The sequence below is a fragment of the Marimonas arenosa genome (assembly GCF_030848945.1).
Lineage (GTDB): Bacteria > Pseudomonadota > Alphaproteobacteria > Rhodobacterales > Rhodobacteraceae > Marimonas > Marimonas arenosa.
Genome location: NZ_JANHAX010000006.1, coordinates 1 through 224,083 on the forward strand (window position 1 = coordinate 1; position 224,083 = coordinate 224,083).

Annotated in this window: 224 protein-coding genes, 1 tRNA gene, 2 pseudogenes and 1 riboswitch (1 of these 228 cut by a window edge); of the genes and pseudogenes, 109 read left to right on the plus strand and 118 right to left on the minus strand. The window is 63.4% G+C overall.

Annotation, left to right across the window (positions count from 1 at the left end; translation table 11 throughout):
* The coding region (locus tag NO357_RS16950) for a hypothetical protein (protein ID WP_306736912.1) at positions 1–419 on the plus strand (419 nt) is incomplete at its 5' end.
* Here the strand turns inward: NO357_RS16950 and NO357_RS16955 are convergent.
* Both NO357_RS16955 and NO357_RS16960 read right to left on the minus strand, forming a co-directional pair.
* Positions 416–703 (minus strand): 2OG-Fe(II) oxygenase family protein, encoded by a 288-nt coding sequence (locus NO357_RS16955; RefSeq protein ID WP_306736913.1) that lies wholly within the window; start codon positions 701–703, stop codon positions 416–418. The two genes, NO357_RS16950 and NO357_RS16955, sit on opposite strands and share 4 nt — an antisense overlap.
* Complete coding sequence (locus NO357_RS16960; protein ID WP_306736914.1) at positions 622–1,404, minus strand: 2OG-Fe(II) oxygenase family protein; 783 nt, start codon at positions 1,402–1,404, stop codon at positions 622–624. The genes NO357_RS16955 and NO357_RS16960 overlap by 82 nt, the downstream gene beginning before the upstream one ends.
* A gap of 103 nt (positions 1,405–1,507) precedes the next feature.
* Between NO357_RS16960 and ybeY the strand changes: the two genes are divergently transcribed.
* The 5 genes from ybeY (at position 1,508) to NO357_RS16985 (ending at position 6,537) form a co-directional block, all read left to right on the plus strand.
* Positions 1,508–1,996 (plus strand): rRNA maturation RNase YbeY, encoded by a 489-nt coding sequence (ybeY, locus tag NO357_RS16965; RefSeq protein ID WP_306736915.1) that lies wholly within the window; start codon positions 1,508–1,510, stop codon positions 1,994–1,996.
* 35 nt (positions 1,997–2,031) lie between these two features.
* Positions 2,032–2,949, plus strand: a complete 918-nt coding sequence (locus NO357_RS16970) for a hemolysin family protein (protein ID WP_306736916.1) — start codon at positions 2,032–2,034, stop codon at positions 2,947–2,949.
* Positions 2,942–4,489, plus strand: a complete 1,548-nt coding sequence (gene lnt, locus NO357_RS16975; RefSeq protein ID WP_306736917.1) for an apolipoprotein N-acyltransferase — start codon at positions 2,942–2,944, stop codon at positions 4,487–4,489. The genes NO357_RS16970 and lnt overlap by 8 nt, the downstream gene beginning before the upstream one ends.
* A 60-nt stretch (positions 4,490–4,549) precedes the next feature.
* Positions 4,550–4,599: riboswitch (SAM-SAH riboswitch) on the plus strand.
* A gap of 6 nt (positions 4,600–4,605) precedes the next feature.
* Positions 4,606–5,772 (plus strand): methionine adenosyltransferase, encoded by a 1,167-nt coding sequence (gene metK, locus NO357_RS16980; protein ID WP_306736918.1) that lies wholly within the window; start codon positions 4,606–4,608, stop codon positions 5,770–5,772.
* Between the two features lie 135 nt (positions 5,773–5,907).
* Entirely contained in the window at positions 5,908–6,537 is a 630-nt protein-coding gene (locus NO357_RS16985; RefSeq protein WP_306736919.1) for a glutathione S-transferase family protein, read from the plus strand.
* Positions 6,538–6,588: 51 nt separating this feature from the next.
* Here NO357_RS16985 and NO357_RS16990 read toward each other — a convergent pair whose 3' ends face one another.
* On the minus strand, positions 6,589–7,011 hold the full coding sequence (locus NO357_RS16990) for a DoxX family protein (protein ID WP_306736920.1): 423 nt from the start codon (positions 7,009–7,011) through the stop codon (positions 6,589–6,591).
* A gap of 178 nt (positions 7,012–7,189) precedes the next feature.
* On the opposite strand from NO357_RS16990, the gene trmB reads away from it, so the two are divergent.
* Positions 7,190–7,903, plus strand: coding sequence for a tRNA (guanine(46)-N(7))-methyltransferase TrmB (gene trmB / locus NO357_RS16995; protein WP_306736921.1), 714 nt, complete (start codon positions 7,190–7,192; stop codon positions 7,901–7,903).
* Positions 7,904–7,977: 74 nt separating this feature from the next.
* Here trmB and NO357_RS17000 read toward each other — a convergent pair whose 3' ends face one another.
* Positions 7,978–8,766, minus strand: coding sequence for an enoyl-ACP reductase FabI (locus NO357_RS17000; protein WP_306736922.1), 789 nt, complete (start codon positions 8,764–8,766; stop codon positions 7,978–7,980).
* 5 nt (positions 8,767–8,771) lie between these two features.
* On the minus strand, positions 8,772–10,001 hold the full coding sequence (gene fabB / locus NO357_RS17005; protein WP_306736923.1) for a beta-ketoacyl-ACP synthase I: 1,230 nt from the start codon (positions 9,999–10,001) through the stop codon (positions 8,772–8,774).
* Positions 10,002–10,214: 213 nt separating this feature from the next.
* Between fabB and NO357_RS17010 the strand changes: the two genes are divergently transcribed.
* Complete coding sequence (locus NO357_RS17010; RefSeq protein WP_306736924.1) at positions 10,215–11,099, plus strand: sulfotransferase; 885 nt, start codon at positions 10,215–10,217, stop codon at positions 11,097–11,099.
* A gap of 141 nt (positions 11,100–11,240) precedes the next feature.
* Entirely contained in the window at positions 11,241–11,528 is a 288-nt protein-coding gene (locus NO357_RS17015) for a hypothetical protein (protein WP_306736925.1), read from the plus strand.
* Between the two features lie 92 nt (positions 11,529–11,620).
* On the opposite strand, the gene fabA is transcribed toward NO357_RS17015, so the two are convergent.
* On the minus strand, positions 11,621–12,130 hold the full coding sequence (gene fabA, locus NO357_RS17020; RefSeq protein WP_306736926.1) for a bifunctional 3-hydroxydecanoyl-ACP dehydratase/trans-2-decenoyl-ACP isomerase: 510 nt from the start codon (positions 12,128–12,130) through the stop codon (positions 11,621–11,623).
* A gap of 287 nt (positions 12,131–12,417) precedes the next feature.
* Here fabA and irrA point away from each other — a divergent pair, with 287 nt between their 5' ends.
* Positions 12,418–12,843, plus strand: a complete 426-nt coding sequence (gene irrA, locus NO357_RS17025; RefSeq protein WP_376744399.1) for an iron response transcriptional regulator IrrA — start codon at positions 12,418–12,420, stop codon at positions 12,841–12,843.
* Between the two features lie 85 nt (positions 12,844–12,928).
* Complete coding sequence (locus NO357_RS17030) at positions 12,929–13,921, plus strand: NADPH:quinone reductase (protein ID WP_306736928.1); 993 nt, start codon at positions 12,929–12,931, stop codon at positions 13,919–13,921.
* A gap of 178 nt (positions 13,922–14,099) precedes the next feature.
* Here the strand turns inward: NO357_RS17030 and NO357_RS17035 are convergent, their stop codons facing one another.
* Together NO357_RS17035 and NO357_RS17040 are read right to left on the minus strand one after the other, a co-directional pair.
* On the minus strand, positions 14,100–14,705 hold the full coding sequence (locus NO357_RS17035) for a hypothetical protein (RefSeq protein WP_306736929.1): 606 nt from the start codon (positions 14,703–14,705) through the stop codon (positions 14,100–14,102).
* A 55-nt stretch (positions 14,706–14,760) separates the two neighbouring features.
* On the minus strand, positions 14,761–15,189 hold the full coding sequence (locus NO357_RS17040) for an FKBP-type peptidyl-prolyl cis-trans isomerase (protein ID WP_306736930.1): 429 nt from the start codon (positions 15,187–15,189) through the stop codon (positions 14,761–14,763).
* A gap of 168 nt (positions 15,190–15,357) precedes the next feature.
* Between NO357_RS17040 and NO357_RS17045 the strand changes: the two genes are divergently transcribed.
* The 14 genes from NO357_RS17045 (at position 15,358) to NO357_RS17110 (ending at position 27,486) form a co-directional block, all read left to right on the plus strand.
* Complete coding sequence (locus NO357_RS17045; RefSeq protein ID WP_306736931.1) at positions 15,358–16,065, plus strand: haloacid dehalogenase type II; 708 nt, start codon at positions 15,358–15,360, stop codon at positions 16,063–16,065.
* Positions 16,043–16,861, plus strand: a complete 819-nt coding sequence (locus NO357_RS17050; RefSeq protein WP_306736932.1) for an alpha/beta fold hydrolase — start codon at positions 16,043–16,045, stop codon at positions 16,859–16,861. Before NO357_RS17045 ends, NO357_RS17050 begins: the two co-directional genes overlap by 23 nt.
* Positions 16,858–17,832, plus strand: coding sequence for a threonine ammonia-lyase (locus tag NO357_RS17055; protein WP_306736933.1), 975 nt, complete (start codon positions 16,858–16,860; stop codon positions 17,830–17,832). Before NO357_RS17050 ends, NO357_RS17055 begins: the two co-directional genes overlap by 4 nt.
* 45 nt (positions 17,833–17,877) lie before the next feature.
* Positions 17,878–19,074: an endonuclease/exonuclease/phosphatase family protein gene (locus tag NO357_RS17060; protein WP_306736934.1), complete on the plus strand. Its 1,197-nt coding sequence runs from the start codon at positions 17,878–17,880 to the stop codon at positions 19,072–19,074.
* A gap of 140 nt (positions 19,075–19,214) precedes the next feature.
* Positions 19,215–19,532, plus strand: coding sequence for a 5-aminolevulinate synthase (locus tag NO357_RS17065; protein WP_306736935.1), 318 nt, complete (start codon positions 19,215–19,217; stop codon positions 19,530–19,532).
* Positions 19,533–19,619: 87 nt separating this feature from the next.
* Entirely contained in the window at positions 19,620–20,408 is a 789-nt protein-coding gene (gene pcaD / locus NO357_RS17070) for a 3-oxoadipate enol-lactonase (RefSeq protein WP_306736936.1), read from the plus strand.
* A 178-nt stretch (positions 20,409–20,586) separates the two neighbouring features.
* Entirely contained in the window at positions 20,587–21,294 is a 708-nt protein-coding gene (locus NO357_RS17075) for an alpha/beta fold hydrolase (protein ID WP_306736937.1), read from the plus strand.
* A gap of 139 nt (positions 21,295–21,433) precedes the next feature.
* Complete coding sequence (locus tag NO357_RS17080; RefSeq protein WP_306736938.1) at positions 21,434–22,642, plus strand: TCR/Tet family MFS transporter; 1,209 nt, start codon at positions 21,434–21,436, stop codon at positions 22,640–22,642.
* Positions 22,643–22,715: 73 nt separating this feature from the next.
* The gene (locus tag NO357_RS17085; protein ID WP_306736939.1) at positions 22,716–23,798 is read left to right on the plus strand and encodes a Zn-dependent alcohol dehydrogenase; all 1,083 of its coding nucleotides are present in this window, start codon (positions 22,716–22,718) and stop codon (positions 23,796–23,798) included.
* 247 nt (positions 23,799–24,045) lie between these two features.
* Entirely contained in the window at positions 24,046–25,278 is a 1,233-nt protein-coding gene (locus tag NO357_RS17090; protein ID WP_306736940.1) for a mandelate racemase/muconate lactonizing enzyme family protein, read from the plus strand.
* Between the two features lie 97 nt (positions 25,279–25,375).
* Positions 25,376–25,693: an ArsR/SmtB family transcription factor gene (locus NO357_RS17095; protein WP_306737250.1), complete on the plus strand. Its 318-nt coding sequence runs from the start codon at positions 25,376–25,378 to the stop codon at positions 25,691–25,693.
* Positions 25,694–25,819: 126 nt separating this feature from the next.
* Positions 25,820–26,425, plus strand: coding sequence for a TetR/AcrR family transcriptional regulator (locus NO357_RS17100; protein WP_306736941.1), 606 nt, complete (start codon positions 25,820–25,822; stop codon positions 26,423–26,425).
* Positions 26,426–26,560: 135 nt separating this feature from the next.
* Complete coding sequence (locus tag NO357_RS17105; RefSeq protein WP_306736942.1) at positions 26,561–27,163, plus strand: PspA/IM30 family protein; 603 nt, start codon at positions 26,561–26,563, stop codon at positions 27,161–27,163.
* Positions 27,164–27,201: 38 nt separating this feature from the next.
* Positions 27,202–27,486, plus strand: coding sequence for a hypothetical protein (locus NO357_RS17110; RefSeq protein ID WP_306736943.1), 285 nt, complete (start codon positions 27,202–27,204; stop codon positions 27,484–27,486).
* Here the strand turns inward: NO357_RS17110 and NO357_RS17115 are convergent, their stop codons facing one another.
* Together NO357_RS17115 and NO357_RS17120 are read right to left on the minus strand one after the other, a co-directional pair.
* Positions 27,487–28,362: a CobW family GTP-binding protein gene (locus tag NO357_RS17115; protein WP_306736944.1), complete on the minus strand. Its 876-nt coding sequence runs from the start codon at positions 28,360–28,362 to the stop codon at positions 27,487–27,489. It lies immediately after the preceding gene.
* Positions 28,363–28,504: 142 nt separating this feature from the next.
* Positions 28,505–28,777: a hypothetical protein gene (locus NO357_RS17120; RefSeq protein WP_306736945.1), complete on the minus strand. Its 273-nt coding sequence runs from the start codon at positions 28,775–28,777 to the stop codon at positions 28,505–28,507.
* Positions 28,778–29,082: 305 nt separating this feature from the next.
* Here NO357_RS17120 and NO357_RS21440 point away from each other — a divergent pair, with 305 nt between their 5' ends.
* A complete protein-coding gene (locus tag NO357_RS21440; protein WP_376744400.1) occupies positions 29,083–29,298 on the plus strand; it encodes an Arm DNA-binding domain-containing protein in 216 nt (71 codons plus the stop codon).
* Here the strand turns inward: NO357_RS21440 and NO357_RS17125 are convergent.
* Both NO357_RS17125 and NO357_RS17130 read right to left on the minus strand, forming a co-directional pair.
* Positions 29,295–30,092 (minus strand): hypothetical protein, encoded by a 798-nt coding sequence (locus NO357_RS17125; protein ID WP_306736946.1) that lies wholly within the window; start codon positions 30,090–30,092, stop codon positions 29,295–29,297. The two genes, NO357_RS21440 and NO357_RS17125, sit on opposite strands and share 4 nt — an antisense overlap.
* Positions 30,089–31,345 (minus strand): hypothetical protein, encoded by a 1,257-nt coding sequence (locus tag NO357_RS17130; RefSeq protein WP_306736947.1) that lies wholly within the window; start codon positions 31,343–31,345, stop codon positions 30,089–30,091. The genes NO357_RS17125 and NO357_RS17130 overlap by 4 nt, the downstream gene beginning before the upstream one ends.
* Before the next feature lie 452 nt (positions 31,346–31,797).
* Here NO357_RS17130 and NO357_RS17135 point away from each other — a divergent pair, with 452 nt between their 5' ends.
* The 5 genes from NO357_RS17135 (at position 31,798) to rquA (ending at position 35,733) form a co-directional block, all read left to right on the plus strand.
* Positions 31,798–32,286 (plus strand): peptidase associated/transthyretin-like domain-containing protein, encoded by a 489-nt coding sequence (locus NO357_RS17135; protein WP_306737251.1) that lies wholly within the window; start codon positions 31,798–31,800, stop codon positions 32,284–32,286.
* Entirely contained in the window at positions 32,283–32,909 is a 627-nt protein-coding gene (locus NO357_RS17140; RefSeq protein WP_306736948.1) for a ferric reductase-like transmembrane domain-containing protein, read from the plus strand. The genes NO357_RS17135 and NO357_RS17140 overlap by 4 nt, the downstream gene beginning before the upstream one ends.
* On the plus strand, positions 32,831–33,643 hold the full coding sequence (locus NO357_RS17145; RefSeq protein WP_306736949.1) for an SGNH/GDSL hydrolase family protein: 813 nt from the start codon (positions 32,831–32,833) through the stop codon (positions 33,641–33,643). The genes NO357_RS17140 and NO357_RS17145 overlap by 79 nt, the downstream gene beginning before the upstream one ends.
* 328 nt (positions 33,644–33,971) lie before the next feature.
* On the plus strand, positions 33,972–34,664 hold the full coding sequence (locus NO357_RS17150; RefSeq protein WP_306736950.1) for a hypothetical protein: 693 nt from the start codon (positions 33,972–33,974) through the stop codon (positions 34,662–34,664).
* 316 nt (positions 34,665–34,980) lie between these two features.
* Complete coding sequence (gene rquA / locus NO357_RS17155; protein WP_306736951.1) at positions 34,981–35,733, plus strand: rhodoquinone biosynthesis methyltransferase RquA; 753 nt, start codon at positions 34,981–34,983, stop codon at positions 35,731–35,733.
* A gap of 20 nt (positions 35,734–35,753) precedes the next feature.
* On the opposite strand, the pseudogene NO357_RS17160 reads toward rquA, so the two are convergent.
* Positions 35,754–37,065 (minus strand): annotated as a pseudogene (locus NO357_RS17160) (IS3 family transposase); the annotation flags it as partial.
* Between the two features lie 366 nt (positions 37,066–37,431).
* Between NO357_RS17160 and NO357_RS17165 the strand changes: the two are divergent.
* Entirely contained in the window at positions 37,432–37,938 is a 507-nt protein-coding gene (locus NO357_RS17165; protein ID WP_306736952.1) for a hypothetical protein, read from the plus strand.
* A gap of 272 nt (positions 37,939–38,210) precedes the next feature.
* Complete coding sequence (locus NO357_RS17170; RefSeq protein ID WP_376744401.1) at positions 38,211–39,770, plus strand: alpha/beta hydrolase; 1,560 nt, start codon at positions 38,211–38,213, stop codon at positions 39,768–39,770.
* A gap of 51 nt (positions 39,771–39,821) precedes the next feature.
* Here NO357_RS17170 and NO357_RS17175 read toward each other — a convergent pair whose 3' ends face one another.
* The 3 genes from NO357_RS17175 to NO357_RS17185 form a co-directional block, all read right to left on the minus strand.
* Positions 39,822–40,574, minus strand: a complete 753-nt coding sequence (locus tag NO357_RS17175) for a YbaY family lipoprotein (RefSeq protein ID WP_306736954.1) — start codon at positions 40,572–40,574, stop codon at positions 39,822–39,824.
* Positions 40,575–41,054: 480 nt separating this feature from the next.
* Positions 41,055–41,131, minus strand: a tRNA-Arg gene (locus NO357_RS17180).
* A 71-nt stretch (positions 41,132–41,202) separates the two neighbouring features.
* Positions 41,203–41,514, minus strand: a complete 312-nt coding sequence (locus NO357_RS17185; RefSeq protein WP_306736955.1) for an ETC complex I subunit — start codon at positions 41,512–41,514, stop codon at positions 41,203–41,205.
* A gap of 362 nt (positions 41,515–41,876) precedes the next feature.
* Between NO357_RS17185 and uvrB the strand changes: the two genes are divergently transcribed.
* The 4 genes from uvrB to NO357_RS17205 all read left to right on the plus strand — a co-directional run bounded on the left by uvrB (position 41,877) and on the right by NO357_RS17205 (position 45,789).
* Entirely contained in the window at positions 41,877–44,075 is a 2,199-nt protein-coding gene (gene uvrB, locus NO357_RS17190) for an excinuclease ABC subunit UvrB (RefSeq protein WP_306736956.1), read from the plus strand.
* 2 nt (positions 44,076–44,077) lie between these two features.
* Entirely contained in the window at positions 44,078–44,695 is a 618-nt protein-coding gene (locus NO357_RS17195) for a hypothetical protein (RefSeq protein ID WP_306736957.1), read from the plus strand.
* Between the two features lie 293 nt (positions 44,696–44,988).
* Positions 44,989–45,270, plus strand: coding sequence for a DUF3175 domain-containing protein (locus tag NO357_RS17200; protein WP_306736958.1), 282 nt, complete (start codon positions 44,989–44,991; stop codon positions 45,268–45,270).
* Positions 45,271–45,531: 261 nt separating this feature from the next.
* Positions 45,532–45,789 carry a hypothetical protein gene (locus NO357_RS17205; RefSeq protein WP_306736959.1) on the plus strand — a complete coding sequence of 86 codons (258 nt, stop codon included), beginning with the start codon at positions 45,532–45,534 and terminating at the stop codon, positions 45,787–45,789.
* A 155-nt stretch (positions 45,790–45,944) separates the two neighbouring features.
* Here the strand turns inward: NO357_RS17205 and NO357_RS17210 are convergent, their stop codons facing one another.
* Positions 45,945–46,199, minus strand: coding sequence for a GlsB/YeaQ/YmgE family stress response membrane protein (locus NO357_RS17210; RefSeq protein ID WP_306736960.1), 255 nt, complete (start codon positions 46,197–46,199; stop codon positions 45,945–45,947).
* 652 nt (positions 46,200–46,851) lie between these two features.
* Here NO357_RS17210 and NO357_RS17215 point away from each other — a divergent pair.
* Positions 46,852–47,517, plus strand: coding sequence for an outer membrane protein (locus NO357_RS17215; protein ID WP_306736961.1), 666 nt, complete (start codon positions 46,852–46,854; stop codon positions 47,515–47,517).
* Between the two features lie 160 nt (positions 47,518–47,677).
* Here NO357_RS17215 and NO357_RS17220 read toward each other — a convergent pair whose 3' ends face one another.
* Positions 47,678–48,493, minus strand: coding sequence for a sugar phosphate isomerase/epimerase family protein (locus NO357_RS17220; protein ID WP_306736962.1), 816 nt, complete (start codon positions 48,491–48,493; stop codon positions 47,678–47,680).
* Positions 48,494–48,613: 120 nt separating this feature from the next.
* Between NO357_RS17220 and NO357_RS17225 the strand changes: the two genes are divergently transcribed.
* A complete protein-coding gene (locus tag NO357_RS17225) occupies positions 48,614–49,099 on the plus strand; it encodes a HugZ family pyridoxamine 5'-phosphate oxidase (protein WP_306736963.1) in 486 nt (161 codons plus the stop codon).
* A gap of 3 nt (positions 49,100–49,102) precedes the next feature.
* On the opposite strand, the gene NO357_RS17230 is transcribed toward NO357_RS17225, so the two are convergent.
* The 5 genes from NO357_RS17230 to NO357_RS17250 form a co-directional block, all read right to left on the minus strand.
* Positions 49,103–49,711, minus strand: a complete 609-nt coding sequence (locus NO357_RS17230) for a rhodanese-like domain-containing protein (protein WP_306736964.1) — start codon at positions 49,709–49,711, stop codon at positions 49,103–49,105.
* Between the two features lie 80 nt (positions 49,712–49,791).
* Positions 49,792–50,169, minus strand: a complete 378-nt coding sequence (locus tag NO357_RS17235) for a TFIIB-type zinc ribbon-containing protein (RefSeq protein WP_306736965.1) — start codon at positions 50,167–50,169, stop codon at positions 49,792–49,794.
* Positions 50,170–50,263: 94 nt separating this feature from the next.
* Positions 50,264–50,671 carry a universal stress protein gene (locus NO357_RS17240; protein WP_306736967.1) on the minus strand — a complete coding sequence of 136 codons (408 nt, stop codon included), beginning with the start codon at positions 50,669–50,671 and terminating at the stop codon, positions 50,264–50,266.
* Positions 50,672–50,759: 88 nt separating this feature from the next.
* Positions 50,760–51,167: a universal stress protein gene (locus NO357_RS17245; protein WP_306736968.1), complete on the minus strand. Its 408-nt coding sequence runs from the start codon at positions 51,165–51,167 to the stop codon at positions 50,760–50,762.
* Positions 51,168–51,251: 84 nt separating this feature from the next.
* Positions 51,252–51,572 (minus strand): antibiotic biosynthesis monooxygenase family protein, encoded by a 321-nt coding sequence (locus NO357_RS17250; RefSeq protein WP_306736969.1) that lies wholly within the window; start codon positions 51,570–51,572, stop codon positions 51,252–51,254.
* A 154-nt stretch (positions 51,573–51,726) separates the two neighbouring features.
* Between NO357_RS17250 and NO357_RS17255 the strand changes: the two genes are divergently transcribed.
* A complete protein-coding gene (locus tag NO357_RS17255; protein WP_306736970.1) occupies positions 51,727–52,404 on the plus strand; it encodes a hypothetical protein in 678 nt (225 codons plus the stop codon).
* A 70-nt stretch (positions 52,405–52,474) separates the two neighbouring features.
* On the opposite strand, the gene NO357_RS17260 is transcribed toward NO357_RS17255, so the two are convergent.
* Positions 52,475–54,757: a glycosyl hydrolase family 28-related protein gene (locus NO357_RS17260; protein ID WP_306736971.1), complete on the minus strand. Its 2,283-nt coding sequence runs from the start codon at positions 54,755–54,757 to the stop codon at positions 52,475–52,477.
* 368 nt (positions 54,758–55,125) lie between these two features.
* Positions 55,126–55,587 carry a GatB/YqeY domain-containing protein gene (locus NO357_RS17265; RefSeq protein WP_306736972.1) on the minus strand — a complete coding sequence of 154 codons (462 nt, stop codon included), beginning with the start codon at positions 55,585–55,587 and terminating at the stop codon, positions 55,126–55,128.
* Between the two features lie 168 nt (positions 55,588–55,755).
* Between NO357_RS17265 and carA the strand changes: the two genes are divergently transcribed.
* Together carA and NO357_RS17275 are read left to right on the plus strand one after the other, a co-directional pair.
* Positions 55,756–56,916 carry a glutamine-hydrolyzing carbamoyl-phosphate synthase small subunit gene (carA, locus tag NO357_RS17270; RefSeq protein WP_306736973.1) on the plus strand — a complete coding sequence of 387 codons (1,161 nt, stop codon included), beginning with the start codon at positions 55,756–55,758 and terminating at the stop codon, positions 56,914–56,916.
* Positions 56,917–57,121: 205 nt separating this feature from the next.
* Complete coding sequence (locus NO357_RS17275) at positions 57,122–59,098, plus strand: glycosyltransferase (protein ID WP_306736974.1); 1,977 nt, start codon at positions 57,122–57,124, stop codon at positions 59,096–59,098.
* On the opposite strand, the gene NO357_RS17280 is transcribed toward NO357_RS17275, so the two are convergent.
* Positions 59,045–59,692 (minus strand): GntR family transcriptional regulator, encoded by a 648-nt coding sequence (locus tag NO357_RS17280; protein ID WP_306736975.1) that lies wholly within the window; start codon positions 59,690–59,692, stop codon positions 59,045–59,047. The two genes, NO357_RS17275 and NO357_RS17280, sit on opposite strands and share 54 nt — an antisense overlap.
* 101 nt (positions 59,693–59,793) lie before the next feature.
* Between NO357_RS17280 and NO357_RS17285 the strand changes: the two genes are divergently transcribed.
* The 3 genes from NO357_RS17285 to NO357_RS17295 all read left to right on the plus strand — a co-directional run bounded on the left by NO357_RS17285 (position 59,794) and on the right by NO357_RS17295 (position 62,053).
* The gene (locus NO357_RS17285; protein WP_306736976.1) at positions 59,794–60,441 is read left to right on the plus strand and encodes a pyrimidine 5'-nucleotidase; all 648 of its coding nucleotides are present in this window, start codon (positions 59,794–59,796) and stop codon (positions 60,439–60,441) included.
* 116 nt (positions 60,442–60,557) lie between these two features.
* Positions 60,558–60,776, plus strand: a complete 219-nt coding sequence (locus NO357_RS17290) for a hypothetical protein (RefSeq protein ID WP_306736977.1) — start codon at positions 60,558–60,560, stop codon at positions 60,774–60,776.
* 74 nt (positions 60,777–60,850) lie between these two features.
* Entirely contained in the window at positions 60,851–62,053 is a 1,203-nt protein-coding gene (locus NO357_RS17295; RefSeq protein WP_306736979.1) for a UbiH/UbiF family hydroxylase, read from the plus strand.
* Between the two features lie 64 nt (positions 62,054–62,117).
* Here the strand turns inward: NO357_RS17295 and NO357_RS17300 are convergent, their stop codons facing one another.
* The gene (locus NO357_RS17300) at positions 62,118–63,245 is read right to left on the minus strand and encodes an aminotransferase class V-fold PLP-dependent enzyme (protein WP_306736980.1); all 1,128 of its coding nucleotides are present in this window, start codon (positions 63,243–63,245) and stop codon (positions 62,118–62,120) included.
* 194 nt (positions 63,246–63,439) lie between these two features.
* Here NO357_RS17300 and NO357_RS17305 point away from each other — a divergent pair, with 194 nt between their 5' ends.
* Positions 63,440–64,528 (plus strand): Hint domain-containing protein, encoded by a 1,089-nt coding sequence (locus NO357_RS17305; RefSeq protein WP_306736981.1) that lies wholly within the window; start codon positions 63,440–63,442, stop codon positions 64,526–64,528.
* A gap of 16 nt (positions 64,529–64,544) precedes the next feature.
* On the opposite strand, the gene NO357_RS17310 is transcribed toward NO357_RS17305, so the two are convergent.
* Together NO357_RS17310 and NO357_RS17315 are read right to left on the minus strand one after the other, a co-directional pair.
* On the minus strand, positions 64,545–65,003 hold the full coding sequence (locus NO357_RS17310) for an Lrp/AsnC family transcriptional regulator (protein WP_306737252.1): 459 nt from the start codon (positions 65,001–65,003) through the stop codon (positions 64,545–64,547).
* 8 nt (positions 65,004–65,011) lie between these two features.
* The gene (locus NO357_RS17315) at positions 65,012–65,467 is read right to left on the minus strand and encodes an Lrp/AsnC family transcriptional regulator (protein ID WP_306736982.1); all 456 of its coding nucleotides are present in this window, start codon (positions 65,465–65,467) and stop codon (positions 65,012–65,014) included.
* Between the two features lie 137 nt (positions 65,468–65,604).
* Here NO357_RS17315 and ilvC point away from each other — a divergent pair, with 137 nt between their 5' ends.
* The 3 genes from ilvC to NO357_RS17330 all read left to right on the plus strand — a co-directional run bounded on the left by ilvC (position 65,605) and on the right by NO357_RS17330 (position 68,026).
* A complete protein-coding gene (gene ilvC, locus NO357_RS17320) occupies positions 65,605–66,627 on the plus strand; it encodes a ketol-acid reductoisomerase (RefSeq protein WP_306736983.1) in 1,023 nt (340 codons plus the stop codon).
* A gap of 65 nt (positions 66,628–66,692) precedes the next feature.
* Entirely contained in the window at positions 66,693–67,112 is a 420-nt protein-coding gene (locus NO357_RS17325; protein ID WP_306736984.1) for a DUF5661 family protein, read from the plus strand.
* Positions 67,109–68,026 carry a DMT family transporter gene (locus tag NO357_RS17330; protein ID WP_306736985.1) on the plus strand — a complete coding sequence of 306 codons (918 nt, stop codon included), beginning with the start codon at positions 67,109–67,111 and terminating at the stop codon, positions 68,024–68,026. The genes NO357_RS17325 and NO357_RS17330 overlap by 4 nt, the downstream gene beginning before the upstream one ends.
* Before the next feature lie 53 nt (positions 68,027–68,079).
* Here NO357_RS17330 and NO357_RS17335 read toward each other — a convergent pair whose 3' ends face one another.
* From NO357_RS17335 to NO357_RS17395, 13 genes are all read right to left on the minus strand, one after another.
* A complete protein-coding gene (locus tag NO357_RS17335; RefSeq protein WP_306736986.1) occupies positions 68,080–68,598 on the minus strand; it encodes a hypothetical protein in 519 nt (172 codons plus the stop codon).
* Positions 68,599–68,710: 112 nt separating this feature from the next.
* Positions 68,711–70,054 carry a phosphoglucosamine mutase gene (gene glmM, locus NO357_RS17340; protein WP_306736987.1) on the minus strand — a complete coding sequence of 448 codons (1,344 nt, stop codon included), beginning with the start codon at positions 70,052–70,054 and terminating at the stop codon, positions 68,711–68,713.
* Positions 70,055–70,058: 4 nt separating this feature from the next.
* Positions 70,059–71,060: a dihydropteroate synthase gene (gene folP / locus NO357_RS17345; protein ID WP_376744403.1), complete on the minus strand. Its 1,002-nt coding sequence runs from the start codon at positions 71,058–71,060 to the stop codon at positions 70,059–70,061.
* Between the two features lie 48 nt (positions 71,061–71,108).
* Positions 71,109–72,041 carry a dihydroneopterin aldolase gene (locus NO357_RS17350; RefSeq protein ID WP_306736989.1) on the minus strand — a complete coding sequence of 311 codons (933 nt, stop codon included), beginning with the start codon at positions 72,039–72,041 and terminating at the stop codon, positions 71,109–71,111.
* Between the two features lie 126 nt (positions 72,042–72,167).
* Positions 72,168–72,983 carry an extensin-like domain-containing protein gene (locus NO357_RS17355; RefSeq protein ID WP_306736990.1) on the minus strand — a complete coding sequence of 272 codons (816 nt, stop codon included), beginning with the start codon at positions 72,981–72,983 and terminating at the stop codon, positions 72,168–72,170.
* A complete protein-coding gene (locus tag NO357_RS17360; RefSeq protein ID WP_306736991.1) occupies positions 72,983–73,900 on the minus strand; it encodes a prephenate/arogenate dehydrogenase family protein in 918 nt (305 codons plus the stop codon). The genes NO357_RS17355 and NO357_RS17360 overlap by 1 nt, the downstream gene beginning before the upstream one ends.
* A complete protein-coding gene (gene hisC / locus NO357_RS17365) occupies positions 73,897–74,982 on the minus strand; it encodes a histidinol-phosphate transaminase (RefSeq protein WP_306736992.1) in 1,086 nt (361 codons plus the stop codon). Before hisC ends, NO357_RS17360 begins: the two co-directional genes overlap by 4 nt.
* 79 nt (positions 74,983–75,061) lie before the next feature.
* A complete protein-coding gene (locus NO357_RS17370) occupies positions 75,062–75,220 on the minus strand; it encodes a hypothetical protein (RefSeq protein WP_306736993.1) in 159 nt (52 codons plus the stop codon).
* Positions 75,221–75,319: 99 nt separating this feature from the next.
* Positions 75,320–75,484, minus strand: coding sequence for a hypothetical protein (locus NO357_RS17375; RefSeq protein ID WP_306736994.1), 165 nt, complete (start codon positions 75,482–75,484; stop codon positions 75,320–75,322).
* 95 nt (positions 75,485–75,579) lie between these two features.
* Positions 75,580–77,001 (minus strand): homospermidine synthase, encoded by a 1,422-nt coding sequence (locus NO357_RS17380; protein WP_306736995.1) that lies wholly within the window; start codon positions 76,999–77,001, stop codon positions 75,580–75,582.
* 76 nt (positions 77,002–77,077) lie between these two features.
* A complete protein-coding gene (gene rpsD / locus NO357_RS17385) occupies positions 77,078–77,698 on the minus strand; it encodes a 30S ribosomal protein S4 (protein WP_306736996.1) in 621 nt (206 codons plus the stop codon).
* Positions 77,699–77,963: 265 nt separating this feature from the next.
* The gene (locus tag NO357_RS17390) at positions 77,964–79,028 is read right to left on the minus strand and encodes a Hint domain-containing protein (protein WP_306736997.1); all 1,065 of its coding nucleotides are present in this window, start codon (positions 79,026–79,028) and stop codon (positions 77,964–77,966) included.
* Between the two features lie 219 nt (positions 79,029–79,247).
* On the minus strand, positions 79,248–81,512 hold the full coding sequence (locus NO357_RS17395; protein ID WP_306736998.1) for an adenosylcobalamin-dependent ribonucleoside-diphosphate reductase: 2,265 nt from the start codon (positions 81,510–81,512) through the stop codon (positions 79,248–79,250).
* Positions 81,513–81,683: 171 nt separating this feature from the next.
* Here NO357_RS17395 and NO357_RS17400 point away from each other — a divergent pair, with 171 nt between their 5' ends.
* Both NO357_RS17400 and NO357_RS17405 read left to right on the plus strand, forming a co-directional pair.
* Complete coding sequence (locus tag NO357_RS17400; protein ID WP_306736999.1) at positions 81,684–82,118, plus strand: DUF1489 family protein; 435 nt, start codon at positions 81,684–81,686, stop codon at positions 82,116–82,118.
* 9 nt (positions 82,119–82,127) lie between these two features.
* Positions 82,128–82,556, plus strand: coding sequence for a type II 3-dehydroquinate dehydratase (locus tag NO357_RS17405; protein ID WP_306737000.1), 429 nt, complete (start codon positions 82,128–82,130; stop codon positions 82,554–82,556).
* 51 nt (positions 82,557–82,607) lie between these two features.
* On the opposite strand, the gene NO357_RS17410 is transcribed toward NO357_RS17405, so the two are convergent.
* Positions 82,608–82,802: a SlyX family protein gene (locus NO357_RS17410; RefSeq protein ID WP_306737001.1), complete on the minus strand. Its 195-nt coding sequence runs from the start codon at positions 82,800–82,802 to the stop codon at positions 82,608–82,610.
* A 134-nt stretch (positions 82,803–82,936) separates the two neighbouring features.
* Here NO357_RS17410 and hisS point away from each other — a divergent pair, with 134 nt between their 5' ends.
* From hisS to hisG, 3 genes are read left to right on the plus strand one after another with little or no spacing between them, the layout of a single operon-like run.
* Positions 82,937–84,412 carry a histidine--tRNA ligase gene (gene hisS / locus NO357_RS17415; RefSeq protein ID WP_306737002.1) on the plus strand — a complete coding sequence of 492 codons (1,476 nt, stop codon included), beginning with the start codon at positions 82,937–82,939 and terminating at the stop codon, positions 84,410–84,412.
* Positions 84,412–85,530 (plus strand): ATP phosphoribosyltransferase regulatory subunit, encoded by a 1,119-nt coding sequence (locus NO357_RS17420; protein ID WP_306737003.1) that lies wholly within the window; start codon positions 84,412–84,414, stop codon positions 85,528–85,530. The genes hisS and NO357_RS17420 overlap by 1 nt, the downstream gene beginning before the upstream one ends.
* Positions 85,527–86,222 carry an ATP phosphoribosyltransferase gene (gene hisG / locus NO357_RS17425; protein WP_306737004.1) on the plus strand — a complete coding sequence of 232 codons (696 nt, stop codon included), beginning with the start codon at positions 85,527–85,529 and terminating at the stop codon, positions 86,220–86,222. The genes NO357_RS17420 and hisG overlap by 4 nt, the downstream gene beginning before the upstream one ends.
* Positions 86,223–86,418: 196 nt before the next feature.
* On the opposite strand, the gene NO357_RS17430 is transcribed toward hisG, so the two are convergent.
* The 9 genes from NO357_RS17430 to NO357_RS17470 form a co-directional block, all read right to left on the minus strand.
* A complete protein-coding gene (locus NO357_RS17430) occupies positions 86,419–87,408 on the minus strand; it encodes a hypothetical protein (protein ID WP_306737005.1) in 990 nt (329 codons plus the stop codon).
* Positions 87,409–87,498: 90 nt separating this feature from the next.
* Positions 87,499–90,921, minus strand: coding sequence for an efflux RND transporter permease subunit (locus NO357_RS17435; RefSeq protein WP_306737007.1), 3,423 nt, complete (start codon positions 90,919–90,921; stop codon positions 87,499–87,501).
* Positions 90,922–90,928: 7 nt separating this feature from the next.
* Entirely contained in the window at positions 90,929–92,386 is a 1,458-nt protein-coding gene (locus NO357_RS17440; RefSeq protein ID WP_306737008.1) for an efflux RND transporter periplasmic adaptor subunit, read from the minus strand.
* 118 nt (positions 92,387–92,504) lie between these two features.
* Complete coding sequence (locus tag NO357_RS17445) at positions 92,505–92,945, minus strand: NUDIX domain-containing protein (RefSeq protein ID WP_306737009.1); 441 nt, start codon at positions 92,943–92,945, stop codon at positions 92,505–92,507.
* Positions 92,942–93,484, minus strand: a complete 543-nt coding sequence (gene moaB / locus NO357_RS17450) for a molybdenum cofactor biosynthesis protein B (RefSeq protein ID WP_306737010.1) — start codon at positions 93,482–93,484, stop codon at positions 92,942–92,944. Before moaB ends, NO357_RS17445 begins: the two co-directional genes overlap by 4 nt.
* Positions 93,481–94,101 (minus strand): LysE family translocator, encoded by a 621-nt coding sequence (locus tag NO357_RS17455; protein WP_306737011.1) that lies wholly within the window; start codon positions 94,099–94,101, stop codon positions 93,481–93,483. Before NO357_RS17455 ends, moaB begins: the two co-directional genes overlap by 4 nt.
* Positions 94,098–94,697: a metallophosphoesterase family protein gene (locus NO357_RS17460; protein ID WP_306737012.1), complete on the minus strand. Its 600-nt coding sequence runs from the start codon at positions 94,695–94,697 to the stop codon at positions 94,098–94,100. The genes NO357_RS17455 and NO357_RS17460 overlap by 4 nt, the downstream gene beginning before the upstream one ends.
* An 8-nt stretch (positions 94,698–94,705) precedes the next feature.
* Positions 94,706–95,281 carry a hypothetical protein gene (locus NO357_RS17465; protein ID WP_306737013.1) on the minus strand — a complete coding sequence of 192 codons (576 nt, stop codon included), beginning with the start codon at positions 95,279–95,281 and terminating at the stop codon, positions 94,706–94,708.
* Positions 95,278–96,000: a uracil-DNA glycosylase gene (locus tag NO357_RS17470; protein ID WP_306737014.1), complete on the minus strand. Its 723-nt coding sequence runs from the start codon at positions 95,998–96,000 to the stop codon at positions 95,278–95,280. Before NO357_RS17470 ends, NO357_RS17465 begins: the two co-directional genes overlap by 4 nt.
* 180 nt (positions 96,001–96,180) lie before the next feature.
* Between NO357_RS17470 and NO357_RS17475 the strand changes: the two genes are divergently transcribed.
* From NO357_RS17475 to plsY, 7 genes are all read left to right on the plus strand, one after another.
* Positions 96,181–97,131: an aspartate carbamoyltransferase catalytic subunit gene (locus tag NO357_RS17475; RefSeq protein WP_306737015.1), complete on the plus strand. Its 951-nt coding sequence runs from the start codon at positions 96,181–96,183 to the stop codon at positions 97,129–97,131.
* Complete coding sequence (locus NO357_RS17480) at positions 97,128–97,706, plus strand: hypothetical protein (RefSeq protein ID WP_306737016.1); 579 nt, start codon at positions 97,128–97,130, stop codon at positions 97,704–97,706. The genes NO357_RS17475 and NO357_RS17480 overlap by 4 nt, the downstream gene beginning before the upstream one ends.
* A 105-nt stretch (positions 97,707–97,811) precedes the next feature.
* Positions 97,812–98,303, plus strand: coding sequence for a hypothetical protein (locus NO357_RS17485; protein WP_306737017.1), 492 nt, complete (start codon positions 97,812–97,814; stop codon positions 98,301–98,303).
* On the plus strand, positions 98,296–98,745 hold the full coding sequence (locus NO357_RS17490) for a hypothetical protein (RefSeq protein WP_306737018.1): 450 nt from the start codon (positions 98,296–98,298) through the stop codon (positions 98,743–98,745). The genes NO357_RS17485 and NO357_RS17490 overlap by 8 nt, the downstream gene beginning before the upstream one ends.
* The gene (locus NO357_RS17495) at positions 98,742–99,335 is read left to right on the plus strand and encodes an aspartate carbamoyltransferase catalytic subunit (RefSeq protein WP_306737019.1); all 594 of its coding nucleotides are present in this window, start codon (positions 98,742–98,744) and stop codon (positions 99,333–99,335) included. The genes NO357_RS17490 and NO357_RS17495 overlap by 4 nt, the downstream gene beginning before the upstream one ends.
* Positions 99,332–100,606: a dihydroorotase gene (pyrC, locus tag NO357_RS17500; RefSeq protein WP_306737020.1), complete on the plus strand. Its 1,275-nt coding sequence runs from the start codon at positions 99,332–99,334 to the stop codon at positions 100,604–100,606. Before NO357_RS17495 ends, pyrC begins: the two co-directional genes overlap by 4 nt.
* The gene (gene plsY / locus NO357_RS17505) at positions 100,606–101,211 is read left to right on the plus strand and encodes a glycerol-3-phosphate 1-O-acyltransferase PlsY (protein WP_306737021.1); all 606 of its coding nucleotides are present in this window, start codon (positions 100,606–100,608) and stop codon (positions 101,209–101,211) included. The genes pyrC and plsY overlap by 1 nt, the downstream gene beginning before the upstream one ends.
* Before the next feature lie 437 nt (positions 101,212–101,648).
* Here plsY and NO357_RS17510 read toward each other — a convergent pair whose 3' ends face one another.
* The 3 genes from NO357_RS17510 to NO357_RS17520 all read right to left on the minus strand — a co-directional run bounded on the left by NO357_RS17510 (position 101,649) and on the right by NO357_RS17520 (position 104,330).
* Positions 101,649–103,019, minus strand: coding sequence for a glutamate--cysteine ligase (locus NO357_RS17510; RefSeq protein ID WP_306737022.1), 1,371 nt, complete (start codon positions 103,017–103,019; stop codon positions 101,649–101,651).
* A 70-nt stretch (positions 103,020–103,089) separates the two neighbouring features.
* On the minus strand, positions 103,090–103,605 hold the full coding sequence (locus NO357_RS17515) for a hypothetical protein (protein WP_306737023.1): 516 nt from the start codon (positions 103,603–103,605) through the stop codon (positions 103,090–103,092).
* Positions 103,602–104,330, minus strand: coding sequence for a 16S rRNA (uracil(1498)-N(3))-methyltransferase (locus NO357_RS17520; RefSeq protein ID WP_306737024.1), 729 nt, complete (start codon positions 104,328–104,330; stop codon positions 103,602–103,604). Before NO357_RS17520 ends, NO357_RS17515 begins: the two co-directional genes overlap by 4 nt.
* Before the next feature lie 12 nt (positions 104,331–104,342).
* On the opposite strand from NO357_RS17520, the gene ubiA reads away from it, so the two are divergent.
* The 3 genes from ubiA to NO357_RS17535 are packed head-to-tail and all read left to right on the plus strand — an operon-like array spanning position 104,343 to position 107,690.
* Complete coding sequence (ubiA, locus tag NO357_RS17525) at positions 104,343–105,314, plus strand: 4-hydroxybenzoate octaprenyltransferase (protein WP_306737025.1); 972 nt, start codon at positions 104,343–104,345, stop codon at positions 105,312–105,314.
* 59 nt (positions 105,315–105,373) lie between these two features.
* Complete coding sequence (locus NO357_RS17530) at positions 105,374–107,377, plus strand: OmpA family protein (protein WP_306737026.1); 2,004 nt, start codon at positions 105,374–105,376, stop codon at positions 107,375–107,377.
* Entirely contained in the window at positions 107,364–107,690 is a 327-nt protein-coding gene (locus NO357_RS17535) for a hypothetical protein (protein ID WP_306737027.1), read from the plus strand. Before NO357_RS17530 ends, NO357_RS17535 begins: the two co-directional genes overlap by 14 nt.
* Positions 107,691–107,774: 84 nt before the next feature.
* On the opposite strand, the gene NO357_RS17540 is transcribed toward NO357_RS17535, so the two are convergent.
* The 9 genes from NO357_RS17540 to NO357_RS17580 form a co-directional block, all read right to left on the minus strand.
* Positions 107,775–108,953, minus strand: coding sequence for a winged helix-turn-helix domain-containing protein (locus NO357_RS17540; protein WP_306737028.1), 1,179 nt, complete (start codon positions 108,951–108,953; stop codon positions 107,775–107,777).
* On the minus strand, positions 108,953–109,393 hold the full coding sequence (locus tag NO357_RS17545) for a molybdenum cofactor biosynthesis protein MoaE (RefSeq protein WP_306737029.1): 441 nt from the start codon (positions 109,391–109,393) through the stop codon (positions 108,953–108,955). Before NO357_RS17545 ends, NO357_RS17540 begins: the two co-directional genes overlap by 1 nt.
* 1 nt (position 109,394) lies before the next feature.
* Positions 109,395–109,640 carry a molybdopterin converting factor subunit 1 gene (moaD, locus tag NO357_RS17550; protein ID WP_306737030.1) on the minus strand — a complete coding sequence of 82 codons (246 nt, stop codon included), beginning with the start codon at positions 109,638–109,640 and terminating at the stop codon, positions 109,395–109,397.
* Positions 109,640–110,263, minus strand: a complete 624-nt coding sequence (gene pgsA, locus NO357_RS17555) for a CDP-diacylglycerol--glycerol-3-phosphate 3-phosphatidyltransferase (protein WP_306737031.1) — start codon at positions 110,261–110,263, stop codon at positions 109,640–109,642. Before pgsA ends, moaD begins: the two co-directional genes overlap by 1 nt.
* Before the next feature lie 118 nt (positions 110,264–110,381).
* The gene (uvrC, locus tag NO357_RS17560) at positions 110,382–112,259 is read right to left on the minus strand and encodes an excinuclease ABC subunit UvrC (RefSeq protein WP_306737032.1); all 1,878 of its coding nucleotides are present in this window, start codon (positions 112,257–112,259) and stop codon (positions 110,382–110,384) included.
* A gap of 313 nt (positions 112,260–112,572) precedes the next feature.
* A complete protein-coding gene (locus NO357_RS17565; RefSeq protein ID WP_306737033.1) occupies positions 112,573–113,367 on the minus strand; it encodes an SDR family oxidoreductase in 795 nt (264 codons plus the stop codon).
* Entirely contained in the window at positions 113,364–114,323 is a 960-nt protein-coding gene (locus NO357_RS17570; RefSeq protein ID WP_306737034.1) for a calcium/sodium antiporter, read from the minus strand. Before NO357_RS17570 ends, NO357_RS17565 begins: the two co-directional genes overlap by 4 nt.
* 3 nt (positions 114,324–114,326) lie before the next feature.
* Positions 114,327–114,491: a hypothetical protein gene (locus NO357_RS17575; protein WP_306737035.1), complete on the minus strand. Its 165-nt coding sequence runs from the start codon at positions 114,489–114,491 to the stop codon at positions 114,327–114,329.
* Positions 114,492–114,494: 3 nt separating this feature from the next.
* The gene (locus tag NO357_RS17580; protein WP_306737036.1) at positions 114,495–115,286 is read right to left on the minus strand and encodes a S49 family peptidase; all 792 of its coding nucleotides are present in this window, start codon (positions 115,284–115,286) and stop codon (positions 114,495–114,497) included.
* Positions 115,287–115,545: 259 nt separating this feature from the next.
* Here NO357_RS17580 and NO357_RS17585 point away from each other — a divergent pair, with 259 nt between their 5' ends.
* Positions 115,546–116,001, plus strand: coding sequence for a DMT family transporter (locus tag NO357_RS17585; protein WP_306737037.1), 456 nt, complete (start codon positions 115,546–115,548; stop codon positions 115,999–116,001).
* A 249-nt stretch (positions 116,002–116,250) separates the two neighbouring features.
* On the opposite strand, the gene NO357_RS17590 is transcribed toward NO357_RS17585, so the two are convergent.
* The gene (locus tag NO357_RS17590) at positions 116,251–117,141 is read right to left on the minus strand and encodes a LysR family transcriptional regulator (protein WP_306737038.1); all 891 of its coding nucleotides are present in this window, start codon (positions 117,139–117,141) and stop codon (positions 116,251–116,253) included.
* Between the two features lie 89 nt (positions 117,142–117,230).
* Here NO357_RS17590 and NO357_RS17595 point away from each other — a divergent pair, with 89 nt between their 5' ends.
* Positions 117,231–117,863 carry a class I SAM-dependent methyltransferase gene (locus NO357_RS17595; protein WP_306737039.1) on the plus strand — a complete coding sequence of 211 codons (633 nt, stop codon included), beginning with the start codon at positions 117,231–117,233 and terminating at the stop codon, positions 117,861–117,863.
* Between the two features lie 3 nt (positions 117,864–117,866).
* Here NO357_RS17595 and NO357_RS17600 read toward each other — a convergent pair whose 3' ends face one another.
* Positions 117,867–118,727 (minus strand): crotonase/enoyl-CoA hydratase family protein, encoded by an 861-nt coding sequence (locus NO357_RS17600; RefSeq protein ID WP_306737040.1) that lies wholly within the window; start codon positions 118,725–118,727, stop codon positions 117,867–117,869.
* 139 nt (positions 118,728–118,866) lie between these two features.
* Between NO357_RS17600 and NO357_RS17605 the strand changes: the two genes are divergently transcribed.
* On the plus strand, positions 118,867–119,586 hold the full coding sequence (locus NO357_RS17605) for a hypothetical protein (RefSeq protein ID WP_306737041.1): 720 nt from the start codon (positions 118,867–118,869) through the stop codon (positions 119,584–119,586).
* On the opposite strand, the gene NO357_RS17610 is transcribed toward NO357_RS17605, so the two are convergent.
* The 3 genes from NO357_RS17610 to NO357_RS17620 all read right to left on the minus strand — a co-directional run bounded on the left by NO357_RS17610 (position 119,558) and on the right by NO357_RS17620 (position 122,177).
* Entirely contained in the window at positions 119,558–120,265 is a 708-nt protein-coding gene (locus NO357_RS17610; protein ID WP_306737042.1) for a hypothetical protein, read from the minus strand. The genes NO357_RS17605 and NO357_RS17610 overlap by 29 nt on opposite strands.
* A 137-nt stretch (positions 120,266–120,402) precedes the next feature.
* Positions 120,403–120,879 (minus strand): rhodanese-like domain-containing protein, encoded by a 477-nt coding sequence (locus NO357_RS17615; protein WP_306737043.1) that lies wholly within the window; start codon positions 120,877–120,879, stop codon positions 120,403–120,405.
* Positions 120,880–121,331: 452 nt separating this feature from the next.
* Positions 121,332–122,177 carry a 1-acyl-sn-glycerol-3-phosphate acyltransferase gene (locus tag NO357_RS17620; RefSeq protein WP_306737044.1) on the minus strand — a complete coding sequence of 282 codons (846 nt, stop codon included), beginning with the start codon at positions 122,175–122,177 and terminating at the stop codon, positions 121,332–121,334.
* Between the two features lie 319 nt (positions 122,178–122,496).
* Here NO357_RS17620 and NO357_RS17625 point away from each other — a divergent pair, with 319 nt between their 5' ends.
* Together NO357_RS17625 and NO357_RS21445 are read left to right on the plus strand one after the other, a co-directional pair.
* Positions 122,497–123,414, plus strand: coding sequence for a bile acid:sodium symporter family protein (locus tag NO357_RS17625; RefSeq protein WP_306737045.1), 918 nt, complete (start codon positions 122,497–122,499; stop codon positions 123,412–123,414).
* Between the two features lie 48 nt (positions 123,415–123,462).
* Positions 123,463–123,693, plus strand: a pseudogene (locus tag NO357_RS21445) (integrase core domain-containing protein); the annotation flags it as partial.
* Positions 123,694–123,750: 57 nt separating this feature from the next.
* On the opposite strand, the gene NO357_RS17635 reads toward NO357_RS21445, so the two are convergent.
* The 8 genes from NO357_RS17635 to NO357_RS17670 all read right to left on the minus strand — a co-directional run bounded on the left by NO357_RS17635 (position 123,751) and on the right by NO357_RS17670 (position 131,243).
* Positions 123,751–123,966 carry a hypothetical protein gene (locus NO357_RS17635; RefSeq protein WP_306737046.1) on the minus strand — a complete coding sequence of 72 codons (216 nt, stop codon included), beginning with the start codon at positions 123,964–123,966 and terminating at the stop codon, positions 123,751–123,753.
* 140 nt (positions 123,967–124,106) lie between these two features.
* Entirely contained in the window at positions 124,107–124,352 is a 246-nt protein-coding gene (locus NO357_RS17640; RefSeq protein WP_306737047.1) for a DUF982 domain-containing protein, read from the minus strand.
* A 143-nt stretch (positions 124,353–124,495) separates the two neighbouring features.
* A complete protein-coding gene (locus NO357_RS17645) occupies positions 124,496–124,702 on the minus strand; it encodes a cold-shock protein (protein ID WP_306737048.1) in 207 nt (68 codons plus the stop codon).
* 789 nt (positions 124,703–125,491) lie between these two features.
* Positions 125,492–126,727, minus strand: a complete 1,236-nt coding sequence (locus tag NO357_RS17650) for a Tm-1-like ATP-binding domain-containing protein (protein ID WP_306737049.1) — start codon at positions 126,725–126,727, stop codon at positions 125,492–125,494.
* Positions 126,724–128,190: an aldehyde dehydrogenase gene (locus NO357_RS17655; RefSeq protein WP_306737253.1), complete on the minus strand. Its 1,467-nt coding sequence runs from the start codon at positions 128,188–128,190 to the stop codon at positions 126,724–126,726. The genes NO357_RS17650 and NO357_RS17655 overlap by 4 nt, the downstream gene beginning before the upstream one ends.
* Complete coding sequence (locus NO357_RS17660; RefSeq protein ID WP_306737050.1) at positions 128,073–129,713, minus strand: tripartite tricarboxylate transporter permease; 1,641 nt, start codon at positions 129,711–129,713, stop codon at positions 128,073–128,075. Before NO357_RS17660 ends, NO357_RS17655 begins: the two co-directional genes overlap by 118 nt.
* 9 nt (positions 129,714–129,722) lie before the next feature.
* The gene (locus NO357_RS17665; RefSeq protein ID WP_306737051.1) at positions 129,723–130,250 is read right to left on the minus strand and encodes a tripartite tricarboxylate transporter TctB family protein; all 528 of its coding nucleotides are present in this window, start codon (positions 130,248–130,250) and stop codon (positions 129,723–129,725) included.
* 51 nt (positions 130,251–130,301) lie between these two features.
* A complete protein-coding gene (locus NO357_RS17670; RefSeq protein WP_306737052.1) occupies positions 130,302–131,243 on the minus strand; it encodes a tripartite tricarboxylate transporter substrate-binding protein in 942 nt (313 codons plus the stop codon).
* 165 nt (positions 131,244–131,408) lie between these two features.
* On the opposite strand from NO357_RS17670, the gene NO357_RS17675 reads away from it, so the two are divergent.
* Positions 131,409–132,203 carry an IclR family transcriptional regulator gene (locus tag NO357_RS17675; RefSeq protein WP_306737254.1) on the plus strand — a complete coding sequence of 265 codons (795 nt, stop codon included), beginning with the start codon at positions 131,409–131,411 and terminating at the stop codon, positions 132,201–132,203.
* A 180-nt stretch (positions 132,204–132,383) separates the two neighbouring features.
* Positions 132,384–133,736, plus strand: coding sequence for an aspartate aminotransferase family protein (locus tag NO357_RS17680; protein WP_306737053.1), 1,353 nt, complete (start codon positions 132,384–132,386; stop codon positions 133,734–133,736).
* Between the two features lie 90 nt (positions 133,737–133,826).
* Here the strand turns inward: NO357_RS17680 and NO357_RS17685 are convergent, their stop codons facing one another.
* Genes NO357_RS17685 through NO357_RS17695 form a run of 3 tightly spaced genes read right to left on the minus strand, consistent with a single transcriptional unit; the run spans position 133,827 to position 136,712 of the window.
* A complete protein-coding gene (locus NO357_RS17685; protein ID WP_306737054.1) occupies positions 133,827–134,138 on the minus strand; it encodes a 2Fe-2S iron-sulfur cluster-binding protein in 312 nt (103 codons plus the stop codon).
* An 11-nt stretch (positions 134,139–134,149) separates the two neighbouring features.
* Complete coding sequence (locus tag NO357_RS17690) at positions 134,150–135,439, minus strand: type I glutamate--ammonia ligase (RefSeq protein WP_306737055.1); 1,290 nt, start codon at positions 135,437–135,439, stop codon at positions 134,150–134,152.
* Between the two features lie 13 nt (positions 135,440–135,452).
* Positions 135,453–136,712: a cytochrome P450 gene (locus NO357_RS17695; protein WP_306737056.1), complete on the minus strand. Its 1,260-nt coding sequence runs from the start codon at positions 136,710–136,712 to the stop codon at positions 135,453–135,455.
* 86 nt (positions 136,713–136,798) lie between these two features.
* On the opposite strand from NO357_RS17695, the gene NO357_RS17700 reads away from it, so the two are divergent.
* The gene (locus NO357_RS17700) at positions 136,799–137,503 is read left to right on the plus strand and encodes a type 1 glutamine amidotransferase (RefSeq protein ID WP_306737057.1); all 705 of its coding nucleotides are present in this window, start codon (positions 136,799–136,801) and stop codon (positions 137,501–137,503) included.
* A gap of 9 nt (positions 137,504–137,512) precedes the next feature.
* Here NO357_RS17700 and NO357_RS17705 read toward each other — a convergent pair whose 3' ends face one another.
* The 5 genes from NO357_RS17705 to ectA all read right to left on the minus strand — a co-directional run bounded on the left by NO357_RS17705 (position 137,513) and on the right by ectA (position 142,297).
* Positions 137,513–138,163, minus strand: a complete 651-nt coding sequence (locus NO357_RS17705) for a GntR family transcriptional regulator (RefSeq protein ID WP_306737058.1) — start codon at positions 138,161–138,163, stop codon at positions 137,513–137,515.
* Positions 138,164–138,589: 426 nt separating this feature from the next.
* Positions 138,590–140,014, minus strand: a complete 1,425-nt coding sequence (locus NO357_RS17710) for an aspartate kinase (protein WP_306737059.1) — start codon at positions 140,012–140,014, stop codon at positions 138,590–138,592.
* Position 140,015: 1 nt separating this feature from the next.
* Positions 140,016–140,411, minus strand: a complete 396-nt coding sequence (locus tag NO357_RS17715; protein WP_306737060.1) for an ectoine synthase — start codon at positions 140,409–140,411, stop codon at positions 140,016–140,018.
* Positions 140,412–140,416: 5 nt separating this feature from the next.
* On the minus strand, positions 140,417–141,709 hold the full coding sequence (gene ectB / locus NO357_RS17720) for a diaminobutyrate--2-oxoglutarate transaminase (protein ID WP_306737061.1): 1,293 nt from the start codon (positions 141,707–141,709) through the stop codon (positions 140,417–140,419).
* Between the two features lie 54 nt (positions 141,710–141,763).
* Complete coding sequence (ectA, locus tag NO357_RS17725; RefSeq protein WP_306737062.1) at positions 141,764–142,297, minus strand: diaminobutyrate acetyltransferase; 534 nt, start codon at positions 142,295–142,297, stop codon at positions 141,764–141,766.
* Positions 142,298–142,533: 236 nt separating this feature from the next.
* On the opposite strand from ectA, the gene NO357_RS17730 reads away from it, so the two are divergent.
* Positions 142,534–143,052 carry a MarR family winged helix-turn-helix transcriptional regulator gene (locus tag NO357_RS17730; RefSeq protein ID WP_306737063.1) on the plus strand — a complete coding sequence of 173 codons (519 nt, stop codon included), beginning with the start codon at positions 142,534–142,536 and terminating at the stop codon, positions 143,050–143,052.
* Positions 143,053–143,615: 563 nt separating this feature from the next.
* On the opposite strand, the gene NO357_RS17735 is transcribed toward NO357_RS17730, so the two are convergent.
* The 12 genes from NO357_RS17735 to NO357_RS17790 form a co-directional block, all read right to left on the minus strand.
* Complete coding sequence (locus tag NO357_RS17735) at positions 143,616–144,344, minus strand: LysR family transcriptional regulator (RefSeq protein ID WP_306737065.1); 729 nt, start codon at positions 144,342–144,344, stop codon at positions 143,616–143,618.
* A 389-nt stretch (positions 144,345–144,733) separates the two neighbouring features.
* Positions 144,734–144,976, minus strand: a complete 243-nt coding sequence (locus tag NO357_RS17740; RefSeq protein ID WP_306737066.1) for a hypothetical protein — start codon at positions 144,974–144,976, stop codon at positions 144,734–144,736.
* Positions 144,973–145,689: a cobalamin biosynthesis protein CbiX gene (locus NO357_RS17745; protein WP_306737067.1), complete on the minus strand. Its 717-nt coding sequence runs from the start codon at positions 145,687–145,689 to the stop codon at positions 144,973–144,975. The genes NO357_RS17740 and NO357_RS17745 overlap by 4 nt, the downstream gene beginning before the upstream one ends.
* A complete protein-coding gene (locus tag NO357_RS17750) occupies positions 145,673–147,235 on the minus strand; it encodes a nitrite reductase (protein ID WP_306737068.1) in 1,563 nt (520 codons plus the stop codon). Before NO357_RS17750 ends, NO357_RS17745 begins: the two co-directional genes overlap by 17 nt.
* Positions 147,210–148,436 (minus strand): heme d1 biosynthesis radical SAM protein NirJ, encoded by a 1,227-nt coding sequence (gene nirJ / locus NO357_RS17755; RefSeq protein ID WP_306737069.1) that lies wholly within the window; start codon positions 148,434–148,436, stop codon positions 147,210–147,212. The genes NO357_RS17750 and nirJ overlap by 26 nt, the downstream gene beginning before the upstream one ends.
* A complete protein-coding gene (ahbB, locus tag NO357_RS17760) occupies positions 148,436–148,924 on the minus strand; it encodes a siroheme decarboxylase subunit beta (RefSeq protein ID WP_306737070.1) in 489 nt (162 codons plus the stop codon). The genes nirJ and ahbB (NO357_RS17760) overlap by 1 nt, the downstream gene beginning before the upstream one ends.
* Positions 148,921–149,394, minus strand: coding sequence for an Lrp/AsnC family transcriptional regulator (locus NO357_RS17765; RefSeq protein ID WP_306737071.1), 474 nt, complete (start codon positions 149,392–149,394; stop codon positions 148,921–148,923). The genes ahbB (NO357_RS17760) and NO357_RS17765 overlap by 4 nt, the downstream gene beginning before the upstream one ends.
* Position 149,395: 1 nt before the next feature.
* Entirely contained in the window at positions 149,396–150,388 is a 993-nt protein-coding gene (gene ahbB, locus NO357_RS17770; protein WP_306737072.1) for a siroheme decarboxylase subunit beta, read from the minus strand.
* Between the two features lie 4 nt (positions 150,389–150,392).
* Positions 150,393–151,538: a cytochrome D1 domain-containing protein gene (locus NO357_RS17775; protein WP_306737073.1), complete on the minus strand. Its 1,146-nt coding sequence runs from the start codon at positions 151,536–151,538 to the stop codon at positions 150,393–150,395.
* Positions 151,535–151,849, minus strand: a complete 315-nt coding sequence (locus tag NO357_RS17780) for a c-type cytochrome (protein ID WP_306737074.1) — start codon at positions 151,847–151,849, stop codon at positions 151,535–151,537. Before NO357_RS17780 ends, NO357_RS17775 begins: the two co-directional genes overlap by 4 nt.
* On the minus strand, positions 151,842–152,609 hold the full coding sequence (gene cobA, locus NO357_RS17785; protein WP_306737075.1) for a uroporphyrinogen-III C-methyltransferase: 768 nt from the start codon (positions 152,607–152,609) through the stop codon (positions 151,842–151,844). The genes NO357_RS17780 and cobA overlap by 8 nt, the downstream gene beginning before the upstream one ends.
* Before the next feature lie 77 nt (positions 152,610–152,686).
* On the minus strand, positions 152,687–154,444 hold the full coding sequence (locus tag NO357_RS17790; protein ID WP_306737076.1) for a nitrite reductase: 1,758 nt from the start codon (positions 154,442–154,444) through the stop codon (positions 152,687–152,689).
* A 137-nt stretch (positions 154,445–154,581) separates the two neighbouring features.
* Here NO357_RS17790 and NO357_RS17795 point away from each other — a divergent pair, with 137 nt between their 5' ends.
* From NO357_RS17795 to NO357_RS17835, 9 genes are all read left to right on the plus strand, one after another.
* Complete coding sequence (locus NO357_RS17795) at positions 154,582–156,633, plus strand: NosR/NirI family protein (protein ID WP_306737077.1); 2,052 nt, start codon at positions 154,582–154,584, stop codon at positions 156,631–156,633.
* Complete coding sequence (locus tag NO357_RS17800; protein ID WP_306737078.1) at positions 156,630–157,829, plus strand: NnrS family protein; 1,200 nt, start codon at positions 156,630–156,632, stop codon at positions 157,827–157,829. Before NO357_RS17795 ends, NO357_RS17800 begins: the two co-directional genes overlap by 4 nt.
* A complete protein-coding gene (locus tag NO357_RS17805) occupies positions 157,826–158,692 on the plus strand; it encodes an FAD:protein FMN transferase (protein ID WP_306737079.1) in 867 nt (288 codons plus the stop codon). The genes NO357_RS17800 and NO357_RS17805 overlap by 4 nt, the downstream gene beginning before the upstream one ends.
* A gap of 102 nt (positions 158,693–158,794) precedes the next feature.
* Complete coding sequence (locus tag NO357_RS17810) at positions 158,795–159,247, plus strand: c-type cytochrome (RefSeq protein WP_306737080.1); 453 nt, start codon at positions 158,795–158,797, stop codon at positions 159,245–159,247.
* Between the two features lie 12 nt (positions 159,248–159,259).
* Positions 159,260–160,645 (plus strand): cbb3-type cytochrome c oxidase subunit I, encoded by a 1,386-nt coding sequence (locus NO357_RS17815; RefSeq protein WP_306737082.1) that lies wholly within the window; start codon positions 159,260–159,262, stop codon positions 160,643–160,645.
* Positions 160,646–160,650: 5 nt separating this feature from the next.
* On the plus strand, positions 160,651–161,457 hold the full coding sequence (locus NO357_RS17820) for a CbbQ/NirQ/NorQ/GpvN family protein (protein ID WP_306737083.1): 807 nt from the start codon (positions 160,651–160,653) through the stop codon (positions 161,455–161,457).
* A gap of 9 nt (positions 161,458–161,466) precedes the next feature.
* A complete protein-coding gene (locus NO357_RS17825) occupies positions 161,467–163,428 on the plus strand; it encodes a nitric oxide reductase activation protein NorD (RefSeq protein WP_306737084.1) in 1,962 nt (653 codons plus the stop codon).
* Complete coding sequence (locus tag NO357_RS17830) at positions 163,428–163,979, plus strand: cytochrome c oxidase subunit 3 (protein ID WP_306737085.1); 552 nt, start codon at positions 163,428–163,430, stop codon at positions 163,977–163,979. The genes NO357_RS17825 and NO357_RS17830 overlap by 1 nt, the downstream gene beginning before the upstream one ends.
* Before the next feature lie 4 nt (positions 163,980–163,983).
* Positions 163,984–164,235, plus strand: coding sequence for a nitric oxide reductase F protein (locus NO357_RS17835; RefSeq protein WP_306737086.1), 252 nt, complete (start codon positions 163,984–163,986; stop codon positions 164,233–164,235).
* Between the two features lies 1 nt (position 164,236).
* On the opposite strand, the gene NO357_RS17840 is transcribed toward NO357_RS17835, so the two are convergent.
* Positions 164,237–164,887 carry a Crp/Fnr family transcriptional regulator gene (locus NO357_RS17840; RefSeq protein ID WP_306737087.1) on the minus strand — a complete coding sequence of 217 codons (651 nt, stop codon included), beginning with the start codon at positions 164,885–164,887 and terminating at the stop codon, positions 164,237–164,239.
* Between the two features lie 448 nt (positions 164,888–165,335).
* Here NO357_RS17840 and NO357_RS17845 point away from each other — a divergent pair, with 448 nt between their 5' ends.
* Both NO357_RS17845 and NO357_RS17850 read left to right on the plus strand, forming a co-directional pair.
* Complete coding sequence (locus NO357_RS17845) at positions 165,336–166,916, plus strand: serine hydrolase (RefSeq protein ID WP_306737089.1); 1,581 nt, start codon at positions 165,336–165,338, stop codon at positions 166,914–166,916.
* Positions 166,917–167,125: 209 nt separating this feature from the next.
* Positions 167,126–169,261, plus strand: a complete 2,136-nt coding sequence (locus tag NO357_RS17850; protein ID WP_306737091.1) for a slr1591 family oxidoreductase — start codon at positions 167,126–167,128, stop codon at positions 169,259–169,261.
* Here NO357_RS17850 and mnmH read toward each other — a convergent pair.
* The 3 genes from mnmH to NO357_RS17865 form a co-directional block, all read right to left on the minus strand.
* Entirely contained in the window at positions 169,243–170,298 is a 1,056-nt protein-coding gene (gene mnmH, locus NO357_RS17855) for a tRNA 2-selenouridine(34) synthase MnmH (protein ID WP_376744402.1), read from the minus strand. The two genes, NO357_RS17850 and mnmH, sit on opposite strands and share 19 nt — an antisense overlap.
* A gap of 602 nt (positions 170,299–170,900) precedes the next feature.
* Entirely contained in the window at positions 170,901–171,755 is an 855-nt protein-coding gene (locus tag NO357_RS17860) for a polysaccharide deacetylase family protein (RefSeq protein ID WP_306737093.1), read from the minus strand.
* A 32-nt stretch (positions 171,756–171,787) separates the two neighbouring features.
* Positions 171,788–172,402, minus strand: coding sequence for a TetR/AcrR family transcriptional regulator (locus tag NO357_RS17865; RefSeq protein ID WP_306737094.1), 615 nt, complete (start codon positions 172,400–172,402; stop codon positions 171,788–171,790).
* Positions 172,403–172,535: 133 nt separating this feature from the next.
* Between NO357_RS17865 and NO357_RS17870 the strand changes: the two genes are divergently transcribed.
* From NO357_RS17870 to NO357_RS17905, 8 genes are all read left to right on the plus strand, one after another.
* Entirely contained in the window at positions 172,536–173,594 is a 1,059-nt protein-coding gene (locus tag NO357_RS17870) for an ABC transporter substrate-binding protein (protein ID WP_306737095.1), read from the plus strand.
* Between the two features lie 63 nt (positions 173,595–173,657).
* Positions 173,658–174,452 (plus strand): ABC transporter permease, encoded by a 795-nt coding sequence (locus NO357_RS17875; protein WP_306737096.1) that lies wholly within the window; start codon positions 173,658–173,660, stop codon positions 174,450–174,452.
* Between the two features lies 1 nt (position 174,453).
* A complete protein-coding gene (locus tag NO357_RS17880) occupies positions 174,454–175,248 on the plus strand; it encodes an ABC transporter ATP-binding protein (protein WP_306737097.1) in 795 nt (264 codons plus the stop codon).
* Entirely contained in the window at positions 175,245–176,018 is a 774-nt protein-coding gene (locus NO357_RS17885) for an SDR family NAD(P)-dependent oxidoreductase (RefSeq protein ID WP_306737098.1), read from the plus strand. Before NO357_RS17880 ends, NO357_RS17885 begins: the two co-directional genes overlap by 4 nt.
* On the plus strand, positions 176,015–176,746 hold the full coding sequence (locus tag NO357_RS17890; protein ID WP_306737099.1) for an SDR family NAD(P)-dependent oxidoreductase: 732 nt from the start codon (positions 176,015–176,017) through the stop codon (positions 176,744–176,746). The genes NO357_RS17885 and NO357_RS17890 overlap by 4 nt, the downstream gene beginning before the upstream one ends.
* A gap of 13 nt (positions 176,747–176,759) precedes the next feature.
* Entirely contained in the window at positions 176,760–177,725 is a 966-nt protein-coding gene (gene speB, locus NO357_RS17895; RefSeq protein ID WP_306737100.1) for an agmatinase, read from the plus strand.
* A gap of 542 nt (positions 177,726–178,267) precedes the next feature.
* Complete coding sequence (locus NO357_RS17900; RefSeq protein WP_306737101.1) at positions 178,268–181,726, plus strand: glycosyltransferase; 3,459 nt, start codon at positions 178,268–178,270, stop codon at positions 181,724–181,726.
* Positions 181,723–184,215 carry a DUF3131 domain-containing protein gene (locus NO357_RS17905; protein ID WP_306737102.1) on the plus strand — a complete coding sequence of 831 codons (2,493 nt, stop codon included), beginning with the start codon at positions 181,723–181,725 and terminating at the stop codon, positions 184,213–184,215. Before NO357_RS17900 ends, NO357_RS17905 begins: the two co-directional genes overlap by 4 nt.
* 52 nt (positions 184,216–184,267) lie before the next feature.
* On the opposite strand, the gene NO357_RS17910 is transcribed toward NO357_RS17905, so the two are convergent.
* From NO357_RS17910 to NO357_RS17950, 9 genes are all read right to left on the minus strand, one after another.
* Positions 184,268–184,882 (minus strand): hypothetical protein, encoded by a 615-nt coding sequence (locus NO357_RS17910; protein WP_306737103.1) that lies wholly within the window; start codon positions 184,880–184,882, stop codon positions 184,268–184,270.
* A 483-nt stretch (positions 184,883–185,365) separates the two neighbouring features.
* Complete coding sequence (locus tag NO357_RS17915; RefSeq protein ID WP_306737104.1) at positions 185,366–186,682, minus strand: MBL fold metallo-hydrolase; 1,317 nt, start codon at positions 186,680–186,682, stop codon at positions 185,366–185,368.
* A gap of 10 nt (positions 186,683–186,692) precedes the next feature.
* Positions 186,693–188,837, minus strand: a complete 2,145-nt coding sequence (locus tag NO357_RS17920) for a S8 family serine peptidase (protein WP_306737105.1) — start codon at positions 188,835–188,837, stop codon at positions 186,693–186,695.
* A gap of 314 nt (positions 188,838–189,151) precedes the next feature.
* Entirely contained in the window at positions 189,152–190,459 is a 1,308-nt protein-coding gene (locus NO357_RS17925) for a TRAP transporter large permease (protein WP_306737255.1), read from the minus strand.
* Positions 190,459–190,965, minus strand: a complete 507-nt coding sequence (locus NO357_RS17930; RefSeq protein ID WP_306737107.1) for a TRAP transporter small permease — start codon at positions 190,963–190,965, stop codon at positions 190,459–190,461. The genes NO357_RS17925 and NO357_RS17930 overlap by 1 nt, the downstream gene beginning before the upstream one ends.
* A 56-nt stretch (positions 190,966–191,021) precedes the next feature.
* The gene (gene dctP / locus NO357_RS17935; protein WP_306737108.1) at positions 191,022–192,035 is read right to left on the minus strand and encodes a TRAP transporter substrate-binding protein DctP; all 1,014 of its coding nucleotides are present in this window, start codon (positions 192,033–192,035) and stop codon (positions 191,022–191,024) included.
* 101 nt (positions 192,036–192,136) lie between these two features.
* Positions 192,137–192,748 carry a 3-isopropylmalate dehydratase small subunit gene (gene leuD / locus NO357_RS17940; protein ID WP_306737109.1) on the minus strand — a complete coding sequence of 204 codons (612 nt, stop codon included), beginning with the start codon at positions 192,746–192,748 and terminating at the stop codon, positions 192,137–192,139.
* The gene (gene leuC / locus NO357_RS17945; protein ID WP_306737111.1) at positions 192,748–194,154 is read right to left on the minus strand and encodes a 3-isopropylmalate dehydratase large subunit; all 1,407 of its coding nucleotides are present in this window, start codon (positions 194,152–194,154) and stop codon (positions 192,748–192,750) included. Before leuC ends, leuD begins: the two co-directional genes overlap by 1 nt.
* Positions 194,151–194,954 (minus strand): GntR family transcriptional regulator, encoded by an 804-nt coding sequence (locus tag NO357_RS17950; RefSeq protein ID WP_306737112.1) that lies wholly within the window; start codon positions 194,952–194,954, stop codon positions 194,151–194,153. Before NO357_RS17950 ends, leuC begins: the two co-directional genes overlap by 4 nt.
* Before the next feature lie 147 nt (positions 194,955–195,101).
* Here NO357_RS17950 and NO357_RS17955 point away from each other — a divergent pair, with 147 nt between their 5' ends.
* The 7 genes from NO357_RS17955 to tsaA all read left to right on the plus strand — a co-directional run bounded on the left by NO357_RS17955 (position 195,102) and on the right by tsaA (position 202,835).
* Positions 195,102–195,668, plus strand: coding sequence for a nuclear transport factor 2 family protein (locus tag NO357_RS17955; RefSeq protein WP_306737113.1), 567 nt, complete (start codon positions 195,102–195,104; stop codon positions 195,666–195,668).
* The gene (locus NO357_RS17960; RefSeq protein WP_306737114.1) at positions 195,665–197,359 is read left to right on the plus strand and encodes a hydantoinase B/oxoprolinase family protein; all 1,695 of its coding nucleotides are present in this window, start codon (positions 195,665–195,667) and stop codon (positions 197,357–197,359) included. Before NO357_RS17955 ends, NO357_RS17960 begins: the two co-directional genes overlap by 4 nt.
* Complete coding sequence (locus tag NO357_RS17965; protein WP_306737115.1) at positions 197,356–199,416, plus strand: hydantoinase/oxoprolinase family protein; 2,061 nt, start codon at positions 197,356–197,358, stop codon at positions 199,414–199,416. The genes NO357_RS17960 and NO357_RS17965 overlap by 4 nt, the downstream gene beginning before the upstream one ends.
* Complete coding sequence (locus NO357_RS17970; RefSeq protein WP_306737116.1) at positions 199,416–200,036, plus strand: cysteine hydrolase family protein; 621 nt, start codon at positions 199,416–199,418, stop codon at positions 200,034–200,036. The genes NO357_RS17965 and NO357_RS17970 overlap by 1 nt, the downstream gene beginning before the upstream one ends.
* Positions 200,033–200,899 (plus strand): isocitrate lyase/PEP mutase family protein, encoded by an 867-nt coding sequence (locus NO357_RS17975; protein ID WP_306737117.1) that lies wholly within the window; start codon positions 200,033–200,035, stop codon positions 200,897–200,899. The genes NO357_RS17970 and NO357_RS17975 overlap by 4 nt, the downstream gene beginning before the upstream one ends.
* Entirely contained in the window at positions 200,880–202,265 is a 1,386-nt protein-coding gene (locus NO357_RS17980; protein ID WP_306737118.1) for an FAD-dependent oxidoreductase, read from the plus strand. Before NO357_RS17975 ends, NO357_RS17980 begins: the two co-directional genes overlap by 20 nt.
* A gap of 84 nt (positions 202,266–202,349) precedes the next feature.
* Positions 202,350–202,835, plus strand: a complete 486-nt coding sequence (gene tsaA / locus NO357_RS17985) for a tRNA (N6-threonylcarbamoyladenosine(37)-N6)-methyltransferase TrmO (protein ID WP_306737119.1) — start codon at positions 202,350–202,352, stop codon at positions 202,833–202,835.
* A gap of 5 nt (positions 202,836–202,840) precedes the next feature.
* Here the strand turns inward: tsaA and NO357_RS17990 are convergent, their stop codons facing one another.
* From NO357_RS17990 to NO357_RS18010, 5 genes are all read right to left on the minus strand, one after another.
* Complete coding sequence (locus tag NO357_RS17990) at positions 202,841–203,716, minus strand: isocitrate lyase/PEP mutase family protein (RefSeq protein WP_306737120.1); 876 nt, start codon at positions 203,714–203,716, stop codon at positions 202,841–202,843.
* A gap of 4 nt (positions 203,717–203,720) precedes the next feature.
* Positions 203,721–204,995 carry a TRAP transporter large permease gene (locus NO357_RS17995; RefSeq protein WP_306737121.1) on the minus strand — a complete coding sequence of 425 codons (1,275 nt, stop codon included), beginning with the start codon at positions 204,993–204,995 and terminating at the stop codon, positions 203,721–203,723.
* Positions 204,992–205,489: a TRAP transporter small permease gene (locus NO357_RS18000; protein ID WP_306737122.1), complete on the minus strand. Its 498-nt coding sequence runs from the start codon at positions 205,487–205,489 to the stop codon at positions 204,992–204,994. The genes NO357_RS17995 and NO357_RS18000 overlap by 4 nt, the downstream gene beginning before the upstream one ends.
* Positions 205,490–205,559: 70 nt before the next feature.
* Complete coding sequence (locus tag NO357_RS18005) at positions 205,560–206,540, minus strand: TRAP transporter substrate-binding protein (protein WP_306737123.1); 981 nt, start codon at positions 206,538–206,540, stop codon at positions 205,560–205,562.
* A gap of 117 nt (positions 206,541–206,657) precedes the next feature.
* A complete protein-coding gene (locus tag NO357_RS18010) occupies positions 206,658–207,560 on the minus strand; it encodes a shikimate dehydrogenase (RefSeq protein WP_306737124.1) in 903 nt (300 codons plus the stop codon).
* A 192-nt stretch (positions 207,561–207,752) separates the two neighbouring features.
* Between NO357_RS18010 and NO357_RS18015 the strand changes: the two genes are divergently transcribed.
* Genes NO357_RS18015 through NO357_RS18035 form a run of 5 tightly spaced genes read left to right on the plus strand, consistent with a single transcriptional unit; the run spans position 207,753 to position 212,242 of the window.
* A complete protein-coding gene (locus tag NO357_RS18015) occupies positions 207,753–209,096 on the plus strand; it encodes an aminotransferase family protein (protein ID WP_306737125.1) in 1,344 nt (447 codons plus the stop codon).
* Positions 209,093–209,599 carry a GNAT family N-acetyltransferase gene (locus NO357_RS18020; RefSeq protein WP_306737126.1) on the plus strand — a complete coding sequence of 169 codons (507 nt, stop codon included), beginning with the start codon at positions 209,093–209,095 and terminating at the stop codon, positions 209,597–209,599. Before NO357_RS18015 ends, NO357_RS18020 begins: the two co-directional genes overlap by 4 nt.
* Positions 209,596–210,288, plus strand: a complete 693-nt coding sequence (locus tag NO357_RS18025; RefSeq protein ID WP_306737127.1) for a CoA transferase subunit A — start codon at positions 209,596–209,598, stop codon at positions 210,286–210,288. The genes NO357_RS18020 and NO357_RS18025 overlap by 4 nt, the downstream gene beginning before the upstream one ends.
* Positions 210,275–210,940, plus strand: coding sequence for a 3-oxoacid CoA-transferase subunit B (locus tag NO357_RS18030; RefSeq protein ID WP_306737128.1), 666 nt, complete (start codon positions 210,275–210,277; stop codon positions 210,938–210,940). The genes NO357_RS18025 and NO357_RS18030 overlap by 14 nt, the downstream gene beginning before the upstream one ends.
* Before the next feature lie 9 nt (positions 210,941–210,949).
* Positions 210,950–212,242 (plus strand): ArgE/DapE family deacylase, encoded by a 1,293-nt coding sequence (locus NO357_RS18035; protein WP_306737129.1) that lies wholly within the window; start codon positions 210,950–210,952, stop codon positions 212,240–212,242.
* 138 nt (positions 212,243–212,380) lie between these two features.
* On the opposite strand, the gene argE is transcribed toward NO357_RS18035, so the two are convergent.
* Both argE and NO357_RS18045 read right to left on the minus strand, forming a co-directional pair.
* On the minus strand, positions 212,381–213,544 hold the full coding sequence (gene argE / locus NO357_RS18040) for an acetylornithine deacetylase (protein WP_306737130.1): 1,164 nt from the start codon (positions 213,542–213,544) through the stop codon (positions 212,381–212,383).
* Positions 213,545–213,550: 6 nt separating this feature from the next.
* Complete coding sequence (locus NO357_RS18045) at positions 213,551–214,735, minus strand: M24 family metallopeptidase (RefSeq protein ID WP_306737131.1); 1,185 nt, start codon at positions 214,733–214,735, stop codon at positions 213,551–213,553.
* 109 nt (positions 214,736–214,844) lie between these two features.
* Here NO357_RS18045 and NO357_RS18050 point away from each other — a divergent pair, with 109 nt between their 5' ends.
* A complete protein-coding gene (locus NO357_RS18050) occupies positions 214,845–216,116 on the plus strand; it encodes an NAD(P)/FAD-dependent oxidoreductase (protein ID WP_306737132.1) in 1,272 nt (423 codons plus the stop codon).
* A gap of 269 nt (positions 216,117–216,385) precedes the next feature.
* On the opposite strand, the gene katG is transcribed toward NO357_RS18050, so the two are convergent.
* The gene (gene katG, locus NO357_RS18055; RefSeq protein WP_306737256.1) at positions 216,386–218,563 is read right to left on the minus strand and encodes a catalase/peroxidase HPI; all 2,178 of its coding nucleotides are present in this window, start codon (positions 218,561–218,563) and stop codon (positions 216,386–216,388) included.
* Positions 218,564–218,762: 199 nt separating this feature from the next.
* Between katG and NO357_RS18060 the strand changes: the two genes are divergently transcribed.
* The 4 genes from NO357_RS18060 to NO357_RS18075 all read left to right on the plus strand — a co-directional run.
* The gene (locus tag NO357_RS18060) at positions 218,763–219,692 is read left to right on the plus strand and encodes a hydrogen peroxide-inducible genes activator (RefSeq protein WP_306737133.1); all 930 of its coding nucleotides are present in this window, start codon (positions 218,763–218,765) and stop codon (positions 219,690–219,692) included.
* A 282-nt stretch (positions 219,693–219,974) separates the two neighbouring features.
* Positions 219,975–222,284: a molybdopterin guanine dinucleotide-containing S/N-oxide reductase gene (locus NO357_RS18065; protein ID WP_306737134.1), complete on the plus strand. Its 2,310-nt coding sequence runs from the start codon at positions 219,975–219,977 to the stop codon at positions 222,282–222,284.
* A gap of 217 nt (positions 222,285–222,501) precedes the next feature.
* Complete coding sequence (locus NO357_RS18070; RefSeq protein WP_306737135.1) at positions 222,502–223,233, plus strand: polysaccharide lyase family protein; 732 nt, start codon at positions 222,502–222,504, stop codon at positions 223,231–223,233.
* A gap of 124 nt (positions 223,234–223,357) precedes the next feature.
* Positions 223,358–224,083: the 5' portion of an MFS transporter gene (locus tag NO357_RS18075; protein ID WP_306737136.1), read on the plus strand. Its footprint extends 504 nt past the window's final position; only the first 726 of its 1,230 coding nucleotides appear in the window; it begins with the start codon at positions 223,358–223,360; its stop codon lies beyond the right edge, outside the window.

A 224,083-nucleotide genomic window follows, 5' to 3' on the forward strand; every position in this document is an offset into this window, starting at 1 on the left:
CCGACCCGACCGATCCCACCGATCCCACGGAGCCGGTCGACCCGGGCACGCCCACCGATCCGACTGCCGGCGGCATGGTCTACAGCCTCGCGGGACCGGACGCCCAGCTTTTCGTCATCGACCCCGATACCGGCGATATCGCGCCGCAGGACTGGTTCGTGCCGAGTTATCACGACGCCTGGGACCAGAACGAGGACCATGTCTACGAGATCACCCGCGTCGCCACGCCGGAGGACGGCAGCCCGGCGGTGCCGGAGGACCTGCGCTTCGAAACCTTGCCCGACGGAAGTTTCGCGCCCCTGCCCGCCGAAGACCCCCTGATGGCGGCACTGTTTCTCGATACCACCGGCACGCTGGAAGCAGCACTGCCTGAGGAAGAACCGGACGACGAGACGCTGCTGGATGAGATGATGATTTAGACCGAACCGCCTGCCCTGGTCATACGGCCCGCATCCGCAGAAGGTTCGAGCGCGTTTTGGAAACGAGCCGCACCTGTTTTTCCGTCGCCGGCGGCCTCGGCTCGGCGGAGTGCCTGCCAGAGGTCGAACAGGATGTCGCGCTGGCGTGGGTCGCGCACCCAGTTCGTTGCCCAGCCGGTAATCGCCAGCCGCACGCCCTCGGTCACCGACTCGACCCGGTGCAGCGTGTCAGCGGGATAGACCACCGCCTCACCCTGGCCGAGCTTAAACGTCCGATCTTCCACCCGGTCCGAGATACAGAGCGCGCCACCTTCGTAAACCTCTGGCAGAGAGGGAAAATCTTGAAGGACATGTCAGCACGCCCGCCCGTCATCAAGGCATTGTCGATGTGGTTGCCGTATTCGCCGCCGCCTTCGGTGCGCGACAGCACCATGCCGGAAAACCCCTTGGGACATGCCACCGCCTGAAACAGCGGATGCGCCAGCAGCGCCCTTCTGACTTTCTCCAGCACCGCCTCGCGGTCGGGTGGCAGCGGCCGGGCCAGGTGCGCGCCAGCATCGGCAGCGCCTTGGTCCAGGCCGGGGTGCCGAGCCGCCACAGCGACACGGCCACCGCCAGCGCCGCGGCGGTCAGGCCGTGCGGACCCACGTAAGCGGCGTATTGCGCCGCCGGGCTGGCGGCCCAGACATAGCCTCAACGCCCAGGGGAAGCCGGTGAGGACATAGCTGCGTAAAAGCTCGGCCCCGGTCAGCGCCGCGATCCGGTAGGTGCCTTCGAAATAGTCGAACCGCGTCAGACAGGCCGCAAGTCCCTGGCTCATCTCGATCCCGGCCTCGCCGGCTTCGCCGGCTTGTTCGGCCAGCGCCGATGTCGCCGTCGCCAGGGGCACCACTTCGGTCTGCAGCGAAGCCAGCCCTGCCAACGTGGCCACCGCCCAGTTCCGGGGGCTGACCTGCCGGGAGCCGCCCCTGTTTTGCGTCGTCATCGTCGCGCCCATTCCCTGAGGATTTTTCAATCACCGTGAGACCCCCGCGGCGGTCAAGCGCTTTCCCCTGTCCCTCACGTCCGGCACGGGCTATGGAGCGGACATGGGCATCGAGGTCATCATCGAGGACGCGCGCTGGCAGGCGACGGGGTTGGACCGGCTGGCCGCACGCGCGGCAGAGGCGACTCTGACGCATCTCGGACTCGATCCGGTGGCCTGCGAGGTATCGCTCCTGGCCTGCGACGATGCCCGCATCGCCGCACTCAATGCCGATTTCCGAAACAAGCCGCAACCGACCAACGTGCTGAGTTGGCCATCGGAACAGCGCGGCGCCGATACAGACGGTGCACCACCGGAGCCTCCACGCGACATGGAGCTTGGAGACATCGCCATCGCCTATGACATCTGCGCCCGCGAAGCCGGCGCGCAAGGCATTGAGATGGACGATCACGTCAGCCATCTGGTGGTTCACGGGATCCTGCATCTTCTGGGGTACGATCACATCCGTGACCGCGATGCCACTTTGATGGAAGCGCTGGAAACCGCCATACTTGGCAAACTGGGCATCGCTGACCCATATAGAGAGGCATGATGCAGGGCGAGGACCCTGCTTTTGGATAAGGACAGATGGGCGATAACATCGACGGGTCGTCTCCCGCGGCGCAGGGCGCGCGGGACACTCAGGCAGAAAATGGTGACCCCGGCGACGCGCCGGATACCCAGTCAGGCAGCGGATTGCTGCGCCGTATCTTTGGGGCGCTCAACCCCTCCGACATAGAAGAAACCACCGATCACGTGCCCCCGGAACGGGAAGCCCCTGCCGCGCCTGGTCTGCTCAACCTGCGCCGCATGGCCGTCGAGGACGTGATGATCCCCAAGGCCGAGATCGTCTCGATCCCGGCGACCATCACCCGTGACGAGCTGGTGCAGGTCTTCCGCGACAGCGGTTTCAGCCGCCTGCCGGTCTACCAGGACACGCTCGACACCCCGCTGGGGATGGCGCATCTCAAGGATTTTGCGCTGCAATATGGCTTCAATGGCACTGCCAAGGGTGGATTTGCGCTGAAGAAAATGCTGCGGCCGTTGCTGTTCGTGCCGCCTTCGATGCCGATCGGCGTGCTTTTGGCCAAGATGCAGGCCGAACGCCGGCACCTCGCCCTGGTGATCGACGAATATGGCGGCGTCGACGGGCTGGTCACGATCGAGGACCTGATCGAACAGGTCCTCGGCGAAATCGAAGACGAGCACGACCAGGCAGAGGACCAGCTGTTCTCGGAGAACAAGGACGGCAGTTGGATGGCCCAGGCCAAGACCCCGCTGGACGAGTTCGAAACCGCGGCCGGCCATTCGCTGACCGGTCACGAGGCGGTCGACGAGGAAGAGATCGACACTCTGGGCGGGTTGGTCTTCATGCTTTGCGGCCGGGTGCCGGTGCGCGGCGAGGTGATCAAACATCCCGATGGCACCGAGTTCGAAGTGATCGACGCCGATCCGCGCCGGATCAAGCGGCTGCGGGTGCGTTTGCCGAAATCCATCGATGCCTGAGCCGGACCGCCCGAGCCTTGTCACGCGGTTCGAGGCCCGGGCGCAATCGGTCTTCCTCCGCCGCCTGATGCTGGCGGCCGCGCTGGCGGGCGCGGTGGCGGCGCTGGCCCAGGCGCCGTTCAACCTCTGGCCGTTGGGCTTGCTGGGGCTCACCGGGCTGTTCACCCTGTCGCGCGTGGCGCGCGGCCCCTGGCCCGCCTTCTGGATCGGCTGGGCCGGCGGAACCGGCTATTTCGCCATGGCGTTGTTCTGGATCGTCGAGCCGTTCTTCGTCGACTTCGCCCGCCATGGCTGGATGGCGCCGTTCGCCCTAGCGTTTCTTTCCGGCGGGCTGGCATTGTTCTGGGGCGGGGCGAGCATGCTTGCCCATCGGCTGGGCGGGCGGGCGCTGACCTGGGTCGCGGCGCTGACCGGGGCCGAGCTTTTACGCAGCTATGTCCTCACCGGCTTCCCCTGGGCGTTGATCGGCTATGTCTGGGCCGCCAGCCCGGCGGCGCAATACGCCGCTTACGTGGGTCCGCACGGCCTGACCGCCGCGGCGCTGGCGGTGGCCGTGTCGCTGTGGCGGCTCGGCACCCCGGCCTGGACCAAGGCGCTGCCGATGCTGGCGCTCTATGCCGGGCTGATCGCGCTTGGCGCGCATCTGGCCCGGCCGCTGCCACCCGGCCCCGAGGCGCCCGTCATCCGCATGATCCAGCCCAACGCGTTGCAGCACCAGAAATGGGATCCCGACCACGTCCTGACCTTCTTCAACCGCCAGCTCGACTTCACCGCGAAGTCCGGCACCGGACCCGATCCGGACCTGATCGTCTGGCCCGAAACCGCGATTCCCTGGGCGTTGGAAAACGCCGGCCGGCCGCTCGAGATGATCGCGGACACCGCAGCCGGCACGCCCGTGGTGCTCGGCCTGCGTCGGTTCGACGGGCCGCGGCTCTACAACACCGCAATACTGCTCGACGCCAACGGCCAGGTTGCGGCGCAATACGACAAACATCATCTCGTGCCCTTCGGCGAGTATGTCCCCTTTGGCGACATGGCGGCCGGTTTCGGCATCGCCGGGCTCGCCGCGCGCGACGGTTTCGGCTATTCCGCCGGCCCGGGTCCGCGGCTGATCGAGCTGCCCGGGATCGGCCCGGCCCTGCCGCTGATCTGTTACGAGGCGGTGTTCCCGCAGGATGTGGCCGCCGCCCCGGCCCGGCCCCGACTGCTGCTGCAATTGACCAACGACGCCTGGTTCGGGCAGTTCTCCGGGCCCTTCCAGCACCTGCAACAAGCCCGGATGCGCGCCATCGAACAGGGCCTGCCGATGCTGCGGGTGGCCAATACCGGCGTCTCGGCGATGATCGGTCCTCGCGGCGAGATCCTCAACCGGATACCGCTCGGCCAGGCCGGCTTCGCCGACGCCGGGTTGCCCGCCGCCCTGCCGCCGACGCCTTATGCCCGCAGCGGCGACTGGCCGGTGCTGGCGCTGGTGGTGATCGGCCTCGGGCTCGGCGCCATCGCCCGCCGGCGGTCGCCGGCCCCGCACCGGCCCGATTGAAGCGGTTGTCGCCGCCTTTTTCCATTGACCCGCCGCAACCGCACGCGTAACCAGACGCAATCGCCCCCACAACGGCTTCCTGGCGTGGCGGGCAAGACCCCAATGGAGCATTTCTCATGACCAGAAAAAACTACGTTTTTACTTCGGAATCGGTGTCCGAAGGCCACCCCGACAAGGTCTGCGACCGGATTTCCGACGCCGTCCTCGACGCCTTTCTCAGCGAAGACCCGCACGCCCGCGTGGCCTGTGAAACCTTCGCCACCACCGACCGGGTGGTGATCGGCGGCGAGGTGCGCGGTCCCGGCGCGGTGATCAAGCGGGTCGAAGAGATCGCCCGCGACTGCGTCAAGGATATCGGCTACGAGCAGGAGGGGTTTCACTGGGCCAACATGAAGGTCAACAGCTACCTGCACGCCCAGTCCGCCGACATCGCCCAGGGCGTGGACGCCGATGAGGACAAGGACGAAGGTGCCGGCGATCAGGGCATCATGTTCGGCTATGCCGTCAATGAGACCAAGGCGCTGATGCCGGCGCCGATCCAGTATGCCCACGCCATCCTGCGCCGCCTGGCCGAAGTGCGCAAATCCGGCGCCGAGCCCAAGCTGGGGCCAGATGCGAAATCGCAGCTTTCGGTGCGCTATGTCGACGGCAAACCGGTCGATGTCACCTCGATTGTGTTGTCGACCCAGCACCTAGATCCCGATCTGACGTCAAACGACGTGCGCGCAATCGTCGAGCCCTATATCCGCAAGATCCTGCCGGAAGGCTGGATCACCAAGCAAACCGTCTGGCACGTCAATCCGACCGGAAAATTCGTCATCGGTGGCCCCGATGGCGATGCCGGCCTGACCGGGCGCAAGATCATCGTCGACACCTATGGCGGGGCCGCGCCGCATGGCGGCGGCGCCTTCTCGGGCAAGGATCCGACCAAGGTCGACCGTTCAGCGGCCTACGCCGCGCGTTATCTCGCAAAGAACATCGTCGCGGCCGGGCTGGCGGACCGCTGCACGCTGCAGCTTTCCTATGCCATCGGCGTGGCTGAGCCGCAGTCGATCTTCATCGACACCCATAACAGCGGCCAGGTCAGTGACGAGGCGCTGGAGAAAGCCGTCCGCGAGGTGATGGACCTGACCCCGCGTGCGATCCGCACCCATCTCGGCCTCAACAAGCCGATCTACCAGCGCACAGCGGCCTACGGCCATTTCGGCCGGCAGCCCGACGAACAGGGCGGCTTTAGCTGGGAAAAGACCGATCTGGTCGAGGCGCTGAAAGGCGCGGTCTGATCCCGCCCATATCACCGGGCACGACGCCGCCCCCCGGGGCGGCGTCGCTCATTTGACGCCGGGTCGTGCTTGCCCCGCCCACCGCCTGCCGCAAAACTCCTCGTCATCGCCCTTTTGCCGCCACGGAGAGCGCCGATGATCTTCTACGACTGCTCCACCGCCCCCAGCCCACGCCGGGCGCGAATGTTCATCGCAGAGAAGGGGTTGGAGATCGAAACCCGAAACATCAGCATTGCTGATGGTGAGCAATTCTCTGAAGATTTCCTCAAGATCAATCAACGCGCTACCCTGCCGGTCCTGGTCACCGACGAAGGCAGCGCATTGACCGAAAACACTGCCATCGCCGCGTATCTCGAAGCCCGCTTCCCCGAGCCGCCTCTTCTGGGGCGGGATCCTGACGAAAAGGGCCGGGTGGCGATGTGGAACACGATCTCCGAACAGCAGGGCGGCACGGCTGTTGCAGAAGCCTTCCGCAATGCCCACCCAGCGATGAAGGGACGGGCGCTGCCCGGTCCGCTCGACCTTGAACAAATTCCGGAACTGGCCGAACGTGGCCGGCGCCGGGTCGAAGCCTTCTTCGCGCTTCTCGAGGCCAGGCTTCAACAAAGCCCATGGCTGGCGGGCGACGCGTTCTCGATGGCCGACATCACCGCCTTTGTCTTCACCGATTTCGCCCGGGTCATCCGCGCCCGTATTCCCGAAGACAATGAAGCAACGCAGGCCTGGTTCGGCCGGGTCAAGACCCGCCCGAGCGCGTCCCTGTAAAGAAAAGGCCCCGCGACCGGGGCCTTTTCTCTTTAGGCTGAAAGCCGTGCCTCACTCGGCCGGCTGCGTCAAAGGCTGCCGGTTGTCCAGCGACCAGGCCCCGGCTCCCAGCGCCACCACCATTAGCATGCCACCAGCGATCGAGACGTTCTTCATGAAGCTGATCATCTGCATTTGCGCCTCCATGCCTTCCATGCCCAGCGACGGCAGATAGTGGAAGATCAACCCTGACAGCAGCGTGAAGCCGGCCAGCAGGAAGGCCACCAACCGCGCTTGCCAGCCGAGCAGCAGCGCGATGCCGCCGCCGAGCTCGGTCAGAATGACGAGAGGCAGCAACGCGCCGGGCACGCCCATCATTTCCATGTAGCCCTGGGTGCCTTCGTAACCGGCGATCTTCTGGGCCCCGGCCATGATGAAGATGAAGGCGAGGAAAAGCCGGCCAACGGGCGCGGCATAGGTCTGAAACTGTGTCATCGGAAACTCCGTCCTGTTCCTGTGTGTTCTTGTGCCCGATACATGGCGTTTTGCTCGCAGTTGAACCATTCCCACAAATTCGACAAGCTGTGTGCAAAAATGCAGAGATAGGCGCAACGCCGCGCCCGGCGTGTCAGGAACGGTTGAAACCCGCTCCCCCGGGCAGTAGGAGGCAGCCATGAGCAAATCCAATCACCAGTCCGGCGCGCCCTGGCGCAATTTCTATGGCCGCATCAAAGGCAAGGGGCTACGGCCTAGCCAAGAGGCCTATCTCGAGGAAGACCTCGGACGGCTCTCGCCCGGGCCGGTGGGCTGGGACGAGAACCCTGACCGCGCGCCGCTTGATCTTGCGGCGCTGTTCGGTGGCCGCGAGGTCTGGCTGGAAGTGGGGTTCGGCGGCGGCGAGCACATGGTGCACCAGGCCGTGCAAAATCCCGATATCGGCATCATCGGGGCCGAGCCCTACATCAACGGCGTCGCCATGCTGTTGGGAAAAATTCGGAACGCGGACTGCGACAACATCCGCATCCATCCCGGCGACGTGCGCGACCTGTTCGACGTGCTGCCCGACGCCTCGATTGCCCGCGCCTTCCTGCTTTACCCCGACCCCTGGCCGAAGAAAAAACACCATCGCCGCCGTTTCGTGACGCCCGAGCACCTCGAGCCACTGGCCCGGGTGCTGAAACCCGGCGCCATTTTCCGGGTGGCAACGGATATTCCCGACTATGTCCGTCAGACGCTTGAGCAGGTTCCACGCTTCGGGTTCGACTGGCTGGCCGAACGGCCCTCGGACTGGCGCGAGGCCTGGGGTGACTGGATTTCCACCCGCTACGAGCAGAAGGCCCTGCGCGAAGGCCGGGTGCCGCACTACCTGACATTCCGGCGCCACTGATCCGTCAGGCTTTGATCAGCCCGTATCAAGGCGAACCGGCAAGAGGCCTCGCATTCCGCCCGCGACCGATCGGATCAAAGATGGTCCGGCTGCGGCATGCCCAGCACGTGGTAACCGCCATCGACGCGAACAATCTCGCCGGTGGTAAACAAGCCGTCGTCCGAGGCGAGGTAAACTGCGGTGCCGCCCACCGCCTCGAGCGTGGCGTTCGAGCGCAGCGGGGCATTCTCCTCGGTGTGCCGGAAGGTCTTGCGCGCCCCGCCAATGGCCGCCCCGGCAAGCGTCTTCATCGGCCCCGGAGAAATCGCGTTCACCCGGATGCCCTGCGGCCCGAGATCGTTGGCGAGATAACGCACCGTCGCCTCGAGCGCCGCCTTGGCCACGCCCATCACGTTGTAGTTCGGCACCACCCGGTTCGAGCCCTGGTAGGTCAGCGTCAGCAGTGTGCCGCCGTCGGTCATCATCGGCTCGGCGCGGCGGGCGACCTCGATGAAGGAATAGCAGGAAATGTCGAGCGAGTTCTTGAAATTCTCGCGGCTGGTGTTGAGGAACCGCCCGGTCAACTCGTCCTTGTTGGAGTAGGCGATGGCGTGCACCAGGAAATCGAGCCGGTCCCAGCGCTCGGTCAGCTGTGAAAACGCGGTATCAAGCGAGGCGTCGTCGGTGACGTCGACATCGACGATGAAATCCGAGCCCAGCGACTGCGCGAGCGGCAGCACCCGCTTGCCGAAGGCCTCGCCCTGATAGGTAAAGGCCAGCTCCGCCCCGGCCTCGGCCATGGCCCTGGCAATCCCCCATGCGATTGAGCGGTCGTTCGCGACCCCCATGATCAGCCCGCGTTTGCCGTTCATCCGCTCGCCCATGTTTTTTATCCCAAATACCTAGACAAAATCATCGACCCATTGGTGCCACCGAAGCCGAAGGAGTTGGTCATCACCGAGTCGAGCCCGGCATTCTCCACCAGTTGCGTCGCCACCTCGCCCGGATTGATGGCCGGGTCGAGCGTGTCGACATTGATCGACGGGATGATGAAATCTTTGTCGAGCGCCAGCAGGCAGAAGATCGCCTCGAGCGCCCCGGCCGCGCCCTGGGCGTGACCGGTCATCGACTTGGTCGAGCTGATCGGCGGCACGTTGCCCGCGCCAAACACCCGGCGCACCGCCTCGACCTCGCCGACGTCACCGACCGGGGTCGAGGTGCCGTGGGCGTTGATGTAGCTCACGCTGCGACCTTCGGGCAGCATTTCCAATGCCAGCCGCATCGCCCGTTCGCCGCCCTCACCCGAGGGCGCCACCATGTCATGGCCATCGGATGTCGCCGCAAATCCCGTCACCTCGGCATAGATCCTGGCGCCCCGCGCCTTGGCGCGTTCCAATTCTTCCAGCACGACGATGCCGCCACCGCCGGAAATCACGAATCCGTCGCGATCGGCATCGAAGGCCCGGCTGGCCTTCTCTGGGGTGTCGTTGTACTTGCTCGACATCGCTCCCATGGCATCGAACAGGCAGCTGAGCGTCCAGTCGAGCTCTTCACCGCCACCGGCGAACATCACGTCCTGCTTGCCCAGCATGATCTGTTCCGCGGCATTGCCGATGCAATGCAGCGAGGTCGAGCAGGCCGAGGTGATTGAATAGTTGATGCCCTTGATCCTGTAGGCGGTGGCGAGATTGGCCGAGATCGTCGAGCTCATGCATTTCGGCACTGCGAACGGCCCGATCCGCTTGGTGGCTCCGGTCTTTAGAACGGTCTGATGCGCCGTCAGCATGGCCGAGGTCGACGGCCCGCCCGACCCGGCCACAAGCCCGGTGCGCGGGTTGACGATGTCGGCCTCTTCCAGACCGGCATCGGCAATCGCCTGCCCCATGGCGATATGGGCATAGGCCGCCCCCGGCCCCATGAAGCGCAGCGTGCGCTTGTCGACATGCGCGGCGGGGTCGAGGTCAATGGCCCCGGCCACCTGGCTGCGAAAGCCGTGTTCGACCATGTCCGCGTTGGGGCTTATTCCAGACCTTCCGGACTTGAGCGAAGCGATGACCTCTTCGGAGTTGTTGCCAATGCTGGAGACGATCCCCAGCCCGGTGACGACGACGCGGCGCATATTGCCTCCCTAAATGTCTCAAGGACTTGTAGGGCATGGCAGGCCCGGGGTGCAAGACGATTGGGCGCCGCGCGTCAGGGCGTCTCAGGCCGCCATGCCATTGAGCCGTGGCGCGCGCTGTGGCAGCCTGACACAGAGGTCCGGTCGGTCGTGGCTGACGACCGGAACACGGATGCAAGAGGAGGGCGCCGTCGGCATGACGTCGCGGGTCACATGGCAGACCGTACCGTAACGCTGAGACGTTACCCCGAGTTGGAGGGCAAGACCTTTCTCATCTGCGTTGGTGCGGCCAAATGCGGAACAAGTTGGCTGCATCACTACCTCGGCGCGCTGCCCGGGGTCGTCGTCTCCCCGCTCAAGGAGCTGCACTTTTTCAACGCCAGGTTTGCTGGCAACGCGTTGGGAGACACCGACGCGTTCGCCCTGTCCCGGCTGGCGTTTCACCTCGACCAGACAGGCGAGGCCGTGGCCAATCTGCGCCAGCGCCCGACCTTTCAGGCAAGCGTCGACCGGGTACAGATGATCTATGACGACAATGCCTATTTCGGGCATTTTTCCCGGCTCTGCACGGGTCGGACGCGCTGCCTCTGCGACATCACACCGGCCTATTCCGTGATCGGGCCCGAGGGGTTTGCCTATATGAAAGCTTTTTGCGCCTCGCAGGGGGTGCGGCTTAGAATCCTGTTTCTCATGCGCGATCCGGTTGATCGCTACTGGTCGCAGCTCCGACACCTGCAGCAGATGAACCCGGCCAACGATATTGCCAATACATGGCCCAAAGCTCTGGACTCCGCCGCCCTGACGGCGCGGGCGGATTACCGGGGCGTCGTCTCGGCGCTCGATCAGATCTTTCCCTCCGCCGACCTGCTCTATCTTTTCTACGAGACCTTGTTCGACGCCGCTGCCCTGCATCGTCTCTGCGCCTTCGCCGGCGCGTCTTTTTCCCCTGGCAAGCCCACCGAACCGAGGAACGAGACCACGGTAAAACTGCCGCTTCCCGAGGCGGCGCGCGACGCCCTGACTAGACGTCTGGCGCCGCAATATGCGTTCTGCCGGGAACGTTTCGGCGACGCGGTTCCGAAGCTCTGGTCTGGTTGAACGCGTCCGGAATACCTTACTCGACATTCCCAGGTGGGGCCGTATCGTGTATGCTGTGATTTGTTACTGGTTGCTTTACTCCGACTTTTCCAGAGCGGACATGGCACCAATTCGGCAAGAAATTTAAGGGAGGATTAGGACATGCCTGAAGACGCCTTGATCGGATTCGAGTTCTTCACAATCGATGACGAAAATTCACCTTTCAATGGTCTGACCATTGCAAACGACCATGCCGTGCGCGCGGCCTCGCAGCACCTCAACAACCCGAACGCCTACAACCATGCGATCGAACATCTCGACCGCGCGATCGAGGCGGTGCAGGCTGCGGCCATCCGCAACGCGAGCCGTAACGACCCACGGCAGGACGAACCCACCTGGGACGATAACGTGCCGCCCGACCTGATCGGTCCTGACGACTTCCTGTTGTAGGGCCGTCGGCGCGGACGAACAAACGGCACACGCCAGCCGGAAGGCCGTTGCTGCGCGGTCCTGCCGCAGGTGGTCCAGGCTCGTGGTACGGTTCAGCTTTCGCTGAGGGCGACCTTCATGTCCTTGACCTCATAGATGACCTCGCCGTCGGCCTCGACGATGCCGTCGGCGACACCCATGGTCAGCCGCCGGGTCTGCACCGCCTTGGTGAAATCCACCTTGTAGGTCAGCATTTTGCGGTCAGGTCGTACCATGCCCTTGAGCTTCACTTCGCCCACGCCGAGGGCGTAGCCGCGCCCGGTCCAGCCGCGCCAGCCGAGATTGAATCCGGTCAGCTGCCACAGCCCGTCGAGCCCCAGACAGCCTGGCATGATCGGGTTGCCGGGAAAGTGGCAGGCGAAGAACCACAGGTCGGGGGTGATGTCGAACTCGGCCAGAACATGGCCCTTGCCATGCAACCCGCCCTCGGCCGAGATGTCGGTAATCCGGTCCATCATCAGCATCGGCGGTTCCGGCAGCTGCGCATTGCCGGGCCCGAAAAGCTCGCCGCGGGCGCATTTCAGAAGATCTTCTTTCGAGAAACTGCTCGGGTATTGGGCCATGCGAAACCGGGTCCTGTCATGAGTGTCGTCTCCCTCTAGCACCGGCCGCGACGGGGTGGCAATAGCCTCGTCCGGGATTGCCGGACTTGCCGCACCTGGCACCAAGTAGACCGGTCGGCCGCGCAGTCCGGCCCCAATCCCTCTGCCCGGTCGGTCGCACACCACCCGTGCCGGCCGACGCCGCGGCATGGCACCCGGACCGCGGCTCCTCCGGAAACCTGTCTTTCTATTTGAAAACCCGCCAAGTCTCTGTAAACTGTGCCGACCTTTGAGAAACCGCGCGATCGATGAGTGACATGCAGAAAACCGCCCAGAAACGTAGCAGCGACTGGCTCTCGCATGCCGGCCTGCGCCCGACGCGGCAGCGGCTGGCCCTGGCGACGCTTCTAGTGGGCGACGGGCAGCACCGCCACGTCACAGCCGAAAGCCTGTTTGACGCCGCCCGCCGGGCCGGCGAGAAAGTCTCGCTTGCCACGGTCTACAACACGTTGCGGGCCTTCTGCGATGCCGGGCTGATGAGCGAGATCACGGTCGACGGCACCAAGAGCTATTTCGACACCAACACCACCGAGCATCCGCATTTTTTCTGGGAAGACAGCGGCGAGCTGACCGATGCTTCCGACGAGCGGATGCAGATCACCAACCTGCCGGCCGCCCCCGCAGGCGCCGAGGTCGCATCGGTTGACGTCGTCATCCGGCTGCGCCGGACCTGAGCATAAGGCGGGAGCGTCCCGCCGTGCCCCCGTAGAATCCGGCCCCGCCGCCAGTTCCCCCTGACGCAAACAGCGAGACCCTCCTATGCGCGCCATTGCCTATACGACATTCGGCCCCGCCGCCGATGTGCTGAAGCTTCGTGACATGCCGACGCCCAATCCCGCCGCCGGCGAAGTGCTGGTGCGGCTGCACCGATCGGGCGTGAACCCGTCCGACGTCAAGGCCCGCGCCGGATCGCGCCCCGGCGTGACCGAGCCACCCTATCCGTTGATCATCCCGCATTCCGATGGCGCCGGCGTAGTCGAAGCCGTGGGCACGGGCGTCGACGATACCCGCATCGGGCAGAGCGTCTGGATCTGGAACGGCCAGTGGCAGCGGCCGCATGGTACTGCCGCCAGTCACATCGTGCTGCCGGCTGACCAGGCGGTGCCGCTGCCCGACGGGGTCTCCTTCGACACCGGCGCCACGCTCGGCATCCCGGCACTCACTGCGGCCCAGACGGTGTTCGGCGGCGGCTCGGTCGCGGGGCAGACCCTGCTGATCTCGGGTGGTGGCGGCTCGGTCGGTCATCTCGCCATCCAGCTTGCGGTCTGGGGCGGGGCGCGGGTCATCGCCACTGTCGGCTCGGGGCGCTCGGGTGACGATGCCCGCGCGGCGGGCGCCGCGCATGTGCTCGACTACGGGTCCGACGCCCTCGCCCGGGATATCCTCGACGTCACTGCCGGCGCCGGCATCGACCGTGCCGTAGAGTGCGAATTCGGCGCCAATATCGAGCTGCTGGCGCAGGTGATGCGCCCGTTGGGCACCATCGCCGCTTACGGTTCGGCGCTCGACATGTCGCCTACGCTTCCCTTTGGCCCGCTGCTCTTCAAAGCGCTGAAGATCGATATTTCACTGATTTACATCCTGCCGCCGGAGGAACGGCGCGCACGCATCGCCCAGATCCACGACGCGCTCAGCAGCGGCGCACTTACGTCGCGCATCCATGCGACCTACGCCCTCGAAGACACCGCGCAAGCGCATGAAGCCGTCGAACGCGCCGGCCGGCACGGCGCGATCCTGATCGATTGCAGCTGATCCGCTCTTGATCTGACCGCGAATACCTCGGGAGTGCGGGGGCTGGCGCCCATGTCCGCGCCCGTCACGGGCCGTCGCGACGGACAGGGCGCCCGGTCGGCCTAGCGCACCGGCTGCGTGTCCCGGCCGGCAGGCACCGGCACGCAGATCCTGTGACCCCGCAGACATCGGCTTCGGATCAGGTGCCTGTCGAATCTTCTCCTAGATCGGCGCGCGAGTCCTCGAGTCCCGCCCTGAACCTCTCGGCATCGCCATAGTCGAGAAAGCCGGGGTAGTGCCGATGCGGCTCCTTCACCGCACCGGCATGCTTGATCGGGCACCAATAGGCCTCGGTCCGGGCCGCCACCTCGCGGGCATGGGCGATCAGGCCGTTGGCATAGCCGCAATAGACACAATTGAGTTTCTGCAGCCCGTTTAGATAGGCGAGGTGGTGCCTGTCGATCCGGATGTGGTCGCGCCGCTTCACCTTGGGGATGCCGTAGACCGGGAAACAGATCGCCTGGTACAGCGCCGTGAACAGGTCGAGCAACACCAGCGGCACGATCAGCCCATAGGTTACCGGAGCGCTCAGCACCACCAGCGGCCGGGTAGCCTTCAGGAAGGTCCACAGCCGCACCCGGAAGCGACGGTGCTGCCGCCGGATTTCGTCTTCGAATACCACCCGGCCATTGACCAGCCGGTAACGGAAAGCGGCCCCGCGGCGGGCGACTTCCTCTTCCAGTTCGTCCTGCAGCACCCGCATGCGCTCCAGGATCGTGTCGATTACGGATTTTTGCTCGGCCATGGCTGCCTCCCGCGCAGGTTCTGCCCGGCAGGCTAGCACAGTCCGGTGCAGCGCGTCAGCCGATCGACACCAGTTCGACGGCGAAGGTCAGATCCTTGCCCGCCAGCGGGTGATTGGCGTCGAGCACCACATGGCTGTCGGTCACCTCGAAAATGGTCAGCGTCATCACCTGGCCCTGCTCGTTGTGGGCATGAACCTGGGTGCCCACCTCGATCGGCACTTCCTCGGGGATATCGGCGCGCGGCACCGCCTGGCGGGCCTCGTCATGGACCGGGCCATAAGCCTGATCGGCCGGCACCTCGACGGTCCGCTTTTCGCCGAGGGACATGCCCTGCATGCCAGCCTCGAGCCCCGGGATCACCTGGCCGGAGCCAAAAGTGAACTCCAGAGGATCGCGGCCCTCGCTGGAATCGAACACCGAGCCATCGGCCAGCGTGCCGGTATAATGGATTTTCACGGTATCGCCCTGTTTGACCTGGCTCATAAGATCGTTCCTTTCATGCCGCGCGTCGTCGCGTTTGCGTGTCAATGAGGGCCGAACCTAACGGGCACAGGGGTGCATTGCAAACCGAAGACCCGCGTCACTTCCGCCCTTTTGCCCTTTTCCCCGGCCCGCCCCCATGTCAACGTGCCGACGAAAGGGAGAGCCGCCATGCCGATCAAAGCCTGTGTTTTCGATGCCTATGGTACGCTGTTCGATGTTGCCGCCGCCGCCCGCGAAGCCGCGGCCGAGCCCGGTGGCGAAGCGCTCGCCGATCTCTGGCCGCAACTCGCCGCACATTGGCGCACGAAACAACTGCAATACACCTGGCTCAGGGCCGTGACCGGGGATCACACCGATTTCTGGGCCGTCACCCAGGACGGGCTCGACTGGGCAATGGAGGCCTGCAAACTCGATGACCCGGCCTTGCGCCAGCGGCTGCTGAACCTGTACTGGGAACTTTCCGCCTTTCCGGAAGTGCCCGCGATGCTGGCGAAGCTTAGGGAGATGGGCCTCAGCACTGCGATCCTGTCGAACGGCTCGCCCGCGATGCTGGACGGCGCGGTGCAGTCCGCCGGCATCGGCGACCTGCTCGACGATGTACTCTCGGTGGAAACCGTCGGCATCTTCAAACCGGCCGGCGTGGTCTACGAACTGGTGACCAAGCGGTTCGACTGCAGCCGGGACGAGGTTCTGTTCGTCTCCTCCAACGGGTGGGACGCGTCCTGTGCAGCCGCCTTCGGGTTCGAGACCGCTTGGGTCAACCGTGGGGCCGAGCCGGTGGACCGCCTGCCGGGCCAGCCCCGGCACGAGTTGCACGACCTGACCACCATTCCCGAGATCGCCGACCCGAACTATGGCAAACTTCACGTCCTCTGACGGCATATCGCTGCATTTCACCGACGAAGGCAGCGGCTTGCCGCTTCTTTGCCTGCCCGGTCTCACCCGCGACGGGCGCGATTTCGATTTCGTCGCACCGCACCTCGCCGGGGTCCGCCTGATCCGGCTCGATTACCGCGGCCGCGGCCAGTCGCAATGGGCCGATCCGGGCTCTTACAGCATCCCGACCGAGGCGCGCGACGTGCTCGAACTGCTCGACCATCTCGGGCTGGAACGGGTCGCCATCCTCGGCACCTCGCGCGGCGGGCTCATCGCGATGACGCTCGCCGCCATCGCGCGCGACCGTCTGTCGGGCGTGGCGCTCAACGATGTCGGACCCGAGATCGACCCAAAGGGGCTCGAACTGATCGCAACCTATGTCGGTCGCAATCCGTCGCACAAGACCCACGACTCGCTGCTCGCTATCTGGCCCGAGGTGACCCGGGGGTTCCGAAACGTCCCCGACGGCCGCTTCCGCGAAGAAGTCACCCGGCTCTATGACGAAACACCTGACGGGCTGAAAATCACCTATGACCCCGGCCTGCGCGACGCCGTACTCGCTGCCGCGGCGGAACCGATGCCCGATCTGTGGCCACTGTTCGACGCGCTGACCGGCCTGCCGCTCTGCGCGCTCCGCGGCGAGGGCTCGGACATCCTGCACGAAACCACGTTCACCGAAATGCAGCGTCGCCGCCCCGACATGATCGCAGCCACGATCCCCGATCGCGGTCATGTGCCTTATCTCGACGAGCCCGAAAGCCTCGATGCCCTCCGCAGATGGATTGACCGCCTATGAATATCGACATGATCCGCGCCGCCGCCAACCGCCTCAAGGGCCACGCCCGCCGCACGCCGCTACTGTCCTCGCCGTTTCTTGACGAACTGGCCGGACGCCGCCTGTTCGTGAAAACCGAATGCCTGCAGCACACCGGCAGCTTCAAGTTCCGCGGCGGCTGGTCGGCGGTCTCGGCGCTCGATCCCGACACCCGCGTCCGCGGCGTCATCGCCTTTTCCAGCGGCAACCACGCCCAGGGCGTCGCCCATGCCGCGACGCTGCACGGGGTGCCGTCGGTCATCGTGATGCCCTCGGACGCGCCCAAACTGAAAATCGACAACACCCGTGCGCTCGGCGCCGAGGTGGTGCTCTACGACCGCGCCATTGAGGACCGCGACAAGATCGGCACGCGATTGGCTAAAGAGCGTGGTCTGACGCTGATCAAACCGTTCGACGAACCGCAGGTGATCGCGGGTCAGGGCACCTGCGGGCTCGAGATCGCTGAACAGGCCGGCGAACAGGGTATCGACAAGGCTGATGTGCTGGTCAACTGCGGCGGCGGCGGGCTGACCTCGGGCATCGCGTTGGCGCTCGAGGCCGACGCGCCCGGCCTGCGCGCGCGGCCCTGCGAGCCGGAAGAGTTCGATGACACCACCCGGTCGCTCGCCACCGGCCAGATCGTTTCGAACACCCGGCTTTCGGGCTCGATCTGCGACGCGATCATCACGCCGGCGCCGGGAGAACTCACCTTTCCGATCATGGCCCGGCTCTGCGGCCCGGGTATCGTGGTCAGCGAGGACGAGGCGCTCAGGGCCATGGCGCAGGCTTTCCTGCGGCTGAAGATCGTGCTCGAACCGGGCGGCGCCGTGTCACTTGCCGCCGCGCTGTTCCACGCCGATCAGATCGACGGTGACGCGGTGATCGTCGTGGCCACCGGTGGCAATGTCGACCCAGACATGTTCCGGCGTGCACTCGACACCCTGCCCGGTTGACAGCCCGTCCGCCGCCCGGAACCATGCCCGGGAAAGGATATGGCCATGACCCGTTTCACGATTGCCTCGTTCAACGTCAAGAACCTGATCGGCCCCGACAAGGAATTCTATGAATTCCTGAGCTACACCCCCGAGGAATACGCCTGGAAGAAGGACTGGGTCGCCGAACAGCTGATCGCGATGGATTCCGATATCATTGGCTTTCAGGAAATCTTCGAGGAAGACGCGCTGCGCGATGTCATCGACGAGGCCGACCGGCGGGGCGAGGCGCTCAACCAAACGGCCTTGCCGGATTCGTCCAAGAGTTACCGCAAGAAGGCAATCTTTCGGAAACTGGTCTATCAAGGCTACCGCGATGCGGCGCTCGCCTTCGCCCCCAATATCCACGATGGGGCTCCGGGCCAGCGCCGCCCGGGGCTCGCCATCCTGTCGCGCCACGGTTTCGTCGAGCCGCCCGAGGTGCTGCAGGAACTCGACACGCCGCTGACCATCCCGCTGCAGGAGCTTGGCGGCGCCGAGGCCGGGCACTACACCGTCACAAGGCTGTCGCGCCCGATTCTCAAGGCGCGCGTGAATGTGGGCGGTGAACAAATCAGCGTGTTCATCTGCCATTTGAAATCCAAGCTTGGCGAACACATCAAACCCAAAGGCGCCGATTTCGCGCGCGAGGCCAACCTGCTGGCCTATGACGCCGCCGGCCGCGCCATGGGCAGCTTGCGGTCGGGGCTCCGGCGCATGGCCGAGGCTTGGGTCCTGCGCCGCGAAATCCTGCGCGAGCTCGACCTCGGCCGCCCGGTGATTGCACTGGGTGATTTCAACGACGGCGAACATGCGGTCAGTTCCGAGATCGTCACCGGCGAACTGCCATTCCACAACTACGCCTGGATGCTGCGCCACGACGCCAAAAACGAAAACGACCGCTATTCCAAGCAGGAAGCCGAGCACATCACCGAGAACGTCGAACGGGTGCGGCTGCATTCGGCGGAGAAGCTTTTCGTGCGCAAATCGCTGCGCGACATGGTCTTTACCTCGGCCTTCGGCGGCGTTTTCGAGTCGATCGATCAAATCTACCTGTCGCGCCATTTCCACCCTGACTACAAGAAGCGGATCGGCGGGATGGAGTATTTCAGCGCGTTCAACGACCACCTCACCGACGGGTCGCACCCCGAGGCACCGTATAACAAGCTCGCCTCGGATCACGGGCAGATCATGGCCCATATGGTGCTGGGCGAAGACCTCTGATCGGGGGTCGGGAATACCAGACTGGCCCGGTCGCGCAATGCCGGCCATCATGATCTCGCTTCTACCAGGAATTTTGTCTCGGGCGGTGAGTGTAATCATCCCGTTTTCAGTACCAGTGTCGCCCCGTCATCGATATGGATTTGGACCTGTTTCGCACCTATGGCGTCGTGGTTGTGGCCGCGCTGGGCTATGCCATCGCCACGATCGGCATGAAACTCGCCTCGGGCAACTGGACACTGCTAGCGCTGGCGCTTCTGCTCGTGGGCTTCTACGCCGCCACCCATGCCGAGGTCACGCTGATGCGCAATATCGATCTCGGCGCGCTCTATCTCGTGATCATTGCGGTCGAAACCGTCGTGGTGCTGGGTTTCGCTTGGCTCATCGGCGAAGGGCTGGGGCCGCGTGACGCGCTGGGCGGGGTGCTGGTGCTGGCCGGGCTCGCGGTGATCTCGCACTAGGCCCCCCTTGGGTCCAGCCGGAGTTTGACAAGCTCGCATAGCGGGCCAATCCTATCGGACAATCATTGTCCGGCAAGGAGTCCCCCGATGCAGATGGCCGATCTCGATGACGTGACGCTGCACTACCGCCTCGACGGCCCCGAGGATGGGCCGGTGGTGGTCTTCGCCAACTCGCTGGGCACCGATTTGCGGCTGTGGGACGCGCTGGTGCCGCACCTTCCGCCGTCGTTGCGGCTGCTGCGCTACGACAAGCGTGGGCACGGGCTGTCGTCCTGCCCGGCCGGGCCCTACGCCATGGGCGCGCTGGTGCGCGACGCCGAACGGCTGCTTGACCACCTGGGGCTGAGCGAGGTGGTCTTCGTTGGTCTGTCGATCGGCGGCATGATCGCGCAAGGCCTGGCGGTGAAGCGTCTTGATCTGGTGCGGGGCATGGTTCTGTCCAACACGGCGGCGAAGATTGGCCAGCCGGCGATGTGGAACGAACGCATCGCCGCAGTGCACGAAGGCGGGATCGAAGCCGTCGCCGACGCGACGATGGAGCGATGGTTTTCCCGCGAGTTCCGCGCCACGCCAGAGCTTCTGGCCTGGCGCAACATGCTGACCCGCCAGCCTGTCGAAGGCTATCTCGGCTGCATGGCGGCGATTTCGGGCACCGATTTCTACACCCCGACCTCCGGATTGCGCCTGCCGACGCTGGGCATCGCCGGCAGCGAGGACGGCTCGACCCCGCCCGACCTGGTGCGCGAGACGGTCGATCTGGTTCCCGGATCGCAGTTTCATCTCATCCGCCGTGCCGGACATCTGCCCTGCGTCGAGAAGCCCACGGATTACGGTGCGACGCTGACTGCATTTCTCGAAGCGATCGGCCATCTCTGATCGCCCCCCTAACCGGACCCCTGCGCCCGTCTCACTGATCTTTCGCAGCCGCTGTCGGACGTTGTCGGGCAGGTGAGGACCACGACCGCTCCGCGGAACCGGCAAACACATGCCCCTTCCCCACACCGCTCTGACAACCTATGATAATGTGCGATTCCAACCGACAGGAACGCAACCCATGGCCGATTTCCTGCTGATCCACGGCTCTTGTCATGGCGCCTGGTGCTGGCGCGACATGATCCCGGAACTGACGGCGCTGGGCCACACCGCACGCGCCATCGACCTGCCCGGCCATGGCGGCGACCTCACCCCGATCCCGCAGGTCACGCTCCAGGCCTATGCCGAAGCGATTCTCGACGCGATCGACCAGCCCGTGACACTGGTCGGTCATTCCATGGGCGGCTACCCGATCTCGCTCGCCGCCGAGATGGCGCCAGAAAAGGTCGCGCGTCTGGTGTATCTCTGCGCCTACGTGCCCGAGGGTGATCTGACCCTTGCCGAGATGCGCAAGCGCGCTCCGCGCCAGCCACTGATGCCGGCGGTGATGCGATCCGAGGATGGCCGCAGCTTCCGCATCGACCCGGCCCAGACCGAAAAGGTTTTCTATCACGACTGCCCCGACGGCACGGTGGCCTATGCCAACACGCGGCTCTGCGCCCAGGCGGTAGCACCGCAGGAAACCCCCTGTCCGCTGGGCGCGAATTACGCCTCGGTCCCGCGCAGCTACATCCGCTGCATGGACGACCGCACCATTCCGCCGGAATACCAGATATCCATGACCGAAAGCTGGCCGGCAACGGATGTCTACGAGATGCCGACCTCGCATTCGCCTTTTTTCGCCGACCCGGGTCGGCTGGCGCGGCTCCTGACCCAAATCGCATCCTAGCCGGGGTGGGCCGTCCCGACCCGGCGGGTCCGGCAGGTAAGGAAAACCCGACTTTCCCCGAGGTCATAGCCGGTCGACGCTTCCGCTTTGGTCGGGCTGGTTCTATTTAGCCGCCAGCCCGCAACCTCCGGACGCCCAGATGGACAACCGCCTGCCCGTTCTCTTCATCGTGCTCACCGTGGTGATCGACGCCATCGGAATCGGGCTAATCATGCCGGTGATGCCGGCGCTGTTGACCGAGATCGGCGGCGGGTCGGTGGCCGATGCGGCGGTCTGGGGCGGCATTCTCTCGACCGTTTTTGCCATCATGCAGTTTCTCTTCGCGCCCCTGATCGGCGCCCTCAGCGATCGCTACGGTCGTCGGCCGGTGCTGCTGATTTCGCTGCTGGTGATGGCGGCGGACTACGTGGTGATGGCCCTGGCCCAGAGCATGTGGCTTCTGTTGGTTGCCCGGCTGGTCGGCGGCGTTACCGCCGCCACCCATTCCACCGCCAATGCCTATATGGCCGATATCTCGACCCGGGCACAGAAGGCGGCACGGTTCGGACTGGTTGCGGCGGGGTTCGGCGTCGGTTTCGTGCTGGGCCCGGTGCTGGGCGGGCTTTTGGCCGAATACGGAACCCGCGCGCCATTCTGGGCAGCAGGAGCACTGGCGCTCGGCAATGCCGCACTGGGTTTCTTCGTGTTGCGCGAAACCGTGACCGACGCCATCCGCCGCCCGTTCGATCGGACCCGCGCCAACCCGTTCGGAGCCTTCCGCGCGGTGGCCCGCCTGGCCGGCCTCAACCGCCTGATCACGGTCTATTTCTTCTTCCAGGTCGCCACCATGGTCTATCCGGCGGTCTGGGCGTATTTCCTGACCGAACGGTTCGGCTGGTCCGGGGCGATGATCGGCGTCACGCTCGGGCTTTACGGCTTCTTCTACGCGCTGGTCATGGGCCTGCTGGTGAATCCGGTGATCCGCCGCGCCGGTCAGCGTGGCACGGTGTTGATCGGGTTCGGCTTCGAACTGGTGTCACTTCTGATCCTGGCCTTCATCGCCAGCGGCACGTTGCTGCTGGTGATGATCCCGATCGCCGCGCTGGGCTCGTTGTCGCTGCCGGCGCTACAGGCGGCGATGTCGCAATCTGTTGGCGACGACGCCCAGGGCGAATTGCAGGGCGTGCTGACCTCGGCCACCTCGGTGGCGATGATCCTCGCGCCGCTGGCAATGACCCAGACCTTCGCACTCTTCACACGGTCTGACGCCCCGGTCTACCTGCCCGGCGCGCCGTTCCTGGTGGCCGCGGCGCTGATGCTGGCCAGCCTGTGGCTGTATGCCCGTAGTTCCGTTCCGTCAGAGGCCTGAGCCCCGCATTTCCCCCTTGCATGGCGCCCCGCCAAGCCGCAGGTTTGCGACAAGAACAGCCAGGGAGGGGCCCATGACCGCGATCAAAGCCGCCGTCTGCCACGCATTCGGAGAGCCGTTGAAAATCGAAACCGTCGAGTTGCGCGCGCCCGCGTTGGGCGAGGTCCAGGTCGATCTCGATGCGGTGGCGATCTGCCATTCCGACATCAGCTTCTGGGAAGGCGGTTTCGGCGGCGCCCTACCGGCCATCTATGGCCACGAAGCCGCCGGCCGCGTCTCGGCAATCGGCCCGGGTGTCAGGGGGTTCGAGGTGGGCGACAGCGTCTGCGTTACGCTGATCCGCGCCTGCGGTACCTGCCCGTCCTGCGGCTCGGGCAAACCGACGATCTGCGAAACCCCATATGATGGCACCAAGGGTCCGCTGACCATGCCGGACGGCACGCCGGTGCTTCAGGCCATGGCCAGCGGCGCCTTCGCTGAAAAGGTTGTGGTCGATCAGAGCCAGATCGTCAGAATCCCCGACGACGTCGCCAAGGACGTCGCCTCGCTGATCTCCTGCGGCGTGATCACCGGCGTCGGCGCCGCGGTAAACGCCGCCGGCGTCCGCGCCGGTCAGGACGTGGTGGTGATCGGCGCCGGCGGCGTGGGTCTCAACGCCATCCAGGGCGCCCGTATCGCCGGTGCCCGGCGCATCGTGGCGGTCGACATGGTCGAAGAGAAACTTGATGCGGCCCGCGAGTTCGGCGCCACCGACGGGGTGCTGGCCAGCGATGGCAAGCCCTGGCGCGCGGCGAAGGCGGCGATGGGCCGCGGCGCCGATGCGGTGCTTGTCACCGTAGGCGTGGCCCAGGCCTATGACGAGGCGCCGCGCTATCTCGCCCGCGGCGGCAACGTGGTGATGGTCGGCATGCCGCATGTCGGGCAGGACAGCAGCTATAGCCCGCTGAACATGGCCGACGCCGGCCAGAACATCCTCGGCACCAAGATGGGCGACGTAGTGATCAAGCGCGACATCCCGTGGATGATCGACCTCTACAAGCAGGGCCGGCTGAAGCTCGACGAGTTGATTTCGAACCGCTGGTCGCTGGAACAGATCAACGAGGCCATCGCTGACACCAAGACCGGTGCCGCCCGGCGCAACGTGATCCTGTTCTGACCGCCTGACCCAAAATCTGCGCCCGCCAAAGGACATGGTCCGTCGTCGGCACGGAGCACGAGGGCGCGCGCCCTCGTGTTGTGGGGCCGCCCCGCACCGCGGCGCCAGGGGCGCGGTAATCGTTCCGGGAATTCCGGATAGACCCGACAGGCGTGACGCAAAGAGGACTGATTCCGGCGACGACGGGCTTGTCATGATCCGATGGCGCGAAGATGCTGGACAGGAAACCCACGCTACGAGGCCCTCCATGAAACTCACCGACCTCGACATCATCGTCACCGCGCCACCGGCCCCCGGGTGGGGCGGGCGATACTGGATCTTCGTCAAACTCACCACCGACACCGGCCTCACCGGCTGGGGCGAATGCTATGCCTCCTCTGTCGGCCCCGAAGCGATGAAGGCGGTGATCCAAGACGTGTTCGAGCGGCACATGCACGGCGAGACTCCTGAAAATATCGAACTGATGTTCCGCCGCGCCTATTCCTCGGGCTTCACCCAGCGCCCCGACCTGACCGTCATGGGGGCCTTCTCGGGGCTCGAGATCGCCTGTTGGGACATCCTCGGCAAGCACCGTGAGCGCCCGGTCTGGGCGCTGTTGGGCGGCCGGATGAACGACCGCATCCGCGCCTATACCTATCTCTACCCGCTCCTCGGCCAGAACATGGACACGTTCTGGACCGATGCCGACGCGGCGGGGACATGCGCCGCGGCAATGGTCGAAAAAGGCTACACGGCGGTGAAATTCGACCCCGCCGGGCCCTATACCATCCGCGGCGGCCACATGCCGGCAATGTCGGACATTTCCACCTCGGTCGCCTTCTGCAAGGCGATCCGCGACGCCGTCGGCGACCGCGCCGACCTGCTGTTCGGCACCCACGGCCAGTTTTCGACCGCCGGCGCCTTGCGCCTTGGACAGGCGCTCGAACCCTTTTCCCCGCTCTGGTTCGAGGAACCCACCCCGCCTGACAATATCGCCGACATGGCGCGTGTCGCCCGCAACGTCCGCATCCCCGTCGCCACCGGCGAACGGATGACCACCAAGGCCGAATTCACCGCCGTGCTGCGCGCCGGTGCGGCCGAAATTCTGCAACCGGCGCTGGGGCGTGCTGGAGGCATCTGGGAGATGAAAAAGACCGCCGCCATTGCAGAAGCCTTCAACGCCCAGATGGCGCCGCATCTCTATGCCGGGCCGGTGGAGTGGGCCGCCAACATCCACCTTGCCGCCTCGATTCCCAACCTCCTGCTGCTGGAAACGATCGAAACCGACTTCCACCGCGACCTGATCGGCGGCGCCATTTCCGTCGACGGCGGTTTCGTGACCCCGCCCGACGCTCCCGGTCTCGGCATCGAATTCGACGAAGCGCTGGCCCGCGCGCACCCCTTTACCGGAACCGGCCTGCACCTGCAGATGCAGGAAGCGCCCTGCGACTATGCCAACGGCAACAATTTTCAAGGCGGCGCTCCGGCGAAACCCACTTGATCTCGCTTTTCCAGTTCACATGTGCTAACTCCCGAATGTGATCAAGGGAGGACACCTGCTCGTGGAAGACAAAGCCCCGCCAGCCCCGCCCGCGGAAATGGCCCGCAGCGCGGCCACGGCCGCCGCCTATCTCAAGACGCTTGCCCATGAAGGGCGGCTGATGATCCTGTGCCATCTGGGCTCGGGAGAGAAATCGGTGGGCGAGTTGGAAAACCTGCTCGAGATCCGCCAGGCGGCGGTCAGCCAGATGCTCGCGCGATTGCGCGAGGAGGGGCTGGTCTCGACCCGCCGCGACGGCAAGACGGTTTATTACAGCCTCGCGGACGACAGCACCTACGAAGTGATCTCGCTGCTCTATCGGCTGTTCTGCGGCCCCGAGGGCACCGAACCGGGCGATGCCATCGCCTGCACCTGATCGCGGCGGCATCGGCGGCATCAAAGATTCCTGCCAATCGTAGGTAATGCGAGTCCGAAATCACGTGTTCCCTTGACGACCGCTCCCCGATATCCTGAACGCGGTTCATGACACAGGGGATGAGACATGGCCGGGAAAGCCAAAGCCCGCCGCGAGGCGTTGCGGGACAAGCTGGTCGAAATCGCCGAGACGACCATCGCGCGCGACGGTATGGACGCCATCCGCGCCCGTGATCTGGCGCGCGAGGCCGGCTGCGCAATCGGTGCGATCTACAACGTCTTCGCCGACATCAGTGAGATCGTCGTTGCCGTGAACGGCCGCACCTTCCGCAAGCTCGGCAAGTCGGTCGCCGCGGCGGTCCAGGGCGCGCCAGAGGACCCGATCGAACAGCTGATCGCCATGTCCTATGCCTATCTGCGATTCGCCACCGACAATCCAAAACTCTGGCGCACCCTGTTCGACATCCAGATGTCGACCGAACAGGAAGTGCCGGCCTGGTATCTCGAAGAACTCGACCACCTTTTCGCCAACATCGCCCGTCCGCTGGCGCGGCTGTTTCCCAAGATCGACGAGGACGAGCTCGACCTGATGACCCGCACGCTGTTCTCCTCGGTCCATGGCATCGTACTGCTCGGCGTTGAAAACCGAATCTCCGGCGTGCCCCGCGACCGTCTGGAACAGATGATCGCTCTGCTTTTGCGAAATATCACCACGAAACAGACTGCTTCCTGAACGACGTTCAAGGCATCGCTATATCCGGGTCGTGAACTTTATTCACGAAAAGGGGAAGCCGATGTTCGCAACGCTCAAGACCTGTTCCCCGGAGCTCAGGCCAAGGCCGAAGCACGGGTCGCCGATCAATTCGCAATGGAGTTGATCGATCAGAAAATCCGTGAATCCGAGGTCAACCTGACGGCCGCCAAAGCCACGCTGGCCAGCCTGATCCAGCGGCAGAAATCGGAAAGCCGCCAGGCCGACGCGCTGAAAACCCGCATTGCCACGATGACCAGGCGCACCCGCGAAGCGCTCGAGGCCGGCAACGAAGCGCTGGCCGGCGAAGCCGCCGAGGCGATTGCCAGGATGGAAGACGAACTTGCGCTCCGGGCCGAAACCGCCGCGCGGCTCGACCACCAGGTGCTGCGGCGCAGATCTTCGGTCGAGGCCGGCCACTGCCGTATCATCGACCTCAAGCAGGGCGCCATCCAGGCCCGCGCCGTGAAACGCGAACAGACCATGCAGGCGCGCCTCAGCAAAACCCTCTCGGGCCCGGATGCCGCCAGCCAGGCCGAGGCGCCGATCGCCCGCGTGCTCGACCGCGATGACCCGTTTGAACAGACCGAGATCCTCAAAGGGATCGACGCCGAACTCGGCCATGACGGGCTCGCCTCACGCATGGCCGAGGCCGGGTTCGGCCCCGCAACCCGCGTCACCGGCCGCGCCGTGCTCGACCGCCTGAAGTCCGAAACCTGACCTTTTCTCCACACCAACCCATTCGAAGGAAATAGCAAATGCTGAACACGACCAAGACCGACAACACCCTGATCATGCTGTTCAACGGCGCCGGCGCCATCGCGGCCTCCGTGCTGCTCGGGCTATCGCTCTATCTCTCCACCGACGTGCCGCTGTCGACCAAGAGCTACTGGGGCATCGGCGTACTGATGCTGACTTTTGGCCTGGTGAACTTCGTCGAATACCGTTTCGACACTCTGCCGCGCGAAGGCCGGCCGAAGCAACTCGAAGACGCCAAGAACGAACGCCTGCTGGAAGAATTCATCGCCGGCGAGGAGACCTAATCAGCCTTCCCACCAGTCGCGGATCTCTTCCGCACTCAGCCCGCCTCGCGGCCCGATGCCGACGAGGCGGGTTTTGCCCGGTTGCGGCCCCCGGGTGATCTCGATCGAGGGGCCGACCTTGTGAATCTCGAAACCCTCGTCCCCGGCACCGCGGATCATGCCTTTCACCCGGTAAAGCTGTTCGGGGGCGGCTTTTAGTTTGGCCTGCAACGCCTCTCGATCATAGCTCTCGTCGCCCTCGTGGCTCCAGGTCACATAGTCGCCATGCGGTGCGCCTTGTCCCCTGCCCCGCCCCGGCTCGATCCCCGACAACAGCAGCGGGGCCACCGTGTCGAGCGCATCCATCGCCACCACCGGTGCCGCCGACAACGCCGCCAGTTGCAGCGCCAGCGTGGTCGGCACCTCGGCCCCACATTTCGACACGATCAGCAGGTCGGCCACGCCCACCTGCCCCCTGATCTGCTCTCCGATCTGCGGATCGGCGGAAAGGGCCGGAAAATTCTCGCCATCGACCACCACGGCGATGCCACCATAGGTCATTTCAGGCTCGGCCCGGGCGGCGTTGGCGATCTTCTTGGGATCTGCGATGCCACTGGCCTCGATCACCAGGTGATCCGGCCGCGGCCGGCGGTCAAGGGCGTCGCCCAGCGCCAGGAACAGATCCGCCCCCATGGTGCAGCAGACGCAGCCGTTGGTCAGCTCGATGGTGTCGCCCGACGCCGATTTCAACAGCGCGGCATCGATGTTGACCGCGCCAAAATCGTTGACCATCACCATCACACGCACACCGTGATCCTCGCTCAGAAGCCGGTTGATCAGCGTCGTCTTTCCGGCGCCCAGATAGCCCCCGATCACGGTCAACGGCAGTTTGTGCATGGCTCCCCCGGCGTTTTTGCGGTCCGATCCGGACCGCAGGTGCGTTGCGGCGCGGGACGCGTGCTCGCACCGCCCCGTCACCACGCCAGAATGCGGGATTCCGCCCGGGGCACAAGGCCTCCATGCCGGGGAAATCGCCCCGTTAGGTCAGGAAATCCCAATCGCTGCCCGCGTCGGTGTCGGGATCGGAACGGTCCACAATCCTCTCGGGGTCACCCGGGTCAACCGAGTAGGGGTCGACCGGTTGCGGCGGCGGATGTGGCAGGTCCGCGATAATGATCGGATCGGTCGGCAGCTTGTCATCTCCCTCTGCCGAGAAGGAAAACGCAAAGTCGTCAACGCGCGTGTCGTCGCTCACCTTGTCCGAAACCGCCTGTACCAGCTCTCCGTCCGATCTCAACCCGGCGTGTGTCATGGTCTCCTCCTGCACTGTTCCGCGTCCGAAACCTGCGACGCTGTCAATATGCGACCCAGCCTAACCGCCGACCCCGCAACCGGTCCTGACGAAGTTCTGAGCGAATCCTGAAGCCGGCCGGCCACGCTGGGCCGCGCCTTGCATGCGCGTCCGAGACAGGAATGGCGATCCCGGAAAGAGCCATATCTTGTTCTCACGCGCTCTCTGAACAGGTCTAAAATGATTTATAATCAATTATTTAATTGCAGCATTTTCGCAAGCCGCCTAGAATCGTCTCCGGTAATCTCTCACATTTAGGGGAACGATTGGGGGAACATACCATCGCCAAATCACTTTCAGCAGCCTTTGTGAAGTCGCTACGAGTCCCAGGCAAATACCACGATGGACACGGCACGGGCCTCTACCTGAAGGTCAATGCCAATGGGTCTCGCTTCTGGGTGCAGCGGGTGACTGTCAGAGGTAAGCGACGGGAGATCGGATCGGGTAGCAGCTCGTCGAAACGTCATTCGAGTTCACCCTAGTGGCATCCTGTCCGCGCATAGCGCGCATAGGACAGGTACAGCTCGCTTATTATCTCATCCTGAGTGGCGATAACGCCGTCATATTTTTTGATCAGAACGTTCAGATACGCGACTATTTCAACCCGTTCGAGCATCCGGTCCAGCATCAGTTTCATTTCCGCGTATTCGCCATAGGCGTCAAAGAAATCATAGATTGAAACCAGGGTTCCGATCGGACCCAGCACCTTGCCAGCACCCGTGACAGCGACCGAGGCGACTTTCGAGCTGATTTTGGCCCCAAGCCAGCCGAGGGTTTTCGACGTCAGGAACGTGCCTAACTTGATGCCTGCAGACTGGGCAAGCTCTTCCAATACGCTGTCCTCATCTAATAGTTCATGCCAGCGAGCCTTTTCCCGATCAAGTTCCCCGGACACAGCATTGCGCAAAGTCTCGATCTGGGAAGCACGTGCCTCTAGAGTGGCCTGCTCACGTTCCAATTGCCCGACAACATCCCGGAATCGAACCTCATCCTGTTTCTTTGCCCAGAGCTCGGCAAAATCGGCGCGGTTCGAAAACTCGTCGATACTGTATCCGGCGAGGGTGTCGTCATTACCCTTATTCACCAGCATTTCGTCTTGTATCTTGCGCGCGTCTCGGCTGGATTGGTTCCAGCTGCCGTCGGATGTGCGAAAGTCAGGGGCCAATAGTTCCGCGGGTGTAAACCCCGCGTTTTCAGTCTGGGCTGCGACGGATGTTACCGTGAGGACCAGGACCAAAAGAGATCTCGCAAAGTAGTTCGATATGCCAAACCTCATTGGAGAAACTCCTCAAGAAGATCCTTGTCAGCCTGCCGCATCAACTCCTCGGCTAGCGCCTTGAAGTCGGTCGGCTCTGTCTTACAATCACAAATTTCGTGGAACTCGGTTTCATTGATGATCAGATAGTGCTGGGCCGGCATCGGGAAACCAAACGACTGCGCCCGCTGGATCATCTCGTTAAGAATTGGTTCGATGGTGCAGGCCTCATCTATTGCCAGAGCGAAATCACCAATGGCGCTCTCTTCCGAATATTTGATAAACGACTGGTGGCATTGAAAAATCATCAACGTTTCAAAGTAGTGTTGCGTCGCGACACCCCCATAATATCCTTGGCAAAGCTCAGCCGGCCCGTCACAGGGTTTGCCTAACTCTCGCTCCATATTTCGTTGGATTTCTTGGACCATGGGAAGCGTGCCACTGGTCCAGGCGCCAACCGGTGTCGCCGTGCAGGCCCGCTCCACGATCGCGTCGTCACGCCCGTCAGGAGGGGGCGTTGCCTCCGCCGCCGGGCCAGAAGGCACCGGGCCAGGAAAGGACGGTCCGGGAAATGGTGGGTTGATCGGCGGGATGTTCGGAAAATCAGGCGGCGCATCCGGATTTGCTGGCCGGCCCGGTTCGCCGGGAATGACCACCCCTGGCATTGTTTCTACTGAGCTGCTTTCCATAACGCAGAACACGCGGTCGCCCTCAGCGCGGTAGGCCGCGCTTCCCCAGGCCGCGCGACACGCCGAGGCAAGGCTGACTGGCTGCAAGGTAAAGCCACCCGTACTGCCCGGGCGGCGGCAATAATGAGCCGCTCCTTGCGGCTCGGCGCGCTTCTCGTATGTGCTTCCGGCGAATTCCTCGCGGCAGTATCGGGCAAAGTCCGGCTCACCAAGATCGTTTGCAGTCGGATCCGGAGCCGTGTCTGGTGTGCCCGAGCACAATACGCGGGCCCCCGAGATTTCAAACTGTCGACTTCCAGTTGTCAGGTAGCAGGCTTCGCCCAGATCGATCCCTTGCCGGGTTCCGCCCTGCACACAGGCATGTTCCGTGCCCCAAGACTGGGGGATCTTCTGGTAAGTGCTATTACTGTAAGTGACGCGGCAATACGTATTGAAATCCGCGTCAGTCTGCTGCGCCTGGCTCTGGCCCGGTACGATTAGGAAAACAAGCGCTGCTGCAACTAAGCTCGGAAAAGTGGGATTGGGCCATCCCTCACGGCAGGCGTTCTTGGCAAAGACTGTTCCAAGTCTTGGATTCCCCGGCATTTTTCACCTTCCGCTGTTTCTCTCAGACTGCATAGACCTCTTCGGTCCGTCAATCTTACCGCCGAACCCGCAGCCGCGACATACCGTGGCAAAACATAAATTGAGGCTGTCCGAGCTTGGGGTTCAAATTTTCACAATTTCTGCGCAATCTGCCGGTCACTTCTGTCTGTGGCGAAAACTGATCCAAGGTCAGCTTCGTCCCGCACAGCGGCCGTTCAATCTGAATGAATGCTGCGTCGTCGCGTGAAGGGCTGTTTCGGGAAAGTTGCGCTGCAGCGACTAGGGAGTGTGAGCGGCAGGTATGAGCCAATCGCACCATCACGAAACCGTGGGCAAGGTTTATCGCATACTACTTTTTCTTTAAGTTGATGACCATAGAAATCATCCAGCGGGTTTCCTGCTCAACCATCTCTTTCATGAACAAAACCCGTTGTTCAGTTGGGAAAGCCTTCATGACCAAGCCAGTTGTTACCCGCCGTTCACTGCTATTCACAGGCGCAGCCCTTGCAGCAACCGGCATTTCGGGCCTCGTAGTTCCTGCACGCGCCCAAAACTTCGCTCCGACGCCATCAATGCGCGGCGGGGCCAACAATTACCTCCCCGGTGCGCCGATCGTGGATCGGATCGGCGGCGGCGGTTTTTGGATGAAGGGGACCGTACGCCGTGCGGGTGACGGCGCGCCGCTCGCTGGTCAACGCATACAAATATGGGCGCACACCACCGAAGGGCATGAGCGTGATCCGCACAGCCACGGTGCAACGCTGACGGATGTAAATGGGGAGTTCCGCCTTGAAATGCCGCAGATCGTTCCCGCCTTTGGCCAACCACATGGCCATCTCGCCTATGACAGCGGTGACTTCAAAACCGTTTTCCTACGCCCGGTGATGACGAACTCCCGAAACACGAGCCTGGAGGCACATTTCGTCCTGCAACCGGCATGACCAAGGTGAACCGAATGCTAGCAGGTGTGGTCCGTGGGACGTTGATTTGGACCGCGCTTGCTATCGCTATTGCCGTGCCGATTGGCGCCGCGGCGGCGAGTCAACTGATCGCTTGGCGCCAACCGGTGTACATTGCTGGAGGGTTCGCAGGAATTTTCGCAATGGCCTTGCTGCTTCTGCAGCCAGTATTGGCAGCCGGACTTTTACCTGGCCTATCGCGACCGCGAGAACGTTGGCTTCATCGCTGGATCGGAGCCGTTTTGGCCGTTGCGGTAGTGGCCCACGTCGCGGCGCTCTTGGTCACCAGCCCACCAGACGTGGTCGACGCTCTTCTTTTTGCCTCACCGACGCCGTTCTCCGCATGGGGTGTCGTCGCCATGTGGGCGATGTTGGCCACCGCACTTCTCGCCGTTTTCCGCAGGCGGTTGCGCCCGAATAATTGGCGTCGCGTTCACACAATGCTCGCGACAGTGATCGTCGTGGGTAGCATAGTTCATGCCTTGCCAATCGAGGGAACCATGGAGACGATGTCGAAAGCGGCGCTTTGTCTGCTGGTCTTTTTGGCGACCTTGAATGCATTGGTTTTTACGCGAATATGGGCACCAAGAACATCTTCACGTTGAGGTTCGTGTCAGCGCGGCGGATTCACAAGCCATATCTTGGTGAGGGCTTGGTCGGAGGCCTGCGAGTTTTTTCCGCCTCGCTCTTGATTTTAGCTGCCGGATGCGCGCCGGCGCCCAACCGTTCGGGCGGCGATATCCTTGTCATAGGCGATTCCGTGATGGCTTCGCATCGAGCTTCTCGCAAGGACATAGGAAGCGTGATCCGTGCGGTCCTCGACCGACAGGTGACCAACCGTTCCGCGTTCGGCGCCCAAATCAGGGCAGGTGAAGTTGCGACACGTCTTGGCCGGAGCATACCGGGTCAATTGCCGCCGGGAAGGTGGAATTGGGTTGTGGTGAATGGTGGAGCTAATGATCTGGGGTTCTCCTGCGGCTGCACCCGTTGCGCGGCCGAGATTGATGCCTTGATCTCAAGAGATGGCACCAATGGCGACATTCCTGATCTGGCCAACAAGGCGCGCTTTCAGGGTGCCAACGTATTGTGGGTGGGCTATTACAAGGCACCAGAGACCACGACCTTCAGAGGGTGCCGACCTGGTCTGGTTGAGATCGAGAAACGAATTACCGCATTTGCCAAATCGAATGAAGGCGTGTTCTTTCTGGACGCAGAAGATGTATTTGATCCGCCCAGCCCCGAGCTTTTCGACTCCGACAAGACACACCCATCGGCCGAAGGATCGGCGCGGATCGGCGAAGCCCTTGCAAGATTGATTGCCGAGAACTCCAGGAACTGACTTTTTGTGTCTCGACGACAGAGCAACCGGCGCACGGCTCAGTTTCGCTGTTCCACACCGTTTGAGGCCGGTCGTCGAGCCGGCCGCTTGAGTTTCCTTTCTCCCTAGTTACTTGAAATCGTCCTGAATTTGATTTCGCTGTCTCAGCGGATGTCCCCTTCGACAGGCCGCATCGCAGCATGCTGAACAGTGTTCTGAAAACGGCTCAGGGCTGTTGTCTGCTCCAGCGTCGTCGGAGTGACCTTTACAGAATTTGCGGGAAAGCGTTAGATTTCAACTGTGGTGAGCTCACAAGGCCGGGCTCGGTTTTCGGAAAGGTGATAACACTATGACGATAAAGAAGACCAATAGTTGGCTCGATTGGCAATTGAAACATGGAAGCCATGAGTTTCCAGGACCGGATGGTGGGACATGTATAAACGAGGCCGCGCTGGTGGTTGCAGGCTTCGCCTATCGGGAAGTGACCGGTATTTTGGATTTGCCCGAGTCATTCTGCCCCGTAATAAGTCAGTACGCTCTCACTCTGAACGATGCGATGCCAGAAGGTGAGCTCCTCAACCGCCTGCGACCTTTCGCGGCGCGGCTTTCCGGCAGCAGCGATGGACGCAGCGTGGCCGACCTTCGGGGCTCCTATCTTGCAATGCAAGCCGCCCGGGAATTCGCGCCGCTTGCGCTCCAAAAAGTTGATCCGGCTGCGGCCCAGCGCCTCAAGGTCGTGTCCAGTCCCGAGCAGGCAATGGCCGAGCTAGATGCGCTGGCTCAGATCGATTGGCCAGACAATGTTCGTGAAACCGTCGGCGCCGCAAATCGTGCCCTTGTCCGAACCCTTGACCTGAGAGATGCGATTTACACCGCAGAGCTGACCGCGATTTGTGCCATACGGGCAGCGGCTGTCGATGACCGTGCATGGGATAGAGCAATCGAAGCCTTGGAGTGTTTGCTGACAATCGGCAAACAGGCTGATCCAATAGAGGTCGACCTGATCGAACGGCGGGCCGCAGAAGTTCTTGCGGTCGCCTGACCCAGTTTGAGTGCTGGTCGGAAGACTCGTCGATGCCACCTGAAGATCGGCTTGGTCTCACCGAGCTGCCCATCCCTGCATTGAGATTTCGCAGTCGCAGCGAATTTCGGCCCTAACGGGCCGCAACGCAGCGGTGGCAGATGATGGTCAAGCTCAGCAAAGGGCCGGTTACGAACGATTGGCGGCCGTGTAGGGGCTAAAAGCAAATGGCATATTTGACCCAGGGGGGTTTCTAATCTGTCTCGGTGATTCAAGGTCGAAGTGATTGCCGAACTGCCCGATGCGCAGTGCCGAAGACACAACGGGGAATGTATTCATGAACGATATCGGAGATCCGTTCGTTTCGACGGATTCCCTGTCTAGCAAAGGAACCGCCTTCGAGTCTGCGACATCCCTTCCGTCGTCTGAACTCTTGAATATCCCTGAGTACCTCAATGAGGTCTACCACTGGGCCTATCTAAACCCGCGAAATGTGGCTATTCTCGACCGCGAGCTGGTCGTGTCCGCGATCCTCTGGGGTCAGCACCGGCGCTTGCAACGAGTCGCGTTCGAGGAAATCGCGCCCGGCTCCAGTGTTTTCCTGCCCGCGCATGTTTATGGCAGCTTCGTGCCTAACCTCGCGCACCATATTGGCCCTAAGGGAAGACTGGATATCTCAGACATAAGCCCAGCCCAAATCGCGATATGCAAGAGGAAGGTGAAAGACATACCTTGGGTCTCGATTTGTCGCGCCGACGCCCGCCATCCAACCGGCGGTCGATATGAAATGGTCTGTTGTTACTTCCTGCTTCACGAATTACCGGATTCCTATAAACACTCGGTTGTCGACGCACTGCTTGAAAACCTCCGGCCTGGCGGCAAGGTGGTTTTCGTCGACTATCACAAGCCAAAATGGAGCAATCCCGTGAAACCTTTCGTGGGACTCGTCTTTGACATGTTGGAACCTTTCGCAAAGAGTATTTGGCAACATGAGATCGAAGAGTTCGCGACCAAGGGCGACGAATTCTCGTGGCGTAAAGAGACCTATTTCGGAGATCTCTACCAAAGGGTTGTTGCTACAAAACGGTGAACACCTATGCCAGCGTCAGGCTCCCCGCGGCCGAAGTAGACGTCGGCGGGTGTGAGGTTTTGCAGGCTCTCGTGATAGCGGCAGTGGTTGTAGTGCTCGACGAAGGCGTCGATCTGCTGCCGGAGGTCGCCGGGCAGGTAGTAGTTCTCCAGCAGGATGCGGTTCTTGAGGGTCTGATGCCAGCGCTCGATCTTGCCCTGGGTTTGCGGGTGATACGGCGCACCGCGGACATGATCCATCTGCCGGTCTTCCAGCCAGTCGGCCAGTTCGCCCGAGATGTAACTGGCGCCGTTGTCTGAGAGCAGGCGCGGTTTGTGCAGAACCGTCGCCTGGTCACAGCCTGAGGCCTGCAGCGCCAGATCCAGCGTGTCAGTGACATCGCCGGCCTTCATCGTCGCGCAGAGCTTCCAGGCGATGATGTAGCGGCTGTAGTCGTCGAGGATCGTCGACAGGTAAAACCAGCCCCAACCGATCACTTTCAGATACGTGAAGTCGGTCTGCCACAGTTGGTTCGGCCGCGTGGTCTTGTCCCGGAACTCGTCAGCCGCCGACAGCACCACATAGGCCGGGCTGGTGATGAGATCGTAGGACTTGAGGATGCGATAGACCGAAGCCTCTGACACAAAATACCTTTCTGTGTCGATGAAGCGCACCGCCAGCTCTCGTGGCGACAGCTCGCTTTCCTTCAGGGCCAGATCCTTGATCTTCTCCCGCACCGGCTCGGGAATGCGGTTCCAGACCCGTGAAGGTCTGGGGCTGCGATCCTCAAGCGCCTCGGGACCGCCGGTCAGATACCGGTCATACCAGCGATAGAAGGTCGTCTTGGGAATGCCCAGCTTGTCCAGAGTGCGTTTGGTAGGCAAGTGCGACTGCTCAACCAACCGGATGATCTCCAGCTTCTCGGATGCGGGATACCTCATTCGTCGTCGCCCCCATCTATTACCCGGCAGGCGAATGCAAAGCATTCTGCCGAGAGGGCCCGAGCATGCTTTTTTTGAGAAGGCGAAGTTCAAGCATCTGCTCGGCAACGACCTCTTTCAGATCGCGAGCCTCCCGGCGCAGATCCTTGACCTCGTTCGACGTTGCCGCGCGTGCCGTGTCCCCAGCAAGGCGCTTCTTCCCGGCCTCCAGGAACTCCTTCGACCAGCTGTAATACAGGCTCTGGGCGATACCCTCGCGACGGCACAACTCGGCAATGCTGTCCTCGCCCTTCAGGCCGTCCAGCACGATCCTGATCTTTTCTTCTGCCGAATACTGTTTCCGTGTCGCCCGGCGAATGTCCTTAACAACCTTCTCGCCATGGCTTTCACGTGCTCCGGGTTTCTGTCTCATCTCCACTCCTTGGTGGTTACGATGAGCCACAAACCCTCTCTTATCAAATCAGCCTAAACTGTCCCATTGGTGCTGACGTCAGACACTACATACTGGTCGGGCTTGGTGTCTTCGTGGCCGCGGCAAGCTCCGTCGCCGAAGCGCTCATGCGGCGCCGAGAGGAGGATCACAAGAACAGAAAATCAGTCACCGGTGTGCGATACATTGGTTCTTTCGCCGCGCCCTGCCCCAATGCAGGTCAGACTTTTCTTGATTCGATCCGTCTCGAGAAAGCTCAACATAAGAATTCGCCTTCACGAACATTCGCAACTAGAATGAAGCTAACCGCCAAAGTGTTGCAGAGAGAAAGAAAAACGAGGAAACGGCGTGATTGAAGTGACGAGCCAGGAAACACAAGGCTGGAAGCGCCTCGACAAGGCCGCCTTCGGGATAATCTACGGTGCGATCATGGTGCTCAGCATCCTGATGGCCGCAGGCGACCATCCCGAGTCACCGGTGAAAACCGCGGTCGTGCTGTTCGGATCCGTACTGGCGATCACCTTGGCCAAGGCCTTTGCCGAACTTCTGGCCCATGCCCTCGACAGCGGAGAGCGTGTCACGCGACATGCCTGGCGCGCGGCCTGGCACCATAGCAGCCCGACGCTGGCCGTGGCCAACTTGCCAACGCTCTTCTTTCTTGCAGCGGGGTTCGGCTGGATGGGTGTCGAACTGGCCGCCTTGCTTTCTCAGGGTGTTTGCGTGGCGCTCCTCGCGGTACTCGGAGCACGGGTGGGATGGGTGATCGACGGCCGGGTCACACCGGCGGTTCTAGGAGGCCTATTCGCTGGGGGCATCGGTCTGGTACTGGCATTGATGAAGGTCGCTATTCATTGAGTATCGCACCCTGCCGATGCATTGCTCGCGCAGTCTGTCTGTTAACCTGTTTTAAAATACGATTCGGCGGCTCTCAATGTTCTTCCTTGGCGAATCTTGGGGCATCGTGAGACATTCGCGAACGAGACGGCGTTAACCAGTATATTGGGGGCAAAATGAAAAAAGCGCGCTTGTCGTGGGTTGTCGGACCATTCTCCGTGCCATGCTTTCTTCTTGGCCTGCTTTTCTTCGCGGCATCCCTAACGCCCTCCCTCATTCCGCGGGGGCCTGATGTGCAGGGTATTCTTGGCGGTCTGGTAACGGCGTTGGGGTATCTTGGCGGGCAAGTCGTCGCGCTACTGTGGCGCGGTTTAGAGATGCCGAAACTCTCGGGCCGGCCGGCCGGCGCCCTGACGTGGCTCGTGGCCGCCGGGATCGTGGTGTTCTTCCTCTGGGTACTGGGATCGAGTCTGACCTGGCAGAATGATCTCCGTCAGAAGATGGGGATGGAGGTCGCGGATGCGCTGCATCTAACGCGGATCATGGTCTTCGCGATCGTGACATTCGCGCTCGCCTTTCTGCTGGGGCGCCTGGTGGCCTCGTTCTTTCGGCTGGTCAGGGCCTGGTTTTACCGGGTCATGCCGCCGAGGCGGGCCAATGTGCTCGGTTTGGTGACAGTTGTCCTGACCCTATTCGTCGTCACGCGCGAAGGCATCCTCGACCGGGTGATAACAGGACTTGATGAAAGCTACGAGACGGCGCAAGCGCTGTTCGACAAGGCGCCGCCGCGGCCTTCCGATCCGTTGAAGACGGGCAGCTCAGCCTCGCTGATCGATTGGTCCGCGATCGGCAAACCTGGGCGCGATTTCATCACATCGGGCCCGGATGCTGACGCCATTTCCGCCTTCACCGGACGTCCCGCCATGCAGCCGATCCGTGTATATGTCGGCCGCGCCAACGGCAAGACCCCGCTGGAGCGGGCCGAACTTGCTCTGGTCGAACTGAAACGCCTTGGCGCGTTCGAGCGCGAGGTGCTGATCATGGCAAGCCCGACGGGGACGGGATGGATGGACCCCGGCGCATATGATCCCGCTGAATACATCCACAACGGCAACATCGCGACTGTCGCGGCGCAATATTCCTACCTGCAATCCCCCTTGGCGCTCATCCTCGAAACGAATACCGGTCTCGAACAGGCTAGGGCGTTGCAGGATGTGATACACGACTATTGGAAAACTTTGCCGCTGGACGCGCGCCCGCGACTTTATGCGAATGGGCTCAGCCTTGGCGCCTGGTCTTCGATGCATGCCACAAACATGTTCCGCCTGCTCGACGATCCCATAGACGGCGCGTTCTGGATCGGCCCCCCGTTTCCATCCACGTTCTGGAACTATGTCCAGAACCAGCGCAACCCCGGCAGTCCATGGGTGCTTCCCGAGATCGGAGACGGGTCGCTTGTGCGGTATGCGTCACACACGACAGACGCATCCAAACCGGACACCAAATGGGGCGCCATGCGGATCGTCTTCCTGCAGTATTCCAGCGACCCTGTTGTCTTCTACGAACCTGCGTCCCTCTTCCGCCCTCCTCCCTGGATGCAGGACCGGCCGGCCGAGGATATGTCCGAGTACTTTTTCTTCATGCCCATCGTGACGCAATTCCAGTTGGCGCTCGATCTGGCGTTGTCATTCGGATCCCCGCCGGGGCATGGGCATGCGTATTATGCGCGGGACTACATCAACCCTTGGGTCGAGGTGACCGCGCCCTCGGGATGGAGCGCTGAGGATACCGAACGGCTGAAGGCCCATTGCGATAACGGATTTCAGGCGGGATGTTCGAACGAACTGCGATGAGGTGTCGTGACTCCGTTGAACGAGAGTGTCATTTCTTGCAGACAACCGCAATTATTCAAGCCGTTCCTCGAAATGCAGAAGCGAATTGCCTGCCGAATCTATTATTACAAGACCCGCACCATAGCGCACGTAGTCGGACGCGCGAACCAGGGCATTGATGAAGCGGCGTTCGAAGGCTTCGATTTCATCAGGACAGGCCATCATCGTGGCCGCGAAATCCTGCGGAAATGCGATCCCACCGTCCGAAGGCAACAGCGTCCCACTGAAGCGATTGCACCCGCCGAATGCCGAAAAGTTGCCTTCCTCGTCGATCAGAAGCGTCGCCGGATCATCGTTGATCCACGCTATGCCTTCGATTTCCGTGACGGCCCAAGCAATTCCCGATATCGACCGGGAAAGCGGCGTGTGTGTATCCTCGTCAGCGACCATCGAAAGGATGATTTCAACCGGCGCATCGCCAAACGCGTCATGCCTGTAGGCGGTCCGGAACATCTGCTTGTCCCCGGACCAGATCGTCGCCACGACTGCGTACCTGTCCTGCTCGTCAATCATCCGCGCATCATAGTTCAAGGCAACGGTCATTGGCACGCTGGTCATGACAGAGCGCTGTGAAGCGATTCTTTTCGAGCTTACTCCTGCCCGAGATATATCAAGCAGTTGAACGTCAAGCTGAGCGTCGGGCGGAAGCGCAATGCGCTCACGATAAGTCACTGTTACTTCGAGCATATTCGTTTCGGCCTCGGCATTTGAGTAAGTCACCAAGAAAACGATTGTCAGGGCGAGATTTCTTAGAATGTTTCGCATACTTGGATTCCTCAAAAAAGACCGCTTCAACTACGTCGCGCCCATCCGAAAGTCTCGCAGGTAAGCTCCCAAACGGCGGTCCGCTAACGCCGAGTGATAGTCCAGAGATTTGATGACCCCGCCCAATCGGCGGGGTTCTGAATATTTTTAAAGGCAGAATTTTGAAAGGCAAATTGCCAGATCGGGAGTGCTTGGGCAGGTCAAGTTCCTTTTTTCTTGCTATGCCCCCAAGAGAGCTCTTGATCAACGCCGCTTCGGGCTCGGAGCTGCCATCCGATAGGTTCGGCCGGGAATCTTGGGACGGAACGTCCGCTTTCAGAAACAGCGAGTTTTGCCTTCACATCCGTAGAGAAGGTCCGCTTCCCGCCGTTTGCCGTATGCTGCTTTCAGCAAGAAAACACGTCTGGGGGAACAATTGGGGGAATAGTCAAGAAACTTTTCAATAAATATTCTTAATTACAATACATTACAGATTGTATTTGGCGATCCCGGAAGGACTCGAACCCTCAGCCTGCTGATTAGAAGTCAGCTGCTCTATCCAGTTGAGCTACGGGACCGCTGGTTTACTCAATGCCGTTTCGGCCGCCCGATGGCAAGCCGGAGGTTGGGCAGTCTGCCTGGTGCAGACTCAGTGCGTCCAGGGCCTACGCCGGTTGGTGGCGAAATTTTCACCATACCCGCCGGCGCGGATGTTGGCCTTGCGCGCATGCGGCTCGGTCACCACCGCGTCGATGCCATGCTCCTCGGCATATTCCAGCGCCGCTTCCTTGGTCGGAAAGCGCAGCCGCACCTGTGCCTGGGTGTCCCGCGACGAGGTCCAGCCCATCAGCGGATCGATCTCCCGCGCGCTGCCGGCGACGTATTCCAGCACCCAGGATTTCGTCTTGGCCGTGCCGGACGACATCGCGGTTTTCGCAGGTTTGTAGATACGGGCGGGCATGGGTCACTCCTTGGCTCTGCGCAGTTTCGGTTTAACCGCAAGCCAGCCGACGCGGCAAGGCGGAAATGGGTTTGATCGGCACGGATGTCGCGGCGGACGCAGTTGCGGGCGGTGATGGCTTCCACGCGGCAGGGAGCGAGGGGTGGGTGTGCTCCTGCCCGACGACAAACAGGCCCGACGACAACCAGGCCTGCTGCTCACCGGTTATTCCGGCCAGTGCGGACCTGGACAAACAACGAAAGTTTTTTCACCGGGCGGTCGGCTTTCCATGTGCGACCCTGTCGCGGGCCAGCCCGACCACCCCTTGAACCGGAACAAAAAGTGATCAAGTCTTAACCCTCCAGCAAGCCCGAGTCGCCCCCATGCCCTATGCTCATTCCGACAAGACCGCCCCGATCCTGCACGCCGCAGCGCCGGACGTGAAAACCCGCGACAAGCTCGAAGGCGGCAAGCGCTTCGTGATGCACACCGAGTTCCAGGCCGCCGGCGACCAGCCCACTGCCATCGCCGAACTGAGTTCCGGCATCAACGACGGCGAGCGCAGCCAGGTGCTGCTCGGGGCCACCGGCACCGGCAAGACCTTCACCATGGCGAAGGTGATCGAGGAAACCCAGCGCCCGGCGATCATCCTGGCGCCCAACAAGACGCTGGCGGCCCAGCTTTACGGCGAGTTCAAAAGCTTCTTCCCGGAAAACTCGGTCGAATACTTCGTGTCCTACTACGACTACTACCAGCCCGAAGCCTATGTCCCGCGTTCGGACACCTATATCGAGAAGGAAAGCCAGATCAACGAACAGATCGACCGGATGCGCCACTCGGCCACCCGGGCGCTTCTGGAACGCGACGACGTGATCATCGTCGCCTCGGTCTCCTGCATCTATGGCATCGGCTCGATTGAAACCTACGGGGCGATGACCCAGGATCTGAAGGTCGGTGCGATGTATGACCAGCGCGCGGTGATCGCCGATCTGGTCGCCCAGCAATACCGCCGCAATGACCAGGCGTTCCAGCGCGGCAGCTTCCGGGTGCGCGGCGATTCCCTTGAAATCTTCCCCGCCCACCTCGAAGACCGCGCCTGGCGGCTCAGCTTCTTCGGCGAAGAGCTTGAGAGCATAACGGAATTCGACCCGCTCACGGGCGAGAAGACCGACAGGATGGACCGCATCCGGGTCTATGCCAACTCGCATTACGTCACCCCGAAACCGACGATGCAGCAGGCGATCCAGGGCATCAAGAAAGAGCTGAAACAGCGCCTCAACCAGCTGGTCGACGACGGCAAGCTCTTAGAGGCGCAGCGGCTGGAACAGCGCACCAATTTCGATCTCGAGATGCTCGAAGCCACCGGCGTCTGCAACGGGATCGAGAACTACTCGCGCTATCTCACCGGCCGCGCACCGGGCGAACCGCCGCCCACCCTGTTCGAATTCATCCCCGACAACGCCATCGTCTTCGCCGACGAATCCCACGTCTCGGTGCCGCAGATCGGCGGCATGTATCGCGGCGACTATCGCCGCAAGTTCACCCTGGCCGAACATGGCTTCCGCCTGCCGTCCTGCATGGACAACCGACCCCTCAAGTTCGAGGAATGGGACGCCATGCGCCCGCAATCGATCTTCGTCTCCGCCACCCCGGCGGCGTGGGAGCTGGAGCAGGCCGGCGGCGTCTTCACCGAACAAGTGATCCGCCCGACGGGCTTGCTGGACCCGCAGGTTGAGATCCGCCCCGTCGAGACCCAGGTCGACGACCTGCTCGACGAGATCCGCATCGTCGCCCAAAAGGGCCAGCGCGTGCTCTGCACCACGCTGACCAAGCGCATGGCCGAGGACCTCACCGAATACCTGCACGAACAGGGCATCCGCGTGCGCTACATGCATTCCGACATCGACACGCTGGAACGCATCGAGATCCTGCGCGACCTGCGGCTGGGGGCGTTCGACGTGCTCGTCGGCATCAACCTGCTGCGCGAAGGCCTCGACATCCCCGAATGCGGGCTGGTGGCCATCCTCGATGCCGACAAGGAAGGCTTCCTGCGCTCGGAAACCTCGCTGATCCAGACCATCGGCCGGGCGGCGCGGAATGCCGACGGCCGGGTGATCATGTATGCCGACCGCATCACCGGCTCGATGGAGCGCGCCATCGGCGAAACCAACCGCCGCCGCGCCAAGCAGGAGGCCTATAACGTCGAGCACGGCATCACGCCGGAGACGGTGAAGAAAAACGTCGAGGACGTTCTGGCCGGGCTCTACAAGGGCGACACCGACATGAGCCGCGTCACCGCCAAGATCGACAAACCGCTGCATGGGGCCAATCTCGAGGCCGTTCTGGACGGTCTGCGCGCCGACATGCGCAAGGCCGCCGAAAACCTGGAGTTCGAAGAGGCCGCCCGCCTGCGCGACGAGATCAAGCGGCTGGAAGCGGTGGACCTGGCGGTGGCGGACGATCCCCTGGCGCGGCAATATGCGGTGGAGAAGGCGTCGGAGGCGGCTGTTGGGGCAAAGGGGCGGTCAACGGCAGGGCGGGCCGGGCAACGTGGGGGGAATGTGAAGCGGCGGGGGCGGTGACTTTGACAAGTCTGTTCACCTATGACCAAGGCGCGCATTTCATCAGTTGCCTTGAACTTGCAGACCAGAACCTTCGTCGAAAATACAAAGATGAAGCTAATGTCCGTTGGATCGTCATTTCATTGCACGATGCGCTCTACACGCTTTTAATCCAAAAGCTCACCAGAACGGATGGATTCGGAATTTACAACGACAAATTTGAAAAGCGGGTTGGCGAATTTTACGAGAAACAGTTGAGCTCTAAGTCGGCTGAATTCCACCAATTGATGGAACAAGCTCAAAACGAAAATATCGCGAGTATTGTAGAGCTTTTGAAGCGTGCCAATCTGGCTTCAAAGGCACAAATCCGCACCAGGAATATTGAGGACTTACCGCGTCCAAGCCGAGGATTGAGTCGCTTGAAAAGCATTCGAAACTTTTTCTCACACCCAGCCCCGATGCTCGCTGGATACTATTCAGATTGGTTGTTGGATGCGATAAGCGACACAGTCAGCGTGATTGATGAGGTTAGAAATCTACCAGGAAAGACCGCTGCGCGCCACGACACGCATGAAGCCGATTTACTACTTAAATTTATTGCCTTTTATCTGTTCCGATGGCGTTCTGACGCGGAACAATAATAACGGAGGCGGTTTCAAAAAAACCAATGCCCGATGCCCTGCATCGGGCACGCGCCCGACCCGCCCCATGGGCGGGCGCGTTCCGCACCCACCCCGGGCCGGGCGCGAGCCTTGAGGCGGGCGGTGCGCGTGGATCAACCGGCGCATGGCGGGCAGACCCCCGCCCTACGGCGGCACGTAGGCCGGGGGTCAGCCCGGCCCCCCACCGCGAACCCCGCGCCCTCGCTTGCACCACGCCCCCGGCAGTGCCACCCTGCGCCCATGCCGCACCTGCTCATCAACGGACGCTGACCATGGGCCACGACGAAAAATGGTCTCAACACGTCACCGAAACCAGCCACGCGCTGGCGCTCGAGCCCGGCGTCTTCACCTGGGACGATCCGAAACGCATCGCCGCATCGCTCAAACGCTCGGCCGAGGCCAGCACCTCCCGCAAGGGCACGCCATATCAATCAGCCATGTCGATGCTGAGTTTCTACATCAACCGCGCCGGCCACACCCTGCCGGAGGACCAGCGACAGGTGCTGCAACAGGCCAAGCAGGAATTGCGCGTGCTGTTCGGCCGCGCCACCTAGCCAAAACTCCCGCACAGGGTGAGCGCGGCCCGACCTTTCCCGGCCGAACACGGCGGAATGGCGGGCGGACTCCCGGCCTGCGCAGCCGACACCGGCGGGCGTTCAAACCACGTCCCGACAATATTTTCACCCCGCCGCACAATCCCTCTTGCGCGACTCACGCAACCACCCCATATGCGCGTCACCCGGGCGTGAGGCTCCGCCCGAGGGCCGCAAGGAATGGTCCCCAGGGCACTCCCTCGCACCACAGGAACACCGCAGATGCGCATCCTTCTCGCTTCGGCCCTTCTGGCCGTCGCAACTCCCGTCATGGCCGATGAAACCACCGGCACCGTCCTGGCCTTCGACCGTGTCGCCGGAATCGTCGTGTTGACGGACAAGACCGTCTATTCGCTCGAACTGCTGGGCGAGGTCCCGGTCGAGAACCTTGTCGCCGGCGACATGGTGACGATCGACTTCGAGTCGATCGGCGAAGACGGCATCGACAAGATCAACGCGATCACCCGCGCCGGCGAATGACAATCGCGGGCCGCGGCGCGAACCGTGCCGCGGGCCGCGCTCCGGTACGGCGCCCCGATAAGACCGGCAGTTCCATGGCTGGCCGAGGACAGGTGCCCGTGGTCCGGGACAGCCGCACAGGCGTCGGCGGCGCGAAAAAAACCCGCCGGTGCCGCTTACGCCCGCTTGATCACCCGGATCAGCACCAGCAGGATCACCGCGCCGATGGTGGCATGGATGATCGACCAGACGATCCCGCCGCCGGCGCCCACGCCCATGCGCGGAAATATGAACCCGGCCAGCACCGCGCCGACGATCCCGATCACGACATTGCCGCCCAGGCCGAAACCCTGCCCCTTCACGATCGTCCCGGCCAGCCAGCCGGCCACCCCGCCAACGATCAGCATCGCGATCAATCCACCAAGTCCCATGGCTCGTCCTCCCGTTGCCCGCACTCATACATAGCATAGATCCCGGAGGCGCCGGACACCAAAATCTCCCGGCACGGCAAAGCCGCTTGCGCCCCCGACCGTGGCCGTGTTTCCCCAGTACGACGGATTGGCGAAAAACTCTTCATCGGCCGCGACGAAATCTCTTGCGCGGCTCCCGCACCTCCCCCGATGCGTGCGCCACCCGGGCGAGAGGCGCCGCCGACGGCCGCAGGGAAGCATCTCCCCGCGCACTCCCTCGCACCTCAGGAACACCGCATCCTTCATCCTTCTCGCTTCGGCCCTTCTGGCTGTTGCCGCTGTTCTGGCCGAAATAGTCACGATCGGTTTCGGCTCTGTCGGCGAAGACGGCATCGACAAGATCGACGTGCTCGCTGCCGTCGCGTCGGCGCCCTGAGGTGGGTTGAAAACGGACCCGGCGGGGCCTCGTAAGCCAGCGCTCCACCCCGCCTCGCGCACCACCACACGCGCTGCGACACCTGAACACCCCAATGGCGGGAATCCGCCGTTAACCGTCACGGTTGACCTCGGTCAGGGAGGCTCCGCGAACAAAGGTGTAGAATGATACTGTTTTTCAAGGCCGCGTGAAGAAAGATGGCTGAATCCGGCGCGGTCCATCAGAAGGAGGAGTGACATGTTTAGGTGGAAATCTTTTCTCTTCGCTACAACAGCCGCAATTGCGCTTCCCGCCGCCGCAATGGCGCAGGATTGGAGCGGACTCTACGGCGGTGTGACGCTCGGCTACGGTATGGGCAATGCAGACCACAGCTTCAGCAACGGGGCCCCTCCCGGCAATTCCGAGCCCCGCGGCCTGCTGGCCGGCGGCTTCCTCGGATACGCCGTGCAGAACGGCAATATGGTCTGGGGCGGCGAGATCGACATTGAAACGTCGAACTTCGAGGGCAGCTACATCAATACAACCGGCACCACCTCGCAAGGCTTCGTGACCGGTAATTGGCAAGGCTCGCTGCGCGGTGTTCTCGGCTTTGCCGGCAACATGGGCGGCAACCCAGCACTCTATTATGCCACGGCCGGCTGGGCAGTTGGCGAATTTGACTTCCTGGGCGGTCCGTCTGTTCCAGTTCCGCCGGGCGGCGGATACAGCGAACGGCTCAACGGCTGGACCGCAGGCATCGGTATGGACTTCGAAATCGCGCCCAATACGGCGTTGCGCGCCGAATACCGCTACACCGATTTCGGCACGGCAAACGGGACCCTGGCACCAGCCTTCCCCGCCATCACCATGCCGGTTGACGTGAACCAGCACGCCCTGCGCGTCGGCGTCCGGTTCAACTTCTAGACTGTTTGGCCATGCGGCGCCCGGTGCCACATGGTCGCTAGAGGGAGTTGCGAAAGGGGTTGGGTTTCCGGCCCGAAAGCGGTGTCCGCCGGATTGTCGAAGAACGCCTTTGGCAAGGGCCGCAATTCAGGTGTGCCCTGTTCGGCGTGTCGGGTTCACGTCACTCCCCCAATCCCAGACGCTTCAGATAGGCCACGCTCTCCGGCACGCGGGAAAAATCGTTGATCTCCACGATCAGGTGCGGCTTCACGTCAAGATCGGCCAGTGCCATGAAAATGGAATGGAAATTCGTGCTCCCCTCGCCCAGCACCCAGTGCCGGTCGGCATAGCCGTCGGCGTCCTGCAAATGGACATGGCTCAGCAATTCGCCGGCGTCCTGGATGAACCGGTCCACCGGCGGCGCGCCGGCCGAGACATGCGCCCATTCCGCATGACCCGTGTCGACCGACAGCCGCAGCGCGAGCGTATCCGCCGCCTCGACCACCTTCCGCCGCAACGCCGGATCGGTATCCTTGATGTTCTCCAGCACCATCTCGACGCCTTGGTTTTCGGCCCGCTCCAGCGCCGGGGCCAGCGTGTCGAGAATGGCGGAAATCGATTTCTCCCGATCCTTCGGTCCGTTGTCGAGGTTGTGCGCATCCCACGGATCGTAGGGCGAATGGATCACCATCTGCCGCGCCGAGAGTTGCTGGCAAACGTCCAGCGCAGCCTCCAGCCGGGCCTGCACCACGGCGCGGATCTCCTTGTCCTTCACATTGAGCTCGAACCCCGCGAAAGGCCCGTGAATTCCCAGCCGTCCGGTCCAGCCGTCGAGCTTCTGTTTTGCCATGTCGATGAACGGCCCGGGGGTCTTCAGGATGTCCGCCATGCAGAATTCCGGCAGCTCCAGGTCTCGGTTCTTCTCGAACAGCCAGTCGCGGTGGCGGTCGAGATCCAACACCGAAAGCTGCGCGCCGATCACGGGTAAATCTGTCATCTGGCCTCTCCCCTTACGCCGCCATTCTGGGCCAGGCCCTGCCGCCGCGCAAGCGCAATGCCCTTGTCTTCAAGCCGTCGCGGCGCCACATCGCAGGGAGCAACCGCGAAGGACAGCCGCATGCCCCGCCCCGACCCGTTCCAGCCCGCCGATGACGCCGCCCGCACCAAGGCCCGCCGCCTGATCGTCGAGGCGCGTTTTGCGGCACTGGCAGCGCTGCGGCCTGAAACCGGCGGACCCACGGTTACCCGCGTGGCGCTGGCCACCGCGCTCGACGGTGCACCGGTGACGCTGATCTCGGCGCTCGCCACGCATTTCGCCGCGCTTCAGTCGAACCCGGCCTGCGCCCTGCTGGTGGGCGAGCCGGGCGACAAGGGCGATCCGCTGACCCACCCGCGTCTGACGCTGCACTGCACCGCCCGCTTCCTCGACCCGAGCGGCCCGGAGCATGCGGCTCTGCGCACGCACTACCTCGAGCAGCGCCCGAAGGCGGCGCTCTATATCGATTTTGGCGATTTCCGCCTGGTCCGCTTCACGGTGCAGGACGGACTGCTGAACGGCGGTTTCGGCAAGGCCTACCGGCTCGCACCGGACGACCTGGCCTGAGGATCACTCGCCACCGGCCACCGTCAGCCCCAGCATGCGCCAGCCCTGCATGCCCTGGCGGTAATAGCGGATTTTCTCGGCCGGATATCCCGCCTTGACGATCCGCCGGATCGCCGCCGGCGACTGACCGCACCACGGGCCGTTGCAAAACAGCGCAATGGTGGGCACCTGATCGGCCGGGCAGTCATAACCGTCGAAATCAAGCTCGCAGCCCAGTTCGCCCAGCCGGTCGGCCATTTCTGTATAGGGGATGTTCACGGCCCCCGGGATCGTGCCGGTTTCGAAATGCTTGGGCACCCGGCTGTCGATCACCCGCACCGCAGGGTCCTTTAGCGCCTCGAGCAACTCCAGCTCACCGATCGTCGTCACCCCTTCGGCCGGTGTCATCGGCTGGACACAGAACGGCGGACAAGGCCGCGAAGTGCGTGCGAATTCGCCAGTGATCACGGCTGCGTTGTCCTGCTCGCGGGCGATCTCCACCGGCCCGCCCTCAGTCTCCACCGTCACCGACGTCACGTCCTTGGTGATTCCGACCGGCTCACCGGCCAAGACCGGCAGGGACATTGCGGGCACCGCCAGCAGGGCGGAAACGAAAAACAAAAGTCGGCGCATTCGGGTGGCTCCCTCAGGTTGCGGATGCCTCCAGTCTGACCCATGAGACCACGCCATGGAATGGGACGCCCCGCCGCGCCTCAGTCGAAATCGAAAATCTCCGACAGGATCGACTTGCGTTTCTTGCGTTTGCGGAACCGATAATCATCGTCGTCCGGATAGCGCCGCCCGCGGGAATATTTCTCATCACGTTCGGGTTTTTGCTCATGTGGGATCCTGTCGCCGCCATACGGCTCCTGCCAAACCTGCGGTTGCGGTGCCGGTTCGCGCTCCGGCGGCGGCGGGGCAACCGGTTCGGGCTCGGGATCCGGCAGCGCCATCGCTCCCGCGGCCTTGTCGATGATCTTGTCGAGCTCCCCCCGGTCGAGCCAGACGCCCCGGCATTTCGGGCAGTAATCGATCTCCACCCCATGGCGTTCGGTCATTACCAGGGTTTCACCGTCGATCGGGCATTTCATGCGGGGGGACCTCCTTTGTTGCTCCCCCGCGATATGGGAAGCCGGTCCCGCCGCCGCAACCGATTGCGGCGGGTTTCCGCTCCGGCCGCGCCGTCTAGCGCATCACATGCACGGCGCATTTGGCGTGCCGCACCACCCGCGCCGCGGTCGAACCGAGGAAATAGTCGGTGATGTCGGGCCGGTGCGAGGCCATGACGATGCAATCGATGCCCTGCTCCTCGGCGTAGTCGAGAATGGTGCGCGCCGAATGGCCCTCGACCACAACGGCTTTGACGTCGGCGACACCGCCGAGATCGGCCTTGAGCCCGGCCTCGACCTCGGCCTTGGTCGTCTCCATCTGGCCTTCGGGCAGCTGGTTCAGGATATAGCCCGGCATCTGCTCGACCACCGTCAGCGCGGTGATCTTCGCGCCCTCGTCGGCCAGTGCCCGGGCGATGTTCAATGCCGCACCGGTATGCGGGTCGTGATCGGCCGCAATCGGCACCAAAATGTTCTTGTACATGCGTGTCCTCCCTTCAGAATTGCGTGCAAACTCTTCTCCTCCCGGTGCAGAATACCGCCCCGGCAGGCACCCTTCTGTCACACTTGGCTCAGCGCACCACGTGCACCGCGCAACCGGCGTGGCGCACCACATGCGCCGCCGTCGAGCCCAGGAAATAGTCCTGCAACCCCGGGCGATGCGACGCGATGACGATGCAATCGCTCCATTTCTCGGCGGCATAGTCGAGGATCGAGCGGCCGGAATGGCCCTCGACCACCGCCCCTTCGGCATTGGGAATGCCCTCGATCAACTTGTTGAGCTGCTCCCGCACCGCCTTCTTGGCCTCTTCCATGTAGTTCTGCGAAGCGAAAGTGGTGGCATAGGATGGCACCTGCTCGATCACGTGCAACAGCGTGATATGGGCACCCTCCCCGGCCAGCTTCCGAGCTACGTCAATGGCCTGCTGCGCGTCGCGTTCCTCGTCGAAGGACACCGGCACCAGTATGTTCATGTACATCAGGTTTCTCCTTTGGATGTGTTAGCGAAATCATCGCGCAGACCGAAGCTCCCCGCTTTGATTCATGTCAGCATCCGGCAGCGCTCAGCCGAAGGCCTCGACCACGTCATACATAACTGGTTCGAAATTTTTGCACAATTCCGCGAACTTGCGGTTGCGGGCGCGCATTTCGGGACTGCGCAGCATGGCCTGGAAATCTTCGCGCCGCTCCCATTGCGAGTAATTGGCGATCCGGGTCTGCGCATCGTTGATATGCAGGCCGGCCCCGATGAAGCCCGGCTGTTTCGAGATGAAATTGGCATAGGCGTCGGTCAGGGCCTCCATCAGGTCCTGCGCCGTGCCCGGCGTCATCTCGAAGGTGGTGATCACCGTCTGATAGCTGTTGTCCTTGGCAATTGTCGGCATTCCTCACCTCCCGAAGCTGTGCTGTGTCGGAAGGTTAGCGCAATTCCCGATGGCGTCAAAACATCTTGGTGGACTGCGCCATGCCGACGTTAACCCGCTGTTTACCTTGTTTATCCAATACTTGCCGCCTCGGGTCCGTAACGGGTGCAAGCGCATGCTCGGCCAAATCACACGACTGATCGCCCTGATGGCCGCGCTTTTCGCGGCGCTCGCTGGTCCGGTCGCGGCCGGGGCCTGGCCGCGGGACAGGAAGGAAGGATTCCTGTCGGCCACCTCGCGGATATCCGGACCGGGCTGGGCGGGGCCCTATTCGGTCTATTCCACCACCTACATCGAATACGGCCTCGGCCGGCGTCTCACCGCCGGCTTCGATATCGGCCACGGCATTTCCGGCTCCGGCAAGGCGGTGGTGTTCCTGCGCAAGTCGCTGCCCGAGATGGGCCGCGGCCATGTCGTCGCGGCCGAGCTCGGGCTCGGTCAAATCGCCGGCGAGCCAACGGTCCGGCCCGGACTCTCTTGGGGACGGGGGATCACCCGGCGAAGCGGCAGCACAGGGTGGTTGTCGCTTGAAACCGTGGCCGAGTTCCGGCTCGACAGCGGGCGGGTGGACCTCAAGGCCGATTTCACGCTGGGCCTCAACCACGGGGCACGGCTGAAGTCGATCCTGCAAGTGCAGACCGGGGTCAGCCAGGGCGACCCCTCCTTCATCCGCGCCGCGCCGTCGGTGGCGGTGAAACTGGGACGGAAAGCGCATGTCGAACTGGGGCTGACCGCCGGCATCGTGGGCGACACGGACTACGGGTTGAAACTGGGGCTCTGGCGCGAGTTCTGAGTCCTGCCCGTTTCGCACGAGAAAAGGGCCCGCCCCCGGGCCAGCCCTTTCCCCATCGGCATCGACGGGCTCAGTCCATGCGGATCTTCACCGCCACCTCTCCGCGGACGGCCTCGCTCCAGTGGATCTCGATCCGGTCATTGTTGGCCCCGCGCTCGACGTTGACGAAGGGCTGGTCACGGTTGATCTGGTTCGCGCCGTTGCGGATCGCTCCGATCGGTTGCACCGTCTCCACGTTCTTGGCCCGGCCGCCGAACGGCAGAAACGGCGCCCCGTCGATCGACCAGACCTGCGTCTCGCCGGCTTCGGAATGGTTCAGCAGCAGCGGGTTTTCAGTTGCCGTGTCGATCAGCTTGTACATGTTGCCGGCGAAGGTGATGTTTTTCATCTTGGCATGGTCGAGATCGGCAAAACTGGTATCGACCCGCTCGACCCGCTCGATATTGCCGCCGATCGAACGGAAACTGTTGCCGGTCACGTTCATGTGGTTGACGTAGTGCCCGGCGCCATAGGGCTTGACCACGACGAACGAAAACCACGGCACCGTATGGCTGCACAGGAACACGTTGTCGGAAATGTTGAGCTGACTGAACGACAGCTCGGAAGCGAAGGCCGGGTCGCTGTCGTATTCGTTGGTCCACTCAATGAAGCAATTGTCGACATAGTTGCCGGTCACCGTCGCGCGGGTGTTGGCCCCGGCAAAGACGATCCCGGCCGTGCGCAGACCCTGCCCCGAATTGTCGCCCTGGAAAAAATGGTTGCCGGTAATGACCGAACTGGTGCCGCCGATCACAGCGAAATGCCGGAACCGGGTGGCGCGGTTGTCGCGCAGCTTAATGTCGTTGCCGGCGGTGTTGAGCACGATCGACACCCGGTCCTGGGCATTCACCGTGTTCTCGTTAGACAGGAACTGGCAACGGTCGACCAGCAGACCCTGGCACCCCTCGCCCGGGCTGGTGATGGCGCGGTATTGCGGCGCGGTGAAGAAACAGTCGCGGATCGCGAAACTCACCCCCGCCGGCGACAGGCAGAGGCCGCTCGACTTGCCGTTGCATTGGAACTCGATATCCGCCAGCACCATCTTGTCGATCCGGTCGAAGCCCGAGAAATCCAGCAGGTACTTGAACCGGGTGAAGGTGAAGGTCTGGGTGCCATCGGCATCATAGAACTCGCGGTTCAGTTCCAGTTCCTGGGTCGCCAGGTTGACCGACCGGACATAGACCTCGCGACCGACGCCGGTGGCCTCGACCCGTGCGCCGACCGGGATGTTGGCGATGTTGACCACGCCGGTCAGCTTCTTGGGGTCGTTGACGGAATAGGTCGCCTGGCTGGTCACCACGTCATTGTCCCAGACGGTGTCACCCTTGGCCTCAAATTGGCCATTTCGGATCACCCGGCGGGTGGCATAGGTGGAGCGGTTGGGCACCGCCGCCTGCATGTCGATCGGCGCCGTCACGTCGACCCGCAACCCGCCCATGTCGAGCGATTCGTGGCCGACCCCGTTCAACAGCGCCTGAAACGCCTTCTTGAAGGCCAGTTCCTCGTTTCCGAAGGCGTCGACATAAGCCGGCAGATCGTAGTTCCGGGTCAGCCCCAGGATCGCCGCGTCGGGCATAGTGACGGTCCCCTCGAACTGCACCTCGTTCTCGAAGGTCATGTTGTCGCCCAGGAAATAGGTGCCGGCCGACACCATCACCATCCGCCCCGCGGCATCGGCATCGGCGGCTTCGAAGGCGGCCAGGTCATCGGTCACGCCGTCACCCACGGCGCCATAGTCGCGCACGTCGACCCAGGCCATCATGTCACGCAGAAAAACCGACGTGATGTCCTCGATCACGATATCGTCGATTCGCACCACGCCGCCGGTGGCGCCCGTCAGGTCGAGCCCGAAATGACCGTAAAGCGGCTCGCGCCCCCAGACCATGTCGACGCCGCCACGCAGTCCCGGCCCGACGATGGCACTCACCTCGACCACCTCGCCATACTGCGTCAGCGCCGTGCTCGGTCCGACCTCGGTGAGCCCGTTGACATGCACACCCCCGGCGCCACCGGCCCATCCGGCGACGCGGACCGCGGGCAGGTTGCCGCTCACCGCCTTCACCTTCGCGGTGACCCGCAGGTAACAGCCCGGCAGCAACGGCGTTTCCCCCATGTAGCGCAGCTTCTGCGTGGTCTCGACCTTCTGCAACTCCAGGCAGCCGCCGAAATCCTGATCCGCCGGCACCAGGGCGGCGTTGACCGCGTTCTCGTAGGTATCCGATCCCGGCGTGCCGTCACCACTCGACCAGACATCGAGCCCGTTCGCAAAGGCGGGCGGCATGAAGACCACACCATCGGTAATTGCCTTGTTCATCCAATTTCCTTTCCACATCCCCGCGCGGCGCGCAGCCGGATGCTGGTTGCTGTGAAGACATCTCTCGCGGGCCAGGCCGCCGAGCCCGGGCGCAGGAAAGGGAGGTATCAAGGCTTGGTTAACGTGGCCTGAGACCACCGTGACGGTGCCCAGCGCCCGGCGCACGGTTATCACGGGCCGCGCGCAACACCACCGCGCGGCGCGTTCATTCACCGGTTGTTAGGAAACGGTGCCAGACGGGGGCCAGCCAACCTGCCGGCCAGGCGGCCATACTCGGATGTCGGCACCGTGCGGTGCCGTTAACCGTCAACCGATCCTGGATTGGAGAGCGTCTGCCGGGATCGGCCAGGCGCCCGCGCCGTATTGCCTCAGCCGCTCAGTCGGTCCTTCACCATCGGTCCGACGGTGCCGAAATCCATCTGGCCGGTATACTGGGATTTCAACGTGCCCATAACCTTGCCCATGTCGCGGATCGAGCTCGCCTCGGTCTCGGTGATCGCGGCGTCCACCGCCTTCTCGACCTCGTCCTCCGACAACTGACGTGGCAGGAATTCCTCGATCACCGTTATCTCGCCGAGCTCGCGTTCGGCCAGGTCGAGCCGACCGCCCTCCTCGTAGGCGCGCGCACTTTCCTGACGTTGCTTCACCATCTTGCCGAGGATGGCCAGCACCTCGCCGTCGCCGACGCCCTCGTCGTTGCCTTCGCCGCGCGCCGCAATGTCGCGATCCTTAATCGCGGCATTGATCAGGCGCAGCGTCGACAGCCGGTCGGCCGCCTTGTCCTTCATCGCCTGTTTCAGCGCCGCGGACACGCGTTCTCTCAGTTCCATGGTCCCATCCCCTTGGGCTTAGATGAACCCTGACCCTTAATGGTTAGCGCTGACATATGCAAGCTTTCGCGTTCCGCCCGTGCCCCTTGTTTTCATGGCTGGAATGTCCCTTGACCCCATGCCGCCGCACCACTAGGTTCCCGCCAATTTGTCCCCGGAGAGACTCGCATGGCGCTCGACACCCAACCGCATCCCACCGCCTGCCTGGCCCTGGCCGATGGCACGCTGTTCTACGGCCACGGATTCGGCGCGGTCGGGGAAACCACCGCCGAGCTCTGCTTCAACACCGCGATGACCGGCTATCAGGAAATCATGACCGATCCGTCCTATGCCGGTCAGGTCGTGACCTTCACCTTCCCGCATATCGGCAACGTCGGCGTCAACCCCGACGACGACGAAACCGTCAACCCGGTGGCCGAGGGCATGGTGGTCAAATGGGACCCAACCGAACCGTCGAACTGGCGCGCCTCCGAACGGCTGGCCGATTGGCTCGCCGCGCGCGGGCGGATCGCCATCGGCGGGGTCGATACCCGGCGGCTGACCCGCGCCATCCGCCAGCAGGGCGCTCCGCATGTCGCGCTGGCGCACGACCCGGAAGGCCGGTTCGACATCGCCGCGCTGGTGGCCAAGGCCCGCGGTTTTGCCGGGCTCGAAGGCATGGACCTGGCCAAGGACGTGACCTGCGCCCAGTCCTACCGCTGGGACGAGATGCGCTGGGCCTGGCCCGAAGGCTACGTCCGGCAGGAGGCTCCACGGTTCAAGGTCGTGGCGCTCGATTACGGCGCCAAACGCAATATCCTGCGCTGTCTTGCCTCGGTCGGCTGTGACGTCACCGTGCTGCCCGCCACAGCCACTGCCGAAGAGGTGCTGGCGCACGATCCCGACGGCGTGTTCCTATCGAACGGCCCCGGCGACCCAGCGGCGACCGGCGCGTATGCCGTGCCGATGATTCAACAGATCCTCGACACCACCGACCTTCCGGTTTTCGGCATCTGCCTCGGCCACCAGATGCTGGCGCTGGCGCTGGGCGCCAAGACGGTCAAGATGAACCACGGCCACCACGGCGCCAACCATCCCGTGAAGGATCTGGAAACCGGCAAGGTCGAGATCACCTCGATGAACCACGGCTTCGCCGTCGATAGCCAGACCCTGCCGGCGGGCGTCAAGGAAACACATGTTTCACTTTTTGACGGTAGCAATTGCGGTATCGCGATGGCGGACCGCCCGGTCTATTCGGTTCAATACCACCCCGAAGCCAGTCCCGGCCCGCAGGACAGCTTCTATCTGTTCGAACGGTTCGCCGCCGAGATGGAAAAACGCTTGGCCTGAACCGTTGAGAACCCCGGGGGTAACCCGTGTATGAATCTCGGGGAAACCGGATATCGACCGCAGAGTGTTAACCGGCTGTTAACCAAAACCCGGCCCGGAAGCCAAAGATTTCAATAGGTTTTAACGGAAAATTAACCCTGTCAACGAAATCTTGATCCTTGAGACAGCGCCAGTTCAATAGGCGCGGTAAGGGTTAGGATAGACAATGCATCAGGTTCGGCATCAGCCGGAGCTGGAGTGTCCGAGTGACGATTTCAGCAGCTTTCTGCTCAAGGCAGACCTGGTCTCGGCGCGGGCGCTGCTCGCGGCGCGCAACATCCAGGTCCGCTCGCGCAGCTCGCTCGACCGCATCCTGATCTCAGAAGGGCTGCTCACGGCCCACCAGGTGGCCACCGCGTTATCGCGCTTTCATGGGTTGCCGCGGGCCGATCTTGCGACCGATCCGCCCGATCCCGGCCTCGCGGATACCGTACCGCTCCGCCTCTGCCTCAATCACAGTGTCCTGCCATGGCGGCGGATCGACGACACGCTGGTGATCGCCGCCTCACGGGTCGAGGATTTTACCCATGTCCTGTCGATCCTGGGCGAGGACGCCCCCCGGGCCGAACTGGCCTTCGCCCCGGCCAGCGATATCCAGGCCGCACTCGCCCGGCAGCACCGCGCGACGCTGACCGCTCGGGCCTCGGCCCGGGTGCCCGCCGGCGAAAGCTGCCGCGGTTGGGGAAGGTCGCAGCGCCGACGGCTCGGCCTCACGATTGTCGCCCTGATCATGCTGATGGGGCTGACCTGGGCCCAGCCGGTGTTGGTTTTCGCCGCCCTGTCGCTGTGGGCCGCCTTCACCTTGATCGTTGCCGCGGGGCTTCGGCTCGCGGCCTATGTCGCACGCATGTCCGACCCGGCGCCGGAAACGCTCGCCATCGGCTCACCCCCGCCCGAGACCGTCACCGACCTGCCCCGCGTGTCCGTGCTAGTGCCGCTCTTCAAGGAAACCGAAATCGCCCGGCACCTGATTGCCCGGCTTTCGCGGCTCACTTATCCCAAGCCGTTGCTCGACGTCGTGCTGGTACTGGAAGAGAATGACCACCTCACGCGCGACACCATCGCAGCTTGCACCCTGCCGCCCTGGATGCGCGTGGTCGAGGTACCGGAGGGACAGCCCAAGACCAAGCCGCGGGCGATGAACTATGGGCTCGATTTTTGCGACGGCGACATCGTCGGCATTTGGGACGCCGAGGATGCCCCCGACCCCGACCAGATCACCCGCGTCGTCGAACGTTTTGCGCAAGCGCCGAGCGATGTCGCCTGTCTTCAGGGGGTTCTCGATTATTACAACAGCCGGCAGAACTGGCTGGCGCGCTGCTTTAGCGTGGAATACGCCGCCTGGTTCCGGCTGATCCTGCCGGGGATGGAACGGCTTGGGCTGGCCATCCCGCTGGGAGGCACGACCTGTTTCTTCCGCCGCGACGTGCTGGAAGAGATGGGCGGTTGGGATGCCCACAACGTCACCGAAGACGCCGATCTCGGTTTCCGGCTGGCGCGCCACGGCTACCGGACCGAGGTCATCCCGACCACCACCGGTGAAGAAGCCAACTGCCGCTTCTGGCCCTGGATCCGGCAACGCTCGCGCTGGCTCAAGGGTTACATGGTCACCTACCTCGTCCACATGCGCCGCCCGCTGACCTTCTACCGCCAGATGGGCCATCGCAGGTTCTGGGGCTTTCAGGCGCATTTCGTCACCGCGCTGTCGCAATTCGTGCTGGCGCCCTTCCTGTGGTCGTTCTGGCTGGTGTTGTTGGGCCTTCCCCACCCGCTCGATCCGCTTCTGCCGCGGCAGTGGCTGGTGAATTTCGGGCTACTGTTCCTGATGGTCGAGGTGATCACCATCCTGATCAACGCCACCGCCGTGGCCGGCCGCAAACACCGGCACCTGCTGCCCTGGGTGCCGACACTGCATTTCTATTATCCGCTGGGCGCGGTTGCCGCTTACAAGGCGCTCTACGAACTCATCGTGGTGCCGTTCTACTGGGACAAGACCCAGCACGGCCATTCGCTGCACCGCCGCAAGGTTCCGGCCAAGCCAGAGGCGGAGCTCCCGGCCTTTCGCTCGCGTCGCGGCGCGCCGGTGGCGCTAGCCTTCCGCTCCCGCCGCGTCAAGCTTGAGCCGGGTCACGAACGCCTTTGAAATGTGATCCTTGAGCGCCGCCTGCGCCGCCTCTTCGTCGTGCGCCTCGATAGCCGAGACGATCGCATCATGTTCGGCCAGCGCGGTTTCGCTACGCCCCTCGACGGCCAGCGACGTCGTCGCCATCAACGCCATCGACTGGTGCACGAGATTGAGCTGCTGCACCAGAAACCGGTTGTGCGAAGCCAGATGCAGCTGTCGGTGGAATCGCCGGTTGGCCCGCGCCAAAGCCTCGGGGTCATCCACCAGCGCCCGGTCTTCCTCGACCATGTCGCGCAACACCCGCACCTCTTCTTCTGTAGCGTGTTTCGCGGCCAGCCGAGCCGCCAGCCCTTCAAGCTCGGCCCGCACCACGTAAAGCTCCGCCAGTTGGTTGTGATCCAGCGAGGCCACGATCAGGCTGCGCCCGTCGCGGGTCAGCAACTGCTGCGTCTCGAGCCTCTGCAGCGCCTCGCGGATCGGCGTGCGGCTGACTCCGAAGCGCTCGGCCAAGTCGCTTTCGACAAGCCGATCGCCCGGTTTGAATTCTCCCAGGTCGATGGCTTCCAACAGCAGCGAATAGGCATCCTTCTGGGCGGATTTCGCCTCGGTCATGTCTTTCCCTCTTTATCCCGCTCCGAATAGAGCCTTTAATCGCCCCCGCTTCAACCCCGCATGCCGTTGCACACCGTCGCACCAATGATTAGCTATTCAACATGCCGAAAGATCTCTTCAACCACGTCGCCTATTGGGTCTTCGACCTCGACAACACGCTCTATCCGCCGCAGGCGCGCCTGTTCGACCAGATCGAAGTGAAGATGACGCAATACGTGATGGATGCGCTCGGCGTCGAACGGGATCGGGCGAACCACCTGCGCAAACATTACTGGAAGACCTACGGCACGACGCTCGCTGGGCTAATGCAGGAACATGGGGTCGATCCCGCCCCCTACCTGACGGACGTGCACGACATCTCGCTCGATCATCTCGAGCCCGACGAGACGCTGCGCCGTGGCATCGCAGCCCTTCCCGGCCGCAAGATCGTCTATACCAACGGCTGCGCTCCCTATGCCGAACGAGTGGTGGCCGCGCGGGGATTGGCCGGCGTGTTCGATGCGATCTACGGCGTGGAACATGCCGATTTCCACCCCAAGCCCAACGCCCGCGCCTTCGCGCGGGTTTTCGAACGTGACAGCCTCGATCCCGAGAAAGGCGCCATGTTCGAGGACGACTCGCGAAACCTCGCAGTACCGCACGCGATGGGCATGCGCACCGTCCACGTCGCTCCAGAAGCCGACGAGTCCGATCACGTGCACCACCATACCGTCGACCTGTCCGCGTTCATCGCCCGGCTGACCGACTGATTTTCCAATGATTTCAAAACGGTCAAAGCGTCGCGCTGCGGCAATCTGCACCTTTAATTCGAAAATCCGAATGTTAATTACCCGCCGCAACGAAACATCAACAGAGAGAGTCCTCCGTGACCCTAGCCGATACCCAGTCCACCGACCTGCACAGCCACATCAACGGAGACAAAGGCGAAACCGGCGCGGCGGTGAAGCTCATTTTCACCGTATTGGTGCTTCTGGTCGCCTGGGGGGTATCGATCTTCAAATGGGGCGTGCCCGGCCTCTACATCCCGGCGGTGGCGTTCACGCCGCTGATGTACCTGCTGCTGATCACGATCGCGCGGGGCTGAACCCGTCCGGGGCAGGATGTCGCTTGGCATTTCCTGCCTCCGGGTTCTAGGGTGCGCGCAGGAGGCCTCCTGTCATGACCACCCACGAAGTTGACATTCTCGTGTCCGGCGGCGGCGTCGCCGGGCTCACCGCCGCGGCGGTGTTCGGAAGCGCCGGCTTCTCGGTCCTCTGCGTCGATCCCGCCCCGCCGGTCACCGAGCGTGACGCCGAAGGCTCCGACCTGCGCACCACTGCCTTCCTGCAGCCCGCCCAGCAGCTTCTGGAGTTCGCCGGATTGTGGGACCGCCTGGCGCCGCATGCCGCCGGTCTGCAGATCATGCGCATCGTCGATGCCGGCGGCGAAACACCCGAGCCGCGTATTACCAAGGATTTCGACGCTTCGGATATTTCCGACAAACCCTTCGGCTGGAACCTGCCAAACTGGCTGCTGCGCCGAGAGATGGTTGCGCGGCTCAACGAACTGGCCAATGTCGATTTCCGCCCGGGCACCGCAACGACGTCCCTGTTCACCCGCGAGGCCGAGGCCCGTGTCACGCTCAGTGACGGCGAGATCGTCCGCACCCGGCTGGTCGTCGCCGCCGACGGGCGCAACTCGCCGATGCGCGCGGCCGCCGGAATCGGCGTAAAAACAACCCGCTACGGCCAGAAGGCGCTGGCCTTCGCGGTCACCCACCCGATCCCGCACGACAACGTCTCGACCGAAATTCACCGCTCGGGCGGGCCCTTCACGCTGGTGCCGTTGCCCGATTGGGGCGGCCTGCCCTCTTCCGCCATCGTCTGGATGGAACGCGGGCCCGAGGTGCAGCGACTGGCCGCTCTCGACGTGCCGGCATTCGAAGCGGCGATGAACGAACGGTCCTGCGGGCTCTACGGCCCGCTGACGCTGGCCTCGCGCCGCACGGTCTGGCCGATCATCAGCCAGGTGGCCGAACGGATGAATGGCGAGCGCTTGGCGCTTGTGGCCGAAGCCGCACATGTGGTTCCGCCGATCGGGGCGCAAGGGCTCAACATGTCGCTGGGCGACATGCGGGTGCTGCTGGACCTCGCCCAAGCCGCACCCGAGCGGCTGGGCGACCGCGAGATGCTCGAAACCTATCACCGCCGGCGCCACTTGGAGGTGCTGGCCCGCGTCAAGGGGATCGACCTTCTTAATCGCGCCTCGATGATCGAGGCGCGGCCGCTGCGCGACCTGCGCGCAGCCGGACTGAACGCGATTTATTCACTTCCCGCCGTACGCAAGACCATGATGCAGCTGGGCTTGGGCGCGCGCGGGTAGCGCTCGCCCATCGTTGGGGCCGGCCTTGCGAGGCTTGCCCGTCACGGGGCGGCCGCACGTGAGGTCACAGAACCTTGTCGAGCACCGCCTCCAGCCGTCCGAGCGTCGCCGGCACATCATAGAGCTTGTCGAGCCCGAACAGTCCCAACCGGAAGGTCGAGAACCCCTCGGGTTCGTCACAGGCCAACGGCACCCCGGCGGCGATCTGCATGCCCAGGGCGGCAAACTTGCTGCCGTTCTGGATGCCCGGGTCGTCGGTATAGCTGACCACCACGCCCGGCGCGCCGAAGCCCTCGGCGGCGACCGATTTCACGCCGCGCGCGGCCAGCATTGTCCGGACGCCATCGCCCAGAGCCCATTGCGCGTCGCGCAGCTTTTCGAAGCCGTAGTCACGGGTCTCGAGCATGGTGTCACGGAAGGCACGCAACGCGTCCGTCGGCATAGTGGCGTGGTAGGCGTGGCCGCCCTCCTCATAAGCCTGCATGATTGAGCGCCATTTCTTAAGATCCAGCGCGAAACTGTCAGACACCGTGCCCTCCAACCGTTCCAGCGCCCGGTCCGACATCATAACCAGCCCGGCCGAGGGCGAGGCAGACCAGCCCTTCTGCGGCGCCGAGATCAGCACGTCGACACCGGTCGCCTTCATGTCGACCCAGACCGCGCCAGACGCGATGCAGTCGAGCACCATAAGCGCGCCCACCTCATGTGCCGCCGTGGCCAGCGCGGTGACATAATCATCGGGCAGGATCAGCCCGGCCGAAGTTTCGACATGCGGCGCGAAGACCACGTCCGGCTTCGCCTCGCGAATAGCCGACACGACCTCTTCGACCGGCGCCGGCGCAAACGGCGCGCGGGCGTCGTTGCCGGTCTGGCGGGCCTTGAACACCGTGGTTTCGCGGGGGAAGTCACCCGCCTCGAAAATCTGGCTCCAGCGATACGAGAACCAGCCGTTGCGCACGATCATGGCGTGCGCATCGTGGCCGAACTGGCGCGCCACCGCCTCCATGCCATAGGTGCCGCCACCCGGCACAAGCGCCACGCCATCGGCCATGTAGACCTCTTTCAGCATGGCCGAGATGTCGCGCATCACCTGCTGGAAAGCTGCGGACATGTGGTTCAGCGAGCGGTCGGTGAACACCACCGAAAACTCCAGAAGGCCGTCGGGATCGACGGTATCGAGCAGGGCAGACATCTCTCTCTCCTCATTCACGCAAGCCCCCGCATCTCACCCGACCGGCGCAGGGGTTTCAATCGAAAACGCGGGTAGAATTGTCACAGGCGCGGAAACAATCCCCTGAAATCTCTCGCCAACGGGTAAGGATCGGTTAAGATAACTGAAAGGCAGGTGAAACAACCAGACCGGGATACCCGGCAAGCAGAGCAGACATGGCCGACACAACGCTTTTGTTGAACGGTTTCAGTATTATTGGTGATCCCCAGACCAACTCGAACGCCTCCGGCGGTGGCGAGTTTATGATCCACGATGGTGAGGCCGTCTTCGAGGCGGATGATATCGTTGTGTTCCAAGTCACGAACGCCAATCCGGACGGCTCGCTCAACGACAATTCGGTGATCACCGGGATCATCGTCTATGACAATGCCTCGGATTACTACAACGACATCCCGCTCTACACGTATTCCGGCACCGCAGACATCGACACCGGCCGCAACAACATGGGCGACCGGTACCTCGAGTTCGATGCCTCGGGATTGACCTCGTCGGACGCGGGCGCGCCGGTTCTGGATGAAGTGGCACTCGTGGCCGGGGTGAATATCCTCGAGGCGTTGGCCAGCCAGAACGGCCCCTACGAGGTGCCGACCAACGAAGATATCGACCTCGACGGCGATGGCAGCATCAGCGGGAGCGAAGTATCCGACGGCCTTTTCTCCAGCGACCTCAACATCCTGGCCACAATCTGTTTTGCCCGCGGCACGCTGATTGAAACGCCGACCGGCCCGCAGGCCATCGAAACCCTGAGGGAAGGCGATCTGGTGTGCACGCTCGACGCCGGCCCGCAGCCGATCCGCTGGATCGGCGGCAGCGCGGCGCCGGCCATCGGTGCCAACGCCCCTGTGCGGATCAGGGCCGGAGCCCTGGGCAATTTGCGCGACCTCTGGGTATCTCAAAACCACCGCATGATGCTGACTGGCGCCCGGGCCGAGCTGCTGTTCGGCCAGGACCAAGTGCTGGTCGCGGCGAAACACCTGGTTAACGACCGCAGTATCCGCATCGTGCCCGGCGGCGAGGTGGAGTATTGGCATTTCCTACTCGACACGCACCAGATCGTCTTTGCCGAAGCCTGTCCTTCCGAAAGCCTGTTTCCCGGCAAGCAGACACTGAAACACGTGCCTGACCACGAGCGCGACGAGATCGTGGCGCTGTTCCCAGAGCTCGAATCCGCCGATTGCCCGGGTCCGCTCAGCCGGTATACGCTCAAGGCCTACGAGGCCGATGCGCTGCTGAAATCGGCCTGATCCAAGACGTTTCGGCTCAGCCGATCGGCCCCTCCAACCGCTCTTCGCTCAGCAGCACGTTGGCCTCGACGTCACCGGCGCCCGGCAGAGTCATGATCCGCCGGCGCAGGACCCGTTCGAAATCGGGGATGTCACGGGCGACGATACGCAACCGATAGTCGTAAAGCCCCAGCACATGCTCGACCGTCTGCACTTCGGGAATAGCCGAAACGGCGCGCTCGAAATCTTCAAGCGACACCCGCCCCTTGGTGGCCAGCTTCACCCCCAGGAACACCGTTACCCCAAAGCCCAGCTTCTCCTTGTCGAGCTTCAGCCGCCGCCGCCGGATCACGCCTGCTTCGGTCAGCCGGTTCACCCGCCGCCAGGCCTGCGGCTGCGACAGGCCCAGCTTGCGGCCCAGCGCACCGGCGCTCAGCGTGGCGTCACGCGACAGCGCCCGAAGGATCTCGCGGTCAGTTTCGTCCAGTTCGATCACGCTTTCGCTCATACCGGCAACACCTCGTCGCTCTTGATCCGGGCGACATGCATCAGCGCTTCGATATCGGCGATATGCGGCAGGGTGAGAATACGGCTGCGATAGATCTGCTGATAGTGCCCCATATCGCGCGCGATCACCGACAGACGGGTATCGACACGACCGAGAAAGGTCTGGACCTCCAGCACCTCGGGCACCTCCCGCGCGGCAGCGATAAACTCGTCGAAGGCCCGCGGCTGGGTCTTGTCGAGCGTGATGCGCAGGCTGACCTCGACCGAGTAACCCAGGCGCTGCCAGTCGATCACCGCCTCTTGGCCCAGGATGATGCCTGCCGCCTGCGTCTTTTCGACCCGCCGCCAGCAACTGGCCGGCGCCAACCCGCAGCGCTCCGCCAGCTCGGCATTACTGAGACCGGGCTCGGCCTGAAGGTGGCGCAGGATGCGACGGTCGGTGTCATCGAGCATGATAATTCCGATACTTTCGGCTATTCATGAATAGTTATTTCACATTTTTCGACAACTCAACAACATCCGGAAGAAAACTCCATTCATTGCCGGTATGGTGCCCGCCAGAGACAAACCCAACCGGAAGGAACGCCAACATGCGCGTCTATTACGATCGCGATTGCGACATCAACCTGATCAAGGACAAGAAAGTGGCCATCCTGGGCTATGGCAGCCAGGGCCACGCCCACGCGCTGAATCTGCGCGACTCGGGCGCCAAGAACGTGGTCGTCGCCCTTCGTGAAGGCTCGCCCAGCGCCAAGAAGGCCGAAAGCGAAGGCCTGCAGGTCATGGGCATCTCGGAAGCCGCCGCCTGGTGCGACCTGATGATGTTCACCATGCCCGACGAGCTTCAGGCCGACACCTGGAACAAATACGTCAAGGACCACATCCGTGACGGCGCCGCGATTGCCTTTGCCCACGGCCTCAATGTGCATTTCGGCCTGATCGAGGCGCCCGCCGGCGTCGACGTAATCATGATGGCGCCGAAAGGCCCGGGCCACACCGTGCGCGGCGAATACGTCAAGGGTGGCGGTGTGCCCTGCCTCGTGGCTGTGCATCAGGACGCCACCGGCAAGGCGCTGGAAATTGGCCTCAGCTACTGCTCGGCGATCGGTGGCGGCCGCTCGGGCATCATCGAAACCGACTTCAAGGAAGAGTGCGAAACCGACCTCTTCGGCGAACAGACCGTTCTGTGCGGTGGCCTGGTCGAGCTGATCCGCATGGGCTTCGAAACCCTGGTGGAAGCCGGTTACGCCCCGGAAATGGCCTATTTCGAGTGCCTGCACGAAGTGAAGCTGATCGTCGATCTGATCTATGAAGGCGGCATCGCCAACATGAACTACTCGATCTCGAACACCGCCGAGTTTGGTGAATATGTCAGCGGCCCGCGGATCCTGCCCTATGAAGAGACCAAGGCGCGGATGAAGGCTGTTCTCGACGATATCCAGCAGGGCCGCTTCGTGCGCGACTGGATGCAGGAATGCGCCGTTGGCCAGCCGTCGTTCAAGGCCATCCGCCGCAACAACGACGCCCACCAGATCGAAGAAGTGGGCAAGAAACTGCGCGACATGATGCCCTGGATCGGCGCCGGCAAGCTGGTCGACAAGGACAAGAACTGATTGAATGGCGGTGGGCCGGATGCGAGTCCGGCCCACCTTTCAATCTGCTGTTCCAAGAGGTTCTCATGCCAAAATACGCTTACGTGACCGACAAGGATGTCAGCGACGCCTGCAAGGAACTGGGCCTGAGCGACTGGTCGGGCCGCAAGGACATCGAGGTGACCGAGGCAGAGGCGCGGATCCTGCGCGACGTGGTCGGTGGCGAAACCCTGGATCTGCCGCTGGACGAATTCCGCCAGGCGCTCGAGGTCGAGTTGGAACACGGGCTGGCCTTCGACGACGCCAATGTCACCTGCAACCACCCGGTTCTGACCGGGCTCATCGTGCTGGCCCATCTGAAGGAAGGGACCGACTATTACCGGCGCCTGACCGTGATGGAGCTGGAGATGGAGCGCGACGCGGCGGAAAAGGCGGGCAACACTGAACGGGCGGCGAAAAAGGCGAAAGCGCTCGAAGCGGCGCGCGCAGCCCTGGACACCGGGTGAGTTATACGCCGACCATCGACGGAAAAAGCTGGCTGATGGTCCTGACCCTGGGTCTTGTCTGGGGCGGGACCTTCCTGTTTCAGAACCTCGCGCTCAGAACCACCGCACCGTTCTGGGTGGCCGCTGCCCGGATCGGTTTTGCCTGCGCGCTGACGTGGGGTGTGTGGCGCATGCGCGGCGCACGGATGTTCACCACCTCGGCCACCGACTGGCCAAGGCTGATTGTGGTGTCGCTTCTTTCCTCGGCCTTGCCTTTCCTGTTCCTCAGCTGGGGCCAGTTGCATGTCAGCTCGGCCTTTGCCGGCGTCAGCATGGCCACGGTGGCGCTCTTCGTGCTGCCGATGGCGCATGTGATGGTCCCGGGCGAGCGGATGACACCGCGCCGGGTGCTGGGGTTCCTGCTCGGATTTGGTGGCGTGGTGTTGCTGATGGGGCCCGAAGCACTGACCGCCGCTGGCGAAGGCAAGGAGGGATGGGGCCGGCTGGCCTGTCTTGCCGCAGCCTTCTGCTACGCGCTGAGTTCGATCATGATCCGTCGCCTGCCCCCTATCGACGCCTTCGGGCTGACTTTCGCGACCTTGGGTTTCGGAGTTCTTCTGGTCTTACCGCTGGCCGCTCTCGTGCACGGTGCACCGGCCAATCCCGGGGCGCAGGGCCTGCTGATCCTCGCTCTGCTTGGGTTGGTGCCGACTGCCGGCGCAAACCTCTTGCGCATCCTGACGATCCGCAGCGCCGGGCCTGTGTTCATGAGCCTGACGAACTATCTGGTGCCGCTTTTTGCCGTACTGTTCGGCGCGGTTTTTCTCGCCGACCCCCTGCCCGGGAGCCTGCTCTGGGCGATGGGCCTCATACTCGCTGGCGTCGGGCTCAGCCAATACGGCGCCCTCCGACGGCTCTTCGCCGCCGAGGGCTGAACGACGACAGGTGGAAACCCGCCCCGACGGGCCGCCGCTCTGCGCCCGCGCGCTCAGTACCGCCCGATGGCGAAGTTACTGATCTTCGCCAGGATCTTGCCCTTGGCATCCACTGCTTTGAGATCGACCGCATACCGGTTTCCACGCCCGCCGGAACAGGGCGGCAGGTAACCGTCCGAGGCGTATTTTCCGGTGCTGCGCGCCGCCTTAACCAGACGTGCGCCGCCGGGCAGCCTCGACTTCATGCCAGGCACCGCGAACAGCTTGGTTTTCGATCCCTTCACCGGCCATGCGACGATGCCGTGCCCGCCTTTCGAGGATAGTGGCGAATAAGACTTGTCGTTGAACTCGGCGATGATCCAGACCGCCCCTGCCGGGATACCCGAGACCACCATCGGCGGCGTCGATCCATTGCCGCCAAACAGGCGGCATTGCTGTCCCGCGGGCACCTTTTTTCCGTCCCACGGTGACAACAGCTGGGCACTCATGTCAGCCAGCGCCGCTCCCGGAGACATCGCGGCGACCACAGCAACAACCGCGAAGGCGAGAATGCTTTGAAAAAGCTTTTTCATGGCTCTCTTCCTTTCATATTTTTTAATTTTACCACACATGAACGCGACGCGGTATTCGGCGTGTCGTCACAACAGACCGAAAAACTGCCAGCCTGTCCGTTTTTATGGAAGATCAGACCGAGGCTTCGACCGCCGCCACCACCTGGTCAACCGCCGCGGTCAGCAAGCCCTCGTCCTCGCATTCCGCCATCACTCGGATCAACGGCTCGGTGCCCGATTTGCGGATCAAGAGCCGCCCCTTGCCATCAAGCCGGGCCTCGGCATCCGCGATCGCGGCCTGCACCGCCGCTTCGTCCAGTGGCGTCTGGCCGTCGCCATAACGCACGTTCTTCAGAAGCTGCGGCACCTTTTCGAAGCTGTGCACCAGCTCCGAGGCCCTGTGATCGGTGCGCACCATCTCGGCCAGGAATTGCAGCGCCGCCATCAACCCGTCGCCGGTCGTGGCATAGTCGGTCATCACGATGTGGCCGGACTGTTCGCCGCCCAGGTTGAACCCGCCGGCGCGCATCCGCTCTACCACATAGCGGTCGCCCACCCCGGTACGTTCCAGCCGCAGCCCCCGGCCCTCGAGGAACCGCTCCAGGCCGAGATTGCTCATCACCGTGGCCACCAGCGCGCCGCCGGCAAGCCGGCCTTCCGCTGCCCAGCGCGCCGCCAGCAGCGCCATGATCTGGTCCCCGTCGGCCACCTGTCCTGTCTCGTCGATCAGGATTACCCGGTCGGCATCGCCATCCAAGCAGATGCCAAGGTCAGCGCCGTGGCTGACAACCGTCTCGGCGGCGACCCGGGGCTTGGTCGAGCCGCAATCGAGGTTGATATTAGAACCATCGGGCGCCACGCCGACCGGGATAACCTCGGCCCCCAGTTCCCACAAAACCTCGGGTGCCGCACGATAGGCCGCACCGTTGGCGCAATCGACCACCACCTTGATACCGTCGAGCCGCATACCCTGCGGAAAGGTCGATTTCACCCGCTCGACATAGCGGAACCGGCCATCGTCGATCCGCTTGGCGCGGCCGATGTTTTCGGCCTGCACCGGCTCGACGCCCCCTTCGATCAGTTTTTCGATTTCGAGCTCGGCCTCATCAGAAAGCTTAAATCCATCGGGCCCGAAAAACTTGATACCGTTGTCACGGGCGGGGTTGTGGCTGGCCGAGATCATCACCCCCAGATCGGCCCGCATCGACGGCGTCAGCAGCCCCACGGCCGGCGTCGGCACCGGGCCCAGAAGCAGCACGTTCATACCGGTGCTGGTCAGTCCCGCGGTCAGGGCGTTCTCGAACATGTAGCCCGACAACCGGGTGTCCTTACCGATCACCACCCGGTGGGCGACCGAAGTGTCGCGGCGGAAGTACCGTCCCACCGCGGCACCGATCCTCAGCGCCATCTCGGCGGTCATCGGATGGGAATTGGCAGTGCCGCGCACCCCGTCCGTTCCGAAAAGCTTGCGTGTCATCGCCTCACCCCTTCTCCACGGCCCGCCACAGCGCCAGGGCCTGTGCCGTCGCGGCCACGTCGTGAACCCTCAGAATTTGCACCCCCTGCGCCACCGCGGCAAGCCCTACCGCAATCGATCCGGGCGCGCGCTCCTTCGCCTCGGGCGCATGTCCTAGCTTGCCAATGAACCCCTTGCGCGAGGCGCCCAGCAGAACCGGGCAACCGAGGCCGTGAAACAAGGCAATCCCCCGCAGCAGGGTCAGGTTGTGTGCCACAGTCTTACCGAAACCGATACCGGGATCGACCACGATCCGGTCGCGCGGCAGCCCAAGCTCTTCCAGCATCGCCACCTGGCCCGCGAGAAAGTCATAGACATCCAGCAGCACGTCGTCATATCGCGGATCGTCCTGCATCGTTTCGGGATTACCCCGGGAATGCATCACGCAGACCGCCAGGCCGGACTGGGCACAGAACGGCGCGAGACCCACGTCGAAGGTGAAGCCCGAGATATCGTTGACCAGCTCCGCCCCGGCGGCCGCGGCCGCCTTGGCCACGCCGCGCTTGCGGGTATCGATGGACACCCCTACATCGACCGCCTCGCGGATCGCTGCGATCACCGGCGCGGTGCGGTCAATCTCCTCGGCCTCCGGCACGGTCCTGGCACCCGGCCGGGTGCTTTCGCCGCCGACATCGATGATGTCGGCGCCCTCGCTGACCATCCGCCGCGCTTGCGCCACGGCGGCATCCGCCTCGGAAAAATCGCCCCCGTCCGAGAAACTATCCGGTGTGACATTCAGGATGCCCATGATCCGCGCCCGGTCCATCGTCTTCCCCGCCACAGGCGCGCGCGGCCGTGTCAGACGATTTTGCCAGTCCCGCGGCACGTCGCCCGCGGCGACGATCCGCCCGCCGCCATCGCGGGCGATCTCCTCGGCCTGGGCGAACCAGTAGGGTCCGCCGGCCAGCACCAGCGCGCCCTCGGGGCGCACGCGGCCCGCCTGCACCAAAGGGCGATAGTAGCGCAAATCAGTCATGATGGCTGAATGGGTGAATACCGCTGGTTTGGCAAGCGATCACAGTGCTGCACTGTCGGCCGGCACCGCGCGGCAGGGCAAGTCACAGTCGGGGCTGGGCAGGGATTCGCCGATCACAAGGAACGACGCTGCCGACATCTGGCCGGCGAACCACAGCGCCAGCGCCACCGCATCGCGGCCCTTCACCGATGGACCCTCGACCGCGTCGAGCACGATTTTCGACGGCGCCCAGACGCAGATCTGACCGTGTTTCATGGCCCACTCGAACTCGGTCCGGGTTTCCACCACCACGCAACGCGGATCACGTGCCGCCAGCACCCAGGCGTTTTGTTCGATGGCCAGCAGGTCGATGCGCCGCTGGGTCATGGCATGGCCGGTCTCAGGCACCGGCAGATCGGCGGGCCCAACGCAGAGTAGCACCGGCGCGTCGCCCCTTTCGAGCTGGTCGAGCCACGCCGTCAGGTGCGGTGAGGCAATCGCCGCGTTCGACAGAAACACCACCTGCGGGTGCGGAGCCTCGCCGGGTGCCGGCGCGACGGTAAAGATCACCGGATCGCCTTTGGAACGCACGATCTCGACCCCGAGCGCACCCGGGCCACGATCGAGCTTCTCGATACGCACGAACACCCGCTCGGCCTGCGGCTCTAGCAGGATGCGCTCGGCGATGCGTTCGGCCAGGGTCTCGAGCAGGTTCAGCCGTTCGGCCGCCAGTTCGATGGCGATCGCTTCGGTCACCTTGTCGTAGCTTAGGATGCGGTCGACATCGTCGTCGATCCGGGTGTCCAGGGGCCGCACCTCGACAACGATATTGAAACAGACCCGCTGGGTGGTGCCGCGTTCTTTCTGAAAGGCGCCGATCTCGACCTCGACAATATGGTCGCGCAGCGAGATCCGGTCGAGCGGATGGTCACCGCCCGTGGCGCGCGACCGCGCGTCAGGATGCTCGAAAGCCAGGGCGATTTCATTGCTCATGCGCATCTCCCAAGGGGTTCGGGACCTCAGCATAGGCCAAACCGGTGCCGGTTGACAGCCGGGTGCGGCGATGAGTGTACCGTTTGCGGCATGGCGCTTCACCGGGGAGCACCCCTCAAGCGACCCCTACTTGCAGTAGGCCCCCGAGCGATACCGTGCCGTGTCGAAATGGAAATGATCGCGATGGAAGCGGTTGGCGTTGGGGCCCAGAACGGTGCCGAACGGCCCGCAGGCCACCTTGTGCATTTTCCGCAGTGCCTTGCCGCGCCAGCCCTGGCCCCAGTGCTTGAGCACAGAAATCTCGGAACCATCGGTTAGATAGAACGCCGAGATATCAACCGCCCGGCCCTTACCGTGCTCGGAAATGCGCGCGCCCTTCTGGTTGTTGCGGGTGCGGCAGGCGTAATGCGCCGCCACCTTGATCTTGGCTACACCACCGCCACGCCGGCCGACGGCCGGCTTCAGGCCATTTTCGACCCAGGATTTCAACGCCTTGGCCGTGCCGCAATCCATTACAGATTGCTGGGAGAGCGTAACCCCCGAGACCGAGCGGAGTTTCACCGCCTCGCCCACGCCGCAGCCCGAAATCCGACCCGGTACGGAACCCACCGGCTCGCCCTGCAGCGCAACATCGCCGCAAACCGCCCCGCGCAGCAGCTCGCGCTTCTTCTTGCCGGCGAACATCTGCACCTTGGCGCTGCGCTTTTTCGGGCGCAGCGCTGCGAAAAAACCTTTGCGTTCCGGTTCTGACGCGGGTGTGGTCTGCGCTTCCCGCACCGCCGCCTGCACCGCCGCCGGCTGGACCACGGCCGGCATCGCGACGACCTGCTCCGCCACAATGGTCCCGCGCGCCACTGGGCGCAACGACCTGTCTGGCGCTTGCGCCGCGGCGGCAGTCGTCAGCGCCGCGACCGCGCCAAGGGATATCAGAAACATACGCATCAGTGTTTCTTGCTCCGTCCGAAATCCGGCGCGTCGGTGTCCTGACCCGCCTCGATGATCCCGCGGCGGATTTCGCGGGTGTGGTTAAAATAGTCAAAAAGTGTCTGGCCGTCACCTGTGCGGATCGCGCGCTGCAAAGCAAACAGCTCCTCGGTAAAGCGGCCGAGGATTTCCAGCGTCGCCTGCTTGTTGTTGAGGAACACGTCACGCCACATCGTCGGGTCCGAGGCGGCGATCCGGGTGAAGTCCCGGAAACCCGCAGCCGAGAATTTGATCACTTCCTGTTCCGAGACACGGTGGAAATCGTCGGCCACGCCGACCATCGTGTAGGCGATGATATGCGGGATATGGCTGACGATGGCGCAAACGAGATCATGGTGTTCCACCTCCATGCGTTCGCAATTCGCACCCAGCGCATGCCAGAAGTCTTCCAACCGGTCCACTGCGTCCGCGTCCGTGCCCGGCTGCGGCACCAGCAGGCACCAACGGTTGTCGAACAGTTCGGCAAACCCCGCTTCCGGTCCCGAATGCTCGGTCCCGGCCATCGGGTGGGCAGGGATGAAATGCACGCCTTCGGGGATATGCGGGGCCACGGCATCCACCACGGCCTGCTTGACCGAGCCCACATCCGTGACCGTCGCCCCGGGTTTCAGATGCGGACCGATCTCGGCGGCGACGTCTCCCATCGCGCCCACCGGCACGCAAAGCACCACCAGGTCGGCGTCTTGTACCGCTTCGGTCGCACTGGCGCAGACCCGGTCCACCAGCCCGATCCGGTCCGCGATTTCACGGGTCTTCGCCGTCTTGGCATAGCCGGTGATTTCGCCCACGCAGCCCGCACGTTTCATGGCGAGCCCCATCGAGCCCGCGATCAGTCCCAGCCCGATAAGGGCAACGCGGTCGTAAATCTGCGTCATGCCGAAACCTCCCGCCACCGGGTCAGCGCCGCGATGACGCGGCTGGTCTGCGTTTCATCGCCGACGGTAATCCGAAGGCCTTCCGGAAAACCGTATCCGGCCACGCGGCGCACGATGATGCCATCCTCTTGCAGCGCCGCGTCGGCCGACAGCGCCTCACCCTCGTCGGCAAAGCGGGCCAGCACGAAGTTCGCGTGACTGTCATCGCATGCCACCCCCAACTGTCGCAAGGCGCCGGTCAGCCGCAACCGCTGTTCGGCGTTGAGTTGCGCACAGCGCGCCACCCAGTCACGGTCGCGTACCGCCGCCTCGCCAGCGGCAAGTTGCAGCACCGAGAGGTTGAACGGCTGGCGGATGCGGGTCATCACGTCGATCATCGACTTGGGTCCATATCCCCAGCCGATGCGCAACCCGCCCAACCCGTAGATCTTGGAAAAGGTCCGCGTCATCAGCACGTTGGGTCGGGTTTTTGCCAAAGCCGCACCCCCGTCATAGCTCTCGGCGAACTCGGTATAGGCACCGTCGAGCACCAGGATCACGTGACCCGGCAGCGTCTCGGTCAGTCGCTCGAGCTCGCCCGCAGGGACCATGGTGCCGGTCGGGTTGCCCGGATTGGCGATCAGCACCAGCCGGGTGCGGTCATTCACCGCCGAAAGGATCGCGTCGACATCGACCACGCGCTCGCGCTCGGACACCGACACCGGCGTGGCCCCTGCCATGTGCGCCAGGATCGGATACATCGAAAACCCGTGCTCGGTGTGGATGATCTCGTCGCCGGGGCCAGAAAACGCCTGCGTCACGAACTGCAGAACCTCGTCCGAGCCCACGCCGCAGATGATCCGCTCGGGATCGAGTCCGTGTATCTCGCCAATGATCCGACGCAGGCTGGCGTGGTCCGTCGAAGGATAGCGATGCAGGCCCTGCGCCGCCTGGCCCAGCGCCGCCAACGCCGAGGCCGGCGCCCCCAGCGGGTTCTCGTTCGAGCTGAGTTTCAGCACCTCGGCATGTCCGGCCAGGGCCGACTGGCCGCCGACATAGAGGTCGATCTCCAGAATCCCGGGCTGCGGGGTGATCTCGGTCATGTGCCCATGTCTCCTTCGCGGGCTTCTTATCCGCGCCGCGCCGACATGGGAAGCTTGAAAGCGCCGCACGCGCCGGGCGTCAGCCCGGCATGACAAACCGCATCAGCTCGTCGTCGGAATAGCCCGTTTGCAGTTCGCCCCGGATAGGCAGGTGATCCGAGGCATCGGTGACGAGGTAATCCCAGTCGTGCCCCAGCAGGACCTTCAACCGCTTGACCGGCCCGAGATCCGATTTCACCTCCTGCACCGCACAGACATTGAACGCCGAGATGATCTCGGCGATGTCGTGGTAGCTTTCGTCCAGCCGCGGCAGACTGTCGTCGAAAGCCCGGATGTTTCACGAGCCGATGATCAGCGAATTCGGCCGGCGGTCAGTGACGATCGCCTGACCGAGGTCATAACGCAGCACCGGTAACCGCGGCGCGATCCAGCCGGATTTGCCGGCATAGTCGCCCTTGCCCGGGATACCGGTGTTACACTTCAGACCGTGACAGAATGGCACTTCGCGAACTCCCCGAACGGTTGCCGGGTCGTCGCACCAGAAAAGGCTACTCGCCGCCGCGCAAGTGGCCCGTTCGATGCTTTTTTCGGCCCAGATCAGCTCGCCAGCACGTTGCGGAACTGCCAGGGATCGGTTTCGTCGATATCCTCGGGGAAATGCTCCCAGCGGTCCTGCAGCGGAGTCCAGTCGGTGTAATGCGCCTCGACCGGCCCGAGATAAGGGCGCTGCACCTCGAGACAACGGACATGGTCCATCTCGTCGGTCTCGACGATGCCGGCCTGCGGGTTCTCCAGCGCCCAGACCATCCCGGCCAGAACCGCGCTCGTCACCTGTAAGCCGGTGGCGTTCTGATAGGGCGCCAGTTCGCGCGCTTCGGCGTTCGAAAGCCGCGAGCCATACCAGAGCGCATTTTTCTCGTGGCCGTAAAGCAGCACGCCCAGTTCGTCGATGCCCTCGACGATCTCGTGTTCCGACAGGATGTGGTGCTTGTCCTGCTGCCGGCCCGACCCGAACATTTCGTGCAACGACAGCACCGCGTCGTCGCAGGGGTGATAGGCATAGTGGCACGTCGGGCGGAACTCGGGCGCAGCGGGGTCGCCCACGGTGTAGTAGTCCGAAATCGAGATCGCCTCGTTATGGGTCACCAGGAAGCCGAATTGCGGCCCCGGAGTCGGACACCAGGTGTGAACCCGGGTGATGGCCCCGGGCCGGTCCAGCCAGATGCCGGCGCGGCAGCCGGTCTCATGCCGGTGGCCATTCTCGGGGAACCAGTTTTCATGGGTGCCCCAGCCCAGTTCTGCCGGCTGGAACCCCTCGGCGATGAACCCTTCCACCGACCAGGTGTTGACGAACACGCCGCGCGGACGTGGTTGGCTGCGGGCTTGCGTATCCCGCTCGGCGATATGGATGCCCGTGACTCCCAAGGACTGCATCAGACCCGCCCACCCGGCGCGGTCTGCCGGCAGAGCCATGTCACGCCCGGTATCGACCGCCAGCTGCATCAGCGCCTCTTTGACGAACCAGCTGACCATGCCCGGATTGGCGCCGCAGCATGACACGGCGGTGGTGCCACCGGGATTGGCGGCCTTCTCGTCGCGTACCTTCTGGCGCAGCGCATAGTTGGTGCGGGCAGCATTGTCGGTGGTGCCGAAATAGTACCCTGCCCAGGGCTCGACCACGGTATCGACGTAAAGCACGCCCTGCGCCCGGCAGAACTTCATGATATCGAGCGACGAGGTGTCCACCGACAAGTTGACGCAGAAGCCGCGGCCCTCGGCGAAGACCTCGCCCAGCACCGCCTCGTAATTCTCCGGCGTCAGCGCCACCGGGATGTGGCGGATATCGCGCTGCATCAGGAAATTGTGCTGCGCCGCGTCCGGTTCGATCACCACCAGCTTCTCGGCATCATATTCGAAATGCCGCTCGATCAGCGGCAGCGTGCCGCGCCCGATCGATCCGAAGCCGATGATCGCGATCGGGCCGTCGATCCGGCCATAGACAGGATAGGATTGCGTCATGGGACACTCCCTTGAGAAACGAGAAAAGGCCGCGCCGGACAGGCACGGCCTTTCGAAATGTCACCCGAAACCGGGATCAGTTCTTGGCGTAGAATTCGACAACCAGGTTCGGTTCCATCATCACCGGGTACGGCACGTCGGCCAGCTGCGGCGTACGCACGAACTTAGCGGTCATCTTCGAATGGTCGGCCTCGATGTAATCGGGCACATCCCGCTCGGGCAGCCCAACGGCTTCCAGCACGACAGCCAGTTGCTTCGAGCGATCACGGACCTCGATCACGTCGCCCTCCTGCACGCGGTAGGACGGGATGTTGACCTTCTTGCCGTTGACCCGGACATGGCCGTGGTTGACGAATTGACGCGCGGCGAACACGGTCGGAACAAACTTGGCGCGGTAGACCACGGCGTCGAGGCGGCGCTCCAGCAGGCCGATCAGGTTTTCACCAGTATCGCCCTTGACCCGCTCGGCCTCGCCATAAATGCGGCGGAACTGTTTTTCCGTCAGATCGCCGTAATAGCCTTTCAGCTTCTGCTTGGCGCGCAGCTGCAGACCGAAGTCGGAAAGCTTGCCCTTGCGGCGCTGGCCGTGCTGGCCGGGGCCGTATTCGCGACGGTTGACGGGGGATTTCGGGCGGCCCCAGATGTTTTCGCCCATCCGGCGATCGATCTTGTACTTGGCAGACGTGCGTTTGGTCACGGCTGATCTCCTTCGTTATGCGGCGCCCCGCGGGGCGACTGTGAAGGGCGTTGTCCTTTCCCTGAACCGGGCGACAGGCATCCCCTTGCGGGGGCCACCAACACCAATGAAAGCGCGCTTATAGTCCGACGCACGCGCGAGTCAACAGGCAAATCCTGTCGCCGGCTTCATCTGACCGGAAATATCCCGGGGGTTTGGGGGCAACGCCCCCAAGGCCTGCCTGACCTGAACGCAATCGAACCTGCAGCGCCGGCACAGTTCCGGATCAGGCCGCCTCATGCATCAGGATCGCCGCCTCGGACGGCGACAGGTTGCGCCGGGCCGCCGGGCCGTAGGACGATGGATTGACGGCGAAGTCCGGAAACCCGTGCAGCAGCCGCTTGCGGTCGGCATCGCTCAGCGTCGACAGCGCGGTGTTGCCGGGATGGAAGCTCTCGGTCTCGACCCCGTTGGCCCAGACCACCTGGTGCGATGGCAGCAACAGGTGGACATAGGTCACCTCCCTCAACTGACTGTCGGTCACTACATCTCGGTCGTTCACCAGGTCGCGCGCCTGCACCAGCACCTCGTCGGTATTGAACAGCGCCTGCGCCACGCGGCCCTTGACCAGCATCCGGTGTTCCGGGCTGACGATCAGTTCCTCCTCGGGGCGGTCCCCCCCCAGTGCACCGGCGCGAAACCGGACCGGCCTGAGCCGCGGCATGGCGAACAGCCGGGCCCCGGTCATCCGCCGGGCGCCGATCCACAGAATTTCCTGCGCGCCATCGTCCTTGGTCTCGACCCGGTCTCCCTCGCGCAACTCCTCGATCAGCCGCGGACCGTCCGGCGTCGCGATGCGGGTACCGGGAATGAAGCAGATCACCCCGCCCGTATCCGGCCCCTGGGGATCGTGTCGCGGCCGTTCATAGCTTTGATGCACCACCCAGAGCGGCTGTCCTTTTGGCGGAATCTCGTCGACGAACATCAGCAGCGGCGGTTGGCCCGGCGCCACCTCGATCAGCGTCACCGTATAGCTCTGCGTCCCGTCGCTGACGACGAAACTGTCCTCGGATCGCTCCGGTCCGATCTCGACATCATCCAGCCGGTCGGCCTGCGTGATTGCTGCACCAACGAGGCGCCGAACCAGCCGTGCCGCCCGCCTGCGGACCTGTTTCTTGCCGTCTGTCCGCTCCAGTCGCAGAAGCTCACTCGGACCATCAACACGCACCGCGTCACCTTGCCAGAGCCACGACGCCCCGACCCGCAGCGTCACCACCGGGGCGGCATGGAGACCGTCCACTTCCGTTTGCGACCAGGAGATGACAAACGTGCCGCGAAAGCCCGTTCCCATTGCCTGTTTGCCTGCCTCTTCGTTTTTATTGTGAAAAGGTTAACAAAGGTGATTCGCCGGGCCAAGACAAAAATTGTCCTGACTCGGGATCACTGTTGCCAAAATACCTGTCGCTGTGTGATGTCGAGCCCACTCTGCAGCCGGTTGAAAACAGGCCTTGTCGTCGATCGTGGCGTCGCTGTCGCCCCATGACAGGGTCAGAAAAACCGGCCGCGCGGTTCAGCTGCATTTCGAATGGCCGCAACTCATGCAGGTCATGCAGCCCTCGACCATGCGCATCTCGTATTGGCCGCAACTCGGGCAAGCCGGACCGCGCGGTGCTCCGTCCAAATTTACCACCTGTGCCTGCGGGTCGGACTTGAGCCCCATTCCCTCGCCCTCTATGAAACCGATCGAGATCATGTGGCGCTCGATCACCCCGCCGATCGCGGCCAGGATTGACGGGATATACTTGCCTTGCATCCATGCCCCGCCACGCGGATCGAACACCGCCTTCAGTTCCTCGACCACGAACGACACGTCGCCGCCGCGCCGGAACACCGCCGAGATCATCCGGGTCAGCGCCACGGTCCAGGCGAAATGCTCCATGTTCTTCGAGTTGATGAACACCTCGAACGGCCGCCGGTGGCCGCCGATGGTGATGTCGTTCACCGTCAGGTAGATCGCGTGTTCGCTGTCGGGCCATTTCAGCTTGTAGGTCGACCCCTCCAGGGCCACCGGCCGGTCGAGCGGTTCGGTCATGTAGACCACCTCCGCGCCCTTGTCCGCCTCGGGCGTGGCCTCGCTCGTCTCACTCACGCTCAGGACGCTGCCCGTCACTTCGTTGGGCCGATAGGTGGTACAGCCCTTGCAGCCTGTCTCGTAGGCTTGCAGGTAGACGTCCTTGAAGGCTTCGAAATCGATATTCTCGGGCACGTTGATGGTCTTCGAGATCGACGAGTCGACCCATTTCTGCGCCGCCGCCTGCATTTTGACGTGATCCTGCGGTGCCAACGTCTGGGCATTGACGAAATAGTCGGGTAATTCGCGGTCGCCGAATTTGTCGCGCCACATGTTGACCGCGTAATCGACCACCTCTTCCTCGGTGCGCGAGCCGTCCTTCTGCAGTACCTTGCGGGTATAGGCATAGGCGAAGACCGGTTCGATCCCGCTCGACACGTTGCCGGCATAGAGCGAAATCGTTCCGGTCGGCGCGATCGAGGTCAGCAGCGCGTTGCGGATGCCATGTTCGGCAATTTCGGCACGGACGTCATCGTCCATCTGCTGCATTGCTCCGCTCGCCAGATACTTGTCGGCATCGAAAAGCGGAAAGGCGCCTTTCTCCTTCGCCAGTTGCACCGAAGCGCGGTAAGCGGCGCGGGCGATCGCGTGCAACCAGCGCTCGGTCTGTCGCGCCGCCTCGTCCGAGCCATAGCGCAGCCCGATCATCAACAGTGCATCGGCAAGCCCTGTCACCCCCAGCCCGATACGCCGCTTGGCCTGCGCCTCCTGGCGCTGCGCCGGCAGCGGAAAGCGGCTGGCATCGACGGTGTTGTCCATCATCCGTACCGCCGAGGCGACCAGATCGGCCAATTCGTCCTCATCGATCCCAGCCCCGGATTCGAACGGCGCGTTTACCAGCCGCGCCAGGTTGATCGAGCCCAGGAGGCAGGCTCCGTAGGGTGGCAGCGGCTGCTCGCCACAGGGGTTGGTGGCGGCGATCTCTTCGCAATAGGCCAGGTTGTTCATCGCATTGATCCGGTCGATGAAGATCACCCCGGGCTCGGCATAATCATAGGTGGCCCGCATGATCTTGTTCCAAAGATCGCGCGCCTGAACCGTGTGATAAACCTTGCCGTCGAACTTGAGCTCCCACGGCCTATCGGCCTTGACCGCATCCATGAAAGCATCGGTGACCAGCACCGACATGTTGAACATCCTCAGCCGTGCGGCGTCCGACTTGGCGGTGATGAAATCCTCGATATCGGGGTGATCGCAACGCATCGTCGCCATCATCGCGCCGCGGCGGCTGCCGGCGCTCATGATCGTGCGGCACATCGCGTCCCACACATCCATGAAGGACAAAGGCCCGCTGGCATCCGCCGCCACCCCCTTCACATCCGCGCCCTTTGGCCGGATGGTCGAGAAGTCATAGCCGATGCCGCCGCCCTGCTGCATCGTCAGCGCGGCCTCTTTCAGGTGGTCGAAAATGCCGACCATGCTGTCGGGAATCGTGCCCATGACAAAGCAGTTGAACAGTGTCACGTTGCGCCCGGTGCCGGCGCCGGCGGTGATCCGCCCCGCCGGCAGGAACTTGAAATCCTCGAGCGCTGCATAGAACCGGTCTTCCCACGCCGCCGGTTCGGCTTCGACCTCGGCCAGCGCCCGCGCGATCCGCCGCCAGGTGTCTTCCACGCTCAGATCCATCGGTGTGCCATCCGCCTGTTTCAGACGGTATTTCATGTCCCAGATCTGTTCGGCGATCGGGGCGGCGAAACGGGTCATGGTCGGGTCCTCGGCGGATCGGTTGCAGGATTTCGAAAGTAGGCAGCCGCGGCAGACCGGTCAAACGCGAAAGGCGCGCGCGCTCCAATTGCTCTGCGGACTGTGCAGTCTGTGCCACTGGCAGAATCGTCGGAAGACTTTTAACCTACCACATCTGGGGGGCTGGAACAATTGGCGAACAAGATAACCCATCTGATCAAGCTCAGCGTCGGCAGCGAAAGCTTCGACAGCCTGGCCGCGTGGCAAAAGCAGAAGCGGGCCCAGACCGATGACGGCCTGCCCCGCCACGTGACCCGCATGTGGCCCCGCCGCGAGACGGAGGTTCTCGACGGCGGATCGATCTACTGGGTTATCAAGGGCGCCGTGCAATGCCGCCAGCGCATCCTGCGACTGGACGAGGTGACAGGACAGGACGGCATCCGCCGCTGCGCCATCGTGCTCGACCCGGAACTTGTTCGCGTCGCCCCTGCCTTGAAACGCCCGTTTCAGGGCTGGCGCTATCTCGACCCCGCCGACGCCCCGCCCGACCTCGCCCAAGGCCGCGCCAGCGATGATGACCTGCCCCCCGATCTCAGCGCCAAACTGGCCGAGATCGGCGTGCTCTGAGGTCTCGGCATGCCCGGCGCGATCCATATCCTGAACGGGCCCAACCTCGACCTGCTGGGCCTGCGCGAGCCGCATATCTACGGCCATACCACCCTGGCGCAAGTCGAAGCGATGTGCCGCGACGCCGCCCAAGGCGACCTTCTCTTCGCCCAGACCAACCACGAGGGCGAGATGATCGAGATGATCCACGCGGCCTTTGGCACCGCGGCCGGCATCATCATCAACCCCGCCGGGTGGAGCTTCCGCTCGATCGCCATCCGCGACGCGCTCGCCGCCTTCGGCGGCCCTGTGATCGAGTTGCATATCTCGAACATCCACGCCCGCGACGCCGCCCACCGCGACAGCCTGATCTCGCCGGTTGCCACGGCGGTGATCGCCGGGCTGGGCGCACAGGGGTATCCGGTTGCCATGGACGCCCTTTACCGCCTCATCAGTTGACCCGCTGCCGCCGGAATCCCGGCCCGTCAGACGCCACGACCCGCTCCAGCGTCAATAGTGCGGCGGCCGCTCCTGCCCGGTGAACACGTGCTGCCCGGTGTCGGCCTCACGCTCGGCCTCGCGCTGCATCAGCATCCCGACCCGCCGTTTCAGCGTCTCGATCTCGCCCTCCTGCCGGGCGACCACGTCGCTCAGTTCATCGACGATGCGTTCGAGATGGGCGAGTTTTTCTTCCAGACGTTCCATGCCCGCTACATCGCTCCGCCGCGCGGATCGGTCAAGTCCCCGCGCCGTCCAAGATGCCGCCTTGCCCCGCTGGGCCCCATCCGCTAGAGGCTGACCGCGAAACAAGCGCCCACGGAAAAGACCGAGCGACGACCATGGCAAAGCAGAAAAAAGCCCCGCGCCCCAAGGCGGTGACGCCGAAAGGGTTCCGCGACTATTTCGGCCCCGAGGTAACCGAGCGCGCCGAGATGCTGTCGAAAATCGCCGCGGTCTACCATGCCTACGGCTTCGACGCGCTGGAAAGCTCGGCCTTGGAAACGCTCGACGCTTTGGGCAAATACCTCCCCGACGTCGACCGCCCGCATGCCGGGGTCTTCGCCTGGGAAGAGAACGATGACGGCTGGGTCGCGCTGCGCTATGACCTGACGGCGCCCCTGGCCCGGGTCTATGCCCAGCACCGCAATGACCTGCCAACCCCCTATCGCCGCTACGCCATGGGCCCGGTCTGGCGCAACGAGAAACCCGGCCCGGGGCGATATCGCCAGTTCTACCAATGCGACGCCGACACCGTCGGTGCCGCCTCGGTCGCCGCCGATGCCGAGATCTGCGCCATGCTCTCGGACGCGCTGGAAACCGTCGGCATTCCCCGCGGCGACTACATCGTGCGCGTCAACAACCGCAAGGTCCTCAACGGCGTGCTCGAGGCGATGGGTGTTACCGATGAAGAACAGGCCGCCGACGTGCTGCGCACCATCGACAAATTCGACAAGGTGGGTGAAGACGGCGTGCGCGAGCTTCTGGGCAAGGGCCGGCTCGACGCTTCAGGCGCCTATATCGACGGAGTGGGCCTCACTCCGGAGCAATCCGAACCGGTGATTGCCTTCTTGACCTCAAAAGGCGCCACCAACGAGGAAACACTCTCCAATTTAACAACCGCCATCGGCGAAAGCTTGATTGGCGCCGAAGGCGTAGCCGAACTGCAAGAGATCGCAGCGCTGCTTGCCGCGCAAGGCTACGGACTCGACCGCATCGTCATCGATCCTTCGGTGGTGCGTGGCCTCGGCTACTATACCGGCCCCGTGTTCGAGGCCGAACTGACCTTCGAGATTCTCGACGACAAGGGCCGCACCCGCCAGTTTGGCTCGGTCGCCGGCGGCGGACGCTACGATGACCTTGTAAAACGCTTCACCGGCCAGGCGGTGCCTGCCACCGGCGTTTCCATCGGCGTCGACCGGCTGTTGGCCGCCCTGCGTGAAAAAGGTCGGATCGAAAATCACGCGCGCGGCCCCGTGGTGGTCACCGTGATGGACCGCGACCGCATGGCCGATTACCAGGCCATGGTGGGCGAACTGCGCGGTGCCGGCATCCGCGCCGAGGTCTATCTCGGCAACCCGAAGAACTTCGGCAACCAGCTCAAGTATGCCGACAAGCGTCAAAGCCCGGTCGCGGTGATCGAAGGCGGCGACGAAAAGGCCAAGGGCGTCGTGCAGATCAAGGACCTGATCCTTGGCGCAAAAATCGCCGAGAACGCCACGCATGAAGAGTGGAAGGAACGCCCCAGCCAGTTCGAAGTGTCGCGTGACCAGCTGGTCGCCAAGGTGCAAGAGATCCTCGACGGGCAGGTCGGCTGATGCCGATCCGGGCGGCAAACCGGGCCGAGGCGGCGCGCCTGCGCGCCATCTTCGAGGCTGCGGGCGCGCAGCCTGTCGAGGCCCCGATCCTGCTGCCGGCCGAAACCCTGCTCGATCTTTACGGCGAGGACATTCGCGGCCGCGCATATGTCACCTCCGACGCGCTCCGCGGCGAGCAGATGCTGCGCCCCGATTTCACCGTGCCAGTGGTGCAGATGCACATGCAGCACGGCGCCGAACCCGCCCGCTACACCTATGCCGGCGAGGTCTTCCGCCGCCAGGAAGACGACCCCGCCCGCGCCAACGAATACCTCCAGGTCGGCTATGAGATCTTCGAGCGCAGCGCCCCGGCGGCGGCAGATGCCGAGGTCTTCGCCCTGATCGGCAGTGTGCTCGACGGTCTGCCGGTGCGCGCCGCCACCGGTGACATCGGCCTTTTGACCGCCGCCGTCGCCGGACTGCACACGACCGACCGGCGCAAGGCGGCGCTGATGCGCCATATCTGGCGGCCGCGCCGCTTCCGCGCGCTGATCGACCGCTATTCCGGCCGCGCCCCGGTTCCGCCGACCCGCGCCGCGCTGCTGGCCGATCTCGATCCCCTGGCACACGCCGGCCCCGAAATCGGCCTGCGCAGCCGCGAAGAAATCGGCGCCCGCCTTACCGCGCTGCACGAAGACGCCGCCGCGGCACCGATCTCGGCAGCCGAGCTGGGGCTGATGGACGCGCTTCTTTCGGTGCGCGAGACGATGACCTTCGCTCTCGGCCACCTGCGCGACATCGCCGTCGACATGCCTGCCATCGCCCCTGCCGTCGCCCGTCTCGAGGCCCGGGCCGAGGCCCTGGCAGCGCGCGGCGTCGACGTGGCCTCGCTCGAGTTCGAGGCGTCCTACGGCCGCACTCAAATGGAATACTACGACGGCTTCGTCTTCGGCTTTTACGCCGAGGGTCGCCCCGACCTGCCGCCGGTCGCCACCGGCGGGCGTTATGATGCGCTTACCCGCCAGTTGGGCGCGGCCAGCGGCCACCCCGAACGCGAGATCCCCGCAGTGGGCGGCGTGGTTCGGCCGGGACTGATGCTGGATCTCAGGGAAGGCCGGGCCCAGGGGGAGGCGGCATGAGCATCAAGTTGGGGGTGCCCTCCAAGGGCAGGTTGATGGAAAAGACGTTTCAGTGGTTCGGCGAACGCGGCATCACGCTGGCACGCACCGGCTCCGACCGGGAATATTCCGGCGCGGTCGAGGGCATCGACGGCGTCGAACTGGTGCTGCTCTCGGCTGGAGAGATTCCCCGCGACCTCGCAGCCGGGCGCATCCATCTCGGTGTCACCGGCACCGATCTCATCCGTGAGAAACTCGGCGGCTGGGAGCACCAGGTCGAGGAACTCTGCCCTCTGGGTTTCGGACAGGCCGACCTGGTGATCGCGGTGCCGCAATTCTGGGTCGATGTCGACACGCTCGACGATCTCGACGCCGCGGCCGCGGCTTTCCGCGGCGCCCATGGCTTCCGCCTGCGCATCGCCACCAAATATCACCGCCTGGTGCGCGAGTTTCTGCGCGAGCATGGCGTGGCCGATTATCAACTCGTGGATAGCCAGGGCGCCACCGAAGGCACGGTAAAAAACGAAACCGCCGAAGCCATCGCCGACATCACCTCGACGGGCGATACGCTCCGCGCCAATCACCTGAAGATTCTGGCCGACGGGTTGGTGCTGAAATCACAGGCGACGCTGTTCCGCTCGCGAACTGCCGAGCTTTCCGGCGACAACCGCGCCAACCTCGCCGCGCTGCTGGCGCAACTCGGGCTCGGCTAGAACATTTCGGAGGTTTGCGGAAACGGGTACCTTGCGAGTGCCCCGGAAGGGGACATGACGCCGATCCGGGGAGGCAGGCCGTGCCATCGGCGCGTCGCGAAAAGGTTGGCTTCGGGCAATGAACAGGGATCCCCTCCAGCCTGGGTTTCCGGTTCCAAGAAACCCGCAACGGTGTTGACCCGGCGCACGCCCCGGCTCAGCCTTCTACATCCCTGGCCACGACCTCGCCCTCGCTCAAAAGCAGGTTGGTCCAGCCCTGTGCGCCCTCGAACCGGTTGTAAAGGCTGAGGAACACGGTGTTCTTCTCCATCCGGCCGATCTTGGCGCCGCAGGGCTTGCCACGACTCACCCCGCAGATCCGCGACTTGACCTTCTCATAGGCTTTGTCGGTGGGTTTCTTGCTGCGAGCGCTGGCCGGCAGAGCGTAACGCAGCGACTCGTACATACCGGCCGTTCCGAACAGCGCCAGCGCCGCGGTGAACTGGCGTGGGCAGCCGTCCCGGAACCCGGTGACATAGAACGTGTGCAGGCCCAGGTTGCCGGGCGCGTTGTCATAGACTTTGTATTTCGCCCCACGCTCCGGGTATTTCGCGACCACCTGGCCCAGATCGCCGCGTTTGACATGGCAAGCCCGGGCGACTTCGCCGAAAGGCAGGACCTCTCCAGGCACGGCATCTCGCGCGTCGAGCCCCGCGCCTACCGTCCCGGCGGCGCCGAAGAACCCGGTTCGGGCGCGGGCATCCGTTTTCGTGCCCGGCGTCTCCGCGGCTGTCACCGGCGCGTCCACGGATGCCAGCTGCACGCCGTCCGCGTCGGCTACAGGTTCCGGCCGGTTCCGGTTGAAAATTCCGAGTAAACCGCGCGTCGCGGGCGCAGGCGCAGCGTCGTTGGGGACGGAGCCGGCCTCTGTCGTGGTGGCGGTGGTGGTGGTCAACGGCCTTCCCACGTCGTCATCGGTGGCGGCTGCCGCCGCCGGCGCCACCTCGCGCTTGCGCAACAGTCGCTGGAAGAACCCGGTGTTTTCGGCGGTCTCCTCTGGCGCCGCCACCGCCTCGACCGTCGCAGCCGGGGTACTCACGTCGACATCCTCCAACCGCTCGACCCGGGCCAGCGGATCACCGGCACAGGCGGCCAGGGCCATCAGGGCCACAGCGGCGGTCAGCGACGCAAACGGGCTACGCAACACGTGTCTCTCCCCCCGGAGCAACGGACACCGTTTCTTAGCCGAAAACCGGGGCTCCGGTCCAGCATCTCGGCGCTGGCCCCCGCCATTGGCTTATCCCCGCGCACCCCGGCGCGCCGCGAGCCGGCCCATGGCTCCCAGCAGGTAGAGCCCCACCACCAGCGCCGAGACCCCGGCGACAAACAGAAAAAGCGCCAGCTGCAAGGCACCCAGCCGCGCCGTCAGCCCCCCTGGCAAAACCGCGTCCAGCCCGGGCCAGAGCACCCCGGTCCAAGCGACATGGCCCATCGTTGCGGCCAGCCAGACCAGCATCGCAGCCGCCCCGACCGTCGCCACGACCCGCACGAGACCAGCGCCCGGCCGTGCCGTGATTGCATGGCGAAAGGCGGTGATCTGGCGTTTCACATCCGACTGGATCGCCAGCAGCGCCGGCACCACCAATAATACCAGGAAAACCCCAAATCCCAGGCCATAGACCAGGGTGATCACGGTGGGTTTCAGGAACTGCGCCTGTTGCGAATTTTCGTAGAGCAGCGGCGCCAACCCGATCACCGTCGTCGCCGTGGTCAGGAACACCGGCCGCAGCCGGTCGGCGGCACCGTCCACGATCGACGGGATCAGCCCGCGGTCGCGGGCATAATCGTCGATCGTCGTCACCAGCACGATCGAGTCGTTGATGATGATCCCGGTCATGCCCAGAAGCCCCACAACCGTGAACATGCTGAGCGGCACGTCCCACTGATGGTGGCCGTAGATTGTCCCGACCAGCCCGAAAGGAATGATCGCCATCACCACCAGCGGCCGGGTCCAGCTCGAGAACACCCAGGCCAGAACCAGGTAGATGCCGACAAGGCACAGCATCAGTCCCAAGAGCGCGTCGTTGAGAAACTCGTCTTCCTGTTCCGACAGGCCCGAAAGCCGCCATTCCACCTGGAACCGTTCGCCGATGTCAGGCAGGATCTCGGACTCCAGGGCCCGCATGATCTCTTCCGCGCGGGCCGGGTCATCCTCGGAAATATCGCCGGTCACCGAAACCGTCCGGATGCCGTTTTCCCGTTTGACGGTCGAAAACCCGGCGCGGCTATCGACGCTGACGATATCTGCCAGCGGCACATAGGAGCCCGAGGGCGTGCGCAAATGCTGGCGTTCGAGGAAGTCGGCGGTCAGTTCGCCCCGTGGCAATTCGATACGGATCTCGGCACTGCGCGGGCCTTCGGGATAGGTCGCCGCCTCGAGCCCGTTGAGACGATGGCGCAGAACCCGGCCCAGCCCGTCGATGGTGAATCCCAGCGCCTGGCCTTGCGCAGTCAGGTCCAGGATCAGCTCGTCCTTGTCATAAGCCAGATCGTCCTCGACCGCACTCACCTCAGGATAGCGACCGACGGCAGCCTTCAAGGCCTGCGCCGCGGACTTCAGTGTCGCCGCATCGGCCCCAAAGAACTGCACGTCCAGCGCCTCGCCCCCCGGACCCGCCCGCCAGCCACGGAAACTCAGCGTCTCGACCATCGGGTGCTGGCGGACCTCATCCTGCAGTCGGGCGACGAAGGCGAAGCTGGAATAGGGCCGGTCGTCGGCGTCGATCAGTTCGATCGCGATGCCGCCCAGCAGATCCTGGTCCTTGGTCGATGAGCCCGGCAGCGGCCGGCCGGAATTTCCGCCCACCTCCGACACCGCGTAGTCGACCGGGTTCAGCCCGTGTTCGGCCTCATAGGCCTTGCCCACCGCTTCGACGGCGCGTTGCATTTCGCGCATCATCGCCACTGTATCCGCGCGCGTCGCCCCCGGCGCCATCGCCCAGTTGCCAGTCACGCTGCCGCGTTCGGGGGCGTTGAAGAAACGCCATTTCACACCGCCATCGATGAACAGCGCCGCCTGGCCTGCCAGCAGCAGAACCGCCCCGGCCAGCACCGGGTAACGCATCCAAATCACACCAGCGATGAACGGCCGGAACAGCGTCTCGCGCACCCAGACAAAGCCCCGGTTGACCACTCGCGAGGGCAGGTCATACCAGTGATCCTGCGCCGCCGACCGGTGCAGGGAATGCGCCATGTGGTTGGGCAGGATCAGGAAGCATTCTACCAGGCTCGCAGCCAGCACCACGATGACCGTAAAGGGAATGTCCTGGATCAGGTCGCCGAACCGGCCGGAAATGGCGGTCAGACCGAAAAACGCGATGATCGTGGTGAGCGTCGCCGAGAAAACCGGCAGGGCCATGCGGTTGGCGGCGTTTTCCGCCGCCTGCAAAGGCTTCTCGCCCAGGTTCTTGACCCGGGCATCGGCGTGTTCGCCAACCACGATGGCATCATCCACCACGATCCCCAACGTGATGATCAACGCAAACAGCGAGATCATGTTGATGGTCAGGCCAAAGGCATACATCAGCGCGATCGCGGTCAGCATCGATACCGGAATACCCGCCGCCACCCAGAAGGCTGTGCGCGCGTTGAGAAACAGGAACAACAGCGCCACAACCAGCACCAACCCCACCGCGCCATTGTCGATCAGGATGTTGAGCCGGTCGGTGATGGCCTCCGCCCGGGTGCGGATGAGGTCAATGGTCACGCCGGCCGGCAGGGTCGCCTGCATCTCGGCCGCCACCTCCTCGACCTTGCGCTGCAACTCGATGGCATCGCCCTGGGCCGACCGGTCGACCCGGATCGACGTGGCGGGGTTGTCGCCGACGAAATAAGACCGGTTCCGGCTGGTGCCCTCGACCCTGATGCGGGCGATATCACCGACGGTCAGTTTCGAGCCGTCGGCATTCACCCTCAGAACCACTTGGGCAATCTGTCCGGGATCGCGCTTCTCCACCCCGGTGCGGATCCGGGCATTGGCGCCCTCGACATCGCCGGCGGGATCGGCATCGACCTCTTCGGCGATCGCCTCGGCGATCCGGGCAAAGCTGATGTCATGCGCAATGAGATTGACGCTCGGCACCTCGATCACCGTGCGCGGCGCGGCAACGCCGCGGATCGTGGTGCGGGTAACGCCCTCGGCGAACAGGCGGGTGACAAACTCGTCGGCGAACAGGCCCAGTTGGTCACTTCCCACCGGACCGGTGATCACCACGTCGGTCACCCGGTCGTGCCAGGCTCCGCGCGTCACGTCCGGCTCCTCGGCCTCGTCCGGTAGGGTCGTCACCGCGTCCACCGCCGCCTGGACGTCATCGGCAGCGCGCGCCATGTCGTATCCCGGCTCGAAATCGAGCGTGATGCTGGCGCGGCCTTCCCGCGAGGTCGCTTCCGAGCTTTCCACCCCTTCGACCGCCAGCAATGCCGGCTCCAGAACCTGCACGATGGCCGCATCCACATCCTCGGCCCCGGCCCCCTCCCAGGCGATGGAAACACTCACGTTGTCGATGATCACATCGGGAAAAAACTGCGCCCGCATTCTCGGCAGCGCTGCGATGCCCGCCACCAGAAGGACCACCAGCAGCAGGTTCGCCGCGGTCGCGTGCCGGGCGAAATAGGACAGGATCGTGCCCGCTTCGCGATGGTGTTGTCTGTGCCGGATCATCGCTGGCTCACCCGCCCATCCGGGCTTCGAGCCGCGCCACCATCTGCGCCGGCACCATCGGCTTTTCCAACGCGCCTAGAAGCCGCGTCTTGACGTCCGCTGGCATCCGGTCATTGCCTTCCACGAAGCTCACCAGCCGTGCGCGCCGCTCGTCGCTGAGCTCCAGCATTTCCGGCTCGTCCGAAGCCGCCGCGCCGACGGGGCGCAGCGGTTTCACCTTGATCCCCGCGCCCAGAAGCGGCGTCCGCGTGGCGACCACCTCGCGGCCGTCCAACTCCTTGGCGCGCACGATGATGTCGTCACCCTGTCGGCGCAGCAGCTCGACGGCGACCGCGTCCAACCGATCCCCTTCGCCAAGCACCAGCACCGTGCCGTCCGCCCCCAGCGCCCCGGCCGGCAGGCGGATCACGCCCTCAAGCGGCGCCTCGTCGATCTCGACGGTAACGAAATCTCCCGGCTTCAACCCGCGTGTTTCATCGAGCTGGCCAAAGACCAGCCTCCCGGTCTGACCCTCCCCGACCGCGGCGCTGTCGCGGCTGACATGCCCGTTGGCCACCAACCCGACGCCGAACACGTCGAGCCGCGCCCGGATCGGCACCGGCTTGAGCCGACCCTGATCGTCGAGCAGTCGGGCATAGCCCTGCGCCGACAACCGGAACGCTACCTCCAGCGCAGACCCGTCGATCAGCTGCGCCACACGCTCGTTCGGGCTCACCAGCCGACCCTCGACGATACTCACCTCCGACAGCGTGCCGGCAAAGCCCGCGCGCAGCTCGGTCTCGGCCAGCGTTCGGGCGGCTTCGTCGCGGGCGATCCCGGCCCGGGTCCGGCGGGTGGCCGCCTGATCGATCCGTGCCTCGGCCTGTGCGATCGCCTGCCGGCGCGACAGCACCGCGGCGCGGGCCGCGCTGGCTGCCAGTTCGGCGGTCTCGACCGCGGCGTCGGTGCCGACGCCACGGCTGCGCAGGTCCTGCTGCCGGCGGAAGGCGCGCTCACGCAGAGCGGTCTGCTCCTCGGCGGCTTTGAGTTCGTCGCGCGCCAGCGCCAGGGCCCGGGCCGCATCGCGGGCCTCGGCCTCGGCATCGAGCAGGTCGCTCTCCGCCTTGGCCAGCGCCGCGGCGGCGTCGGCCGGGTCGATGCGCAGCAAGACCTGCCCCTCCTCGACCTGACCGCCCTCGACGAAATTTTCCGCCAGTTCGATGACCTCTCCGCCCACGGCGGCGCGCAGATCCAGCTTGCGGCGGCTCTGCACCTCGCCATAGGCGGTCAGCACCGGCGCCTCGTTGCCCATTTCGGCCTTCACCACGTTGACCGCAAAAACCCGTTCCCGCGCCTGCGGCATGCGGGTCTCCCGTGCCATCCGTGCGTCGATGGCCTGCTTGACGGTCACCCCGGCATAAAACAGCACGCCCAGCGTGAGCGAGAGAAGGAAAAGTCCGGTCAGGCTCTGACGGAGAAATCGCATCTACGGGTCCCTTGCTGCAAACCCTTGGAAAGCCGATGGATTAATTTAACGCACCCTTCGGATTTGCCAAGCCACAAGGCTGTTACGTCGCAGACGGGGTGATCGGTCGAAAATTTTTTCAGAATTCGTCGAGCTCCAGCAGCAGGCGCCGGAAATTGGCGATCACGTCGAAGCGCTCGACCTGCGCCCGGGTCAGAAAGGCAAACCCGGCCCCCTCCCCCAAGGTTACCTCGTCGGCCGTCACCGGCCGCCCGAGGGTGAAAACATGCACCACCCCGCCCACAAGCGCCCCCGAGGCAAACCGCGCCAGCGGTTCAAGCGGCGCGTCGGCGATGTCGATCCCGGTCTCCTCGAGAAACTCGCGCCGGGCGGCCGTCTCCAAGGTTTCGCCCGGCTCCACCGCTCCGCCGAAGAAACACCATTGCCCCGGCGCAACCACGTTCGCACGGTCGTCGCGCAGTTGCATCAGCACCCGGCCCGCCGAATCCCGCGCCAGAACCGTCGCCCCGTGCCAGACCACCGGGTCCGGCAACGGCCCGATATCGCGAAACCGGCTCACTTGCGCCGCAGGTGCTCGTCCAGACGCGGCATGATCTCGACGAAGTTGCAGGGCCGGTGACGGTAGTCGAACTGGTATTCAAGGATCTCGTCCCAGGCATCCTTGCAGGCGCCGGGGCTGCCCGGCAGGGCGAACAGGTATGTGCCCCCCGCCACGCCGCCGGTGGCCCGGCTCTGGACCGCGCTGGTGCCGATCTTCTGCATCGAGACGATGGTGAAGACCGTTGCGAACGCCTCGATCTCCTTTTCGTAAACGTCGCGATGCGCCTCTACCGTCACGTCGCGGCCGGTCAAGCCGGTGCCGCCGGTCGAGATGATCGCGTCGATACCCGGGTCTGCGATCCAGGCGCGCAACTGCCCGGAGATCGCATCGCGCTCGTCGCGCACGATCTTTCGGTCAGCCAGAACGTGGCCGGCCGCCTCGATCCGCGCCACCAGCGTGTCGCCCGAGCGGTCATCGGCCATCTCGCGCGTATCGCTGACCGTCAGCACCGCGATACGGACGGGGATGAACTGCTTGCTATCGTCGATCCGGCTCATGTCTGTTTCCCTTCCAGAAGCAATCTCATCGCCAGTGCCCCGAACACCGTGGCCGATACCAGCCGCAGCGCCCGCTCCGCCCGCGGATTGCGCGCCAGCGCCCGACCCAGCCCGCCCGAGAACACGCCGACCAGCCCGTTGATCACGAACCCGCCCACCGCCAGCACCGCGCCGAACACCAGGAACTGCGGCAGCACGACGTGCCCCGGCTCGACAAACTGCGGCACGAAGGCGAGGATGAACAGGATCACCTTGAGGTTGGTCAGGTTGACGACCAGCCCGTCGCGGAACGCCCGTGCCGGACGCACGCCCACCGCGTCAGCCCGGCCGATCGGGTTGTGCAGAGTTTTCCACGCCAGCCACAGCAGATAGGCCACGCCCGCCCAGCGGATCGCATCGAACGCCCATGGCGCCGCGGCGATCACGGCCCCCAGGCCCAATCCGGCCGCCGTGACATGCACCATGGTGCCGACCGATATCCCGGCCGACGCCGCCAGCGCCGGCCGCGCCCCGCCCCGCGCGCCCTGCGCCAGGCAGAACATCATGTCGGCCCCGGGCGTGAGGTTCAGTGCCAGCGCGGCGGGTAAGAAGGCCAGAAACACGATCGGGTCGATCATGGGTCCACCTCGAACCAGTTGGCGAACGGCCCCAGGTTGACAACGCGCGTCGCGCCGATCCGACCTTCCCGCCCCCAACTGTCATGGATATGGCCGCAGAACGCCAGCTGCGGCTGGATCCGTTCGATCGCTGCGGCGATCGCCGTTGATCCCACAGAATGTCCACCCGAGGTGACATCGGCCACCCCCTTGGGCGGCGAATGGGTGATCAGGATATCCGCCGCGTCACAGCGCGCCAGCATCGACTCGGCCTCCGCCTCGCTCAGATCGCACGACCACGCGCCGAACGGCGTTTCCGGCACGCCGTACCCGAGACCGAACAGTGTCACGCCCCCGACCGTCGCCCCTTCTCCGTGCAGCACCGTGATGTCCTCGCCCGCCGCCGCGCGCAGTTCATCGGCGCTTTCGGCATTGCCCGGCACCGTCACCAACGGTGCCACAATCCCGCTCAGCAGCGTCAGCGCCGCGTCCAAACCCGCCCGCATGTTACAGAAATCCCCCGCGCCGATCACCAGATCGGCGTCGGCCGCCGCTTCGACCAACAGGGCGGCCTGCTCACGGCTGGCATGCAGATCGGAAAAGGCAAGAATTTTCATCGAGGTCCTCAATTGCAGTCGTTTTCCACCGGCAGTCGTGGCTGGCTGATCACCCGCTTTATCGCCGCCTGACCTGCGGGCCGCAACAGCGCCCGAAGCTGTTCCGCCATATCCTGCGTGCCGTGCACCCCGCCGGCGCAGACGGTCGTCGCCTCGCCAATCTCGGCCAACCGCCGCGCCAGTCGCGCCACCAGCCGGTCGCGTAACTCCGCCTGGGGCACCGGCGGCACGGCGTTGCGGCCGACAAAACCGGCCACCTCGGCCAAGTCGCTCTGCAGCAGCAGGAAGTCCGCCTCATTGATCAAACCGTCACACAGACCGGCCAGGACCACCATGTCGACAAGCAAGCGCAAGGAGCAGCCCGCCGCCCCCAGCCCGCTCTGATCCTCCCCGTAAAATGCCAGGCTGCCGTCGCCTTGCCGCAGTTCGTGGATAATCACCGGCCCAGGCAGCTCCAGACGCCGCTTGGTGGGCGACACGACGAGCACGTCCGCCTCATGCGCCGCGAAAACAGCGGCATAGTCGGTTTCGAAGGCCCAACCCGGCTTTGCCGCAAGCAAAAGCGCCAGCGCGACGGCCCTCATCCCGCCCCCTCAAGCCGCGCCTTGACGTCCAGCAGGTCGGCCCAGCTCTCGCGCTTGGCCGCCGGGTTGCGCAGCAGATAGGCCGGATGAAACATCGGCAAGGCCGGCAGCCCGAAGGCCTCGACCCATTTGCCTCTGAGCCGAGTGATGCCGCGCATCCCCAGCACCGCCTGACAGCTGATATTGCCCATCAGGATCAGCAGCTGCGGCTCGGCCAATGCCACATGCCGTTCCAGAAACGGCAGCATCATGGCGATCTCTTCCGGGCTGGGGTCGCGGTTCTGCGGCGGCCGCCAGGGCAGGACGTTGGTAATATAGACCGGCGCATCCGCGTCGGCCCGGCCCATGCCGATGGCCGCCAGCATCCGGTCGAGCAACTGCCCGGCCCGTCCGACAAAAGGTTTGCCCTGCAGATCCTCGTCGCGGCCCGGCGCTTCGCCCACGATCATCAGCCTGGCGCCGGCAAGACCGTCGGCAAAGACCAGCTGCCGTGCCCCACGCTTCAGCTCGCAATGCTCGAAGGCCGCCATTGCCGCGCGCAAAGCGTCGAGATCGCCAGCCGCCGCGGTCACGGCGGCCGGGGCCGGTTTTGCCGCCGGCGCCGCCGGCGGCAGTTCATAGCGGTTCACCGGCACCTCGCCGATCGCCTCGTCGGCGCCCAGTTCGACCTGCCAGTCGAGCGCGGCCAGTGCGGCGTGAAAGTCAGTTCCCGATTCCATGATGCCGACACTACCCGAACCCGGGTCCGGTCTGAACCGGCGTTTTCACGTCAAACGCCATGCCCCTTCATCTGACCACAAATACCCCGGGGGTGTGGGGGCTGGCCCCCACGGCCTCGCTTGCCTCCCTCACGCCCCCTTCCTATAACCGCCCAAGGCAGGCACGAGAGAGAGGACGCGATGAGCTTTCAACACCGGCATCTTCTGGGGATCGAGCCGCTGTCGCCCGCGGACATCACCATCATCCTCGATCTCGCCGAGCAATATGTTACCCTCAACCGCTCGGCCCGCAAACATTCCGAAGCCCTGGCGGGCCTGACCCAGATCAACATGTTCTTCGAGGCCTCGACCCGCACCCAGGCCAGTTTCGAACTGGCGGGCAAGCGGCTGGGGGCCGACGTGATGAATATGGCGATGCAGAGCTCGAGCCTGAAGAAGGGTGAAACCCTGATCGACACGGCGCTGACGCTCAACGCCATGCATGCCGACCTGCTGGTGGTGCGCCACCCGCATTCCGGCGCCGTCGACCTCTTGGCGCAGAAGGTCAACTGCGCTGTGCTCAACGCCGGCGATGGTCGCCACGAACATCCGACCCAGGCGCTCCTGGATGCCCTCACGATCCGCCGCGCCAAAGGTCGGCTGCATCGCCTGAATATCGCCATCTGCGGCGACATCGCTCATTCCCGCGTCGCCCGCTCGAACATCCTGCTTCTGGGCAAGATGGAAAACCGCGTCCGCCTGATCGGCCCGCCGACACTGGTCCCGTCCCAATTCGCCGAGTTCGGCGCCGAGATCTACGACGACATGCGCGAGGGGCTAAATGGCGTTGACGTCGTGATGATGCTGCGACTGCAGAAGGAACGCATGGATGGCGGCTTCATCCCCTCGGAACGCGAATATTACCACCGCTATGGGCTCGACGCCGAGAAACTGGCCTGCGCCAAACCCGACGCCATTGTCATGCACCCAGGCCCGATGAACCGTGGAGTCGAGATCGACGGCGAGATCGCCGACGACATCAACCGCTCGGTCATCCAGGAGCAGGTCGAGATGGGTGTCGCCGTGCGCATGGCAGCGATGGACCTGCTGGCGCGTAACCTGCGCGAGGCGCCGCAAACGGTTATGGCGTGACCGGCGAGATCGTCATAAACCCCGGCGAGGGCGGCGTTGTCCGCCTGTTCTCTGTCGATCTTCCCGAAGCCGACTTGCGCGCCCTCGCCGCCCCTGACACCGCCGCCGGCGCGGCCTTCGCCCAGGACCCCCGCCCGTATCTGCCCGCCATTCCCGCCTTGTTGGGCTGCGAGACGCTCGACAGCTTGCGTGCCGATCTGTTCCCGATCCGCGATCTCGCCGGGCTGGGTCTTGCCGGCTACCTGGCCCAGGGCTACGACATCTCCGAGGCCCAGCTCGCCCCGCACCGCGCCGCGCTCGACGCACTCAGGAATTTCACGCTCGTGCTGCCGTCAGAGGCGACACCGGATGGCGCCACGCTCAGGCCGCATCCCAGCCTGCGCCTGATCGCCCGCCTCGAAACTCCGAAAGCCGCGATTTCGATGACCCGCCTCACCTCTGAGGCCGGGCGCGGCTGGGGCAGCGGCGGCGAGACCCCAACGCCGGCCAAAGGGTCCCGTCCCACCCGTGCACTGGTGCTCGCCGCGCTTGTGGTTCTCGCCATCGCCCTTTGGCTCTGGTTGACCCTGAGGTGACCCCATGACCGACGACCCCAAAGACCCGAAAATGAGCGGTCGCGTTGCCATGGTGGCGCTGATCGTGCTCTTCTCGGTGGCAGCAATTATGGTATGGGTAGCGGGATGACGACGCAGCGCGCGCCCAGCATGGTGACCCGGCTCCTCGATGGCGAGGTCGTGCTCGCCGTCTGGCGGCCGCAGCTGGCGATGTTCGCCCAGCGCGCGCTGCTGCTCAGCTTCGCCACAGCTCTGGCGCTCGCGTCGCTCGGCTATCTCACCACGGTCCAGTGGCTGATCGCGGTGCCGGTCTTCACCGTGCTTTTCATCTTCATCTTCGACGACCACACCACCTGGTTTCGCCACCGCGACGAGGCCTGGTTCCTCACCACCCAACGCCTGGTCTTCGAGAAAGCCAGCCAACCGGAGGAAAACGCCGCCGTGCCGCTCTTTGCCGTCGAGTGGATGCAACCCTGGGCCTGGTGGTCGCTCCGGCTCGGCTTTCAGGGCGGCACCTCGACTGCGATCCGCTTCGTCGCCCGTCCCCGGGACATCCGAGCCAAGATCGCGGCGGCCCGGGACAAGGCAATGGAACAGGCAGGAACGCCCGATGCCTGATCTGCGCTACGATATCACTCCGACGCAACCGCTGGACGACGGCGAGGAGCTGTTGGTCAGCCTCGTCCCCGACCGCGCCATCTATCTGCGCGATCATGCCTGGATGGCGGCCATCGCCATGGCGGCGGGGATGGCGATCCTCTGGGCGCTCGGCAACCCGCATGTCTGGACCGGCGCCATTGGCGGCCTCGCCGCGATCCTTCTACGCGGCTGGTACATGGCCTCGGAAGAGCTCGGCACCCGCTGGGATCTGACAGACCGCCGCCTGCTGGGCCCCGGCGGCCGCGCCGTCGGGCTGAAAGAGATCAAGGTGATCAACACCCTGATGTCGGCGGTGCAGGTCGTCACCCTGTCGGGCGGCAAGCACCTGATCAAGTATCAGCCCGACGCCAGGGCGACCAAGACGCTGATCGAGCGGGCGCAGGCCGGGGGCCGGCCATGAAGGAAACTGCCGCCACCGCACCCGCCCGTTCCGCATCGCCCGCCGGCTGGGAAAACATCCTTTCCGAAGGCGAACGGATCATGTGGCAGGGCCGCCCCGGCCCCGGCCTCACCCTCGCCCCGGTGCTGCCCGGGCGGATGGCCAAGGCGGCCGTCGGCCTCCTCCTCTTCGGCTATCTGCCTGTAATGAACCTCAGCCACGGCTGGCCACCCTTCGCCGACCTGTCGCCCGGACGCACGATCCTGCCGCTGATCTTCTTCGCCGTGGTCCTGACCGCGCTGCACCAGCTCGCCGGCTATGCGCTGACTCGTACCCTCGTCCGCCGCCGAACCTGGTACACGCTGACCGACCGCCGCGCCTATATCGCCACCGACTTGCCGATTCTCGGCAAACGGCTGAAATCCTGGCCGATCACCGTCGCCAGCCGACTTGATTACGATGGCGGCACTCCCGGCGCGGTTTGGTTCGCCGAAGAGAAAAAGCGCAGCGGCAAGAGCCGCTACACAATGCCTATCGGCTTCGAACAACTCGACGACGCCGGCCACGTCTATCGCCTGATGCGCGCGATCCAACAAAGGCAGAACGCATGACCACCCTTCTCAAGAACGCTCGTCTGATCGACCCGGAAAAGAGCACCGAAACCAATGGCTGGTTGCTGATCGAAGGCACCGTCATCCGCGAGACCGGCCCGGCAGGGCCGGGTGAGCCCGCCGCCGACGAGATCATCGACTGCCAGGGCAAATGCCTGGCCCCCGGCATCGTCGATATTGGCGTCAAGGTGGCCGAACCGGGCGAGCGGCACAAGGAATCCTATCGCTCGGCCGGCCTCGCCGCGGCCGCTGGCGGCGTGACCACCATGGTCACCCGCCCAGACACGGCTCCGGCCATCGACACGCCCGAGGTGCTCGAATTCGTCCGCCGTCGCGCCAACGAAGCGGCGCCAGTCAACGTGCTGCCGATGGCCGCTCTCACCAAGGGCCGCGCTGGGCGCGAGATGGCCGAGATCGGCTTCCTGATGGATGCCGGTGCGGCGGCGTTCACCGATTGCGACCGGGTGGTCGCGAACACCAAGGTTTTCACCCGTGCGCTGACCTACGCCCGCGGCCTCGGCGCATTGGTTATCGCCCATGTCCAGGAGCCAGGTCTATCGGCCGGCGCCTCGGCCACCTCCGGCAAGTTCGCGACGCTGCGCGGCCTCGCCGGGGTGTCGTCGATGGCCGAACGCATGGGGCTCGATCGCGACATCGCGCTGCTGGAGACGACACGGGCGCGCTACCATGCCGACCAGATCACCACCGCCCGTGCCCTGCCCGCGCTCGAGCGCGCCAAGGGCAACGGGCTCGACATCACCGCCGGCACCTCGATCCATCACCTGACGCTGAACGAACTCGACGTCGCCGATTACCGCACCTTCTTCAAGGTCAAGCCGCCGCTCCGGTCCGAGGACGACCGCATGGCCACGGTCGAGGCGGTGGCCTCCGGCCTCATTGACATCATCTCCTCAATGCACACGCCGCAGGACGAGGAATCCAAGCGCCTGCCCTTCGAGGAAGCCGCCTCGGGCGCCGTCGCGCTCGAGACCTTCCTGCCCGCCGCCCTGCGGCTGGTCCACGCCGGCCAGCTGACCCTGCCCCAGCTGTTCCGCGCGATCTCGCTCAACCCAGCGAACCGGCTGAACCTGTCTTCGGGCCGGCTCTCCAAGGGAGCCCCGGCCGACCTTGTGCTGTTCGATCCCGACACACCCTTCGTGCTCGACCGCTTCACCCTGAATTCGAAATCGAAAAACACTCCATTTGACGGCCAGCGCATGCAGGGTAAGGTGCACGCCACGTTTGTCGGCGGAGAAAAGGTTTTCGGATAATGCCTGTCATCGAGGCCAGCTTCGGCACCCTCGCGCTCTGGGCCGTGCTCGGCTACCTGCTGGGTTCGATCCCCTTCGGCCTGGTGCTGGCGAAGGCGATGGATCTTGGCGATCTGCGGCAGATCGGCTCGGGCAATATCGGCGCCACCAACGTACTCCGAACCGGGTCGAAAAAGGCCGCCGCGCTGACCCTGCTGCTCGACGGCGCCAAGGGGGCGGCGGCGGTACTGCTGGCACGCTGGATCGTCGGCGAGGACGCCGCACAGATCGCGGCGCTCTTCGCCTTCCTCGGTCATTGCTACCCGGTCTGGCTGAATTTCAGGGGCGGCAAGGGCGTGGCAACCTTCCTCGGCATTCTCCTGGCGCTCAGTTGGCCGGTCGGACTCGCAAGTTGTGCCGCGTGGCTTTTCACAGCTCTGCTCGGCCGCATTTCCTCACTGGCGGCGCTGGTCGCCGCCGCCACCTCGCCGCTCTGGATGCTGGTTTTTGGCGTCACTCAGGCCTTGGTGCTGGGTGGGATCCTGACACTCCTGCTGTTCTGGCGCCACTCGTCCAATATCGCACGGCTCAAGGCTGGTACCGAGCCGCGGGTCGGCCAGAAATAAGCCGCGCCCCCGTAAGCTGGGTGTTAAACCCACCCTTCGCCGGTTCCGTGGCATCGCATCCCGTCGGAGGTATGACCGCCATTGGCCTAAAGGCGAGGTTCGAACGAAGCACCTCCCGCGGAATCAAGGGCGTCAGCCCACCGCGCCTCGCCGCGCCGCGGCCCGGCGACGCGCGGCTGGAACCTGACCTCGGCCAACGCCCGCTCCAGGCCAGAACCACCAGTGCCTTCCCCCCAATCCCGACCGGACACGATTGGTTACCGTTTTGCGATCCCAACGTACGGAGCACGGTCAACCTTTTCGGTGAACAAACCCTTGGCCCACCGCGCGCCAGACAGGAGGCCAGCCAAGTTGCCAGCCTGAGTGCCATACAGTTGGAAATCTACCGCCGAGCCCATTCAGAAAGGTTAAGTTCGCTTAAACCCTCGTTTACGAAATCAGTAGCTGAATTCCTCGTAGATCCGGCTCAGATCGCCCCCCCAGGCGCCATGATAGTGCTCCAGCAACTCGTCGGCCGGGACCTTGTTATCGGTCACCGAATCCTCCAGCGCATGCAGGAAATGCCGCTCGTCGGGGATCATCCCGCCAGCGCCGGGCTTGGCCCGCGCCCGCAGCCCCTCGCGGGCTATCTCCAGCACCTCACGGGCCAGGTCGCGCATGCTGCGTCCGTGAACCACCGCCTCCAGCCCCTGCTCGCTCGCGCCCACGCGCCAGGCTTCGCGGGTCTCGGCGTCCCAGTGTTTGACCAGGTCCCACGCCGCATCCTGCGCCGTCTGGTCATACAGAAGCCCTACCCACAGCGCCGGAAGCGCACACAGCCGCCGCCAGGGGCCACCGTCAGCACCGCGCATCTCGATATATTTCTTTACCCGCGCTTCGGGGAAAATCGTCGTCAGGTGGTCGGCCCAGTCGCTCAAGGTTGGCGTTTCACCCGGCAGTGCCGGCAGCTTACCCTTTAGAAAATCACGGAAACTCTGGCCTAGAGCGTTGATGTAGTTGCCGTCGCGATAGACGAAATACATCGGCACATCGAGCGCGTAATCGACCCACCGCTCGAACCCGAACCCATCCTCGAAGATGAAGGGGATCATGCCGGTGCGGGCCGGGTCGAGATCGCGCCAGATGCGCGAGCGCCAGCTCTTGTGGCCGTTCAGCTTGCCTTCGAAGAACGGCGAGTTGGCAAACAGCGCGGTGGCCACCGGCTGCAGCGCCACGCCGACCCGCATTTTCTCCACCATGTCGGCCTCGGACTCGAAATCGAGGTTCACCTGCACGGTGCAGGTCCGGTACATCATCGACTTGCCCATCGTGCCGACCTTGTCCATGTAATCGGTCATCAACCGGTAACGCCCCTTCGGCATCATCGGCATCTGTTCATGGGTCCATTCCGGCGCAGCGCCCAGCCCGATGAAGCCGACGCCGACTTTGTCGGCGATGTCCTTAACGTCGCGTAAATGAGTGTTAACTTCGTCGCAGGTCTGGTGGATGCTTTCCAATGGTGCCCCGGACAGCTCCAACTGCCCCCCGGGCTCCAGGCTCACATTCGCCCCATCCTTTTGTAATCCAATGATATTTTCGCCTTCGAAAAGCGGCTCCCAATCATGCCTGTCACGCAGCCCCTCCAGCACCGCCAGCACTGACCGCTCGCCGGCGTAAGGAATTGGCAAATGGGTGTTCTTACAATAGCCGAACTTCTCGTGCTCGGTTCCGATCCGCCAGTCTTCCCGGGGTTTGCAGCCGCTCGAGAGGTATTCGGCAAGCTGCTCGTAGCGCTCGATCGGGCCACCGCCGGATTGAGGAATGGACATGAAAGGAGCCTCCGATTTGTTCGCGCGTTAACATGTCAGGCGACAGCAGTGGGATGAATGGCCTCCGGTGTCAATGCAGCCGCGACGTCTTCTTCTGCCAGATCACGAAACTGTTGCGGCCCGTCGCGCCCGAGGCCTCGATGACGCGATTGTAGCTGGCGCCGGGAAACTGGGCCAGCGCGTCCAGCAGCCGCTCGGCGCCGACGGCCGAGGCCGGGATGAAGGCGCGCTCGCCGGCGGCATCCGTGAAAATCCAGACCAGAACATCACCCGGCGCGGTCTCGATCTCGATCCGCACCACCTGCGCCAACGGCACCACCACGCCGCCTTCAGGCAGGAAATAGCTCAACTGCGCCTCGTCGAGCTCGACCACCCCGGCCCCGCCCGACCGCGGTCGCACCCGCGCCCGCTGCAACCCGGCTGCGAGCAGCGCCAGACCGGCCAGCAGTACCGGCCAGCCGATCCATCCCAGAACGCCATAGGCAGTCAAGGCCCAGTTCGCTCCGAGCGCGGTCACCACCGCGCCCACAAGAACCTCGCGCCAGCGCCAGATCGCCGCGCGCGCTTCAGGGCGGATCAAGCTCACCGCCAGTCTCCCAGCTGGATCTGCCACAGCGTCATTGCCGCCACTGCTGCCGTGTCGGCGCGCAGAATCCGCGGCCCCAGCGCCACCGGATGGGCGACATCGAGCGCTGAAAGCCGCGCCCGCTCCGCCTCTGAAAACCCGCCCTCCGGCCCGATCAGAATCGCCCAGGGCTGCCCGGCGAAGCGGTCTGGAAGGGTGGGCGTGTCACCCGCCAGCGCTTCGTCGCAGAACATCAGCTGTCGGTCGGCAGGCCACTGCTCCAGAACCTTGGACAGCCGCTGCAACGCCGTGACTTTCGGCACAAACGTCCCGCCACACTGTTCCGCCGCCTCGGTCGCATGAGCCTGCAACCGGTCTTGCCGGATACGCTCGGCATTGGTGAACTCAGTCTGAACTGGCAGAATCTTCGCCGCTCCCATTTCGGTGGCCTTTTCGACGATGAAATCGGTGCGCGCTTTCTTGATTGGCGCGAACAGAAGCCACAGGTCGGGCGGGTTGCGCTGCGCACCGGACTGGCCCGTGCAAGCCAGCGTTCCGCCGCGCTTGCCAGCCTCGACCACCTCCGCCCGCCATTCTCCGTCGCGCCCGTTGAACAACGACACCGCATCACCTGGCAACAGCCGCATCACGCCGAAAAGATAATGTGCCTGGTCGCGCGTCAAAGGAACGGTTTGCCCTTCCCCCAACGCATGCTCTACATAAAGCCTGATCTTCGCCGCTTTCATGGGCCCGACCATATGACCAGTGACAACCGGACACCAGAGGCGCAAGGGCAGGTTTCCGACGCGGTGAAGGGCAACTGGGTCGACCATCTCGCGCCGGCCTGGGCCCGCCCCTATCTCCGACTATCCCGGGCCGACCGGCCGATCGGTACCTGGCTGCTGCTCATCCCCTGCTGGTGGGGATTGACGCTCGCCATGCTGCAGGACGGGCAGTATCGCTGGTTCGACCTTTGGATCTTCTTCGCCTGCGCGCTGGGCGCCTGGCTGATGCGCGGGGCGGGTTGCACCTGGAACGACATCACCGACCGCGAGTTCGACGCCCGGGTTGAACGCACCCGCTCGCGGCCGATCCCCTCGGGCCAGGTCAGCGCGAAACAGGCCGCCGTCTGGATGGCGCTCCAGGCCCTCCTCGCCTTTGCCATCTTGCTGACCTTCAACCGAAATGCCATCCTGCTGGGTATCCTGTCGCTCCTACCGGTGGCCGTCTATCCCTTCGCCAAGCGCTTCACCTGGTGGCCGCAGGTGTTTCTCGGCATCGCCTTCAACTGGGGGGCGCTGCTGGCCTGGACGGCGCATTCCGGTACGCTCGCACCGCCGGCACTGATCCTCTATGCCGCCGGCATCGCCTGGACGCTGTTTTACGATACGATCTATGCCCATCAGGATACCGAGGACGATGCCCTCATTGGCGTGAAATCTACCGCGCGGTTGTTCGGCGAAGATACCCCGCGCTGGCTCAAGCGGTTCTTCGTCACCACGGTGACACTGCTCGGTTTCGCGGTGATCGCCGCCATGGTCGGCTTCAACGAAAGCCCGCTGGCGCTTCTGGTTGCGATCTTCGGCGTGGTGGCGATGGGCTGGCACATGATCTGGCAGATGCGATTGCTGGAGCTCGACAATCCCGGCCGGCTGCTCATGCTGTTCCGGGCCAACCGCGATACCGGGCTGATCCCCCTGCTGTTTTTCGCCGCTGCGCTATTCCTTTGATTGCAACCGCCCGCGCCGCGCACTAGAGACAGGCAGGAGATATCCAAGTTCCGGGTTCGATGCGTCTTTCCTCACTTGCCATCATTGCCGCCACCTTCCTTGCAGCGGCCATCGCGAGCCTGATTGCCGCCCGCGCGGCGGTGACTCTGATCGAGGAAAACTCCGAGATCGGTGTGCGCGACGCGCTCGACAGCAAGGGACTGACCTGGGCCGAGGTTCATGCCGACGGGTTGCGTGTTTTCCTCACCGGCACCGCGCCCAGCGAGGCTGGTCGCTTCCTCGCGATCTCGACCGCCGGCGAGGTGGTCGATGCCGCGCGGGTGATCGACCAGATGCAAATGGCAGCGACAAAGAGCCTGACGCCGCCGCGGTTCTCTCTGGAAATTCTGCGCAACGATTCGGGCATCCAGCTGATCGGGCTGATTCCGGCCGAAAGCAACCGCGAGGCTTTGTTGGAAGAACTCCGGGCCATCGGCGGCGAAAACGTCGCCGACCTTCTTGAAGTGGCCGACTACCCGGCACCCGAAGGCTGGGACGGCGCGCTGGCTTACGGTCTGCGGTCGCTGCGCTCGCTGCCACGTTCGAAGGTTTCGATCGATGCCGACCGGGTCGAGATCACTGCCATGACGGAAAGCGTCGAGGCAAAGCGCAAGCTCGAAAGCGACCTCAGCCGCGCCGCGCCCAACGAGCTTGCGGTCGTGCTCGATATCTCGGCTCCGCGGCCCGTGATCACGCCATTTTCGTTGCGCTTCCTGATCGATGAGAACGGCGCCCGGTTCGATAGTTGTTCGGCCGACAGCGACGACGCCCGCGACCGCATTCTGCGAGCCGCCAGTGAAGCCGGTTTGAATGACAAGGCGCAATGCACGATCGGGCTCGGGGTTCCCTCGCCGAACTGGGCCAAGGCCGCCGAAATGGCGATCGCGGCGCTGGCCCGTCTTGGCGCCGGCTCGGTCACCTTTGCCGATGCCGATATCACCTTGGTGGCGCACGAAGGCGCGGACCAGGCCCAATTCGATCAGATCGTGGGCGAACTGGAAAACACCCTGCCCGACGTCTTCGCCCTGCATGCCGTTCTGCCGAGACCGGAACAGGCGAAGGGCGACGGCGTTCCCGAATTCGTCGCGACTCTTTCGCCGGAGGGACTGGTGCATCTGCGCGGCCGGGCTACGGACGAGTTGTCCCGTGAAACCGCGATCAGCTTCGCCAAGGCGCGGTTCGGTTCGGACGTGGTTCACAGTTCGGCGCGGATCGACGACACCCTGCCGCGCGACTGGCCGGTGCGGGTGCTGGCTGCCCTTGATGCCCTGGCGCAACTGTCGAACGGCCATGTCACCGTGACCGCCGACAACGTCCGCATCGCCGGCAACACCGGCAACCCCGAGGCCAATGCCGTAATCTCGCGACTTCTGTCGGAAAAGCTTGGCGAGGCGGAAACATTCGACATAGACGTGACCTACCAGAAAAAACTCGACCCGATCGCCGGACTGCCGACCCCCGACGAGTGCATCACCGAGATCACGACGGTGCAGGAAGAGCGTAAGATCTCCTTCGAGCCCGGCTCGGACACGATCGACGGCCCGTCGCGTAAATCGGTCGAAGCGATTGCCGAAATCCTCAAGAAATGCGGGCCGATCAAACTCGAGATTGGTGGCCATACCGACAGCCAGGGTCGCGAGGTCATGAACCAGCAACTGTCCCAGGCCCGCGCCCAAGCGGTACTGAACGGGCTCCGCGAGTTGCGCGTGCTTACCTCATCCTTCAGCGCCGTGGGCTATGGTGAAACCCAGCCGATCGCCGACAACGACACCGAGGAAGGCCGCGAGGCCAACCGCCGCATTGAGTTCCGGTTGATCCGCCCCGAGCCGGTGCAGGAACGCGAAACCATGCTCGAAACCCTCGAGCGCACCCAGAGCGGCCTGACCGACGACATAGCTGATACGAATGTTGACAGCACGGACGCCGCGGCGGAAGACGGATCAGGCGATGAAACGGACGGGGATACAGGAACCGACCCGGCGTCGCAGACCGCAGAAGATGGAGTTCCGGATGACACGAACTGAGTTCATCATAGCCACGGCAATCATCCTGTTTGTCGCCTTCTGCGCCGGTTGGTTCGCCAACTGGTTGATCCACCGCTTCACTCGCGTGGCCCGCACCGAGGTGGAAGAGCTGGAGAAGATGGCGCAGGAACTGCACGAGGCCGAAGAAACCCGGGACCAGGCGATTACCTATCTGCAGCAGCGCGAAGCGGAACTCACCAACCAGATCAGCCAGACCGAGGCGGAATTATCAGCTGCAATGGAAGGGCTTCGTGACGCCCGGCACGAAGCCGAAGAGTTGCGGGCCTATGTCGAACAGATCAAAGGCACCTAACTCAGAACGCCCCGCGGCGACTGTCCGGCGCGTTGCCGATCCGCCCCCTCGCCCCCTGGAGCCGTCGACACGCAGGACGGGCGGTCAGCCCTCCAGCGGCGGCTCACCCTGAATCTCCTCCACGCCGGCTAACCGGGCGATCCGCGCAAGCTCGGCATCCAGCTTACCCTGTCGCGCTGGTGTCCACCGGACTCCTGGCTCGACCCAGGTCATGTCATGAACGAGGACGCCCGACGTACGGTCGGCCCGGGCCTCGATCCGGCCGACGAACCGGTCGCCCTCGAGCAGAGGATATATGTAATAACCCCAACGCCGTTTCGCGGCAGGAACGAACATCTCGACGCGATAGTCGAATCCGAACAACCGAGACAGACGGGCACGGTCTCGGATAACAGGATCGAACGGGTTGAGAATGCGCAACCGCGATGTGGGCTTTTCCAGCCGCGCCAGACGCGCCTCGATATCCGGCAGAGCCCAACCCTTCGTCACGCTCCGATCTGCACCTTCGATCTCCACCGGCACCAGCCCGGCACGGTTCGCCGCGATCCACGCCTTCACCTCAGCCGCGCTCATCGCGTCCCAGAAGCGCTGGATCTCACCCGGTGTGCCGAACCCGATCCGCGCCAGCGCCGCGCGGCACAGCCAGTCGATCTGAGCATTCTCCGCCACCTCCATCTGCCGCAGATCGGCGGGAAACACCCGCTCGCCCAGATCGTAGAATTTGGCGAAATTTTCACGGTGCGAGGTCGCCAGTTCGCCCGCATACCACATGTAATCCAGCGCCAGCTTGTGCGGCGGGCGCTGCCACATATTTTTGCTGCCTTCCACCTTCGTGTCGAACGCATGTGTCGACAATGGCCCCTCGCGTTCGATCCGGGCCTTGATCTCGGCCCGGCCCGCCGCATCGGGCATGCCTTTCCACCAGCCTGCCTCGCGGATCCTTTCCGCGCGTCTTTGGAATTGCCGCTGCCAATAGGGCAGGAAACTCATCGGCAGCACACTGGCATCATGCGTGAAATGTTCGAAAATCCCGCGCGCCTTCAACAGCTTGCCCAGCATCGGCTCGCGGTAGTTCTGATTGCGCGACCAAAGAATGTGGTGATGCGCCCGGGCAATCACCCGGATCGTGTCAAGCTGCACCATTCCCAGGTCGTGGATCAATCGTGGCAGGTCGAGCGGCCCGGCGGGCGTGCCTGCCAGCCCCTGTGCCTCGAGCCACAGCCAACGCGCCTGCCGGTTGGGGATCTGCAGCGCTGCGTTCATCACCAGCGACTCAGCGCGTCTTCGTCCTCGTCCTTCGCCGCCACCCATTCGGCGCCGTCGGCGGTGTATTCTTTCTTCCAGAACGGTGCACGCGACTTGAGATAGTCCATAAGGAATTCCGCGCCCTGGAAGGCATCGGTCCGGTGTGGCGCGGCGGTGGCGACCATCATGATCATCTCGCCCGGGCGCATTGTGCCATGGCGGTGGATGACCAGAACGTCGCCCAGCTTGAATCGCCCGACCGCCGCATGCGCCTGCGCCTCCAGCGCCTTTTCGGTCATACCCGGGTAATGCTCGATCTCCATCCGGTCGAGTCCGTCAGCGACGTCGCGCACGATGCCGGTGAAGGTCACCACGGCGCCCATCTTGGTATGGCCTTCGGCAAAAGCAGCCGCTTCAACTCCAAAATCAAACGGCTCGACCTGAACCCGGACCTCCACCTCAGCCTCCCGTCATCGGCGGAAAAAATGCGACCTCGCGCACGCCTTCGAGTCGCGCATCGAAATCGGCGAGTTCTTGGTCCAACGCCACCCTTAGCGCGCTCAGATCGGTGAAGGCCGCGTTGTAACGTTCCTCGCGCGCCTTCAGTTCCTCGACCAGGTCCGCCACGGTTGCGGCCTGAGTTTCGACGGTTTCGCGCGGCAGGCCGATGCGCTCACGCACCCAGGCAAAATAGAGCACCTCCATCAGTCATCCTCTCTCAGATAGGGCAACGCCTTGCGGAAGTATTCCCAGCCCGTCACCAGCGTGAGCAGCGCCGCGAACCACAACAGCCCTACGCCGACCCGCCCGGCCCAAAGCCGGAAATCGAGATACCGCTGCTCGGCCAGAAGATCGCCCGCCACTTCCTTGACCTCCGCCTGGTGCTCGAAAATTCCCTGCGAAAACAGCACCGCGATGGCAACCATCTGCAAGGTGGTCTTCCACTTGGCCAGGTTGGTGACTGCCAGCGTGCCGGCCGTGTCGCCAAGAAACTCGCGCAGGCCGGAAACGAACACCTCGCGGAAGATGATGATCGTCGCGGGCAGCACAAGCCAGGGAGTCCAGGTCGAGTAGCCGCAGATCACCAGCAACGCGATCACCACCATCGCCTTGTCGGCGATCGGGTCCAGCATCGTGCCGATCTTTGTCTGCTGCTTCCAGGCTCGCGCCAGATAGCCATCGAACCAGTCGGTGACCGAGGCCCCAACGAACAGCAAAAGCGCGAACCAGTCAGCATAGGGCCTTGTGAAATAGAGGAACATCACCGGCACCATCGGCGCCGCCAACAACCGCAGAGCGGTCAGGATATTCGGGATCGTCCACGTCATCGCGGCTGTTCTAGCGCGCTTTCAGAGCCGGGAAAAGGCAGACTGTCGGGTCAGGGCGCTCGTCCGCCTTTGTTAAAAGGTCTCGCGGGGCGGACCGCATGGTCCGAGACGCGGCCCCTCAGCCATTTTCGTGGAAGAAGTCATAGATGGTTTCGGCCAGATTGTCCGACACGCCTTCGACCGCCTTGAGATCGGACAGTGCCGCCCGGCTCACCGCCTTGGCACTGCCGAAATGCCGGAGCAGTGCCCGCTTGCGGGTCGCCCCCACCCCGGGGATATCATCGAGCGGCGTGACGCCAACGGCCTTGGCCCGTTTGGCGCGGTGGGTGCCGATTGCGAAGCGATGCGCTTCGTCTCGCAGACGTTGGATGAAATAGAGCACCGGGTCGTTGTGCCTCAAAGCGAAGGGGCGCGCTCCGGGGCGGTGGAATTCTTCTTTTCCAGCATCGCGATCGATCCCCTTGGCGACACCAACCACCGGAATGTCCGCCACGCCGATCTCGTCCATGATCTGTTTTACGGCCGAAACCTGTCCTGCTCCACCGTCGATCAGCAGCAGGTCGGGCCAGTGGCCCTCCTGGCGGTCGGGATCTTCCTTCAGCAACCGCTTGAAGCGTCGGGTCAGAACCTCTTTCATCATGCCGAAATCGTCGCCTGGGCTGAGGCTGTCATCACGGATGTTGAACTTGCGATAACCGTTCTTCATGAAGCCGTCCGACCCCGCCACGATCATCGCTCCGACCGCGTGGGCGCCCTGAATATGCGAGTTGTCGTAGACCTCGATACGCTGCGGCGGGTTATCCAGCCCGAACGCCTCGGCCACGCCTTTGAGCAGCCTCGCCTGCGTCGCCGTCTCGGCCATCTTGCGTGCCAAGCTTTGCTGGGCGTTCCTTGCAGCCGAGGATACCAGTTCGGCCTTTTCGCCCCGCTGCGGCACAAGAATCTCAACCTTGCGCCCCGCCCTCTCCGACAGGGCCAAGGCCATCAGGTCGGCATTCTCGATCGGATGCGACAACAGCAGCTGTTTCGGCGGCTCCTTGCTGTCGTAGAATTGTCCGACAAAGGCTTCCAGCACCTCGGCTGCCTCGATCTCGGACGAACCCACGCGGGGATAGAAGTCGCGGTTGCCCCAGTTCTGGTTGGCGCGGACGAAAAACACCTGCACACAGGCCTGCCCGTTCTCGAGATGCAGCGCGATGACATCGGCCTCCGCGGTCGACCGCGGGTTGATTCCCTGGGCCGTCTGCACCTGGGTCAGTGCCTGAATCCGGTCGCGCAGCGCCGCGGCCTTCTCAAATTCCAATCCCTCCGAGGCCGCCTGCATCTCGGTGGCCAGCTTCTCCTGGATCTGGGTCGAACGGCCCGAGAGATAGCGCTCGGCATCGCGCACCGACTCGGCGTAATCCGCTTCGCTGATCTTACCGACACACGGCGCGGTGCAGCGCTTGATCTGGTATTGCAGGCAAGGCCGCGTGCGGCTTTCGAACATCGCGTTGGAACAGTTTCTGAGCAGGAACACCCGCTGCAACTGCGCCAGCGCGCGGTTGACCGCGCCGGCACTGGCGAAGGGGCCGTAGTACTGGCCCTTCTCCTTCTTGGCGCCGCGGTGCTTCTTGATCATCGGGAAGGCATGATCGGTGACTAGGATGTTCGGGAACGACTTGTCGTCGCGCAACAACACGTTGTAACGCGGCTTGAGCTGCTTGATCAGATTCTGTTCCAACAGCAGCGCCTCGGTTTCTGTCCGCGTCGTCAGGAACATCATCGAGGCGGTCTCGCGGACCATGCGTTGGATGCGCGCCGAATGCCCTGTGGGGCGCGCATAGTTCGACACCCGCGCGCGCAGGTTCCGCGCCTTGCCGACATACAGCACCCGGTTCTGGGCATCGAGCATGCGATAGACACCGGGAGAGCTGTCAAGCGTCTTGAGATAGCCGGCGATCACTTCGTGCCCGCCTTTCCCTTGGGTCAACTTTTCGTCACTCTGCTCAACCATTTTCGTGCTTGCCTGATTCTCCGTCGCTGCTGCAATGTTACGGGTCCGGGAGCAAGAGGAAAGGCATCCACCGAACCTGTGGATAACTGCGGGGGTATCTTTGGGTCAGGTCTGATTTTTCCTTGTTTTCGGCCCGCTTCCTTGTTTTGCCTAAAAAATAGGCGCTTTACTAAGGTATTGTTTTTGCGATTTATTTTTTCATCCAATTGGCAAAATATTGAAAACATTAAAGTTTTCGCAACGCATTTGTAACGCTTTCGTGCGCAGTGCAAAACTTGGATACGGCATGTAGGTTCCGACGCCGGATCAGCCGTTATTCAACGCCCAGAACGTCCGGTGTCTGCCAGCTCAGATGCTGGCCACCATCGACGCAGAGAAGCTGCCCGGTTACCGCCGGTGCGTCGAGGAAATAGCCCAGCGCGGCGGTGATGTCCTGCGGGTTTGCGCCGCGCTTCAGCACCGTGTTCTGCCGCTGCCGGGCGAAATGCTCAGAGCTCTGCCGCGCCCCGATCAGCGTCGGGCCCGGGCCAATGGCATTGACCCGGACATCCGGCGCCAAACCCTGTGCCGCAGTCTGGGTCAGTGCCCAAAGCCCCATCTTGGCGATGGTGTAGGACGCAAACTCGGGCGTAAGCTTGCGCACCCGCTGATCGATCATGTTGACGATGAGCGCTTGCGCCAGAGGTTCGCCGTTGTCATCGGCAACTGTGGCCGGCGCCTGCGCAGCAAACTGCTGGCTCAGCACGAAGGGTGCGCGCAGGTTCGATTCCATGTGCCGGTCCCAGCTTTCGCGACTGCCGGTCTTCAGCGTGTCGTATTCAAAAATCGACGCGTTGTTTATCAGGCAGGTCAATGGCCGGTCCAGCGCCTCGGCGGCCCGGGCCACTAGCGGCACCACCTGTCCCTCGTCGAGTAGATCAGCCTGTAACGCGACCGCGCCCGCGCCCAACACGTCCAGTTCAGCCACCAGCGCTTCGGCCTTATCGGTGTTGGAGAAGAAATGTACGGCCACGTCGAACCCGCGGCCCGCCAGATAGCGTGCCATCGCCGCCCCCAAACGGTCGGCTCCGCCGGTGATCAGCGCCCCACGTCTCGCTGCGCCCGTCATGCCAGCACCATCACAACATAGCCGACATAAAGCGCCGTCAGCAGCGCCCCCCAGGCACGGGTGATGTTCTGCCGGAGGAAGACGAAGGGGATCAGCAGCACCGACGCGCCCAGCATCACCCAGAGGTCGAAATCGAGGAATTCCTGATCAACCGGGATATCCCCGACCAGCGCGGTAATACCGATAATGGCAAGCAGGTTGAACATGTTCGAACCGATCACGTTGCCCAACGCCACATCGGCTTGCTGCCGCACCGCCGCCATCACGGTGGTAGCCAACTCGGGCAGCGACGTGCCCACCGCCACCAGTGTCAGCCCGATGACGACCTCGGTGACGTCGAACATCCGCGCGATGTTGATCGAGGCATCAACCAGCAGATCCGCCCCGAGCGGCAAGCCGACGAGTCCCAGCGCCAGGTAGACCAGGATCTTCCACCATGGCATGTCGGGGTCGGCGCCTTCGACCTCTTCCTCCTCGTCTGCTTCCAACGCCAGACCCGCCATCTCGCGCCGGTGACGGCGGGCGTGCAGGAAACTGTCGCCCAGCACGAAGGCCAGTGCCAGGAGCAAAAGCATCCCCGCCACCCAGTCGAACACACCCCGGAAGGCCAACCCGATGAACAGCACCGACCCGGTGAGCATGAAGACATAGGTCTTGCGGGTTTCGCATTCCGAACTGTTGAGCGTTGCCAGAAGAGCCGGGATGCCCAGCACCAGCAGCACGTTGGCGGTGTTCGAGCCCACCACGTTGCCCATCGCAATCCCCGGCGCGTTGTCAGCCAGCGCCCGGATCGCGATCAGAAGTTCGGGAGCCGAAGTGCCGAAGGCGACGATAGTCAGTGACACAATCAGCGCCGGCACACCCAACCGCAGGCTCATGTTCACGGCCCCGCGCACCAAGCTGTCGCCCGCCAGCAGCAGGATCACAAGGCCGAGCGTGGCATAGAACAAATCCATGCGTCAGCCTTTCCCGCCGCAATCGCAGGGTCCGCGCCCGATGCGGAAGCGACCGCATTTCGGGCAGCGCCTGTCGGCAAGCCGCTTCGCGCCCGGCATGCGCAGCTTGCCAAACATGCCGAGGATGGCAATGAAGACGAGGAAAAGGACGACGATCTTGGACAGCATGCGCTACAGCCCGAACCGGGAAAACAGCGCCCGCTCTTCCACCGCCGCAAAGGTATCCTCGGCCAGCGCCGCACCGAATCGGCTCATCCAGGGTTTGCGGCGGCCATACGGGATCAACTTAACGTCGTCGCCGTACAGATCCTTAAGCTTTGGTTCGAGATGTCCGATCCCGTCGATCAAACCCAGTTCCTGTGCCCGGCCGGCCAGCCAGAATTCACCGTCAAAGATATCTTCCTCGCCCAGACGGTCCCTTCGGGAGGTCTTCACAAGCTCGATGAAAACCTGGTGCATCTGGTCAAGGATCGCCTGCAACCGCGACACGTCTTCGGGTTTTTCCGGCCGGAATGGATCGAGCTGCGATTTCGACTTGCCGGCGGTATAGATACGTCGCTCGATGCCGTGGCTGGCGATGAATTCGTGCGCTCCGAACCCACCCGAGATCACGCCGATCGAGCCGACGATCGATGCCGCGTCGGCAAAGATGTCGTCGGCGGCGCAGGCCAGCCAGTACCCGCCCGAAGCCGCCACATCCTCTATGAAGGCATGCACCGGGATGTCCTTTTCCTCGGCCAACCGCCGGATGCGCGCGGCGATGCGCGCGCTCTGCACCGGGCTGCCGCCGGGCGAATTGATCAGCAGCGCCACAGCCTGCGGCTTACCGCGCCTGAAGGCCTTTTCGATGATGGGGCCCAGCGCTTCATCATTGAGCGGCAGCCGCCCAGGGCCGATTGCCCCCTGCAGCCGGATCACCGCCACCCGTGCGGGGGCCTTCAAGAAAGGGATGAAACGTTTCATTCCTGCCCATGTAGAGGCGCGGGTGGCAAGAGACAAGCCGGGCCGGGAAAGCCACCGGTCAACTTCCCACAAATATCCCCGCCGGAGGCATAAAAGTCACGCGGCTCTTGCCACACGGTTGCACTGTCCCTGCGATGTCCCAGCTATGCCGCAAACTGGCTATCAAGCAATGTCGCGCGCGTGCTAGCGCGCGGCCAAGGGAAGAGTTATCCAGGCTTGGAACCATCTTATTGCCGGCATCGCCTTCATCATCGCGGCGATGGTGGCGATCACGGTCAATGACGTGTTGGTCAAGCAACTTTCGGGCGGCTGCCTGCTGCACAGGATCCTGCCGATCTGTTCTGGCATCGGTCTGATGTTCGCGCTTATGATCGTCCAACTCGAAGGCGGCTGGAGCATTCTGCGCATCGCCACAGCCGGCCTGCACGCCCCGCGCGGCTTCGTGACCGTGGTCTCGAACCACACCTTCTCCACCGCCTTGACCGTTATCCCGCAGGCCAATGCCACGGCGCTGTATTTCGCCGCCCAACTGATGATCCCGCCCCTGTCGATCCCGCTTCTTGGCAAGCCGGTCGGGCCGATGCGGCTCGGAGCCTTGGTCGCGGCCTTTCTCGGCCTGGTTCTAGTGCTCGAACCTCGGCACCGGGTGGTATTGGCCGCTGGATCCTTTCGCTGCCGGTCATTTCCGCGGGGATCGGCCGAACGATATCTCTGACCTGACACAGGGCCGGCGCCGCCCCCGTCGCAGCTTTCGAAGACAGAGGCCTGCCGCTGGCGATCTTCCGGGACGGGCTCATCTGGGACGAATTGCCGGGTCGCTGGGCACTTTGGGAGGATCTTTCTCATCGGTGGCGCCGGGCTGTTCGAGTTCTTTCGCGAACGGGCCATACTGCGGCCGATGATCCATCGACGGATCCACCGGCGCGACTGATTGGGCGATCGACTGAGAGAGGCCCTGGCCGTCTCACCCCCGCCCCAGCGCGTCCGCCAGAATATCGAAAACCAGCCGAATCCGCGCCGAGGACTGCAGGTCGCGATGGGTCACCAGCCAGACCGGGAAACGGACCGCCTCCATCTCGGGCAATAGCCGCTCCATTCCGGGGGTCTGTACGGCGACATCATCGGCCATGATCAGGATCCCCAGCCCCCGTCGCGCCATTTCCCAGGCCACCAGCCCATTTTCCGAACCTAGCCGGAAATTCTCGGGGCCAAGCTCGATCCCCAGCGGGCGCAGGCGCTCCAGTAACCGGTCGGTGTCGCCGAAATGGATCAGGTCATGGTGTGAAAGATCCGCCCTACTCTGGGGCCGGCCCATCCGAGCGACATAGGTCCGCGAGGCATAGAAATGTGCGGTACCGTCGCCTACCTTGCGGGCGATCAGGTCGGGTTCGGTGGACCGCACGTGACGGATCGCGATATCGGCCTCGCGCCGCAGAATGTCGCGCAAGTCATTGGTTGCCACCACCTCGATCTCAAGCCGCGGCGCGGCCTCGCGCAGGCGCTCCAGAACCGGCGGCAGGTGATAGACGGAAAACACGTCCGAGGCGGTGATCCGGATTTTGCCCTCGATCGCCTGGGCCTGTCCGGCAGCCGCCAGCGTCAGCCGCGCTGCCGCCTCACCCATCGCCCGGGCATGGGGCAGCAACTCGCGCCCCGACGGCGTCAGCATCAAACCCCGTCCGACCCGCTCGAACAACGCCAACCCGAGGCGTTCCTCCAGCGCGCTCACCTGCCGGCCCAACGTCGGCTGGGTCAGCCCCAGCGCCTTGGCCGCAGCCGACAGCGACCCCTCCTCGGCGGTGGCGAGAAAGGCGCGCAGTTGGGTCCAGTCGAAACGCAGAGACTCCCAATTCATGCAAATCCGTATAGCAGGTCTTCAATATTCGACAATACCGCAAGCATTACGTATAGCCTACCATTCACCTCAATTTAGGAGCCAACGTCATGTCCGACGCCGCATTCTGGAATCGGATCGCCAGGAAATACGCCAATTCGCCTGTCGGCGACATGGAGGCCTATGAAGCCACGCTCGACCGGGTGCGCTCATATCTCCATCCCGATAGCGAGGCTTTGGAGATCGGCTGTGGCACCGGCACCACGGCGTTGAAACTCGCACCATTTACCCACCGGATCGAAGCCAGCGATGTTTCCGCCGCCATGGTCGACATCGCGCGGGAAAAAGCCACGGTCCAACGGGTTCGCAATGTCGGCTTCACCGTCGCGCCTGCCGAGGCTCCGCCCGAAGGCCGCTTCGACGTAGTGATGAGCTTTAACCTGCTGCACCTTCTGCGCGATCTCGACAGCACGTTGGCGCAGGTCGCTGCACGGGTGAAACCGGATGGTCTTTTCATCTCGAAAACCATTTGCTTGGCCGGACCCGGTCTGCCCTGGGGCATGCGCGCTCTGCTGCTGGGCCTGCCGCTGATGCAGATGATCGGCAAGGCCCCTTATGTCGCCAAACTCAGCGTGACGGGCCTCGAATCCGCGATCACCCGGGCCGGCTTCGAAATCATCGAAACCGGTGACTATCCCGACCGGCCATCGCGCCGCTTCATCGTGGCACGAAAAGCGCCCTAAGTTCTAACGGTTCGACTTCGGCAACGGTTCGTTGGCCGTCCAGTCCCAAGTGCCTTCGTCGCGCTCTGTGACCGCCTGCTTCCAGCCCACGGCCTCGGCCCGCGCCTTGAAATTCAGCCCCTCGGGACTGTGCCGGGTTATACCGTCGAACACCGTGGCCAGCCGCTGGGTCGAGGTCAGCGTCATCTCCATCGCCTGGTTGATGACCATTTTCTGCATCGCCAGCTGGTTGGTCGGCACCGAGGCGATGCGCGCTGCCATCTCCTCGACCGTGTCGTCAAGGGCATCGGCAGACACGGCCTTTAGCACCAGCCCCATCTCGGCGGCCTCGCGGCCGGTGATCTTGTCGCCGGTGAACAGCATCCGCTTGGCCTTTTCCGGGCCGAGCCGATAGACCCACATCGCCGTAGTCGGACAGCCCCACACGCGGGTCGGCATGTAGCCGATGCGCGCCTCTTCGGCCATGATCACGATGTCGGAACACAACGCGATGTCCGACCCGCCCGCCACTGCATAGCCGTGTACCTTGCAAAGGACCGGCTTGAGGCACCGGAACAGCGACATGAACTTCTGGGTGTTGCCCCACATGAAGCGGTAATCCTTGACCGGATCCCAAGGCATCTCCTGCGTTACATTGTTGTCGGCCCCGTTGCGCTCAGCGTAATAGGCTAGGTCATAGCCGGCGCAGAAGGCCGGGCCGTTGCCAGACAGCACGATCACGTGCACGCTGGGATCAGCCTCAGCCCTCTGGACGGCCGCCTCGAGTTCAACCGGCAAGTCGTCGTCGATGGCATTCATCACTTCCGGCCGGTTCAACGTGATCCGCGCGATACGCCCGTCCTTTTCGTAGAGCACTTTTGGCATGTTTCATCCTCCCCTGGGCACAGAAGCAGCATGGGGACCGCGCAGCAAGCCCCCGCGCGCGGCTTAACGTTTTCTGAAACCCAGAGTTGATCTACAAGCATCGATCACTAGTCTACATGTGTGAACTGGAGATTCGCTCATGAACGACCTTGGCAAACTCGTCACCGGATTTTGCGACAGCCAATTCGGCGGATTGAAGAAGGCCTGCACGGCGGCTGGTCTGAAATACACCACCCTGCACGCCCAGATCGCCCATGAGCGCGAGATCCCCTTTTCCACAATCGACAAACTCTGCTCGGCGGCGGGTGTCTCGCTCGAGGTATTCCGCTCCGCCCCGGCCTCGATCGGCGTCACGGCCCACGACATTTCGCACGAACTGCATCGCCGGGCGGCAGCAGCCTATTCCCAAGCTCTGCGCGACGTGCAGGACGAGATGCGCCGATACGGGACCGACATCATGTGCGACGACGTGCTGAACTGGCTGCACCGCAACAGCGGCCGGCTGACCGATTTCGACCGGCTGCGCGAACGGGTCGACCTCTTTCACAAGCTCGACGCCGGAGACGGGATCATGCGCCCGCACCATATCGGCGCGACCAGCCTCGTGGCCCGCAGCTTCGAGATCCGGGATATCGACGAATATTTCCCCAAGGTCAGGCAACTCGGCCCGTCGGTGATCGAAAACTCGATTGCAGCCCACCTGCGGGTGCAAAAAACCCAGCAATATCAAGTCGAGGACATCCGTCTGCGCGGTCGCATCGACAGCGCCGAATACGACATCGAATACCGCCGCATCATGGCCCCGGTCACGGCCATGAACGGCGCCCAGTTCACCCTGGTTTTCGCCCAGCCGCTTTGAGCCGCTTGTCCTTGAGACGGCGGCTCGCATTGATCAGTACATAGGGCAGAAAACGGCCCTCAGTGGCCAGCAAGACATGCGAGTTCAGCCGTCCGTCCGGCACCGGGTCGCGCCATTTTAGAACGCCCGGGATCACGATCATGAAACCGTAAAGCCACGAAAACCGCTGATGCTCTTCCGGCACGATGGCATAGATCCAGTCGAGGTTACGCCATTTCAGGGCACACAGCCCCTGATGCACTCGCATGAATGCCTCGAGCAGCCGTAGATTGCCACGATGCTCGCGGGTGAATTCCAACTCGCCGATATAGACGATGTTGCCGCCGATCAGGGTCGTCGCGGGCTCGGCCACCTCGGCAATTGGGTTGTCGTCGCGGCCGTACTGCGTGCGCGAGGTGCGACACAGGTAATTGTCGAATCCTTCACGACCCAACGGTTCATATTTCGCGCCAATTCCCCCGACAACAACGCCATCCTTGAATAGAAACAGCCAAAATGCGGTTTCCTCGGTGAAGTCATTGCGCAGGATCGACATCATCGGCGTCTGCTTCTGACGTCCGGTTTCGGGCACGAGGTTCAGGATCTTGTCAAAATCCGACGTCGCCTCGACCTCGTAGCCCAGCCGCTCGATCTCCTCGAAGAAAGGGGCGACCGACTGGATGATGTCCTGCTCTCGCATCGCGCCTGTCCGCCAACACGTTTTTTTACCTGTCTACAAGCACTGGTAGACCCGCGCAAGCATGGCGCGAGATTGTGTGGCCAATGGTGGTTTAACAGAGTCACAGAGCTGGGTGAGCGCAGCGTTGGGAGACAGTGTCAGCGACGGGCCGGATCGATCTGGTCCGGACGCAGCGGCGGATCGATCAGATCCTCAGCATCGTCGCCGTCGAGCGGCACACCGGTTGTATCGACAAGCTCCAAATCCGCATCATTCCAACCTTTGACTCCAAGCTTGACCGAGCGGACGTCCGAAAAGCCGATCTCGGCCAGCACCTCGGCGGCCAGCGCCGAGCGGTTGCCGGATCGGCAGATAATTAGCACCGGACGATCGCGAGCGGTGACAAGTTCGGGTTCGGTCTCCGCATAGTCCCACTCGGCGGCGCTTTCGAGGATCCCACGCGGCACGTTGAGCGACCCCGCAATCCGCGCCCGAGCAAACTCGTCGCGTTCGCGGATGTCCAGCAACAGCGCATCGGGGTGGTTTTCGAGGAACTCGGACAGATCCCAGGGCATGATTTCCTCGATCCGCTCCGCGGCCTCGGCGGCCAGCTGGTTATAAGTTTTTCTGGTCATTGCTGCGTCCTCGCGGTGGTTTCGGGCCAGATAGGGGGAACCCCGCATCTCTACAAGTCCGGTTACCGCGGCAAGACCGCCGGCGCGACGCGGATCATAGCCGCACCCTGCCAACTTAAGACAACGACGGAAAAGGCACAGCGCAGGTGACGGAAAGCGACCTCAACAAGTGGTTTGTAACCTGCGCGACTAAAGAAACCGAAGCGGGGGAAGAAAAATTGCAGTGTCCGCCGGCCTCGGACAACACCGTCTCACAGGAGCTCAGGCCGATCTTGCAGCAATACCCAAACCGGAACATTCCTGTGGAAATGACCACAAGCTTCGGTCAGAAATGCCGGAGCCAGAACCGCAACAGCCAGCCTATGTTTCATAACGTGAGCCCTCAATCTTGGGCCTTTTTTTTACGACCGGAATCGGAGTGGCTCAGACATTCTGAGGTCACGGACTTTCGATTACCTGTAGAGCCCGGGGATCAGCCCTTCGGCCAGATCTTGAAGTTTTTCCGGAGACGTGCCCGGTTGCTGAATTGGGCCATAGTGCACGTCATAGTCGCCGCCCAGCTTGGCCAAAAGTTCTGACACATAGCGCAATGACGCCACCGTACGTCCGAAATCGTCATTCCCACCGCTGAGAACCCGGGCCAGCCTTCGGGTCCGATAGTAGTGACGTGAGTTACGCAATCCGGCCGAGGCAGGCACGATCGGCGCGCCGCAGGTCGCCGACATTCGTGTGATGCCAGAACGCCAGGGCGGTTCGACCAGCAGCGCATCGGCCATACCCGCCACACGTCCCGACCCGAATACCAAAAGTGCGCCGCCTTCCTGCAAATGGGCCTGCATTCCGGCACGTGTCCGGCGCGGCGACAGAACGTTGTCTTTTCGATCCAGATCGACGGCGATGATCCGAGCCGAGCCCACGAACCGCTCAGCCTCGCGGTTGGCCACGACCTTCAGGTCGGGCCGGAGGTCCAGAAGGGCACCGGCATGGGCGATGAAATCAAACGTGCCAACTGGGTGGGTGGCGCCGATAACCACGGGTCCGCGCTCCGGGATGTTCTCAAGTCCGTGCGGGGTAATCCGGGTGCCGCCGTTCCTGGCCAGCAGCGCGCGTACGAGATCTGGCCCGGTGCGCCCATCGAGGTCGCGCAGCACCTGCTCGGTTTCGCGCAGAGCAAAGAAGGCCTGCCCTGTCACGGTGCGATTGAACACGTCGACCGCGGACATGACCCACCGCAGCGCCTTCAGCCGCAAATCGGCGCCCTCTGCGATTCGCAGACGCGCGCGCAGCAGTTCGTCCATCGGGTTGTCTTTTTTGTACCTAGCCAAGATGTGCTTTGGATGTGCGTTTTGGAGTTCCAACCAAGCTAACATGCCTTTACGTCGTCTGCACCTGATCCGTGCAGAGCGGCAGTCAACGATTTACGTTGACCACGTGGCCAGCCGACAGGACGAGGTGCTGCGGCCAAGGCGCTCCGGGCAGGGAAAGCCGCGCCGTCCGAGCCGGTCACTGAAAGGATAGGGAGTACCAAAATCGTGGTTTTGACCTATTGTGTCCCAGAAACGCGCAATCGCGAAGCCGTGACCTGCTGGGTCGGCAAGTAGAAAGAGGGGGGACGACATGAACAGCCCGGCTAACGCTGGCATTGACGAGGTGCTGCTCAACTTCTCGCCCACAAGCCTGCAGATCCTTAACGCCATCCTCGCGGTGGTCATGTTTTCCATCGCGATCGACCTGAAACCTGGCGATTTCAAGAAGCTTGCCCATGCTCCCAAGCCTTTGCTGACAGGGTTGTTTTCGCAATTCGTTGTGTTGCCGGCGTTGACCTTTTGCATGATCCTGGCGACTGCTCCGCAGCCGTCCATTGCTCTGGGACTGATCTTGGTTGCGGCATGCCCGGGTGGCAACATTTCCAACTTCATCACCCATCGTGCGGGCGGGAACGCAGCACTTTCGGTGTCGATGACGGCTTTTGCCACGGTTGGAGCGATCCTGTTGACACCCGTTAATATTGCCTTCTGGGGAAGCCTGTACGGCCCGACCCGCGCGATACTGCAGAAAACCGCGATCGACCCGATCTCGGTGGTCATCACTGTCAGCGTCATGTTGGTGCTGCCACTGTGTCTTGGCGTGATGCTGAACGTGAAACGGCCCGACATCACCACCCGCCTGCGCACGCCGCTTCAATATTTGTCGATGGGGATTTTCGTGGCTTTCGTGGTTCTGGCGCTGGCGGCGAATTGGGACATTTTCCTACAATTCGCCGGAGCGGTGGCGGTTTTGGTGCTTCTGCACAACGCTCTGGCGTTGGGCGCGGGCTATGCTACGGCCAGCCTGATGGGGCTGTCCGCCTTTGATCGCCGCGCGGTGACGATTGAAACTGGCATCCAGAATTCTGGACTTGGGCTGATCCTGATCTTTGGCTTCTTCAGCGGGCTAGGCGGGATGGCCGTAGTGGCTGCCTTCTGGGGGATATGGCACCTACTGTCCGGTATTGCGCTGGCCAGGCTGATGACGCGATACAAGGTGGCGCAATGATCATTTGGGCGACCGGGACAATAGGTGCAGGAGGCCGTGATCGACTAGCACTACATCGTGCCGGGCAAATCGCAACAGAACGTATTCATCGAAAACTTCAACGGCAAGCTGCGCGACCAATGCCTCAACGAGACACTCTTCGGCTCACTTGCCGAGGCCAGGTAAACTCTGGAAGCATGAAAGGAGGATTACAGCACAAACAGAACACATTTGCCGCTCGGAAACCTGACGCCGAGCAACTTTGCTGAGAAAACAATGATGGGTAAACTGGCCGCATAGAGTCATCAAACCAACCCCAAGGACTCTCCGTGAACTGGAGGAAACTTGGGGCTCGCGTTACTTGCGTCCCCGTTTGGAGGTTGTCTGGGACGCAGTGCTGGGCGTGTCGGCTTCTTTCGCGAGCCGCGCCTTGCGCAGGCGTGCGGTTTTGAGTTCACGCTGTTCCGCTTCGTCTTTGAGTATCTGTCTCGCGGCGCGCGTGGTCCGGTCGATAAGAGTCTCCGCGCGGGGCTTGTCGGCCTTGAACAACATGTCTTTCGTGAGTTTCGCCATCTCAAGAATTCCTTATAGGTTTGGATCGTCGCGACTTTGCCAATGGCTTGGAGGCTTGAGTTTCGGGAGAACAAAACCTTCTCGTATCTGGATGCGCGCGCATCGACCGGTCTCAAAAAACGGGTGTCGATCCTTTTGGATCAGCGAGCGGCGGCCAAATCTGTGTTTTTGTCACCCGGCATGAAGCCGGCAGTTTTCGCGGCCGAGTGGAAAGCTTTGCGGGCCGCTCCAACCGTAACAAGACAATGCATCGCTGCATCAACATATTCGAGCGCAAGATCCCGGTTATGATCTGTGACCGGCCACCTTTTACGCAGCCAAAAAAAGGCCTGTTCAATCGTGCCGATCTCTTGCGTGTCACCTTGCGGTGAAACGACGAGGGTCATGGGTTTTCCCCAACTAATTTCTATCAAGTTTTGTTCCGTCAATTTTTCGAGGGCCATCGCTGAGACGCAGGAGGCCACGTTGAATGAAAAGACGGGGACAAGCCGAAGGCCGCCCCCGCCTCGCTGGTTAGATCGCCAAGGGTTTATGCCAGTGCAAGATTGGTCGCGGCTTCGCGGCCATCTCGGCCACTTTCGATGTCGAAAGTCACGGCTTGACCATCGTCCAACATTTGGATCCCGGAGCGCTCGAGCGCGGAGATGTGAACGAAAACGTCGTTCGAGCCCTGGTCAGGGGCGATGAAACCGAAGCCTTTTTGAGTATTGAACCATTTCACGGTGCCACTAGCCATCGTGATGTCTCCTAGAGTAATTGCCGTCCACAAAATGCGACAGCCCCGCTCAGTGTCGTCGTAAGATCAACTGAGGCCGTTAGGAAACAGAAGGTCGAAAGAAGATGCTTTGCCTACTTTAGGTAGTTAGCCGTCGGGGCCAATTCAAGTGGACGCGACTGAGAAACGAGAAGCCGGGTCTTGAAGCATTTTTCACAAAGAGACGCCAGCGGCGAACGGCGGGATCGTCCTCAAGTGAAATCCAGAAACCGGATGCCGCGAGCGGCCGGAATGGATTTGACCTGATCAGCTGCTGGTCAGTGTCCGGCTCGGGAAAATCCGCGGCACAGATAAGTTTCGGATTCTGCGTGTGCGAAATTGACGTCGAGATTTCGTCGACCATTTTGCTGCGCGTACGTAGATGCAGTAGGTCCTGCTCTGCCGTCATTCATCGCCTGCACATGCTGCAGGATGCACAAAGGGCCGGCTTGATGAAGTCGCGCTGCAGCCTATGACAACGCGGTGAAGGGCGGGTTCCAGCCTATCGAATGGGGATGCCTTCTACAAAAACGTCAGACTGCACTCATCGCTCGGCTGCCAAACACCCGCAGAAGCGCATCGAGCGCTTGAGCAATTTGAGGGCTCCGCGCTCGTAGCGCTTGCCTAAAACATTGACGCCGAATATGAAATCCAGACCTTCAAACTCTCTTTACGAATGAAGGATCACCGGGAGCTGGTCAGGGCGGGATCAATCCTGCAAGAGGCGGCGACCTGACCTCCGTCAGCGCCCTGCCAGGCTTGGCAACGGCACTATTGCGGCGCGATCGTCCCTTGCGCAACCCAGTCATCGAAAACCTCGAGCGCCGCAGCACTGAATTCTGGGTCGTTGATATGGCACTCCAGCTCGCGCAGCTCGACATTGTCCGGGCATCCCGTACGGATCTCATCGATGAAAGCAGCAAGCCCGTCGGGATCACAGAGTGGAGCACCGGGACGGTCCCATTCGTTGCACCCCTTGAGAGGCAAGAGGAATACGACCGGACCCTGCGCCTCGGCAAGTCGTTCACAGATGGCGCGGGCGACGTCGCGGCGCTGTTCGGCGTTAAGCAGCACCGACGACAGCAGCCGGTTGTGTGCATGCACCTCTTGCGCGGCCAGTTTCGCCGGGGCCGCCTGCCAGCCCACGAAATCGACCAGGTCGTAACAGCCGGGCGCGGCAATTTGCGGGATGCCGGCCTTTCCGGCATTGGTCATCCGGTCGGGCCCGGCCGAGATCGAAGAACCCATAATATGGTTGCCCACTTCCTGCGGGGCGAAATCCATCACGGCGGCGAAGATCCCTTCGGCGGCGAGGCTCTCGAAGGCGCGACCGCCCATGCCTGTCGCGTGGAACACGGCGACTTCATAACCCCGCTCTTCCAGCGCGGGCTTTAAGCCGACCATATAACGTAGCACGGTCTTGCCAAAGCTGGTCATACCGACGAGCGGTTTGGAAAAGTCGGGTTTCTGCACCGCCCGGGCGGCCCCCAATACCGCGCCGGCAGCCTGGCTAAGGGAGGCTTTACAGATGGAATTGAGTCCATAGAGCCCGCCAGCCCAGAGGATCATCTGAATGTCGGCGGCAAGCCGTTCAGGTGGAATGAGCGGCGAAAAACTCACGGTGGAAACCACGTATTTGGGAACGCCCAAAGGGAGTGCCTGACACAGGTCGAGCGCGAGGTCAGTGCCCATCGAACCGCCGAGTACCACCACCCCGTCGAAAACACCCTCACGGTAGAGCCTGAGCGCAAGTGCGGCCGAGCCATTTGCCATGATCTGCATCGCCTGGTTTTCGTCCTCGGTGGCGATTGCCGCCTTGATCGACGAGCCCGCCGCCGCCGCCACATCGTGCTTGGAATAGTCGCAGGGCCCGGTCGGATCGCCCAGAACACTCACATCCATGGTGACCACGCCGCCGCCCTGGCCGCGTATCACCTCGGCCATGTAGTTCAGTTCGTCGTCTTTGGTGTCGTAGGTGCCGACTACTAGAATGGTCTTGTTTGTCATAGGTTGATCCACGCGGTCTTGAGATCGAGGTATTTGTCAAAGGCGTGCAAGCTCTTGTCATGGCCATTGCCGGATTGCTTCACGCCGCCAAGGGGCACGGTGAGGTCGGACCCGCCATAGGTATTCACGTGCACCACACCTGCCCGCACGTCGCGGATCATGCGGTGGGCACGGGAGAGGTTGGCGGTCCAGACACCGGCCGCGAGTCCATAGTCGGAATTATTGGCTATCGCGACCGCCTCGTCGTCGGAGTGGAAGGAGGTGACGGCGAGCACCGGCCCGAACACTTCTTCCTGCGCCAGCCGGTGGGTGGGCTCGACACCGCTGATCACTGTCGGCTCCATGTACCAGCCACCCGTCTCCTGCAAGATACGGCTGCCGCCAAGTGCCAGTTCCGCACCGTCCTCCAGCGCCCCAGAGACGAAACCTAGATTGCTTTCAAGCTGCGATAGCGAGTTGATCGCACCGATGCTGGCGGACAGATCAAGCGGATCGCCCACCTTGAGCCCTTTCGCGGCTTCGGTCAGCGCAGCGACAAATTCGTCATGAATGCTATCCTCAACCAGAAGCCGCGAACCCGCGACACAAACCTGACCCGCGTTGCGAAAAATCGCCATGGCCGAGACCTTGGCCGCCTGGACAATATCAGGCACATCCGCAAACACGATGTTGGGCGACTTCCCACCCAGTTCGAGATAGCAGCGCTTGAGGTTGGATCGCGCGGAATACTCCAGCAACCGACGCCCGGTGTTGCCGGAACCGGTGAACACCATCACGTCGACATCCATCGACAGCGCCAGGGCCTCGCCCGCAACGCTGCCCTGCCCTGTCACAACGTTCAGGACCCCGTCGGGGAGACCCGCCTCGGCCGCCAGTTCGGCTATCCGCAGCAGCGTGAGCGAGGCGGTCTCGGCCGGTTTCAGTACCACCGAGTTGCCGGCCGCCAGCGCCGGGGCGAGCTTCCACGAACCAATCATCAGCGGAAAGTTCCATGGTACGATGGCAGCGACAACGCCCACCGGCTCACGATGAACAAGGCCGAGGACGTCTGGGGCAGTCGGGGCTATTTCGCCGTAGAGCTTGTCGAGCGCCTCGGCATAGTAGCGGAAGGTGGCCGCGGCCGACCCTGCCTCGGCTTTCAGTGCCATTGAAATCTCGGTGCCATTGTCGCGCACGCCCAGGACTGCGAGTTCCAGCGCCTTGGCCTCGATCAGATCGGCAAGCCGCAGCAGCACCGTCTTGCGTTCGGCAGGCAGGCACCGTGACCAGCGTCCATCGTCGAAAGCCCGCCGCGCCGCGGCCACGGCACGGTCGACATCGGCAGGCAGGGCCCGTTCGATCGTGGTCAGCGGTCGTCCGTCGATGGGCGAGAGTACCTCGAGCGCTTCGCCCGAAGCCGCTTGCCACGTTCCGTCAACAAAAAGTTTCTGCGGTGCGACAGGTTGGCTGCGAAACTCGTCGATGAGTGACTGATCGACCATTTCCTGGCCTTCCTTTCTTTTCTGTCGAGCCAAACCCGCCGGAAATGCAGGACCAGCACTAGGAGGAGGATGGAAAAAAGAATTGCGGCGATCGGACGATCGACAAAATCGAGAGGCGACTTCACCCGTGCCATCGCCGAGCGCAGTTTGACCTCCATGATATTGCCAAGAACCATGCCAAGGATAATCGGCACGATCGGCAAATGCAGCCGCTTGAGGATGAAGCCAAGCAGCCCGAAGCCGGCGGCGAGGATACAGTCAGTGAAGCTGTTGCGCAGGCTGTAAACCCCGACAAAACTCAGCGTCAGAATCGCCACGCCCAGAAAGCGGTTCGGGATTTGAACCACCTTGATCAACTGGTTTGTGGCCACCAGCAGAAAGGCCACGACAAGAACGTTGAGAATGAGCAACGCGAGGTAAAGCGCCACGACGAAATCCATATCGTTCTGAAACAACTGAGGCCCCGGCGTGACGTTGTGAACATAGAACACCGAGAGCATCATCGCGGTCAGCGCTTCTCCGGGAATGCCCAGCGCCAGCAGCGGGATCATCGCCGCTCCCGGCACGGCATTGTTCGCAGTTTCCGCAGCGATCAGGCCCTCGGACGAGCCGTGGCCGAAATCCTCGGGTCGTTCGGAGCTTTTCTGCGCGTAGGTATAAGACATGAACTGTGCGGTAAATTCACCGACACCAGGGATCATTCCCATCACTACGCCAAAACTCGCCGATATACCGGCGACGCGCGGGTGGCGGGCAAGCTCCCGGAACCCCTGGAAATATGACCCCTTGAGCCGGCCAAGACGGATCTTTTCGTCGTCCCCTTGCAGCAGGATGAACGCCTGGCTGAGCGCAAACAGGCCCAGAACCACGACGATCAGGTTGACGCCCGAGGACAGCCAAGCCTGGTCAAACGTGTAGCGCTTGGAATAGGTCGCCGGATGCAGCCCGATGGTGGAAAGCCATATGCCGAAGCTTGCCATCGCGGCGGCGATCAGCGTGTGACGTCGGTGCGCTACAACCACGAGAATGATCCCAAGCAGCGCGGCGAGAAAAATTTCGCGGGAGCCGAACAACGGCGCGATCTTTGCCAGCACCGGGGCGAGGAAGATTAGACAGGCAACCGAGAACACCCCGCCAAAGAAGCTGGCGGAATAAGCCAGCGACAAGGCCCGGCGCGCCTCGCCCCGAGCAGTCATCGGGAAGCCGTCATAGGTGGTCAGCGCGTTGACAGCGGTGCCGGGCGTGTTGATCAGGATCGCCGGAATCGAACCGCCATACATCGACGAGCCATAGATACCGAGCAGCACGGTGAGCCCGACAATCGGCTCCATGGAGAACGTCGCTGGCAGCAGGATGGCAATGGCCACCGCCGGACCGACCCCGGGGATCGCCCCGATCAACACGCCACCAACCGATCCGACCAGCAGTGCCAGCACGACGTCCCAGCGAGCAAGATAGAGCCCGGAGGCCTGGATTTGGGAGATGAAATCGTTGATCTGGTCCATCGGCTGCGCTTACAGGTAGAGAATAAGGAAGTTGCGGAGCGCGGCGGGGGCGAACTCGTAAAGCGCCGCGCCAGGAATCTTCACCTGCAGCAGGCTCTTGAAGACTAACACCACGAGCACCGCAAAGATGACCGAAATCCATAGCATCTTGCGGCTGCGATACCCCATGCGCCACGTCAGCATGGCGGCAAAAACCATCGTAACCGGCAGGTACCCGATGACCGGCACTAACCAGACATAGACAAGAAACCAGGCGGCAAACTCAAACACCGAAAGCCAAGTGCGCGCCTCGACCCAGTCGGGTTTAGAGAAGCGCCTGCGCGGCAGATGCCAGATGTGGAGTGCGGTAAAACCGACCATGCCGAACACGCCGACAGCGGGCCAGAAACGGGCTTGGCTGAAAAGGTCTTTTCCCTGTTTCCAAACCGTCTGATCCCAAAGCAGAGCTGCCAGCAGGGCCGCCACAGCGAAAAAGAAAACCGCGAACAGGAATTGTCCGCGTTTCGGCCGTTTCAGGTCTTCGTCGATCTCGCTCATGCCCGCGCCTCGGCGAAGCGGAGCCGGCCTATGCCGGCCCCGCTCTGACTGTTATTCGAGGATCGAACCGATATGCGCCACGGTCGCCTTGTCGCCCGCGATCCGCGTCGCCGAGGCTTCTGCGTCCATCCAGTAGACCAGCGCCCCGGTCTCTGAGGCGACCGCCTGGGCCCGATCGCTCATCACCGTCTTGGCCGCGACGGCGGCGATCTTGTCGCGCACGTCCTGCGGCGTTTCCTTGGTCACGAACAGTCCATTCCACAACGCGATGTTCAGGCTCTCATCCACTTCGCCGATGGCCGGAGTGTCGGGGATGATCGAGATCCGTTCATCTGTCACCGCCACCAGCACCTTCACGTCATCGAGACAGGGCAGGATGAGCTGCAGGGTGGTGTTGATCACGTCGGCATCTCCCGAGGCCAGCGTATTGCAGTCGAGCGCATCGAATGCGGCGTCCGATCCCCAATCGAAGCCCAAATTCTTGGCTAGCGCCTTAGTCACCTGTGTTGGCGTCAGCACGTCGCCGAAATGGCCGAGCGCCACGTCGTTTGCGGCCGCATAGGCGGCCAGCTCGTCCATCGAACTATACGGCGCATCGCCCGACGTGGCGATGACGAAGGGATAAGTGAGAAAGATGCCCACCGGGTCGAATTTTTCGGGTGTCAGTTCATCGATACCGATCTCATGACCGATCACTGAAACGGCCGGCACGAAAGATCCGATCATGTAACCGTCCGCCGGTGCCGTCGCCACCTCGATCGCTCCCGGGAACGGCCCGCCACCGCCGCCCGGTTTGTTCACCACGGCCGCCGGAACGCCATATTCGGCGGCGAAATCCTCGGCGATCATTCTGGTGAGCACATCTTCGAGATCACCCGGCGGCCACGGCACCACGAAGCTCACCGGTTTCTCCGGATACTCTGCCAGAACTGGTGCGGCGATGGCGGTCATGGCGACGGCCAGCGCCCCGCCCAGAAGTCTAGTTGATCTCATATCGTTCTCCCTGTTTATGTGACTGTCACGGTCAGTTCATTTAATGAACCGATGGTTTTAAAACAAATTGACAGACCTGTGGCGAGTCTGTCAACAAAAATGAAAGCCGGGACTACCGCGGTAAACTCGACCCGCCTCATCCTTGGAGGATCAAAACAGCCCGTTATGGGAACCACGTCCAAAGCACTGTCCCTACTAGACTTTTTTTCTCGTGCGACGCCCCGGATCGGGCTCAGTGACTTAGCGCGCCGGTCCGGGTTGAACAAAGCGACGACGCACCGACTCATGGGTGAACTGGCCAACCACGGATTCGTTGAACAGGTCGGAAGCGGGCGGGAGTACCGGCTCGGCCCGGCCTTCCTGCGCCTCGCCGCTCTCCGGGAATACACCGTGCCGATGCGCGAAACCGTGCAGCATGTGCTCGCAGGATTGGCCGAAGCGACCGGCGAGACCGCGCATTTTTCACTTCTTCAGGGGGAAATCCTGTCAACCATCGCCTATGCCTACAGCCCGGCCCATGGCACCGCCGTGCGTATGGAAGATGCCGAGATACTTACCTTTCACGGCACCAGCTCCGGGCTCGCCGTGCTGGCTTTCTCGCCTTCCGACTTCGTCGACAAGGTTCTTGCCGGGCCTCTCGAGGCACGTACCGAACAAACCCTCACCGACCCCGATCGGATCCGGGCCCTGCTGCCCGGCATCCGGACTGCCGGGATGGCGATGTCGATCGGCGGCTTCGAGGCCGACGTGCAGTCCCATGCCGTTCCCGTCTTCGACGCCGAAAGCGCCTGTATCGGCGCTGTCGCCGTCGCCGCTCCGGTGGCGCGCATGGACGATGCGCTCAGCGCCCGCATCCGGGTCGAACTGATGCGCCGCGCCTGCCACCTGACACGCCTTCTTGGCGGGTTCCTGCCGGAAAGCTTGCATAAGGAGGAGGCTGCATGGATGACCTCACCTTGACCACCGACGTCGTCGGAATCACGCCCCGCTGCCACTTTGCCCCCGTGGCTTTCCCGGTGGCTCACGAAGGCCAGGACCCGAAGCATTTGGACCGGCCGCGCATTTCGACGCTACAGAAACGGCCACAGACAGTCACAAGACACCATCACTCATCGGATTAAGAAAAACAGGAAGACCGGCATGAAAACAGCTAATTTCTTGAAGGAAAACAACGCCCGTTCCGTCTGGCACCCGATGGCACATCCCGCCGACAGCCGCGCCAACCCGCCCACTATCGTCACCGAGGCCTCCGGCGTGACCATCACCGATGTCGACGGACACACGGTGGTCGATGGCGTCGGCGGCCTGTGGAACGTCAACCTCGGCTTCTCCTGCCAGCTGATAAAGGAAGCGATCTCGGCCCAGCTCAACCAACTGCCCTACTATTCCATTTTCCGCGGGACCACCAACGACTGCGTCATCGAACTGGCGGAAGAACTGCGCGTTTTTTTCGCCCCCGACGGACTGACCCGCGCCTTTTACACCTCCGGTGGCTCCGACAGCGTCGAAACCGCGTTGCGGCTTGCCCGGCAGTATCACAAGGTCCGCGGCGAACCCGCCCGCACCAAGTATCTTTCCCTCAAGAAAGGCTATCACGGCACCCATTTCGGCGGCGCCTCTGTCAACGGAAACGCCAATTTTCGCACCGCGTACGAACCGCTTTTACCCGGCTGTTTCCACATCCCCGCGCCATACACCTATCGCAACCCGTTTGGCGAATCCGACCCGGAAAAGCTCGCGCAGCTTTGCCTTTCTGCACTGGAGGACGAAATCGCCTTCCAAGGGTCCGGAACGATCGCCGCCTTCATCATGGAACCCGTTCTTGGCGCCGGAGGCGTGATCCCGCCGCACTCATCGTTCATGCCTGGGGTGCGCGAGATTTGTTCGCGCCACGGAATCCTGCTCATCGCCGATGAGGTGATTACCGCCTTCGGCCGCACCGGCTCCTGGACCGGTTCGCGTCTTTGGGGCGTGCAACCCGACATGATGTCGACCGCCAAGGCGATAACTAACGGCTACTTTCCCTTCGGCGCGGTCATGATCGCCGAACACGTGGCCGAGGTGTTCGAGAGCGACGAAACCGGCAAGGCTGCCATCGGCCACGGCTACACCTATTCCGGCCACCCGGTCGGTGCCGCCGCCGCACTGGCCTGCCTGGCCGAGACCCGCCGGCTCAACCTCCCTGAAAACGCCGCGGCGCGCGGCGCCGAGCTTTTCGCGGGCCTTCAGACCCTTCAAACGAAATACGAGATCATCGGCGATGTCCGCGGCGGCCACGGACTGATGTGCGCACTTGAACTTGTCTCCGACCGCGCCACCAAGACCCCGATCGACAAGGCGACCATCGGCGCGGTGCAGGAGGGCGCCTACCGCTCCGGCGCCATGGTCCGCGTCTCTGGTCCCAACATCATCCTGTCACCGCCGCTGGTTCTCACGGCAGACGACGTGCAGACGATCCTGTCGGCGCTGGAGGCCGGATTCGCGTCGCTTTGAACACGGTAACCACCTAAAGTGTAACCGCTTACAGTCCTAGGGCGGAGCCATACCGGCTCCGCCCATTCACCTACCAAGGCCTCGTTCGGCCTATTCCGGAACCCGCACCCTGAGTCCGTCAAGCGCCTCGGTTATCTCGATCTGGCATGATAGCCGCGATGTTGCTTCGCGCGGGGCCATGGTGACGTCGAGCATCTCGTCCTCGATTTCGCCCGGCCCACCAACCTTTTCGACCCAGTCCTCCGGCACCACGACGTGACAGGTTGCGCAGGAAAGATTGCCGCCGCAATCGCCGGTGATATTCGGAACACTTGCGGCCAGAGCCACGTCCTTCAACGTCATACCAGCACCGGCATCTGTCTTGATCTCGGTGCCATCGGCCAGCTCGAAGGTTACTTTCATGTCGTGCCCCCTTAGATGAAGTAGACATAGAAATCGCGCAGAGCATCACCCTCGAGCTCGCGTGTTTTCTTTTCTTCTTTCAGCCGCATGAATATCTGGTGTTCAGCCAGGTCCTTACCGACGGCTTCGGCAAGCAGAGTATCGGCGGCGAGATCCTTCATCACCTGTTTCAGCCCGGTGCCAACGCCGTCCTTGGCGTCGGTGCGCTCAAACCCGTCGCCAGTTTCGATCGCCGGCAAGGGATAGCCCGCCGTCACACCCAGGCGCGCGGCCTGGAGAACGGCGGCCACGGCAGTATAGGGATTGGACGAGGCATCGGCCATGCGATGTTCGATCCGCGCCTTGGCGCCGCCTTCGGTCGAAACCCGGCTGGTGACGTTCCGGTGGTCGCCGCCCCAATTGCGCCAATACCCGGCCAGCGCGCCGGGCTGGAGACGCTGATAGGAGTTGGCGGTGGGAGCGGTAAACCCTGCAAGCCCCTTGTGATGATGCATGAGCCCGGCAATGCACCCCTTGGCGAGATCGTTCATATTCTCCGGCCCACCCTTGGGACCGTTGCCAAGCGCGTTGCGGCCGTCGGCATCGCGGAACGAAAAGTTGATATGCATTCCCGAGCCACCGGCCTCGGCGATCGGTTTCGGCATGAAGGTCAGCACGATGCCGTGTTCCAACGCCACTTCGCGCGCCATCTGACGGAACAGCACGATGTCGTCCACCGCCTTCACCGCCTCATCGAAGGTCAGCGTGAATTCGAACTGCGGGCTGTCATATTCTCCGGTCATCATTTCCAGCTTGAAGCCAAGCTGTTCGGCGCGCTCCCAGATGTCGTCGGTAAAACGCATCGGGTCGGTGAAAGGGCCGGTGCCATAGACAACGCCGCCAGGCGCATCATAAGGCACCAGCCGACCGTTTTCGTTACCCTGCATGGCGAAACACTCAAGCTCGATGCCGACCATCGGGGACAGTCCCATCTCGCCCCAGTCGGCCACCGCCTTGCGCAGCGCACCACGCCCATCGAGTGTCAGGGGGGTGCCTGCGTCGTCATAAAGATCGCCCAGCACGACTTTCGTACCCCGCTCCCAGCCGTCGCGGATATCCTCGGCCTTCCACTGCAGTTCCATGTCGGGCAAGCCCTGCATCATCATCGCACCCGGCGCATCGAGCAGGTCCTTGTCGTAGTGCACACCGAAAGTGGACCGGCAAAACCGGGTATTGTTGTCACCGATTTTAGATACCGGCAGATACTTTCCGCGCAGGATCGACAGGTGATCGAGAAACATTGCGCGCAGGCGGTCTTGCATGTGGGCTTCCTCCTCAGGCCGGGGTCATGGTGACGGGCAGTTCCTTGATCCCGCCGACGAAGTTTGACCGCAGGAACCGGTGCGGTCCAGCCGGTTCTACTTTGGAGATCCGCTTGGCGAGTTCCTGGAACAGAACCCGCACTTCCAGCCGGGCGAGGTGCATTCCAAGACAGACATGCGGCCCGCCTTGGCCGAACGAGACATGCGGATTTGGGTGGCGAAACAGGTTTACCCGGAACGGATCGTCGAACACCGTTTCGTCCCGGTTGCCCGAAGCCCACCACAACAACACCTTGTCGCCTTCCTTCACCTTCTGATCATGCATCTCGAAATCGCGCGTCGCGGTGCGACGGAAATAAAGCGCTGGCGTCGCCCATCGGATGATCTCGTCAGCCGCTGTCTTCCAAACCTCGCCACCTTCCTGCATCTGGCCCAGCAATTCCTGCTGGTGCGCCATCGCCTGGATACCGGCGGCGATCGAGTAGCGGGTGGTGTCGTTGCCCGCGGCGACCAGAAGGCAAAAGAAGTTGCGGAACTCGTTCTCCGGCATGACCTCGCCGTCCTTGTCGGGCTGAAGGATCAGGTGGAGCACACCTTCGGTGTCGCCCTTGCGGTTTTTCTCGGCCATCAGCTCCTTGGCATAGTCGAACAACTCGGCGCCCGCCGGGGAATTGAACGGCATCAACCGGTATTCATCAGTTTCCATCTTGTCGAGCACGTGGTCGGTGAAATCCGGGTCGGTATTGGCAATCAGCGCGTCGCCCTTCTCGACCAGCCAGGGCAAGTCTTCGTCGGGCGTCCCCAGGATCTGGCCTAGCATCCGCATCGGCAACTGGCGGGCGATCGCCTTGGTAGCGTCGAAGCTTCCCAAATCTAGCGCCTGGTCGAGGATTTCGTCACACAGCTTCCGGATCTGGTCTTCGAACCCGGCAACCACCGGGGCTGAGAAGGCCTTGGCCACCTTGATTCGGGTGCGCATGTGTTCGGGCGGGTCGGTCTCCTGGAAGGTGCGCCGGGCAAGGTATTCCTCGTAGCTCTGGTCCTCCATCCGGATGCCCCGGGCCGAGGACATCAGCCCGGTATCCCGGTTGAGCTTGAGAATGTCCTCGTTGCGGGTGACGTTCCAAAAGCCTTTGCCGCCGGACCACTCGGTCCATTCCAGAGGCGCCTCGCGGCGCATGCGGGCAAAGGTGTTGTGCGGCGGCCCTTCGGTGAAGGTGTCATGGCTGGACAGATCCGCATGTCCGTCGTCTGCCGGGGTCCAGACGGTCATTCGCGCCTCCCTGATATGATCATTGTTGTCCTTGCGCGCTTATAAATATACTAATGAACATGTTAAATATGTAAATAGGGGAAATCATGCGCATTGCCATCCTGATGTCCAACACTGACGAGAGCGACTTTGCCCAGGCTCATCCCAAGGACGGCGAGAAGTGGCGCGCTCGACTTATGCCACTCTGCCCAGACTGCGAGTTTCCGGTTTATTCAGTAAAGGACGGACACTTTCCAGAGCATGTCTCCGGGTATGACGGAGTCATCGTCACCGGCAGCCCCGCCTCGGTTCACGATCTCGACCCGTGGCTGCCCCGCCTCTTTTCCTTGATCCGCGAAGCATTCGAGGCCGGCGTGCCGCTGTTTGGCGCCTGTTTCGGCCACCAAGCCATTGCATTGGCGCTTGGCGGCGCGGTGTCGAACAACCCCGGGGGCTGGGTTTTTGGCACCATTCAGACCGAGGTTACGGCCCCCGCGCCGTGGATGGACGGCGGACCGGTCCGCCAGTACGCCGCGCATATCGAACAGGTCACGCGCCTGCCTCGTGGCGCCACGGTGACCATGGCCAATGCGGGCTGCCCGGTGGGTGGCTTCGTGATCGGTCGAAAGGTTTTTACCACCCAGTATCACCCCGAGATGAACTCGGAGTTCATCGCAGCGCTAATCGAGGAACTCGCCGATCAGAAGCCGCCCGAGGTGATCGCAGCCGCCCGCGCCTCGCTCTCAGAGCGCGCCGACAACGCAAAGTTCGCACGCTGGATCATGGAGTTTTTCCGCCAGGAAGCAGGATAATGCGCGCGCTCAATCGAGCGCAGCAAGCAGGTCCATCGCCGTGACCTGATCGAATTGTACATGCTCGGTCATGAACGCCTCGGCGTCTGGCGCCTTGCGCGCACGGATTAGTTCCAGCAGCGCCCGATGGTCGCCGGCAGACGCCGAAATGGCACCGGCGTAGCGATAGCGGGCTCGATAATACGCCAGCAGCTTTCGGGCGTTGGTCTTGATCATATCCAGCAGGAAAGGGTTGCCGGCCGCCAGAGCGACAGCTTCGTGGAATCTGAGATTAAGCTGATAATAGCGATCGGGATCGCTGTCGCCCTCGTCCGCCGCGTGACGTTCACAATCCGAGACGATGCGTTCCAGTTCCGCGATGTCTTTTGGTCCATGTCGGCGCGCCGCCAACCCCGCAGCCTGGCCCTCGAGCTTGGCATGGACTTCGAGGATCGCCAGAAACTCCTCAAGCGTCGGCTTGAACAAAACCGCCCCCTTGCGAGGTTGCCGATCCACCAGCCCCATGGCTTCGAGCCTGAGAATGGCTTCGCGTAATGGGGTCCGAGAGACACCGTATGCGTCAATCAGGGTTTTTTCTTCGATCGGATCGCCCGGGTTCAATTCGCCAAGGTCGATGCCCTCGAGGATCCGCTTGACGATCATGTCGGTCTGACCTGCCATGCCGGAACTATGCCGTTACCGGGTGGAAATGCAAACCTTGTCGCCATGGAGTTGGAGATCCCTGGTTTGACGGACACGTTTCAACTGATGAAGGAGAATGTTCTTCATGCCGAAAACGGGAAACGCGTATCCCGCTTCACCCAGAGAGCAACAGGTGGCGCGGGTGCGAGCCAAGCGCAGCGTCGAAAGCTTGGGCAGGAGTATAAACCTGCGCCGCGACTATCCATGAATGGGTCAAGCAGGCTGCCGCTGTTTGGTGCGCATTCAGGAAATGTCCGCGACCATTGTGAAAAGTCCGCCTTCCTCCGTCACGGACAGTGAGCAGATGCTTGCTTCAGCAGCGAAGCTATATGGCGCCGCTGGATCGGACCGCGACGTTCGGGATCACGAGTTCAATACCATAGATCCTGGTATTACCGCATTGGATCAAGCTGCCTGTCGAATATTGGGAGTGACCGTGTCAATCAACTCAGTGTGCAGGGCACGGATCGCAGCAGCCAGCGCATCGCGCTCGACCAGGAATTGCACGTCGACATTGCGCGGCCCCTGGCTTGCACCGACGATGTCGATCCCGGCCGCAGCAATCGCTGCTAACCCGCGCGGCAGGACGGAAAGCCCGCGTAAATCGCGCCCGATCACCGACACCATAGAAAGCCGACGGCTGGTGATTTCGGCCGACGGGTAGCGCCCGGCGAGATCGCGTTCGACCCTGCGCATGGTTTTCAGCGACGTGTCCAGGTAATGCGTGATCGTATTGGCATTCGAGACTTTCGAAACGATCCGCACGTCGTGACGGGCGAGCACGTCGAGGATGGTGGCATCATAGCCTTTGACTCCAACCATGTCCTGCTCGAACAGCTCCAGCGAAACGACTTCGAGCCCGGTGACGATTTCTGTGGCAGGCGTCTGCGCGGGCTGGTCGTCAATCAATGTGCCGGGATCGTCGGGATCGAAGGCATTTGTAACGCGCAGCGGCACGTCGGCTTGACGCAGCGTTTTGGCCGCTTTGGGGTGAATCGCCTCCATTCCCATGTTTGAGAGTTGGTCCGCCACGTCGTAATTTGTCCGCCCGAGTTTGCGCACCGCACCTTCGCCGACGAGCTTTGGATCGCAGGAGGAAAGGTGAAACTCCTTGTGGATGATCGCCTCGCGGGCTTGCGTGAGAGCCGCAAGCCTCGAGAAGGTTACCTCGGAATAGCCGCGGTCGAATTCACCCATCAAGCCCTCGGCGCATTGGGCGTAGCCGGTAACGATCGGCATTTCGGAGGCCGGGTCGACCGCCTCGAAAGCCTTGAAAATGCGCTCTTCGAGCGTCACGTCGCCCTCGTCGCGCCAGCCGGAGAGGTCGACAAATCGTGCGTTCACCCCGGCACGCTGCAACAGCAAGGTGGTGACCAAAGCGGAATGCGCCTCGCCTAGCCCTGAAAGCAATTCCCGGGTCTGACCCATATGCTCGGCCAGCCGGAAATGGCCGTAGGAGCAGAGACGCTGCAGGTCGATCAGGCAACCGCGCGCCCCGTGCAGTCGTTCTTCGACAAAGGCGTCGGCCTGTTGCAGATCCCCGGGATGGTCGAGCACGCGGGTATGGACGTCTTTCATCGCCTCGGCCACACGGTCGAGCTGATCATGCCAGCCGTGATCGGTATCATCATTGGCAAAGCTGGCATAAACGCCCGGCTGTCCCGATTTCTTGTGTTCGAGCAGAAGATCGGTGATGCCGCTAAAAGCCGAGACGACGAAAATCCGGCCGTATAGATCGGCGCCCTCGCGCTCGCCGATGAAAAGCGTATCGCGCAGCTCATCGGCACGGGATATCGATGTCCCGCCAATTTTCTCGACAGTGTGGGTCATGTCAGGCTTCCTCAGCCACTGCATAGGAGCCGTCTTCGCGGTGCACCTCGTTGCCGGTCACGGGCGGATTGAAACAGCAGGCCATGACCAGTTCCTCCTCGGCGCGCAGCGTGTGACGGTCGTTTTGATCGAGCGCATACATCACGCCGGGCGCGATCTTGTGGGTCTCGCCCGTGGCCAGATCGGTGATCGAGCCCTTGCCTTTCATGCAATAGACGCTCTCGAAATGGTTCTTGTACTCGAACGTGTGCTCGGAACCTTCCTCGAGAAAGGTGATGTGGAATGAAAACCCCATTCCATCATCGTCCAGCAGCATTCGCACGCTCGTCCATTGCGCGTCCGAGACCACCCGGTCGCGGTCGTCATTGATGATCTTGTTGAAGTCTCTTACGATCATGTCGGTTACTCCGCCGCAATTTTTGCCGTGCCGGCCAGCGCGTCGCGCGTGGCATCGAGCAGGATGTTGAACCCCTTGCGGAAGGTCTGTTCCGGGGTCGTGAGCGGAGCAAGTACCTTGACCACCTGATCCTCGTTGCCCGAGGTTTCGATCACCAGTCCCTTTTCATAGGCCCGCGCGCAGATGTCGGCGGCCAGTTCTCCCGAACCGACATCGACGCCCTGCATCAGACCACGGCCCTTGATTTCACCCTCGGGCACGATGGCTGCGAGATCGGCCAGCGCGTCGTGGATCAGGTCGGCCTTTCGGGCCAGCGCCTTCTCGAAAGCGTCGTCCGCCCAGTACTTCTCGATCGCCACGCGGGCGGTGACAAAAGCATGGGTATTGCCGCGGAACGTGCCGTTGTGCTCGGCCGGGCCGAGCAGGTCGTGTTCGGGGCGCACCAAGAGCATGGCCATCGGCAGACCGAAACCTGACAGCGATTTCGCCAGGGTGACGATATCGGGCGTCACACCCATCTCCTCGAACGAGAAGTAGGTGCCGGTGCGCCCGCACCCGGCCTGGATATCGTCGATGATCAGGAGGGCGCCGTGATCCTTAGCAAGCCGTGCGATGCGCTTGACCCACGCGGCGCGCGCGGCGTTCAGACCGCCTTCGCCCTGCACTGTTTCCAAGATGATGGCGGCAGGCGCGTCGATGCCCCCGGACTTGTCCTCGAGCATGGCTTCGAGGAAATCAGCCGTATCGACTGAGCCCGCGAAATAACCGTCATACGGCATTCGCGTCACGCCGTTGAGCGTCATGCCCGCCCCGCCGCGGTGATAGCTGTTGCCGGTGGCGGCCAGCGCCCCGGCGGTCACGCCGTGAAAACCGTTGGTGAAGGCGATGATGTTGGTGCGACCGGTGGCCTTGCGGGCGAGCTTCATCGCTGCCTCGACAGCGTTGGCGCCGGTCGGACCGGTGAACATGACGCGGTGATCCATGCCGCGCGGTTTCAGGATATGGCGCTCGAAGGCTTCGAGAAACGCCCCCTTGGCATCGGTGTGCAGGTCGAGCCCATGCGCGATACCGTCGCCCGAGATATGTTCGATCAGCGCCGCTTTCATGTCGGGATCGTTGTGGCCGTAGTTCAGCGAGGAGCAGCCGGCGAGAAAATCGATCCAGCTGCGGCCATTTTCGTCGAAGAGTTCCGAGCCACGCGCTTTGGCGAACGTCGCGGGCATGCCGCGGCAGTAGGACCGCGCCTCGCTTTCACGGCGTTCGAAGATATTGGAATTCTCGGTCATGTCCTTGGGCATGAGACGTCCTTTCAGGGAAAAATGTAGGGGAGCCGGGCGGAAGTGCGCTACGGATCAGGCCGCGCGCGCCAGGGTGGTCACCGTCGGCAGGGTGATCGTCACCATGTGCTCGGTATCGTGGCGGCCTTCGAAATGGGCCTCGCGCTCGAAATGCGGCTCGTCGTCTAACCGGCCGCCGATGGCGCGAGCAAAGCCGCGGAAGAGCGACCAGGAAGCGGCATTGTCTTGCGTTATGGTCGTCTTGAGGTGGGTCGCGTCGCCGCATGCGTCACGCTGGATGAGCTCTTGTAGCATGGTTTTTCCCAGCCCAAGCCCGCGCGCCGTTGGGCTCACGGCCACTTGCCAGACGAACAATTCTTCCCGGTCGGGGATCATGTGGCCGGAGACCCACCCCACGATGTCACCGTCGATTTCGGCCACGACGCATGTATCGCGGAAGTGATCGGCCTGCACCAGATTGCAGTACATGGAATTCTCATCAAGCGGCTTGCAGTCTTTCACAAGCGCCCAGATGTCCGCTCCGTCCGTCGCATCGGGTTTGCGCAGACGGAGCTTGCGCATTCGAGGGGTGTCACTGTCTTTCGGCATTGGCTCTTTCCTCATGTCTTCTTTGGTAAGCTAAGTATTAGGTTGCGGTTTATGTTTCAATATCTAAAGTACATAAAGTGCAAAATGGTCGCATTTCCGCCGATATATCAGATATCGCGAGCGGAATAATCATTAGCTTTCCTAAAAATCTTTCCAGGTTTAATTAAGTATTATGAAGTATCCACTGGCGCTTTCTGTGATTGATGCACCTCGCGGCTTGGTGCAAAGATAATTTCATGACGATGAAGCCGCGCGACCGAACAGATGACAGCCTGATTGCCCTGCGCCGTATTCTGCGTGCGACCGAGCTTTATGCTCGCGATCTCGCCCACGCCGTCGGTTTGACGCCGGCGCAGCTCCGGGTGCTGCAAATCGTCGACGAACGCGGCAGCGTTACGCCCAAGGCGCTGGCTAGCCAGATGGGCGTGAGCCAAGCCACGGTCACGGCGCTGGTCGACAAGCTGGTGGCGCAGAGGCTCGTTGAGCGGGTTCAGTCAGAAAGCGACCGGCGCCAGACCAACGTGGTAGCGACGCCGCAAGGCCACGGCAGGCTCGAAGATGCCCCCGACGCTTTGCAGCAGCGCTATGTCCGCGCCTTCGCCAAGCTGGCCGACTGGGAGCAGGCGCAGTTGGTATCCTCACTGGAGCGGGTGGCCGACATGATGGACGCGCAGAAACTCGATGCCGCGCCGGTTTTGACAACGGGAGATATCAAGGGCGGACGGAAAGGCAGCCACGATCTTCAGGAAAATTGAAGACCCCGCTCTTGGTCGAACCCTGATGACAAGGTCAGGCTTTGTGTAGATCGCCCACAAATTCGATGCGCTATTCGTGACCTCTCCGGGCATAGGCCCCATGTGGCGAACTGCGGCTCGACATCTTGCACCAATGGTGAACCGCAAGTTTGAGCCGTCGCCAACGGTTGCTGAGCGAGCGCACGGCGGTCGACGCTGTGGCGCCGCAAGTCGGTTCTGAGCCCAGAACCTGGATTGCGCTCAACTGATCCGCCCCGCCTGAGTTGAGCCGGCTGCCAACCGGCACCAGGCTCTTCACGGGTACGTTAATCAAGTTGGTCGAATGGAACCACGGCGCCTTGTGCATCCGCCCACCCAGGCCTTTCTCCCGGATGTCGGCATCGCCCAAGATCGTGGGAAAGTTTTTCCACCCCCAGCCGACGACCTTGAGATATGTGAAGTCGGTTTTCCGAGTCGTCCAACAGAAGTCCTTGATGACCTTCTCGCCGTGGCTCCCTCGCGCACCGGGTTTCTGTCCTAGCTTCACTCCTTTGCGGTTACGATGAGCCACAAACCCTCTCTTATCAAATCAGCCTAAACTGTCCCATTGGTGCTGACGTCAGACAGTCACGCAGTACTAGGCTGTTGCCGACCCTCACCAATGGGTCGAGGTCGAGCGTCACGCTGCCCGTTGGCCCGGAAAGGGTCCAGCGTGTCAGGTGATCCGCCAGCAGGAAGCCGACAACGTTGTGGTCCGTTAACTCTTCGGGATGCCGTGGCGCCCCGGCTCGCTCCAGATAGGTTGGCGCAGAAAAGACGCATTGCCGCACGGTGCCGATCTTTCGCGCCACCAGCGCTGAGTCCGGCATCGCCGCCCGAATGCGGATGGAGAGATCGAACCCGCCCTCGACCATGTCCACAACCCGGTCGTCCATCGACAGCGTGAGGCGGAGATCCGGGTAGGTCTCGAGAAAGGCCGGCAGGAAAGGCGCGATGACCATCTGGCCGAACGAGCTCGACGCATTGACCCTCAGATGGCCGCGCACGGCGCTGGCGCCCTCGCGGATGCGGTTCTCCACATTCGTGACGGCATCGAGGATGCCGAGTGCTTCTTCGTAGTAGAGCCGGCCGGCATCGGTAAGAGACATGGACCGCGTCGTTCGCGTGAGAAGCGTGCTCCCGAGGCTATCTTCGAGCAACTTGATCTCACGGCTCTGTAACGCCGGCGAAACGCCAAGATCCTCTGCCGCGCGCGCGAAGCTGCCGCGTTCGACGATGCGACGGAAGGCCTGCAAAACGGATAGCTTGTCCATCTTGACGCAATCTCGGTCGTGTTCGCCCGTGACCCGGCTTGGGGGTCGCGTTTCTGATGGATAGCACGAATTGCATCAAGCAGCGAAGTGCTTGATGCGTTAGACTCTTGCGGAACAGCATCGAAGACGGGAACCGTTGCGACCCTTTGAAATACTCCCTCACCGCGCACCAAACGTGGCTCTCGGTGCGGCAAGCCATTACCCTGCGCAGTAAGGTTCTGCCTGTTGGCGTGGCGCTCCCGGCTTGCCGGTCTTGTGCAGCGGCGAGACGAATGGGACGCCGTCGGCGCTCTTCTCCTCCGCCGAGCGCTGTTTGCGCATCGCCTGGCGAGAATGCTGGCGAAACCGACAGCCACGCCCGGCGACTTTCAAAAATACTATCCTTCTGTTCAATTCCGGTCGCTTTCAGCTTTAGCGATGAGTTTCCGGACCCAGCGCGCCGCAAGCCAAGTCGCAGGAATTCCGAGCGGGATCGACCAGTAAAGCGCTGTCAGCGGCGTCATTGCCGGCAGACCCAGCGATTGCCCCGCCAACCCAAGCATGAAGAGGTTGACGGCTACAGCGGCGGCGACAAACGGGTAGAGAACCACGAACAATCGAATGTCTCTTGCACAAGGGCCAGTTTTGCTCATGCCACTCTCCTATCCCGCCCGGCTCGTTCGAGAGGCAAAGCAACAAGGCCGACCAGACCGGAATACCTGATGAAAGATGGAACACCCGCCCCGGAGAAGCCGGCTTGGGTCAGCGCCTCGGGAGCTTCATGTTTGACATGGCCACCCCCGGCAGCGAAAAACGGCACGCAGATCGCCGGCCCGTCGATGCCGGTCATATCCCTCAGTAAAGGTAATTCTTTGACGTAGCCGAGGTGGAAGCAACGCGTCAGCAGTTGTCGTTTCAGGGCAACAGAGAACTGTCGGACTGCATCACTGCTTTCAGGGCATCGCGGGCTGCCGTCGGCCGCGAGCAGGACCGCCGTCTCCTCTGCGTCGAGCCCACCCAACGGTCGGATCTTAAGAAGCATGTCGCGACTATGAGCTGGTAGCCCCGGATCGCATCCCAGCGGTACAAGGATTTTTCCTGTGTCGGGACCGAGACGGTTTGGCAGGCACATATCCACGAACCAACCGGGCGCCCGGCAAAAAGGGAAGATCAGTGACCGCTCGAGCCCGGCCTTCGCCCGTTCAATTGCCCCGGGTGCGGCCAGCGTGGCGCCGTACACTGCCCACCCCCGGAGCGAGGCAAACACCTGTGCGGCCAGACCGTACAGGGTCGTTTCCATGGCGCCTGAATCAGAGGGTTTGCCAGCGGCATCGATCAGAGCATGGTGATCAGTGACTTGTGCCATCGGAAAACGTGATCTTGTTCCAGACGTTGTATTTACCCGAGGGTTTGCGCATCGGCAGGCGTGTGACCTCTTCAAGGGTTTTCGCATCATAGACGATCACCGCCCCATCATCCTCCCAGATCGAGACGAGCGCATGGCTGCCATCGCGGGTAAACTCGATATGCGCGACCGTTTTGTCTGGGGCAGGATCGAGCGTTCGAACGATGTCGAGGCTGTCTTTGTCAATGATGTGCATCTTGTCCCGATGTGGGCCGAAGAAGACATCGGCCCAGACGAATCGCGTGTTTTCGTGACTGCGCAGAAAGAACCCCGGACCCATTGTTTCAATCGTCTTGACCAGTGACCAGTCTTTCGTGTCGATCACCGAAAGCCGTCCTTCGCGTAGGTGCGGCGTGGCCATCACCTTGCGTCCCTTGCTTTCCCAGCTGATCCCGGACCCAAGGTGCGGCATGCCCGGCAGAGGCAGCTCGGCGATCTCTCGCCCGACAATCAGGTTCACCACCACGCCCTTGTCGCCGCCACGGTTGGTCCCGATCAGGTTGCGGTAATCGGGGGTGAAAAAGAAATCATCCAGCGGCTCCGTCACCTTTATTCGACGGCGCGCGAATAGGCCCTCTTCTGCCGCAAGAGACTCTTCCATACCCTTCTCGTAGCTGTGCACGAACCCGTCATAGAACGGTCCGGCGTCTTCCGTCGTTGCGATCTCCCAGATCTCGGGCGCGTCCTTGAGCGCCAGGATGAAGCTTTCGCGTTGGGGGGCTTGGTAAACCGCCGAGACGCGGCTCTCGTTACCATCGACCGCGGTGACCGTACGGGCTTGGACAACGGACAGATCAGCGGTCGACAGGATCGTGAACGTATGCGGCAGGTAGTTCGCAACCGCCAGCCATTTACCGTCATGGCTGATGGCGATGTTGCGCGAATTCAGCCCCGCGCGCACGCGGCCCACTTCCTGCAGGCTCCAGATATCGTATTTCTGTACCCAGCCGTCGCGCGACATGACGAATACGAAACGCCCGTCGGGAGAAAACTTTGGCCCGCCATGCACGGCATAGGGCGTAGCGAACCGGTCCAGCACCTCGAAGGTATCGCCGTCAAGCACGCTGATGTGATGATCGCCTGTCTCCACGACTAGCGTGACGTTCATCGGGTCGCCCGTGAAGACCGGGGCCGCTGCCGCGACATAGTCGTCGCGCAAATCACGCGTAGCGTCGATCTCAGCTTTACGCCAATCGGGTGTCACATCGAGCGGTTGCGAGACATAGGCGGCGACCGCGGCGATTTCGGTTTCGGACAAGGTGGCGGAAAACGCGGGCATCTGCGTAGCAACCCGGCCGTTGGCGATCACCGCCTCGAGCTGGTCGCCGCGCAGCCGGCGCAGGGATTCCGGGATCAGTGCTGGCCCGGTTCCGCCCAAGCGGCTTTCGGCATGACAGGACGCGCAGAGATCATTGTAGATCATCTGCCCATCGGGGTCGGCGCGCACCGGGCCGGCAAGGGCGATGGCGATTGCCGCGATTTCAGAAAAAGCGATGTGCCGGATCATGGCTCTTGCCTCGAAAGGGGGTCACTTTAAGCCGATCGGCGAATTCTTCGTCATCTAGCCCGATCTCGGCATTGGAAAGATAGCATGCCGGATCCTCTGCCCAGGGGTCGCCTGAGACCTGTAAGGCGCGGATCCGGGTATTGCCGCCGCACACCTGCTTGAACGTGCAGGCGCGACAGCGGCCTTTCAAGGGCCGGGGGCGCTGGCGCAGGGTGGCAAGCATCGGGTCATCGCCGGTCCACAACGCCGAGAACGTTGCCTGCTTCACGTTGCCCACCGTATAATCGGACCAGTAGGTGTCGGGATGGACCTGACCGAGCGGGTCGATATTCGCAACGCCCAGCCCCGAGGAGTTTCCACCCCAAGCCTCGAGATGGGCCTCAACGTGGGCGGCGCGCTGCTCATCGAAGTTGCGGCGCACCCAGTTCAGGAAATAGACCGCGTCGGCATCGTTGTTACCGGTCACAATTTCCGACGGTTTGCCCTCGGCCACGGCCGACCAGGCGCGGTCAATCAGGGTGTCCATCGCATGCCGTGTGCGGGCATGCTCGGCATCGTCGCCGCGGTGCTTGTCGCCGCGGCCCGCGTAGACGAGATGCGACAGGTAGAACTTGTCTACTCCTTCACTGTCGCACAGGTCGAGCATGTCATCTAGCATGTGGGCATTGTCCCCGGTGATGGTAAAGCGCAGACCGACTTTCACGTCTCGTTTCTTGCATTCGCGCAGCCCGTGCAGAGCGGCGACATAGGCGCCGTCGACGCCGCGGAACCAGTCGTTCTTGGCACCGACGCCATCGATGGAAATTCCGACATAATCGAAGCCGAGGTCGGCCACACGTTCGGCGGCGCTGTCTATGATCTTCGTGCCGTTCGTGGAAAGCGCGAGATAGCGGAAATCCAGGGCCCTTGCGTATTCGGCGAGGTCGAAGAAATCGGGCCGGGACATCGGCTCGCCGCCCGACAGGATGAGAGCGGGAATTCCGAAATTCTTCAGGTCCTTCATCACCCCCTTGGCCTGATCAGTCGAAAGCTCGCCGGGGAAACTCACATCGGCCGAGGTGGTGTAGCAATGCCGGCAGCGCAGGTTGCAGCGCCGGGTCAGGTTCCAGATCACGACCGGTTTCACCGGTCCGGCTCCGCGGCGGTGGCGGATCGGGGTCGGTTCGACCAGTTCGCGCATGTACTGGGTGAGGCGGAACATCAGGAAGCTTCCTTTCTGAGGCGCACACCGGTCTTTTTCAGGATGCGCGTGGAATAGAGAATATCTTTGCCCCGGCAGGCCGAGCCCAAAAGCTTTTGGATCTCGGCGCGATGGGCCTCGACCTCGTCACGGTTTGCGCCGTGGATCATCGCGAACAGATTGTAGGGCCAGTCCGGCAAAGCGCGCGGACGCAGATAACAATGCGTTACAAACTCGAGCGCGCCCACCTGCGCTCCCAGCTTCTCAGCCATTTCGTCGGCCACGTCCCAAACACTCATGCCGTTGGCGGTCATCCCCAGCGCATAATGGTTCGGCGCCGCCGCGATGCGGCGGATGATGCCCTTTTCCTGCATCGCGGCGACGCGCGCGATCACTTCGTCCTCGCCCAGTCCGATCCAACTGCCGACAACCGCAAACGGCCGGGGCGTCAGCGGCAGGCCACCCTGCGTGGCGGTCAGGATCTTGCGGTCTGTTGCGTCGATGCTCATGCGGAAACCCGGAAGCCAATGAAAAACTCTTTCAGTTTCGGAAAGCGCAGCACCGTGACCCCGGTTTCCCGCTCGATCCGATCCGCCACCCGGGTGATTTCGCCTTCGCTTTCACAGGCTAGAACGAACCACATGTTCAGGCGGTGGACGCGTTCATAATTGTGCGCAACCTCTTCATGCGCATTGACCAAAGTCAGGACCGTTTCGAAACGATCTTCCGGCACTTCCATCGCGCAGAGGCAAAACGCCCCGCCCATCGCCGCCGCGTCGATAAAGGGGCCAAAACGCGTCAGGGCCCCGATGCCGCGCAACCGCTCGGTCCGGGTCAAAACTTCGTTTTCACTCAGGCCCATTTCCGCGCCGAGCGCGGCATAGGGGTTTTGCGTGATGGCGATCCCTTCCTGCAGCCGGTTGATCAGAGCTCGGTCGGTGTCATCAAGTGCGTCAGGCGGGAGCGGTGTCCGGCGCATGTCAGACCCGCCCCTCCGACCGGTCTTCGAGCTGAGCTCCGGTCTGTTTAAAACAACGGGTTGAGAACAGCACCCGGTGGTCGGCCCCGGCAAGTTCCGGCAACGCCGCAGCGCGCGCGAGAACGGTGAGGGCATCCGGACGCGAGCGGGCGTGGATCATCGAGAAAAGCCCATACGGCCAGACGCCCGGTACGGTGTCACGTTGATAACACAGGGTGACTCCGGGCACCCGGGCAAGCTTTTTGCCCGCGGCCTCGATTAGCGATTCAGGCAGGTTCCAGACAACCATCGCGTTGGAACTCCAGCCCACGGCGCGATGGCGGACAATGACGCCTATCCGGGTGATAAGCCGTGCATCGCACAGGGCACGGATCCGCGCGATCAGTGCGGATTCCCCAAGACCAAGCTGGCTGGCCAGCGCGGCAAAAGGACGAGGCACCAACGCCAGTCCGCGGGAAAGCCCATGCAGAATCGGACGATCGCTTTCGCGCAGCACCGAAAGATCTGCATCCGTCGTGGAGCAAGGCCGCGCGGTGCGGCCGCGCAGGGAAAACCCCAGGTCGATATTGAATGGTCGTTTCAGACGCAGATCGAGCAGCGGCAAACCGCTTCGCGTCTTGATCCGCGCAAGCGATCGGTTCAGCGCGACGGCGTCGGGAGCCGTTGCCACGAACCACAGGTTCCAGTCGTGTTCGCGCAGGTACGAATGGTTTACCCCATCCTCCTGCCCGACCAGCGCCGCAACGTCGTCGATCTTGTCCTCCGGCACCGCCAATGCCGCCAACGTCGAAGCCCCGGCCGTATTGGGCCGCACCGTCGCGCCCACCCGGGTGACTGCGCCCCCACTCTGCAGCGCCTTGAGGCGGTCAATGACCTCGTCCTCGCCAATGCCGATACGTCTTGCCATTTCGGCAAATGGACGCGGAACCAAGGGAAAGTCGCGCTGGAAATCGTCCAGAAGCGATTGATCGATGGTATGAAGACGGTCCAGCATGTGCTCAAAGTCCCGGCTGATGCGCTCGGGCGGTAAAGAAGATACCCGAAGGCGCCTGCGCCTCGATTTCGCCCTTCTTCTCGAACGAGCGGGTATCATAGACGAGCACCTTGTTGTCGTCGCGAACAGACACCCAGACCTCGGCCCCACGCGGTGCAAATTCCATGTGGAGCACAGCCTTGCCGGGCTCGAGCGTTTTCACCACTTCGTGCGTGCGGCTGTCGACCACCTGCACGACCCCGTTGCGCGGGGTGGCAAAGTTGACCCAGACATAAGGCGACGCTGGCTGCGCGATGATGAACACGGGTTGACCATGCATCGCCGTGCGACCTTTTTCCTCAAGCGTTTCGCGATCGACCCAGAGCAGCTCGTGCTGGCCCACGGCGGGCAATACGAACTGCCCCTCGGTAAAGGCCCAGCCCTGCAGGTGGGGCATCTTGTAGACGGGCATGTCCTCTTCTTTCTTGCCATAATCTTTCAGGAAGCGGACGGGTTTAGGCTCCTTGTCCCAAAGGTCGATTGCGGTGACGCCCTTCTCACCGAACAGCCCGATCAGGTAGGTATGCGCGTCATCGGTCACCACGGCGTCGAACGGGTTGGTGCCGATATGGCCCAGATCGGTGATCACCGGCCCCTCGCCGGAAAAATCGCCCAGGTAGGCATGGCCCGTATCCCAGACCGCCCAGATGAAACGGCGGCCGGGCAGATCGGCAAGGCCAATGGTTTTACCCGCAGCCGGAATATCGGCCACGAGTTCGAGCGTTTCCGCGTCGAAAACCTTCACCCCACCGGGCGAGTAATTCGACACCGCTACCAATTCACCGTCATCCGAGATCGCCCCGCCGATGGAGTTGCCGGCCTGGATGGTACGCCCAACGACCAGACGTTCCAGCAGGTCGACTTTAGTCAACCCGCCATCGCGTCCGAACACATAGGCAAAGCGTTCGTCGGGCGAGTAAGTCAGTGAGGCATGGCTGAGATCGCCAAGCCCTTCGATCCGGGCCAGGGCTGAACGTTCGGAGCGATCGATCAGAAGGACCGAGCCAGTGGCCCGCTCCACGACCAGACCAAGATCTCCGGTAGCGCAGCACGGGCTGTCTGCGACAGCGGGAGCGGCGAACAGCGCAAGTGCAACGACAAGATGTTTCATGGTTCCACCTTCAGAAGGTAATCAGCGATCCACAGCGCTTCCTCTTCGGTCAGAAGGGGGCGCCAGGGCGGCATGGCCGTTTCCGGCACACCATCAAGGATGATGAGGGCAAGTCCCTCGGGTTCTGCATGGGAAAGCGCCCCGGGCGTCAGCGGGCTGCCCAGCCCCCCCTTGCGGGTCAGCCCGTGACATGACCCGCAATCCTGAATCACGATGTGCTCCAACTCGGCGGCGCGCGGGGCAGGAATTTCGCCTGAAGCCGGGGCTGCGGCCATCACCGCAAGGGCGGCAATGGCTGCGAGCCTAAGCATAACGCACCGCCTTTGCCGGTTGCGCCGCATCGCACAGCGAAACGACGCGACCGATGATGAACAGAACCGGCGCCGCGGGGCTGGTGGCAGCCACCTCGGCGGCAATCCCGCCCAGGGTGGAAACGATGCGCTTTTCGCGCGGCGTGGTGGCAGCGGAAACCGCCATCACCGGCGTCTGTGATGGCAGCTTCTGGCGCATCAGCTCGAACGCGATCTCGGCGATGTTGGCGGTCCCCATGTACACGACAAGCGTCGTGTCGGGATCGGCCAGGCTTTGCCAATCAAGATCAAGCCGCGCATCGCTGGCACGGTGCCCGGTAACATAGCGCACCCCGGCGGCCAGCCCGCGATGGGTCAGTGGCACGCCTGTCGATGCGGCGGCACCCTGGGCCGAGGTGATCCCGGGAACGTATTCGAATGGAATGCCGGCGCCGGCCAGTTCGGCCGCTTCTTCGCTGCCGCGTCCGAAAATCAGGGGATCGCCACCTTTGAGACGCACGACGCGCAAGCCCTGTGTGGCCAGCTTTGCGAGAAGCGCGTTGATCCGGTCCTGCGGAAGAGTGTGATTGCCCGCCGCCTTGCCTGCGTTGATCAAGCGCGTTCCATCAGGGATCAGCGCCATGATCTCGGGCGAGACCAGCCGGTCAAAAACCACCACATCGGCAGCCCGCAGGAGTCGCAACGCCTTGACGGTCAACAGGTCGGGATCGCCGGGACCCGCGCCGATGAGGAAGACTTTGCCAAGGCTTGAATCTTTCATGAGTCTGGCCTCGTGAGACGGCTTGACGAAAGCGAAACGCGGACGGGGCGAGGGAGAGCCCCGTCCGCAAGGGCGCATCAGTAGACGTCGCCGCGGGTATTGAAGACGTTGAACTTGCCGGTCGGCGTGATCAGGCGCGGGTCCTTGATCACCTGTTTCAACTCAAGCGTCTTGTCGTCGACCACCACAATGGCCGATTCCTTGTCCTTGGCGTTCCAGACCGAGAACCACACTTCGGTGCCCTGCTTGTTGAACTCGGGCTGCACGACGCGCGGCTGGCCTTCGGCGATCCCGGCCCATTCGCCGATCGGCAGAACGGTGTATTCGGGATCTTCACCGGCCTTCATGTCGCTGATCTTGAACACTGCCACCGAGGCCGAGGTTTCGGCATCCGGGTTCAACGGCGCATCGACATAGAGGTTGTCCGAATTCGGGTGGGTCTTGATGAAGAGCGACCCGCCGCCCAGCGCCTCGAAGGTCTGTACAGTTTTCCACGCCTGGTCGGGGTGGCCTTCTGGATCGGTACCGATCAGCGCAACGCTTTCGTCACCGAGGTGCGAAGTGGCCCAGACTGGACCCAGTTCGGGATGCACGAAGTTGGCACCGCGGCCCGGGTGCGGAGTGGCCCCGCCGGTTTCGATCAGCGCAGTCAGCTTGTCTTCCTTGGTGTCCACGACCGCAATCTTGCCGCGGGCGTTGGCCGCCACGAGGAAGTAGCGCTTGGTGCTGTCGAACCCGCCGTCATGCAGGAAACGTTCGGCTTCGATCTCGATGGTTTTCAGGTTCTTCAGGTCGGTATAGTCGACCAGAAGGATCTTGCCGGTTTCCTTGACGTTGATGATGAATTCCGGGTTGTAGTGCGACGCCACGATCGAGGCCACGCGCGGTTCCGGGTGATAGCTCTGTTCATCATAGATGTTGCCGCGGGTCGAGACGATTTTCTTCGGCTCCAGCGTGTTGCCATCCATGATCACGTATTGCGGCGGCCAGTACGACCCGGCAACGGCAAGCTTGTCTTCCCACCCCTTGAACTTCGAGGTCTCGATCGAGCGCGCTTCCGAGCCGACCTTGAGCTGCGCCACCGTGGCGGGGGTTTCCATCCACAGATCGATCATGTTGATCAGCGCGTCACGCCCGATGGTAAAGACATAGCGCCCCGAGGCCGAAATCCGGCTGATATGCACCGCGTAACCGGTGTTGATCACGGCGCGGATTTCATAGGTGTTGCCGTCGATCAGCGCCACCTCACCCGAATCGCGCAGCGTCACCGACATCAGGTTGTCGAGATCGATGTCGTTCATCTGCTCGGTCGGGCGGTCTTCGGGCGCCACAAGCACTTTCCAGGTTTCCATCATCTCGGCCATGCCGAACTCGGGCGGCGCAGGCGGCTCAAGCAGCAGGTAGCGCGCCATCAGGTCGATATCTTCATCGGTCATCTCTCCGGACGTGCCCCAGTTGGGCATGCCGGCGGGCGAGCCGTAGGTGATGAAGCTGTGCAGGTAGTCATAGCCGTTTTCACGGGTGATATCGGTGGTCAGCGGTTTCCCGGTGGCCCCCTTGCGCAACACGCCGTGGCAGCCGGCGCAGCGTTCGAAATAGATCTTGGTGCCGCGCTGGAATTCGTCCTGCGACATGACCGGATCGCCCTCTCTACGGCCAGGGATTTCGACCTGGATCTGTCCGAGCGTGGTCATCGACGGTTCATAGGCCGCGGCGGGGCCGTCGGCATGTTCCTTGGGTTTTTCCTGAGCCACGACCGGCTGTGCGATCAGGGCGAGAGCAACAGCAGCGCTGGACAGCAGCGCGCGCCTTGCCGGAATGGTGAGGATGTTCATAAGATTCTCTCCGTTGAGCTGGTGAGGCCTGCATCAAGGGTGACAAATCGGGCGAGGCTCTGCCTTGACTATTGTTAAGGCGACTGCGGCCACCGGACGGCAAGGTCGTTTTCGGGAAGAAAACCGGGCCTTTCGCGATGCGCATTCTCCTTGCAACTCTGATGCTGATTGCCGGTCTCTGGACCTTGGCTACGCCGGTCCCGGTATTTGCCCAGCATGGCGCGCCGGTTGATTTCAAGGCACCGATCGCTCCGGATCAGAACGTGGCCGCCGAATTGATGGGCGTTCAGACGCCTGTCGTTGTCACCCGGCAGGACGACGGCGTTCCAGGTTGGGAAATCGCCAAGGATGGAACGGTTCTCGGATACATTGGCTCGACCTGGGAAATCGCCAACTCGGTCGGCTACTCGGGGCGCCCGTTGGAAGTCCTGGTCGGCATCGACACGAAGGGCAAAATCAGCGCGGCACGGCTCGTCCGTCACAACGAACCGATTCTGACTCTGGGCATTTCGGACGCGGATATCGCCGCTTATGTCGATGGCTTTGCAGGATACGACCTGACGCAGGTTTCCAGCGGCAAGCAAACCGCCCTTCCCGACGTGATCAGTCGCGCCACGGTTTCGACCGGGGTGATCCGCGATGGCATCTTGCGCACCGCACGCACGCTTGCCGCCGGCCGGGGCGTGATCGCAGCCAAGGCCGGCATCGACCGGCTGAGCTACGAACCGCTGGACTGGCCCGCCCTGCTTGCCGCGGGCGCGCTGGCCGAGGCTCACACCAGCATGACCGATGCATCCGCAGCCTTTGCCGGCGCCAAGGTGCCGGTGCCGCCAGGCGAAGACGATTTCTTGCGGTTTTGGGCGGGGCTCGTGGACACGCCCACAGTTGGCCAGAACCTTCTGGGTCAGCAGGAATTCACGCGTGCCATCGGCAATCTCGGCCCCGACGAAACCTCGCTGATCGTCATTGGCCGCGGCCTGTATTCCCACCGCGGTACCGCGTGGCGGCGCAGCGGCACGTTCGATCGCATTGTGGTGCTTCAAGACGATCTGCGCTGGCACCCCACGGCCGACAGCTACCACATGGTCAAGCGCCTGCTGGTCGACGGCGCGCCCGAGGTGAAAGAAATCAGCCTCTTCCGATTGCCCTCCACGTTCGACCCGCTTGATCCCTTGCGCATCGAGATCACCGCCACACGTCCCTCCGAGAACGACACCCGGTCGATGACCATCGGCACCGACTATCGCCTGCCCGAAGCCTTCCGCACCGCGCCACCACCCGAAGAGCGACCGCTCTGGCAGGTCAACTGGATGCAAAAGCAAATCCAGGTCGGAATTGTCGCAACGATGCTGGCGGTGCTGTGGCTGATTTTCTTCGCCCAGGAATGGATCGTGCGCCGCCCACGGCTCTGGCGTGGGGTGCGTCTGACATTTCTTACCATCACCCTTTTCGTGCTCGGCTGGGGGCTCAATGCACAGCTTTCGGTTGTGCAGGTTGTGGCTTTCATCCATTCGCTGCTCAGCGGCTTCCGATGGGAGACCTTTCTGATCGAACCCCTGATCTTTCTGCTGTGGGGTTTCGTGGCGCTCGGGCTGCTGTTCTGGGGGCGCGGCGTTTATTGCGGCTGGCTGTGCCCGTTCGGCGCGCTGCAGGAACTTTTAAACGCATTGGCCGTCAGGCTGGGGATCAAGCAGATCGCCGTGCCTCGCGCCCTGCACGAACGGTTCTGGGTCCTGAAATACACCGCCTTCGTCGCCATTCTCGCACTTTCCTTCTATTCGATGCGTGACGCGCTGATCGTGGCCGAGGTCGAACCGTTCAAAACCGCCATCTCGCTGAGGATGATGCGCGCCTGGCCCTTCGTACTGTTCGTTCTGGCGCTGCTGGCGGCAAGCCTCTTCATCGAACGGTTCTATTGCCGCTATCTCTGCCCGTTGGGAGCTGGGCTGGCCATTCCAGCCAAACTCAAGATTTTCGACTGGCTGCACCGTCGTCCGCAATGCGGGCGCGAATGCCGGATGTGCGAAACCCGCTGCACTGTCGGCGCCATCGACGAGGTGGGCCGGATAAACCCCAATGAATGCGTGCTCTGCCTGCGTTGTCAGGTGATCATGCTCGACCCTACGCAATGCAACGTCCTGAAACGTCGCGCCCGCGGAGCGGCGCCATCGTCCGGAGACGCGACATGACCGGTTTTCAGCGCCTCCTCACCGCCGGCTACCGCGTCTTTTTCCTGGCCGCCGGGCTGTTCGCCGTCTTCGCGATGATCGTCTGGGAAGGCTGGCTGGGCATCCATGCCGCCGGCGGCATGGTCAGCGACATGCCCTTCGCCATGGCGCCGCATATCTGGCACGCGCACGAGCTGATCTTCGGCTATGCCGCCGCCGCCATCGCCGGCTTCCTGATGACCGCCGCGCCCTCCTGGGTCGGCAGCGAGGCGGCGCGCACCCGGTTCTTCGCGCTGGCCTCAGGCGTTTGGCTGGCGGGGCGGCTGGCGGTCTGGTTCTCGGGCAGCTTGCCCGCCGGGCTGGTGATGGCGCTCGATCTTTCTTTTTTACCGGTGATCGGCGCGAAAGTGGCCGTGCTGCTGCTGAAACGCCCGAAGCCGCGGCAGATGGTTTTCCTGGTAGTGCTGGCCGTCTTCTTTACCGCCAACCTGATGGTGCATCTGGAATGGGCCGGGCTGACCGCCGATACCGCCTATGGCGGCCTGCGCGCCGGGCTTGTGACGCTAAGCGCGCTGATCATGGTCCTGGGCGGCCGGGTGACACCCGCCTTCACACGCAACGCCATGCTTCGCACGGGTCGTGAAACCGGTCTCCCCCGCGATCCGCTGCCGCTGGCGGTCGCCGCAATTGCGGCGGCGCTTGCCTTGCCGGTCCTGACGATGGCGGGTCTCGACGGGCCCGTCTTTGCCGGTGTCGCCATGATTGCCGGGCTTTCCGGGCTGGCAAGGCTGACGGGTTGGCGCGGGGTCTGGACGCTGAACCAACCGATCCTGTGGTCGCTGCATCTGGGCTACGCGATGAACGCCGCCGGGCTGATTGCGCTGGGACTGGCGGCTCTGGGACTGGGCTCCGAGATCGCGGCGCTTCACCTCCTGGGCATTGGCGCGGTGGGCGGCATGACGCTGGCGGTGATGTCGCGCGCGGCGCTTGGTCATTCCGGCCGGCCGCTGGTGGCACCGGGGCCGCTGGCGCTTGCCTATGCGCTGTTGCCGCTGGCCGCGGTGGCCCGCTCCGCCGCGTCGGAATGGCCGGCGCTTTATTATCCCGGAGTGCTGACCGCGGGTGGTTTGTGGGCCCTCGCCTTTACCCTCTATCTGGCCGAGCTCTGGCCGTTGTTCACCGGCCCGCGGATGGATGCCGGGAAGGAGACCAAATGATGCTGACCCGTCGGCGCTTCCTGACCATCGCAGCGGCGTCTGTCGCCTGTCCGGCTGGCGCCACCCCGTCCGAATGGCGCGGGCGAGCCCTCGGGGCGGATGTCACTCTACGTCTTGCCGGCGCGGCCGACCCGGCCGGACGGATCTGGCGCAAGGTGGCCAACGCTCTTCGGCAGATCGAGGCACGGTTCTCGCTTTTCGCCGACTCCGAGCTGACGCGCCTGAATGCGCATGGCCGCCTTGGCTCACCGTCGCCTGAAACGCAGGCGCTGATCCGCCTTGCGGGCGAGGTCCATCACGCCACCCACGGCGTTTTCGACCCTACCGTGCAACCACTCTGGCGGGCCATCGCCCAGGGCGAGGATCCTTCGAACGCGCGGTCCCTGGCAGGCTGGGACAAGCTTCGGCTTTCCGAACGCGAAATCTCTCTCGGTCCGGGTATGGCGCTCACGTTCAACGGCATAGCCCAAGGCTTTGCTGCCGACACGCTGGCTGCACTGATGCTGGCCCACGGGTTTACCGATGTCCTCATTGACGCGGGTGAAATCCAAGCGGTGGGCCGTCACGGCCGGGATGATTGGCAGGTGGGTATGTCCTCGCCGGAGGGAAATATCCTGCGCCGCGTCGCTTTGCGCGACCGGGCGCTGGCCACGTCATCCCCTGCAGGGACCAGAATCGGGTCAGGCATGCCGCATATCCTGCATCCGGATGGCCGTCCGGTGATTTGGCAGACGGTCTCTGTCTCGGCCAGTTCGGCGGCTTTGGCGGACGCCCTGTCGACTGCGTTTTGCCTGATGCGACAACCGGAAATCGAGAGCGCGCTGGCACACTTCCCGGACGCTCGCGTCGAATATCTAGGCTGATGACCCGCGAAATCCGACGGGCGATTGACTTTGGTTAAGGATATTTCCCGCCGCCCGTCACACAAAAAACCTACACGACATGCAACGGGAAGGATAAGCGCTATGCGTGAAGTCATGACCAAGAGCATGGCCCGCAACATCTTCTATGGCGGTTCCCTGTTCTTCATTCTCATATTCCTGGCCCTTTCGGCCCACTCTCACAAGTATATCCGAACCACCTCGACCGACGCGGCGGCTCTGACCGACAGCGTGGCTGCGGGCAAACACCTGTGGGAGAAACACGCCTGCATCAATTGTCACACGATTCTGGGTGAAGGCGCCTATTTCGCGCCCGAGCTCGCCAACGTGATGACACGTTGGGGCGTCGCCGACGATCCGGAAGCCGCTTTCGACAGCCTCAAGGGATGGATGGAGTCCATGCCCACGGGCATCGAGGGCCGCCGGCAGATGCCGAATTTCAACCTGTCAGACGAAGAATACCGCGAGCTCGCGGACTTCCTGCTCTGGGTCAACACGATCCGCGCGCAGGACTGGCCGCCGAACGACGCAGGCTAAGGAGTGGGGACGATGAAATATCAAACGCAGAAAATCGCCTACGCCTATTTCGTCACCGCCATGGCGCTCTTCGCCGTGCAGGTGACGCTTGGGCTGATCATGGGCTGGATTTACGTCGACGGGAATTTCCTGACCGAGATCCTGCCCTTCAACATCGCACGGATGCTGCACACCAACTCTCTGGTGGTCTGGCTGCTTCTGGGCTTCTTCGGTGCCGCTTATTACCTGCTGCCGGAAGAAGCCGAGCGTGAGATCCATTCGCCGACGCTGGCCTACATTCAGCTCGCGATCTTCATCCTCGGCACCGCCGGGGTCGTCGTGACCTATCTCTTCAACCTGTTCGAAGGCAACTTCCTTCTGGGCAAGGAAGGCCGCGAGTTCCTCGAACAACCGAAATGGGTCAAGGCCGGAATCGTCGTAGCCGCGCTGATTTTCCTGTTCAACGTCTCGATGACAGTGCTGAAGGGCAAGAAAACCGCGATCACCAACATCCTGCTGATGGGCCTGTGGGGGCTGTCGCTGCTGTTCCTCTTCGCCTTCTACAACCCGTCGAACCTCGCGCTCGACAAAATGTACTGGTGGTATGTCGTGCACCTCTGGGTCGAGGCGACATGGGAACTGGTGATGGCCTCGATCCTGGCCTTCCTGATGCTGAAGCTCACTGGCGTTGACCGCGAAGTGATCGAGAAATGGCTTTACGTCATCGTTGCCACCGCCCTGTTCTCGGGCGTGCTGGGCACCGGGCACCACTACTACTGGATCGGGACGCCCGGCTACTGGCAATGGATCGGCACGATCTTCTCCAGCCTCGAGGTGATCCCGTTCTTCGGCATGATGGCCTTTGCCTTCGTGATGGTCTGGAAGGGTCGGCGCGACCATCCCAACAAGGCCGCGCTTCTTTGGGCGCTCGGCTGCGCCACGCTGGCGTTCTTCGGCGCCGGTGTCTGGGGCTTCCTGCACACGCTGCATCCGGTGAACTACTACACCCACGGCACGCAGATCACCGCCGCGCATGGCCACCTGGCCTTCTATGGGGCCTACGTCGCACTGAACCTCGCGATCATCACCTATGCCTTCCCAGTGCTGCGGGGCCGCGATCCTTACAATCAGGTGCTCAACATGGCCTCGTTCTGGCTGATGTCGGGCGGCATGGTGTTCATGACCTTCACGCTGACCTTCGCGGGCACGATCCAGACCCACCTGCAACGGGTCAATGGTGACTTCTTCATGGATGTGCAGGATCAGATCTGGATCTTCTACGTCATGCGCTTCGGCTCGGGCGTGGCAGTGGTGCTGGGTGCGCTTCTGTTCATCTACGCGGTGATGGTGCCCCGGCGTGAAGTGATCGAACCCGGTCCGACCGAACGCGCCAAAGCCGAACAGATGGCCGCGGAGTGAGACAGATGGACGGATCCCTCACCCTGAAGGGGGCGGCTGACGCCCCCTTCTACCTCCCGCAGGGCGACGAGTGCGAAGTCTTTTCTGCCGCCGCCGACAACGATCTGCCGGTCCTGCTCAAGGGGCCGACGGGATGCGGTAAAACCCGCTTTGTCACCCACATGGCCGCGCGTCTTGGTCGCCAACTCCATACCGTGGCTTGCCACGACGATCTTTCCGCCGCCGACCTCATCGGCCGCTACCTGCTCAAGGGCGGCGAGACAATCTGGGTCGATGGCCCGCTGACCCGCGCGGTGCGCGAAGGCGCGATCTGTTATCTCGATGAAGTGGTCGAAGCCCGCAAGGACGTGACCGTTGTTCTCCACCCCCTCACCGATGACCGCCGCATTCTGCCGATCGACCGCACCGGCGAAGAGCTGCAAGCCGCACCTGGTTTCATGCTGGTGGCCTCTTACAACCCGGGCTACCAGAATATCCTCAAGACGTTGAAGCCCTCGACCCGCCAGCGGTTTGTCGCGCTGGAGTTCGATTTCCCGGCGCCCAAACACGAAGTCCCGGTCGTCATGCGCGAAACCGGGCTGTCCGAGGACCGTGCCAAGCTTCTCGTTCGGCTGGCAAACAAGCTGCGCGATCTCAAAGGCCAGGACCTCGAGGAGGGCGTCTCGACCCGCCTTGTGATCTATGCCGCCAGTCTCATTGCGAAAGGCATGCCGATGGAGCGTGCGATTCTCGCCGCGATGATTGAGCCGCTAACCGACGATGCAGACGTTAAGACCGGGCTCCTCGATCTTGTCACCGCCGTCATTGGGTGAGGCAAGGCGGTGACCGAGATCGAAATCGAACCATGGGAACCCGAAGAGACGATCGGGAAACTGTGGCATCGATGGGCCAGCCGCCTTGATGCGCCCGAGGTGCATGACGGAGCCCGTGTTGACCTCTCGCAGGTCGGCGGGCGGCTGGCCATATTGTTCCGTGGCCTCGGCGGAGACCGCGCCGTTGAGTTGAAACCGGTTTCGGCCGAGACAAGCCATCACCGGCTGTCGCTGCGCCGGCGCCTGGGAACCTGGGCGGAAGAAATCCCCCGCGCAAGCTTTGATGGCGCTGCGCTGCGCCTGCCCGAAAGCCTCGCGATCTTCCCCGCACGCGAGGCGAACGCTGCTCTCTACCTCTGGCTGGTCGCTGCGGCGGCCTCTGCAGGGCCGGGGCAAGCGTGCCCCGACGATCCGCTTCAGGCTGACCTCGCTGCACTTGCCGCCGCCCGCCAAACCGTGGCCGACACGTTGGTCGAGGCCCCAGGCTTTGCTGCGCTTTACCGAGATCTCAACGCCGCGACCCTTGCCTTGCGCACCGTGCCTTCTCTTCCAGCGAAAGAAGCCACTGTCGAGGCCGTGATCCGGCACATGCTGGGTGATCCCGCGCCGCTCAACGGCGAGGCCGGCGCCATGTGGGACTCTATCCAGTCCGGCAACGTCACCGGCTTCGCCGCCCCCCGCAAATACCGCCCCTTCCGACCCGTTCCGCTCTGGCCCGACCTGCGCGACATGCAATTGTCCGAGGCCCATGCCGTCGAAGATGATGGCGCACCCGGCGGTCAGCAGCATGAAGAAAGCGAGGGCAAAACCCACCGCGCCCGGCGGCGGAAGGCGGATCAGGCCGAACGCTCGGACAGTTTCATCCTGCACAAGTTCGAGGCAATCCTCAGCTGGGCCGAGTTCCTGAACCTCAATCGCCGCGTCGATGAGGATGAAAACGACGACGCGAAGAAAGCAGCTGACGACCAGGATGAAATCGGGCTGGGCCAGATTTCCAAGGCTCCTGCGACACGGCTTAAACTGCATCTCGATCTTGCCCCCGAAGATGCCGACCGCGAGGCGCTGTCGGCCAAGTTTACCTACCCCGAATGGGATGTCCGCGCCGGCGCCTACCTGCCCGCGCATGCCCGGGTTCTGGTATCGTTCGCCGACCCCGGGCCCGAGATCCCGCCATTCCGGGAAGACCCGCGCGCAAACGCGCGCATCCGTGCCGTTCGCAAACAGTTCGAGGCCCTTCGTCCTGGCCGGATTTTGACAAGCGGACATCGCGACGGCGACGAACTTGATACGGAGCGAGCAGTGCGCGCGCGGGTCGATTTTCTTGCCACCGGTGAAAGCTGCGATCGGGTCTGGCTGCAAACGCGATCCGAGAAACGCGATCTCGCCGTTTCGATTCTTCTGGATGTTTCGCGCTCGACCGAGGCGGCGGTGCCGGGCCATGGTCATGAAGGCCGCGCCGTGATTGACGTGGAGCGCGAAGCGCTGGCCGCGCTGGCCTGGGGGCTCGAAGCTTGTGGCGACAGTTTCGCAATCCACGCCTTCTCATCGCTGAAACGCAATCGCGTTTACGTGCAGGAGGCCAAGGGCTTTGGCGAGCCGATGTCGGCAACCGTCGAACGCCGTATCGGCGGGTTGAACCCGGGCTTCTATACCCGTCTCGGCGCGGCCATACGGCACACCTCGCGCGAACTCACGGAACAGGCCAGCAAGCGGCGGCTTCTTCTGGTCATCACGGATGGCAAGCCCAATGACCTTGACCATTATGAAGGCCGCCACGGCATTGAAGACAGCCGCAAGGCGGTGCAGGAAGCGCGCCGCGCCGGTCATTCGGTTTTCGGTATCACCGTCGATCGTAATGGCCGCGCCTGGTTCCCGCGAATCTTCGGCCAGGGCGGCTTCGCGGTGATATCGCATCCGGACAAGCTGACCCAGGCCCTGCCGCAGATTTATCGCGAGCTTGTTGGAGCGTGATGGCCGAACCGCGAAACGCCTTCGAAGATCTACCCGGCGACCTGATGATGTGGATCCTGATCGTGTCCGAACTATTGGTTTTCGGCGCGGGGCTTGTGGCTTTTCTGTCCGTGCGCATTGCAGATCCCAACGGCTTCGCCGACGCACAGGCCACGCTCCACCGCACCGGTGCAGGCGTGAACACCATGATCCTCGTCACCTCGGGTTGGCTGGCCGCTATGGCCGCTGTGGCCGCCAATGCGGGGTCCCTGGCTCGGACACGTGTCCTCTTGGGCGGTGCCGCGGCTCTTGGAGCTGTCTTTCTGATTGTGAAAGGCATCGAGTATGCCGACAAGGCCGCGCACGGGATCACTTTTGAAACCCACGCGTTTTTCACGTTCTATTTCCTGTTGACCGGCTTTCACGCTGCGCATGTGGCGGCCGGGATCGTGCTTCTGGGCCTTGTTGCCGTACGCTGTCATCCCCGCACCGTGGAAGTCGGCACGGCCTTTTGGCATATGGTCGATCTTGTCTGGGTGATCCTTTTCCCAATCCTCTATCTTCTGGGCTAGGCGAATGGGAGCAACGCGGGCGTGGATATCCCTTATGGCGCTGTCGGCCAGCACCACCCTGATCGCGCTCATCGGTCAGACCGGGCTGATTGTGGCGCTAGCTATCCTCATGCTGGCCTGGGCGAAGGCGTTGATCATCCTGCGCAGCTATCTGGGGCTGGCCGCTGCACCCGCTTGGGGCCGCGGCTTCGCGATCGTCCTCGGTGCTTACATGATCCTTGCTATGGCGCTCGTGGCAATGGCTGGCGCGGCCTGAGTCAGGGCTTTGTCCAGGCATTTGCGGGATCTTCTTCCGAATAGACCCGCAGATGCGCAATATCATCGATCTTCGCCCGGTTCTGCTGAATCGTCACGCCCTCTCGTTTCAGTTTCGAAAAGGCCCGGCTCAAGCTTTCGGGTTTCATGCCAAGGCGTCCGGCGATCAAAACCTTGTCATAGGGCAGGATCACTTCGCAATTGCCACTTTCGCAATCGCTCAATTCGCACAGGAATTCGGCCACCCTCTGTGCCCCAGTGCGCGCCTTCAGTGCTTCGACCTGCGCGACCAGATTGTGCAGATGCGCGAATGTCGCCGACAACAGCGATATCGCCGCCTCGGGAGAGGTGCGGATCTGGCGCAAGTAGTCCTCAGCCTCGATCCTCATCAGGGCGCAGTTCGTCACGGCCTCGGCGGAAACCGGGTAGACATCGCCGCGAAACGCCACCGCCTCACCAAAGCTGCGTCCCTTTGTGAAAACCCCCACCACGGCCTCGGCCCCGCTCGGCGCAATCCGGTACAGCTTCACCCACCCGTCCATGACGATGTAAACCGCCTTGGCCACTTCGCCCTGCAAGAAAACCGTCTGTCCCCGTTCGAACTCAATCACCCTGGCTTTCGAGAGGACAGACTCAGCTTCCTTCACTGGCATGCTGCTGAACAACAAAGAACCGCATGCCAACATCTTTTCATCCGTTCGCACCTGTTGCTTCTCCTTGATTTCTTCACAAGCCCGGATGGTGTCCTCCAAATGAATAAGTGAAAGACGCACGCGGGACCATTAGAGAATGTCGGCATTGACCGAAAGCGGCATGGATCGGAAAGAAAATCCGCCGGCGGGAATTGGCGCGACAACTTTTACCAGAGGTATGAAAAGGGCATGCCCGTAGAGATGCCCCGCGAGAGCAATTCAGCGGTGGGGCTCCCGAAAAAAGTCCGGCTGCACTCGGGCGCGAACATCTGCCAGCGTCGCACAACGTGAAACCGGTGTGATCCACATCAAAGCGGCGGCGGTCAACACAGTTGAAATTACCTGCGCAGAGTTGAGCGGCGCGCCCAGCCACATGTTGGTTTAGACTGTTTTCGCCGGAGGCAAGCATATGAAGATGCTCGTACTGACCATTGCGCTAGTTGCCCTGCTGTCGCCAGCGGACGTTCTTGCAGATAACGAGCCGCCGGGGATGCCCTTGCCGTTGGCCGTACTTACGGGCGACATCGCGGCGGTCGAGCAACATATCGAGGCCGGGACCGACCTGAACCAGCGCGATGATTTCGGATCGAGCCCGCTGATCATCGCAGCGGTTTTCGATAGGCCGAAAGTGGCAGCCGCCCTGCTTGAGGCGGACGCGGATGCGATGCTGCGGGACGCACAAGGGTCTAATCCGTTGCATATCGCGGCCTTTCTGGGCCGGACCGAGGTCGCGCGGAGCCTGCTCGACGCCGGGGTGGACCGCTATGCGCGAAGCGCAAGCGGTGCGATGGCGTTTGACTATGCCGCCGCGCCGCTGCCCGAAGAGCGGGCAATCTTCGACGTGCTGCGCAACCAACTTGCACCGATCGGGTTTCGGCTGGACGATGCCGAAGTCGCGGCCGCCAGACCTGTGATCGCGCGTATGCTGCGGCCTTCGGCCGAGGACCTTGACGACGTGACCTACGCTCCCGTCGAACGCGCCGGTTTCCCTGTTTCGACGCCTGAAGCCGAAGGGCTGGACCCGACGCTGGTGGCCGAGCTGTACCGGGATGCCGAGGCTTTACCGAGACTCTTCAGCATCCTAGTCGTCAAGAACGGCAAGCTGGTGGCTGAGAAATACTTCAACGGCGGCGATATCGACAGGCCGTCGTTGATGCAGTCAGTGGTAAAGTCCTATTTCTCGGCTTTCGTCGGTGTTGCCCATGAACGCGGCTGCCTGCCAGATCTCGACCAGGCGGTTATCGACTACTTCCCCGAATACGCCGGCCAGATCACCGATCCGCGGAAGTCGGGAATGACCATCCGTCATTTGTTACAGATGCGCAGTGGACTCCCCTGGGAAGAGTCCGATCCGGTTCTGTGGGACAGGCTGATCAATGAAGACAACCTGAAACTCCTTGCGGAATACGCGCTGGTGAACGACCCGGGCAGTGCGTTCAACTATTCCAACCTGTCGACCCGGCTGCTTGGCGTGATCGTGGAGCGGGCTTGTGATGCCGATTTAATGACCTTTGCCGAAGACGCAATTATCCGGCCGATCGGCGGAACGCTCGGCAATTGGCCGCGCGATCCGCAGGGCCAGTACCATCCGGTTCTGGAGGCCACCGCGCGAACCAACGCCAAGTTCGGTTTGCTCTATCTGGACGGTGGTATCGCAGACGGTAAGCAGGTGCTCCCGAAAGACTGGGTCGACGCGTCGCTCACAAGTTATTCGGACGATGCCTGGGTCACGCTCGAGCGACTGACCCGCGCCGGTCGCTATTTCCGCGATCTTGCGTATGGCTACCAGTGGTGGCAAGCAAAGGTGGGCGACCGCCGAGTGGATTTTGCCTGGGGTCATGGGGGCCAGTTGATCGTTCTGGTCGATGATCTGGACATGGTGCTTGTCGTTACCGCCTATCCTGCATGGCTGGAGCATGATCAGGAGAATTGGAGTCACGAGCGTTCGCATCTGAACCTTGCCGGTAAGTTCATCTCGCTCTTGCCATAGGCAAGCCTGCTCTCCTGATCGTGCTGGTCTGTCGTCAAAGTTTTCTGGAAGGATCGGGGCGTTTCGTGCCGGCGGTTCTGATTCGATCTCTGGTTCAGTTCACCGGAACTCGTCGCAAACTCATCTCTCTGAACACAGCACAACGCTCAAAATATGGTCTGGGCGAACATCGCCCGGAATGATACCCGCAGCGCCAAAGGGTTATCGAGATGGATCAGAAAAATTTACCCCTCACGCGGGATCTAGTCCTCATCGGAGGTGGGCACACGCATGCGCTGGTGCTTCGGCGATGGGCGATGAACCCTCTAACAGGTGCGCGCCTTACCCTGGTCAACCCGGAGCCGACCGCCGCCTATTCCGGAATGCTACCGGGACATGTCGCAGGTCACTATGACAGGGATACGCTTGATATTGATCTTGTGCGGCTGGCACGGTTCGCCGGTGCAAGGCTCATACTTGGTAGCGCTTGCGGCATCGACCGAGAAACAAAGACCGTGCAGGTCAAGGGTCGCCCCGACATAGGCTTTGACATCGCGTCGATCGACGTCGGCATAAACAGCGCCATGCCTGATCTGCCCGGCTTTGCCGCGCACGCCGTGCCGGCAAAGCCGCTTGGACCCTTCGCCAGCGCCTGGGCCGCCTTTCGGACCGGACAGGGGACGGCACGGCTCGCCGTCATCGGTGGCGGGGTCGCAGGCGCCGAACTGGCGATGGCAATGGCGCATGCCATGAGAAAAGACGGCCGAGCAGCTTCCATCACGCTGCTTGAGAAACAACGCGCCTTCTCGGCCCTCGGAAAGACGGCTGCCGATCGCCTGAAACGCGCTCTCCAAGAAAATGCGATTGAGCTGCTCGAGGGCGTCCAGCCGGCACGGATCTCAGCGGACCGCGTGGAACTGGAGGATGGACGACACGTGCCCGCCGATTTCGTAACCGGCGCTGCCGGGGCACGCCCACACCCGTGGCTGGAAGACACCGGCCTGACGGATGAGCACGGTTTCATTCCGGTTGATGCGCGTCTTCGCAGCTCGGATCCGGCGATCTTCGCAACCGGCGACTGCGCGATCATGAAAGAGTCACCCCGGCCGAAAGCAGGTGTCTTCGCGGTGCGCCAGGCTCCTGTCCTGTTCGACAACCTGCGTGCTGCGCTTAGCGAAACAGGTGGCCTCAGGTCCTACCGCCCACAACGGGATTACCTTAAGTTGATCTCCCTTGGCCGGAAAGCGGCGCTCGCCGAACGCTTTGGCATGGCTTTGTCCGGACCATGGCTCTGGCGCTGGAAGGACGGGATAGACCGTCGCTTCATGGCAAAGTTCGAGCGGCTCGAACCTGCGGATCCGACGCCCCTTCCTTGGCCTCGCGCGGCTGGCGCCGATGCCCAGGGGCAGAAACCCATGTGCGGAGGGTGCGGCGCGAAAATCGGGCCCTCAGCCCTGCGAAAGGCGCTTGCCCGAGTTGAAACCACAGGTATCGGCGACGACGCGGCCCTTCTCAAGATGGGCGAGACGCGCCAGGTCATCAGCACCGATCATCTCAGGGCCATGGTCGAAGACCCGGTCACGATGGCCCGCATCGCCGCAGTCCACGCCCTGGGAGACATCTGGGCCATGGGAGCGGAGCCGCAGGCTGCGCTTGCATCCATCGTGCTGCCCCGGCAATCCCCGAGACTTGCCGAACGCGCGCTGGCCGAGATCATACAGGCAGCACAGGAAACCGTTGTTGCTGCAGGTGCGGAAATCGTGGGCGGACACAGCACGCAAGGCGACGAACTCATCATCGGGTTCACCGTGACCGGGATTTGCCATCGCGACCCTATCACGCTTTCTGGCGCAAGGACTGGTCAGAAACTCGTGCTGACCAAGCCGCTTGGCAGCGGCGTGATCATGGCGGCAGAGATGGAAGGGCTTGCGAGAGGCGCCGACGTGGCAGCGGCACTGGCCACGATGTCCCAGCCCCAAGGCAGCGCGGCGGGCATCCTCGCTGGGGCATCGGCCATGACGGACGTGACAGGATTTGGCCTCGCCGGCCACCTGGCCGCATTGTGTGATGCCTCGGGGGTCGGGGCCGAACTTTGGACCGACGCGGTGCCGATCATGCCTGGCGCGCTTTCCTTGTCGAAACGGGGTGTGCGCTCATCACTCTATGCCGAGAACCGGCAGGGCTTTCCTGAAATCCAGGAAGGCCCTGAGACTGCTCTCTTCTTCGACCCGCAAACCGGCGGCGGGCTACTGGCCGCCATTGACGGCGACGCAACCGCGCTGGTTTCCGAAATGAAATCCATGGGCTTCGACGCCGCAGTGATCGGTCACACGACAGATCACGCCGGTCAGGTCGAGATCGTTTGAAGCTCGGCTGCTATCTGCTCGGCCACCGCGTCGAGCGCCGCCGGCGAGAGCTCTTGGGTGTGAACCCGTGCCGCCGGACGTTTCCCCCTGGACCGAGCCGACTTGTCATACGACGGATCATAGTGATCGGCGGCCAGGGATCGGCAAAGCGCGACCTGATCGCCGGCGTCTGCCAAGCTGTTCCAATTGTCAACAACTGCGTGGCCCCGATAGCGACGAAGTGGCGCCAGTTTCGATTTCAGAACGTCTCCGTCAGCGAGCACGTCCGCGTAGGCATCCGCAAGGTAGCGAGCCCGTGCTTCAAGAGGGGCGCTGACCACGATCCACGGGGCCTTTTGCATCGCGCTCCAGATTGATGGCGGCAAAGTCACGGCGCCGATCTTGCTGCTTTCAGCCTCGACCAGGACTAGGCGACCGGGATCAAGACGAGCAAGGGTTCCGGCCAGGGCGCTTTCGAAACTTTTCTGGCTGGGTTGCGGCGTTCCAAGGTCTCCCAGGATCGAGCCCCGGTGCCGGGCGAGACCCTCGAGGTCCAGCACCTGCACGCCGAGGCTCTCGAGCCTTGGCAAGAGTTCCGTCTTGGCAGTTCCAGTATATCCTCCCAGCTGGACCAGCCGGAAACGCAGCGGCTCTTCGTAGAGTTCCTTGACGACCAGCCGCCGATACGACCTGTAGCCGCCCTCAATCGTTTCTGCACGCCACCCGATCTCCCGCAGCATCCATGCAAAGGACCCGGACCGCTGACCGCCCCGCCAGCAATAGACGAGAGGCTTCCACCTTCCGTCATAGTCACCTAAAGCCGTTTCGATATGGTGCGCGGCATTGCGGAAAACGAGTGCGGCACCAATCTTGCGGGCGCGAAAAGGTGACTCCTGCTTGTAGATCGTGCCAACCCGTGCACGTTCTTCGTCGTCCAGAACCGGCAGGTTGATTGCACCAGGGATATGGTCCTCGAAATACTCCGAGGGGCTGCGGACATCTATGATCGTATCGAAGTCATGTGACCGCAGGTCAGTGAGTGCATCCAAAGAGATCATCCTTGTGTACTAGCGTCTGGTGCCCAGAGTGCAAACAGCACGTGGTATTTTTCCACGCGGTTCAGGATTGACCGGTGCAAAGGTTTCTGAAGCGCCGCCTGGGGACGCTCAAGACACTTCGGGGTTGTTGAGAACAGGTGTCTTCTGACTTTCAGTTGTGTTTCCCTGATTATTGCTGTCTGTTCTCTTCAAGTTACGTATTGCTCCTGCCTCAAGGATGTTCATCGATGGCAAGTCCATCCCGAGCTGAAGGCCATGATCTATCGGATCTGGGCGGGACAACGTCCGTTGCGGACCGAATCCGATTCAAGCACCCGTTCATGTTGTGAACGGTCGGAGTGACGCCGATCCTCGGTCAAGAGTTCGGCATGGATCGCGCCGCCGGAACACCAAAAGCCTGACGTCGCCTTAAAAAATTGATCCCCCGTTATTGAGGAGTTCTGCCGGAATATTCAGGAAAACCGAGGATCAGATACCCGACCCGACTTTTTTGCCAACCCGAGCCGACCCGCACTTTCGCGATTGGCGCACGCCCTGCCTGCGCAAACACTGGGATCCGAAGCGGATCGGCAACACGCCGCCGGGGCAAGCGAATCTCCGGGTCAGAGATCGATGACCTCTCGTCGCAGGGTGTCACGGCGCTCGCCCGCATGGGCCGCGATGTCTTCCATCGGGGCAAACCAGACATCGCCCGCCTCAAGCGCGCGTTCGATCAGCTTTTCCATCTCGCGCCAGCGGGCCACCCGACCGGTCAGGAACGGGTGCAGCACCGGCATCCAGAACCCCCCCGCCTCGTGCATCGCCTCGAACTCCTCGGCAAAGGCGCGTATCCCGTCCGACGGCGCCCGCACCGGCATCAGGTAGTCGATTTCGGCGAAATGGGCGAACGGCGGCCAGTCGTCGGTTCCCCAATGCGGCGGCAATTCGATCAACTCACCCTTCGGCGTCTCCACCAGATAGGGAAGATCATCGGCCATCATCGAGCTGTCGTAGACGATGCCATGCTCGATCAGCCGGGCGATCATCGCCGGCGTGATCGAATAAACCGGCGCGCGATAGCCCCGCGGTTTGCGACCGGTCATCGCCACATGAACCTCCAGAGCCCGCTCGAACAGCTCGGCTTCCCGCGCATCGGAATGCTCCATCGGGTCCTCGTGCATCCAGGAATGATGCCCGATCTCGTGCCCGTCCTCGAGGATCGCTTCCACCGTTGCGGGATAGGTCTGCATCACCCACGCCGGCATGAAAAAGGTCTGGGTCAAACCCAACCTGCGATAGCTCTCGAGAATGCGTGGCACCGCCACCGTCGGGCCATATCGGCCCATCGAAATCGGCTGCAGGCGCAGATCGGCATCTTCCGGCCGCGCGGTGCGGATCAGGGAATCGGCGTCGATATCGAAGGTGACGCAGGCGGCGCAACGCTTGCCGTCGGGCCAGTCAATCGGGTTCAGAAACATCGGGCTCTCCTTTTTCTTCTCCGACCCGTCCGTCAGCCGCGGCAGACTGAAAACAGCGCGGTCAAGTCGTTGCGCAGGCGGGATTCAATATCTTCCGGGGTTGCGTCATCGTTCGATATGAACTGGATGAAGCGGGCATTCTGAAGCTGGAACAGGGCCTGGCCCAGATGCACCGGATCAATCGCGCCGGGCAGCGACCCGGCCTGCTGTGCCGCTTCGATGCGCTGGATCAGCACATAGGCCAGTTGCCGGTCCAGGTCCGAATAGGCCTTGCTCAGCCGCGTGCCTGCCTCGGTCGTGACGGCAGCAATTACCTGTCGCCAGATGTCCTTCTCCAGATTCGCTATGGCATGATCCATGATGATATGCGCGAATTCGACCACGAGTTCGACCAGATCGCCGTCGCCGCGCGGCAGCGATTCGTCGAGACGGGGGATCAGAGCAGCGTCGCTCTCGACGACAAGGGCCAGAAGAACTCCCGCTTTGGTGCCGTAATAGTTGTGCACGGTCACGCCGGAAACACCTGCGGCCTCGGCGATGTTCTCAATGGTCGTCTTCTCGTAACCCTTCTTTTTGAAGAGGGTTTTCGCCGATGCCACGATCCTTTTTCGACGGTCTTCCTTTTGTCTTGCGCGCAGGGTCGTCAACCTTTGTCTCCCAACAAGGTGGTGTACATCTCGCCTTACATTAGCGTAGTAAAAATTTTTATTGAACTAAAATTTTAGTTAGGTACAGTTTTATCCATAACTTCTACAAAACGCCAAACAGCGAGGAATGATCATGCGCCCAGTTCTGAAACTTGCCGCCGCGGCGGCCATGCTCCTGGGGGGTGCGGCCGGCTCCGCCTCGGCCGAGACCGTCAATGTCGGCATCTGCGTTTCGTGGCCCGGCTATGCCATGCTGGAAGTCGCCCGCCAGAAAGACCTGATCCCCGGTCACGACCTGAACATCACCATTTTCGAAGATCCGCTCGGCGGTCACGCCGCCCTCGCCGCGGGACAAATCGACGTCTACGGCTGCACGGCTGACTATACGCCGCTGACGGTCGACCGTGGCACGGATGTGGTCAACGTGGCGTTTCTCAACCCGTCCTACGGCGTCGACCACGTGATCCTTTCGCCTGGAATCGAAACCGCCGATCTGCCCGGCAAAAAGGTTGCCGCGCCGCAGGCCTATATCGGCCACCTTCTGATGGGCATCTGGCTCGACTCGGTCGGAATCGCCCCCGACCAGGTCGAATGGGTCAACCTGAACGCGGACGAAGCCGTCGGCCCGATGATGTCGGATGACCTCGCAGCCGCCTACATGTATGAGCCCTGGATTTCCAAGGTGCTCGAGGCCAAGCCCGGCGCGAAAAGTATAGTGAACACGGGCGATCCGGATGTTCTGAAAACCGGAATCTTCATGGATGCCCTCTACATGAACAAGAAGTTCATCGCTGAAAAGCGCGACGTGGCGCTGGACGTGCTTAAGGCCCGTTGGGAAGGCCTTGGTTACTGGAGTGCAAACACCGAAGAAACCAACAAGCTTCTGGCGGCCTATCTCCAGTGGCCTGAAGAAGACATCGGCTATGTCATCGGCACCAACGGCAAGAGCTTCGAAGGCGGCATCTACATGTTCGACTTCGACGAATCCGCCCGCCTCTGCGGTGTGCTCGACGGCGACGGACCCTTCGGCATGGCCAACGGCTCGATGGCCGACTCGATCGCATTGACCAACGACTGGTGGGTTAAGCTCGGCCTGATGGACAAGAAGGTCGACGCGGCCGCGGGCATCGATTGTTCGCTGATGGGCGATCTCGTCGAAGCGGGGTATCGTCAATCGCTGACGGCACACTGACGACCAGCGGGGGCGTGCTCGTTGCGCCCCCGTTTCTTCTCTCGGGCAAGGAAAGGGTCCGCCGTGGCAACGAACAGGTTCTTCGGACTGCGCAAACCGGTGGGGCGCCGGCAACGCCTGGTCTCCGCCTTCGGAATCTGGGCGGTGTTCTTCGGCGTCTGGATTTTCGCATCATCGGCCGGGCTGGTGAATGACCTTCTGGTCCCTGCCCCGCAAAAGGTTTTCGCCACGACCTGGGACCTGTTCTGGGAACGGGGTTTTGCCAGCGATGTCATGATCTCGATCAGCCGCGTGGTGGGCGCCTTTGCCATGGCCTGTGCGGTGGCCGTGCCGCTCGGCGTTCTCATGGGCGCCTTCCCGGCCATCGAGGCGGTTTTCGCCCCCTTTGTTTCGGCCTGGCGCTACCTGCCCGCCCCGTCCTTCATCCCGATCCTCCTGATGTGGTTCGGCACCGGTGAGGCGCCGAAGCTGGCGCTTCTGTTCATCGGGGTGATCTTCTTTCTGATCACCCTGATCATGGACCACACCAAGAACGTCCGCGAAGAACTGGTCGAAACCGCGCTTACGCTCGGGGCCGGCCGATCGACCGTGGTGATGAAGGTCGTCTTTCCCGCAGTCCTGCCCAATATCGTCACGGCGATGCGGCAGATGCTCGCCATGGCCTGGACCTATCTTGTGATCGCCGAGATCGTCGCCTCGACCACCGGGATCGGCGCGATGATGATGCGCGCCCGACGCTTCCTGAAGACCGACGAAATCCTGTCCGGCATCATCGTGATCGGAGCGCTCGGTCTGATTTTCGATCTGTTATTCGCCTTGTTGCATCGCTGGGCTTTCCCCTACCTGAGAAAGAGCTGACATGACCGGGCAAAGCACGCTTCAGATCCGAAATGTCTCAAAGCGGTTCGATCTGGGCCGGGGCCGGTCCGTACAGGCGGTTCAGGACATCAGTTTCGACGTCGAACAGAACTCTATCTGCGTCCTTCTCGGCCCTTCGGGCTGCGGCAAATCCACCGTCTTGCGGATGATGGCCGGGCTCGAGACCCCGACCGAGGGAGAGATCGTGATCGGCGGGCGTACCGTCGACGGCCCGGGCCGCGACCGTGGCATGGTCTTCCAGGCCTACACCTCGTTCGATTGGCTGTCGGTCCGGAAGAACGTCGAATTCGGCATGAAGATCAACGGACTGCCGGCCTCCGAGCGAAAGGACCGCACCGCGCATTTCATCGACCTGGTTGGCCTCACCAAATTCGCCGACGCGTATCCCTCACAGCTCTCGGGCGGTATGCGGCAGCGCGTGGCCATCGCCCGCACACTGGCCAATGGCCCGGAAGTCCTTCTCATGGACGAGCCTTTCGGAGCGCTCGACGCCGAAACCCGCTGGCTGATGCAGGAACTGATGATCAACGTCGCCGAACAAACCAGCACGACCATGGTCATCGTTACCCATGATCTCGAAGAGGCGATTTTCCTTGCCGACAAAATCGTGTTCCTCTCAAGCCACCCCGGGCGGCTGAAAGAGGAAATCGTGCCGCAGTTCAAGAACGGCAAACGGATTGCCGACAAGGAGAAAGTCGTCAAACTCGATGGCTATAGCGACCTCGAGGCGCATCTCATGCGCCTCATGCGGCAAGAGGGGCGCGAAAACGAATGACCGGCCGTCTGACCTTCGACTTCACCGGGAAGAAGGTGCTCGTCACCGGCGCCAGCAGCGGCATCGGCTACGGGGTCGCTGCTGCTTTCGCCGCGGCCGGGGCCGAGCTGACAATTCTGTCAGACACCGGCGCGATCCACGAAGCCGCCGCGAAACTGTCTGGCAGCGTCCGTGCAATTCAGTGTGATATTGCCAATGCCGCGCAGGTGACCGAGAAACTCGCCGATATCGGAACGCTCGACGTCCTTGTGAACAACGCCGGGCTCGAGCGCCCCACACCGCTGACCGGGGAAAACCCGGAAGGCAACGCAACCTTCGAGCGGATCATCGCGATCAACGTGACCGGCACTCAGAATGTCACCGACACGCTGGTGAACCGCATCGCCGATGGCGGGCGCATCATCCTGACCGCGTCGATCTGGTCACGGACCGCCGTGCCGGGGTTCTCGGCTTACGTTGCCAGCAAGCATGCCAATCTTGGCCTCATGCGCACCTGGGCACAGGAACTGGGCCCGCGTCGGATCTGCGTAAACGCGGTCTGCCCCGGCTGGATCAAAACCGGCCCGGCAATGAATTCGCTGCGGGAACTGGCGCAGTCCAGCGGCAGGACCGAAACCGAGGTCGAACAGGAAATCATGTCGGCCCAAGCCATCGACAAATTGATGGAGCCGGTGGACATTTCCGATCTCTATCTCTTCCTCGCGTCTTCCGGTGGGACGAACATTACCGGGCAGGCCATCAACATTGACCGGGGCGAGGTCATGTCATGATCCTGTCCGGCAAGTCCGCGCTGGTGACCGGCGGCTCCCGGGGGATCGGTCGTGCAATCGCGCTGGCGCTCGCGGATGCAGGTGCCAAGGTTGCCATCTGCCATCCAGGCGACCCCCAGGTCGGTCAGACGCTCACAGATCTGCAGGTCAGGACCGAAGCGCTCGCAATCGAGGCCGACGTCTCGAACGAAGCGCAAGTCGTCGCTATGTTCGATCAGGTCGCTGAGACCTTTGGTGCCCTCGAGATCCTGATCAACAACGCTGGTATCCTGATGGAAAGCCCGCTGTCCGAGACCCGGTGCGAGGATTTCGATCGGGTGATTGCCGTCAACCTGCGTGGCGCCTTCCTCGCCTCCCGCGAATTCGTCCGCCGCCGTGCGACCGGAAGGATTGTCAATATCGCCAGCGATCTCGGCTACCTCGGGCGCGAAAACATGGTTGCCTATACCGCCTCGAAAGGCGGGATCATCGCGATGACACGCTCTCTTGCCCGCGAACTTGCGCCCGGCGTCCTCGTCAACGCGATTGCGCCAGGTTCGATTGAAACCGACATGACCAGCCCGCACAGCATGAGCCCTGAGCAACTTGCCAAAGACATGGACACGCCGCTCGCCCGCTTTGGCCAGCCCGAAGACATCGCCGCAATGGCCGTCTTCCTGTGCGGCCCCGAGGCCGGTTTCATCACCGGCCAATGCCTGGGCGTCAACGGCGGCAGCGTGATGACCTAGGAAAGGACCAAAGATGAGCGACCCGTTTTTTCACCCGGTTTCAGGGTTCGACCTGCCACGTTTCGCCGGCGTGCCGACGTTCATGCGACTGCCGCATGTCACCCTTGACGACCCGCGCCTGAAGGACGTTCAGGTCGGTCTGATCGGGGTACCATGGGATAGCGGCACGACCAACCGGCCCGGGCCGCGGCATGGCCCCAGGCAGCTCCGCGACATGTCGACGATGATACGGGCACAGAACGGCGCCACCGGAGTGCGTCCGTTCGAGATCGTCAACTGCGCCGATCTAGGCGATGTGCCACCGAACCCGGCGGACATCATCGACAGCATGACCCGCATTACCAGTTTCTATGACAAGGTCGTTGCCGCTGGCATCACTCCTCTCACGGCGGGTGGCGATCATCTTTCGTCTCTGCCGATCCTCCGGGCGCTGGCCAGGTCCGGCCCGCTGGGTATGATCCATTTCGACAGCCATACCGATCTCTTCAAGGACTATTTCGGCGGCACGCAATACACCCATGGCACTCCGTTTCGCAGGGCCATCGAAGAAGGGCTTCTCGATCCGAAAAGGGTGGTTCAGATCGGCATTCGTGGCACTGCCTACGATAGCGAGGACCGCGAATTCGCCGACGCGGTCGGGGTGCGCATCATTCCCATTGAAGAGTTCCATGCCCGTAGCCCGCAGGACGTCATGTCTGAAGCGCGTGAAATCGTCGGAACGGCACCGACCTACGTCTCCTACGACATCGACTTTGTCGATCCCGCCTTCGCTCCAGGCACCGGCACACCCGAAGTCGGCGGCCCCAATTCATACGAGGCCCTGATGGTTGCGCGTCTTCTGAATGGCGTGGACATCGTCGGAGCAGACCTCGTCGAGGTATCCCCGCCGTTCGATTCAAGCGGCGCCACGGCGTTTCTGGGCGTTTCGATCATCTTTGAAATGCTCTGCAATATCGCAGCCGGCATCTACCCCGAGTAGGTTTTGTCCATCCGCCGGCAAGGGGCACACCAGCACCCCCGCGCAGAGCTGACAGGCCGGTTTCCGAGCAGCCCGTCGGCTGAGACGATATTGGTGGGAGGCGTTCGGCCAGTGGCGCTGTCAAGCCGGGACAATCTGCGTGAGTCGCGGCTCTCGACCCGCAGACCGCGCAATCCGGTTGCGACTCGGTTTGATGAAAAAAAGAAGGCGAGTATACGAAGATATAATCGACCTTAGATTGAGCAATTCAACAATACGCGGAAAACGCCGAGGATTAACGCCGGATTCACGTCCTTTTGACGCCATATTTTCATCAAGTTTCGTCTAAAACTTGCCACGTCTTCGCCACAATCTGTAATGTGCCCGAGGGTGGGGGCCCATTTGGGGAGTGACGTCGTGTCACGAGTGGGTTTTTCTGCGGGGCGTTTTGCCTTCAATTTCAATAGTTGCCCAGGGCCCGCTTCAAACCAGGCCGGGAAGGTCACTCCCCACGTGCGGGGAGCAAAGCGGCTTTCCCGTGGAAACGCCGGAGTGAACCACAAGTGACACTTGGGGCATACCAATTCCTGTTCGATGTCGAGGATCCCGGGGATGAGCGTGTTTTTCACGACCCGAGCCTAAGTCGTCGGAAACGCGTGCGCCGGCTGTTTCTCTTGGCGTCGTCCGTTCTGCTCGTTTGGTCCGTCCTATTCTTCGGAAGGTCGTTTCCGATCTCGGGCTTCATCGAAGAGGTTCGGCTGTGGTGGACGATCGAAAGCTTGAACCAGAGTGAAAGCGAACACCATGGCGATGCGGAGGATCACGAAGCGGGAGATCATCACGCGCATCGCGGTTTTTTCGTTCGCGCAGCATTCGCCCAGGGCCTCGAGGAGACCACCTGCCGCAACGCTCCGAACACACCATTCGCAGCGTTCGCCGACACCGGCGCAAACAGGTATTTCGGCCACGTCCCGACCGAACTGGAATGGGCGCCGCTGTCACTGAAGAAAAGCTGCGGCACGCTGAGTGTGCTGGTGCCAGACTGGATCACGATCGAGACGGCACCGGAAATCGCGGAGCACGGCCTTCGTGTCACTCCCGCTGATCCCAGCGTTCGCGAAGCCATCGAGACTTACCGCAGAACCACGGATACGCCGCCGTTGCTGATGCCGACGGTCCTGCTGGAAACCGGATACGACGTTGACCATTTCCTGGCGCAACTGTCAAAACCGACAACCACCGACAAGATCACAGGCGATCTTCTGGCCACGGCCGAAGCCTTCGACGCGGCCGGACTATGTCTCGATTTCAAACAGCTCGACGCAAAGCAGCTCCAGACCCTTGCGCCGGTCTTCAACAGCGTCTCTGCGCGGCTGCACGAGGCCGGACGCCAATCATGTATTGTCCTGTCGGCACGCCAGTCGATCTGGGAAAACCGTGCGCTGATGCAAGCGTTCGACACCGTGATCCTCAAGGCTTTTCGCGAGCCTTGGATCGGCAGTCCGCCCGGCCCTCTCGCCGCGGAAGCCTGGTTTGAGGATCTTGCGGAACGCGCGCTGGCCGCGATCGGCCCGGACAGGTTGACGATCGCCATCGGCAGTTTCGCAGCCGAATGGACGACCAGGCAACCCCTGCCCGAAACCCTGCCGGTCGTCGAAGCCTGGAAGCGCATCGGTGGCGCCGGCGCTGAGCTTTCGTTCAGCCCCGAGATCGGCAACAGTTTCAGTTCCTACCGCGACAAATCCCGCAGCAGCCACAAGGTCTGGTTGCTCGATGCGGCCTCGGCGCACAACGCAATCCTGACGCTCGAGGGCCTCGGAATCCGAAATATCGCTCTGTGGTCTTTGGGGCGCGAGGATCCCGGCATCTGGAAGGTGTTGGCCAACGAGACCAGAGACCCGACCGCACTGCGGTCGGACCTGAGCGACTTGCGGTTCAGCAACTACGTCTCCTATCGCGGCGAAGGCCCATTTCTGCGTGTGGTCAGCCGGCCCCGGTCCGGATTTCGCGAGGTGGATGTCGACCCCGTGACGGGCAGGATAACCGCGGCAACCTATCGCCAAATGCCGCGTCCCTACGAACTCGAACGCTATGGCCAGGCCCCAGCCAGCAAGCTCGTGCTGACCTTCGACGACGGCCCGGACCCTGTTTACACCACTGCCATTCTCGACACGCTGAAAACGACCCAGACACCCGGTGCGTTCTTCGTTGTCGGCTCACGCGTCATGGAAGAACCCGGCCTGCTGAACCGCATGATTGCCGAGGGGCACGAAGTCGGGTCTCATACTTTCTCGCATCCGCGTATGGATCAGATTTCGCACTCCCGAACCGAGCTTGAGCACGGGATGATGGCCAAGCTGATCGCGGGCTATTCCGGCCACAAGACACTGCTCTACCGCGAACCCTTTCTGAGAGCGGGCGGCCCGATCGAGGAAAGCCGGGTGCGTTCGCTGGAGTGGGTTCAAAGCGAGGGCGGTATTATCTCCGGCATGGACATTGTGCCCAAGGACTGGACCGGTATGTCGTCCGAGGCGATCGTCGATTATGTTGTCGGCGAGGTGAACAACGGCGGCGGCAATGTCATTCTTCTACACGATGGCGGCGAAGATCGAACCGCCACGGTCGAAGCCCTGCCGCTGATCATAAGGGACTTGCGCGCTCAGGGTTACGAATTTACGACGCTGTCGGATCTTCTTGGCACCACGCGTGCCGACCTGATGCCGGAAGTCAGCGGGCGCTGGCTGGTATTCGACCGGTTGTCGTTCGAGTTTCTTTCGGTCACCTGGTTCAGTCTGGAAACGGTCTTCTGGACGGTGCTTGGCATCGGGGTTATCCGGATGCTGATCATCCTGGTTCTGGCGCACAGACGGCAGCGCGTACCTCCGATCGACCCCGGTTTCGAACCCAAGGTGACCGTGGTGATTCCGGCCTTTAACGAGGAACACGCGATCCGCAGATGCATCACCAGCGTGCTGGCCAGCGACTATTCGAATTTCGATATCGTCGTCATCGACGACGGGTCACAGGACGAAACCTTCGACGAAGTCCTTCGGTTCCGGAACAATCCCCGGGTTCACATCTACGCACAGCTCAATCAGGGAAAATGGGCGGCTTTGAACGCCGCAGTCGCCAATACCAGTTCCGAAATTCTCGTCTGTATTGATGCGGATACGGAAATCGAACCCCAGGCCATCGGCCATCTTGTCCGCCAGTTCGCCAATCCGCGAGTCGGGGCTGTCGCCGGCAAGATCACCGTTGCCAATCGTCGGAACCTTCTGACCCGGCTCCAGGCCCTCGAATACGTCACCGCGCAAAACTTCGATCGCCGCGCCTTTGATCTGGTCAATGGTATTCTTGTCGTTCCGGGCGCAGTCGGCGCATGGCGCACAGCCGCCGTGCGCGAGGCGGGCCGTTACCGTAACGACACCCTGACCGAAGACGCAGATCTGACCATCGCCGTCAACCGCGCCGGGTATCGCGTGACCTACGAAGACAGAGCCGTTGCCTTCACCCGAGCGCCGGAGACGGTTCGCCAGCTGCTTGGCCAGCGTTTGCGGTGGTCGCTGGGCATGTTCCAATGTGCATGGAAGCACAAAAGCGCCTTTTTCGAACGCCGCGCCGTCGGTTTGATGTCCATCCCGGACATGCTGATATTTGGTTATCTCTTCCCGCTTCTCGCGCCGATTGCAGACGCCTTCGTTTTGCTGCTCCTCTACAAGACCTTTGCGGGCACCTGGTCGGGCGACATCGGCACCGCGGTGTCCGACACCCCCACCTATCTGATCTGGGCATACATGATCCTGCCGCTGCTTGACCTGTTCGTTGCCGCCTATGCGCTGAAAACCGACAAGCGCGAAAGCATGCATCTGCTCTGGCTGTTCCCATTCCAGCGTTTCTTCTATCGTCAATTGCTGTATTTCTCGGTCTACCGTTCGGTGCTGCGCGCCGTCACCGGCCGCCTCGCCGGGTGGGGACGCGTCAGCCGCAGGGAACGGTTCCAGCTTTGGCGAAGGGCGGCATGAAGAGACGCAGTTTCCTGGCATCCACGCTTGCAGCCGGTATCTGCACAACGGTACCGGTCAGGCCGGCCGCAGCGGATACCGGCATCCTGTCGGCGGCGGTGGTGATCACCGATATTTCGGCCGACACCGAACCAGCCTTTCTGATGCATGTCGTGGAAACGCTTCTGGACCAGGGCATCTGGATCACCTGCGCCATCCGTCTCCCGGACGACCGAGAGGCCGAAAGCAAACTGGCCGCTACCCTGCAGGCGCTGATCAGCGATGGAAACGGCGTCGACCTTGCGGTCGAACTTCCCGGCCTTTCAGGCCTTTCGCCCTATTTTCAGTCTCGCGCCGTCTTCACCGCCCGCAACCGGCTTGGCCGTCTTCTCGGCGTGTCTCCGGCGTCTGTCCCGCTGAGAACCGTCCTATGCGACGACGTCGAAAAGCCCAACGAACCGACCGGTGTCCGGGCGTCGGGAATACGCAACGTGCTCGTCCGGCCGCAGACCGATGCGACGGTGCGATCCGAAAGCTGGCGCAACGGCGTGGTGCGGTTCTTTGGCGGACAACAGGTCGATCCGGACTCCAGTTTCTCCATTCTTCCCGGAGACAGCGGCGAGGAGAACGCGGTGCTGTTCTATCTCTCTGCCGACAGCTTGGCGGACGTCGTCGAAGACCGACTCTACGCCTGGACGGCCAGTTTTGCCGAGACGCTGATCCAACGCGAGTTGGCGGGCAAACTCGCGCTGATGACGGTGTCCGACCTGCAACTGCGTGATAACTTCGATCAGAGGCGGCTCGTATCGGTGGTGCTCGAACTACCCGAAACCGCCACGCCGGCGCAGCACGAGGTCATTGCGGATTTCCGCGACGCGCTCGCGCAGGTCCAGATTCCGTCCGCTCTCAGACCCGCGGGCGAGGCCTTCTGGATCGACCGCACCGACCGAGGCGCAACGCTCACCCCGGTAACCCTTGCGTGTGGTGGTGACGGCCCGTCCCGCATGTCCGCAACTCAAAAGCTAGGGCCGGGTCATGCCGTTTTGTTTACCGGCGGAAAGTCCCGGGACCTGGGCATCGATGGCTGTTCGGTTCTGCATTTGCCAGTTGTCCGCTTCTTGCCGGGCAGTCCCGCCACCGACATCGATCCGCGCCTGAGCGGGGGGGAAGATATCGTGATTTCCCTGACCGCCGATCAGTTATCGCGCGCGAACGAACGCCGGCGGACACTGGCCAATCTGCAGGCCCTGCGTCAGGACGCAATCACTCAGTACGTCCCAGTCAACCAGTTGGCGGCGGCGCTGCACACCAATGAGCCCGTCGCAATACGTCACAGATTGACACGTGCCGCGGTCGCGGATGTGCCCCGGCAACCGGCCCGCAAGCCCGGCGACGCGGACCGCGCCCGCCTTCTCGAGGACGCCCGCCAAGCCTGGGGCTACTTCGAAGAATACACCGAGCGCTCGACGGGGCTCGCTCCGGCAACGGTGGATTCCCGGCCAGGCGGAAAGGTCCACCGAGCCGTGACGATGTGGGATGTCGGCAGCAACCTGAATGCAATCGTTGCGGCAACGGAAATCGGGCTGATCGACAGGAAAGACGCCGAAACAAGGTTCCGGCGCATTTTTCCGAACCTCCGCGGTCGCGAAACCGACAACCGGCTTCTGCCGCAAGGCTGGATCCGGACCGACCGGCACCGTTGGGGCATCCGCGACTTCGATGGCTGTGATGGCGGCAGGCTGATGTCGTCGCTGGACAACGTACGCCGGCGGTTCGGGATGAGCGATGCGTTGGGGAAACTGGTGGATTCCTGGGACCTTGACGAGATCTTGATCGACCGCAAGATTCATTCGGTGATCGGGCGAAAGCTGATTTCGACCTACGGTTCGCACTGCGCGCACTATTCGGCGCTTGCCTTCCGGCGCTGGGGGCTGGATGTCGCGTCGCCGTACGAGACCTTCCAAGGTCGAGAACCGGGTGATGGCGAAATCGCGATGCTGGAGGCCGTCTCCAGGATCGGACCGCTGGGCACCGAACCGCTGCTGCTGGAAGCGATGGAGTTGGGAATGTCGCCGGAAAGCCGCTACCTGGCCGAGGTTCTACTTGCGGCAATGGAGGAAGAATTCCGCGAGTCCGGTCGTCTGCTCTGCCCGTCGGAAACCCCGATAGACCAGCCCCCGTGGTTTATTTATCAGGGTCTCAATCTGGGGTCAGGACCGCGCAGCTGGCGTCTGGATACGGTTGCCCACGAGCCGGAATACATGACCGATGCAGCAGCAGACGAGTTGTTGACGTTCAGCACGAAGGCCGCGTTTTTGTGGGCAGCCTACCAGCCAGGCGATTTCACGCGCAGGCTGCTTGATTTCGCGCGCGAAACAGGCCGCAATACCGTCGGTTTCGTGTCCGGCGTCAATGTGAAAACGCAACGCCCGACCTCGGGTTATGCCGATCTCAACACCAACGGGATCATCCTGCAGGCCATTTCCCATTTACTGCGCGAAACCGGATGACGACAACCAGTTGCCCGAGATCGGGGTAATCGCGAAAGACTGCGTCAGCCCCTCAGGAACTGCGACAGGTCGAAAGCGCGATCTCGCCACGATGAACCGGCAGTCCCGGCGACGGGTTCATCACAACGTTCTGTACACCGGTGATCGCGTTCATGCATCTGTCGGCGGCAGATGACCCGACGCTGCGGCCGCCGACATAGATGTCGAGCCACGCGAGCCCGCCATAGCCGGTGTGGCACGGACCGTTCTGCGGCCGCGGACCGTCGCCGCAAAGATCCTCAACGATGCCGTATTTTTTCAGGTTCGGGAAATAGAACCGCGTACCGGCAGGAAAATCCATCCGGCTTCGCCCGCCAGATTTCGAGTGCCCCACCGCGACTGTTATCGGGTCGTCGTAGGTTCCCGTCCCCCCGGCTTGACGGTGAATGATCGGGCGTGCAATTCGGGCCGATCCCGGCGGCGTGTTGTCCCAGAAACTGTAGCCGGTCACGAAGGCCCGCATCGTCCCGGTATTTTTGCTAGCGTAGGCGACTTTGGTGAAGGCCTGTGGCTCACCCGATGTCGACACCACGACATTACGGGTCGCCGTATCGGTTGTTGACATGCAGCCCGTTACGACGCTGACACAGCCAACCAACGAAACGGTCTTGAAGAGAGATTTCGGCATGGGCACCTCCAGAAGCTTGAAAACGTCCGGAAACGCCGCATTTCGCGGTAACGAAGGTGACGCTTCCGGTGTGACCAACATCGGAAGGCACGGTGAACGGCGGCTTAATTGCCGCCCGTCTGACACCGGTTTTTTCTATAGAATCTTAGCGGTTTTCCGCGACTGCCCCCGATCAGGTTGACAGTCTGCATGCCTTGCCAAACCGCCGGGCCGAGAACCGGCGGCGCACAGTTTGCTTCGATCGCAGAGGGTCGGGCCGCGCAGCACGCCGAGCGATCGTCAACCAACTCTGTTCGTGAACACTCGAGCTCAGAAGGCTGGGACACCAACGGCGAGAGACCCTGCGAATTCCCCCTTCGCCGCGACAAGCCATTCCGAACAGACGCGCGCATCCTGCGCAATGTCACGATGGCGGTTCGTAAAGACCCGGATACGTCCGGGTGCTGCCGTGACCCCTCGACAGAGCCGGGCGCAGATTACGCGTCAGATCGTCAGCGTGCGGTAGTCCCTCGCGACCCACTCCGCCGAGAACCGGTCGCCGTGTTCGCTTTCCCAATTGCCGATCTTCGCCTCGACCTCTTCGAAATTGCGGCGCTTCGCGCTTTGCGTCGGCAGCTTGTCGGCCCGCGTGCTGAACCAGAACTTGAACCGCCTGTCCTCGGCCTCGGGCGCCAGGGCGCGTCGCGATGCCGGACCGATCCGTGATTTGAAGACGATGTCCAGCACCTCCGGTTCCGGGTTGCCGTGACTGCCGTCGCCACAGAACACGTAGTGATCGGCCGAGACCTTGCGTGCGAAGTCCCGGTCCATGTTGTGCTCCGACCCGTGGTGCTGGATCTTGAGCACATCGACATGCAGATGGCCGTTGTCGAGGAACCCGGCCGCGTCGAGCCCATCCAGGATTTTGTCCTGCTGGCCGTCGCCGGTGAGAAGCAGTTTCTTGTCATCCTCCTCGACCATGAACATCAGCGACGCGACGTTGGGTACCGTCACCCCCTCGAAATCCTTGACCCCGTTCCAGTTCCTGAGATCGAAGGGCGATCCAACGAATTGACCGGCAGCAAACGCCTCGACCCGTTTCTTCATCTCCGCCCGCACCTTGGCGACGCTGTTCTTCTCGGGATCGTTCAACCAGTTGTTCCAGCCCTGGCGCAGATCGTCGAGCTCTCTCTCGGTGGGGCCGATGATGGTGAACTTGAGATCGCCGACGTGGAAGGATTGCGGCTGGTCGCGGAAATACAGCAGCTTAGCCGGTCCGGCTGAACCGGGAAACTCATTGACCACGACGTCCAGAAGGTCAGGCTTGCAAATCCGCGACACCTTCAGCGCCTCGGGAATGGAATTGGCGATGTTCTCGGCATCATGGGCCATGTCGACCAGATCTGGCACTGCCGATCCGTACAGGACCGGTACCGACGCCGCCAGCAGGTCGCCGATCGGGCCGGCATTGTCGCCAACCTGGTCGCGGAAGGAATTGTGCCACAGCCCGCCGATCGCCGCCGGGCGCGGGAAATCGGGTTCCCGCACGCTGGACACGCCGTTCTGCTGGTGGTGATCGAAGACTTTCCAATCCAGCGCATCGTTCAGAAGCTGGAGCACGCCGGAAATGTGGTCCTGATCGATGTGGCTGACATAGACATAATCCAGACGCCCCCCGTCGCCGATCAGATCCGGCAACAGGTGGCGGGCATGGGCGCGATAGGCCCGCGCCATGCCGCCATCGCACAGCACATTCTTGCCGTCACGGCTTTGCAGCAACAAGCAGTCGCCCTTGTCAGACTGGAAGATTCTGAGTTTCATGCCGCCCTCATCACGCGTTCAAATCGCGGCGGTTCGAGAACGACGCCGCCTCCTGGATCGCTGTTTCCGGGTCGATCCGGCCGAACCCCGCGTCGTTGACCCAGTCATAGGTGCCTCCCGGCAACGGCCGCGAAGTCCTCTGGAGAATCCCGAGGCATTGCGCAGCATTGAGCCCGGGATTGGCGTTCAGCATCAGCCCGATCACCCCCGCGACATACGGGCTCGCCATGCTGGTGCCCGACTTCGCGGTCCACAACGCGTCCCTCGAGTCAAAGCCGTTCGCCGCCAGGATCTTCGAGCCCGGCGCCGCAATGTCGGGTTTGAAACGCCCGTCCCGCGTCGGCCCCTGGCTCGAGGTGATGTTCATGCGGTTGCTTGCAGCATCGTAGTTTGACACTGCCACCGCGTTATTGCCGCAGGCCAGTGACGAGATGGAATGCGAATCCACGTTCGAAGCCTCCGTGAAGAAGGACGGAAACCGCCAGAACTGCATCCCCCCGAACGCGCCGAGATTGCGCGGATCATCACGTTCGATCCAACAGTGAAAACGGCCATTGCGGATGTCCACGCCGCGCAGGCGGACACGCCAGACCCCGGCGCGGATACCGCGGAACTGGCCCGGCGTCAGGTTGGGCGACAAGTAGATCGAAATGTAATTCGCGCCGTTCGCCGGATGATAGAGCTCGTTATAGATCGACACCGTGGTGCCGTCGCTGAGGCGTTCGTTTTCGAAATACTCCTGAGGCGCCGCGCGCAGCCAGGTGGTGTCGCCCGGCGGCAGCACTTCGACCTCGAACCGGTCCTGCGGACTGTACCAGATCTCCAGCTCGTTTTCCGAGATGTCGGCGATGCCGTTCCCGACCACGACCCATTCGATCTCGGTATCGAGACCGCGCGCCGGAATCCGCCCGCTGGTATGGATCCGCCCCATGATAAATCCGAAATCCTCGGGTCCGGTCGAGTCCTGCTGGCCGGCATTGCCAGCGGCGAAACAGACCGACCGCCCGGGCACCGTCAACGCCGAGTCGATCCAGCGCGTCACCCCGCTCGACCCGTCATGCGCCCCGCCATTTGTGCCGAGGCTCACATTGATGGTGATCGGCTTGCCGATCTCGTTAGCGGTGGCGATCAGGTATTCGATGGCATCGATGATCCGGCTGCTGTCCGAGAAGGTAAAGGCGCGCCGCTCACGGTCTTCTTCGGGAAGCGGCACGTCGACCAGCACGGCGATGATCTCGGCCTCGGGGCAGACACCCTCGTTTCCGGCGGCGATGCTGGCGACATGGGTGGCGTGCGATCCAGGGCTGCGCTGCGACTGTCGCTCGATCTCGGTCGCCGGAAGGCCGCCGGCCGCCTCGGCACGGATCGCATCGTTCATCTGCGCCTGGGTGAACTCGCAGCCATAGCCCAGATGCGCCGCGGTCGTTCGGAAACTGCCACCCTGGTCCCAGATGCGGTTGAACCGGGTGGTACCGTCGGCGCGCAGGAAATCCGGATGGGCGAAATCGAAGCCGCCGACATCGATGATGCCCACCAGAATACCTGCACCCCTGCCGTGCACATCTTCGCCGCCAATCTTGCGCTCCGTCCGCCCCGTATCCCCCTCTTCCAGCGGCAAGTCGATGCTCAGCGTTTCCGCGGGCTGCACGAAGGTCACGTCCGGATCGGTCCACAACGTGTCGAGAAAGGACACCGGCACCGTCGCCGATATCAGCCGACCGCGCCGGTTGACCATGCCCGGCGGTCGCTTGCTCTTGGCCTTGGGCAGGGCGTTGCGACAGGCCGCAGCAATGCGCTCAGCGGCAACGTCCGACCCATCGCTGCCCTTGTCGTCGGGTCGCGGCGTCACTTCGATGCTGACATTGACGAATGACGTGCTCGCCGGTTCCACTTCGGGCCATTTCGGTCGCTTGGTCAATTGCCGGCTGGTGAGGCTGACCAGATCGATCTCCGAACTCGGGTCGTGCAGCGCTACGGCCTGCTGAGCGCCCGCGAGATTCAGAAGTTCGAGTCCCTTTTTTTCCGGCTTTGGCTCGGCCGCAGAAAACACCCGCCCCGAGATCTTGGCGCGGCAGGAATTCACGGTTTGATCACCGTTTCGGATCACGCGCAGCAACGGATGAATGCGTCGGGCGGGCGATGGATCATACGTCATGGCAATCTCGGCAATTGAAACAAATAAGCAAAAGGATAGTTGAAAACGCTCAAAACACCAAACGCAATGCGGGAAAAACGCAAGAAGTCGCGACTTCTACGCGAGTACCGTTTCAGACGCAGCGAGTCGGCGTCTCGACGGAAAGTTTGCGGCGTGACATGGACACGTCGTCGGAGGGCGGGCTCTTCAACCCCGCCCAAGTGCTCCCATTTCAGTGGTGGTGCGCGATTGGCCTTTGATTCATCGGGCCGAAGGTGATCCGGCCCGACTTACGCTCTTGTTCAACAGCGACGCGCAGGTTCGAAACCCCTATGTTAGAGCGATGGCAACCACAAGGCCAGTTGCGGGAAGGCCACCAGCAGCGCCACAAGCAACAGCGAACAGCCGATGAACGGGAAGGCCGAGGTATAGATTTCGCGCATTGTCGTGCCCGGCGGCGCCACTCCCTTCATCACGAACAGCAACAACCCGAAGGGCGGCGTGGTAAAGCTGATCTCCAGCGACAGCAGCATGATCAGCCCGAACCAGATCGGATCGAACCCCAGCGTGTTGGCCAGTGGAAAGAAGATCGGCACGGTCAGGAGCATGATCGAGATCTGCTCCATGAACATTCCCAGCAGAAGCAGCACCGCGAACATCACACCCAGCATCGCGAGCGGCGCCAGATCGAAGGAGGTGGCCCAGTTCACCAGCCCGCGCGAGGCGCCGGAAAACGCCAGCAATTGACTGAACGTGGCCGAACCGAACACGATCAGATAGGCCATCAGCGTCACCCGCAAGGCCCCAACCACCGACTTCCGCATCGACTCCCAGGTCAGGCAGCGGAACAGCGCCGCCAGGATCAACACCCCCAGCGCACCGAAGGCCGCCGCTTCGGACGGCGTCACAAAGCCCCGGATCATCAGCACGATGATCACCACCATGACCCCGACCATCGGCACGACTTCGGTGACCAGCAGGCCCAGCTTGCGGCCCAGTGACATCGGCTCGACATCGTAGGCCGGGGCGGCATCGGGGTTCATCCGGGTCTGCAGCCAGATCGTGGCGATGTAGAACGACGCCAGGATCAGCCCTGGGACAACACCGGCGATCAGCAGCGCGGCCACGTCGATCTGCGCCAGCGTTGCTAGCAGCACCGCCAGCGCCGAGGGCGGGATGATGATCGCCAGCCCCCCGGTGCCGAGGATCGGCCCGATGCTCATGTGCGACTGGTATCCCCGCCGACTCATCTCGGGCACCATCAGCGAACCCAGAAGCGCGGTCGAGCCCATCGACGAACCCGACAGGGTCGAAAAGGCAGTGCCGCCCAGCACGGTGACATAGCTCAGCCGCCCCGGCAGCCGGCCCAAGAGTTTGTCGATGGCGTTGAACATTCGCCCGCCAAGCCCGGTATGAAAGAAGATCTCGCCCATCAGCAGAAACAGTGGGATCGGCACCAGCGCGTACTTCGTCAGTGCCCCCAGCCCGTTGTTCAAGAGCTGCGCCACTCCCCGCTCACCGCCCATGAACACCCAGGCGCCGATGATGTTGGCGGCAAGAAAGGCCAGCGCCACCGGCATGCCGATGGCCATTAAGAAAATGATCGTGCCCAAGAGCAGGGCCAGCGCCTCGTACCACTCCATCATTCGTGGATCCCCGCCTCGCCGGTATGCATCAACTCGGCGCCAAACACGAAGCGGGCGAACTCCACCGCCATCAGGCCAAAACTTAGTGGAAAGGCGATGGTCAGGAGCCAGCGCGGAAAGTAATAGGCGCGCACGTCATAGTCACCGCGCTCGATATTCGTCAGAAACAGGTCCGCGCCCTTCCAGGTCAGGATCACGCAGACCGCGACACAAGCCGCCGCGACCAGCCGGCTCAAGCCCCGACGCAGTCGCGCCGGCAACGCCGCGGTGACCAGTTCGATATGAACGTGGCCCTTTTCCCGCACCAGCCAGGGCGCACCAAGCATAGTCATGTAGAGAAGCCCGTATTCGGCCGAAGTGAACAGCCAGGCAAAGGGCTGAAGGCCAAGGTTGCGCATCAGCACCGACACGATCACCGACACCATCAGCCACACCAGCGTGGCCCCGGCCACGACAGCCATCGCATAAAGAAGCGCGCTGTAGGCGCGTGTCACGGCAATCATCAGCCCCTGCCCCTGTGCAAACCCGGGCCCGCCTCGATGGCGGGCCCGGCTCGGTCTTACTTGGCGGCGTCGAGATCGTAGAAGAGCTCGATCAGCTTGTCATAGTTGCCGGTACCGCCCGGCTGCTCGGCCATCACGCTTTTCATCCGCTCCCAGGTCTTCTCCCGCGCCGCGGCGAGATAGTTGGCCTTAGCCTCACCTTCCAGCGAAACCACCTTCATGCCGGCCGCCTCCAGTGCCGCAAAATCCTCGTCGCGCTTGGCGCGCAGCGCCGCGACGCTGTCCTTTTCGTGCTGGATCGCCACGTCCTGCAGGACCTTCTTCGACTCGTCGCTCAGGCTGTTCCACTTGTCGAGGTTGATGATCACGCCGAGATCGGTCGAGAAGAAGCACGGCTCGATCCGGTAATTCAGAAACTCGTTCCACTTCAGGTCAATCAGCCCGATCTGGGTCCAGCCGGTGGCATCCACGACACCGCGCTGCAGGGCCGAGTAAACCTCGCCGGTCGGCAGGTCGATCACCTGCGCGCCGAGATAGTTGGTGAAAAACGCATTATAAACCGCATTGCCACGCAGCTTCAGACCCTCGACCTCGAGATTGCCATTTGCGTCGAAGGTCGGCTCGTTGCGGGTCCAGAGGTTGTAACAGACACCGCTGTCGAACCAGCCGAGGTATTTCACGCCCATCTTCTCCTGGTGGACTTGGTCGATCAGCGCGATGCCGCCGTTTTCACGGGTTTCGACCGCGGTGAGGTTCGACGCCACCAGAGCGTCTTTCTCGGGCAGAACGCCGGCATAGAACGATCCCGGCGTGTAAACCATGTCGACGATGCCGTCGCGCACCGCGTCAGGCTGCTGGAACATGCCGATGGCTTCCGGCCCACCACGCACGTCGATGCGCACCACGCCTTCACCGGCAGCATTCACCTTGTCGACAAAGGACAGAAAGCTCTTGGTATAGATCAGGGTTTCGGGAAAGGCATGCACTGCCGACAGTGTATCTTCGGCCTGCGCCACGCTGGCGATCAGGGTCGAGCCGGCCAGGATGCCGCCCAGGATATTCATCTTCATCGTATTCCTCCATGTGTGGTCGGGGCGGGTTCTCGGTTTTGCCCCTGTTGGGTTTTGGCACCTTCCCCGATGCCGGTTTGCGCCGTCATGCCCGGCGCATCTCATGCCTCCGCCGCGGGCCAGGCCCAGGGCGCCACCTGTCGGCGACCCTCCCGGAACCGGGCAATTGCGTCGGAATGCTGTCTGGTCAGGTCGATATCGTCCCATCCGTTGATCAGTTTGGTGCGCCAGCTGTCATCGAGAGAGAAGTCCACATGCAGATCGCCCAGCATGATTTCGCCCGTTTCAAGGTCAACCGTGGCTTCGGCTGTCGCCCCATGCAGCGCCTGCGTCAGCGCCGCCGCGTCCTCGGGGCTCACCCGGGCCGGCAACAACCCGTTATTGACGGCATTGCCAGCGAAGATATCTCCGAAGCTCGGCGCAATCACCGCGCGGAACCCGGCATCGACCAGCGCATAGACCGCCGCCTCGCGCGACGAGCCGCTGCCGAAGTTGCGGCCCGCGACAAGGATACTGGCGGCTGGATGCCTGTTGAGCGGGAAATCGGGGTGCAGCGCGCCATCCTCGTCGCGGCGCAAGTCGTGCAGCAGGTAATCGCCATAGCCTGCGGACCGCGGCACCGACATAAATCGCGCCGGGATCAGCTGATCGGTATCGACATTGTCGCGCGGCAGCGCCACAGCCAGCCCTTTGTGAAATGCCCAACCCGCCATCAGGCCGCCCTCCCGGCCAGCAAGGCGCGGACATCTGTGATTTCGCCGGTGACGGCGGCGGCGGCCACCATCGCCGGGCTCATCAGATGGGTGCGCGCGCCGCGGCCCTGGCGGCCACGGAAATTGCGGTTGGTTGACGAGGCGCAACGTTGTCCGGACGCAACCAGATCACCGTTCATGCCGACGCACATCGAACACCCCGCGCCGACCCAGTCGAGACCGGCGGCGGTGAAGACCCGGTCGAGCCCCTCCTCCTCGGCCTGTTTCTTGACCAGCATCGAGCCCGGCGACACCATCCCCGGCACCCGTGCCCTGCGTCCGGCCAGGACGGCAGCAGCGGCGCGCAGGTCCTCGATCCGGCCATTGGTGCAGGAGCCGATGAAAACCTGATCGACCGGCGTTCCGGCAATCGGGCGACCCGGTTGCAACCCCATGTAATCGAGCGCCGCGCGCGCCGTCTCGGCCTTTTCACTCGGCAGTCGCGCAGGATCTGGCACGGTGGCATCGACCGGCAGCGCCTGTTCGGGGCTGGTGCCCCAGGTGACGGTCGGGGCGATCTCACCCGCCTCGATCATCACCTCGCGGTCGAACTCTGCCTCCGGGTCCGAGACCAGCATCGACCAGGCCTCAAGCGCGGCGTCCCGATCCGCGCCTTTCGGCGCGAACGGGCGGTCCTTGACATAGGCGAACGTGGTGTCATCCGGCGCCACCATGCCAAACCGCGCCCCGCCCTCGATCGACAGGTTGCACAGCGTCATGCGCCCTTCCATCGACAGGCCGCGAATGGCGCTGCCGGCATATTCCACCGCATGGCCACGCGCCCCGTCCGCTCCCAGCCGGGCAATCCAGTTCAACGCGATGTCCTTGGCGGTCACCCCTTCGCACAGCGCCCCTTCAACCCGGATGCGCATCGCCGCCGGTTTCTTCTGCCAGATCGTCTGGGTCGCCAGCACATGCGCCACCTCGGTCGCGCCGATCCCGAAGGCCAGCGCTCCGAAGGCACCGTGGGTCGAGGTGTGGCTGTCGCCGCAGTTGATCAACAGCCCCGGCAGGGTGAGCCCCTGTTCCGGCCCGATCACATGCACGATGCCCTGGTTCGGATCGTGCAGATCGAAAAGCCGCAACCCGTGGGCCCGGGCATTGTCCTGCAGGGTGTGGATCATCCGGGCAATCTGCGGATCGTCCAGCCGGTCGCGGTTGCGCGTCGGGGCATAGTGATCGACCACGGCAAAGGTCAGGTCAGGCTGGGCCACCGGCAGCCCGCGCGCCGACAGCTTGGCAAAGGCGTGGTGCGAGCCTTCGTGCACCAGATGCCGGTCCACCCACAAAAGCGACGTGCCATCGTCGCGGCGCAGCACCTCGTGGTCCGCCCAAAGCTTGTCAAGAAGGGTGGCCGGTGCGCTCATGCCACGTCCGCCTCGGTCTTGCCGATGGCGGGTTCCCAGTGCCGCGAACTGCCGCTGCCCACGCGGGTCAGCGCCATTTCAAGGCGGAACATGTCGGGACGGTAAAGCGCCGACAGGTATTCGACCCCCTTGCCGGTCTCGTCGCGCACCACCCGGCGCAGCGACAACAGCGCCGAGCCGACCGCGACCTCCAGCGCCTCGGCCACCTCGGGCCCGGCCAGGGTCGCGGACACCGACTGCTGCGCATCGCCGATATGTACCCCGCTCCGTTCCAACAGCTTGAACAGCGGGGTCGTCGCCAGGTCGTGCTCCGAATAATTCCGGGCAATCGTTTCCGGCACATAGGTCGTCAGGTGCGAAAACGGGCGGTCGTCGGCACTGCGCACGCGGGTCGCGATCTGGACCTTCTCGTCGGCGCCGAGCTTCATGGCGCGCGCCACGAAATCAGGCGCCGGACCGTAGGAGAACGACAGCAGCCTCGCGGTCGTGCTCTGCCCCATCTCGACCAGTTGCGGCATCAGCGTGGTGAAATCCATCGCCACCGGTTTCTTGCCGAAGCCGTTGGCCCGCACCACGGTGCCGCTGCCGACGCGGCGTTCGATCAGCCCGTCGGCCGACAGCGCATCGAGCGCCCGCCGCACGGTGACGCGCGACACACCGAAGGTTTCGGCAAGGCGCTGTTCACCCGGAAGGTTATCGCCATCCGCAAGCCGCCCATCGGCGATTTCGTCCTTCAACGACAAATAGACCAAGCGTGCCTTGGCCCCTTCCGGAAGCAGCGATGATCCCTTGGTGTCCACCCCGGGTAATCCTCCCTTATTCCGATCGGATGGTATCGCCGGTTTTGAGAAAATCAAGCTTCTGTATTTTTGGAGCGGGCATTTTTGGCTTAACAAAAAGCACCGACCTGTATTATGCATAATACAAATCTGCCAGGGGAGGCTTGCATGCCGATTGTCGAGCTGCATGTGCTAGAGGGCTACGACAGCACAGAAAAAAGGCGTCTTGGCGAGGCGCTGACCGACGCGGTGCGATTCGTCGTCCCCGCCGCGCCCGACGCGATAACGGTGATGATTCACGAGTTGCCCGCCGACCAGTACTTTCGCGGCCGAAGCCCTCGCAGCCCGGCGCCGGCGCGGCCCGATCCGGCCCGATTCGTCCGCGACTACCTCGCCGCGATGGAGCGCCGCGACCTCGATGCGGCCAAGGCGATGCTGGGCGACGACTTCACCATGCAATTCCCCGGCGCCGCCCCGATGACCCAACTGGAAGAACTGATCGCCTGGTCGAAACCGCGCTACAATTTCGTCACCAAGACCTATGACCGCTTCGACGCGATGCAAAGCGACGGCGCGGCGGCGCTGGTCTATTGCTTCGGCACGCTGTCGGGCGAATGGCTCGACGGCACGCCCTTCTCGGGCATCCGCTTCATCGACCGGTTCGAAATCGAAGGCGGCAAGATCACCCGCCAGGACGTCTGGAACGACATGGCCGAAGTCAAGGCAAACGCATGAGCGAGATCGACCCCATCACCCTTTCGGTGCTTGCCGGCCGGATGGAGCAGATCGCCGACGAGATGGACGCGACCCTGTTCCGCGCCGCCTTCAACCCGATCATCGCCGAGGCGCATGACGCCTCGCACGGCCTCTACCATGCGCAAACCGGCGACACGCTGGTGCAGGGCAAGTCCGGCCTGCCGATCTTCGTCGGCGTGATGTCCTTCGCCGTCAAGGCGGTGATCGAGAAGGCCGCCGCCGACGGCGACCTGGAAGACGGCGACATCTACATCTTCAACGACGCCCATATCGGCGGCACGCACCTGTCCGACATGCGCCTGGTCCGGCCCTATTTTCGCGACGGGGAACTGTTCTGCTATCTCGCCTCGGTCGGCCACTGGCACGATGTCGGCGGCAACGTGCCCGGCAACTACAACCCGGCAGCCACGGAAGTATTTCAGGAGGCGTTCGTGCTGCCACCGGTGAAACTCGCCCGCGCCGGCGAGGTCAACCAGGACATCATCGACATCCTGTTGCGCAACACCCGCCTGCCGCAATCGGCGATGGGCGACCTCAACGGCCAGCTCGGCGCGCTCGATCTCGGCGTCAGGCGGATGGACGAACTTTTGGACGAATACGGCGCCGAGACCATCGCCGCCGCGCTCGAAGCGCTCGGCCACCGCGCCGAGGCGCTGATGCGCTCGGAACTCACCGATCTGCCCGACGGCCGCTGGCAGGCCGAGGACTTTCTCGACAATGACGGCATCACCGACGAACCGCTGAGGATCAGCGTCGCGCTGGAAATCAGGGGCGACCAGATGACCCTCGATTTTTCCGGCTCCTCACCGCAATGCGCCGGCCCGGTCAACATTGCCCTGCCCACCACGGTGGCCACCGCCTATGTCGCGATCAAGCACATCTTCCCGGCCCTGCCCGCCAATGCCGGTGTGATGCGCCCGATCGAAGTGATCGTGCCCGAGGGTTCGCTGCTGTCCGCCGAGTTTCCCGCCCCCACCGGCGGTTATACCGAAACCATCCTGCGGATGATCGACGTGGTGTTTTCCGCCTTCGCCAAGGCCGCACCCACCCGCGTGGTCGCCAATGCCTATGGCACGATCAACGCGCTGTCGATCGCCGGCAAACGCAAGAACGGCCAGCCCTGGGTGATGTTCTCGTTCTATGGCGGCGGCCACGGCGGTTCGCCCGAAACCGACGGGCTCAACCACGGCAATGCGCCGATTTCCACCGCCACCATCCCGCCGATGGAGATCCTCGAGGCCGCCTACCCGGTGATGTTCCGGCAATGGGCGCTGCGCCCCGACAGCGCTGGCCCCGGCGCCCATCGCGGCGGGCTGGGCGCGATCTATGAAATCGAAGTGCTCGAGGAAAACGGCGCCGAGGCCTTCCTGTTCGGCGAACGCGGGTGCTTTGCCCCCAAGGGCATCGTTGGCGGCGGTGACGGCGCGCTCAACATCTTCTCCTACGAACAAGAGGACGGCTGGCACCACCCACCACTCACCTCGAAAATGCGCGGCATCCGGCTGAAACAGGGCCAGGCGGTGCGGCTGGAGACTCCCGGCGGCGGCGGGTACGGCGCGGCAAGCGATCGCGCGCCCGAGGCCATCGCCCGCGACGTCGCCCGCGGACTGATCAGCGCCGCCGAGGCCGACCGGACCTACGGAACAGACTGGCGGGAGGGTCAGGCATGAGCGCCCGCATGATCGGCGTCGATGTCGGCGGCACCTTCACCGATGTCTTCGTTCTCGACGAGGCCACCGGCACCGCCAGCGTCGCCAAGGTGCCGACCACCAAGCCCGACCAGTCCGGCGGCTTTCTCGACGGCATCGGGCGCGAGGTGTCCGACCTGTCGCAGATCGCCGTCGTCGTGCACGGCACCACCGCCGGCACCAACGCCCTTCTCGAACGCAAAGGCGCCCGCACCGGCGTGATCACCACGCAAGGGCTTCGCGACGTTCTGGAAATGCGCCGCCGCGACCGGCCCCGCACCTGGGGCCTGCGCGGTGACTTCGAACCAGTGGTCGACCGTCGCGACCGGCTCGAGGTGCCCGAACGCACCTTGGCCGACGGCACCATCCGCACCGCCGTCAATCTCGACGCGGTGCGCGACGCCGCGCGCCAACTTCAGGACAACGGCTGCGAGGCCGTGGCGATACTCTTCGCCAACGCCTATGCCAACCCGGAAAACGAGGCCGCCGCCGTTAAGGCCGTGCGCGCCATCTGGCCCAACCCCCACGTTTCGGCCAGCCATGAAATCCTGCCCGAGATCCGCGAGTTCGAACGCTTCTCCACCACCGCGCTCAACGCCTATCTTCAGCCGGAAGTCTCGGGTTATATCGGCCGGCTGGAAACCGCGCTGCAAAAGGGCGGCTTCGACGGCGAATTCATGATCGTGCAGTCGAACGGCGGCGTCATGGCGGTCGACACCGCCTGCCGCCTGCCGATCCGCACCGCCCTGTCCGGCCCCGCCGCGGGCGTGATCGCGGCCGGCTACATCGCCCAGAGCGCGGGCTTCGACAACGTCATCACCGGCGACATGGGCGGCACCTCGTTCGACGTCTCGCTGATCGCCGGCGGCCAGTCGATGCTGTCGCCCCAGACCGCGATCGATTTCGGCATGGTCGTGCGCACCCCGATGATCGAGATCACCACCATCGGCGCTGGCGGCGGCTCGATCGCCTGGGTCGACAAGGGGGGCTTGCTTAACATCGGCCCCGAAAGCGCCGGCTCCGACCCCGGCCCGGTCGCCTATGGCCTCGGCAATGACCGCCCCACCGTGACCGACGCCAACGTCGTTCTGGGCCGGATCGACCCCGACAATCCGATCGGCGGCAAGCTCGAGCGGCTGGACACCGACGCCGCGGCAAACGCCATCGATGCCCATGTCGGCGCCCCGCTGGGCCTGTCGACGCTGGAAGCGGCCGAGGCCATCCTGCGGGTCGCCAACTCGCGCATGGCCGGCGCCATCCGGCTCGTTTCCATCGAACGCGGCTTCGACCCCAAGCGGTTCGCCTTCATGCCGTTCGGCGGCGGCGGCGCGCTGCATGCCGGCGCCATGCTGGCTGAAGTCGGCATCGCGCGCGCCATCGTGCCGCGCTATCCCGGCGTCACCTCGGCGATGGGCTGCGTGATCGCCGACATGCGCCAGGATTTCGTGCAGACCGTCAATTCGCTGGTCGCCACGCTCGACGAGGCCACGCTCGGGGGCTTCATGCAGGATCACACCGACCAGGGCATGGCGCTGCTCGACGCCGCCCGCACCAATTTCGAGGCGCGCGAGGTCAGCTTCGAACTCGACATGGCCTATATCGGCCAGACCCACACGGTCTCGGTCCCGGTCCCGGCGCAGATCGAGAACGGCAAGGTCACACCACCCACGAAACCGCAGATCGAAGACGCCTTCGACACCGCCTACGCCGCCACCTTCGGACGGCTGCTGAAGAACGGCACGCGGCGCATCCTCAACCTGCGCAGCGCGGTCACCGGCAAACGGCCGAAATTCGACCTCGCCACCCTTGCCCCGACCACCACGGAACCGCCCGCGCCGAAATCCACCCGGCGCGTGCATTTCGAAGGCGCATGGCACGACACCGCGATCTACGACCGGCTCGCCTTGCCCGTCGATGCGGTGATCTACGGCCCCGCCATCCTCGAACAGCCCGACACAACCGTGCTGATCGAGCCGGGACTGCAAGGCCGCGTCGACCGTTTCGGCAACACCATCATCGAACCCGGAAAGGAAGCCTGATGAGCGATCCGAAAACCTGGGACCTGGCGCGCACCGCGTTGCTGACCATCGACCTGCAAAACGACTTCATCCATCCGAAGGGCGCCTATGGCCGCGCCGGGCAAACGGCGGACAGCATCGCTGCCCTGCCCGACCGCATCGCGCCACTGGCCAAGGCCATCCGCGCAAAGGGCGGGCGCTATTTTTCCGCCCAGTTCACCCTGGTGCCCGACCGCGACGGCGAGCCGCTGATCGCGCCGCACCTGCGCCAGCTGCGCCCGTTCCTGGGCAAGGGCGATTTCGCCCCCGGCAGCTTTGGCCACACGCTGGTCGACACGCTGCACCCGGCCGATTTCGTGATCGAGAAGGTGGCCTATTCCGCCTTCTACCAGACCCGGCTGGAATACCTGATGCGCGCCACCGGCATCGACCGGCTGATCGTTGGCGGTATCGTCACCAATGGCGGCGTCGCCTCGACCCTGCGCGATGCGCATCTGCGCGACATCGACACGGTGATGCTGACCGATGGCTGCGCCGCCTTCAAACAAGAGGTCCACGACGCCACGCTGCTGTCGCTCGGCACCGTCACCCAGCAGATGACCTGCGCCGATGCCCTGCAATGGCTGGAGGGCGCGGCATGACCCTCAAGACCCGGCTGACCGAAAAGAACATCCTCGTCGCCCCCGGCGTCTACGATGGCCTCACCGCGTCACTGGCCCAAGCCGCCGGGTTCGAGGCGCTCTATCTCAGCGGCGCGGCGGTCGCCTACACCCGCCTTGGCCGCCCCGATATCGGCCTGACCACGGCCAGCGAAATGGCCGACACCATGGCGCTGATCGCCGACCGCACCGACCTGCCGGTGATCATCGACGCCGACACCGGCTTCGGCAATGCGCTCAACGCCCAACGCACCCTGCGCGTCTATGAACGCGCCGGCGCCGCCGCGCTTCAGGTCGAGGACCAGACCTACCCCAAACGTTGCGGCCACCTGGCCGACAAGTCGCTGATCCCGGCCGCCGAGATGGCCGGCAAGGTCGCTGCCATGGCCGATGCCCGGGCGTCCAGCGACACCCTTATCATCGCCCGCACCGACGCCATCGCGGTCGAAGGCTTCAACGCCGCCATCGACCGGGCCGGGGCCTATCTCGAAGCCGGCGCCGATGTGCTGTTCATCGAAGCGCCGCAAAGCCGCGAACAGCTGGCCGGCATCACCGATCACTTCGCCGGCCGCGTGCCGCTTCTGGCCAACATGGTCGAGGGCGGTGCCACCCCGATCACCGGCGCCGACGATCTCGAAGACCAGGGCTTCTCCATCGTGATCTTCCCCGGCGGCATCGTCCGGGCGCTGGCGAAAACCGCGCAGGACTATTACCAGAGCCTCGCCGCCAATGGCTCGAACCGCCCCTTTGCCGACCGGATGTTCGATTTCAACGGGCTGAACGACGTGATCGGCACCGGTGAGATGCTCGAGAAAGGCGCGCGCTATGACGGAACCGACAGCTGACGTCGCCCCGCCCCCGTCCGCGTTCGACATCACCTGCGAAACCCTGATCATCGGTGCCGGCGCCTGCGGCCTTGTCGCCGCGCTCTCGGCGCACGAGGCCGGCCAGCAGGTGCTGGTGATCGAGGCCGACCCGGTGCCATCCGGCTCGACCGCGCTTTCCGCCGGGCTGATCCCCGCCGCCGGCACGAAAATCCAGCGCGCCGCCGGGATCGACGATAGTGCCGAACGGTTCGCCGCCGACATCCAGGCCAAGGCCAAGGGCGAAAACGACCCGGCGCTGGTCGACCTGCTCGCCAGCAACGCCGCGCCGGTGATCGACTGGTTGACCGACACCCACGGCCTGCCCTTCTCGCTGGTCACCGATTTCGACTATCCCGGCCATTCCCGCCGCCGCATGCACGGCCTCCCTACCCGCTCGGGCGCCGAGTTGATCGACGCGCTGCGCACCGTCTGCGAAAATGCCGGGATCGACATCATCTGCGAGCGCCGCGCCACAACACTGTTTCGTGACAGCGGTCGCATCCACGGGGTCGCCGTCACCCGCCCCGACGGAGGCACCGAGACCATCGGCTGCACCCGGCTGATCCTTGCCTGCAACGGCTTCGGCGGCAACCGCACGCTGGTCCACCGCCACATGCCCGAGATCGAGAACGGCCTCTGGTTCGGTCATGACGGCAACCGTGGCGAGGCGGTGCTCTGGGGCGAGGCGCTCGGCGCCGCCACCGACCATCTCGGCGCCTATCAGGGCCACGGCAACGTCGCCCACCCGCACGGCATCCTGATCACCTGGGCGGTGATCACCGAAGGCGGCGTGCAGGTCAACCGCGACGGACGCCGCTTCTGGAACGAGGCACAGGGCTATTCCGAGGCCGCCCGCGCCGTCCTCGCCCAGCCCGGCGGCGAAGCCTTCGCCATCTTCGATGCGCGCATCGCCACCGTCGCCCGCCAGTTCGAGGATTTCAAACGCGCCGAATCCGCCGGCGCCATCAAAACCGCCGACACGCTCGACGCCCTGGCCCGGAAGCTCGGCCTGCCCGCCGCGGCTCTGGTCGAAACCATCGCCTCGATTCCGCTCGGCGGCACCGACCTCTTCGGCCGCTCTTTTGGCCTGACCCCGCTTGCCGCGCCCTATTGCGGCGTCCGCGTCACCGGCGCGCTGTTCCACACCCAGGGAGGGCTTCAGGTGAACGAAACCGCGCAGGTCCTCAACCGCGACGGCACACCGTTTCCCAATCTCTATGCCGGCGGCGGTGCCGCCTGCGGCGTTTCCGGCAAATCGGACAGCGGCTATCTGTCCGGCAATGGCTTGCTCAGCGCGGTGGTCCTCGGTCGCGTCGCCGGCCGCGCCGGCGGTTCGGCCAGCTAAGTCGCGCCCGGCGCTAATCGGTGGCGTTTCTCCTGGAAAGGCCCCAGACTACCTGTATCGCACCCGGCAGACCGGACCATGTACATGACCACTGAACAGGATATCCGACCAAAAGAACGCCGCGTCGAGATCGCCCCGGCGCGCGATGCGCAGTTGCGTTTCATCGGCACGATCCGCACCCCGTTTCCCGACCGCGCCGCCTGCCCGCGCCAGGGCCGGCAGGACGGACCGGACTGTCGCCTGGTGCTCGATCCGGTCTGGCACCCCGCGCTACAGGGGCTCGAGGATTACGAGACACTGGAAGTGCTCTACTGGCTCGACCGCAGCCGCCGCGACCTGGTGGTCCAGGCCCCCCGGCATGATGACCGCGTCTTCGGCACCTTCGCGCTGCGCTCGCCGGTGCGGCCCAATCCGATCGGCACCGCTCTGGTCCGGCTGGTGCGGATCGAAGCGGGCGAGGTCGTGGTGCGCGGCCTCGACTGTATCGACGGCACGCCGCTCCTCGACATCAAGCCCGACCGCTCCGCCTTCACCCCCAAGGCACCGCCGAAATCGACCGAAGGCGGATGACGCCCCTAATCACGGCGGGACGAGGCATAGGCCTCGGAAACCTCGTAATAGCCGTCGAAACCGATCCGCCGGCGCAGTTCGGCGAAATCCATCTGCCCGGGGCGCTGATCGTCGCGCATCGCCCGCAGGCTTGTGACCATCGCCTGCATCGCGGCCGCCATCAGCGACAGCGGATAGGCGGCGATCGCGAACCCTATGTCGTGCAGCTCGGCATTCGGCAGGTCCGGCGTCTCGCCGCCCTCGACGATGTTGGCCATCTTCGGTCCCGGCAGAGTGTCGCAGATACTGCGCATCTCCGCGACCGTCTTCGGTGCCTCGACGAAGAGGATATCCGCCCCCAGTTCAGCAAACCGCGCCGCCCGGTCGATCGCCTCGGAAAGCCCATGCTCGTGGCGGGCGTCGGTGCGGGCCAGAATCAGGATATCGCCGCCAGCTTCGCGCAGGCTTTCGCGCTCGTCCGCCGCCGCGCGGATCCGGTCGAACGCTTCCTCGCGCCCCACCACGGCCTTGCCCGGCGTGTGGCCACAGCGCTTCGGCGCCAGCTGATCCTCGATCATCACCGCCGCGCAGCCCGCCCGGGCAAAGCCGCGCAGCGTGCGCCGCACGTTCATCGCGTTGCCATAGCCGGTATCGCCATCGCCGATCAGCGGGATCGGGATCGCATCCGCGATGTTGCGCGCCTGGTCCACCACCTCGCCATAGCTCATCAGACCGAGGTCGGGCGCCCCGATGCGGCTCGCCGAGGCGGCAAACCCCGACATGAAAGTCAGATCATAGCCTTCCTGCGCAATCAGCTTGGCCGACAACGCGTCGAAACAGCAGGGCATCACGTGGCATTTGTCCTGCGCCAGCAGGGCGCGCAACTGTGCGGCTTGGGTCATGAGATCACCATTTGAACGGAATGTAGAGGGCCAGGTCGGGCCAGACGTACAGCAGCACCACCGTCGCCAGCATCAGCACCAGGAACGGCCAGACCCCGCGTGCCACATCCGCCAGCGTCGCCCGCGCCACCGACTGGATGACATAGAGGTTGAGCCCCACCGGCGGGGTAATCAGGGCGCATTCGACCATGATCACCATGTAGATGCCGAACCAGATCGGATCGAAACCCAGCCGCATCGCCGCCGGCAGAAGCACCGGCGTCATGATCAGGATCATCGACAGGGTCTCGAACACCAGCCCCATCAGCAACAGCACCACCGAGATCGCCAGGATGAACAGCATCGGCCCGTCGATATTGGCCGAGATGAAGGCCGAGATGTCCTGCGGAATTCGGTAAAGCGCGATGGCCTTACCGAACACCTTGGCCCCGGCGATGATCAAGAGGATCGCGGCCGTGGTGATGGCGGAATCGCGCACCGCCTCCCACAGAGCGCGCCAGGTCAGCGTGCGCAAAAGCAGCGCGGTGATGATCAGCGCCAAGGCAAAGCCCACCGCCGCCGCCTCGGTCGGGGTGAACGCCCCGGAATAGAGCCCCGCCACCACCAGAACCGCCAGCGCCAGCGACGGCAGCGCCCTGAGCGTGGCGCCCAACCGCTCTGGCCAGGTTGCCTTGGCGACCGGCTGATAGGCGTCAGAGAACCGGGCATGCAGCATGGCGAAAACCACGAACAGCCCGACCAGCACGATCCCCGGGCCGACCCCGGCCAGGAACAGCGCGATCACCGACTGCTCGGTGACGAAGCCATAGACGATCATCGGGATCGACGGCGGGATCAGGATGCCCAGTGTGCCGCCCGCGGCCAGCAGGCCATAAACGAAGCGCCGCTCATAGCCGCGGTTGATCATCTCTGGGATGGCAACCGTGCCGATGGTGGCCGCCGTCGCAACCGACGAGCCCGAGATCGCGGCAAACAGCGCGCAACTCAGGATCGTCGCCACCGCCAGCCCGCCGGGCCAGTGTCCGACCCAGGCCTGCACCGCGGCGAACAGATCGCGCCCGACACCGCCCTTGAGCAGGATGTTCGACATCAGCAGGAACAGCGGCACCGCCAGCAGGATGAACCCGTCGAGCGTCGACAGGATCGCCTGCGGTGCCATCAGCGGCGAAAAGCCCCCGAAGATCAGCATTCCCAACCCCAGCCCGCCCAGAGCGAAGGCCACCGGCACCCCCAGCAGCAACAGCGCGAACAGCGTCACGAGAATCAGTACGATGGTCATTCGTGGCTGCCCCCCAGGCTCGTCGCGCCACCCGTGCGCAGCTTGGCAAGCTCGACCACCGACTGCACCGTCAGCAAGGCAAATCCGACAGGCACCGACAGTTCGGCCACCCAGGTCGGCAGGTTCAGAAGCGACCCCGTGGTGCGACCGCGCACGAAACTGTCATGGAAGATATCCCAGCCCCAGATCGCGACGATGCCCGAAAAGACGATGATGAAAATCAGCGCGACCGCAACGCAGATGCGCTGCCACGGCGGCGGCAGCAGGTTCGTCACCGCATTGACGGTAATGTGCCGCCGCGTCGCCAGAACATGCGCCATCGCCAGCAGGCAGCCCCAGATCAGGCAGAGCTGGCTCAACTCGGCCGCCCATGTCGTCGGCCGTGTGAAGAAATAGCGTGCCACGACCTCATAGGTCAGCATGACGCCGGTCAGCGCCATCAAGGCGGCCCCGAGATAGCCCGCCAGGCGCGAGATCGTGGTGATGATTTGCATGGCCTTCCCCGGCGCCGGTCACGCCCGGGCAGCGGCGATGCCGCCCGGGCGGATGTTCATGCGGCAGCGATCAGTTGTCCACCGCGTCGAGGATCGACTTGCCGACATCACCGGCCGCCGCGAGATAGGCGTCGTAGACCGGCTGGACCACGGCCTTCCACGCCGCGAGATCCTCATCGCTGAGTTCGACCACCGTCATGCCGTTTTCCTTGGCCGCGGCATAGGCATCGGCCTCGATCTGGGACATGCGGTCGCGCACGTCGGCCTGGGCCACGGCGGCAGCTTCGGTGATCTGGCCGCGCAGCTCTTCGCTCAGGCCGTTCCACCACTCGGTGTTGACCACTACGACGAACTCGATATCGGCGTGGTTGGTCACGGTGATCGTATCCATCACCTCCCAGAGCTTGCGCGACTTCACCCCCGACACGCCGGTCATGCCGACATCGACGGTGCCGCGCTGATAGGCGAGATACTGCTCCGAGCCGGAAATCAGCGTCGGCGCACCACCGGCGGCGGAGACGAAGTCTCCCAGCGTCTTGCCGAAGACCCGTACTTTCTTGCCCTTCATGTCCTCGGGCGTCTTGATCGGGCCACCATTGGACAGCATGATCGCGCCGCCATAGGCTTGCCAGAACAGGATCTGGCCGCCGGTCTTGGCCACTTCCGCCTCGAGCGCGCTGCGCACCGGGCTACCCTCGGCCACCGCCGCACGGACCTTGTCCTCGGTGTTGAACAGGAACGGCATGTAGAACACGTCGACCGCCGGCGCGTCGCCGACATAGCGTGTCAGCGACGCCACCCCGGCCTCGATCGCCCCCGAACCGACGGCGGCGGGCACTTCCTTGTCCTTATAAAGCTGGGCGCTGTCATAGATCTCGACGTCGATCGCGCCGTTGGTGCGCGCCTCGACTTCCTTTTCGAACAGCAGCAGGTTTTCGCCGAGGTGACTGGTCAGCGGCAACTGCAACGAAATCCGCATCTTCTCGGTCGCCAGGGCCGAGCTTCCCATCGCCGCCATCACCGCGGCCATGCACAGGGCTTTGTTGAACATACTTTTCTCCTCCCATGTTCTGATTGCAGACAGATTAGTGTTGACCCGGCGTCAGGCAAGCGTCTTTTACCGTTCCGACGCAAGGTTCGTTTCCCTGCCAGGCCCACCGGCACGTGATCAGGATCTCTCCCCGCCAGCCCGGGCTGCGTGGTCGAACGCATCGAACGTGGCCCGCATCCGGGCACTGACGGCCTCACGCCCGGTGAACAGCTCAAAGGCCCGCACCGCCTGGAACACCGCCATGCCGGCGCCGTTGAGGCAAGTACAGCCCCGCGCCCTTGCTGCGGCCAACAGCTCGGTTTCAAGCGGGAAATAGACCACGTCACTGACCCATTGCCGCGGCTCCAGCAGTGCCGGGTCAATCGCCGTTCCCGGCAGCTTGACCATGCCCACCGGCGTGGCATTGACGATCCCGTCAGCCTGCGCCGCCGCAGCCGCCAGATCCACGCAAACCGCGCCCGCCGCCGCCGCGGCCAGCGTCGCGGCCGCGTCCCGGTCCGTATCGGCGATCAGAAGCCGCCTCACTCCCAGAGATTTCAGCGCATGCGCCACCGCACTGCCGGCCCCGCCGGCGCCCAGCAGCAGCACCGTCCCGAACGGCCCCGCGGGCAACCCGCGGCGCAGGCTTTCGGCATAGCCCCAGAAATCGGTGTTGTGGCCATGCCTGCGGCCATCGCGGAACACCACCGTGTTGACCGCCCCCACTTGCCGCGGCGACTCCGACAGCACATCGAGATGCGCCACCACCGCCTTCTTGTAGGGATAGGTCACGTTCACCCCGGCAAACCCGGCCGCCTCCACCGCCGCCAACATGTCCTGCACGGCCGGCTCGGCCCCGGACCAGGCGTCCGGATCGAACAGCACATAGCGCAGGTCAATCCCCTGCGCCCGCGCCTCCTCCATATGCATCGCCGGGCTCCGCGACCGCTGAATGCCTTTGCCGATCAGCCCGACCAGCACCGTGTCCGGCCCGGCCCCGTCAACGGCCTCGGCAATCTGCCCGCCCAGATCACGCGCCATGGCTCATTCCCTGTCCTTTCCCGCCGCTGCGTCGTACCCGGTCCCGCCGCCACGTCACACCCGAGTCCTTTTGTGCGAATCGATCATCATGGCTATCACGTCATGACCACGACCGGCAGTGACGCGTCCAGCCCGGGCCCCCCGACCCGCCGCCGCAACAGGGACCGACATCGACAAACAGCGGAAACCGACATGAAAAACAGGCTGTTCTACCAAAGCCGCCTCGCCCGCCCCGAACTCGACCGCGCCGAAGGCATCTATCTCTGGGCCAAGGACGGCAAGCGCTATCTCGACGGCTCCTCAGGCGCGATGGTTTCGAATATCGGCCATTCCAACCCCGCCGTTCTCCAGGCGATGCGCGAGCAGATGGAGAAATCCACCTTCGGCTATCGCCTGCATTTCCAGACCGAGGCCTCCGAAAGGCTCGCCAACAAGACCGCCGCCCTCTGCCCCGAGGAACTGGGCCGCGTGTTCTTTGTCTCCGGCGGCTCCGAAGCGGTGGAAAGCACGCTGAAACTCGCCCGCCAATACGCGCTGACGCGCGGCGAGGCGCAGCGCTACAAGGTCATCTCGCGGATGCCATCCTATCACGGCTCGACTCTGGGCGCGCTGGCGGTCACCGGCTATGCCCCGCTCGCCGCGCCGTTTTCACCGATGATGCGTGAGATGCCGAAGATCCCGGCGCCGCGCGCCTATCTCGACGGGCTCGACCCCGACGACCCGGCGACAGGCAAACACTACGCCGACATGCTCGAACAGACGATCCTCGACGAAGGTCCGCAAACCGTCTTGGCCTTCATCGTCGAGCCGGTCGGCGGCGCCTCGACCGGTGCACTGGTCCCGCCCGCGGGCTACATGCAGCGTATCCGTGAGATTTGCGACGACTACGGCGTGCTTCTGATCCATGACGAGGTGATGTCCGGCGGCGGCCGCACCGGCAAGTTCTGGGGCGCAGAGCACTGGGGCACCGTGCCTGACCTGATTTCGATCTCCAAGGGCTTCGGCGGCGGCTACGTGCCGCTGGGCGCGATGATCGCCCGCGACGACATCGTCGAGGCGGTGCTCGACGCCGGCGGCTTCGCTCACGGCCACACCTATGCCGGCAACCCGCTGGCCTGCGCCGCCGGCCTTGCCGTGATCGACGAGATCGAGCGCCAGGACCTCACCGGCAACGCCGCCGCCATGGGCGACAAGCTCAAGGCCCGGCTCAACGCGCTGAAGAACCGCTTCCCGTTTATCGGCGACGTCCGCGGCAAGGGGCTCTTGCTGGCCTTCGAACTTGTCTCCGACCGCACCACGATGCAGCCCCTGCCGAAAGAGCTGGGCGCCTTCGACCGGCTGGTCAACATCGCCTATGACAAGGGGCTGATCATCTATTCGCGACGCACCCGCGGTGGCATCAGCGGAGACCATTTCCTGGTCTGCCCGCCGATGATCGTTACCGAGCCGCAGATCGACGAGATCATGGCGTTGCTGACCGAGGCGCTGGATGAGTTCGCCGCCGAAACCGGCCTCGACAAGGACAGCGCCGCGTGAGCGGCGACAGTCCCGATATCCGCCTGGCGCACCCCGAAAACGCCCCCGCCATCGCCGCGATGCTGGCGCGGCTGGCGGAAGAGCTGGGCGAAAGCGACCATTTCTCGACCACGGCTGGCACCATTTCAGCCCACGGCTTCGGCCCGTCAGCCGCCTTTTCCACGATGATCGCCGGCCCTGCGGACGCCCTGACCGGCCTGGCCCTGTTTTTCCGCCATTTCTCCACCCTGCGCGGTGCTCCCGGCGCCTATGTCCAGGATCTCTGGGTCGCCCCCGACCAGCGCAGCCAACATCTGGGCCAGCGCCTGCTGGCAGCCGTCGCCGCGCACGCGGCCACCGCCTGGGGGGCCGCCTATCTGGCGCTCACCGTGCATGACACCAACCCCGGCGCCACGCGGTTCTATGACCGGCTGGGGTTCAACACCTATCCCGGCGCGCGGCTGATGGTTCTGCCAGGCCCTGCCTTTCACACGCTCTCGGACACTATGAAAGCCCGGCCATGATCCTGCCTGACAAGACCACGTCGATGGCAGAGGCCATTGCCCGCATCCCCGACGGCGCCACCATCATGCTGGGCGGCTTCGGCGTCCCCGGCACGGCCTTCGCCATGATCCGCGAACTGGTCCGCCAGGGCCAGAAGGGCCTCACCATCATAAAAAACGACGCCAACGAACAGGGCATGGGTGTCGATCACCTCCTTGCCAACGGCCAGGTCCGGAAGCTCATCGTCACCCATATCGGCCTCAACCCCCGCGCCGTGTCGATGTTCAACGACGGTCGGATCGAGGTCGAGTTCTGCGCCCAGGGCATCCTCGCCGAACGCGTCCGCGCCGGCGGTGCCGGGCTCAAGGGCATCCTCACCGATATCGCCATGGAGACCGAAATCGGCGCCGGTAAACCCCGCGTCGTGGTGAACGGCGAGACGGTGATGCTGGAAACCGCGCTGCGCGCCGACGTGGCGCTTCTGCACGCCGACCGCGCCGATCCGTTCGGCAACCTGACCTTCACCGCCACCGCCCGCAACTTCAACCCGCTGATGGCGATGGCCGCCGACAGGGTGATCGCCGAGGCCGAGAACATCGTACCGCTGGGCGAGTTACCGCCCGATCAGGTCCACACCCCCGGCCCCTTCGTCGACCACGTGGTGCCACTCACCGAGATTTCCGAGGAATACCAAGTTGTCCGCCGCTGACAGACCCGACGCCAAGACCCGCATGCTTGCCCGCGCCGCCCGCGAGATCGCGCCCGGCATGGTGGTCAATCTCGGCATCGGTCTGCCGCAGCAGGTGGTGAACCGCCTTGCGTCCGACTTTCCCGTGTGCCTGCATACCGAGAACGGGCTCACCGGCATTGGCCCCGTCCAGCCCCATGCCAAGGCCGACCGCAACCTGATCGACGCCGGCGGCGCCTATGTCTCGACCATACCGGGCAGCGCGTTTTTCGACAGCGCCACCTCGTTTGCGCTGGTCCGGTCCGGCCGGCTCGACCTGACCATGCTGGGCGCGTTCGAGGTGGCGCAGAACGGCGATCTCGCCAACTGGAAGATCCCCGGAAAATTCTCACCCGGCGCCGGCGGCGGCATCGAACTGGCGCAAAAGGCGGCCCGCGTCGTGGTGCTTTCCACCCATACCGACCGCGCCGGCAACCCGAAACTGCTTGACCGCTGCACCCTCCCCCTCACCGCCCGGGCCTGCGTCAACCGCATCTTCACCGACCTGGCCGTAATTGACGTGACGCCTCAAGGTTTCGCCCTGGTCGAACTGGCCGACGGCACCACGGTCAACGAGGTACAAGAGGCCACCGGCGCCCCGCTCACCCTGCCGCAAGACATCCCAACCTTTTGAGAGGCTGCCATGGACAGCAAGTCACAAACCGAGATTCTCAACGCCGTCGACGATCTGTTCGACGCCGAGACCCAGTTTCTCTCTGAACTGACCTCGCATCCCTCGACCCGCGGCCGCGAACAAAGCGCCCAGGACTTCATGGCCTCGGAACTCACCCAACGCGGCTACAAGGTCGACCGCTGGCAGATCGACGTCGACGATATCCGCCACTTGCCCGGATTCTCGCCGGTGATCGGCAATTACGAGGACGCGGTCAATGTCGTCGGCACGCACCGCAGCGCCACGCGGAACGGCCGCTCGCTGATCCTCAACGGCCATATCGACGTTGTGCCCGAAGGCCCGCTGGACATGTGGGACACGCCGCCTTACGACCCCCGCGTCGATGACGGCTGGATGTATGGCCGCGGCGCTGGCGACATGAAAGCAGGCCTTGCCTCCAACCTTTTCGCCCTCGACGCACTGCGCCGCTGCGGGTTCGCGCCGGCGGCCGACGTCTTCTTCCAATCCGTCGTCGAAGAGGAATGCACCGGCAACGGCGCACTGGCCTGCCTGCAACGCGGCTACACCGCCGAAGCCGCGCTGATCCCCGAACCTTTCGCGGAATCCCTCATCACGGCACAAGTGGGTGTCTTGTGGTTCCAGCTGCATCTCAAAGGCCTGCCCACCCATGTCGCCTATGCCGGCTCCGGCTCGAACGGCATCGAGGCCGCCATTCCCCTGCTCGCCGCCCTGCACGAAATGGAAGACCGCTGGAACGCCGATGACGCCAAACACCCCGACTACGCCCATGTGCATCACCCGCTGAACCTCAATGTCGGCAAGATCCAAGGCGGCGACTGGGCCAGCTCGGTGCCGGCCTGGTCGGTGCTCGACCTGCGCATGGGGCTCTATCCGGGGCAAAGCATCCCCGAGGCCAAGGCCGAGATCGAAGCGGTGGTGATGGAGGCCGCGCGGGCCAGCGACTTCCTGCGCAACAACCTGCCCGAGATCGTCTATCACGGCTTCGAAGCCGAGGGCTACGCGCTCTCCGAAGACAGCTCGACGACCGCGCAGCAGGCCATCGGCACACTGGAATCCGCCCACACCGCCGTCACCGGCACGGCGCTCGACCGCGGCCCCACCACCGCCACAACCGACGCCCGCTTCTTCGGCCTTTACGCCGATACCCCGGCGCTGGTCTATGGCCCCAGGGCCGAGGCCATCCACGGCTTCAACGAACGGGTCGACCTCGACAGCGTCCGCCGGGTGACGCAAACCACGGCGCTGTTCATCGCCGACTGGTGCGGGTTGGAGACTGTGTGACCTCACCGCCGCGCCGGAAATCGACGCGATTTCCGTCTCGTTTCCCGACGCGGGAAACGAAACCGTACCGTTATCGGCACACACCCCGGAATTCGTGCTGAATTCCGAACCGTTTTCCGCGTCGGAAAACGGCTCGCCTTAACCTGCGGCCAACCTGTCCCCCAGCCGCTCCAGCATTTCCAGGCACAGCCCCATCTGCTCCAGCGACACGAACTCGTCGGCCTTGTGCGCCTGCGCAATCGAGCCCGGCCCGCAGACCACCACGTCCATACCCATCTCCTGGAACAGGCCCGCCTCGGTACCGAACGGCACCAGGTCGGCCCCGTTCGCTCCTGTCAGTTCCATCAGCATCCGCCTGGCTTCGTTTACGTCGGTCGGCACCAGCCCCGCCACCTCGCCGATCACTTCGGTGCTGATCGATGCCTCGGGCCACACCGCCTGCATCGCCGGCAGCAACACGTCGGTCACGTAGGCGCGCATCTCTTCGCGCACGAACGCGGCGTCGGCATCGGTCACCGGCCGCATCTCCCACTCCACCGTGGCGTGATCGGCGATCACGTTATGCGCCACGCCGCCCTTCAGACTGCCGGGGTTGATCGTCGTCCAGGGCGGATCGAACTTACTGTCTCCGGGCGCCCGGGCCTTGAGCTGCTCCCGCAGATCCAACAGCCGGGAGAAATAACGCACCGCGTATTCCACCGCGTTGACCCCGCGCTCAGGCGCCGAGCCGTGACCAGCCAGCCCCTCAAACCGGGTGGTGTATTCGCAGCAGCCCTTGTGCCCCTCGATGATCCGCATCTCGGTCGGTTCGCCGATGATCGCCACGCCGGGCCGGATTGCCCGCGCGGTCAGGCTGTCAACCAGCGACTGCGCCCCCAGGCAGCCGACCTCCTCGTCATAGGTGAAGGCGAAATGTAGCGGCCGGTCCGTCACCCGCCCCGCCAGCCCCGGCGCCATGGCGACGCAGGCGGCGATGAACCCCTTCATGTCGCAGGCACCGCGCCCGTAAAGCTTGCCATCGCGCTTGATCATGTCGAACGGGTCGTTGGTCCAGTCCGCCTCCAGCGCCGGTACCACGTCGGAATGCCCGCTCAGCACGATGCCTCCATCCACCTCCGGGCCAATCGTGGCAAACAGGTTCGCCTTGGTGCCGGTCTCGTCGTGGAACACGTCCACCCGCGCCCCGGCGCTGTCGAGCCGGTTCGCAAGGTAATCGATCATCTCCAGATTGCTGTCCGAGGACACCGTCGGAAAAGCAATCAGGTCATTCAGGCTCTGGATCGTATCGTCAAGTTTGCTCAACGCCTTTCACTCCTTCACGAACAACTTGCGCTCGACGTCGCACAGGCATTCCGCCGGGCCGTCCTCGGTGATCAGGATCGTCTCGGTGGTCTCCAGACCCCAGGTGTCCATCCACAGCGCCGGCATGAAGTGAAACACCATGCCGGGCTCCAGCACGGTGTCGTCCTCACTGCGGATCGAAGCCGTGCGCTCGCCCCAATCCGGCGGGTAGGACAGTCCGATCGGATAGCCCATCCGCCCCTGCCGCTCGATCCCGTGTTTCGCCAGAACCGCCATGAAGGCATTGGCCACATCGCAAGTCCGGTTACCGGACCGCGCCGCCTCCAGCCCGGCCGCGATGCCTTCCATCTGCGCCGCCTCCGCCCGACGCATATCCTCCGAGGGCGTCCCCAGGAAAACCGTCCGGCAGAGCGGCGCATGGTAGCGCCGGTAACAGCCTGAGAGCTCGAAAAACGTCGCCTCGCCCGCCCTCATCGGTGCCCCGTTCCAGGTCAGGTGCGCCGCGGTGGCATCCAGCCCCGACGGCGTCAGCGGCACGATGGCAGGGTAATCGCCCCAATCCTCGCCCACGCCGGTGATCCCGGCGTGAAAGATGTCGGCAACCAAATCGTTCTTGCGCACCCCGGGCGCCGCACGCTCGATGGCCGTCCGGATCACCTTTTCCGAGATCCGCGCCGCCTTGCGAACGAACCCGATCTCTTCCTCGGATTTCACCAGTCGTTGCCAATTCACCAGCGCGGTGGCGTCGACCAGTTCTGCCGCGGGCAGTTCCTCGCCCAGCACGGCATGAGCCTTGGCAGAGTAATAGTAATTCTCCATCTCGACACCGATCCGGGCGGTCTCATGGCCGCGCTCACGCAGGTGCTGCGCGAGGTCCTGCATCGGGTGGCGCACCGTCGACTGCACGAAATGATCGCCGTAGCCAATGATGTTGACTTCATCCATCCACACGGTCCGCCCGGCGCCGACCGAGTCCATATACCGCCCCCACCAGACCGGCTCGCCTTCCAGCCCCAGGATTACCCCCTGGTGCACATAGAACGACCAGCCGTCGTAACCTGTCAGCCAAGCCTGGTTCGACGGGTCGGTGACAAACAGCACATCGATCCCCGCCTTCTCCATCGCCGCCCGCGTCTTACCGATCCGACGCTCGTATTCCGCCGCGCTGAACGGCGCTATTCCGTCTCGCATCCCACACTCCCGATGTATCCGACCCGACCCTGCCACGGTGGCGCGATTCAGCGTTTGACACAAGCGACGGAATCCCGCCAACCTGCGTCGACCCGGCCGGAGAGTTGCCATGCCCGACGCCCCCCCGATCTCGCTCTGGGACGACACCGCAGAAGAGCCCCCTCACGATCGCCCGCTGGCCGGCAACACGACCTGTGACCTCGCCATCGTCGGCGGCGGCTATACCGGACTCTCCACCGCGCTCCACGCCGCCGAACGCGGCCTGTCGGCCCACGTGCTCGAAGCGCGATCCATCGGGTTCGGCGGCTCGGGGCGCAATGTCGGCTATGTCAATGCTGGGCTCTGGCTGCCGCCGCAGGATGTCGAGGCCGAGCTGGGCGCCGAGCTCGGCCGCTCGCTGGTGCAAACCCTGGGCGAGATGCCGGCCTATGTTTTCGAATTGATCGAGAAACACCAGATCCGCTGCGAGGCCACCCGCCGGGGCACCATCCACGCGGCGCATTCGCCGAAAGGCCTTGCCGACCTCGCCCGCCGGGCCGACGGCTGGGCCGCGCTCGGAGCCCCGGTGCGGCTGCTCGATGCTGCCGAAACCGCCGACAGGACCGGCAGTTCGGGGTTCCACGGCGGGCTGCTCGATCCCCGGGCCGGCACCATCAACCCGATGGGCTATGCCCGTGGCCTCGCCCGGGCCGCCATGGCCGCCGGCGCCACCGTCTCGACAGGTGTGACGGTCACCGCGCTCACCAACACCAACGGTCTCTGGCAGCTCACGACGCCCGGCGGCACCGTCACGGCTAAAACCGTGGTGCTCGCCACCAACGCCTACACCGACGGCCTCTGGCCCGGGTTGAAACAGACCTACACCACCATCCATTTCTTCCAGCTCGCGACCGTGCCGCTGGGGCACCGTGTCGCCGATATCCTGCGCGAGGGCCAGGGCCTGTGGGATACCGCGCCGATCATGTTCGCCCTGCGCCGCGACGCGGCCGGGCGGCTGGTCATCGGCTCGATGGGCACGGCGCATGGCGGCACCTCGGGGCTATCGCGCCGCTGGGCCGCGCGGCGGCTGGCCCGGCTCTACCCCGATCTCGGACCGGTCGACTTCGAGAGCGCCTGGCACGGCCAGATCGCCATGACCCCGGATCACATCTTCCGCATCCACCGCCTGGCCGACGGTCTCTATGCCCCGATTGGCTACAATGGTCGCGGCATCACCACCGGCACCATGTTCGGCCGCGCCCTGGCCGAGCTGCTGACCGGCGCATCCGACTCCTCGCTGCCGATCCCGATCACCGCCCCCAAGCCGATCCCGTTTCGCACACTGAAGACCGGCTTTTACCATACCGCCTTCGCCGCCAATCAACTGCTCAAGAGCTTCTGACCCCCCCGGCGCCGCGTCCCGCCCCCAGTGCGATTGATCTTGTACCGGAGAACCACCGGGCCGGGACAAAGGCCGCCGACCCGGCGCATCCCCCGGTTCCGACACCTGTCCACGCAAAATCATCTCCCGCCCGACTTCCACAGAGACAGAGCCCTCCGGACATCCCCGCGTTCCCGGCACAAAAAAAGGCGGCCCCAACTCCGGGGCCGCCCTTCCTTGAATGCCCGTCCCGAACCGAACAGGCTGGGGACGGACGTTCGCGCGTCAGATCACGCCAGATCGAAACGATCCGCGTTCATCACCTTGTTCCAGACGGCAACGAAATCGCTGACGAACTTGGCTTCGTTGTCGCTCTGGCCATAGACCTCGGCCAGCGCCCGCAGCTGCGAGTTCGAGCCGAACACCAGGTCGACCCGGGTGGCGGTCCACTTCTCGGCGCCCGACGCCCGGTCCTTGCCGGAATAGGTGCCGTCGCCGTTGTCCGACCACTCGGTGCCCATGTCGAGCAGGTTGACGAAGAAGTCGTTGCTCAGCGCGCCGACCTTGTCGGTGAAGACGCCGTGGCTGCTGCCGCCGTGGTTGGCGCCGATGACCCGTAGGCCACCGATCAGCGCGGTCATCTCCGGCGCGGTCAGGGTCAGTAGCTGCGCCTTGTCCACCAACAGCTCTTCCGGCGAGATGGTGAACTCGGTGCGCTGCCAGTTGCGGAACCCGTCGGCCTGCGGCTCCAGCCAGGCGATGCTGTCGACTTCGGTCTGCTCCGGGGTTGCATCACCACGGCCCAGCGTCACCGGAACCTCGATGTCATGGCCCGCAGCTTTTGCCGCCGCCTCGACACCGGCGGCCCCGCCGATCACGATCAGGTCGGCCATCGACACCGGCTTGCCGAAGTCGGCTTTCACGCCTTCCAGCACGCCCAGCACGCGGGCCAGCTCGGCCGGCTCGTTGGCGTCCCAGTCCTTCATCGGCTCCAGCCGGATGCGCGCGCCATTGGCACCGCCGCGCTTGTCCGAGCCCCGGAAGGTCGAGGCCGAGGCCCAGGCGGTCTTCACCAGGTCCGACACGCTCAGCGCGTCTGCCAGCTTGGCCTTCAGTGCCTTGACGTCGGCGTCCGACAGATCGGTCTCCGAGGCTGGAATCGGATCCTGCCAGATCAGGTCCTCTGCCGGCACTTCCGGGCCGGCATAGCGCGCTTTCGGGCCCATGTCACGGTGGGTCAGCTTGAACCAGGCGCGGGCGAAGGCATCGGCGAACTGGTCCGGGTTGTCGAGGAATCGCTGTGCGATCGGGCCGTAATGCGGATCGTAGCGCATCGACATGTCGGCCGTTGTCATTGCCGGCGGATGTTTCTTCGACGGATCGAAGGCATCGACCACCATGTCTTCGGGTTCGACATCCTGGGCAATCCAGATATTGGCGCCTGCAGGGGTCTTGTCGAGCGCCCATTCGTATTTGAACAGCACCTTGAGATAGCCCATGTCCCAAGTCGTCGGGTTGGGCTTCCAGGCGCCTTCGAGACCTGAGGTGATGGCATCGCCCGCCTTGCCGGAGCCGTGCGAAGAAATCCAGCCAAAGCCCATTTGTTCGATCGGTGCGGCTTCGGGCTCGGGGCCCACGGCCTCGGCCGGACCGTTGCCGTGCATCTTGCCGAAGGTGTGGCCGCCCGCGGTCAGCGCCACGGTTTCCTCGTCGTTCATCGCCATGCGGGCGAAGGTCTCGCGCACATCGCGGCCCGAGGCGAGGATGTCGGGGTTGCCGTCGGGGCCTTCCGGATTGACGTAGATCAGGCCCATCTGCACCGCGGCCAGCGGGTTTTCGAGGTCCCGCTCGCCCGAATAGCGGCTGTTCTCGGCGCTGCTGTCGGCCAGCCATTCGGTCTCCGAGCCCCAATAGACGTCTTCTTCGGGCTCCCACACGTCGGCACGGCCGCCGGCAAAGCCGAAGGTCTTGAAGCCCATCGATTCCAGCGCGACATTACCGGCCAGGACGAACAGGTCTGCCCAGCTGATCGCATTGCCGTATTTCTGTTTGATCGGCCACAGCAACCGGCGGGCCTTGTCGAGGTTGCCGTTGTCGGGCCAGCTGTTCAGCGGCGCAAAGCGCTGCTGCCCGGTTCCGGCGCCGCCGCGGCCATCGGCCACGCGATAGGTGCCGGCGGCGTGCCAGGCCATGCGGATCATCAGGCCGCCATAGTGGCCGTAGTCGGCCGGCCACCAGTCCTGGCTGTCGGTCATCAGGGCAGTCAGGTCTTTCTTCAGGGCGTCATAATCGATCGACTTGAACGCCTCGACATAGTCGAAACCGTCGCCCATCGGGTCGGATTTTTCCGAGTTCTGTCGCAGGATGTTGAGGTTGAGCTGGTTCGGCCACCAGTCCTCGTTCGAGCGCATGCTCACATTGGTGGCGCCATGGGCCACCGGGCATTTACCGATGTTGTTTCCGTCCATCATGTCTCTCCCTTCAAGGTTCAAAATTCATCGACGGAGGCACACGTGGCGCCTCCGCTTTCGTCTCGTCCTGTTCGCGCAGACGGGTCACCATACAGCCTCTCGGCAACCCGTGATTCTCCCGTTTCTGGAAGTGTTCTAACAAACCCGATCAATTGGTTTAAGTTGCATTTTCTGATCATCGCAATAAGTTCACCTTATGGCAAACTTCACCTTTAAACAGCTTCGCTATTTCGAGGCGCTCGCCCGCCACGGTCATTTCGGCCGCGCCGCCGAGGCCAGCGCCATCTCCCAGCCGGCCTTGTCGATGCAGATCAAGGAGTTGGAGGAAACGCTGGGTCTGCCGCTGTTCGAGCGCAGCGCCCGTCAGGTGCGTCTGACCGGCTTCGGCGAAGAGTTCCTCACCCGGGTGCGCGAAATTCTGCGCGCCGTCGACGAGTTGGACGATCTCGCCCGTGCCTCGCGCGGCGCCCTGGCCGGGCGGCTGCGGATCGGGGTGATTCCCACCATCGCGCCGTATCTGCTGCCGACCATCATCGGCGATCTGACCCGCCGGTTTCCCGGGCTCGACATCCATGTCCGCGAAACCCTGACCCCCAAGCTGCTGCAGGAACTGACCGACGGCCGGCTCGACACCGCCATCATGGCGCTGCCGGTCGGCGAGCCGGCCTTCGCAGAGGTGCCGCTGTTTTCCGAACATTTCGTGCTGGTGCGCCCGAGCGGGGACCAGGGCAAACCCGTGCCCGACCGCGAGATGCTGCGCGAAATGCGGCTGCTGTTGCTGGAAGAGGGTCATTGCTTCCGCGACCAGGCACTGTCCTTCTGCAACATGGGCCAAAGCGGCCCGCGCGAAGGGCTCGATGCCTCGTCGCTGTCAACGCTGGTGCAGATGGTCGATGCCGGCATCGGCGTCACCTTCATCCCCGAAATGGCCCTGGCCGTGGAAACCCGCTCGGCCAACGTCGCCATCGCCCGCTTCCCCGAACCGCAGCCCGCCCGCACCGTCGGCATGATCTGGCGGAAAACCAGCCCTTTGGCAGAGCAACTGGCCCAGATCGCCGATACCGTCCGCACCTCGGCCGAGCGGCTGCGCGCGGAACAGGCACAAAAAGCGACCGCACCGGCCTGACACAGCATCAAGGCCGGTTGGCACGACCGTCCCGATACCACGCCGCGGATCGCTGGCGCACGCGGTGGCAAACTCGACACCGGGGCAGCCCGACGATCTTGCCCTATCCTTGGAAGACCAAAACGCCATGCCAGCTGCGGCGCATCGCTCTTCGCGCCGGCCTCTCCGTTTGACCGTTTGTGCCACCCGTGTAGCGAACCTTCTACGTCAGCCCACTCGCCCCTTCCGCCCACCACCTCTTTTGCCCTAAGCTGGCCCTACCTGCGCAACCGGACCAAACCGATGAAAGATCTCGACCGCAAACCCTTCACCAACTCCCATTGGGGCGCCTACTGGGTCGAAACCCAGGATGGCCGTGTCACCGGCCTGACCCCGTTCGAGCATGACCCCGACCCCTCGCCGATTGGCCAGGGTGCCATTGCCACACAGGACGACGCCCTGCGCATCAGGCGTCCCGCCATCCGCCGCAGCTGGCTGGAACACGGTCCCGGCGCCCATGGCGACCGGCGCGGCCGGGACGATTTCGTCGAGGTCTCCTGGGATCAAGCCAACCGCCTGATCGCCGGTGAACTGACCCGCATCCGCACCGAGCATGGCAACGAGGCGATCTTCGCGGGCTCCTATGGCTGGGCCTCAGCCGGCCGCTTTCACCATGCCCAGGGCCAGATGAAGCGCTTTCTCAACTGCATCGGCGGCTATACCGGCTCGGTCAATACCTACAGCTTTGCCGCGGCCGAGGTCGTGGTGCCCCACGTGCTGGGCGATTTCCGCGGGCTGTTGGACCGGTATACCTGCTGGGAGTCCATCGCCGAAAACGCCGAGCTTTTCGTCGCCTTCGGCGGCGTGCCCCTGAAGAACGGTCAGATCAGCCAGGGCGGCCTCGGCAATCATGTTCAGAAGGCCGGACTCCTGAACGCCCACGCCAATGGCGTGCAATTCGTCAATATTTCCCCCCTGCGTTCCGACATTCTCGATACGGCCCGGGCCGACTGGCTGCCGATTCGTCCCTCGACCGACGCCGCGCTGATGCTGGCGCTCTGCCACACGCTCCTGGCCGAAGACCTGCACGACAAAGCCTTCCTCGCCCGCTACACCGTTGGGTTCGACCGCTTCGCTGCCTATCTTACGGGGGCAACGGACGGCGCGCCCAAATCCGCCGACTGGGCCGCCCCCATCACGGACATCACGGCCGAAACCATCCGCGGCCTCGCCCGCCGCATGGCGCAGAGCCGCACGATGATCTCGATCGCCTATGCGCTCACCCGCCAGGACCACGGCGAACAACCCTGGCACGCCGCCATCACGCTGGCCGCCATGCTGGGCCAGATCGGCCTGCCCGGCACCGGTATAGGCTTCGGCTATTCGGCGATGAACCATACCGGCCTCAACCGCCGCATCATCCCCTACGCCGCCTTGCCGCAGGGCATGAACCCGGTCAGAACCTTCATCCCCGTCGCCCGTGTCACCGACATGCTGGAAAACCCTGGCGGCACCTGCGACTACAACGGCCGCACCCTCACCTACCCGGATGTCAAACTGGTCTGGTGGGCCGGCGGCAACCCGTTCCACCACCACCAGGACCTCAACCGCCTGCGCCGCGCCTGGGCCAGACCGGACACCATCATCGCCAACGAATGGTGCTGGAACGCGCTCGCCCGCCATGCCGATATCGTGCTGCCCTGCACCACCCCTCTGGAACGCGCCGATCTGTCGATGACGCCGAAGAACCCCTATATCACCGTCATGGACAAGGTGTCCGAACCCGTAGGCGAGGCCCGCGACGACCACGAGATTTTCCGCGGCCTCGCTGCGCAGTTAGGCGTTGAAGACCAGTTCACCGAAGGTCGCACGGCCGCCGACTGGACCCGCTGGCTCTACGATGTCTCCCGTCAGGCCGCCGCCCGCGGCGGCATCGAACTGCCCTCCTATGATGCGCTTCTCGAAACCGGCTGGTTCCGCGTTCCCGACCCCGAGAAACACGAGATCATGCTCGAAGGCTTCCGCGCCGACCCGGAAGGCAAGCCCTTGAAAACACCGTCGGGCAAGATCGAGATCTTCTCCGACACCATCGCCGGCTTCGGCTATGACGATTGCCCCGGCCATCCCGCCTGGCTGCAGCCGCTGGAATATCTCGGCAATGCCACCCCGGCGGCGCCGCTGCACATGATCTCGAACCAGCCTGTGACCAAGCTGCATTCCCAACTCGATCACGGCAAGGTCAGCCGCGCCAACCGCATCGACGGCCATGAACCGGTGCTGATGCATCCCGATGACGCCGCCGCGCGCGGCCTGACGGAAGGCCAGATCGTTCGCCTCCACAATGGCCGCGGCGCCTGCCTTGCCGGGCTCAGGATCAGCGATGCCATCCGCCCCGGCGTGATCCAGATCGCCACCGGCGCCTGGTGGGATCCCGCCGCCGATCCTGACGGTGATATCTGCCGCCACGGCAATCCCAACGCGCTGACCCCCGACAAGGGCACCTCGCGGCTGGCCCAGGGACCGATCGCGCATTCCTGCCTGGTTCAGGTCAGCCCGGTCACCGACGCTGCTGCGCCACAGATCGGGGCGCCCCCGCCGTTAACGGCGTCCTGACGCGCGCGTCCCGCAGTGAATTCTGGCAATGTGCCGCAGCCAGGACGGCGGGTTTTGTCTTGATTCGCCGCACCTTGCGGCACTACCTTCGTCCTCGCCTTGCGTCTGCGCGGAGATGACCCTTGCCCGCTTGCCACTGTCTCGATAGCACCGTGCACCGCCACATGCGACCCTGCGGCCGCGCGACGCGCCCCTGCCGGGTCCGGGGGCCGGTGGCATGAGCCGGCTCGGACCTCTCTGCGCCGCCCTTGTGGCCCTCCTGCTGGTGGCCTGCGCCGATGTCGGCCCGGTCTTTCCGACACCGAACTACTTCGACCCCTGGGTGTCGGCGGAGGATACGCTCGACCCACGTTCCGACCGAGCGCCACTCATCACCTACCGGACCGCAACCTTTCGCCTCTTCCCCGGCGAGAGCCGCTCCGCCTTGCGCACCGACAAGGATTTCGGCCTCGGTCAGACCTATCTCATCGGGTTCGACCTCCGCGTCGACCGCCGGCAACTCACTAACCGGCCCGTGACGCTATCGCGCGTTCTGCGCACGACCGGCACAGAGGCTGCGGACGGCAGCCCTGCAACCCAGATCATCTCGGTCGAACTTGATGCCCGCCGAGGCGCGACGGTGCTGGGGCGCAGTTGCATCCCGCCCGCACAATTGGGTCGCTGGCACAGCATCGAGATTCGGATCGCGATGGCTGACAATGACACGGGCTACATCGAGGTATTCTGCGACCGCCGCCCGATCTGGGCCCAGGAAAATTTCCGCACCACTCTGCCTCCGATCTGCCGCCTGCGTGAAGGCTGCACCCGCGGCGTGCCGCGACCGGTGAAATTCGAATGGCAACTGGGCCTGATGGCGGACGGTCGGCTCGCGCGTGGGCTCGAAGTCCAGATGCGGCGCATTTTCTATCACCGGCTCTTTGTGATTCCGAACCGGGTCCACACCCTTTGACGCGGCGCAAGCCGGCCACGGGACAGGCGCAGGATCGCTTGATCGCTCCACCAGGCCTCAAAACCGACACGACCTTGTCGCCCTGCCACAAGCGCCACACCGCGATCATGCCATCCTGCCGCCCATGCGCCTCCTGATTTCCTTCGCCGCCCTCTTTCTCTCTGTCATCCTGCTGCAGCTTTCGACCGGCGGTGTCGGCCCGCTCGACGCACTCTCGGGGCTGGCGCTGGATTTCTCCAGGGAACAGATCGGTCTCTTGGGCTCGGCCCATTTCCTCGGGTTCTTCATCGGCTGCTGGTGGGCGCCGCGGCTGATGGGCTCGGTCGGCCATTCCCGCGCCTTCGCCGCCTTCACCGCCTCCGGCGCCATCGGTCTGCTGGCGCATTACCTGGTGATCGACCCCTACGCCTGGGCGCTGTTCCGCGTTGCGTCGGGCCTCTGCGTTGCGGGGTGCTACACCGTCGTCGAGGCCTGGCTGCAGGCCAAGGTCACGAACGAAACCCGCGGCCGCGCGATGGGCGTCTACCGGGTGGTCGACATGACCGGATCGCTCGCCGCGCAGATGGTGATTTCGGTGTTGGAGCCCGCCTCCTATGTCTCCTACAACCTGCTGGCGCTGATCTGCTGCGCAGCGCTCCTGCCGCTGACACTCACCCGCACAACCCAGCCCGACACCCCCGACGCGCCGCGCCTGCGGCCGATGCTCGCCGTCAGCCGCTCGCCACTCGCCGCCGCGGGCGTGGTCGTGGCCGCGCTCTCGTCGGCATCGTTCCGCATGATCGGCCCGGTCTACGGCCAGGAAGTCGGCCTCATGACCTCCCAGATCGCCTGGTTCCTCGCCGCCTTCGTG

Excerpts from the sequence above, each read along its gene's own strand:
- NO357_RS17710 (WP_306737059.1), bottom strand. The coding sequence starts at position 140,014 with ATGACCCACACTGTCGAGAAAATTGGCGGGACATCGATATCCCGTGCC.
- glmM (WP_306736987.1), bottom strand. The coding sequence starts at position 70,054 with ATGACACGCAAGCTTTTCGGAACGGACGGGGTGCGCGGCACTGCCAAT.
- NO357_RS17015 (WP_306736925.1), top strand. The coding sequence starts at position 11,241 with ATGCCTGAAGACGCCTTGATCGGATTCGAGTTCTTCACAATCGATGAC.
- NO357_RS17990 (WP_306737120.1), bottom strand. The coding sequence starts at position 203,716 with ATGACCCAAGCCGCACAGTTGCGCGCCCTGCTGGCGCAGGACAAATGC.
- NO357_RS17455 (WP_306737011.1), bottom strand. The coding sequence starts at position 94,101 with ATGATCGACCCGATCGTGTTTCTGGCCTTCTTACCCGCCGCGCTGGCA.
- trmB (WP_306736921.1), top strand. The coding sequence starts at position 7,190 with ATGAGCAAATCCAATCACCAGTCCGGCGCGCCCTGGCGCAATTTCTAT.
- NO357_RS18025 (WP_306737127.1), top strand. The coding sequence starts at position 209,596 with ATGATCCTGCCTGACAAGACCACGTCGATGGCAGAGGCCATTGCCCGC.
- NO357_RS17740 (WP_306737066.1), bottom strand. The coding sequence starts at position 144,976 with ATGAGCAAAACTGGCCCTTGTGCAAGAGACATTCGATTGTTCGTGGTT.
- NO357_RS17095 (WP_306737250.1), top strand. The coding sequence starts at position 25,376 with ATGGCCCGCAGCGCGGCCACGGCCGCCGCCTATCTCAAGACGCTTGCC.
- NO357_RS17620 (WP_306737044.1), bottom strand. The coding sequence starts at position 122,177 with ATGGACGAACTGCTGCGCGCGCGTCTGCGAATCGCAGAGGGCGCCGAT.
- NO357_RS17600 (WP_306737040.1), bottom strand. The coding sequence starts at position 118,727 with ATGCCAAAAGTGCTCTACGAAAAGGACGGGCGTATCGCGCGGATCACG.
- NO357_RS17200 (WP_306736958.1), top strand. The coding sequence starts at position 44,989 with ATGGGCCACGACGAAAAATGGTCTCAACACGTCACCGAAACCAGCCAC.
- NO357_RS17390 (WP_306736997.1), bottom strand. The coding sequence starts at position 79,028 with ATGGGAACGGGCTTTCGCGGCACGTTTGTCATCTCCTGGTCGCAAACG.
- NO357_RS17845 (WP_306737089.1), top strand. The coding sequence starts at position 165,336 with ATGAAGATGCTCGTACTGACCATTGCGCTAGTTGCCCTGCTGTCGCCA.
- NO357_RS17000 (WP_306736922.1), bottom strand. The coding sequence starts at position 8,766 with ATGGGCGAGCGGATGAACGGCAAACGCGGGCTGATCATGGGGGTCGCG.
- dctP (WP_306737108.1), bottom strand. The coding sequence starts at position 192,035 with ATGAAGATGAATATCCTGGGCGGCATCCTGGCCGGCTCGACCCTGATC.
- NO357_RS17580 (WP_306737036.1), bottom strand. The coding sequence starts at position 115,286 with ATGAAACGTTTCATCCCTTTCTTGAAGGCCCCCGCACGGGTGGCGGTG.
- NO357_RS17975 (WP_306737117.1), top strand. The coding sequence starts at position 200,033 with ATGACCCTCAAGACCCGGCTGACCGAAAAGAACATCCTCGTCGCCCCC.
- leuC (WP_306737111.1), bottom strand. The coding sequence starts at position 194,154 with ATGAGCGCACCGGCCACCCTTCTTGACAAGCTTTGGGCGGACCACGAG.
- ilvC (WP_306736983.1), top strand. The coding sequence starts at position 65,605 with ATGCGCGTCTATTACGATCGCGATTGCGACATCAACCTGATCAAGGAC.
- NO357_RS17680 (WP_306737053.1), top strand. The coding sequence starts at position 132,384 with ATGAAAACAGCTAATTTCTTGAAGGAAAACAACGCCCGTTCCGTCTGG.
- NO357_RS17820 (WP_306737083.1), top strand. The coding sequence starts at position 160,651 with ATGGACGGATCCCTCACCCTGAAGGGGGCGGCTGACGCCCCCTTCTAC.
- NO357_RS17585 (WP_306737037.1), top strand. The coding sequence starts at position 115,546 with ATGGTGGCGATCACGGTCAATGACGTGTTGGTCAAGCAACTTTCGGGC.
- rquA (WP_306736951.1), top strand. The coding sequence starts at position 34,981 with ATGAACGATATCGGAGATCCGTTCGTTTCGACGGATTCCCTGTCTAGC.
- cobA (WP_306737075.1), bottom strand. The coding sequence starts at position 152,609 with ATGAAAGATTCAAGCCTTGGCAAAGTCTTCCTCATCGGCGCGGGTCCC.
- NO357_RS17485 (WP_306737017.1), top strand. The coding sequence starts at position 97,812 with ATGACGACGCAGCGCGCGCCCAGCATGGTGACCCGGCTCCTCGATGGC.
- katG (WP_306737256.1), bottom strand. The coding sequence starts at position 218,563 with ATGGACGGAAACAACATCGGTAAATGCCCGGTGGCCCATGGCGCCACC.
- NO357_RS17150 (WP_306736950.1), top strand. The coding sequence starts at position 33,972 with ATGACGATAAAGAAGACCAATAGTTGGCTCGATTGGCAATTGAAACAT.
- NO357_RS17635 (WP_306737046.1), bottom strand. The coding sequence starts at position 123,966 with ATGGCGAAACTCACGAAAGACATGTTGTTCAAGGCCGACAAGCCCCGC.
- NO357_RS17135 (WP_306737251.1), top strand. The coding sequence starts at position 31,798 with ATGACCAAGCCAGTTGTTACCCGCCGTTCACTGCTATTCACAGGCGCA.
- NO357_RS17790 (WP_306737076.1), bottom strand. The coding sequence starts at position 154,444 with ATGAACATCCTCACCATTCCGGCAAGGCGCGCGCTGCTGTCCAGCGCT.
- NO357_RS17055 (WP_306736933.1), top strand. The coding sequence starts at position 16,858 with ATGAATATCGACATGATCCGCGCCGCCGCCAACCGCCTCAAGGGCCAC.
- NO357_RS17745 (WP_306737067.1), bottom strand. The coding sequence starts at position 145,689 with ATGGCACAAGTCACTGATCACCATGCTCTGATCGATGCCGCTGGCAAA.
- NO357_RS17280 (WP_306736975.1), bottom strand. The coding sequence starts at position 59,692 with ATGACCGAGGCGAAATCCGCCCAGAAGGATGCCTATTCGCTGCTGTTG.
- NO357_RS17925 (WP_306737255.1), bottom strand. The coding sequence starts at position 190,459 with ATGGAGTGGTACGAGGCGCTGGCCCTGCTCTTGGGCACGATCATTTTC.
- NO357_RS17420 (WP_306737003.1), top strand. The coding sequence starts at position 84,412 with ATGCCGATCCGGGCGGCAAACCGGGCCGAGGCGGCGCGCCTGCGCGCC.
- NO357_RS17250 (WP_306736969.1), bottom strand. The coding sequence starts at position 51,572 with ATGCCGACAATTGCCAAGGACAACAGCTATCAGACGGTGATCACCACC.
- ectA (WP_306737062.1), bottom strand. The coding sequence starts at position 142,297 with ATGCCGAAAGACAGTGACACCCCTCGAATGCGCAAGCTCCGTCTGCGC.
- NO357_RS17045 (WP_306736931.1), top strand. The coding sequence starts at position 15,358 with ATGCCGATCAAAGCCTGTGTTTTCGATGCCTATGGTACGCTGTTCGAT.
- NO357_RS16970 (WP_306736916.1), top strand. The coding sequence starts at position 2,032 with ATGGGCGATAACATCGACGGGTCGTCTCCCGCGGCGCAGGGCGCGCGG.
- NO357_RS17645 (WP_306737048.1), bottom strand. The coding sequence starts at position 124,702 with ATGGCTAGTGGCACCGTGAAATGGTTCAATACTCAAAAAGGCTTCGGT.
- metK (WP_306736918.1), top strand. The coding sequence starts at position 4,606 with ATGACCAGAAAAAACTACGTTTTTACTTCGGAATCGGTGTCCGAAGGC.
- plsY (WP_306737021.1), top strand. The coding sequence starts at position 100,606 with ATGCCTGTCATCGAGGCCAGCTTCGGCACCCTCGCGCTCTGGGCCGTG.
- hisG (WP_306737004.1), top strand. The coding sequence starts at position 85,527 with ATGAGCATCAAGTTGGGGGTGCCCTCCAAGGGCAGGTTGATGGAAAAG.
- NO357_RS17605 (WP_306737041.1), top strand. The coding sequence starts at position 118,867 with ATGAACGACCTTGGCAAACTCGTCACCGGATTTTGCGACAGCCAATTC.
- NO357_RS17625 (WP_306737045.1), top strand. The coding sequence starts at position 122,497 with ATGAACAGCCCGGCTAACGCTGGCATTGACGAGGTGCTGCTCAACTTC.
- NO357_RS17175 (WP_306736954.1), bottom strand. The coding sequence starts at position 40,574 with ATGCGAAACATTCTAAGAAATCTCGCCCTGACAATCGTTTTCTTGGTG.
- lnt (WP_306736917.1), top strand. The coding sequence starts at position 2,942 with ATGCCTGAGCCGGACCGCCCGAGCCTTGTCACGCGGTTCGAGGCCCGG.
- NO357_RS17920 (WP_306737105.1), bottom strand. The coding sequence starts at position 188,837 with ATGACGTATGATCCATCGCCCGCCCGACGCATTCATCCGTTGCTGCGC.
- NO357_RS17885 (WP_306737098.1), top strand. The coding sequence starts at position 175,245 with ATGACCGGCCGTCTGACCTTCGACTTCACCGGGAAGAAGGTGCTCGTC.
- pyrC (WP_306737020.1), top strand. The coding sequence starts at position 99,332 with ATGACCACCCTTCTCAAGAACGCTCGTCTGATCGACCCGGAAAAGAGC.
- NO357_RS17640 (WP_306737047.1), bottom strand. The coding sequence starts at position 124,352 with ATGACCCTCGTCGTTTCACCGCAAGGTGACACGCAAGAGATCGGCACG.
- NO357_RS18035 (WP_306737129.1), top strand. The coding sequence starts at position 210,950 with ATGGACAGCAAGTCACAAACCGAGATTCTCAACGCCGTCGACGATCTG.
- NO357_RS17665 (WP_306737051.1), bottom strand. The coding sequence starts at position 130,250 with ATGAGCGAGATCGACGAAGACCTGAAACGGCCGAAACGCGGACAATTC.
- NO357_RS17090 (WP_306736940.1), top strand. The coding sequence starts at position 24,046 with ATGAAACTCACCGACCTCGACATCATCGTCACCGCGCCACCGGCCCCC.
- NO357_RS17035 (WP_306736929.1), bottom strand. The coding sequence starts at position 14,705 with ATGGCCGAGCAAAAATCCGTAATCGACACGATCCTGGAGCGCATGCGG.
- NO357_RS17730 (WP_306737063.1), top strand. The coding sequence starts at position 142,534 with ATGACGATGAAGCCGCGCGACCGAACAGATGACAGCCTGATTGCCCTG.
- NO357_RS17275 (WP_306736974.1), top strand. The coding sequence starts at position 57,122 with ATGCATCAGGTTCGGCATCAGCCGGAGCTGGAGTGTCCGAGTGACGAT.
- NO357_RS17075 (WP_306736937.1), top strand. The coding sequence starts at position 20,587 with ATGGCCGATTTCCTGCTGATCCACGGCTCTTGTCATGGCGCCTGGTGC.
- NO357_RS17780 (WP_306737074.1), bottom strand. The coding sequence starts at position 151,849 with ATGCTTAGGCTCGCAGCCATTGCCGCCCTTGCGGTGATGGCCGCAGCC.
- NO357_RS17980 (WP_306737118.1), top strand. The coding sequence starts at position 200,880 with ATGACGGAACCGACAGCTGACGTCGCCCCGCCCCCGTCCGCGTTCGAC.
- NO357_RS17355 (WP_306736990.1), bottom strand. The coding sequence starts at position 72,983 with ATGCGTATGTTTCTGATATCCCTTGGCGCGGTCGCGGCGCTGACGACT.
- NO357_RS17805 (WP_306737079.1), top strand. The coding sequence starts at position 157,826 with ATGATGCTGACCCGTCGGCGCTTCCTGACCATCGCAGCGGCGTCTGTC.
- NO357_RS17220 (WP_306736962.1), bottom strand. The coding sequence starts at position 48,493 with ATGACAGATTTACCCGTGATCGGCGCGCAGCTTTCGGTGTTGGATCTC.
- NO357_RS17835 (WP_306737086.1), top strand. The coding sequence starts at position 163,984 with ATGGGAGCAACGCGGGCGTGGATATCCCTTATGGCGCTGTCGGCCAGC.
- ybeY (WP_306736915.1), top strand. The coding sequence starts at position 1,508 with ATGGGCATCGAGGTCATCATCGAGGACGCGCGCTGGCAGGCGACGGGG.
- NO357_RS17700 (WP_306737057.1), top strand. The coding sequence starts at position 136,799 with ATGCGCATTGCCATCCTGATGTCCAACACTGACGAGAGCGACTTTGCC.
- NO357_RS17590 (WP_306737038.1), bottom strand. The coding sequence starts at position 117,141 with ATGAATTGGGAGTCTCTGCGTTTCGACTGGACCCAACTGCGCGCCTTT.
- uvrC (WP_306737032.1), bottom strand. The coding sequence starts at position 112,259 with ATGGTTGAGCAGAGTGACGAAAAGTTGACCCAAGGGAAAGGCGGGCAC.
- NO357_RS17800 (WP_306737078.1), top strand. The coding sequence starts at position 156,630 with ATGACCGGTTTTCAGCGCCTCCTCACCGCCGGCTACCGCGTCTTTTTC.
- NO357_RS17010 (WP_306736924.1), top strand. The coding sequence starts at position 10,215 with ATGGCAGACCGTACCGTAACGCTGAGACGTTACCCCGAGTTGGAGGGC.
- NO357_RS17130 (WP_306736947.1), bottom strand. The coding sequence starts at position 31,345 with ATGCCGGGGAATCCAAGACTTGGAACAGTCTTTGCCAAGAACGCCTGC.
- NO357_RS17685 (WP_306737054.1), bottom strand. The coding sequence starts at position 134,138 with ATGAAAGTAACCTTCGAGCTGGCCGATGGCACCGAGATCAAGACAGAT.
- NO357_RS17735 (WP_306737065.1), bottom strand. The coding sequence starts at position 144,344 with ATGGACAAGCTATCCGTTTTGCAGGCCTTCCGTCGCATCGTCGAACGC.
- NO357_RS17750 (WP_306737068.1), bottom strand. The coding sequence starts at position 147,235 with ATGATCCGGCACATCGCTTTTTCTGAAATCGCGGCAATCGCCATCGCC.
- NO357_RS17120 (WP_306736945.1), bottom strand. The coding sequence starts at position 28,777 with ATGACACACGCCGGGTTGAGATCGGACGGAGAGCTGGTACAGGCGGTT.
- speB (WP_306737100.1), top strand. The coding sequence starts at position 176,760 with ATGAGCGACCCGTTTTTTCACCCGGTTTCAGGGTTCGACCTGCCACGT.
- NO357_RS16985 (WP_306736919.1), top strand. The coding sequence starts at position 5,908 with ATGATCTTCTACGACTGCTCCACCGCCCCCAGCCCACGCCGGGCGCGA.
- NO357_RS17110 (WP_306736943.1), top strand. The coding sequence starts at position 27,202 with ATGCTGAACACGACCAAGACCGACAACACCCTGATCATGCTGTTCAAC.
- NO357_RS17690 (WP_306737055.1), bottom strand. The coding sequence starts at position 135,439 with ATGCAAGACCGCCTGCGCGCAATGTTTCTCGATCACCTGTCGATCCTG.
- NO357_RS17205 (WP_306736959.1), top strand. The coding sequence starts at position 45,532 with ATGCGCATCCTTCTCGCTTCGGCCCTTCTGGCCGTCGCAACTCCCGTC.
- NO357_RS18070 (WP_306737135.1), top strand. The coding sequence starts at position 222,502 with ATGAGCCGGCTCGGACCTCTCTGCGCCGCCCTTGTGGCCCTCCTGCTG.
- NO357_RS17565 (WP_306737033.1), bottom strand. The coding sequence starts at position 113,367 with ATGACGGGCGCAGCGAGACGTGGGGCGCTGATCACCGGCGGAGCCGAC.
- NO357_RS17465 (WP_306737013.1), bottom strand. The coding sequence starts at position 95,281 with ATGAGGGCCGTCGCGCTGGCGCTTTTGCTTGCGGCAAAGCCGGGTTGG.
- NO357_RS17490 (WP_306737018.1), top strand. The coding sequence starts at position 98,296 with ATGCCTGATCTGCGCTACGATATCACTCCGACGCAACCGCTGGACGAC.
- NO357_RS18050 (WP_306737132.1), top strand. The coding sequence starts at position 214,845 with ATGCCCGACGCCCCCCCGATCTCGCTCTGGGACGACACCGCAGAAGAG.
- NO357_RS17085 (WP_306736939.1), top strand. The coding sequence starts at position 22,716 with ATGACCGCGATCAAAGCCGCCGTCTGCCACGCATTCGGAGAGCCGTTG.
- pcaD (WP_306736936.1), top strand. The coding sequence starts at position 19,620 with ATGCAGATGGCCGATCTCGATGACGTGACGCTGCACTACCGCCTCGAC.
- NO357_RS17810 (WP_306737080.1), top strand. The coding sequence starts at position 158,795 with ATGCGTGAAGTCATGACCAAGAGCATGGCCCGCAACATCTTCTATGGC.
- pgsA (WP_306737031.1), bottom strand. The coding sequence starts at position 110,263 with ATGACGTGGACGATCCCGAATATCCTGACCGCTCTGCGGTTGTTGGCG.
- NO357_RS17050 (WP_306736932.1), top strand. The coding sequence starts at position 16,043 with ATGGCAAACTTCACGTCCTCTGACGGCATATCGCTGCATTTCACCGAC.
- NO357_RS17475 (WP_306737015.1), top strand. The coding sequence starts at position 96,181 with ATGAGCTTTCAACACCGGCATCTTCTGGGGATCGAGCCGCTGTCGCCC.
- NO357_RS17295 (WP_306736979.1), top strand. The coding sequence starts at position 60,851 with ATGACCACCCACGAAGTTGACATTCTCGTGTCCGGCGGCGGCGTCGCC.
- NO357_RS17830 (WP_306737085.1), top strand. The coding sequence starts at position 163,428 with ATGGCCGAACCGCGAAACGCCTTCGAAGATCTACCCGGCGACCTGATG.
- NO357_RS17185 (WP_306736955.1), bottom strand. The coding sequence starts at position 41,514 with ATGCCCGCCCGTATCTACAAACCTGCGAAAACCGCGATGTCGTCCGGC.
- NO357_RS17530 (WP_306737026.1), top strand. The coding sequence starts at position 105,374 with ATGCGTCTTTCCTCACTTGCCATCATTGCCGCCACCTTCCTTGCAGCG.
- NO357_RS17380 (WP_306736995.1), bottom strand. The coding sequence starts at position 77,001 with ATGACGCAATCCTATCCTGTCTATGGCCGGATCGACGGCCCGATCGCG.
- NO357_RS17890 (WP_306737099.1), top strand. The coding sequence starts at position 176,015 with ATGATCCTGTCCGGCAAGTCCGCGCTGGTGACCGGCGGCTCCCGGGGG.
- NO357_RS17405 (WP_306737000.1), top strand. The coding sequence starts at position 82,128 with ATGCCCGGCGCGATCCATATCCTGAACGGGCCCAACCTCGACCTGCTG.
- hisC (WP_306736992.1), bottom strand. The coding sequence starts at position 74,982 with ATGACCGAGATCACCCCGCAGCCCGGGATTCTGGAGATCGACCTCTAT.
- NO357_RS17650 (WP_306737049.1), bottom strand. The coding sequence starts at position 126,727 with ATGACAAACAAGACCATTCTAGTAGTCGGCACCTACGACACCAAAGAC.
- NO357_RS17535 (WP_306737027.1), top strand. The coding sequence starts at position 107,364 with ATGACACGAACTGAGTTCATCATAGCCACGGCAATCATCCTGTTTGTC.
- NO357_RS17140 (WP_306736948.1), top strand. The coding sequence starts at position 32,283 with ATGACCAAGGTGAACCGAATGCTAGCAGGTGTGGTCCGTGGGACGTTG.
- NO357_RS17240 (WP_306736967.1), bottom strand. The coding sequence starts at position 50,671 with ATGTACAAGAACATTTTGGTGCCGATTGCGGCCGATCACGACCCGCAT.
- NO357_RS17225 (WP_306736963.1), top strand. The coding sequence starts at position 48,614 with ATGCCCCGCCCCGACCCGTTCCAGCCCGCCGATGACGCCGCCCGCACC.
- NO357_RS18065 (WP_306737134.1), top strand. The coding sequence starts at position 219,975 with ATGAAAGATCTCGACCGCAAACCCTTCACCAACTCCCATTGGGGCGCC.
- NO357_RS17060 (WP_306736934.1), top strand. The coding sequence starts at position 17,878 with ATGACCCGTTTCACGATTGCCTCGTTCAACGTCAAGAACCTGATCGGC.
- nirJ (WP_306737069.1), bottom strand. The coding sequence starts at position 148,436 with ATGTTCCGCCTCACCCAGTACATGCGCGAACTGGTCGAACCGACCCCG.
- NO357_RS17540 (WP_306737028.1), bottom strand. The coding sequence starts at position 108,953 with ATGAACGCAGCGCTGCAGATCCCCAACCGGCAGGCGCGTTGGCTGTGG.
- NO357_RS17265 (WP_306736972.1), bottom strand. The coding sequence starts at position 55,587 with ATGGAACTGAGAGAACGCGTGTCCGCGGCGCTGAAACAGGCGATGAAG.
- NO357_RS17285 (WP_306736976.1), top strand. The coding sequence starts at position 59,794 with ATGCCGAAAGATCTCTTCAACCACGTCGCCTATTGGGTCTTCGACCTC.
- NO357_RS17715 (WP_306737060.1), bottom strand. The coding sequence starts at position 140,411 with ATGATCGTAAGAGACTTCAACAAGATCATCAATGACGACCGCGACCGG.
- NO357_RS17255 (WP_306736970.1), top strand. The coding sequence starts at position 51,727 with ATGCTCGGCCAAATCACACGACTGATCGCCCTGATGGCCGCGCTTTTC.
- NO357_RS17520 (WP_306737024.1), bottom strand. The coding sequence starts at position 104,330 with ATGAAAGCGGCGAAGATCAGGCTTTATGTAGAGCATGCGTTGGGGGAA.
- NO357_RS17395 (WP_306736998.1), bottom strand. The coding sequence starts at position 81,512 with ATGACCCGTTTCGCCGCCCCGATCGCCGAACAGATCTGGGACATGAAA.
- NO357_RS17675 (WP_306737254.1), top strand. The coding sequence starts at position 131,409 with ATGGGAACCACGTCCAAAGCACTGTCCCTACTAGACTTTTTTTCTCGT.
- NO357_RS17960 (WP_306737114.1), top strand. The coding sequence starts at position 195,665 with ATGAGCGAGATCGACCCCATCACCCTTTCGGTGCTTGCCGGCCGGATG.
- NO357_RS17570 (WP_306737034.1), bottom strand. The coding sequence starts at position 114,323 with ATGGATTTGTTCTATGCCACGCTCGGCCTTGTGATCCTGCTGCTGGCG.
- fabA (WP_306736926.1), bottom strand. The coding sequence starts at position 12,130 with ATGGCCCAATACCCGAGCAGTTTCTCGAAAGAAGATCTTCTGAAATGC.
- NO357_RS17965 (WP_306737115.1), top strand. The coding sequence starts at position 197,356 with ATGAGCGCCCGCATGATCGGCGTCGATGTCGGCGGCACCTTCACCGAT.
- ectB (WP_306737061.1), bottom strand. The coding sequence starts at position 141,709 with ATGCCCAAGGACATGACCGAGAATTCCAATATCTTCGAACGCCGTGAA.
- uvrB (WP_306736956.1), top strand. The coding sequence starts at position 41,877 with ATGCCCTATGCTCATTCCGACAAGACCGCCCCGATCCTGCACGCCGCA.
- NO357_RS17460 (WP_306737012.1), bottom strand. The coding sequence starts at position 94,697 with ATGAAAATTCTTGCCTTTTCCGATCTGCATGCCAGCCGTGAGCAGGCC.
- NO357_RS17230 (WP_306736964.1), bottom strand. The coding sequence starts at position 49,711 with ATGCGCCGACTTTTGTTTTTCGTTTCCGCCCTGCTGGCGGTGCCCGCA.
- carA (WP_306736973.1), top strand. The coding sequence starts at position 55,756 with ATGGCGCTCGACACCCAACCGCATCCCACCGCCTGCCTGGCCCTGGCC.
- NO357_RS17410 (WP_306737001.1), bottom strand. The coding sequence starts at position 82,802 with ATGGAACGTCTGGAAGAAAAACTCGCCCATCTCGAACGCATCGTCGAT.
- NO357_RS17705 (WP_306737058.1), bottom strand. The coding sequence starts at position 138,163 with ATGGCAGGTCAGACCGACATGATCGTCAAGCGGATCCTCGAGGGCATC.
- NO357_RS17215 (WP_306736961.1), top strand. The coding sequence starts at position 46,852 with ATGTTTAGGTGGAAATCTTTTCTCTTCGCTACAACAGCCGCAATTGCG.
- NO357_RS17435 (WP_306737007.1), bottom strand. The coding sequence starts at position 90,921 with ATGATCCGGCACAGACAACACCATCGCGAAGCGGGCACGATCCTGTCC.
- irrA (WP_376744399.1), top strand. The coding sequence starts at position 12,418 with ATGAGTGACATGCAGAAAACCGCCCAGAAACGTAGCAGCGACTGGCTC.
- NO357_RS17955 (WP_306737113.1), top strand. The coding sequence starts at position 195,102 with ATGCCGATTGTCGAGCTGCATGTGCTAGAGGGCTACGACAGCACAGAA.
- NO357_RS17915 (WP_306737104.1), bottom strand. The coding sequence starts at position 186,682 with ATGAAACTCAGAATCTTCCAGTCTGACAAGGGCGACTGCTTGTTGCTG.
- NO357_RS17610 (WP_306737042.1), bottom strand. The coding sequence starts at position 120,265 with ATGCGAGAGCAGGACATCATCCAGTCGGTCGCCCCTTTCTTCGAGGAG.
- NO357_RS17660 (WP_306737050.1), bottom strand. The coding sequence starts at position 129,713 with ATGGACCAGATCAACGATTTCATCTCCCAAATCCAGGCCTCCGGGCTC.
- NO357_RS17765 (WP_306737071.1), bottom strand. The coding sequence starts at position 149,394 with ATGCGCCGGACACCGCTCCCGCCTGACGCACTTGATGACACCGACCGA.
- ubiA (WP_306737025.1), top strand. The coding sequence starts at position 104,343 with ATGACCAGTGACAACCGGACACCAGAGGCGCAAGGGCAGGTTTCCGAC.
- NO357_RS17910 (WP_306737103.1), bottom strand. The coding sequence starts at position 184,882 with ATGCCGAAATCTCTCTTCAAGACCGTTTCGTTGGTTGGCTGTGTCAGC.
- fabB (WP_306736923.1), bottom strand. The coding sequence starts at position 10,001 with ATGCGCCGCGTCGTCGTCACCGGGCTGGGGATCGTCTCCAGCATTGGC.
- hisS (WP_306737002.1), top strand. The coding sequence starts at position 82,937 with ATGGCAAAGCAGAAAAAAGCCCCGCGCCCCAAGGCGGTGACGCCGAAA.
- NO357_RS17080 (WP_306736938.1), top strand. The coding sequence starts at position 21,434 with ATGGACAACCGCCTGCCCGTTCTCTTCATCGTGCTCACCGTGGTGATC.
- mnmH (WP_376744402.1), bottom strand. The coding sequence starts at position 170,298 with ATGATCTCTTTGGATGCACTCACTGACCTGCGGTCACATGACTTCGAT.
- NO357_RS17470 (WP_306737014.1), bottom strand. The coding sequence starts at position 96,000 with ATGGAATCGGGAACTGACTTTCACGCCGCACTGGCCGCGCTCGACTGG.
- NO357_RS17930 (WP_306737107.1), bottom strand. The coding sequence starts at position 190,965 with ATGATTGCCGTGACACGCGCCTACAGCGCGCTTCTTTATGCGATGGCT.
- tsaA (WP_306737119.1), top strand. The coding sequence starts at position 202,350 with ATGACCACTGAACAGGATATCCGACCAAAAGAACGCCGCGTCGAGATC.
- NO357_RS17795 (WP_306737077.1), top strand. The coding sequence starts at position 154,582 with ATGCGCATTCTCCTTGCAACTCTGATGCTGATTGCCGGTCTCTGGACC.
- NO357_RS17235 (WP_306736965.1), bottom strand. The coding sequence starts at position 50,169 with ATGAAATGCCCGATCGACGGTGAAACCCTGGTAATGACCGAACGCCAT.
- NO357_RS17245 (WP_306736968.1), bottom strand. The coding sequence starts at position 51,167 with ATGTACATGAACATACTGGTGCCGGTGTCCTTCGACGAGGAACGCGAC.
- NO357_RS17360 (WP_306736991.1), bottom strand. The coding sequence starts at position 73,900 with ATGACGCAGATTTACGACCGCGTTGCCCTTATCGGGCTGGGACTGATC.
- NO357_RS18000 (WP_306737122.1), bottom strand. The coding sequence starts at position 205,489 with ATGCAAATCATCACCACGATCTCGCGCCTGGCGGGCTATCTCGGGGCC.
- NO357_RS16990 (WP_306736920.1), bottom strand. The coding sequence starts at position 7,011 with ATGACACAGTTTCAGACCTATGCCGCGCCCGTTGGCCGGCTTTTCCTC.
- NO357_RS17100 (WP_306736941.1), top strand. The coding sequence starts at position 25,820 with ATGGCCGGGAAAGCCAAAGCCCGCCGCGAGGCGTTGCGGGACAAGCTG.
- NO357_RS17335 (WP_306736986.1), bottom strand. The coding sequence starts at position 68,598 with ATGAAAAAGCTTTTTCAAAGCATTCTCGCCTTCGCGGTTGTTGCTGTG.
- NO357_RS17870 (WP_306737095.1), top strand. The coding sequence starts at position 172,536 with ATGCGCCCAGTTCTGAAACTTGCCGCCGCGGCGGCCATGCTCCTGGGG.
- NO357_RS17905 (WP_306737102.1), top strand. The coding sequence starts at position 181,723 with ATGAAGAGACGCAGTTTCCTGGCATCCACGCTTGCAGCCGGTATCTGC.
- NO357_RS17595 (WP_306737039.1), top strand. The coding sequence starts at position 117,231 with ATGTCCGACGCCGCATTCTGGAATCGGATCGCCAGGAAATACGCCAAT.
- leuD (WP_306737109.1), bottom strand. The coding sequence starts at position 192,748 with ATGGCGGGTTGGGCATTTCACAAAGGGCTGGCTGTGGCGCTGCCGCGC.
- NO357_RS17695 (WP_306737056.1), bottom strand. The coding sequence starts at position 136,712 with ATGACCGTCTGGACCCCGGCAGACGACGGACATGCGGATCTGTCCAGC.
- NO357_RS16960 (WP_306736914.1), bottom strand. The coding sequence starts at position 1,404 with ATGACGACGCAAAACAGGGGCGGCTCCCGGCAGGTCAGCCCCCGGAAC.
- NO357_RS18045 (WP_306737131.1), bottom strand. The coding sequence starts at position 214,735 with ATGCGAGACGGAATAGCGCCGTTCAGCGCGGCGGAATACGAGCGTCGG.
- NO357_RS18015 (WP_306737125.1), top strand. The coding sequence starts at position 207,753 with ATGAAAAACAGGCTGTTCTACCAAAGCCGCCTCGCCCGCCCCGAACTC.
- NO357_RS18060 (WP_306737133.1), top strand. The coding sequence starts at position 218,763 with ATGGCAAACTTCACCTTTAAACAGCTTCGCTATTTCGAGGCGCTCGCC.
- NO357_RS17030 (WP_306736928.1), top strand. The coding sequence starts at position 12,929 with ATGCGCGCCATTGCCTATACGACATTCGGCCCCGCCGCCGATGTGCTG.
- NO357_RS17970 (WP_306737116.1), top strand. The coding sequence starts at position 199,416 with ATGAGCGATCCGAAAACCTGGGACCTGGCGCGCACCGCGTTGCTGACC.
- NO357_RS17105 (WP_306736942.1), top strand. The coding sequence starts at position 26,561 with ATGGAGTTGATCGATCAGAAAATCCGTGAATCCGAGGTCAACCTGACG.
- moaD (WP_306737030.1), bottom strand. The coding sequence starts at position 109,640 with ATGGAGGTGCTCTATTTTGCCTGGGTGCGTGAGCGCATCGGCCTGCCG.
- NO357_RS17260 (WP_306736971.1), bottom strand. The coding sequence starts at position 54,757 with ATGAACAAGGCAATTACCGATGGTGTGGTCTTCATGCCGCCCGCCTTT.
- NO357_RS17995 (WP_306737121.1), bottom strand. The coding sequence starts at position 204,995 with ATGACCATCGTACTGATTCTCGTGACGCTGTTCGCGCTGTTGCTGCTG.
- NO357_RS17350 (WP_306736989.1), bottom strand. The coding sequence starts at position 72,041 with ATGAGCAATGAAATCGCCCTGGCTTTCGAGCATCCTGACGCGCGGTCG.
- NO357_RS17840 (WP_306737087.1), bottom strand. The coding sequence starts at position 164,887 with ATGCCAGTGAAGGAAGCTGAGTCTGTCCTCTCGAAAGCCAGGGTGATT.
- NO357_RS17305 (WP_306736981.1), top strand. The coding sequence starts at position 63,440 with ATGGCCGACACAACGCTTTTGTTGAACGGTTTCAGTATTATTGGTGAT.
- NO357_RS17670 (WP_306737052.1), bottom strand. The coding sequence starts at position 131,243 with ATGAGATCAACTAGACTTCTGGGCGGGGCGCTGGCCGTCGCCATGACC.
- NO357_RS17210 (WP_306736960.1), bottom strand. The coding sequence starts at position 46,199 with ATGGGACTTGGTGGATTGATCGCGATGCTGATCGTTGGCGGGGTGGCC.
- NO357_RS17860 (WP_306737093.1), bottom strand. The coding sequence starts at position 171,755 with ATGTTTCTGAACCCGATTGACTGGCCCGACGGCAAGCGTTGCGCCGCC.
- NO357_RS17300 (WP_306736980.1), bottom strand. The coding sequence starts at position 63,245 with ATGTCTGCCCTGCTCGATACCGTCGATCCCGACGGCCTTCTGGAGTTT.
- NO357_RS17495 (WP_306737019.1), top strand. The coding sequence starts at position 98,742 with ATGAAGGAAACTGCCGCCACCGCACCCGCCCGTTCCGCATCGCCCGCC.
- NO357_RS17440 (WP_306737008.1), bottom strand. The coding sequence starts at position 92,386 with ATGCGATTTCTCCGTCAGAGCCTGACCGGACTTTTCCTTCTCTCGCTC.
- NO357_RS17615 (WP_306737043.1), bottom strand. The coding sequence starts at position 120,879 with ATGACCAGAAAAACTTATAACCAGCTGGCCGCCGAGGCCGCGGAGCGG.
- NO357_RS17575 (WP_306737035.1), bottom strand. The coding sequence starts at position 114,491 with ATGCTGTCCAAGATCGTCGTCCTTTTCCTCGTCTTCATTGCCATCCTC.
- NO357_RS17880 (WP_306737097.1), top strand. The coding sequence starts at position 174,454 with ATGACCGGGCAAAGCACGCTTCAGATCCGAAATGTCTCAAAGCGGTTC.
- NO357_RS17315 (WP_306736982.1), bottom strand. The coding sequence starts at position 65,467 with ATGCTCGATGACACCGACCGTCGCATCCTGCGCCACCTTCAGGCCGAG.
- NO357_RS17510 (WP_306737022.1), bottom strand. The coding sequence starts at position 103,019 with ATGTCCATTCCTCAATCCGGCGGTGGCCCGATCGAGCGCTACGAGCAG.
- NO357_RS17815 (WP_306737082.1), top strand. The coding sequence starts at position 159,260 with ATGAAATATCAAACGCAGAAAATCGCCTACGCCTATTTCGTCACCGCC.
- NO357_RS17325 (WP_306736984.1), top strand. The coding sequence starts at position 66,693 with ATGCCAAAATACGCTTACGTGACCGACAAGGATGTCAGCGACGCCTGC.
- ahbB (WP_306737072.1), bottom strand. The coding sequence starts at position 150,388 with ATGCTGGACCGTCTTCATACCATCGATCAATCGCTTCTGGACGATTTC.
- NO357_RS17775 (WP_306737073.1), bottom strand. The coding sequence starts at position 151,538 with ATGAAACATCTTGTCGTTGCACTTGCGCTGTTCGCCGCTCCCGCTGTC.
- NO357_RS17115 (WP_306736944.1), bottom strand. The coding sequence starts at position 28,362 with ATGCACAAACTGCCGTTGACCGTGATCGGGGGCTATCTGGGCGCCGGA.
- ahbB (WP_306737070.1), bottom strand. The coding sequence starts at position 148,924 with ATGAGCATCGACGCAACAGACCGCAAGATCCTGACCGCCACGCAGGGT.
- moaB (WP_306737010.1), bottom strand. The coding sequence starts at position 93,484 with ATGAGCCGGATCGACGATAGCAAGCAGTTCATCCCCGTCCGTATCGCG.
- NO357_RS17040 (WP_306736930.1), bottom strand. The coding sequence starts at position 15,189 with ATGAGCCAGGTCAAACAGGGCGATACCGTGAAAATCCATTATACCGGC.
- NO357_RS18005 (WP_306737123.1), bottom strand. The coding sequence starts at position 206,540 with ATGTTCAACAAAGCCCTGTGCATGGCCGCGGTGATGGCGGCGATGGGA.
- NO357_RS17850 (WP_306737091.1), top strand. The coding sequence starts at position 167,126 with ATGGATCAGAAAAATTTACCCCTCACGCGGGATCTAGTCCTCATCGGA.
- NO357_RS17125 (WP_306736946.1), bottom strand. The coding sequence starts at position 30,092 with ATGAGGTTTGGCATATCGAACTACTTTGCGAGATCTCTTTTGGTCCTG.
- NO357_RS18010 (WP_306737124.1), bottom strand. The coding sequence starts at position 207,560 with ATGGCGCGTGATCTGGGCGGGCAGATTGCCGAGGCCGTTGACGGGGCC.